Below are 226,676 nucleotides of genomic sequence, written 5' to 3' on the forward strand. Positions count from 1 at the left end.
GGCGGCGGCTGGCCCCCCGATGTCGGCGAAGGCGGCTGCGAAGCCGGCGCCTGGAGCGCCCCCCGGGGCCACATCTCGACCCCGAGCGACACGCCCCAGCCAGTCAGCCGCAGGGGCGGCGGCTGGCCCCCCGATGTCGGCGAAGGCGGCTGCGAAGCCGGCGCCTGGAGCGCCCCCCGGGGCCACATCTCGACCCCGAGCGACACGCCCCGGCCAGTCAGCCGCAGGGGCGGCGGCTGGCCAGAAGACTCAGAACCAGAGAGCGAGCTCGCGCGCGGCGGACTCGGGGCTGTCGCTGCCGTGGACGAGGTTCTGCTGCACCTTGAGGCCCCAGTCGCGGCCGAGGTCGCCGCGGATGGTGCCGGGGGCGGCGGTCGTCGGGTCGGTGGTGCCGGCCAGCGAGCGGAAGCCCGCGACGACGCCGTTGCCGGCGATGCGGAGGGCGACGGTGGGGCCGCTCTCCATGAACTCGACGAGCGGCTCGTAGAACGGCTTGCCCACGTGCTCCTCGTAGTGCTTCGACAGGAGGTCGCGGTCGGCCTGCAGCATGCGCAGGTCGACGAGCTCGTAGCCCTTGGCCTCGACGCGGCGCAGGATCTCGCCGGTGAGGCCGCGGGCGACGCCGTCGGGCTTGACGAGGACGAGGGTCTCTTGGAGGTCGGTCACTGTGGTGCTCCTTCTGGTGTGGTGGCGGGAGGGTCGGTGTGGTCGGGTCGGCCGGGCCGGCTCACGCCGCGTCGCCGGGCCCACCGTAGCGGGCGGCGTTGAGGCGGTCGAGCTGGGTGCCCTTGATCAGGCAGTAGGTCCAGATGGCGACGAACAGCGCCGCGACGACGTACATGACGGGGTCGAGCAGCCCGCAGGCCACCAGGCCCGCCTGCACGACCCAGCCGAGCGCGATGCCCCACCGCCAGCGCGTCGTGCGCGAGACGAGCATGACGACGACGATGGCGGCGAACCCGCCGCCGAAGGCCACGGCCGTCGGCAGCAGGTCGCGGCCGTTCACGACGAGCATCACGAAGAACAGCGATAGCGCCTCGAGCACGAGCACGATCGAGAGCAGGCTCTCGGCCGCGCCCCGTCGGCGCCCGGGGCGTCGACCAGCCGGGCGGGTGCCCGCCGGGGGGCCCTCGGGAGGCGGCGCCGCGGTCACGAGAGACCTCCCGGCGCCTGCGCCAGCGCGAGCACGTCGCCGACCAGCGTGATCGACCCGGTGACGACGACGCCGCCGGGCTCGTCGCCCTCGGTCTCCTCCGCGAGGTCGCGGGCGGTGCGGAGCGCCGCGACGAGGTCGGTCTCGACCACGACCCGGTCAGCGCCGACGACGCCCACCGCGATCGCGGCGAGCTCGTCGGCGTCGACGGCGCGCTCGGAGTCGCTGCTCGTCACGACGAACTGCTGCACCGTGCCGGAGAGCGCCCGGACGATGCCGGCGGCGTCCTTGTCGGCGAGCACCCCGAGCACGGCCACGACGCGCCCGAACTGGAAGTAGTCGTCGAGCGCCTTCGCGAGGGCCCGCGCCCCGTGCGGGTTGTGGGCCGCGTCGACGAGGATGGTCGGCTCGTTCGCCACGATCTGGAGGCGGCCGGGCGACGTCACGGCGGCGAGCCCCTCGGCCAGCACGTCGTGGTCGAGCGCCTGCGAGCCGCTGCCGAGGAACGACTCGACGGCGGCGATCGCGACCGCCGCGTTCTGCGCCTGGTGGTCGCCGAACAGGGGCAGCAGGAGGTCGTCGTAGCGGCCGGCGAGGCCGCGGACGGTGATCAGCTGCCCGCCGACCGCGACCGTGGTCGACTCGACGCCGAACGCGGTGCCCTCGACCGCGAGCGTGGACTCGGTGAGGTCGGCCGCCCTCTGCAGCTCGGCCAGCGCCTCCGGCTGCTGGGAGGCGCTGACGACCGAGGCCGAGGGCTTGACGATGCCGGCCTTCGTGCGGGCGATGGCGTCGACCGTCGAGCCGAGGCGCTGCGTGTGGTCGAGGGCGATCGGCGTGAACACGGCGACCTGGCCGTCGGCGACGTTCGTGCTGTCCCACTCGCCGCCCATGCCGACCTCGAGCACGACGACGTCGGCGGGGGCGTCGGCGAAGCAGGCGAAGGCCAGCACGGTGAGCGCCTCGAAGAAGGTCAGGGGCTGCTCCCCCGCCGCCGTCAGCTCGCCGTCGGTCATCTGCAGGTAGGGCTGGATGTCGTCCCAGTTCGCCACGAGCAGCTCGTCGCTGATCGGCTCGCCGTCGACGACGATGCGCTCGTTGACGCGGGTGAGGTGCGGGCTCGTCATCAGGCCGGTGCGCAGGCCGTACGAGCGCAGCACGCTCTCGATCATGCGGCTCGTCGAGGTCTTGCCGTTCGTGCCCGTGACGTGGATCACCGGGTAGGCGCGCTGCGGGTCGCCGAGCAGCTCGGCGGCGCGGCGCGTCGCCCCCAGCCGCGGCTGCGGGGCCTGCTCGCCGACGCGCGCGAGCAGCTCGTCGTAGACGCGGCGGGCGCCCTCGGCGAACTCGCCGCGGTCGGCCGCGCCCTCGCCCTCGGCGTCGCTCTTCTTCTTCTTCGGGCTCATGCTCGTCGGACCTCCACCGTCACGGCCGCGCCGGAACCGACGGCGACCCTCTCGTCGCGCGTCGCGACGTCGTCCTGCACGTCGACGACCAGCTCGGTCGTCAGGGTCTCGCCGGCGATCAGGTCGCGGTGCGCCTCGATCGCGGCGGCCGAGCCGGGCTCGACGACGAGGGTCGTGACGACCCGGTCGCCGACGTCGAGGCCGGCCGCCTTGCGGGCCTGCTGCACGGCCCGCACGACGTCGCGCGCGAGGCCCTCGGCCTCGAGCTCGGGCGTGGTCGCGGTGTCGAGCAGCACGAAGCCGCCGTCGCCGACGAACGCGATCGCCGCCGACGGGTCGGCGACGGCGAGCTCGAGGGTGAACTCGCCGGGCAGCAGCTCGACGCCGCCCACCACGACCGTCTCGCCCCGCGCCTCCCAGTCGCCCTTCTTCGCGGCGGGGATGACCTGCTGCACCTGCTTGCCGATGCGGGGGCCGGCCGCGCGGGCGTTGACCGTCAGCTTGCGGGTGACGCCCCACTCGCCGAGGCTCTCCTCCGTGAGCGCGGTGAGGACGACGTCCTTGACGTTGAGCTCGTCGCGGAGGATGGCGCGGAACGGCTCGAGGCCCGCGGTGTCGGGCGCGACCACCGTGAGGCGGGCGAGCGGCAGGCGGACGCGCAGGCCGGTCGCCTTGCGCAGCGCGAGGCCGGACGACGCGATGGCGCGCACGGCGTCCATCGCGTCGACGAGCGCGTCGTCGGCCGGGAAGGCGGAGGCGTCGGGCCAGTCGGCGAGGTGGACGCTGCGGCCGCCGGTGAGGCCCTTCCAGATCTCCTCCGTCACGAGCGGGGCGAGGGGCGCCGCGACGCGGGTGAGCGTCTCGAGCACCGTGTAGAGGGTGTCGAACGCGTCGTGGTCGGTGCCGGCCCAGAAGCGGTCGCGCGACCGGCGCACGTACCAGTTCGTCAGCACGTCGGCGAAGTCGCGGAGGGCCGCGGCGGCCAGCGGCGAGTCGAGCGCGTCGAGGTGGCCCTCCACCTCGGTGACGAGACGGCGGGTCTTCGCGAGCAGGTAGCGGTCGAGCACGTCGGTCGAGTCGGTGCGCCACTGCGCGACGTAGCCGTCCGCGACGTGCCGACCCGCGCCTCCCGACCCGTCGGCCTCGGCCGCGTTCGCGTACAGGGTGAAGAAGTAGTACGTGCTCCAGAGCGGCAGCAGGAACTGCCGGACGCCCTCGCGGATGCCCTCCTCGGTGACGACGAGGTTGCCGCCGCGGATCACCGAGCTCGACATGAGGAACCAGCGCATGGCGTCGGCCCCGTCGCGGTCGAAGACCTCGCTCACGTCGGGGTAGTTGCGGAGGCTCTTCGACATCTTCTGGCCGTCGGAGCCGAGCACGATGCCGTGGCTGATGACGTTCGAGAACGCCGGCCGGTCGAACAGCGCGGTCGAGAGCGCGTGCATGACGTAGAACCAGCCGCGCGTCTGCCCGATGTACTCGACGATGAAGTCGGCGGGAGCGTGCGTCTCGAACCAGTCACGGTTCTCGAACGGGAAGTGCACCTGCGCGAAGGGCATCGAGCCCGAGTCGAACCAGACGTCGAAGACGTCCTCGATGCGGCGCATCGTGCTCTGACCGGTCGGGTCGTCGGGGTTCGGCCGCGTGAGGTCGTCGATGTACGGGCGGTGCAGGTCGGGCTCGCCCTGCTCGTTGAGCGGCAGGCGCCCGAAGTCGGCCTCGAGCTCGGCGAGCGAGCCGTAGACGTCGGTGCGCGGGTACGCGGGGTCGTCGCTGCGCCACACGGGGATGGGCGAGCCCCAGTAGCGGTTGCGCGAGATGGACCAGTCGCGGGCGCCGGCGACCCACTTGCCGAACTGCCCCTCCTTGACGTTCTCGGGCACCCAGGTGATCTCCTGGTTGAGCTCGCCCATCCGGTCGCGGAACTCCGTGACGCGGACGAACCAGCTCGAGACGGCCTTGTAGATGAGCGGGTTGCGGCAGCGCCAGCAGTGCGGGTAGCTGTGCTCGTAGCTCGCCAGGCGCACCAGGCGCCCGTCGGCGCGCAGGCGCTGCACCAGCGTCTTGTTGGCCTCGAACACCTGGAGGCCGGCGACGCCCAGCTCGTCGAACATCGGCAGGAAGCGCCCGGCCTCGTCGACGGACACGATCACGGGGATGCCCGCGGCGGCGCAGACCAGCTGGTCGTCCTCGCCGTAGGCGGGGGCCTGGTGCACGATGCCGGTGCCCTCGCCGGTGGCGACGTAGTCGGCGACGAGGAGGCGCCAGGCGTTCTCGGTACCCCAGGTCTCGGTGTCGGCGTAGACGTCCCAGATGCGGTCGTACTCGACGTCGGCGAGCTCGGCGCCGGCGAAGTGCGCCGTGACCGCGGCCTCCGCCGCCTCGGCGGACTCGTAGCCGAGGTCGCGGGCGTAGGCGGCGAGGGTGTCGGCGGCGAGCAGGAAGACGCTGCCGGTCAGCAGCTCCTGGTCGCCGGCGCGCTCGCCCGGCAGCAGGGCGTGGGGCACGGTCACGTAGTCGATGGCCGGCCCGACGGCGAGCGCCATGTTCGTCGGGAGGGTCCACGGCGTGGTCGTCCAGGCGAGGGCCTCGACGCCGGTGAGGCCGAGCGACTCGGCCTTGGCGCCGACGAGCGGGAAGGCGACCGTGACGGTCTGGTCCTGGCGCATCTTGTAGACGTCGTCGTCCATGCGCAGCTCGTGGTTCGACAGGGGGGTCTGGTCGTGCCAGCAGTAGGGGAGCACCCGGAAGCCCTCGTAGGCGAGCGACTTGTCGTGCAGCTGCTTGAAGGCCCAGATCACGCTCTCCATGTAGCTGACGTCGAGGGTCTTGTAGTCGTCCTCGAAGTCGACCCAGCGCGCCTGGCGCGTCACGTACTGCTGCCACTCGTCGGTGTAGCGCAGCACCGAGCCACGGGCCGCGGCGTTGAACTCGCCGATGCCCATCTCGTCGATCTGGTGCTTCTCGGTGATGCCGAGCTGGCGCATCGCCTCGAGCTCGGCGGGCAGCCCGTGGGTGTCCCAGCCGAAGCGGCGGTGCACCTGCTTGCCGCGCATCGTCTGGTACCGCGGGAAGACGTCCTTCGCGTAGCCCGTCAGCAGGTGGCCGTAGTGCGGCAGGCCGTTGGCGAACGGCGGACCGTCGTAGAAGACCCACTCGTCGCGGCCCTCCCGGGCACGGATCGACTCGCGGAAGGTGTCGTCGCCCGCCCAGAAGGCGAGGACGCCCTGCTCGACGTCGGGGAACCGGGGTGACGCGGGTACCGGCTGGTAGGCCATGGGAACTCCAGGTGGTGCGGATGTCCGTCCACGGGGACGACCGCCGAGGGGCCTCGGAGGTCGCGGTACCACCCCGCTTGCCGGCCCTCACGGACCGACCACTCGCTCTGCGGCTGTGACGGGCCTGCCCCGCTCGGTTCTACCGGCGGCTGCCGGCCCCGAGGGGCAGGTCTCCGCGTTCTTCCGAGTGCTCCCCGGTGATGGCCGGATCGATGCACGTCACATCGTACGCGTCGAGGAGGCGCGGCGCGATCGGTGCAGGGCGTGCATCATCGACTCCATGACGACAGCGCCCCCGACCACCGACCCGTCGCCGGGCACCGGCTCCGCCCCGAAGCCGGAGAGCTCGCTCACGGTGGTCGTCGCGTTCCTCGCGAACCTGCTCGTGGCGGTCGCGAAGACGGTCGCGGCGTTCCTGACCGGGTCGGCGTCGATGGTGGCGGAGTCGGCGCACTCCTGGGCCGACACGGGCAACGAGGTCTTCCTCTTCGTCGCCGACAAGCGCGGCGTGAAGCAGAGGGACGCCGACCACCCCCTCGGCTACGGCAAGGAGACCTACGTCTGGTCGATGTTCGCCGCGTTCGGCCTCTTCACCGTCGGCGCGGTGGTCTCGATCCAGCACGGCATCTCGCAGCTCGGCGCCGCGGAGGAGGCCGAGGACTACCTCGTCAACTACGTCGTGCTGGCGGTCGCGTTCGTGCTCGAGGGCATCTCGTTCACCCAGGCCCTCCGCCAGGCCCGGGGCAGCGCCCGCGAGCGGCAGCTGCCGACCCTGCGCTTCGTGCTGCGCAGCTCGAACTCGACCCTGCGTGCGGTGTTCGCGGAGGACGCCGCGGCCCTGGTCGGCCTCGTCATCGCCTTCCTCGGCATCCTGCTGCACCAGCTGACCGGCTCGGCCGTCTACGACGCCGTCGGGTCCATCCTCGTCGGCGTGCTGCTCGGCGTCGTGGCCCTCGTGCTCGTCGACCGCAACCGGCGCTTCCTGGTCGGCGAGAGCCCGAGCGACGAGCTGGAGTCGACGGTGCTCGCCCGGCTGCTGGCCCGGCCCGAGATCGACCGCGTGACCTACCTGCACACGGAGTTCGTCGGGCCGGGCCGGCTCTACCTCGTCGCCGCCGTCGACATGCGCGGCGACGACACCGAGGAGCACGTCGCCGTCGCCCTCCGCCGCGTCGAGCGCGAGCTCGAGCAGCACGACGCGGTGGAGGAGGCGGTGCTGACGCTGGCTACGCCCGACGAGCCGAGCCTGCAGCCGCGTCGCTGACCCGCCGAGCGCGCCGCCGGACGACCGTGAGCGCGGCAGCGCCGAGGCCGATCGCGAGGACGCCGCCGGCGAGAGCCGAGCCCACGCCGTCGTCGCCCGTGAAGGCGAGGGAGGCGGGGGTCGCGGTGGCCGTGCCCGCCGCCGGTGCGGCGAGGGTGAAGGTCACCACCTCGCTGGGCGCCGACATCGTCGGGAAGTACCGGTCGCCCGTCAGGGCGAACGCCGCGAAGGAGTACGTCCCCGGCCTGGCCAGGGTCTGCGTGAACGACCACGTCCCGTCCGCGGCGACGACGACGGGGTCGGTGCCGGCGACGAGCGGCTCGAAGTCGCCCTCGCCGTCGCCCTCCCCGCGCGCGGCGGCGGCGTAGCGGTCGATGGGCGCCCGCCCCTCCTCGAAGTACCCGTAGATCGCGATGGCGCTGCCGGGCGTGCCGGTGCCGGTGATCGTGAACTCGAGAGAGGACGCGCCCGCGCCCTGGCTGGGGTCGGGACGACCGACGACCGTGCTGCCCTGGCCGGGCGACGTGACGACGGGAGCAGCCGCGGCAGCGGCCCGGGGGCGGAGGACGTCGACGACGACCGACACCGCCCGCGACGAGAGCGCCGTGGCGAAGCCGTCGGCGTCCTGCGCGGACTGGCTGACGGAGATGCGCCAGGTGCCGTAGGGCATGAACACCCAGTCGGCCCAGGTGCCGTCGGCGCCGACCACGACCGCGTCGTAGCCGTAGCCCCACGCCACGACCGGGTCGACGGCGTCGAGGCCGACCTCGATGGAGGCCCCGGGCGTGCCCGTGCCCGCGAGGTCGACGACGCCCGTCTCCAAGTCGCCCGACTCGAAGGGGACGCCCTCGACGGCGCTGCCGTCGACGGGGGTCGAGATGACGGGGGCGGCGCTGGTCGGCAGCCCGGCCACGACCACGGTGCGCTGGACGGTGCCCAGGTCGGCACCGTCGGCACCGACGACCCGGACGGTGATGACGTTCGACGCGGCCGTCGCCTGCGCGGGCAGCGAGACGGGCTCGTCGAAGGCCCCGTCGACGACCGGCACGACCACGCCCGTGTCGTCGGAGCTGGAGATCTCCACCTGGCTCCCGGCCGGGGCCGTTCCCACGACACGCACGCCGGCCGACGACAGCACCTGCCCCTCCACCGGGCTCGCGACATCGAACGCGGCCTGGGCCTCGACCGCGTCAGCCGACGTCTCGTCGACAGCCGGTGCCGGTGCCGCGGCGTCCTCCGGTGCCGCCGGGGCCTCGGCCTCGTCGACCACGGCCTCCGGCTGGTCGGCGGCGGGCTCTGGCTCGGAGGTCGGGGTCGGGGTCGGGCTGGTGACCGGAGCGGTCTCCTCGACCGGCACCGCGCCTCCCTCGCTCTGCTCGACCGGAGCCGGCGCGGCCGACGCTGCCGGTGCGGCCATCAGGAGTCCCCCCAGGGCGATGGCGATGACGGTCGGCAACGCCACGGCGGCCGACAGGGTGTTCTTCATGGTCTTCTCTCTCGCGTGGGCCGACCTCGTCACGGAGCACTCGACCCACCCCCGGGCCCCGCGAGGCGGCCACGAGAGGGCCACCTGGGCCCCACCGTACGCAGCGGTCCGGTCGCCCGGGCCCCCCGTGACCGTTTCGTTGCGCGATGTCATCCGCTGGAGTGAGGCTCCCTCGTCACGGCGGCGGAGAGCAGCTCGTGGCGGCCTCGGCGAGCGCGGGCACCACGGCGAAGGAGGCGGCGGTCGCCCGGGCAGGACGGGCACGCGCCCGTCCGGCCCGGAGGCGACCACCGCCTCCCGGATGCTGCTCTCGCTACGACAGGGTCGTCACGTCGGACTCCTGGACGGCACGACGACGCAGACGAGCCACGACGAGGCCGAGGGCCCCGAGGACGACCGCCAAGCCACCGCCGACGAGAGCCCGTGAGGTCTCGTCCGAGCCCGTGTAGGCCAGCGAGCCGCCGGCGACCGGGCGCACGGGGGTGCCGGCGTCGGTGCCGGTGCCGGTGCCGGCGGGGGCCACGACCGTCGCCGCGCGGACCTCGAAGGTCAGGGTCGTCGGCTCGGACGTCGTGGGGTTCTGCAGGCTCGAGTCGTACTGGTACACCGTGACCTCGTAGACGCCGACGGGCAGCTCCACCTCGGCGGCCGACCAGCGGCCGTCGGCACCGGCGAGGAGCCGACCGCCGTCCGCGGCGCCGAACGAGGCCCAGGCGCCTTCCTCGTCGCGCGACCTCGCGTAGCCGTAGACCTCGTAGCCCGGCTCCGCCGTGCCCTGGAGGGTGACGGGCGCCTCGTCGCGACCGGCCGGCACCACGACGGACGAACCGTCGGCCGGGGACGTCACGACCGGCGCGGTCGTCACCACGGAGCTGGACGGGACCACCGTGATCACCGGCGAGTAGTTCAGACCGGAGTTGTACCGGGGGAACGGACCAGGGGTCTCGGCGTCGATGTGCCGCGCAGCGATCCGGTACTGCCCGGGCGCGAGGGCGAACACGTGCGACCACTTGCCGTCGGCGTACTCCTCGGGGCGCACGACCTCGTAGGTGGTCGACCGGTCGGGGCTGACGACGCTGAGCTCGGCGAGGTACATCGTCCCGGTCCAGCCCTGGATGTACACCTCGGCGATCTCGGCACCGCCCTCGGCCACGGTGTCGGCGACCCACTTGCGGTCGCCCTCCATGTCGACGACGGCCCACTGCGGGAGGACCTGCGCGATGACGACGATGCGCCGCTCGACGGAGGGCGCCGACTCCTCGCTCGTGGCGGCACCGTCGGCGTCGACCGTGTGCTGGGTGGCGGTGTAGCTCGAGGTGCCCGGCGAGACGCGGACGGAGGCCGACCAGCGGCCGTCGGCCCCGACGGGGACGGTGACGTCCGGGTCGACCACGCCGGTGATGCCGTCGGCGCGGGCGAAGTCGAGGCTCACGACGGCGCCGGCGAGCCCGGTGCCCGTGAAGGTGAGCGGCACGTCGGTCTCGGTGGCCCCCTGGTCGCGGGTCACCTCGTAGAGGCCGATCGCCCCTCCGTCGAGGGCAGGCGCCGCGGGGGCGGGCTCCAGCGCCGCCGCGGCCGCGGCGGCGGCGGCGTCGGCGGAGGCGGCGGGCTCGTCCGCGACGGGCGCGGCGACCGGGGCTGCCTCGGCGGCGGGCGTCTCGGCGGCGGCGTCGGCCGTCGCGTCGGCGGACCCGGCCGGCACCGTCTCCTCGAGGGGAGCCTCGACATCGACGGGCGTGGCCTCGTCGGCGACGGGTGCGGCCTCCGGCACGGCGGTCGGGGCGGGGGCGGGGCTGACGACGGGGCTGGTCTCCTCGACCGGCACCGCGCCTCCCTCGCTCTGCTCGACGGGCACCGGTGCGGCGGACGCCGGCGCGGCCATCAGGAGTCCCCCCAGGGCGATGGCGACGACAGTCGGCAGCGCCACGGCGGCCGACACGTTTTTCTTCATGGTCTTCTCTCTCGTGTGGGCCGGCGCTGGCGCGGAGCTCTCGACCCACCCCCGGGCCCCGCGAGGCAGCCGCTCAGAGGACCGCCTGGGGCCCACCGTACGCACCGGTCCGGTCGCCCGGGCGGCGCTGTCCGCAGATCCGTGATCATGACGCGACCTGGAGATGATCTCTCCTCAGCCTCGAGGATGAGGCCGTGGCGGAGAGGGGCGATCCGCCGCCCGGCGGTCGCCCCCGGGCACGACGACGGAGGCGGTGGTCGCCCGGGCAGGAGGGGCACGTGCCCGTCCGGCCCGGAGGCGACCACCGCCTCCCGGATGCTGCTGTCGCTACGACCGCGTCGTCACGTCGGACTCCGCGACGGCTCGACGACGCACGCGAGCCACGATGAGGCCGAGGGCGCCGAGGACGACGGCCAGGCCGCCGCCGACGAGCGCCCGCGAGGCGTCGTCGGAACCGGTGTAGGCGAGCGAACCTCCGGCCGTCGGACGCACGGTCGTGCCCGCGGGGGTGACGGCGGTCGCGGCACGGACCTCGAAGGTCAGCGTGGTCGTCTCGGACGCTCTGGGGTTCCGCAGGCTCGGGTCGTACTGGTACACGGTGACGTCGTAGACCCCGGCCGGCAGCTCCTGCTCCGCGGCAGACCAACGGCCGTCGGCACCGACGACGAGCGGACCGTCGCCCGCACCGTCGAAGTTGGCGTAGGTCCCGTCCTCGTCACGGGGCTCGGCGTACGCGACGACCGCGTACCCCGGCTGCCCCGTCCCCGCCAGCGTGACGGGCGCGCCGTCACGGCCGCCGGGCACGACGAGGGCCGCACCGGCGAGCGGGCTCGTGACGACCGGGGCGGTCGTGACGACGGCGCTCGATGGCAGCACGGTGGTGACGGGCGAGTAGTTCAGGCCCGAGTTGTAGCGGGGGAAGGTGCCGGGCTCGTCGCTGACCTGGCGCACGGCGATGCGGTACTGGCCGGGCCTGACGGCGAACGTGTGCGACCACTTCCCGTCGGCGTACTCGTCAGGGCGCACGACCTCGTAGGTCGTCGAGCGGTCGGCGCTGACGAGGCTGATCTCGGCACGGTAGAGGGTGCCCGTGGTGCCGAAGACGGTGACCTGGGCGTACTCGACCCCCTCGTCGGACACGAGGTCGGCGGCCCACGTCTCGTCGGCCTCCTGGTCGACGACGCCCCACTGCGGGAGGACCTGGGCGATGACGACCATGGTCCTCTCGGCGGAGGGCGCGGACTCGTCGCTCGTCGCGACACCGTCCGCGTCGATCGTGTGCTGGGTCGCGGTGTAGGTCGACGTGCCCGGCGCCAGTCGGACGGACACCGACCAGCGACCGTCCGCGCCCACGACCACGGACGTGTCCGGGTCGACGGCGCCCTGGACGTCGTCGGTCAGCTCGAAGTCGACGCTGACGAGGGCGCCCGGCAGGCCCGTCCCGGTGAAGGTGAGGGGAACGTCGGTCTCCGTGGCCCCCTGGGCGGCGGTGACCTCGGCGAGGCCGATGATCCCGCCGTCGAGGGCCGGCGCGGCCGGGGCCGGGGCGAGCGCCGCGGCGACGACGTCGTCCGCGGCCGCGTCGGGCTCGACGGCGTCGGCGGTCGGGGCGTCGTCGCCGGCGTCGGGCGCGGGCGCCACCGCGGGCTCGTCGACCGTCGCGGCGGGCGCGGCCGGCTCAGGCACGACCGCGGGGTCGTCGGCCGGCACGGCGGGCTCGGCCGGCACGGCGGGCTCGGCCGGCACGGCGGGCTCGACGGGCACGTCGCCGACGGGCGCGGCGGCCTCCCCCGGCGCGGCCGGGTCGACCGGCGCCTCCGTGGCGCTGCTGACCGGCAGGTCCGCCGCGGAGGCGGAGGCCGAGGCGACGACGACGCCCCCGAGGGCGAGGGAGACGACGGCGGAGGTCGCGAGGAGCGCCTCCCAGGGCTTGTTCATGGTGGTCCTGTCCTGTGAGCCGGGCGTGACGGCAGCGCCCCCCGACTCACCCCCGGACGCTGCCTCCGCAGCTCCCCGAGCGGCGGTCCCCCGAACCTATCCGTTCGCTCGCCGGTCGGCTGAGCAGAACTCACCAGTTCATCCGTCCGTCCGCCCCGGTCCATCCTCCCGGGGTGCCCTCCTCGTCCTGGAGGATGACGCGCCCGGGTCCACGGTAAGCGGCAAGGTAGCGGAGGTAACGTCTCACCGTGCGCTCGTTGATCCGGCTCGTGAAGGCCAACCCCTCCGTCCTCCGCTTCCTGGTGGTCGGCGGCGTCGGCTTCGTGATCACGATGGTGATCAACTACGGCCTCAAGCTCTTCGTGATCCCCCAGCACCCGGTCACTGCGCTCGCGGTGGGCACGATCGTCGCGACGATCGTCTCGTACGTGCTGAACAAGAAGTGGTCGTTCGACGACCGCGGCGACCGTCACACCGCGTACGAGCTGCTGCTGTTCGTGATCGTCAGCGTCATCGGCATCGGCCTCAACTCCGCCCCCCTCTACCTGTCGCGCTACGGCTTCGACCTCGAGGTGCCGAACGTCACGCGCGCCCACCAGGAGATCGCCGACTTCGTCAGCGGGCCCGTGATCGGCACGATGATCGCCATGGTCTTCCGCTACTGGGCCATGAACAAGTTCGTCTTCCCGAAGCGCGCCGAGCTCGACGACGTCCTGTCGCCCACGTCGCCCTCCACGGCGTCCACCCCGACCCCCGCCCGCTAGGTCGGGCGACCGGCACCCGGTCAGGCTCCGCCGGTCGGCGGCAGACGGTCGTCCAGGCCGTCCGCGACGGGACTGAGCGCCCGCTCCACGACGTCGCCGAGGGCCGGCCTGCCGACGCCGGAGCCCGCCCACGTCACGACCGAGGTGGCCACCGCCGCGAGCAGCACCGACGCGGCCACCTCGACGTCGAGGTCGCCCCGCGGGCGCCCGGCCGCCTCCGCCAGGTACGCCGCGACGACCGTCCGCAGCCTGACGCCCCGCACCGCCGCCGACGCCACCACCTCGTCGCCGAGGCCCATCGCGTCGGCCTGGGTCAGCGCCCAGGGCACCCGGTCGGCCGGGTGCTCCCGCGCCACGGCCACCAGCGCGGCCACCACGGCCCGGACGGGAGAGAGCCCCGAGGAGGCGCGGAGCAGGTCGCCGAGACCGGCCGCGCTCGCGTCGAGGTCGACCCAGAAGAGGTCGGACTTCGCGTCGAACCAGTTGAAGAACGTGCCCCGGCTGACCCCGGCCCGCCGCGCGATGTGGTCGACGGTCGTGCCCGACCAGCCGGCCTCGAGGAAGAGCTCGGCCGCGGCGTCGGCGAGCATCTCGGCCGACGAGCGACGAGGCCTCCCGAGGGGCCGTGCCGGGGCGTCGTCGGGGCGGCGGAGGGCGTCGTCGGACATGGCCCCATCATGCCGGTATACTCGATGACGGCGAGTTTGTACTGAGTACAACAATGCCGCCCCTCCCTCGGCCACCCGTCATCCACCGGAGCTCCATGCGCACGCGTCCCCTCCCCCTGCTCGCCCTCGCGACCGTCGGCGCCCTCGCGCTGGCCGGGTGCACCGCCGGGGCCGACGACGCCGGCGACTCCGCGACGCCGGTCGAGGGCGGCACGCTCACCTACGCCACCGGCGACGCCGAGCCCACCTGCCTCGACCCGCACGTCGGGGGCAACTACCCGCAGGCCCTCATCTCGACCCAGTACGCCGAGTCGCTCGTGTCGAAGGACGCCGACGGCGAGATCGTGCCCTGGCTCGCCGAGTCGTGGACGGAGGCGAGCGACGGCCTGAGCTGGACCTTCTCCCTGAAGCCCGACGTGACGTTCACCGACGGCACCCCCTTCGACGCCGCCGCGGTCGCCGCGAACGTCGCCCACGTGCAGGACCCCTCGACGCTGTCGTCCACGGGCTACCTGGCCCTCGCGAAGGTGACCGGGGTCGAGGCCGTCGACGACCTGACGGCCCGCATCGACCTGAGCACGCCCGACAGCGCCCTGCTCGAGTCGCTCACGCAGCCGTGGCTCGCGATGGAGTCGCCCGAGGCGCTCCAGCGGCCCCAGGAGATCAACTGCGAGTCGCCCGTCGGCACCGGCCCCTTCGTCGTCGACTCGTGGACGAAGCAGGAGCAGGTCGAGCTGTCGCGCTACGACGACTACTCGTCGCCGCCCGCCGACGCCGACCACACCGGCCCCGCTCACCTCGAGAGCGTCGTCTGGCGGTTCATCCCCGACTCCGCGGCGCGCTACGCGGCCCTCCAGGCCGGCCAGGTCGACGTGATCGACAACGCCCAGCCCGACACCCTCGTCGCGGCGGAGAAAGACGACGCGATCAGCGAGATCGACGCGCCGCGGCCCGGCGCCTCCAACCGTCTCGAGCTGAACTCGGGCAAGGCCCCCTTCGACGACGAGCGGGTGCGCGAGGCGTTCGTCACGGGCGTCGACGTCGACGACGCGATCGACTCGCTCTTCTTCGGCACCGCCGAGCGCTCGTACAGCCCCCTCTCGAGCGTCGAGCCGCTCGCGTACTCCGACCCGTCGCTGTTCGAGGTCGACGCCGACGCCGCCGCCGACCTGCTCGACGAGGCCGGCTGGACGGGGCGCGACAGCGAGGGCTACCGCACCAAGGACGGCACGCGCCTGTCGCTGACCTTCCCGGTCAGCACCAACCAGTCGATCCCCGCCGAGCAGTCGCTCTTCGAGCAGATCCAGGCCGGGGCCAAGTCGCTCGGGTTCGAGGTCGTGCTGCAGCCCCTCGACCTCTCGAGCTGGTACGGCGCCCTCGCCACCGACGACTACGACCTGGTCAGCGCGCCGTACACGAAGGTCGGCCCCGACGTGCTGCGCATCCTGTTCGACACGTCGGGCACCACCCCGGCGCCGAGCGGCTACTTCGCCAACCACGCCCAGCTCTCCGACCCGGCCCTCGACGACCTGCTGACCCGCGCCTCCCAGACCTCCGACGCCGACGAGCGCGCCGACCTCTACCAGCAGGCCCAGCAGATCGTGCTCGAGAGCCGCACCGTGCTGCCCCTCTACGACCAGCAGAACCACTACCTCGTCGGCTCGTCGGTCACCGGCGTCCGCGCGCTGCCCCCGGTGCAGGCGGTCACCCTGTATGACGCCTCCGTCACCGACTGAGGTCGGGGCCGGCTCGGTCGTCGCCCCTCCGTCGCCCCGACGGAGCGCGGCCGGCGGCCGGGCGGGCAGGAGTCGCGGGTCGGCCGAGCGGGCCCTGCGGTGGGTCGTCGGCCGGGTGGCCGGCGCGGTGCTGGTGCTCTGGGCCGTGGCGACCCTCATCTTCTTCGCGGTGCGGCTCGTGCCGGGCGACCCGGCAGAGGCGATCCTCGGCGGGCCGGGCTCGCAGGCGTCGGCCGAGGCCCTCGCCCTCGTGCGCGAGCAGTACGGCCTCGACCAGCCCCTCGTCGTGCAGTACCTCCAGCAGCTGGGGCGCCTCGTCACCGGCGACCTCGGCACGTCGTGGTCGCTCCGGGCCGACGTGGCCGGGCTGCTGCTCGAGCAGCTGCCCGGCACGCTCGCCCTCGCACTGGCGTCGCTCGTCGTCGCCTGGCTGATCGCCCTCGGCACGGCCTGGTGGGCGACCCTCGGCGGGCGGGCGGCCTCCGCCGTCTCGTCGGCGCTCGAGGTCGTCGCGGCCGCGGTGCCGCACTTCTGGCTGGCGAGCGTGCTCGTCCTCGTCTTCAGCACGCAGCTCGGCCTGCTGCCCCCGGTCAGCACGGGCACGCCCGTCGGCCTCGTGCTGCCGGTGGTGACCCTGGCGATCCCGGTGGCGGGGTTCCTCGGGCAGGTGACCCGCGACTCCCTGCTCGACGCGGCCTCCGCCCCGTTCGCCGTGACGGCGCGGGCCCGGGGAGAGTCGACCTCGGGGCTCTTCCGTCGGCACCTGCTGCGGCACGCCGCGCTGCCGGGGCTCGCCCTGTCGGGGTGGGCGTTCGGCTCGCTGCTCAGCGGGGCCGTCGTGGTCGAGTCGGTCTTCGCCCGGCCGGGCCTCGGGCGCACCCTGCTCGGGGCGGTGACGCTCCGCGACGTGCCCCTCGTGACCGGCGTCGCCCTCGCCTCCGCGCTCGCGTACGTCGTGGTCGTCGCGCTCGGCGACCTCGCGGAGCGCGCCGTCGACCCGCGGGAGCGGGCCTCGTGACGGTGCTGCCCGTGCTGCCGGGGGCGCCGGGGCCGTCGGAGCCGTCTGCCCCGCCTGCGCCGCCGCGGTCGAGCCCTGGTCGCCGGCGCCCCCGGAGGCGCGTGCGGCCCGTCGAGGCCGTGGCCGCCGTCGTGCTCGCGGTGATCGTCGTGGCCGCGGTCGCGCCGGGGCTCCTGGCGCCCGGCGACCCCCTCGCGGTCTCGCCGGCCGACGCCTTCGGCGCGCCGTCGCTCGCGCACCCGCTCGGCACCGACGAGTCGGGGCGCGGCATCTGGACGCGGATCGTGCACGGCGCCGGGGCGTCGCTGACGATCGGCGCGGTCGCGACCCTGATCGGCACCGGCCTCGGCGTGCTGCTGGGCGTGGCCGCCGGCTTCGGCGACGGGCGCTGGCCCGGGCGCGCCGCCGACGCGGGCGTCAGCCGCCTGCTCGAGGTGCTCTTCGCCCTGCCGGGCCTCCTGCTCGCGCTGGTCGTGATCGCCTTCACCGGGCCCGGCGCCGTGCCGGCGACCCTCGCCGTCGGCCTCGCCACGGCGCCCGGCTACGCACGCATCGTGCGGACCCAGGTGCGCCGGGTGCGACGGTCGGCCATGGTCGAGGCCGCCGTGGTGCTCGGCCGCCGGCCCTCGACGGTGCTGCTGCGGCACGTGCTGCCGAACGCCCTCGCACCCGTGGTCGTGCTGGCGACGCTCGGCCTCGGCCAGGCCGTCGTCTGGGCCTCGTCGCTGAGCTACCTCGGCCTGGGCTCGCCCCCGCCCGCGCCCGAGTGGGGCGCGATGCTCTCGGCCGGCCGCACCTACGTGCAGGTCGCCTGGTGGATGACGGTCTTCCCCGGCCTCGCGGTCGTCGTCACGGCGGCGGCGTCGACCATCGTCGGCCGCGGTCTCGCTCGACGCGGGGGCACCTCGTGAGCGGCCCGGCGCTGCTCGAGGTCGACGGGCTCTCCGTCGCCTTCGGCGGGCGGCCGGTCGTCGACGACGTCTCGTTCTCGGTGTCGACCGGCGAGTGCGTCGCGATCGTGGGCGAGTCGGGGTCGGGCAAGAGCGTCACCGCACGGTCGCTGCTCGGCCTGAGCGGCGGCCGGGTCTCGGCCCGCGGCCTGCGGCTCGGCGACACCGACCTCACGGCCCTCGGCGAGCGCGGCTGGCGTGCCGTCCGGGGGCCGCGCATCGGGTTGGTGCTGCAGGACGCGCTCGTGTCGCTCGACCCGCTGCGACCGATCGGCCGCGAGATCGACGACGCCCTCCGCCTCCACACGCCTCTTGGGCCGCGAGGCCGCCGGGAGCGTGCGCTGGAGGCGCTGGTGGAGGTGGGCATGCCCGAGCCGGAGGCGCGCCTCGGCCAGCGGTCGGGAGAGCTGTCGGGCGGGCTGCGTCAGCGGGCCCTGATCGCCGCGGCGCTCGTGCTGCGCCCCGAGCTCGTCGTCGCCGACGAGCCGACGACGGCCCTCGACGCCGAGGTGCAGAGGCTGGTCGTCGACCGCCTGGCGGCGCTCCGCGACGGCGGCACCGCGGTGCTCGCGATCAGCCACGACCTCGGCGTCGTGCGTCGGCTCGCCGATCGCGTGGTGGTGATGCGCGCCGGCGTCGTCGTCGAGACGGGGCCGACCGAGCAGGTGCTCGGCGACCCGCGACACGAGTACACGCGGCTGCTGCTCGCAGCGCTGCCGCGCGGCGTGGCCCGCGGTGCCCGGCTGTCGCCCGCGCCCTCCGCGCCTGACCGCTCCGCGCCTCCCGCGCCCGCGGCGACCGCCGAGAACCGCGTTCCGAACGATGAACCGCGCTCCAGCGCGGTTCATGGATCGGAACGCGGTTCATCGCGGGTCGGAGCCGGGCCGGCGCCGGAGGTCGTGCTCGCCGCGAGCGGGCTGCGCCGGGCGTTCGCGGTGCGGGGCAGCGCGCCCCGCGTCGCCGTGGACGACGTCTCGTTCGAGCTGCGCGCCGGCGAGACGCTCGGCCTGGTGGGCGCGTCCGGGAGCGGCAAGACCACGACCGCGCGCCTCCTGCTGGGCCTCGACGACCCCGACGACGGGGCGGTGACGCTGCTCGGCGAGCCGTGGGCGCCGCTGCGCGAGCGGGAGCGCCGGGCGCGCCGGGCCCTGCTCGGCGCCGTCTACCAGGACCCGTCGAGCTCGTTCGACCCCCGGTGGACGGTCGGTCAGCTGCTCGCCGACGCCGTGACGAGCGGCCGCGTCACGCGGCCGGGGCGGGTGTCGACCGAGGTCGAGGGGCTGCTCGACCGCGTGGGCCTCGCCGTCGACGTCGCCGAGCGGCGCCCCGGCACGCTCTCCGGGGGTCAGCGCCAGCGGGTCGCCGTCGCCCGTGCCCTGGCCCCCCGGCCCCGCGTCGTCGTGTGCGACGAACCGGTGTCGGCCCTCGACGTCTCGGTGCAGGCGCAGGTGCTCGACCTGCTCGACGAGCTCCAGCGCGAGGAGGGACTCGCGTACCTGTTCATCTCGCACGACCTCGACGTGGTCGCCCACATGAGCGACCACGTCGCGGTGATGCAGCACGGCCGGGTCGTCGAGCACGGCCCCGCGGCCCCGCTGTTCGCCGCGCCGCAGCACCCGTACACGCGGGCGCTGCTGGCCGCGCGGCCCTGAGCCCGCGCGGCCGCGATCGCGGCCCTGAGCGCGGTCGCCCGGAGCCCGTCGCCTACGAGCGCGTCGGCTCCGCGGCGGCGGGCCGCCCGCCGAGCTCGCCCTCGCCCGTGCCGTCGCCCTCGCCGCCCTGGCCCTCCGGCCGGATCACGGCGATCGGCCCGGAGTCCGCGAACGCGAGGCCCCAGTCCGACTGCGCCACGTCGCTGGTCTCGTCGCGGTACGCCTCGATCAGCTCGTGGGCCTCGGCCTCGGTGGCCACGGTCGGGCCCGAGCCGAGCAGCGGCTCGTTCGCGGTCTCCTTGGTGAACCACACGGCGACGAGCCCGATCACGGCGGCCGCCATCAGGTAGAAGGCGGGGATGTCGTGGGCCCAGCCGAAGCCGCGTCCCTCGGCCCAGACGACGAGCGCCTCGGTCGCGAGCGGGGTCGTGCCGCCGAAGAGCGAAACAGACACGTTGAAGGCGATCGCGAGGGCGCCGTACCGGATGATCGTGGGGAAGAGCGCGGGCAGCGTCGACGGCATGGTCGACGTGAACGTGACGAGCACGAGGCCGAGCACGAGCAGGCCCGCGAACGACAGCACGCCGTTGTCGCTCTGCACCATGCGGAGCGCCGGGAACGACAGCACCAGGAAGCCGATGCAGCCCGCGAAGAGCACGGGGCGCCGGCCGAAGCGGTCGCTGAGCCGCCCGCCGAAGGTGATGACGAGCATCATCAGCACCATCACCACGATGATGAACAGCAGCCCGCTTGTCGCGTCGCGCCCGAGGGTGTTGGACAGGTAGGTCGGCATGTACGACAGCAGCATGTAGTCGGTGACGTTGAAGACGAGCACGAGGCCGACGCAGACGAGCAGGGCACGCCAGTTCTCGCGGAACAGCGACAGGAGCGGCACCTTCTGGTGCTCGCGCTCGGAGGCCTCGGCCTGCTGCTTCTGGAAGGCCGGGGTCTCCTCCAGCTTGAGCCGCAGGTACAGCCCGATCAGGCCGAGCGGGCCCGCGACGATGAACGGGATCCGCCAGCCCCAGCCGAGCAGGGCCTCCTCGCTCAGGCCGAGCTGCAGCGCGGTCACGAGGGAGGCGCCCAGCACGTAGCCGCCCAGGGTGCCGAACTCGAGCCACGAGCCCATGAAGCCGCGTCGCTTGTCGGGCGAGTACTCGGCGATGAAGGTGGCGGCGCCGCCGTACTCGCCTCCGGTCGAGAAGCCCTGCAGGAGCCGCGCCAGCAGCAGCAGGATCGGTGCCCACACTCCGATGGTCGCGTAGGAGGGGATCAGGCCGATCGCGAGCGTGCCGGCGGCCATCAGGATCATCGTCATGGCGAGCACCTTCTGCCGACCGATGCGGTCGCCGAGCGGGCCGAAGAAGGCGCCGCCGATCGGCCGGACGACGAAGGCGGCCGTGAAGGTGCCGAAGGTGAAGAGGATGTTCAGGGCGTCGTTCCCGGGCGGGAAGAAGACCTGGGCGATCGTGGTGGTGATGTACGCGTAGACGCCGAAGTCGAACCACTCCATGGCGTTGCCGAGGGCGGCCGCGCTGACGGCGCGCTTGAGCATCGACTCCTCGACGACGGTGACGTCGTCGGTGGTGAGTTCTCGACGACGGGGCGTCGGGGCGTTCTTCCTGGCTGACATGGTGCGAGTACCTCCGGATCGGGGGACGGAGCGCGACCGCGGTGTCGGGCAAAAACCCAGGAAACCTAGCAGCGCTGCGCCGGAGCCGCCAGTGCGGTGACTGCAACCCTGCGCTGACCGCACGTTTCCCTGGCGGCCATGTCGGCCCGCGTACACTGACGAGGTCCACATCCAGGCGTCTCACCACCGACACGGCGCCGCCCACAGAACCGGAGTCAGCCCATGACGTCACCGATGCCCGACAAGCCCGCCCTCGAGGGCCTCGAGTCCCGCTGGGGCCAGGTCTGGGAGACCGACGGCACGTACCGGTTCTCGCGCACCGAGGCGACCCGCGACTCCGTGTTCTCCGTCGACACGCCCCCGCCGACCGCCTCGGGCAGCCTGCACATCGGCCACGTCTTCAGCTACACGCACACCGACGTCAAGGTGCGCTTCGAGCGCATGCGCGGCAAGAGCGTCTTCTACCCCATGGGCTGGGACGACAACGGGCTGCCGACCGAGCGCCGCGTGCAGAACTTCTACGGCGTGCGCTGCGACCCGTCGCTGCCCTACGACGCCGACTTCACGCCGCCCTTCGAGGGCGGCGACGGCAAGTCGTCGAAGGCCGCCGACCAGGTGCCGATCTCGCGCCGGAACTTCGTGGAGCTCTGCGAGCGCCTGACGGTCGAGGACGAGAAGCAGTTCGAGGACGTCTGGCGCAAGCTCGGCCTCTCGGTCGACTGGACCCAGAGCTACCGCACCATCGACGACCGCTCGCAGGCCACGGCGCAGAAGGCCTTCCTGCGCAACCTCGCCCGGGGCGAGGCTTACCAGGCCGACGCGCCCACCCTCTGGGACGTCACCTTCCGCACCGCCGTCGCCCAGGCCGAGCTGGAGGACAAGGAGATGCCGGGGGCCTATCACAAGCTCGCCTTCCACCGCACCGACGGCCAGGGCGACGTGCTCATCGACACGACGCGCCCCGAGCTGCTGCCCGCCTGCGTCGCCCTCGTCGCGCACCCCGACGACGAGCGCTACCAGGCCCTCTTCGGCACGACCGTGCGCTCCCCCCTCTTCGACGTCGAGGTGCCCGTGGTGGCCCACCACCTCGCGCAGCCCGACAAGGGCTCCGGCATCGCGATGGTCTGCACCTTCGGCGACACGAACGACGTCGTGTGGTGGCGTGAGCTGCAGCTGCCGAACCGCGCGGTGATCGGCTTCGACGGCCGCTTCGTCAGCGAGGCCCCGGCCGCGATCGAGTCCGAGGCGGGCCGCGACGCGTACGCCCAGCTGGCCGGCAAGACGGTCTTCAGCGCCAAGCAGTCGGTGGTCGAGCAGCTGACGGCCTCGGGCGAGCTCGTCGGCGAGATCCGGAAGATCACGCACCCCGTCAAGTTCTTCGAGAAGGGCGACAAGCCCCTCGAGATCGTGTCGACGCGCCAGTGGTACATCGTCAACGGCGCCCGCGACGAGCAGCTGCAGCAGTCGCTGCTCGAGCGGGGTCGCGAGGTGTCGTTCCACCCCGACTTCATGCGCGTGCGGTACGACAACTGGGTCAACGGCCTCAACGGCGACTGGCTCATCTCGCGTCAGCGCTTCTTCGGGGTGCCCCTGCCCGTCTGGTACCCGCTCGACGCCGACGGCAACCCCGTCTTCGACGACGTGATCGTGCCCGACGAGGCGTCGCTGCCCGTCGACCCGTCGAGCGACGCGGCCCCCGGCTACGACGAGTCGCAGCGCGGCGTGCCCGGCGGCTTCCAGGGCGAGCTCGACGTGATGGACACCTGGGCGACCTCGTCGCTGACCCCGCAGCTCGCCGGCGGCTGGGAGACCGACCCGGAGCTGTTCGACCTCGTCTTCCCGTACTCGCTCCGCCCGCAGGGCCAGGACATCATCCGCACCTGGCTGTTCTCCACCGCCCTCCGCTCGCAGCTCGAGCACGGCACGGTGCCGTGGGCGAACGCCTCCATCTCGGGCTTCATCGTCGACCCGGACCGCAAGAAGATGTCGAAGTCGAAGGGCAACGTCGTCACCCCGGCGGCCATGCTCGACGACCACGGCTCCGACGCGGTCCGCTACTGGGCGGCCTCGAGCCGCCTCGGCACCGACGCGGCCTTCGACCCGCAGAACCCGAAGCAGATCAAGATCGGTCGTCGCCTGGCGATCAAGGTGCTCAACGCCGCGAAGTTCGTGTACTCGTTCGAGCTGCCCTCGGGCGAGCACCGCGTCACCGAGCCGCTCGACCGCGACCTGCTCGCCGAGTTCGCCACGGTGATCGGCGCCGCGACGGACGCGCTGGAGGGCTACGACCACGCCCGCGCGCTCGAGATCACGGAGAAGTTCTTCTGGACCTTCTGCGACGACTACCTCGAGCTCGTCAAGGAGCGCGCGTACGGCGCGACGACGCCGGCCGAGCAGGCCTCGGCCGTGCTCGCCCTGCAGACCACGATCGACGGCCTGCTGCGCCTGCTCGCCCCGTACCTCCCGTTCGCGACGGAGGAGGTCTGGTCGTGGACCCACGACGGCTCGGTGCACCGCGCCTCCTGGCCCACGGCGGCCGAGCTCGGCGAGGTCGGGCAGCCCACGGGCCTGCTCGCGCTCGTCGGCGAGGCCCTGATCGGCGTGCGACGTGCCAAGTCGGACGCGAAGGCCTCGCAGAAGACCCCCGTGGTCTCGGCGACGATCGCGGCCCCGGCCGCCCAGCTCGACGTGCTCCGCGGGGCGGCCTCCGACCTCGCGGCGGTCGGCAAGATCCAGTCGCTCGAGTTCGTCGAGGGCGAGGCGCTGGCGGTCGCGGCCATCGAGCTCGGCGAGCTGCCCGAGGCCCCGGCCCCGGCGGCGGGCGCCTGATGCAGCTCGGCACGCGGTGGAGCGTGGGAGGCGCGGCACCGGCCGCCCTCCCCGCCCCGGTCGTCGGGGCGGTCGCCCAGGTCGAGCGCGAGCTCGCCGAGCAGGGCGTCGACGCCTCGACCTGGCGCTGGACCCTGACCTACCTCGAGCACCGCCCGGTGGTCGAGCTCGACGACGGCACGACCATCCGCGTCGACGCCGTCACGGGCGAGGCGCGCATCCACGAGGCCGACGCCGAGGGCGACGACCCCGACGCCTGAGCGACGACCGGCCCGGAGCCCGGGGCGGTCGTCGCTCACGGGTCAGGCGCGAGCGATCATCTCGCCGTGCGGCATCATGAGCACGCCGTCCGGGGCGTCGCGCCAGGCTCGCCAGGCGTCGGCGATGGCGTCGAGCTCGGCGGCGGTCGCGACGCCCCGCGCGACGGCGTCGGCCGCGAAGGCCGACTCCGTCGCCCGCGCTGCCCAGCTGTCGCCCCACCAGGTGCGCTCGTCGTCGGTCGAGAAGCACCACGAGGAGGCGGTGCACGAGACGTCGGTGAAGCCCGCCTCGAGCGCCCAGCCCCGCAGCGCCCGCCCCGCGTCGGGCTCGCCGCCGTTGCCGCGGTGCACCTGCTGGTAGACGTCCATCCACCGGTCGAGGCCCTCCGACGCCGGCGCCCAGACCGTGCCGTGGTAGTCGACCTCGCGGGCCGCGACCACTCCCCCGGGCACGGTCACCCGGCGCATCTCGCGGAGGGCCGCGACGGGGTCGCCGACGTGCTGCAGCACCTGGTGGGCGTGCACGACGTCGAACGAGTCGTCGTCGAAGGGCAGCGCGAAGAGGTCGGCGACGACGAACTCGACGGTGTCGAGGCCCCGCTCGGCGGCGAGCGCCCGGGCCTGCTGCACGACGACCTCGGCCGCGTCGACGCCGACCACGCGGCCCGGCGCGACGCGCTCCGCGATGTCGACCGTGATCGTCCCGGGGCCCGACCCCACGTCGAGCACCCGGCGGCCCGGCACGAGCTCGGCCTCGAGGTAGGCGGCGCTGTTCGCCACGGTGCGCCACGCGTGGCTCCGCAGCACGCTCTCGTGGTGGCCGTGGGTGTACGTGGCGGGGGCACCGGGGCGTGAGCTCATGCGGGGACTGTAGCGCGCCTCCTCGGGGCTGCCCTCCCTCGTGACGCCCCGTGGCCCGCCCCGGCGGGCGGCGCGCTCGTAGGGTGGGCGCATGACGAACCCGTTCCTCGAGCCGAGCCCGCTGCCGTACTCGCTGCCGCCCTACGCGACCCTCACTCACGACGACTTCGCGCCCGCCTTCGAGGCGGGCCTCGCCGAGCACCGCGCCGAGGTCGAGGCGATCGCCGCGGACCCGGCGCCCGCGACCTTCGAGAACACGATCACGGCGCTCGAGCGCGGCGGGGCCGTGCTGACCCGCGTCGGCCACGTCTTCTTCGACCGGGCCTCGAGCGACTCGAACGCGACGACCGACGCCCTCGAGCTCGAGCTCGCGCCGCGGCTGGCCGCCCACGACGACGCGATCCGCCTCGACCCCCGCCTGTACGCCCGCGTGCGCGCCGTGGCCGACGCCGTCGAGCGCGGCGACGACGACGTGGCCGGCCTCGACGACGAGCAGCGGTACCTCGTGCGCCGCACGCTGCGGTCGTTCGAACGGGCGGGTGCGGGCCTCGGGGACGACGAGAAGGCGCGCCTGCGCGACCTCAACGGCCGCCTGTCGACCCTCACCACGCAGTTCGAGAAGCACCTCCTCGCCGACACGAACGACCTCGCCGTGGTCGTCGACGACGTCCGCCAGCTCGACGGGCTCAGCGACGGCCAGGTCTCCGCCGCCGCCGAGGCCGCCCGCGACCGCGGCCTCGACGGGCGCTGGGTGATCACCCTCGTGCTGCCGACCGGGCACCCGTGGCTGGCCGACCTCACCGACCGCGACCTCCGCGACCGCGTGATGCGCGCCTCCCTGGCCCGCGGCCGACGCGGCGGCGAGCACGACACCCGCGCCCTCCTGCTCGAGATCGTGCGGCTCCGGGCCGAGAGGGCCGAGCTGCTCGGCCACCGCGACCACGCGTCGTGGGTCACCGCCGGCGAGACGGCCGGCAGCCCGTCGGCCGTCGCCGACCTGCTCGGCCGGCTCGCGCCGCCCGCGGCCGCGAACGCCCGGGCCGAGTTCGTCGAGCTGCGGGCCGCCGCGGGCCGGCAGGAGGTCGCCGCGGCCGACTGGGCCTTCTGGGCCGACCGCCTGCGGGCCGAGCGCTACGACGTCGACACGACCTCGATGCGCGACTACTTCGAGGCCGAGCGCGTGCTGCACGACGGCGTCTTCTTCGCGGCGTCGCAGCTCTACGGCCTCGAGTTCGCCGAGCGCCCCGACCTGGTCGGCCCGCACCCCGACGCGCGGGTCTTCGAGGTCACCGAGGGCGGCGGCCGGCCCGTGGGCCTGTACGTCCTCGACCTGTACACCCGCGACTCCAAGCGGGGCGGGGCGTGGATGAACCCGCTCGTCTCGCAGTCGGCGCTGCTCGGGCTGCCGCCCGTCGTCGTGAACAACCTCAACGTGCCGAAGCCGGCGGCGGGATCGCCGACCCTGCTGACCCTCGACGAGGTCACCACGCTCTTCCACGAGTTCGGGCACGCCCTGCACGGCCTGCTCGCCCGCGTGACGTACCCGACGTTCTCGGGCACGAACGTCTTCCGCGACTTCGTCGAGTTCCCGAGCCAGGTCAACGAGATGTGGATGCTCTGGCCCGAGGTGCTCGAGAACTACGCCGTTCACCACGAGACGGGCGAGCGCATGCCGCAGGAGCTCGTCGACCGGCTCGTCGCGTCGCGGGCCTTCAACGAGGGCTTCGCGACGAGCGAGTACCTCGCGAGCGCCCTGCTCGACCAGGCCTGGCACACGCTCACCGCCGCGGAGGCCGCCGCCGTCACCGACGTCGAGGCCTTCGAGCGGGAGGCGCTGGCCGCGGCGGGCCTGGACCTCGCGCCGGTGCCCCCGCGCTACTCGAGCACGTACTTCGCCCACACCTTCTCGGGCGGCTACGACGCCGGCTACTACTCGTACATCTGGAGCGAGGTGCTCGACGCCGACACCGTGGAGTGGTTCGAGGAGAACGGCGGGCTCAGCCGGGCGGGCGGCGACCGGTTCCGCGCACGGCTGCTCGGCGTCGGTGGCTCCCGCGACCCGCTCGAGGCCTACCGCGACTTCCGCGGCCGCGACGCGCGGGTCGAGCCCCTGCTGGAGCGCCGCGGCCTCGCCTGACGCCCCGCGGCGCCGCCGGGCGCCCCGCGGCGTCGCCGGGCACCCCGCGGCGCTCAGGCCCCGTCGTGCAGCCGCGCCAGGGTGTTCTCGACGCTGCAGTAGACGGCGCGCGCCCTGGCGGTCCAGTCGTTGTCGACGAGGTCGAGCGTGCTGCCGCCGACCGCGGCGTAGAGCCCCACCGCGTCGGCACGGCTGCCGGGCGTCGCCACGTACCGGGTGCGGACGATGAGCGCCGAGTTGTCGTGGTGGCGGACGTCGATCACGCTCGGCCGCTGCGTCGTGCGGCTCGTCAGCCCGGTGACGAGGGTGTCGACGACGGTCAGGTCGTGGTTGCCCGTGTAGATGTTCAGCGCCCGGGCGATCGACCCGTTGAGCACCGACCGGGCGACGACGAGACCCGAGGTGAAGTAGACGCAGACCGCCGCGTCGAGGGTGTCTCCCCCGTAGCCCGTGACGGTGTTGTCGAGGATCGCCCCGGTGCCCTCCTCGACGGCCGTGCCCGAGCCGAACCCCGCGCCCTTGAAGACGATGCCGTTGCGCGGCACGGCGAGCGTGCCCGCGTCGACGGTGTTCGACGCGACCACGCAGTCGAGCGGCGCGTAGGTGGTGGCGCCGTCGGGGCTCTTGCAGGGCACGACGGCGATCCCCACCGCACAGCCCGTCAGGCGGTTGCCGACGATCGTGACCTCCCGCCCGCCGTGCGTGTCGATGCCCTCCCAGAGCGGCACGTCCGAGACGACGTTGTCGGCCACCGTGATCCGCTCCGAGCGCGGTGCGACGTCGATCGACTGGTTCCAGTACCGGTTCACGGCGATGCCGTACGAGTTCGGGAACGACCCCGACTGGTGCACGCCCGTGACCTCGTTGCCCCGCACCGTGCCGTCGAGGCAGGAGAAGAGCATCACGCCCGCGTACGCGAGGTCGGTGAGCACGTTGCCGTCGACCGTGAACTCGCGCACGTGCTCGAGGTACACGGCGCCGTACGAGAAGCGCGAGATCGAGCAGCCCGACACGCGCAGCCGTCGCACGGGAGCCCCGACCGTGGCGACGACCTCGACCCCGCGGGCCTTCCCGCTCGTCGCGGAGCCGGACCCGACCACGGTGGCTCCCCGCAGCGTGACGTCGTCGGCCCGGACGACGAGGGCGCTGACGTCCCGGGTCGTCCGCAGCTCCACGCCGGCCTCGAAGAGCAGGGTCATCGGGCGGTCCACCACGACCGGCACCGCGGTCGTCTCGGACCGGTCGACGACGAGGGTGCCGTGAGCCTCGGTGCCCGCGATCGCCGCCGCGAGCGTCGCGGAGGCCGACGAGCGACGCACCCCCGACGGGGCCAAGGGAGTCGCGGTGCCCGCCGCGCCGGGAGCCCCGGTCGCCGGGGCGGTCGGCTCCCCCGCCGCGTGGGCCGCGTCGCCGCGACCGACCGGGCTGCTCGCCAGCACCCCGGCCCCGAGCGTGCCGAGCGCGGCGGCCAGCATCGCCCTCCGGCCGAGCCGGCCTCCCGTGTCGGTGCTGCCCCGCAGGTCGACCGGCCCCGACGACGGCCCCGACATGTCGTCGGATGCCGTGTCGGGGGTGACCCCGTGACTACGCCGCACATCGTCGACTCTTACATCACTCACGCTTTCATGCACGATCCACGCTAACACTGACCGTCGAGGCGGGGGAAGAGCCCCGAAGGGGGCAGGACGACGAAGAGCCCGACCTCGTCGGTCGGGCTCTTCGGGTGACGTCGGCCCGCGGGGCTGTCGACGTCGAGGGCTGCGCGCTAGGCGGACTTCTCCGTGCGCTGCTCGACGAGGCGCGGAACTATGGTCGGCGCCGCGTTCTCCATGACGGAGGCGCGGGTGACGACGACCTTGCCGACGGTGTCGTCGGAGGGCACGTCGAACATGATCGGCCCGAGGACCTCTTCCAAGATGGCCCGGAGCCCGCGGGCCCCCGTCTGGCGGAGGACGGCGAGGTCGGCGATCGCCTCGAGGGCGGCGCTGTCGAACTCGAGCTCGACGCCGTCGATCTCGAACATGCGCTGGTACTGGCGCACGAGGGCGTTCTTCGGCTCGGTCAGGATCTGCATCAGGGCTGCCTGGTCGAGCTGCGTGACCGTCGTCACCACCGGGAGGCGGCCGATGAACTCGGGGATCAGGCCGAACTTGTGCAGGTCTTCGGGGAGGACCTCGCTGAACAGGGCCGCCTCGTCCTCCTTGCTGTGGAGGGGAGCCCCGAAGCCGATGCCGCGCTTGCCGGCCCGGTTGCTGATGATGTCCTCCAGGCCGGCGAACGCTCCGGCGACGATGAAGAGGACGTTGGTGGTGTCGACCTGGATGAACTCCTGGTGCGGGTGCTTGCGACCGCCCTGCGGCGGGACGGACGCGACGGTGCCCTCGAGGATCTTCAGCAGGGCCTGCTGGACGCCCTCGCCCGACACGTCACGGGTGATCGACGGGTTCTCGGCCTTGCGGGCGATCTTGTCGATCTCGTCGATGTAGATGATGCCTGTCTCGGCGCGCTTGACGTCGTAGTCCGCCGCCTGGATGAGCTTGAGGAGGATGTTCTCGACGTCCTCGCCGACGTAGCCCGCCTCGGTCAGGGCCGTCGCGTCGGCCACCGCGAACGGGACGTTGAGGCGCTTGGCGAGGGTCTGGGCGAGGTACGTCTTGCCGCAGCCCGTCGGGCCGATCAGCAGGATGTTCGACTTCGAGATCTCGACCTCGTCGGCGAGCGACTCGGCCGCCGTCAGCGTCGACGCGGCACGGATGCGCTTGTAGTGGTTGTAGACGGCCACCGAGAGGGCGCGCTTCGCGGCGTCCTGCCCGATGACGTACTCCTCGAGGAACGAGTAGATCTCGCGGGGCTTCGGCAGGTCGAACTCGCTCGTGGGCTCTTCACCGGCCTCGGCCAGGCGCTCCTCGATGATCTCGTTGCACAGCTCGACGCACTCGTCGCAGATGTAGACCCCGGGGCCCGCGATGAGCTGCTGCACCTGCTTCTGGCTCTTGCCGCAGAAGGAGCACTTGAGCAGATCTGCGCTCTCACCGATCCGTGCCATGCCCGGCCTCCCTGTCAGCTGGTCGTCGACCCCTGTCGGCCGTCGTCCCCCGAGCCTAACCCGATCGTCCGACACTCCCGCACCCGCACCGCCCTCCGGGCCGGATCGACCCGCGCCGGGCGCACCGGGGAGGACGACGAAGGACCCCGGGCGCGTGCCCGGGGTCCTCTGACGTCGCACCCGACCGGCGGTGGCCGATCGGTGCAGGGGTCAGCGCGTGAGCGCCGGCTGGTTCTTGCGCGAGGTGAGCACCTGGTCGACGAGGCCGTAGGCCAGCGCCTCCTCGGCACCCAGGATGTTGTCACGCTCGATGTCGCGGTTGACCTCTTCCGGCGACTTGTTCGAGTGCTTCGAGAGGGTCTCCTCCAGCCAGGTGCGCATGCGGAGCACTTCCTTCGCCTGGATCTCGATGTCGGACGCCTGGCCGCCGCTGCTGCCGCCGGTCGCGGGCTGGTGGATCAGCACGCGGGCGTTGGGCAGGGCGAGGCGCTTGCCGGGCTGGCCGGCCGCGAGCAGCACGGCCGCGGCGGACGCCGCCTGGCCGAGGCACACCGTCTGGATCTCGGGGCGGATGTACTGCATCGTGTCGTAGATGGCCGTCATGGCCGTGAACGAGCCACCGGGCGAGTTGATGTAGAGGGTGATGTCGCGGTCGGGGTCCATGCTCTCGAGCACGAGCAGCTGGGCCATGATGTCGTCGGCCGAGGCGTCGTCGACCTGCACGCCGAGGAAGACGATGCGGTCCTCGAAGAGCTTCGCGTACGGGTCCTGGCGCTTGTAGCCGTAGGCCGTGCGCTCCTCGAAGCTCGGCAGGATGTACCGGGAGCTGGGGGCCTGCAGTCGACCCGCGCCACCCATCATCGGGAGTTCCATGAGTTCTTCTCTTTCTGTGCTGATGATCGGGTGGGGGCTAGTCCTGGTCGGTGCCGGCGCCGCCGATGACGTCGGTGGCCGAACCGCGGATGTGGTCGACGAAGCCGTACTCGAGGGCCTCCTCGGCGGTGAACCAGCGGTCGCGGTCGCCGTCCTCGTTGATCTGCTCGACGGTCTTGCCCGTCTGCGCCGCCGTGATCTCGGCCAGGCGCTGCTTCATCGAGAGGATGAGCTGGGCCTGGGTCTGGATGTCGGAGCTGGTGCCGCCGAAGCCGCCGTGGGGCTGGTGCAGCAGGACGCGGGCGTTCGGCGTGATGTAGCGCTTGCCCTTGGTGCCCGCGGTGAGCAGCAGCTGGCCCATCGAGGCGGCCATGCCGATGCCGACGGTCACGATGTCGTTCGGCACGAACTCCATCGCGTCGTAGATGGCCATGCCCGCCGTGATCGACCCGCCGGGCGAGTTGATGTACAGGTAGATGTCCTTCTCGCTGTCCTCAGCGGCGAGGAGGAGGAGTTTCGCGGCGATCTCGTTGGCGTTCTCGTCGCGCACCTCGGACCCGAGCCAGATGATGCGGTCTTTGAGCAGTCGGTCAAAAACACTGTTGGGCAGTGTCACGTCGGCCATGGTGGAGCTCCCATTCGTTGTCGCTTGCTGTTGAACCTATCGGGTGCAACGCGGCACTTCCGGGCTGTTCGCCCACGGCAATAACTGACTGCCGGCCGCGCCCCGGAGACGACGGAGGGCCGGGTGCAGATGCACCCGGCCCTCCGGTCGTCACGCCCGATCAGGCGTGGTCGTGACCCTCGTGGTCGTCGTCGCCGCCGACGCCCGCCGTGGCGGTGAAGGCGGACAGGTCGACCTCGGCGCCCTCGCCGTCGACGACCTTCGCCTTCGACAGCACGACCGCCAGGGCCTTGCTGCGGGCGACCTCGCCGACCATGGCCGGGATCTGGCCGTTCTGGTCGAGGACCTTGATGAACTCGCCGGGCTCCATGCCGTACTGCGCGGCGCCCTGGATCAGGTACTGGGTGAGCTCGTCCTGCTCGACCTTGACCTCTTCCTTCTCGGCGATCGCGTCGAGGAGGATCTGGTTGCGGAAGGCCTTCTCGCTGCTCTCCTTCACCTCGGCACGGTGCTCCTCGTCCTCGAGGCGGTTCTCCTGCTCGAGGTGACGGTGCACCTCGTCCTCGACGAGCTTCTCCGGGACGGGGATCTCGACGGCCTCGAGCAGCTTCTCGACGACCTGGTCGCGCGCCTGGGCGCCCTGACCGAAGGTCTTCGACTTGGCCAGCTGCTCCTTGAGGTCGCCCTTGAGCTCGTCGATGGTGTCGAACTGGCTGGCGATCTGCGCGAAGTCGTCGTCGGCCTCGGGCAGCTCGCGCTCCTTGACGGCGGTGACGGTGACGGCGATCTGAGCCGTCTCGCCCTCGCGGTCGCCGCCGAGCAGCTTCGACTCGAAGGTGGTGCTCTCACCGGCGGTCAGCGACTCGAGGGCCTCGTCGATGCCCTCGATGAGCTCGCCGGAGCCGATCTCGTACGAGATGCCCTTGGCCGAGTCGACCTCGTCGTCGCCGATGGTGGCGGTGAGGTCGATCTGGGCGAAGTCGCCCGTCGTCGCGGGACGGTCGACCGTGACGAGCGTGCCGAAGCGCGTGCGCAGGTTCGACAGCTCTTCGTCGACCTCCTCGTCGGAGATCTCGACGCTGTCGACCGTGAGCTCGAGGCCCTCGTAGTCGGGCAGGTCGAAGTCGGGGCGCACGTCGACCTCGACGGCGATCGTCAGGTCGCCCGAGAAGTCCTTGACGTCGGGCCAGGCCACGACGTCCGCCTCGGGGCGGCCGAGGACGCGGATCTCGGTCTCGGCGACGGCCTCGCGGTAGAACTTGTCGAGGCTCTCGCTGACCGCGTGGTTCAGGACCTCTTCGCGACCGACGCGCTGGTCGATGATGGGCGGCGGCACCTTGCCCTTGCGGAAGCCGGGGATGTTGATCGACTCGGCGATGTGACCGTAGGCGTGCGTGACGCTGGGCTTCAGCTCGTCGGGGGTGACGACGATGTTGAGCTTGACGCGCGTGGGGCTGAGCTTCTCAACCGTGGTCTGGACCAATGTAGGGCTTCTCCTGTGTTGGTGGCGCTGAACTCACGACCGAGACAGCGGGGGTAGACGACTGTCGGGGCGACAGGACTCGAACCTGCGATCTTCCGCCCCCAAAACGGACGCGCTAGCCACTACGCTACGCCCCGTGCATCACCTGACTCGGCCCGCCCCCGGTCACCCCGTTGAGGTCGGGTGGGAACAGGCCTCGGTGAGTCTAGCCGACCCACGGCCGCCCGTGACTGAGCGGGCCGAGCCCATGGTTTATAGTTGGTGCCACCGCTGCGGCACGGCCGCTCCGGGGATGTAGCTCAATGGTAGAGCCTCAGTCTTCCAAACTGATGGCGCGGGTTCGATTCCCGTCATCCCCTCGTATGGGTTCGACGCCTCCGGCGTCCGTCGCTTCGCGACGTGAATGAATCTTCCTCCGGGCTTCGTTCTGCCTCGTCCGTCGCGGTGCTCATTCGACGCCTCCGGCGTCCGTCGCTTCGCGACGTGGATGCATCTTCCTCCGGGCGTCGTTCTGCCTCGTCCGTCGAAGTGCTCGTGCGACGCCTCCGGCGTCCGTCGCCTACGGGGGCGGTCGCGGAGGCGCGACCCGGGGGCGCGGGTCAGCGGTCGAGGGGGGCGAAGTAGGCGTCGAGGGGGGAGGCGCGGAGGGCGTCGCCGAAGAGGGTCGCGCCGGCGCGGGTGAAGTGGACGCGGTCGGGTGACAGCAGGGCGCCCGAGTCGTCCGTGATCGGCGTGCGCCCGTCCCGCCACAGGGGGCTCCACGACACGTAGTGCTCGGCCGGCACGAGGGCCGACGAGCTCGCCTCGCGCTCGGCCACCCACCCCGGCAGCCGGTTCGTCAGGCCCGCACGGTCGTCGCCGCGGCGCTGCACCACCCAGTTGAGGTTGTCGCCGAAGTTCTTCGGCCCGCCGTAGAAGACCGCCTTGCCCTCCGCCGTCATGCTCGCGATCTCGCCTCGCAGGCAGGGCTCGTACTCGTCGCCGATCGACACCAGCACCACGTCGGCGCCCGCCCAGAGCGCCGACCCCTCGAGCTCGGGGTTCGCGGCGAGGAAGCAGACCCCCGCGTCGAAGGACGGGCCGTGCAGGTGCCGCAGCTCGAGGTCGGCCCGCGGGTACGTCTCGAGCACGCTGTTCGCCAGGTCGCGCGACCAGCTGTCGCCCACCACGAGCACGTTCGTCGCGCCGGGCCGGTCGAAGGGCTCGCGGCCCGTCTCGCTGATCCGCCGGTTGTAGTCGATCGAGGCCTCGGCCGGGTCCTCGCCGAGCCGTGCGGGCAGGCCGCCCGACCCGGCGAGCACGGCTCCGGCGACGACGACCACCGCGGCTCCCCCGCCCACCACCGGCACGAACCGGCGGAGCGACATCCGCGCGGGGCGGCGGAAGGGCTCCTCCACGAACCGCCACGACAGCCAGCCCACGCCCAGCGCGACGGCCATGAGCACGACGAAGAGCCAGGCCGGCGGGGCCTCCGGCGTCAGCACGCGGGCGAACACGAAGAGGGGCTGGTGCCACAGGTAGACGCTGAAGGTGACGACCCCCACCGCGACGAGCGGCCGGGCCGAGAGGAGGCGCGTCACCGGCGACCCGGAGCGCGCGAACGCGATGACGAGCGCCACGCCCGCCACGGCCGCCGCCACGACCGGCAGGCGGAACCCCTCCTCGGCCGGGGCCCCGACCAGCGAGGCCACGACGAGACCCAGGCCGAGCAGCGCGAGCCAGCGCGCCCGGCCGTCGGGCACGGCGACGAGCCAGCGCCACCCCCGACGAGCACCCACCGCGAGCAGGCAGCCGACGAGGATCTCCCACGCCCGCGCGGGCAGGAGGTAGTAGGCCGAGTCGACGTCGACGAGCCCCTGGTGCAGGGCCAGGACGAGGCTGGCGAGCGTCGCCGCGACCAGCGCGATCGTCCGCACCCGGGCGGGCACCCGCGGAGCGACGACGAGCACGAGGGGGAAGAGCAGGTAGAACTGCTCCTCGACGCCGAGGCTCCAGGTGTGCAGGAAGGGCTTGAAGTCGGAGGCGAGGTCCCAGTAGCCGGAGGTCAGCCAGAGCAGCACGTTGTTGCCCGAGGCCAGCGTCGCCACGAGCGACTGCCCGTAGTTCTCGAGCTCGTCGGGCAGCATCACGAGCACGGCCACGGGCAGGGTCGCCAGCATGACGACGACGAGGGCGGGGAGGATGCGGCGGGCCCGGCGGACGAGGTAGCGACCGACCCCGAAGCGCCCGAGGTCGCGGTCGCGCAGCGCGATGCTCGTGGCGAGGTAGCCGCTGATGACGAAGAAGAAGTCGATGCCCGAGCCGCTCAGCCCCCGGAACCCCGCGTGCGACCACATCGTCGTGAGGATCGCGACGGCCCGCAGCCCGTCGAGCTCGGCACGGTAGCGGAAGGGGACCACGGTGGTGCTCCGATCGTCGTCGAGGCCCCGTCCGGACCCATAGACCCACCATCGTAATATGTCTCATGACGCCGACCGTGCCAGTGAGCGCAGATGTCATCCCGACGGTGTACGTGGAGGCCCCCGCGATGCGGCACGATCGACCCATGGACCGCGCGACCCCCGCCCGCGTCGCGCTCGTGGGCGCGGCGCTGGCCCTGCTGACGACCGGCTGCTCCGCGGGGGCCGTGACCACCGCCTCCCCCGCTCGGGTCTCCGCGGCCGCGCCGGGCGCGGCCAGCACGCTCGTGCCCGTCGCGGCGGGCGACGGCCACGGCGTCCGGGTCGCGATCGTGGGCGACTCGCTCACGGCCGGCGGCGGTCGCCTGCTCAGCGACGGGCTCGCCGCCGACACGTGGATGACGTACGCGCAGGGCGACGGCGTCGAGTACGTCGGCGGCTGGGCGCGGGGCGGCAGCACGGTCGAGCAGCAGGCCGCCGCCGTGCAGCCCGTCGCCGACGTCGACGTCCTCGTGCTGATGTCGGGCACGAACGACGTGCGCACGGGAGTCTCGTTCTCGACGGCCCGGGCGTCGTACGAGTCGATCATCGACACCGTCGGCGCGCGCGAGGTCGTCGTGGCCGCCATCCCCCCGTACGACCGCGACCCCTCGGCCGCCGCCCGCTACGAGCGCGACCTCGAGCGCTGGGTCGCGACGACCGACCACGTCTTCGTCGACCCGTGGCGCACCGTGCGCTCGGGCGAGGCCTGGGTGCCCGGGGCCAGCGTCGACGGCATCCACCCGACCACGGCCGGCTACGAGCGGCTCGGCCGGTCGCTCCGCGAGACCATCCTCGACGTCGGCGCCGCCCCCGAGGTGCTCCGGGCCGACGAGGGGCCCGTCGAGGGCACGCCCGACGGGGTCGCGCCGGGGAGCGTCGACGGCGGCAGCTGACCCCCGGGGAGGCGCGGTGCGGGTCGCGCCCCGCCCGCCCCTAGTGCTGCAGGTAGGCCAGCACCGCCAGCACGCGGCGGTGGTCCGTGCCGCTGTCCTCCAGCAGGAGCTTCTGGAAGATCGACGTGACGTTCTTCTCGACGGCGCCCGTGCCGATCACGAGCTGTGCGGCGATCGCCGCGTTCGTGCGGCCCTCGGCCATGAGGGTCAGCACCTCGCGCTCGCGCGGCGTGAGGGCGGAGAGCGGGTCGCTGCGGCGCCCGAGCAGCTGCGAGACGACCTGCGGGTCGAGCACGGTGCCGCCGGCCGCGACGCGCTCGAGGGCGTCGCGGAACTCGTCGATCGACGCGATGCGGTCCTTCAGCAGGTAGCCGACGCCGCCAGAGCCCGACTCGAGGAGGTCGCGGGCGTAGGCGACCTCGACGTACTGCGAGAGCAGCAGGATGCAGGTCTGCGGGCGCCGGCGACGGATCTCGATCGCCGCCCGCACCCCCTCGTCGGTGTGGGTCGGCGGCATGCGGACGTCGAGCACGGCGACGTCCGGGGCGACGGCGTCGAGGTCGGCGAGCAGCGAGTCCGCGTCGCCGAAGGCCCCCACGACCGCCACCCCCAGCTCGTCGAGCAGCCGCACCAGACCCTCGCGCAGCAGCACGGAGTCGTCGGCGACCGCGACGCGGAGGGCGGGATCGAGGGGGCCGTCGGTCATCCCGGCAGTCTAGGGAGCCGTCGGCCCGCCCGTCGCGCCGCGGCCCCGCCCCCGGCCGGCCCCGCGGGGCAGCGGCTCGGTCACGGCCGTCGGCGACACGTCGGGCAGCGGCTCGGTCACGGCGGCGTACGGGGGCAGCGGCAGGGTGGGGGACGTGCCGGGGGTCGCCGCGGTCGGCGTCGGCTCCGCCGTCGTCGGGGCGTCCGCCGAGGGAGGCGCGACCGGGCTCCCGAGGTCGGTCACGAGCGGGATGCTCACCGTCACGATCGTCGGGCCGCCCTGCGGGCTGGAGATGTCGAGGAACCCGCCGAGCCCCACGAGGCGCTCCTGCACCCCGGCGAGGCCGTGCCCGTCACGGAGGCCCGCGCCGCCGCGGCCGTCGTCGGTGACGACGAGCTCGAGCAGGGTGCCGACGCCGTCGGGGGCGGTGCGGGTGCGGAGCGCGAGGTCGGCCGAGCTGGCCTCCGAGTGCTTGCCGATGTTCGTCACGAGCTCCGACGCGATGAAGTAGGCGTTGCGCTCGATGTCGGCGGGCACCACCACGTGGGCGGGCACCCGGTTCACCAGCGTCGTCGAGATGACGGCGCGGTCGACGAGCGACTCGAGCGCGGCGACGAGGCCTCGGTCGAGCAGCAGCGGTGGGGCGAACCCGCGGGAGAGGGCGCGCAGCTCCTCGAGGGCCTCGCGGGACTGCACCCGCGCCTCCTCGATCAGGGCCTTGCTCTTCTCCGGGTCGACGTCGACGGCGCGGGCGGCGGCGGCGAGGTCCATCTGGAGGCGCACGAGCCGCTGCTGCGGCCCGTCGTGGATGTCGCGCTCGAGGCGACGGAGCGCCGTGCCCTCGGCGGAGAGCGCCGCGGTGCGCGAGATCTCGCGGTCGGCCAGCTCGACCTCGAGCTGCTCGGAGCGGAACCCGCCGAGCACGGCGGCGGCGATCGCCTGGTGCACCACGACCGCGGCGTGCACGACGTACGGGTAGACGAGCACGACGCCGGCGAAGACGGCGAGGGCCACGATCACCAGGGCGGCGGCCCCGCCGGCGCCGATCGCCGACGGCCAGTCGCCGAGCGGGAACGGGGTGACGGCGCCGAAGAACAGCACGATGCCGAGCACGAGCAGGAGGGGGCCGCCGAGCAGCAGGGCGAGCACGAACGTCGTCACGCCCGCGACGGTCGGGAACACGATGAGGGCGTAGAGGAGGTAGAGCCAGTAGTGCGGGTTCGCGAAGACCGACACGGCGCGGACGAAGCGCGAGCTCGACCGGCCCCAGGCCGTGTTCGGGGTCCAGTCCACGGGGCGGATCGGGCGGTCGCTCGCCCAGCGCAGCCGGAGCACCTCGAAGGTGCCGAACCAGCGGGCCAGCCAGAGGGCGCCGAAGACGACCACGGCGAGGAAGAGGAGGGTGACGAGCGAGTCGCTCGAGCCGCTCAGCACGTGGAAGAACAGCGCGGCGCCCAGCGACACGATCACGACCAGCACCGCCGAGAGGGCCACGTAGCCGAGCTCGCGGGGCAGCTCGCGCCAGCGGCGACGGTAGCCGCCCGGGCGGGCGGGCGGCGACAGGTAGGGGTTCTGGACGGTGATGGGGCGCTCCTGGGTCATGGGACGAGCCTCGCGGGTCCGGGCCTCGCTCCCCATGGTGCCAGCGCCCGGACGCCCGGTGGGGTTATCCCCCGCTGCGACCCGGACGAGCGGCTCAGACGGGACGCAGGTCGGCGCCGGTGAGGGCAGGCGACCCTCACGAAGTGCAGCCTCAGCTTGCTTGCGGAATCCCCCCAGCCGAATAGCGTTGCACCCATCGTCTAGGAAAGGACTCGTCATGACCGATCTCCGCATCACCGTTCCCCAGGGCTCCGTCGACCCGGACGTCGCCGCCGGCGTCGCCCAGTTCCTCAGCCCGATCGTCACCGACCTGACCGCCCTCTCCGTCAACGGCAAGCAGGCGCACTGGCACGTCCGGGGCATCGCCTTCGTCGCCGTGCACGAGCTCATCGACGTCGTCGTCGACCACGCCCGCGAGTGGGCCGACCTGGCCGCCGAGCGCGTCGTCGCCCTCGGCCTCCCCGTCGACGCGCGCATCGAGACCGTCGCCGCCAAGACCTCGATCCCCACGACGTCGCCCGGCTTCAACCAGATCGACCGCACGATCGCCGAGCTGGTCGCCCAGATCGACGCCGCCCTGGTCGGCGTCCGCACCGCCATCGACGAGCTCGGCGAGCTCGACGCCTCCAGCCAGGACGTCGCGATCGAGATCTCGCGCGGCCTCGAGAAGGACCGCTGGTTCCTCGCGGCGCACGTCGCCGGCTGAGCCGACGTCGGCTGACCCCGGCACCTGCCTGACGAGAGGCCGCCGCCCCCACCGGGGCGGCGGCCTCCGTCGTCAGGGCGTGCGGTGCGTGAACCGGCCGCCGACGAGGGTCGCGGCGACCGGGAACCCCCGGAGGTCGTCGGCCGCGAGCGGGTCGGCCTCCGTGACGACGAGGTCGGCGACACGGCCCGCACGGACGAGCCCCTGCCCGTCGACCGAGGCGAGCAGCGCCGCCCGCGCCCCGATCCGCTGCTCGGGGTGCCAGGCGGCACGGCCGTCGCGCGACCGCGAGACGGCGGCCGCCATCGTGACCCACGGGTCGAGCGGAGCCACCGGGGCGTCCGACCCGAGGCGCAGCTCGACCCCGGCCGCGACGAGCGACGCCAGCGCGAAGGCACGGTCGGTGCGGCCAGCCCAGAGGGCGTCGGCGACGTCGCGGTCGTCCATCGCGTGCTCGGGCTGCACGCTGGCGACGACGCCGAGGCCGGCGAACCGCGCGACGTCGGACGCGTCCAGCAGCTGCGCGTGCTCGACGCTGCCGCGGCAGCCCACGGCCTCGAACGCGTCGAGGGCCCGCTCGTTCGCCCGGTCGCCGATCGCGTGCACGGCCGGCACGAGGCCCGCCGAGGAGGCGCGGCGCATCCACGCGACGAGGTCGCCCTGGTCGTAGCTCGCGACCCCGCTCGCGCCCGGACCGCTCAGCCCCGGGTACGGGTCGTGGCACCACGCGGTGCGCGTGTTGAGCGACCCGTCGGTGATGATCTTCGCCGGCCCCACCGTGACGAGCCCCCGGGTGCCCGGCACCACGTCGCCCGTGCGGAGCCCCCGCTCGACGGCCGCCTCGAGGTCGTGGGGGTAGACGCCGCAGCGCACCCGCAGCTGGTCGACGCCGCCCCGGACGCGACGGGCCCAGCGGTCGAGCGAGAACGACATCTCGAGGTCGACGACGCCGACGACGCCCCGCGCGGCCGCGGCGGCGACGGCGTCGCCCACCCAGCCGTCGAGGACGGCGTCGCTGACCGCGCTGACGGCGGTTGACACGGCGAACGCGTCCTGCTCGCGCAGCAGGCCCGTCTCGTGGCCGGCGTGCCCGTGGGCGGCCAGCGCGGCGCTGTCGAGCCAGGCCGCATGCAGGTCGGCGCTGACCAGCACGACCGGCACGTCGCCGCTGACGGCGTCGAGGAGCGCCCGGTGCGGCTGGTCGGGCCAGAGCGCGTCACGGAAGCCGTAGCCGACCAGGGGCTCCCCGGGCGCGGGCGGCGCCTCGCGGAGGCGCGCCCCGACGAGGGCCGCGGCCTCCGCGGCGCTGGTCGCCCCGCCGACGTCGAGGCGGCGGCGCACGAGCGACCACTGGTCGAGGTGCGCGTGGGAGTCCCAGAGGCCGGGGCCGAGCCACCGGCCCTCGAGGTCGACGACCTCGGCGCCGCCGGGCGGCGCGAGCTCGCCCCGGGGCGCGAGCTCGACGACGACCCCGCCGTCGAGGAGGGCGTCGACGGGAGCGGAGCCGTCGGCGCCGACGACGCGGGCGTTCGTCAAGAAGACGGCCCGCGCCTCCTCGGGCTCGGGGCTCATCGGGGGTGCACCCGGCGCATCTCGGCCGCGAGCGCCGGCTGCGCGTAGTGCTCGCCGTGCTCGAGCTCGGCGACGATGCGGTCGACGACCTCGGGCGGCTTGTTCTGGCTGAGCTTCAGGCGGGCGTCGAACCGGGTCACGCGGAGTCGGACGCCCACCGTGCCGCGGGCGACCCGGCGCGCCCCCTCCTCGTCGAGCTGCAGGGAGCTGGGCTCGGGCATCACGCGCTCGAAGTGGTCGACGAGCTCGCCGAGCACCCGGAAGTTCTCGTCGTCGGAGAGGATCTCGGGGGTGGCCCACAGGTGGGCGGTGACGTGGTTCCAGGTCGGGATGATCTGCTCCGCCGGGTACCAGCCGGGCGAGACGTAGCCGTGCGGGCCCTGGACGATGACCATCACCTCGCCCTGGCCCAGCTCGAGGCTGCGCTCGTCGGGGCGGCCGACGTGGCTGACGAGCGAGAGCGACCCGTCGTCGGTCTCCTCGAGGACGACCGGGTAGTGCGACGCGACCAGGCCCTCCGCCGTGTGGGCCACGATCGTCGCCCAGGGGTTCTCGCGCACGAGGCGCGCGACCTCGGCGACGTCGGACAGCACGAAATGCGGGGTGTGCCTCATGCGACCGAGCCTGTCAGACCTGGTCGACCGGGCACCAGTAGAGCTTGCGCCCCGCGGCCATCTCCATCACGACGTTCGTGCCGCAGACCCGGCAGGGCAGCCCCTCGCGGTGGTAGACCCAGTGGCGGTCGGCCCGGCTGCGCAGCGCCTTCGCGTGCTGCGCCTTCGTCAGGCCGTCCATCGTCATCATCTGGCCCAGCTCGACGCCGCTCTTCAGCAGCTTCGTCCAGTCCTTGTAGAGCGCCTTGAGGACGTCCTCCGGCACCTGGTTGCCGGGGGTGTGCGGGTCGAGACGGGCGCGGAAGAGCAGCTCGGCCCGGTAGATGTTGCCGATGCCGCTCACGACGCTCTGGTCCATCAGCAGCAGGCCGATCGGCGTGCGCTTCTTCCGCACCGTCGTGACGAACCGGTCGCTGCCCTTCTTCGGGGAGTCGACCAGCGGGTCGGGGCCGAGCTTCGCGACGGCGGCGTCGACGCCCTCGTCGTCGAGCACCTCGCACTTGGTCGGCCCTCGCAGGTCGCCGACCGCGGTCTCGCTCAGCAAGCGCACGCGCACCTGACCGACGGGCTCGGGCGGGAACGACTCGATGTCGTCCTCCGCCTTCTCCTGCTCGGCCATGCGCACGCGGCTGCGCCGGGGCGCTCCGATGCTCGCCATGGAGTGCTCGCCGTCGTCGTCGGGGGCGTTCTCGGCCCTGCGCGTGACGGAGCGACGCGTGCGCGACTCCGCCATGGAGGCGCCGGTCGCGATGTCGCCCGCGAAGTCCCAGGCACCGTAGAGGCCGAGGTGCACGTGCAGCCAGAGCCCGTTGTCGAACTCGAGGAACATCTGCTTGCCGACCGCCTTGGCGTCGACCATCGTCGCGCCGTCGAGCTGCCCGGCCCCCTCGGCGAAGCGGCCCTGGGGCGAGCTCACCGCGACGCGGTGGCCGACGAAGGTCTGGGCGAACTGGTTGGCGATGCGGTGGACGGAGTGGCCCTCGGGCACGCGTCGCCCCTAGTCGACCGGGTGGCCGGCGATGGCCCCGGTCGTCTCGTACTCCGCGAGCTGGGCGATGCGGCGTACGTGCCGCTCGTCGTGCGTGAACGGCTCGGCCACGAAGGCGTCGATGAAGGCCAGGGCCTCGGCCTCGGTGTGCTGGCGCGCACCGATGGCGATGACGTTGGCGTCGTTGTGCTGACGCGCCAGCTTCGCCGTGGAGTCGTTCCAGACCAGCGCGGCCCGGACGCCCTCGACCTTGTTCGCGGCGATCTGCTCGCCGTTGCCCGACCCGCCGAAGACGACGCCGAGGGCCTCGTGCCCCGCCCGCTGGTCGCGGACGACGGCGCGGGCCGCGGCGATGCAGAACGAGGGGTAGTCGTCGAGGGGCTCGTAGCTCGTCGGCCCGTGGTCGGTGACGTCGTGGCCGGCCCGGCTCAGGTGCTCGATGACCGTGGTGCTGAACTCGAGACCGGCGTGATCGGTCGCGACGTGGATGCGCATGACCTCGATCCTAGGACGGCGTCAGTCGAAGATCGGACCGACGGTGCGGGTCCGCTTGATCTCGAAGAAGCCGGGGTACGAGGCCGCCGCGACGACGCCGTCCCACAAGGTGAGCGCGACCTCGCCCTTCGGGGCGGGCGAGATGACCGGGCCGAAGAACGCCGTGCCGTTCACCGCGATGACGGGCGTGCCGACGTCCTGCCCGACGCGGCCGATGCCGTCGAAGTGGCTGGCGCGCATCTGCTCGTCGAACTCGTCGGTGTCGGCGTGCCGGGCGAGGTCGGCGGGGAGGCCCACCTCGGCGAGCGCCGCGGGGATGACGACGTCGGCGTCGGTCTCGCCGCCCGGGTGGATGCGCGTGCCGAGCGCGTCGTAGAGGGGCTTGACCACCTGCTGGCCGTGGAGCTCGCCCGCCGCCGTCACGAGGCGCGTGTAGCGGAGCATCCGGGCGAACATCGAGCGGTACTCGTCGCTCACGTCGGCGTCCTCGTTCAGCACCGCGAGGCTCATGACGTGGAAGGTGACGTCGAGGTCGCGGTGCGCGGCGACCTCGTCGACCCAGCGGCTCGTCATCCAGGCCCAGGGGCAGGACGGGTCGAACCAGAAGTCGACGGTGGTGTGGGGGGCGGGGGCGACGGTGTCGGTCATGCGCCCAGTCAACACCTGTGCCGGAGGGCGCACCTCCGGGGCCGGCGGCGCCCGCCGGGCCGCGGGCCCCAGGTCTAGGCTCGTCGGCGGACCACGAGTCCGCCATGGACACCTGAAGACGGATGGAGCAAGCGTGCCCGGAGAGAACCTGACCCGAGTCGAGGCGCAGGAGCGCAGGAGCGTCGTCGACGTTCAGTCGTACGAGATCGAGCTCGACCTCACGCGGGGTGCCGAGGTCTTCGGCAGCTCGACGACCGTGCGCTTCACCGCGACGCCCGGTGCCTCGACCTTCATCGACGCGCTGACGCGCACCGTGCACTCGGTCACGCTCAACGGCGCGGCGCTCGACGTGGCCGCGGTGAACGACGGCGTGCGGATCCAGCTCTCCGACCTCACAGCCGAGAACGAGCTCGTCGTCGTCGCCGACGCCGAGTACACGAACACGGGCGAGGGCCTGCACCGCTTCGTCGACCCCGTCGACGGCGAGGTCTACCTGTACTCGCAGTTCGAGGTGCCCGACAGCCGCCGCGTCTTCGCGGTGTTCGAGCAGCCCGACCTCAAGGCGACGTTCCAGTTCACCGTCACCGCGCCGGCCCGCTGGGAGGTCGTGAGCAACCAGCCGACCCCCGAGCCCGCCGTCGACGGTGACGTCGCCACCTGGGCCTTCTCCCCCACCCCGGTGCTCTCGAGCTACATCACCGCCGTCATCGCGGGCCCCTACGACGTCGTGCGCAGCGAGCTCACCAGCTCCGACGGCCGGACCATCCCGCTCGGCATCTTCACGCGCCGGTCGCTGACCGAGCACCTCGACGCGGACTACATCTTCGAGAAGACGCGACAGGGCTTCGCCTACTACGAGGAGAAGTTCCGGTACGCCTACCCGTTCGAGAAGTACGACCAGCTCTTCGTGCCGGAGTTCAACGCCGGCGCGATGGAGAACGCGGGCGCCGTGACGTTCGTCGAGACCTACGTCTTCCGCAGCAAGGTGACCGACGCCATCAAGGAGCGCCGGGTCGTCACGATCCTGCACGAGCTCGCCCACATGTGGTTCGGCGACCTCGTCACGATGAAGTGGTGGAACGACCTCTGGCTGAACGAGTCGTTCGCCGAGTGGGCCTCCACGATCTCGACGGCCGAGGCCACCGAGTGGACCGAGGCCTGGACGACCTTCCAGGCGATGGAGAAGAGCTGGGCCTACCGCCAGGACCAGCTCCCGTCCACGCACCCCGTCGTCGCGACCATCAACGACCTCGAGGACGTCCAGGTCAACTTCGACGGCATCACCTACGCCAAGGGCGGCTCGGTGCTGAAGCAGCTCGTCGCCTGGGTCGGCATCGACGCGTTCTACGCCGGCGTCGCCGCGTACTTCCAGAAGCACCACCACTCGAACACCGAGCTGAGCGACCTGCTCGTCGAGCTCGAGGCCACCTCGGGCCGCGAGCTCACCAGCTGGAGCGAGAAGTGGCTCGAGACGGCGGGCGTCAACACCCTCCGCCCCGAGATCGAGACCGACGCCGACGGCGTCGTCACGGCGTTCGCCGTCCTGCAGGAGGCGCCCGCCGACTACCCGACGATCCGCCCGCACCGTCTGGCGATCGGCCTCTACGACCTCGACGGCGACGCCCTCGTGCGTCGGCACCGGGTCGAGATCGACGTCGACGGCACCCGCACCGAGGTCCCCGAGCTCGTCGGCCAGCACCGCGGAGCGCTGGTGCTCGTGAACGACGACGACCTGGCCTACGCCAAGATCCGCCTCGACGAGGCCTCGCTGGCCACCGCCCTGGAGCACCTGGCGCAGATCAGCGACCCGCTGGCCCGTGCCCTCGTCTGGGGCTCCGTCTGGGACGCCACGCGCGACGCCGAGACCGCGCCGCGGGACTACGTGCGCCTCGTGCTCGACAACATCGCGACCGAGACCGAGTCGACGACGATCCGCACGACGCTGGCCCAGCTGGCGCAGACGGCGCGGGCGTACGTCGACCCCTCGACCCGCGCCTCCACCGTCACGGAGGTCGGCGACGGCCTCTGGGCGCTGGCGCAGCGGGCCGAGGCCGGCTCGGACGCGCAGTTCCAGTTCGTCAAGGCGTTCGCCGGCATCGCGTCGACGCCGGAGCACGCGGCGACGCTGCAGGGCCTCACGGACGGCTCCGTGGCGCTCGACGGCCTCACCGTCGACACCGACCTGCGCTGGGAGCTGCTCGAGGGCCTCGTGCTCGTCGGCGCCGCGGGCACGGCCGAGATCGACGCCGCGCTCGAGGCCGACAACACGGCCAACGGCGCCCAGGCAGCCGCTCGTGCCCGGGCGACCATCCCCACCACGGAGGGCAAGCTGGCCGCGTTCAGGTCGATCGTCGAGAGCTCGGAGCAGCCGAACGCCATCGTGCGCGCGACCGCCCAGGGCTTCGTCCACACGAACGACCCCGCGATCCTGCAGCCGCTCGTCGAGCCGTACTTCGCCGCCCTGACGACGATCTGGGAGTCGCGGAGCTACCACATCGCCGACACGCTGGTCTCCGGGCTCTACCCGTCGCCCCTGGCCGACCAGGCCCTGGTCGACAGCAGCCGTGCGTGGCTCGAGGCGAACCCGGGCGTGCCGGCCCTGCGCCGCATCGTGAGCGAGAGCGTCTCCGGCGTCGAGCGTGCCCTGCGCGCCCAGGCGGCCGACGCCTCCTAGCCGCACCGGTCGCTCGCGGCCACCCGACGGACGGCGGACCCTGCTCACACGGTCCGCCGTCCGTGCGTCCAGGCCGCACTCGGCCGACGTCGGACGGGCGTGCTTAGATCGTCGGCGATGATGCAGACTCTCCTCCTCGCCGCGGCCACCGCTCCCGACGCTCCCGTCGACTTCGACTGGGACGCCTTCTGGGCGATGTGGGGCGTGCCGATCCGCATCGCCGCCATCCTGCTGATCGCCGTGCTGCTGCGGATCGTGCTGCACTTCGCGATCCGACGCGTGGTCGACCAGGTCGTCTCGGGCATCAAGCGCAAGCAGAACGTCGACGACACGCAGGCGCTCGTCGCCTCGCCCCTCGCGGCGGTGCGGGTGGTGCAGCGCACGCGCACCCTCGGCAGCGTGCTGAACAACGTCGTGACCGTCGTCATCTCGGCGGTCGCCCTGGTGCTCGTGCTCGGCGAGCTCGACTTCGACGTCGTGGCGATCGTCGGCGCGGCGAGCGTCGTCGGCGCCGGCCTCGCGTTCGGCGCCCAGAACATCGTGAAGGACCTGCTGAACGGCATCTTCATGGTCGCGGAGGACCAGCTCGGGGTCGGCGACGTCGTCGACGTCGGCCCGGCCGTGGGCGTGGTCGAGGCCGTGGGCATCCGCGTCACCCAGGTGCGCGACGTGAACGGAGTGCTCTGGTTCGTCCGCAACGGCGAGATCCTGCGGGTCGGCAACATGTCGCAGGGGTGGAGCCGCGTCGTCGTCGACCTCGCCGTCCCCTACGACGCCGACGTCGACGCCGTGCAGGACGCCATGCTCGCGAGCGCGAACGAGCTGGCGGCGACCCCGAAGTGGAAGCGCTCGGTGATCGACCTGCCCGAGGTGTGGGGCATCCAGTCGATCTCCGACGAGCACGTCGTCATCCGCATCGTCGTCAAGACGCGCTCGGCCGACCGCGACACCGTCGACCGCGAGCTGCGCGCGCGGCTCAAGGCGGCCACCGACGCGATGGGCATCACGCTCCCGTCGCTGACCAGCGTCGTCCTCACCGGCTTCGACAGCGCCTCCTCGGTGCAGGGCTCCAAGCCGCCGCACACCGTCCCGACGCCGCACCAGCCGACTCCCCGGGGGCGTCGGCGATGAGCGGCGGCATCCCCCTCACACCTCGGTCCGCCGGTGACGGTGCGGCGCAGGAGGCCGGCGGCCCGGCGCAGCCCCGCGACCAGGCTCAGCCCCCCGGCCCGGCACAGCCGGTCACGCTGCGCCGCGGGCTCGGCGACGACGCCGCGCAGGGCGTCTTCTGGGAGCAGATCGGCGGGCGGGCCACCTTCGAGCGGCTCGTGCGCCACTTCTACGAGGGCGTCCGCACCGACGAGCTGCTCTGGCCGATGTACCCGGAGCACGACCTCGAGGGCGCGATCCAGCGCCTCACCGGCTTCCTCGAGCAGTACTGGGGCGGCCCGACGACGTACAGCGACGAACGCGGCCATCCCCGGCTGCGGATGCGGCACATGCCGTTCACGATCACGCCGGAGGCGCGTGACCGGTGGCTGCACCACATGCGCGCCGCGGTCGACGAGCTGCAGCTCCCGCCCCTCCACGACGCGACACTGTGGGCGTACCTCGACCGGGCCGCCCACGCCATGGTGAACGCGATGCCCGCGCCGGGCGACCGCTGACGACTGACGTCCGACCGACCGGACCTGCGCCGGCCCCGGCGCCGATGCCGTGCTCCGCCCGCGGCTGCGGGTGAGGGTGCGGCTAGAGCAGGCCGCCGCGGCGCTTGACGAGCACGTGGCCTCGGCTCGTCGTGACGCGGGTCCACGGGCCGGTCTCGAGCACGGATACGGGCTCGTCGTCGCCGAGGAAGCCCAGGCTGAGCGCGGCGAAGGCCGCAGCGGCGGGCAGGTGCTCCGCGCCGGGGACGGGGCGCGACCACACCTCCGAGCGCACGCGGGTGACGATCTGTTCGCCCGTCTCCGACCCGAGGGCCGTCGCGACCTCGTCGATGCCGGCCGTCGCGGTCTCGCGCAGCTGCGTCTCGTCGGCGGGCTCCAGCCGGCTCCACCCGCCGCGCGGCGGCGAGATGGCCGCCCAGGTGACCGTGTTCACCTCGACGGGGAGCGTCGCCGTCACCGCGGCCGTGGGGTCGACGACGTCGTTCTGGAGTCGCACGAGGCGCTCGGTCAGCGACCGCACCGGCACCACCGCGTCGAAGCTCGGCCGGTCGACGAGCTGGAAGGTGCGCAGCCCCAGCACGGTCGGGCTCTGGTCGAGCAGCCCCGAGGGGTAGAAGACCGCGACGTACACGGCGAGCACGCCGTCGCCGGCGATCAGCCGGACCGAGCCGTCCTCCACGCGGGCGGCGCGCCCCAGGAAGGTCGCGAGGTCGCTCAGGGACAGGGAGTCTGGGAGGGTGAATGTACGGCTCATCGGCCCCCTAAACTACATCGGATGACCGCCTCTCCCCTGCAGAGCCTCCTCTCGACCCTCGACCTCGCGCCGGCCGGCTCGGTCGACGGCCAGGACGTCTTCACGGGCACGTCGCAGCCCGAGCCCCTGGGTCGGGTCTTCGGCGGTCAGGTCATGGCCCAGTCGCTCGTGGCCGCCCAGCGCACCATCGGGCCGGAGCGCCCCGTGCACTCGCTGCACGCGTACTTCCTGCGCCCGGGCGACCTCACGATCCCCATCACGTTCTCGGTCGACCGCATCCACGACGGTCGGTCGTTCGCGACCCGGCGCACCCAGGCGAGCCAGGACGGCGTGCCCATCCTGTCGATGATCGCGTCGTTCCAGACCCCCGACGACGGCCTCGACCACCAGGTCGACATGCCGGAGGGGCTGCCGGGCCCCGACGACGTGCCCAGCGACTCCGAGCTGCTCTCCGTCGTCGACCACCCCATCGCCCAGGCCTGGGCGAACGACCGCCCCTTCGACATGCGGCACGTGCCCTCGCCGGTCTACTTCCGTGTCGACGGCGCCCGGGTGGCGCACCAGGCCGTGTGGCTGCGCGCCACGGCGCCGATGCCCGACGACGCCGACCTGCACCGCGCGGCCCTGCTGTACGCGAGCGACTACTCCATCCTCGAGTCGATCTACCGGCGCCACGGCGTCGCCATGGTCACGCCGGGCCTCAAGGCCGCGAGCCTCGACCACGCGATGTGGTGGCACCGCGAGGCGCGCGTCGACGAGTGGCTGCTCTACGTGCAGGAGTCGCCGAACGCGATCGGCGGCCGGGGGCTCGCCCTGGGCCGCATCTACGACCGTGCCGGGCGGCTCGTCGCGAGCGTCGCCCAGGAGGGCATGGTCCGCGTGCCCCGCCGTCAGGTGGCGCCGGAGGCCTGACCTCCGGGTCGGGAAGGCGTCAGGGCTCAGCGCCCCCGGGGATCTGTGCCCGCCAGGGATCAGCGTCGCCGGAAGCTGAGGGGCTCCTCCAGGTACGGCGACCAGGCCTCCCGCTCGACGTCGGAGATGCGCCTCGGCCGGTTCGTCGCCGAGTCGACGAGCACGATGGTGGTCGCCGCGCGCGTGAAGAGCTGAGCCGGCTCGACGCCGACGGGCGACCAGACCTCGTAGCAGACCTCGAGGCTGGCGCCCCCGAGCCGGCCGACCCAGAGCTGGACGTCGAGCGGCGCCCGCAGGTACGGGATCGGCACGAGGTACTCGAGCTCCTGGCGGGCGATGAGCGTCATCGTCGCCGCGTCGGGCCGGCCGTCGAGCACGGCGGCGCTCGACAGCTCGTCGATGGTGCCGTCGGGAGACCAGAACGCGTCGATGCGCGCCTCCTCCAGGAGGCGCAGCATCGACGCGTTGTTCACGTGCCGGTACCCGTCGAGGTCGCTCCACCGGACCCGGGTCGGCACGTGCAGGCGGGTCATCTCAGTCGCGCGTCAGCTTGCGGTACGTGGCGGAGCTGGGCTTCGCCGCGTCGGCGCCGAGACGCTCGATCTTGTTCTCCTCGTACGACTCGAAGTTGCCCTCGAACCAGTACCAGTTGGGGGTGCCGTCGTCGTTCAGGCCCTCCCACGCGAGTATGTGCGTGGCGATCCGGTCGAGGAACCACCGGTCGTGGGTGATGACCACGGCGCAGCCGGGGAACTCGAGCAGGGCGTTCTCGAGGCTGCCGAGCGTCTCGACGTCGAGGTCGTTGGTGGGCTCGTCGAGCAGCAGCAGGTTGCCGCCCTGCTTGAGGGTCAGCGCCAGGTTGAGGCGGTTGCGCTCACCGCCGGAGAGGACGCCGGCCTTCTTCTGCTGGTCGGGCCCCTTGAAGCCGAACTGCGAGACGTAGGCCCGCGAGGGGATCTCCGTCTTGCCGACCTGGATGTAGTCGTGCCCCTCGGAGACGACCTCCCAGAGGTTCTTGTTCGGGTCGATGCCGCCACGGCTCTGGTCGACGTACGAGATGTCGACGGTCTCGCCGACGCGCAGGTCGCCGCCGTCGAGCGGCTCGAGGCCGACGATCGTCTTGAACAGGGTCGTCTTGCCGACGCCGTTGGGGCCGATGACGCCGACGATGCCGTTGCGGGGCAGCGTGAAGGTGAGGTCGTCGATCAGCACGCGCTCGCCGAACTGCTTGTGCAGCTTCTTCGCGTCGATGACCTGCGAGCCGAGGCGCGGCCCCACGGGGATCACGATCTCCTCGAAGTCGAGGACCCTCGTGCGCTCGGCCTCGCTCGCCATCTCCTCGTAGCGGGCGAGGCGGGCCTTGGACTTCGCCTGGCGGCCCTTGGCGTTGCTGCGCACCCACTCGAGCTCGGAGGCGAGGCGCTTGGCCAGCTTGGCGTCCTTCTTGCCCTGGACCTGGAGGCGCTCGCCCTTCTTCTCGAGGTACGTCGAGTAGTTGCCCTCGTAGGGGTAGAGGCGACCGCGGTCGACCTCGGCGATCCACTCGGCGACGTGGTCGAGGAAGTACCGGTCGTGGGTCACGGCGAGCACGGCGCCGGGGTACTTGCTGAGGTGCTGCTCGAGCCAGAGCACGCTCTCGGCGTCGAGGTGGTTGGTGGGCTCGTCGAGGAGCAGCAGGTCGGGCTTCTGCAGCAGGAGCTTGCAGAGGGCGACGCGGCGCTTCTCACCGCCGGAGAGGTTCGCGACCTCGGCGTCGCCCGGGGGCGTGCGGAGGGCCGACATCGCCTGCTCGAGCTGGGAGTCGAGATCCCACGCGTCGGCGGCGTCGATGTCCTCCTGGAGGGAGCCCATCTCGGCGAGCAGGGCGTCGAAGTCGGCGTCGGGCTCGGCCATCGCGGCCGAGACCTCGTTGAACCGGTCGAGCTTCTGCTTGATCGGGCCGACGCCCTCCTGCACGTTCTCGAGCACCGTCTTGGTCTCGTCGAGCTCGGGCTCCTGCATGAGGATGCCGACGGTGTAGCCGGGCGAGAGCTTCGCCTCGCCGTTGCTGGGGGTGTCGAGCCCCGCCATGATCTTGAGGATCGTCGACTTGCCGGCTCCGTTGGGGCCGACGACGCCGATCTTGGCGCCGGGGATGAAGGACATCGTGACGTCGTCGAGGATCAGCTTGTCGCCGACCGCCTTGCGGGCACGGACCATCGAGTAAATGTATTCGGCCATGGTGTCCAGTCTACGGGTCGCGCCGTGGGGCGCCGGGGGCGGGATGGGAGGAGTTCGAGGGTCGGCCCCGTCGGGGGCCGGAGGGCGGAGGCGCGGGTCGTCACCAGTCGATGGCGCGCGTGGTGCCCACGAGGCAGCTGCCGTTGCCGAGCACCGGGGCGAGCTGGCTGCTGTAGCCCGCGCCGCTCGTCTGGCCGATGAGGCAGTCGCTGCCCCAGAGCACGGAGAACTGCACGGAGTCGGCGGCCCGGCCGATGGACGTGGAGTCGGAGGTGACCTCCATCGCCGCCTTGTCGAAGCCGGCCGCCACGAGGGTGTCGACCATCGCGCGGCCGTCCTTCGGGCCACCGGCGTCGACGTGCCCGCGAGCCACGAGGTCGAAGTACGCGTAGGCCTCGTCACTCGTCGAGTCGGGGGTGATCGTCGGGTCGGCGGAGGGCTCGGCGGACGCGGCGGGCGATGTCGTCGGCGCGGGGGCCGGCGCCTCCGTGGTGCAGCCGGTGAGGGCCGCCGCCAGGAGGGCCACGGCAGCCAGTCGGAGGGCGACGGGTCGCGATCGGCTCACGGAGCACCTTTCTGGCCGGTGACCCGGGCCGGGTCGGACTCGACCGATCGTAGCGGTCGCCGGTGGCGCGGGCCCCCGGCGGCACGGTTCGGCGTCGCCCGCGGCCCGCGCTAGAACGGAGGCTCGCCGCCGCCCTCAGCCGGGTCCGACGTGCTCGCACCCGCTCCGACCCCGGCCGGGACGAGGGGCTCGCCCTCGCCGTCGGCGTCCCCGCCGGCCGACGACTCGTCGGGGCGCGGGGCGGCGGCGGACGCCCAGCCGGGGGCCGCGGTGCCCCCGGCGACCGCCTCGGGGTCGGCAGGGGCCGGCGCGTCGCCCGCCGCGCCTCCCGCGGGCGTCGCGGAGGCGAGGGCCCTGCTCCAGGAGGACCGGCCCCAGCGCAGGTCGTGGCCGACCGCGTCGGCGTCGACCTCGACGGTCGTGCCCGACCTGTCGCTCGTCTCCCAGGGGCGGATGCGGAGGCGGCCCGTGACGACGAGCCGCTCGCCTTTGTGCACGGAGGCGCCCACGTTGGCGGCGAGCGCCCGGAAGGCCGTGACGGTGTACCAGTTCGTGTCGCCGTCGACCCAGGCGTCACGCGCCCGGTCGAAGCGGCGCTGCGTGCACGCGAGGCGGAAGCTCGTGATGTCGAGCCCGGCCTCGGTCGTGACGAGGCGGGGGTCGGTGGCGACGATGCCGGTGAGGGTGATGGTGTCTGTCATGCCGGGAGTCTCGCGAGGGCGGGCGGCCCCTCGGCCGGGCCCGCGCCTCCCTGGGGACGACGCGGGCCCGGGCCGCCCCGGGGAGGGACGGCCGGCGAGGGCTCCCCCGACGGCTAGTGCTCGCGGAACTCCGGGTACTCGGCCCCGGGCCCGAGCGCGGCGAACAGCGCGCTCTTCGCGACGGCGAGCGTGGGGTACTCCCCGCTGAACTCGTCGCGGCCGGCGAGGCGCACGGTGAAGCCGTGGCTCGTGCGGTGGACGGAGCCGACGGCTCCGGCGGGCCCGAGGGCCAGCCAGGACTGCCCGGTCAGCTCGACCCGGTCGGTGGTCATGTGGTCGCTCATCGTCGAGCACCCTTCTCTCGGTGGCGCCCCGCACGGCGTGCAGGGCGGGTCAGGTGGCCAGGGCGTACCGGGCGTAGGCGCGGCGGACGGCGATGACCTTCGGCCGCGCCACCGCCACGCAGTACCCCTGGCCGGGGTTCTTCTCCGCGAAGTCCTGGTGCTCCTCCTCGGCGGGCCAGAAGCGGCCGAGCGGCTCGACGGTCGTGACGACCCCGCCGCCCCAGGTCGCGTCGGCCCGCTCGCGGGCGCGCTCGAACAGCTCGCGCTGGGCCTCGTCGGCCGCGAACGTCGCCGACCGGTACTGCGACCCGACGTCGGCGCCCTGGCGGTCGAGCTGACGAGGGTCGTGCACCGTGTAGAACACGTCGAGCACGACGTCGGCCGGCAGCACGGCGGGGTCGAAGGCGACGCGCACGGACTCCGCGTGCCCCGTCGAGCCCGTGACGACCTCGTCGTACGTGGGGTCGGGCGACGAGCCGCCCGTGTAGCCGGAGACGACCTCCGTGACCCCGTCCAGCGCGCGGTACACCGCGTCGAGGCACCAGAAGCAGCCACCGGCCAGGACGAACGTCGTCATGGGGCGCACGGTACTCCGCCGACCCGCGATCGACCAGGGGGCGCCGTCCCCCGATCGCTCGGGCCCGCGGGCGGGGCCCGGCCCTAGGGTGAGGTCATGAGATCTCCCTTCACCCCCTACGTCGCCGACGACGAGCGGTACTCGAAGCTGGACTACGTCCGCACCGGTCGCAGCGGGCTCAAGCTGCCCCGCATCTCGCTCGGGCTCTGGAACAACTTCGGCACCGACCGTGCCCTCGAGACGCAGCGCGACATCGTCCTCCGCGCGTTCGACCGCGGCGTCACCCACTTCGACCTGGCCAACAACTACGGCCCGCCCTACGGCTCGGCCGAGGAGCAGTTCGGGCGCATCGTGGCCGCGAACCTCGGGCCCTACCGCGACGAGCTCGTCGTCTCGTCGAAGGCGGGCTACGACATGCGCCCCGGCCCCTACGGCGACGGCGGATCGCGCAAGTACCTGCTGAACTCGCTCGAGGCCAGCCTGGAGCGCACGGGCCTCGACTACGTCGACGTCTTCTACTCGCACCGCCCCGACCCCGAGACGCCGATCGAGGAGACGATGGGGGCCCTCGCGACCGCCGTGCACCAGGGCAAGGCGCTCTACGCCGGCATCTCGAACTACGGCCCGGAGCAGACGCAGGCGGCGATCGACGCCCTGGCCGACGAGGGCGTGCCCCTGCTGATCCACCAGCCGCGCTACAACATGTTCGACCGGAAGCCCGAGCAGGGGCTCTTCGAGACCCTGCTCGACAACGGCGTGGGCTCGATCGTGTTCTCGCCGCTCGCCGGCGGCCTCCTCACGAACCGCTACCTCTCGGGCAAGGCGCCGGCCGGGTCGCGGGCGGCCGAGGGCCGCTGGTTCACCGAGGACGCCCTGAGCGAGACCTACCTCGAGCGCGTCCGGGGCCTGAACGACATCGCGGAGGCGCGGGGCCAGTCGCTCGCCCAGCTCGCGCTGACCTGGGTGCTCCGTCAGCCCGCCGTCACGAGCGCCCTGATCGGTGCGTCGTCGGTCGCCCAGCTCGACGACAGCCTCGACGCGCTGCACGGGGCCGAGCTGACCGACGACGAGATCGCGGCCATCGAGCCGTTCGCCGTCGACGGCACGGGTCGCTGACGGAGCGGACGCGGGCCTGACGGGCTCGTCGTCGGAGGAGGGGCGGGCCCGGTCGGGTCCGCCCCTCCTGCCGTCTCCGGCGCCGTCGTCGGGCTCCCGCCTCCGGGTCGAGGCGATGTCGGTGGCAGCTCGTAGCGTCAGCCGTGTTCTCGACAGCATCGGCCGGATGACCTCAGGAGCACCTCATGACCAGCACCTCCGCGACCACCCTCCTCACGCCCCCGGCGACGCGTCCGGCGACGCAGCACCTCCCGCTCGCCGAGACCCGCGGGGGCCTGCGCCTCGTCCAGGTGCGCGACGACCTCTCCCGCGTCACGACGGCCTCGGGCGAGGTGCTCGGCTACGTCGAGAGGCACGACGACCCGCAGGGCGACCGGTGGCGGGCGAAGAGGTTCCTGGCCCGTCAGCGGCGCTTCGTCGAGATCGGCGACTTCTGGAGCCGCAGCGACGCGACCGACTGCTTCCGGTTCGCCTGAGCCGCGGCTCGCCCGCGACCGGGCCCCGGCAACCTTCGACCTCGGCTGTAGAGTTCGCGCATGCAGTGGTGGAACAGTCTCGTCCGGTGGGTCCAGAGCGACGACGGGTGGCGCGTCGTCTCCGAGGCGGTGGTGCCGTTCGTGGCGATCCTCGTCGCCGGCGCCGTCGCCGCCCTGATCGGGAGGGCCGCCCTGAAGCGCGTCGTCCGCCTGCACGACGACGAGGCCAAGGCCTCGGCGATCGCGGGCATCGTCGCGGCGTCGCGCAAGGCAGCGACGTGGAGCTCGCTCGGGGCTGAGGAGCGCACCTTCACCGACCACCTCGCCCAGGAGGCGGAGGTGCGTCTGCGCCTCCTGCCCGTGACCGGCTCAGGCCTGGCCGCCTCGTGGGCCGAGCACCAGCTCGGCGAGATCAAGCGTGACTCCGCCAGCTACAGCCACCAGCCCGAGCAGTCGCTGGCGGAGTTCCGCGACCGCCTGCTCGACTGGCAGAGCCGCCCGTCGCGGGCCAAGAAGCTCTTCAGGGCGGACCTGGAGCGGTGGCGCTACGAGGACGCCGAGCAGGCGACCGAGGCCGAGCAGCGTCAGCGCGACTGGAAGGCCGAGCGCGACGCGCAGAAGGCGGCACCGGCCTCGGGCTCAGGCGCCTCTGCCCCCGCCCGCCGCGCGGACGAGCCCGTCGAGGTCACGCCGTTCGTGCCGGAGCGACGGACGCCGACGGCGCCCACGCCGCTGACCGACGAGCACGCTGCCTTCCGACCCACGTCGCCGGCCCGTCACGAGCCCGTCCGGCCCCGGGAGTCGGCCCCCACGGAGGCGATGCCCGCTCAGCGCGACTCGTCCGACGAGGGAGACGACGACACCGACCGCTACGGCGACCCGGTCAGCGCCGCGCAGGTCCGCGACCGGACGACGCCCGACGCGTAGCGGGTGCCCTCGGCAGGGCGACGACCAACGGTGCCCTCGGCAGGGATCGAACCTGCGACCGGGAGATGAGAAGCACCACGAAGAGCCTGTCGCGGTGCCCTCGGCAGGGCAACTCGTCACGGTGCCCTCGGCAGGGATCGAACCTGCGACCAAGAGATGAGAAGCACCACGAAGAGCCTGTCGCGGTGCCCTCGGCAGGGCAACTCGTCACGGTGCCCTCGGCAGGGATCGAACCTGCGACCAAGAGATTAGAAGGCTCCTGCTCTATCCGCTGAGCTACGAGGGCGTGGGCCCCACGATACCGTGCCCGCTCAGACGGCCAGGGCGAGCGCGCCGAGCAGCTGGTCGAGCCGCGGCACCCCCGCGGCACGGAACACCTCGGTGCCGGCCCGGTCGAGCACCACGATCGTCGGGGTGCTGCGGACGTCGCGGGCCTCCGCCTCGTCGGGCCGTGCGACGACGTCGGCCTCGTCCACCTCGAGCAGCGGCACCAGGGCCGACGCCTCGGCCACGACGGCGCGGGCCGCGTGGCAGGGGCCGCAGAACGCGGACGTGTACAGCTCGACCTTCATGCCCCCGTACAACGAGGAGGCGCGGGGAGATGTTCCCCGCGCCTCCTCGTCCGACCGCCGTGGCGTCAGAAGGTGCCGAACTCGTCGGTGCGGTCGCCACGGTTCTCGAGGGAGTCGACCGGGTCGCTGTCGGCCTCGTCGAGCTTGTAGTGCACCTGCAGCTGCTCGCCGTTCATCTTCGCCTCGCGCACCTTGTACACGAAGCCGGTCTCGATGCCCTCGACGAGCACGTAGTCGACGATCTCGTCCTCGTAGGAGCCGTCGAAGCTGGTGCGGGTGTCGGTGCTGCCGTCGCTCGGGCCGCCCTCGAAGAAGACGACGTACTCGGATCCCTCGGCCACGGTGGGCTTGCTGTCTGTCATGCCACCCTTCTACCAGGAGGCGCGGACCGAGCGCCCAGGTAGGTCGCGCCTCCGGGGCGGCGCCCGAGCCCGAGCGTGTCGGCCCCCGACGCTAGAGTGGCGGCATGGCTTCCACGAACGACCGGCTGGTCTGGATCGACTGCGAGATGACCGGGCTCGACATCGCGGTCGACGAGCTGGTCGAGGTGGCCGTCGTCGTCACCGACTTCGACCTCACGCCCGTGCACCCCGGCTTCACGATCGTGATCAAGCCCGACCAGTCGGCGCTCGACAACATGAACGAGTTCGTCACCGACATGCACACCTCGTCGGGCCTGCTCGAGGAGATCCCGGGCGGCGTCAGCCTGGCCGAGGCCGAGTACGAGGTGCTCGAGTACATCCTCAAGTACGTGCCCACCGAGCAGCACGCGCCGCTGGCCGGCAACACGATCGGCACCGACCGCGCCTTCCTCGCCAAGTACATGCCGCGGGTCGACGGTCACCTGCACTACCGCAGCGTCGACGTCTCCTCCATCAAGGAGCTCGCCCGCCGCTGGTTCCCCCGCGTCTACTTCAACGCCCCGCAGAAGCACGGTGGCCACCGGGCCCTCGCCGACATCCTCGAGTCCATCCGCGAACTCGAGTACTACCGCCGTGCCGGCTTCGTCGCCGACCCCGGGCCCACGACGGAGGACGTCCAAGCGATCTCCAAGGCCGTCGTGGACGAATGGGCCTCCCGGCTGTAGTAGAGTCTTCTCGTTGCGATCGCTCCGGCGGCCGCACATGGTGGGTATAGCTCAGCTGGTAGAGCGCCTGGTTGTGGTCTAGGAGGCCGCGGGTTCAAGCCCCGTTACTCACCCAAGTAGGAAGGCCCTGCCCTACGAGGCAGGGCCTTTTTTGGGTTCCGTGCTTGTTTGGTCCCAGATGCGCGTGCGCATCTGGGACGCCAAATGGGAAGGCCCTGCCCTGCGAGGCAGGGCCTTTTTTGGGTTCCGTGCTTGTTTGGTCTCAGATGCGCGAGCGCATCTGAGACGCCAAATGGAAAGGTCCTGCCCTACGAGGCAGGGCCTTTTTTGGGTTCCGTGCTTGTTTCGTCTCATATGCGCGAGCGCATCTGAGACGTCGTCGATGGCTGGGCGGGCGGGTCGGTCACGAAAGGTGCCTGGGCGGACGGGTCGGTCACGGGTGGTGTCCGATGGACGGCATGGGGGCGGGGCCGGTAGGACTGAGGGGTGAGAGACGCGGGGGGTGCCGGGCGCGAGGCGCCGGCGTCGTGGTGGGGGCTCGTCGTGGCGGGCGTCGCCTTCATCGCGCTCGGGGTCGGGTCGTACCTGGCGTACAGCTACTGGGGATGGGACGGGCGCGGCACCGGCATGATCTTCTTCGGGCCGATCCTGGGCATCTCGTTCATCGTGTGGGGCATCGGCAAGGGGGCACGGCAGGCGGTGCACCGGATGCGGCTGGAGCGGGCGGCGACGCACCCACCCGATCCACTGGCAGTCGACTGAGGGCTCAGGCTGGGTGTGGGAGCCTGAGCGGGTGAGCGACGACCGAGCAGCCGGCATCGACCCAGCCGAGGTGAGCGCCGAGCAGTTCGACGACATGGTCGTCGCCGAGCTCGACCTCCTGCCCGACGACATGGTCGACGGCCTCGACAACGTCGTCTTCGTCACCGAGGACCGCCCGGAGGACGGCACGCTCGACCTGCTCGGCCTCTACGACGGCGTCGCCCTCACCGAACGCGGCAGCTACGGCTTCGGCGAACTGCCCGACCGCATCGTCCTCTACCGCGAGCCCCACCTCGCCGCCGTCGACCACGTCGACGATCTGCGCGACGAGATCCACGTCACGCTCGTGCACGAGATCGCCCACTTCTACGGCATCGACGACGACCAGCTGCACCAGCTCGGCTGGGCCTAGCGGCGCCTCCCCGTGCCTCGATCGGGGCCCTGACGCGCTGCGAGGGCCCCGGACGGGTCACCTCGACGACGACGGTGGCGACGACGTGGGCGACGGCACCGGCGTCACGGGCACCCGGACGACCACGTCGGCGAGCGACCGCGGCCGCTCGGCCGCGAGGTGCGCCTCCTCCTGCCCGGCCCAGACCTCCCACCACGGCTCGTAGGCCGCGCCGTCGCGGGCCAGCGCCCGGCGACGCCGCTCCCCCGCGTCGAGCTCCAGCCACACCGACAGGGTCGCCAGCCCCGAGGAGGCGCGGGTCAGCGACCCGGCGCCCTCCACCACCACCGAGACGGCCGGGTCGAGCGTCCGCCGCTCCCCCGGCACGTCGGCGTCCCAGTCCCACGTGGTCCAGCCCGGCTCGCGCCCGACGAGCAGCGACTCCTCCACGACCCGGGAGGCCGCCGCGAGGCCGTGCCAGCCGGGGTAGACGTCGTCGAGGTGCACCAGCTGGACCGGCCCGAGGGCACTGGGCCACGCCGCGATCAGGCGGCGCGCGAGCGTCGTCTTGCCCGAGCCGGAGCGGCCGTCGACGAGCAGCACCACGCGGTCGGTGCCGACCCGCGACTCCTCGGCCCTGCGCAGCAACGCCCCCACGAGGGCGTCGTCGACGGCCGCCGACCACTCCTCAGGCAAGGACGAACTCCCACGTGCCGGCCACGACGGCCGCGGCGACCGCCGCCGCCGCGATGAGCACCCCGATCGCGACGAGCACGAGGTCGCGGCCCGCGAGGCGCGACGGCCGGGCCCAGGTGCGCTCGGCGTCGGAGCCGAAGCCCTTCGCCTCCATCGCCGTCGCCAGCTTGCTGCCGCGGCGCACCGAGAGCACCAGCAGCGAGAACGCCTGCCCGCCGAAGCGGCGCGCCGCGGCGACGGGGCCCCGGCCGTCCGCGACGCCGCGCGCCCGCCGTGCGAGGGCCAGCTGCCGCCAGTCGTCGGCGAACAGCCCGGCGAGCCGGAGGCCGGCGAGGCCGCCGAGCACGAACCGCGCGGGCAGGTGCAGCACCTGCGCCAGGCCGTCGGCCAGGTCGGTCGGGTCGGTCGTCGCGAGCAGGACGATGCCCGGCACGCCCACCGCCAAGATGCGCAGGCCGATGGCGAGGGCCAGCGAGAGCGACCCGTCGGTCACGCTGATCCACCAGACCTGCAGCAGCACGGCCCCCTCGTCGCGGCCGTAGAGGGCCGTGACGAGCACCGACGTCGGCGCGGCGATCCACAGCGGGGCGGTGCGGCGCAGCAGCTGCCGCGCCGAGAGCCCCGCCCACGGCAGCAGCAGCAGCTCGAGCGCGAGGGCGACCCCGGCCGAGACCGCGTCGATCGAGAGCAGCAGCACGAGCGACACGACGAGAGCGGCGAGCAGCTTGGCCACCGGGTTCAGGCGGCCGACGAGCCGGTCGGTCTCGACGGCCGCGAGCAGGCTCACGCGACGGCCTCGCGCCCGACGGGCCGCTCGAGGGCGACGACGTCGTCGGCGAGGGCGGCGACGAACTCCGCGTCGTGCGTCACGGCCACCACCGAGCGCCCCTCCTCGACGAGCTCGGCGAGCAGCGCGACGAGCTCGCGCCAGGTGCGGGCGTCCTGCCCGAAGGTCGGCTCGTCGAGCACGAGGAGGCGCGGCCGCGACGCGAGGACGGTCGCGACCGAGAGCCGCCGCTTCTCGCCGCCCGAGAGCGTGAACGGGTTGGCGCCGGCGAGGTGGTCGAGGCGCAGGCGGGCCAGGAGCTCGTCGACCCGGGAGTCGACCTCCGCGGCCGACTCGCCCAGCGCCTCCGGCCCCACCGCCAGCTCACGGCGGACGGTCGCGGTGAGGAACTGGTGCTCAGGGTCCTGGAAGACCGTGCCGACCCGCGACAGCAGCTGCCGCGAGCGCCACCGGGCGGGCGACGGCCCGGCGCCGGCAGCGAGCAGGTCGGTCGCCCGGAGCGCGCCGTCCGCCGGGGCCAGCAGCCCGGCGAGGGTCAGGGCGAGGGTCGACTTGCCCGCGCCGTTCGGCCCGGTCAGCACGAGCGCGCGCGCGTCGTCGACGACGAGGTCGACGCCGGTCGCCACGGCGGGCCCACGGGCCCCGCGGCGCCCCACGGCGAGGCCCGAGGCCTCGAGCAGGGGCCCGGACGAGGAGGTGCGGTGCCGGACGGGCAGGGCCGGCGCGGCCCCCGGCACCCACACCCCCGCCTCCGTCAGCCGGACGCGCTCGTGCCCGAGCACGTCGTCGGGCCGGCCGTCGGCGAGCACGCCGCCCCCCGCGGCGAGCACGACGACCCGGTCGACGACGGGCAGCCAGACCGAGACGCGGTGCTCGACGACGACGAGGGTCGCACCCGTGGCCTCGACGACGCGGGCCACGGCGTCGCGCACCTCGACGACCCCCTCCGGGTCGAGGTTCGCCGTCGGCTCGTCGAGCAGCACGAGGCCTGGCTGCATCGCGAGGGCCCCGGCGAGCGCGAGGCGCTGCTTCTGCCCGCCGCTCAGCTGGGCGGTCGGCCACGAGCGCGGCAGGTCGAGCCCGACCGCGTCGAGGGCCTCGTCGACCCGACGCCAGGTCTCGTCGCGGGGCACGCCGACGTTCTCGCAGCCGAAGGCGACATCGTCGCCGACGCGGGCGAGCACGACCTGCGAGTCAGGGTCCTGCAGCACGAGGCCCACCCGCCCGCGCTGCTCGGTCGGCGGGCGGCCGTCGACCAGCAGCTCACCGGTCGCGTCGCCCTCCTCGTCGCCGCCCAGCACGCCGGCGAGGCCCGCGAGCAGCGTCGACTTGCCGGCGCCGGAGGCCCCGAGCAGCAGGACGCGCTCCCCGGGCTCGACGACGAGGTCGAGCCCGGAGACGGCCGGTCGCAGCCGGCCGGCGTGGCGCCACCCCCAGCCGCGGGCGTCGACCCGGGCCCCGGAGGCGGTCGTCACGTCGTCGGCAGCGGTCGGCTCAGACGCGGGCCTCGGCCGAGCGGCCCGAGGCGAAGCGGCTGAGGGCGCCGGTGCGGGCGAGGCCCCGCGCCGCGAGCCACGAGAGCAGGCCGGCGAGCAGCACGCCCGAGACGACGGCGCTGACGCCGTAGACGACCTTGTACTCGATCGCTGTGGCGGCGATCGACGAGAACGACGTGTCGAGCAGCGCGACGACGACGCCCGCGCCGGCGCCGGCGAGCAGGGCCACGTGGAGGCGCCAGGTCGTGTACATGAACGCCGCGAGCACCAGCTCGGCCCCGAGGCCCTGCAGCACGCCCCAGATCAGCGTCGAGAAGCCCCACTGCGTGCCGATCAGCATCGAGACGACGGCGGCCATGACCTCGGTGTAGATCGCGGCTCCCGGCTTGCGGATGACGAGCCCGCCGAGCACGCCGGCGAACAGCCAGCCGCCGGCGAGGAGGCCCGAGAGCCCGGGCAGGAACGACAGGGCGCTGTCGAGCGGGGTCCAGGCGAGGCCCCAGGCCCAGAAGACGACGCCGCAGGCGACGCCGATGACGCTCGCGACGACGATGTCGACGACGCGCCAGCGGCGCGACGGCTTCCTCGGCGAGGTGGCGGCAGGACGTTCGTCGCGGCTCGAGGACGACTCGTTCGCGGACACGGAAACAGACATGTTCTCTCCTCCCTGCGCTGGCATGATCCAGATCAGGTTCGACGGTCGAAGCGTGGATCGCTTCCTCTCAGCCCGGATCACCGGACTCCCGTGTGTGTGCCGCCGAGCATAGCCCAGGCGAGGGCGTCTGCTCGTTGCCATCTGGTATCACAGCAGATACCGTCGACTGCATGCCCATGACCCTCCGACTCGACGACCACGAGGCCGACGCGCTCCGCCGACGCGCGGCACTGGAGTCCCGGTCCATGCAGGACGTCGCACGCCAGGCCGTGAGGGAGTACGTCGAATCCCACAGCCGGGCCGACCTCCTGGACGACGTCCTCGACGACGAGCTCCCTCGCTACGCCGAGGCTCTCCGCCGACTCGGCGAGTGATCCACCTGACCTACGGCGAGCTGCTGCACGTCGCACGGCGCGCTGTCGCTCCCGACGTCGTCGTGCGCGACGCCGGCCTGCTCGAGTCGGCCCTCGCGAGGCCGCGGGCCTCCGTGCTCGGCGCGGACGCCTACCCGACCCTGGAGGAGAAGGCCGCGGCCCTCGTGCATTCTCTCGTCAACAACCACGGGTTGGTGGACGGGAACAAGAGACTGGGGCTCGCCGGCCTGATCGCCTTCCTCGGCCTCAACGGTCGTCGGCTGACGATGACCGAGGACGGCGCCTACGACTTCATCGTCCAGATCGCCGAGGGCGTGCTCGACGACGTCGAGACGATCGCCGAGTGCCTCGTCCAGCACACCGAGCCCCGCCGGGTCAGGCGAGGGTGAGCTGCCCGTCGGCCCGCAGCCACTCGAGCCCCTCGAGCACCGCCTCGACGGTCGTGTACCGCGGCGCGTAGCCGAGCAGGCGACGGGCCTTGTCGATGCTCATCGAGTGGCTGCGCGAGAGGTGCTCCCACGACGCGTCGGCCGAGGCGGGGTCGCGCTGTGCGCGGAACTCGTCGAACGTCGCGAACTCGAGCCGCGCCTCCTGCCCGAACGCCCTCGCGACCTGCTGGGCGAGGCCGCGCAGCGTGACTGCCCGCTCGCTGACGACGTGGAACGACTCGCCGACCGCCTGGGCCGGCCGCTCGACGGCCCTCTGGAACGCCTGGGCCACGTCGTCGGCGTGCACGTGGTGCACGGTCTCGAGGCCGAGGCCCGGCATGACGACCTCGCGGCCCGTCGCGAGCGCCTCCCACACGTCGAGGTCGAGGTTGCCGACCGGGTTGATCATCGGCCAGCCCGGCCCGGTGATGTGGCCGGGGTGCAGCACCGTGCTCGGCACCCCGCCGGGTCGACGCGACTCGGCGAGCAGCAGGCGCTCGATCTCGGCCTTCTGCGTGCCGTACTCGCCGAACGGCGTGCGCCGCGCCTCCTCGGTGACGGGAACCTCCTCCGACGGACCGTGCACCCAGATGGTGCCGCAGTGGACGAGCACCGTGCCCGTGCCGCGCAGGGCCTCGACGAGGGAGAGCGCCGAGGCGGGGGTGAAGCAGATCATGTCGACGACGACGTCGGCCCCGAGCTCGGCGACGCGTCGGCCGAACGAGCCGTCGGCGTCGCCCGCCTCACGGTCGAGCTGCACGCGCTCGACCTGCTGCCAGGCCGGGTGCTCGCGGTAGGTGGCGGACGCGCCGCGGCTCACGGCGACGACGTCGTGGCCGGCGAGCACGAGCCGCGGGACGAGGAACCCGCCGACGTGGCCGGTCGCCCCGATCACCACGACCCTCACGAGCGGGCCGCCGCGGAGGGGGCACCGAGGAGGCGCGGTGCGGGCGAGCAGGAGGCGGTGGCTGCCGACGTCGGCAGCGGTGCGGGCGTCATGCCCCGACGCTACCCGCCGGGCGGCGCCGCCGGGCCTGGCCCCCGACCGGGGGTCAGCGGCGGTCCCCCCAAGTGCCCACTATCCGGTCACCTGCCGTTCTCCCTATGTTCAGCCTGAGCCGCCAGCGACGCCCGTCGTCCGCACCGACGTCGCCCGGCCCCACCCGACGAGGAGAACGATGTCCTTCAGCCCGATCACCGCCCGCACGCGCCGCCGCGTGCTCTCCACCTGTCTGGCCGTCTCGCTGGCGACGGGCCTCGGCCTCGCCGGCGCCGGCGCCGCGGTCGCCGCGCCCGGCGACGGCTCGGTCGTCGCCGCCCAGCCGGCCCCGGCCCTGCCCGTCGTCACCGGCCAGGTCATGAACTACGCCGTCAACGTCACGAAGGCCAACAACGGCCAGACCCGGAAGGCCGAGCGGGCGGTCACCGCCGCCGCCGGCACCGTCGTCGCGTCGTGGCCCGAGATCGGCGTGGTCATCGCGCAGTCCGACAACGTCAACTTCGCCGCCTCCGTCCGTGCCGACAAGTCGGTCGCCTCGGTCGGGGCCACCCGCACGGCGCCCGTCGCCGCCTCCGACCCGACCTGGAAGGGCGCGCCCGACACGGCCGCCCTGCAGCGCACCGGCGGCTCGGCCTCGCAGCAGTCCGTCGCCGAGCAGGAGGGCCTGGAGGCGGCGACCGCCGTCACGGCCGACCCGCTCGAGGCCCGCCAGTGGGACATGACCGCCATCAAGGCGGACCAGGCCCACCAGGTCACCGACGGCTCGAAGAAGGTGCTCGTCGCCGTGCTCGACTCGGGCATCCAGGGCGACCACCCCGACCTCGCCGCGAACATCGACCAGGGCCGCTCGGCCGGCTGCCTCAGCGGCACGCCCGACACCTCGTACGCCGCCTGGCAGCCCACGACGAGCGACCACGGCACCCACGTCGCGGGCACCATCGCGGCCGGCCGCAACGGCGTCGGCATCGTCGGGGTCGCCCCCGCGTCGAAGCTGAGCTCCGTCAAGGTCGTCAACGACGACGGGTTCATCTACGCCGAGGCCGCGATCTGCGGCTTCATGTACGCCGAGGCCACCGGCGCCGACGTCACGAACAACAGCTACTTCATCGACCCGTGGGAGTTCTGGTGCGGCTCCGACGTCGACCAGGCCGCCGTCGAGACGGCCGTCGACCGCGCCGTCCAGTTCACGCAGCGCAAGGGCGTCGTCAACGTGGCGGCCGCCGGCAACAGCGCCGTCGACCTCGCGAACAAGACCGTCGACACCGGCAGCCCCAACGACACCGTGCCGGTGACCCGCCAGCTCGACGAGACCTGCACCGACATCCCCGCCGAGCTCGACGGCGTCGTGACGGTCTCCTCCACCACCTCGACCGGCACCAAGTCGTCGTTCTCGAACTACGGCGACGGCGTCATCGACGTCGCGGCCCCCGGCTCGAGCATCCTGTCGACCGTGACCGGCGGCGGCTACGGCACCAAGTCGGGCACCTCGATGGCCAGCCCGCACGTGGCCGGCGTGCTCGCGCTGCTCAAGGCGACGCACCCCCGCGCCGAGGGCACGCAGCTGACCGACCTGCTGTACGCGCAGGCCGACGACGTCGCCTGCCCCGCCACCGCCGCGACCTGCGTCGGCACCCCGGCCGACAACGGCTGGTTCGGCGAGGGCCTCGTCGACGCGCTCGACGCCGTGACGGCGCCGTGACCCGTCGCTGAGCCGACACCCGCACCGCCGGAGGGCGCCCCGTCGACGACGGGGCGCCCTCTCCCGTGCGCGGCATCGGAGGTGCCCCCGCGGCCCTCGGGGGGCTGCGGCCCCTAGGCTGAGCCGAGTTCTAGACGGAGGATCGATTGCACACCTGGCCAGGCAACCCCTACCCCCTCGGCGCCACCTACGACGGCGGCGGCACGAACTTCGCGATCTTCAGCGAGGCGGCCACGAAGGTCGAGCTGTGCCTCTTCGACGCCCAGGGCGTCGAGACCCGCGTGCCCCTCACCGAGGTCGACGCGTACGTCTGGCACGCCTACCTGCCGACCGTGCAGCCCGGCCAGAAGTACGGCTACCGCGTGCACGGCGAGTACGACCCGGCCGCCGGCTGCCGCGCGAACCCCGCCAAGCTGCTGCTCGACCCGTACGCCAAGGCCACGAGCGGCGACATCGACTGGGACGAGGCGCTCTTCGCCTACGACTTCGGCGACCCTGACTCGCGCAACGACCGCGACAGCGCGCCGCACATGATGCTCGGCGTCGTCATCAACCCGTTCTTCGACTGGCAGGGCGACCGACCGCCGAAGTACAGCTACGACGAGACCGTCGTCTACGAGGCCCACGTGAAGGGCCTGACGCAGACGCACCCCGAGATCCCCGACGAGCAGCGCGGCACCTACGCCGGCGTCGCCCACCCGGCGATCATCGAGCACCTGCAGAAGCTCGGTGTCACGACGCTCGAGCTGATGCCCGTGCACCAGTTCGTGCAGGACAACACCCTCCTCGAGAAGGGCCTCAGCAACTACTGGGGCTACAACACCATCGGCTTCTTCGCGCCCCACGCCGCCTACTCGGCGACGGGCGACACCGGCCAGCAGGTGCAGGAGTTCAAGACGATGGTGCGGGTGCTGCACGAGGCCGGCATCGAGGTCATCATCGACGTCGTCTACAACCACACCGCCGAGGGCAACCACCTCGGGCCGACCCTCTCGTTCAAGGGCATCGACAACGCGGCCTACTACCGCCTGATGGACGACGACGCGACGTACTACATGGACTACACGGGCACCGGCAACAGCCTGAACGTCCGTCACCCGCACTCGCTGCAGCTGATCATGGACAGCCTGCGGTACTGGGTGACCGAGATGCACGTCGACGGGTTCCGCTTCGACCTCGCCGCCTCCCTCGCCCGCGAGTTCTACGAGGTCGACCGCCTGTCGACCTTCTTCGAGCTCGTGCAGCAGGACCCGATCGTGTCGCAGGTGAAGCTCATCGCCGAGCCCTGGGACGTCGGGCCCGGCGGGTACCAGGTCGGCAACTTCCCGCCGCAGTGGACGGAGTGGAACGGCAAGTACCGCGACACCGTCCGCGACTTCTGGCGGGGCGAGCCCTCCACCCTGGGCGAGTTCGCCAGCCGCATCACCGGCTCGGCCGACCTCTACGAGCGCGACGGTCGCCGCCCGGTCGCGAGCATCAACTTCGTCACCGCGCACGACGGCTTCACCATGCGCGACCTCGTCAGCTACGACGAGAAGCACAACGACGCCAACGGCGAGGGAGGCGCGGACGGCGAGAGCCACAACCGCTCCTGGAACTCCGGCGTCGAGGGCGAGACCGACGACCAGGCCGTGCTGGCCCTCCGCGAGCAGCGCCAGCGGAGCTTCCTGGCGACGCTGCTGCTCAGCCAGGGCGTGCCCATGCTGCTGCACGGCGACGAGCTCGGCCGCACCCAGCGCGGCAACAACAACACCTACGCCCAGGACAGCGAGATCAGCTGGATCGACTGGGCGAGCGCCGACCGCGAGCTGATCGAGTTCGTCGCCGAGGTCATCAAGCTCCGGCACGACCACCCGACCTTCCGTCGGCAGCGGTACTTCAACGGCCGACCGGTCACCCGCGGCGAGGGCGAGCCCCTGCCCGACATCGTCTGGCTGACGCCCGAGGGCGACGCGATGCAGGAGGGCGAGTGGAACGAGTCGTACGCGAAGTCGGTCGGCATGTTCCTCAACGGCGACGGCATCCGAGGCCGTGACCACCGCGGCGGCCGCATCACCGACGTCAACTTCGTCCTGTACTTCAACGCCAGCGAGGAGACCGTCACGTTCGTGCTGCCTCCCGACGAGTACGCCGAGGGCTGGGAGGTCGTGGTCGACAGCACCGTCGCGCCTCCGGTCGCCCCCGCCACCGCGCCTCCCCGGTCGCTCCAGGCAGTCCGTGCCGCGACCACTCCCCAGCCCCCTTCCTCCCCTCAGGTCGTCCCGGCCCTGAGGGCCGGCGACCAGCTGCCCGTGGCCAGCCGGTCCCTGGTCGTCCTGCGCGCCACGGCTGAGGACCCTTCGTGACCCGACGCGACCACCCCCGCTCCACCTACCGCCTGCAGATCCGCGAGGCCTTCGACCTCGACGCCGCCGCCGCGGTCGTGCCCTACCTGCGTGACCTCGGGGCCGACTGGGTCTACCTGTCGCCCGTGCTCGAGGCCGAGCCCGGCAGCGACCACGGCTACGACGTCGTCGACCACAGCCGGGTCGACCCGGCCCGGGGCGGCGCGGCCGGGCTCGACGCCCTGTCGACCGCCGCGCACGACGCCGATCTCGGCGTGCTCGTCGACATCGTGCCGAACCACGTCGGCGTCGCGACGCCGAAGGCCAGCGTCTGGTGGTGGGACGTCCTGACCCACGGCCGCGAGAGCCGCTGGGCCGAGGCGTTCGACGTCGACTGGGCGGCCGGCGGCGGCAAGCTGCTGCTGCCCGTGCTCGGCGAGCCGGCCGCGGCCGACGGGACGATCGAGGGCCTCGAGGTCGTCGGCGACGAGCTGCACTACTACGAGAACGTGTACCCGATCGCTCCCGGCACGGCCGCCGAGGGCGACGACGCGGACGCCGTCCACGCCCGCCAGTCGTACGAGCTGGTGCACTGGAAGCGCGCCGACACCGACCTCAACTACCGCCGCTTCTTCGCGGTGAACACCCTCGCGGGCATCCGCGTCGAGATCCCCCGCGTCTTCGACGAGTCGCACGCCGAGATCGGCCGCTGGTTCCGCGAGGGGCTCGTCGACGGCCTCCGCGTCGACCACCCCGACGGCCTCGCCGACCCGGGCGGGTACCTCGACCGCCTCGCCGAGCTGACCGGCGGCGCCCACGTGCTCGTCGAGAAGATCCTCGAGGGCGACGAGCGCCTGGCCGAGGACTGGGCCACCGACGGCACCACCGGCTACGACGCCCTCGCCGACCTCGACCGGGTCTTCGTCGACCCCTCGGGCGCCGAGGCCCTCGGCGCGCTCGACACCCGCCTCCGCGACGGTGCCGGCCCCGACGACTGGCACGAGATGATCCTCGGCACCAAGCGGGGCATCGCCGACGGGATCCTCGGGAGCGAGATCCGGCGCCTCGCCCGGCTGCTGTCGGACGACGGCCGCGCCGACGACCGGGCCGTCGACGCCCTCGCCGAGCTCGCCGCGGCCTTCCCCGTCTACCGCAGCTACCTGCCGCAGGGGGCCGAGCACCTCGACGAGGCCGCCGAGGTCGCCACCGCGCACCGCCCCGACCTCGCGGCCACGATCGCCGAGGTCGTCGCCGTGCTGCACGACGCCGAGCACCCGGCCGCTGTGCGGTTCCAGCAGACGAGCGGCATGGTGATGGCCAAGGGCGTGGAGGACACCGCGTTCTACCGCTACAGCCGTCTCGCGACGCTGACCGAGGTCGGGGCCGACCCCGCCGAGTTCTCGCTCACGCCCGCGGAGTTCCACGACCGCCAGCAGCTGCGCCTCGCCGAGCGCCCGTTCGGCATGACGACCCTCTCGACCCACGACACGAAGCGCAGCGCCGACGTGCGCGCCCGCGTCTCGGTGCTCGCCGAGGTCGCCGAGGAGTGGGCCGCCACCCTCGAGCGGCTGCGGAGCCTCGCACCGGTCGGCGACGGCCCGTTCGAGAACATCCTCTGGCAGACGATCGTCGGCGCCTGGCCGGCGTCGCGCGAGCGCCTGCACGACTACGCCGAGAAGGCCTCCCGCGAGGCCAGCAGCTCCACCACGTGGACCGACCGCACACCCGAGGCCGAGGCCTTCGAGGAGCGCATGCACGCGGCGGTCGACGCCGCGTTCGACGACGACCAGGTGCGCCACGAGGTCGAGCGCATCGTCGACGTGCTGCGCCCCGCGGGCTGGAGCAACTCGCTCGGCGTCGCGCTGCTGCAGCTCACCGGGCCGGGCAGCCCGGACGTCTACCAGGGCGGCGAGCTGTGGGACTTCTCGCTCGTCGACCCCGACAACCGACGCGAGGTGGACTTCGAGGCGCGCCGCCGCCTCCTCGCCGACGTCGTCGCGGGCACCGTGCCGCCCGTCGACGAGACGGGGGCGGCCAAGCTGCTCGTCACGCACCGCGCGCTGACGCTGCGCCGCGACCGGCCCGAGCTGTTCACCCGGTACGCCCCGCTGCCCGTGCTCGGCGAGCGCCGCGACCACGTCGTGGCCGCCGACCGCGGCGGCGCCCTCGTCGTCGCGACCCGTCTGCCCGTGTCGCTGGAGCAGGTCGGCGGCTGGGACGACACCGTCGTGCTGACCCGCGGCACGGCCTACGTCGACGTGCTCACGGGCCGTCGGCACCAGGGCGGCCGGGTCCGCCTCGCGGACCTGCTCGAGACGTACCCCGTCGCGCTGCTCGTCCCGGCGGACAGCCAGGACTAGCAGGCCCCCGCACGACTACCGTCGACCCCCAGCGGGTCGGCGGTCGTCGTCGTGCCCCGCTCCCCCCAACACCCCTTCCGACACCTCCGAGGAGACCGATGAGCGTCTACGACGTCTGGGCCCCGACCGCCACCACCGTGCGACTGCACCTCGACGGCGAGGTGCTGCCCCTGACGGCCGAGCCCGCCACCGGCTGGTGGCGCGCCCCCGCCGACCTCGACCGGGGGCCCGGCCACCGGTACGGCTTCCTGCTCGACGACGGCGACACGCCGCTGCCCGACCCGCGCTCGCGGCGCCAGCCCGACGGCGTGCACGGCCTCAGCGAGACCTTCGACCCGGCGGCCTTCGCCTGGACCGACGAGGCCTGGACGGGCCGCCAGCTCGGCGGCGCGGTGATCTACGAGCTGCACCTCGGCACCTTCACCCCCGAGGGCACGCTCGACTCGGCGATCGAGAAGCTGCCGCACCTCGTCGAGCTCGGCGTCGACCTGGTCGAGCTGCTGCCGGTCAACGGCGTCAACGGGCGCTGGAACTGGGGCTACGACGGCGTCGACTGGTTCACGGTGACCGACAACTACGGCGGACCGGAGGCCTACCAGCGCTTCGTCGACGCCGCGCACGCCGCGGGCCTCGGCGTGGTGCAGGACGTCGTCTACAACCACCTCGGCCCCTCGGGCAACTACCTGCCGGTCTTCGGCCCCTACCTCTCGAGCAAGCACGCCAACACCTGGGGCGACAACGTCAACCTCGACGACGACGGCGCGCACGAGGTGCGAGAGTTCATCCTCGACAACACGGCGATGTGGTTCACCGACTACCACGTCGACGCGCTGCGCCTCGACGCCGTGCACGCGCTGCGTGACGACTCGCCGATGCACCTGCTCCAGGAGATGGCCGAGCGCACCGCGGCGCTGAGCGCCCACCAGCGGCGCCCGCTGACGCTGATCGCCGAGAGCGACATGAACGACCCGCGCCTCATCACCCCCCGCGACGGCGGCGGCTCCGGCCCCGACCACCGCCAGGGCTACGGCCTCGACGGCCAGTGGAGCGACGATTTCCACCACGCCCTGCACGTGGCGCTGACCGGCGAGACCACCGGCTGGTACGCCGACTTCGCGTCGCTCGACTCGCTCGCCAAGGTGCTCACGAAGGGCTTCTTCCACGACGGCACCTGGTCGTCGTTCCGCGAGACCGACCACGGCTTCCCGATCGACGTCGAGCACATGCCCGGCTGGCGCCTCGTCGTGGCGAACCAGAACCACGACCAGATCGGCAACCGCGCGATCGGCGACCGTCTCGCGGCCTCGCTCGACGACGGACAGCTCGTCATCGCGGCCGCCCTCACCCTGGCGTCGCCGTTCACGCCGATGCTCTTCCAGGGCGAGGAGTGGGCCGCGTCGACTCCGTGGCAGTTCTTCACCTCGCACCCCGAGGCCGACCTCGGCGAGGCCACCGCGAAGGGCCGCATCGCCGAGTTCGCCAAGCTCGGCTGGGACGAGTCGACCGTGCCCGACCCGCAGGACCCGGAGACCTACCGGCGCTCGAAGCTCGACTGGTCGGAGGTCGAGCAGGGGCGGCACGCCCGCGTGCTGAGCGCGTACCGCCGCCTGGCCGCCCTGCGACGCGCCGAGCCCGACCTGACCGACCCGCGCCTCCCCCGCGTCTCGGTCGAGCACGACGCCGACGCCCGCTGGCTCGTGCTGACGCGCGGCTCGCTGCGGGTCGCCGTGAACTTCGCGGAGCAGGAGGCGCGGGTCGCCGTGCCCTGCACCGAGGTCCTGTTCACGAGCGACGACGCCGTCACCGCCGGTGAGTCGCTGCTGCTGCCGCCGCACTCGGTGGCGATCGTCCGCTGAGGCAGCCGGCCCGCGGGCCGGAGGAGACGAGAGGAGGGGCGGGTCGTGTCGCGACCCGCCCCTCCTCTCGTCCGTCCGCCGCGGCTAGCGCGCCCGGAGGCCCGCCAGCTCGCCCGGCCTCACGCGGTGCGAGGTGGCCCGCACGCTCGGCAGGCGACGGTGCCGCAGCACGAGCTCGACGACCGCGCGGCTGCGCCGGGTCAGGCCCCACCTCGTGACCTTGACCAGCGACTCCCGCACGATCGACCCGCTCATCTTGGACGCGCCGTGCACGCGCTCGGTGAACGTGATCGGCATCTCGACGACGCGGAGGCCGGCCTGCAGCGACCGCCAGAGCAGGTCGACCTGGAAGCAGTAGCCGCGCGACTCGACCTCGTCGAGGTCGATGCGCCGCAGGGCCTCGGCCCGGAAGGCCCGGAAGCCGCCGGTCGTGTCGGCGACCGTGATGCCGAGGGCGCCACGGGTGTACCAGCTGCCTCCGCGGCTGAGCAGCCGTCGGCGCAGCGGCCAGTTCTCGACACGGCCGCCGGGCACCCAGCGCGAACCGAGCACGAGGTCGTCGTCGGCGAGCAGGGCGATGAGGGCGGGGAGGTCCTCCGGGTGGTGGGAGCCGTCGGCGTCCATCTCGACGAGGGCCGCGTAGCCGCGCTCGAGCCCCCAGGCGAAGCCGGCCAGGTACGCGGCGCCGAGGCCGGCCTTGCCGGTGCGGTGCAGCACGTGCACCCGGGGGTCGCGGGCGGCCCACGCGTCGGCGAGGTCGCCGGTGCCGTCGGGCGAGCCGTCGTCGACGACGAGAACGTCGACGGCGGCCCCGCTGTCGAGGGTGCGGCCGACGATCCAGTCGAGGTTCTCTCGTTCGTCGTAGGTCGGGATGATGACGAGTGCGTCGTTCACGGGGTGGTCCTTCCAGGTCGGGTGGGAGGGAGCGGGTCGGGTCGGGTCGGGTCGGGTCGGGTCTGGTCGGGTCGGGGGCGGTGCGGGGGCGGAGCGGGTGGTCCGCGCCGGTCAGGTGGCCGACACGAGGTCGGCGAACACGATGAGGTTGTCGACGTAGTGGCCGGTCGAGCGGTCGAACGTGCCGTCGCAGGTGATGAGGCGGAGGCTCGCCGTCGGGGTCGCCCCGTAGACGTCGCTGGTCGGGAAGGTCGCCTTGGGGGTCCGCTCGCTGCCCGTCACGCGGAAGGTCTCGACGCTGCCGGTCGAGAGCGTCACCTGCACCTCCGCGCCTACGGCGAGGTCGGCCAGGTCGACGAACACGGCGGGGCCGCTGCCGGAGTCGACGTGCCCGGCGATGACCGCCGGACCGACGCCGCCCGGCACGACGCCGTCGCGGTACCAGCCGGCCGACATCCACTCGCGGGGCGGCTCGAGCTCGCCCTGTGCACCGAGGCCGAGCGACTCGAGGCCGGAGTCGACGCCGATCGAGGGGATCTGGACCCGCACCGGGGTCGAGCCTGCGGGAGGCGCGGTGACGTACGGTGCCGCCGGGTCCTGGAACGAGCCGGCGGCCCCGCTGCCGGGATCGAGCGCCGGGTCGGTGGCGGCCCCGCCCGGGGCGGCCTGCGAGGCGCCGACGCCGGCCTCGGCGCCCGTGCCGGTCGAGCTGCCCCGGTCGGGCTGCGCCGCGACGGCGCCGACGGTCACACCGGCTGCGACGAGGAGGACGACCGCGACGCCGACGGCGACGGCGGCCCGCCGGTGGGCGGAGATGCGCTGCACGAGGCTCATCGGGCCAGCTCCAGCGGCGAGCACGCGCCGAGCGCGGACGCCTCGACCTGGAGCGCCGCGAGGGCGGCCCACGCGGTGCCGTAGTAGGTCGGGGTCGACTGGGCGAGGGTGTCGGCGCGTCGCAGGTCGGCGGAGGCCTCCTCGTGCTGACCCGCGCTCGCCTCGGCCGCGGCGCGGGCCGCGTAGGCGAGCGGGCTCTGGTCGGCACCGATCGACTGCCCGCCGAGGTCGAGCTGCATCGGCAGGTCGTCGTAGCGCTGCAGCACCGGCGCGAGCCGGGCGGCGAGGGCGACGTCGTCGGGGGTGCACGACTCGGCGTAGCGGAGCGCGAGGCGGGCCGCGTCGTAGCTGTACTGCACGGTGCCCGACGTGCCGTCGGCGCCCGGCAGGGGCACGACGCTGCCGTCGCGGCGCACCTGGGCCCAGTCGCTCGGCAGGGCCGTCGCGTCGAGAGCGGAGGTCGTCACGGCGCGCGAGCCGGCCTCGAGCTCCGACCAGCGCGGGTCGCCGCTGGCCTCGGCCAGCTGGGCGAAGCTCGCGGGCGACGCGTACGAGGGGTTGTACGACCACGGGCCGTCGCCGGCCGCCCACGGGCCGGGCAGCAGGATGCGCCCCACGTCGGTGACGGCGGTCATCTCGTCGAGCACGGCACCGCCGAGGTCGACGCCCTGCTCGGTGAGCGACGGGTCGCCGAAGGCCTCGCCGGCGAGCACGAGGGCCCGCGCGGCGTCGACGTCGGCGTCGCTGGCCGGCATGTCGTCGACGACGGCGCCGTCGGCCCAGCGCCAGGCCAGCAGGCTGTCCTCGCGCACGAGGTTCTCGCGGGTCCAGCGCCAGATCGCGTCGAAGCGCTGCTCGTCGCCGACGCCGACGGCGACGAGCATGCCGTAGGCCTGCCCCTCGCTGACGGTGTCGTCGCCCTGGTCGCGGCGCACGACGCGGCCGTCGTCGTCGACCCAGTCGTCGAGGAACCCCTCGCCGATCTCGGTCGCCGTGCGGGCCTGCGGGGTCGGGGTGCCGGCGCCGGGCGTGCCGGTCGCGTCGGCGGCCGGCTCGTCGGACGACGGGCCGCCGACGACGAGCCAGGCGACGCCGGCCGTGAGGGCGACGGCCACCACGACGACGACGGCCAGGAGGGCCTTCGTTCTGCGGGTCATGCTGCTCTGCTCTCTGCTGGTGGGGCGGTGCGGTGCGGGAGCGGTGCCGGGAGGCGCGGCGCGCCTCCCCGGGTCACGCCCCGAACCAGCCGAGGACGGTCGCCCAGAAGCCGCGGGGCTGGTCGCCGTCGCCGGCGCTGGCCGTCGCGTCGTCCGACGGGTGCTCGGCGAGCCAGCCGCCGCCCGTCTGGACGCCGCCGACCGGCGCCTGCGCCGTCGCGGCGCTGTCGACGACGGGGACGACCGTGAGGCCGCCGTCGGAGTCGTCGAGCACGAAGAGCGTGCTGATGCTGCCCGCGGCGAGGTCGACCGAGCCGGAGCCGGTCACGTCGTCGCCGGTGAGCGAGAGCTGCCACGGGCCGGCCGCGACCTGCGCGTACTGGCTGGCGCTGCCGAAGGGCGCGTCGGCTGCGATCGTCGTGCCCGTCGTCGTCGCGACCGAGACCTCGTCGCTGACCGTGGCGGCCTGCACGAGGCGCACCTTGGCCTGGCCGTCGGAGGGCGCGGTCAGGTCGTCCTTGAACACCTGGGTGCGCAGGTCGTCGTTCGGGCCGTACGCCACGGTCGTGATCGGCTGGCCGCTGTCGACCGTCACGTTCGTCGTGATGACCGGCTTCGTGCGGGCCGGTGAGTCGGCGGCCGTCATCGAGACCACGTAGGTGCCCGCCGGCAGCGCCTGGTAGGCGCTGACCTGGCCGTAGGTCACGTCGTCGAGGTCCATCACGACCTGCCCGCCCGAGAGCGAGGTGAGGGTGACGTCGACGGCCTTCGTGTCGGGCGACAGGTGGCCGACGCGCACCCAGCCGTCGCCGTCGGCGGCCTGGGCGGGCGAGGCGGCGACGAGCGACCCGGCGAGGGCGACGGCCGCCGCGGCGGCGAGGGCGAGCGGTGCCGCGAGGCGGCGCCGCGACGGGGTCGCCGCGGTGCCGACGGGGGTGCCGGGCGTGCCCGGGGCGGTGCGGGAGGCGGTGGTGCGGAGGGAGCGGATCGTGCGGATCACGGTGGTTCCTTTCCGGTCGGGGTGCTCCGCCCTGGCGGGCGGAGCCGGTCTGGAGGGTCGAGGCCCGCGGGGTGCGGGCCTCGACCGGGCGGTCACGGGGCGAGGAGCCCCTCGGGCGGCACGGCGGAGAAGGTCACGCGGAGGGCGTCGCCCTCCTGCTCGACCGACTGCGGCGCGTACACGTCGCCGAGGCCCTCGAGGGTGGCTCGGAGGTCGGCGAGGGACTCGCCGCCGCCGGGTGTCACGACGAACTGGCGGAAGAGCGACTCCTGCTCGCCGGGCAGCCCCTCGGGGTCGGCGACGGAGACCGGGGCGATGGCGGCCAGCTGCCCGAGCACGATCACGGCGCGCGGGTCGAGGCGGCCGTCGGTCAGGGCCTGGTCGAAGGTCGACGACACCTGCAGGCCGGGGTTCTGCGCGAGCTCGGAGCCCGCCCGCGACCGGGCCGAGGCGGCCTCGTCGGCCGTGCGCTGGGCCTCCGCGGCCCCGTCACGGTCGATGCGGCGGACGGCGACCTGCTGGTCGCCCTCGCCGAACGAGGCCACGACGGTCGAGCTCTCGAGCGCCTGCCGGACGTCGGCCGAGGCCAGCCCCGAGGTGCGGACCGACTCCGTCTCGAACAGGTAGTCGCTGTCGCGCCAGCCGTTCGGCGACTGCGCCTGGACGGCGCCGTCGGTGTCGATCTTGTAGAACCAGATGACGTTCTCCCGGGCGAACCCGGCGTTCACCAGGTCGACCCAGACCGCGTCGTCGACGAGCAGCCGGCTGTCGGTCGGCACGTTCTGCTCGACCCAGGTCTCGGCGTTCCGCATCGGGGCGTCGAGGTCGGCGTCGACGAAGCCGCGCAGCTGCACGGCCCAGAGCGGCACGACGGCGACGACGGCGACCGCCGTGACGGCCAGCCACGCGACGGCGCCCGTGCGGGCGGCGACGGTGGACGCGCGCCCGGCGCGGCGGGCCCGGACGGCCCGGACGGCGGCGTCGGTGGCGGCCGCGACGAGCAGGGCCGCGAACGGCAGCAGCATGATGACGTAGGGCACGGGCAGGTACCCGCCGGGGCGGAACATGAACGCGACCAGGAAGACGAGCATCACGGCGATCGGGCGGACGCGACGGAGGAAGAGCCCCACGACTGCGGCCACGACGCCCAGCACGATCAGCACCGGGTCGAGCTGCCACCACTGCGAGACGGTCGCGAAGAAGAGGCTGCCGGTGTCGAACACGGAGCCGCTGGCCTCGCGGGTCGCGAGCTGGAACTGCACGCCCTCGAGCAGGCTCACCCGCCCGGCGCCGGGCAGCAGCTCGCCCTTGACGGCGGCGAGGGCGACGTACCCGAGGCCGACCAGCACGAGGAGGCTCGCGGCGATCGAGAGGGTGTAGCGGCGCGTCGACCGGTCGGCCCCGCGCCACATCGTCCACGCCAGGAAGGGCAGGGCGAGGAGGTACGTCTCCTTGCTCAGCACGGCGATGCCGAAGGTGAGCGAGGCGGCGGCGTACCCGGCCAGCTGGTAGCGCCGGCTCAGGGCGAAGACGAAGGCGGCGAGCAGCCACGGCGTCGCGATGTTGTCGAGGTAGACGGTGCGGTGGAACTGCAGCGCCAGGGGCGAGACCGCGAACACCAGGGCGGCGACGGCCGCCGCCGGCCGGCTCAGGCCGAGCTTGCGACCGAGCAGCCAGACGAGCACGACGGCCACGAGGGTGAACGCGAGCACCGCCTCCCGGGCGGCCAGCACCGCGATGTCGTAGCGCGAGAAGGCGCCGGTCAGCGAGGTGTAGGCCCCGATCTGCAGCCAGCCCACCGGCGGGTGGTCGTACCAGTAGGTGTAGTGGGTCAGCTCGCCGAGGTGCTGTACGGCCCAGGCCTGGGCCGTGTAGGTGCCCTCGTCGTCGATGCGCTGCGGCGACCCGGCCATGTTCCAGGCCTGCACGGTCGCGGCGATCGCCAGCACCGGCAGCAGCCAGGCGAGGCTCCGGCCGTGGCGACGGAACCACTCGCCGACGGGGGTCCGCCCGCGGCCCGGAGCGGGCTCGTGGACGCGGGGCACGGCGGGGCGGACGGGGGCGGCGGGCCGCTCGATCGTGGCGGTCATCGGTCGCTCCCCACGGTCGCGAGGGCGTCGACGGGCTGGCCGACGACGACGGGCGGCGAGCTCGGGGCACCGCCGGCGGAGGCGCCGGGCGCGACCGCGGGACGGTGCGTGCCCGAGTGCTCGGTCTTCTCCCACGCGTTCATCCCGCGCAGCTGGCGCCAGACGGCCCGCACGGCGGCGAGGGCGAGGAAGATCTGGTAGGGCAGGAGGCCCCAGACGAGGCGGGCGTAGTCGCGCACGCGGACCTTCTGGCCGTACGTCTTGCCGAACTCGTGCAGCCCCGTGAACTCGACGGCCAGCAGCACCAGCGTGGGCGCCAGGGGCACGAACGAGACGAGCGCGATGGCCGTCGGCACCTTGACGGTGAGGATGAGCACGACGCTGATCGGGATGAGCAGGCCGGTGGCCGCCTGGATGAACGGCATGGTGAGCAGGTAGCGGGCCATCAGGCGCTGACGCAGGGTCGGCAGCTGACGCCACTCCCCCTTGCCGTAGACCTGCATGAAGCCCTGGTTCCAGCGGGTGCGCTGCTTGAGCAGCGAGACGAAGGTGCCGGGCGTCTCCTCACGGGTGACGACCTCGGGGCTGTAGGCGACGACGACCTTCGCGCCGGCGCTCGACAGGCGCACGCCGAGCTCGCAGTCCTCGGCGAGGCACGAGGCGTCCCAGCCCTCCGACCAGTCGAGCCACTCCTTGCGGACGAAGACCGTGTTGCCGCCGAGCGGGATGAACTTCTCCTTGGCGTGGAAGTGCAGCCGCGAGCGGAACCAGAAGTAGTACTCGAGCACGTTGCGGAGGCTCCACCAGCTGGACTGGAAGTTCATCAGCTGCACGCCGCCCTGGACGACGTCGGCGTCGGTCTCGGTGAAGCGCGAGTCGACGAGGGTCAGCAGGCGCGGGTGCACGTCGTCCTCGGCGTCGAAGACCCCGACGATCTCGCCCCGCGAGGTCTGCAGCGCCAGGTTGAGCGCCTTCGGCTTGTTCTTCGGCACGCTCGAGTCGACGATGACGCGGATGAGCTCGGGGTGCCGGGCGGCGGCCTCCCGGGCGACGCGCTCGGTGCCCGGGTCGTCGTGCCCGACGATGGCGATGATCTCGAAGTCGGGGTGGTCCTGCTGGGCGAGGCGGTCGAGCGTCTGGCCCATCACCTCCTCCTCGTGCCGCCCCGGGACGAGGAGCGTGAACGAGTGCGCCGCGTCGAGGGGCGAGTCGCTGAAGCGGCTGCCCTCGAGGGTGTCCTTGGAGCGCCAGGCGTGGAGCATCCACCACAGCGTCGAGACGGCGACGGCGGTGAGGAGGACGGTCACCAGGACGAGGCCCGAGTAGCCGATCCACTCGAGCGGGCTCCAGTCGGGCAGCGAGAAGCCGGGCACGCCGTCGCCGAGCCCGGAGGTGCTGCCGCGGTTGGGCAGCACCTGAGAGGGGTCGGCGGGCGCCTGGGGCGTCAGCAGCGGTTCCGGCTCGCCGGCGGCGAGGACGGAGGTCGCGAGGTGGGTCAGGGGGGACGGCACGGGTCGGTCTCCTGTCGGGTGTCAGGGTCGGGGGGAGTCGCGTCCACGTCGTCGGGGACCAGGTCGGGCGCGCTCGGGTCGGGTCGAGCGGTCGGGTGGGTCAGGTCGTGGTTCGGCGGCCCCCGGTCGGGGGGTTGGGTGCGGGGTACGGGATCCCGGCGAACTGCCAGGTGCCCGACACGCGGCGTTCACACGGCCCCCGGCCGGGGGGCAGGGCGTCGACACGCGCCTCCACGGAGCGACGGGTGGCGCGTACGGTGACGACATGGAATTCCGACACCTCGGCCGCAGCGGCCTCAAGATCTCCGAGATCACCTACGGCAACTGGCTCACCCACGCCTCGCAGGTCGAGAACGACGTCGCGACGCAGTGCGTCCGCGCCGCCCTCGACGCGGGCATCACGACCTTCGACACCGCCGACGCCTACGCGAACACCGCGGCGGAGCAGGTGCTCGGCGACGCCCTCGCCGGCGAGAGGCGCGAGAGCCTCGAGATCTTCACGAAGGTCTACTGGCCCACCGGCCCGCGCGGCCACAACGACGTCGGGCTGAGCCGCAAGCACGTGCTCGAGTCGATCGACGGGTCGCTCCGCCGCCTGGGCACCGACTACGTCGACCTCTACCAGGCGCACCGCTACGACAGCGCGACTCCCCTGGAGGAGACGATGCAGGCCTTCGCCGACGTGGTGCGGCAGGGCAAGGCGCTCTACATCGGCGTGAGCGAGTGGACGGCCGAGCAGATCCGCGCCGGCCACGAGCTCGCCCAGCAGCTCGGCGTGCAGCTGATCTCGAACCAGCCCCAGTACTCGATGCTGTGGCGCGTCATCGAGCAGGAGGTCGTGCCCGCCAGCGTGCAGCACGGCGTCAGCCAGATCGTCTGGTCGCCGGTCGCGCAGGGCGTCCTGAGCGGCAAGTACGCACCGGGAGCCGAGCTGCCCGCGGGCAGCCGGGCCACCGACGCCAAGGGCGGCGCCGACACCATCAAGCGGTTCATGACCGACGAGGTGCTCACCGGCGTCGCGGCCCTGAAGCCGGTCGCCGACGACCTCGGCCTCACGATGGCCCAGCTCGCCGTCGCGTGGGTGCTGCAGAACGACAACGTCGCCTCGGCGATCATCGGGGCCTCCCGCCCCGAGCAGGTGGCCGACAACGCCGCCGCCGCGGGCGTCCGCCTGCCCGCCGAGGCCATGACCGCGATCGACGCGGCCGTGGGCCACCTCGCCGAGACCGACCCGGCGAAGACGGTCTCCCCCGCCGAGCGCCCCGCCTGACCCTCGGCCCGATTTCCCGGTCGGCCGCCGCCCCGGCGACGGCCGACCGGGTCACAGCACCTGCATCGACGCTGTTCACCCATCAGCCACGCGGATCGGGAATGCTCGACCTGTCGATGCTCTTGCATATACTCGTACCACCTTCGGTGACACGTCACCGATCCACGACCACCTCACACGTCACCACCTCAAGGAGAACACCATGGCCATCACCGCAGAGAAGATCCCCGCCGGCACCTGGACCCTCGACCCCACCCACAGCGAGGTCTCGTTCAGCGTCCGCCACCTCGCGATCAGCAAGGTCAAGGGCTCGTTCGAGCGCTTCGACGCGAGCCTGGTCACCGACGACGACCACACCGCGAGCAAGGTCACGGCCTCGATCGACGTGGCCTCGATCAACACGAACCAGAAGGACCGCGACGGCCACCTGCAGACCGGCGACTTCTTCCTCGCCGAGGAGCACCCGCAGATGACGTTCACCTCGACGAGCATCGAGGAGAAGGGCGACGACGCCTTCCTCGTGCACGGCGATCTGAGCCTCCGCGGCGTCACCAAGCCCGTCACCCTCAAGAGCGAGTTCGGCGGCCTCGTCGTCGACGGCTACGGCCAGACGAAGCTCGGCTTCTCGGCCACGACGAAGATCGACCGCACCGAGTTCGGCGTCAGCTGGAACGCGGCGCTCGAGGCCGGCGGCTTCACGCTCGGCAACGACGTCACCGTCACGCTCGAGATCCAGTTCGTGCTCTCGGCGTAGTCACGACGCTCCCCGGAGGGCCCGCACCTGCTCAGGCAGGGGCGGGCCCTCCGTCGTTGCCTCTGACGGGCACCGCGCCTCCCCCGGTCCGCGGCGCCAGGGCCCGGCGGAGCACCGCCCGTTCGAGCAGGGTCCAGGAGGCGCTGGTCACGAGGTAGAGCGCGGCGGCCAGCGGGGCGAAGGCCGCGAAGACGAGGCTGACGAACGGCAGCACCCGCAGCATGCCCGTCATGCCCGGCACGGCGGCGGGGCCCGCGGCACCGGCAGCACCGGCAGCACCGGCAGCACCGGGCAGCGGTGCCGCAGTCGGCCCCGCCGCCCGCAGCGAGGCGCGCCGGGTCAGCTCGACGACGACCGCGAGCACGGCGAGCAGCACGAGGTACGGCCACACCGTCGCGAGGCCCGCGCCGAGGGCCACGGGCAGGTTCGCCCCCAGCACGGCCCCGCCCAGGGTGTGGCCCAGCAGCTCGTTCGCGTGGCCCGCGATCGTCGGGTGGGCGAAGAGCGAGTAGACGGCCATCAGCACCGGGGCCTGGGCGAGGGTCGGGAGGCAGCCCGCGAGCGGCGAGACCTTCTCCGAGGAGTACAGCTCCATGAGGCGGCGGCTGCGCTCCTGGGGGTCGGTGACGCGGCGGGTCAGCTCGGCGACGCGGGGCGCGAGACGGCGTCGGCCGATCTCGGCGCGCACCTGCGAGACCCCGACGGGCACCAGCACGAGCCGGACGACGACGGTGAGCAGGACGACGGCGAGCGCCGACGAGAGGTCGCCCACGGCGGGCTCGGCCAGGGCGGCGAGCAGGGCGACGAACGAGTGGAGGCCGTCGAGGACGACGGCGACGGGCGGGAAGGCGGACAGGTCCACGGAGGGGCTCCTCGGTCAGAGAGACGGGTGACGTCGTCTGGCCGCCGCGACGGGTCGCGGGTGAGCGTCGGGTCAGGCGGCCGGGAGCGCCCGGCCCGGAGCGCGGGCGCGCACGTGCCCGTCCGCGTCGGGGTCGCGCTGGAACACGAGGAGGCGCACGTCGGCCCCCTCGCTCAGCACCCGTCGCGCGGGTGCGGGCGCGAGGCCGCACAGCGCCAGCAGGGCACGGCCCAGCCCGGTCGCCACGAGCACCGTGGCCGCGCCGAGCAGCGAGACGACGACCGCGGCGGAGGCCGGGCCGCCGCCCTGGGCGGCGAGGGCCTGCACCACGTGCTCGAGCGGCGCGAGCACGCGCGCCAGGAGCTCGAGCAGGGTCGTCATGCGAGCGACCCTAGCCGGTGAGGCGCTACCGTGGCGACTGTTCCGCTGAGGGCCGACCTCGGGAAGGCCGCCGCGCCTCCGGCGGTTGGGCCCCAGCAGACCGCGACACCGCTCCGCCGCCGGCGCCGTCGGTGGTCGTGACGCCCCTGCCTCGAGAGGACGCCCCATGACCGTCGACTGGATCACCCTGCAGCAGCGCGCGCACGACGAGTTCGCCCGACGGGTGGAGGCGGTGGCCGACTGGGACGCCCCCACGCCCGACACCGAGTGGCGGGTCCGTGACCTCGTCCGGCACGTGACCCGCGAGCAGCAGTGGGTGCCGCTGCTGCTTGACGGCGGCGACCCGTCGGCCTCCGAGCGCTCGATCGAGCCGCTCGACGACGACCTCGTCACCGCGTGGCACCGCTGGTCGTCGGCCGCGACGGCCGCCTGGGCCGAGGCCGACCCCGAGGCGCCCGTCCGCCTGAGCGCCGACGTCGTGCCGGCCCGGGAGTACCTCGCCGAGCAGGTCGCCGACGTCACCATCCACACCTGGGACCTCGCCCGGGCGATCGGCGCCGACGAGAGCCTCGACGACGAGCTCGTGGCGGCCGTGTGGACGGTCTTCGAGCCGCAGGCCGACGCCCTCGAGGCCTCCGGGCTGTTCGCGAGCCCGGTGCCGGTCGACGACGACGCCCCGCTGCACGTGCGGCTGCTGGCGCTGACCGGGCGCGACGCGCGCTGACCGAGGGGGCAGGCCCGGTCCGCCCTCGGCGACCACGCAGCTTCCCCCGCCCCCGGGCTGGTTCGATGGCCGCATGAGCTCCGACACCGCGCCCGACCGCCCCTGGCTGCACAGCTACGCCCCGGGCGTCCCCGCCGACATCGAGCCCGTCACCGGCACCCTCGTCGACCTCATCGACGACGCCGTCGCCGCGCACCGCGGCCGCACCGCGCTCGAGTTCTTCGGGCGGGAGACGAGCTACCGCGACCTCGGCGACGAGATCGCCCGGGCCGCCGAGGGCCTCCGCAAGCTCGGGGTCGGGGCCGGTGACCGGGTCGCGATCCTGCTGCCCAACAGCCCCCAGCACGTCGTCGCGTTCTACGCGGTCCTGCGCCTCGGCGCGGTCGTCGTCGAGCACAACCCGCTCTACACCGACCGCGAGCTGCGCCACCTCTTCGAGGACCACGGCGCGACCGTGGCGATCGCGTGGGACAAGCTGGTCGACCGCCTCCGGGCGCTGCCGAGCGACATCGGCTTCCGCTCGCTCGTCTCGGTCGACGTCACGCGGGCGATGCCGCTGGCGACCCGGCTGGCCCTGACCCTGCCGGTGCCGGCGGCCCGGAAGTCGCGCGAGGCGCTCACCTCCCGCACCCGCGGCGACCTCACCTGGCCCGAGCTCGTGTCGTCTCGCCCCCTGCGGCGCCGGCACCCCCGCCCCGCCCTCGACGACGTCGCCCTGCTGCAGTACACGAGCGGCACGACCGGCTCGCCGAAGGGGGCCGTGCTGACGCACCGCAACCTGCACAGCAACGCCGTGCAGGGGCGCGCCTGGGTGCAGGGCATCCGCGAGGGCGAAGAGACCGTCTACGGCGTGCTGCCCTTCTTCCACGCCTACGGCCTCACCCTGTGCCTCACCTTCGCGATGAGCATCGGCGCCCGCCTCGTGCTCTTCCCGAAGTTCGACGTCGACCTCGTGCTCAAGGCCGCGGCGAAGCACCCGCCGACGTTCCTGCCCGCCGTGCCGCCGATCTACCAGCGCCTGGCCGAGGCGGCGGCGGAGCGCGGCGTCGACCTGAGCAGCGCCCGCTTCGCGATCTCGGGGGCGATGAACCTGCCCCTGTCGACGGTGACCGCGTGGGAGGGCGTGACGGGCGGGATGCTCGTCGAGGGCTTCGGCCTCACCGAGACGTCTCCCGTCGCGCTCGGCAACCCGATGGGCCCGACGCGACGCCCGGGCACCGTCGGCGTGCCGTTCCCGTCGACGGAGGCGCGGGTCGTCGACCGCGACGCCCCCGACCCCGAGCGCCCGGTGACGCCGGGCGCGGCCGGTGAGCTGATCCTCCGGGGCCCCCAGGTGTTCCAGGGGTACTGGAACCGCCCCGACGAGACCGCCGAGGCCTTCCTGCCGGGCGGCTGGTTCCGCACCGGCGACATCGTCAGCATGAGCGCCGACGGGTACGTCACGATCGTCGACCGCATCAAGGAGCTCATCGTGACCGGCGGCTTCAACGTCGCCCCCTCCGAGGTCGAGGAGGCCGTGCGCGGCGCCGCGGGCGTCGCCGAGGTCGCGGTCGTGGGCATCCCGCGCGCGGGCGGCGGCGAGGACGTCGTCGCGGCCGTCGTGGCGAGCCCGGGCGCGACGATCGACCCCGAGGCCGTCCGCGACCACGCCCGGGAGCAGCTCGCCGCGTACAAGGTGCCGAAGCGCGTCGTCGTCGTCGACGAGCTGCCGCGCTCGCTGATCGGCAAGGTGCTGCGCCGCGAGGTGCGCGACTCGCTCATCGCCGGGCGCTGAGCCGCGCCTCGGCTACAGCCCGCCCCAGCGGGAGATCGGCCAGACGATCACGAAAGCCCGCCCGACGACGTGGTCGAGCGGCACGAACCCGTCGTAGGGCCCGCTCTGGTGCAGCCGGGAGTCGGCGGAGTGCGCGCGGTTGTCGCCCATCACCCAGATCGCGCCCTCCGGCACGGTCACGTCGAACGGGATGGTCGACGCGGGCCCGTCGGGGTCGGCCAGGTACGGCTCGTCGACCGGCTCGCCGTTCACGAGCATCCGCCCCTCGGCGTCGCAGCACGAGACCGTGTCGCCCGGCAGCCCGACCACGCGCTTGATCAGCTCGTCGTCTCCTCCGACGCTCCCGCCGGGCAGCCAGCCGCCCGGGTCGTGGAAGACGACGACGTCGCCGCGGTCGAGGTCGACGAGGTCGGGCACGAGCTCGTTGACGATCACCCGGTCGTCGATCATCAGCGTGTCCTCCATCGACGCCGACGGGATGTAGAACGACCGCACCAGGAAGGTGCGGACGCCCCACGACACGAGCAGCGCCACGAGCACCACCACGACGATGTCGCGCAGCCAGCGCCACGACGAGCCGGGGCGGGCAGGAGGCGCGGTGCCGGCCCCCGAGGTCGCCGTCGTCCCCGGGCCTGCCGTCTCGCTCATGCCGTCATCCTGCCAGGGCGGAGCCGCCCGTCAGCTGCGCGTCGGTCGACCCCGACCACGTCGCACGGAGTGGCTCAGGCGGCGGTCCAGCCGAGCCGCTCGAGACGCGCCAGCGCGTGCTCCTCCGCCACCGGGCGGGCCCCGAGCACGCCGCCGATCGCCCCGAGCATCGCCTGCGCCGGGCCGGCGGTCGGCAGCGCGACGGGGCCCAGGTGGGGAGGCTGCAGGTCGAGCAGCTCGCGGAACCGCGGCTGCAGGGTGCCGACGGCTCCGTTGAACAGCACGGGGTAGCCGAGCCTCAGCACGGGGAAGAGCGGCGGTCGCCGGATGAACCGGACCACCTCGTCGGTCCGCGCCGTGCGCTCGAGCACGCCCCGGCGGTCGAACTCCATCAGCTGGTGCTGCATCTCGGCGACGGTCCGGGGCGGGTCGACGACTCCCATCAGCTCGCCGGCCGTGGCCCACTCGCGCACGTAGGCGTCGGGGCCGCCCGGCACCTCGCCGTGCCCCCACTGCTGGAACGCCGCGAGGAAGGAGTCGGCGAAGGCCATGTGCACCCAGCTGAGCAGCTCGGGGTCGTTGGCCGCGTAGTCGTGGCTCACGCCGTGGCGGTCGTCGTACTGCCCGACGACCTTCGTGTGCAGCCGGGTGACCCAGCCCGACGCCCGCGTCGCCGCCTCGCGGCTGCCGTACGACACGGTGTAGATCCAGCGGATCGTGCCGGCCAGCCGCCCCAGGGGGTCGTCGCGGAACCGCGAGTGGTCGTGCACCCCGGCGAGCGCCCCCGGGTGGAGGGCCTGCACGAGCAGCGCGCGGACGCCCGCGGCGATGGTCGACATCGAGCCGTGGACGGCCCAGACGGCCGACCCGGGCAGGAAGAAGCCCTCGTCGTCGCCCTTCTCGAGGTCGGTCACCCACTCGGGCGTGCCCGTGTACTGGCCGTTGAACGTGTACTGCAGGCGGGCGCGGAGCGGCTCGGTGAGGGCGGGCATGCACCGATCATGCGCCGCACGTCTGGGCGCGGGGGCCACGCGGGCGCCTTCTGTCTCGACGTCGAACCGCCTGGCCGGCACCGCGCCTCCTCGACGGGCCCACCGCGGTCGTGCGGGAGCCCGCGAGGAGGCGCGGTGCGGTCGACGCGGCAGGCTCAGTTCCCGTGCGCCTCCTCCGCGACGGGCTGCCACTCGCGCCAGGTCGCGAGGCGCTGCTCGTAGTCGGCCTCCGCGATGCCGAGGGGAGCCTTGCCGAAGAAGACGCGGAGGGGCGGCTGCTCGGCGTCGACGACCTTGAGGATCGCACCGCGCGTGGCGTGCGGGTCGCCCGGGTCGGCCGCCGAGGGGCGCCTCGACGCGGCCTCGCGCACCTCGGCGTAGGCCTCGAGCTCGTCGCTGCGGGAGGCCGACGGGCCCGACCAGTCGGTCGAGAAGCCGCCGGGCTCCACGAGCGTGACGTGCACGCCGAAGCCGGCGACCTCCTGCGAGAGCGCCTGGCTCATGCCCTCGAGCGCCCACTTCGACGCGTGGTAGATGCCCACGGTCGGGAAGGCGCTGACGCCTCCGATGCTCGAGACCTGCACGACGTGGCCGCTGCCCTGGGCCCGGAGGATGGGCAGGGCGGCCTGCGTGACCCACAGCGCGCCGAAGAAGTTCGTCTCGAGCTGGGCCCTCGCCTCCTCCTCGGTGAGCTCCTCGACCATGCCGAAGTGGCCGTAGCCGGCGTTGTTGACGACGACGTCGAGCCGGCCGAAGTGGTCGGCGGCGCGCTGCACGGCGGCGACGTCGGCCTCGCGGTCGGTGACGTCGAGCTCGATCGGCAGGAAGGCGTCGGGGTACTGCTGCACGAGCGCGTCGACGGTCTCGAGCCGGCGGGCGGTGCCCGCCACGCGGTCACCGCGCTCCAGCGCGGCCTCCGCCCACTCGCGGCCGAAGCCCTTCGACGCCCCGGTGATGAACCAGACCTTGCTCACGGTGTTCCTCACGTCGTGGTGACCGCCTCGGGTGGGGGCGGCCCCGATCATCCAACGCCGTAGAGTGGCCCGGTGACCATCGAGACCCCGCGTCCCTGGCTGACCTCCTACGCTCCCGGCGTCCCCCACGACATCGAGCCCGTCACGGGCTCCCTCCTCGACCTGGTGGAGGGCTCGGCGAAGAGCTACCCGCGGGCCGTGGCGCTCGAGTTCTTCGGGGCGACGACGTCGTACTCCGAGCTCGTCGAGCAGATCAGCCGGGCCGCCGAGGGCCTCCGCGGCCTGGGCGTCCGCCACGGCGACACCGTCGCCCTCGTGATGCCGAACAGCCCGCAGCACGTCGTGGCGTTCTACGCGGTGCTGCGCCTCGGGGCCATCGTCGTCGAGCACAACCCGCTCTACACGCCGCGCGAGCTGCGCCACCAGTTCGAGGACCACGGCGCCAAGGTCGTCGTCGCGTGGGACAAGGTGGTCGAGACCCTCCAGGACTTCCCCGCCGACGTCGCCCCCGACGCGATCGTGTCGGTCGACGTGACGCGCGGCATGCCCCTCGCCACCCGGGCGGCCCTGCGTCTGCCGATCTCGAAGGCCCGCGAGTCGCGCGCCAAGCTGACCACGAGCGTCCGGGGCACGACGCCGTGGGAGAAGATCGTGGGCTCGTCGCGCATCAAGGCGAAGCACCCGGCGCCCTCGACGGACGACCTGGCGGTCATCCAGTACACGAGCGGCACCACGGGCACCCCGAAGGGCGCCCAGCTGACCCACCGCAACCTGCTCGCCAACGCCGCGCAGTCGCGCGCGTGGGTGCCGACGATCGAGCGCGGCCGCTGCACCGTCTACGCGGTGCTGCCGATGTTCCACGCCTACGGCCTCACGCTCTGCCTCACCTTCGCGATGAGCATGGGCGCCCGCCTCGTGCTGTTCCCGGCCTTCGACCCGGCCCTCGTGCTCAAGGTCATGAAGAAGCGGCCGCCGACCTTCCTGCCGGCCGTCCCGCCCATCTACACGCGCCTCCGGAAGGCCGCCGACGACGCCGGCGTCTCGCTGCAGGGCGTCGAGGTCGCGATCTCGGGCGCGATGCCCCTCTCGGCCGAGGTCGTCGAGCCGTGGGAGGCCGAGAGCGGCGGCTGGCTCGTCGAGGGCTACGGCCTGTCGGAGTGCTCGCCCGTGCTGATGGCCAACCCGGTCGGGCCCACCCGCCGCGCCGGCACGGTCGGCCTGCCGCTGCCCGGCACCGAGGTGCGCGTCGTCGACCCGGAGAACCCGACCGTCGACGTGCCGGCCGGCGAGAGCGGCGAGCTGATCGTGCGCGGCCCCCAGGTCTTCAGCGGCTACTACCGCAAGCCGCAGGAGTCGAACGAGGTCTTCGTCGACGGCGACTGGTTCCGCACCGGCGACATCGTCACGATCGACCCGGACGGGTTCGTGCGCATCGTCGACCGCATCAAGGAGCTCATCATCACCGGCGGGTTCAACGTCAGCCCCTCCGAGGTCGAGGAGGTGCTGGTGCGCTTCGACGGCGTGACCGAGGCCGCCGTCGTCGGCCTGCCGAGCCCCGGCGGCGAGCAGGTCGCCGCGGCCATCGTCGTCGAGTCGGGCGCGAGCGTCGACGTGCAGGCGCTCCGTACCTTCGCGCGGTCGCACCTGACGCCGTACAAGGTGCCCCGCCGCATCGTCGTGGTCGACGAGCTGCCGAAGTCGCTGATCGGCAAGACGCTGCGCCGCAAGGTCCGCGACCAGCTCGCCGACCGCTAGCCGGGGAGCCGGGCTCTGCCCGGGCTCCCGGCGCTGACCGGGCAGGCCTGAGCTACCCGGGCAGCCGGCCCGCGAGCAGGGCGTAGAGCAGCGGCACCGCCGACGCGGCCATGAGCACCGTGCCGAGGCCGTCGTCGCCGGTGCGCAGCACGGCGCCGGCGATGAGCAGGCCCGCGAAGAGCACGGCCGCGAGCACCCGGCGGGCCGTCCGCTCGATGCGACCGAGCTGACGCTCGATGCGCGGGCTGCCGACCTCCAGCGTGCCGTCCTCCAGGCGCGTGACGAGGTGGTCGAGCCGACCGGGCAGCCGGACGGTGACGTCGGCCGCGGCGAGCACCCGTCGTGCGACGTCCTGCACGGCGTTGCCGCGCTCGTCGCGGACGAGCTGCGCCGCGTAGGGCTCGACGGAGTCCCAGAGGTTGAAGACCGGGTCGAGGGCGCTGGAGACGCCGGAGGTGAGGGTGACGGCGCGGAGCACCAGCAGGAAGTCCTCGGGGAGCTGGAACGGCAGGGCGCGGATGAGGTCGCCGAACTGGCCGGCGAACTCGCGGTACTCCCGAGGGTCGACCTCGCGCAGCTCGGCGAACCCCATGCCGCCGAAGCGGGCGAAGGTCGCGCTGACCGCCCGCTCGAGCTCGCGGGTGTCGGCGCTGGGCAAGAGCACCCCGAGGTCGCGCATGGCGTTCACCATGCCGCTGCCGTCGCGGGAGGCGGCGGCGATCAGCAGCGTGCGCAGGCCGTTCCGGGTGCCGGTGGGCACCTCCCCCATCATCCCGAAGTCGATGAAGGTCAGCCGCCAGGGGCGTTCCCCCTCGGCGGCGGCCACAGGGGTGACGAAGATGTTGCCGGGGTGCGGGTCGGCGTGGAAGAAGCCGTTCGTGAAGAGCTGGTCGAACATCACCGCGGCGAAGACGGGGGCGACCTCGACCGGGTCGATGCCGGCGGCGCGGAGGCCGTCGACGTCGGTGATCTTGATCGCCGAGACGTCCTCGAGCACGAGCACCTTCCGCGTCGAGCGCTCCCAGACGACGTGGGGCACGCCGACCCGGTCGTCGTCGGCGAAGTCGGCCGCGAAGCGCGCCGAGTTCGCGGCCTCGTTGAGGTAGTCGATCTCTTCCAGGCTCGTCCGCGCGAACTCCTCGACGAGGGCCGGGGCGTCGACCCGGTCGGAGACCAGGCGGACGTGGCTCAGCCAGCCGCCCACCTTGCGCAGCGCGGCGAGGTCGACGTCGACGATCCGGTCGATGCCGGGCCGCTGCACCTTGAGCACGACGTCGACGAGCCCGGTGTCGGCGGAGTCGACCGCGCCGAGCGTCGCCCGGTGCGCCTGGCCGAGGGAGGCGGCGGCGATCGGCTCGGGAGAGACGGCGGTGAAGACGCGGTCGAGGGGCATGCCCAGCTCGGCCTCGGCGAGCGCCCGGATCTCGGGGAACGGCACGGGCGTCACTTCGTCTTGCAGGCCCTCGAGCTCCTTCGTGATCTCGGGCGGGAGGACGTCCAGGCGCGACGAGATGTACTGCCCGACCTTGATCATCAGCCCGCCGAGGTCGAGCGCCAGCGCGTGGAAGCCGCGTGCGAAGCGCTGCATGCGTCGGGCGCGGGTACGCTCGGCGACCCAGCGCAGGCCGAACCTCGGCAGCACCAGCTCGAACCACCAGGTCACGGCGAGGTGACGGGAGGCGAACCGGAGGATGCGCCGGTACCGGGCCCGCCCCGCGCGGTCGCGCAGGGCGTCGCCCGGCTCACCGGCTCGGGCTGAGGCTGTGGGGGTCGGGAGGGGGGCGGTCGGTGCCACCCGCGTCAGTCTCGAGCGAGGATCGAGTAGATGCGGCGACGGGCCTCGTCGAGGGCCGCCACCGCCTCGTCGATCTGCGCGGCGGTGCCGGTGCGGCCCACCTGCGCCGTGGCGCGGGCGAGCTCGATGCCGGCCTTGGGCAGGGCGGTGCGACGGTCGCCGGAGGAGCGCGGGGCGGACCACGGGTCGGACGGGTCGACGCCCGCGGCGGCGCGGCCGGTGTCGGTCAGCGAGTAGACCTTGCGGCCGTCGGTCTCCTCCGCGACGACGAGGCCCTCGTCGGCGAGCAGCTGGAGGGTCGGGTAGACGGAGCCGGCGCTGGGCTTCCAGTCGCCGCCCGTGCGCTCCTCGATCTCGTGGATGACCTGGTAGCCGTGCATCGGCCGCTCGGCGAGGAGGGCGAGGATCGCCGCGCGGAGCTCGCCGCGCGGGGCGCGGGCGCCGTCGCGGCGGTCGAAGGTCGACCGGAGCTGGTCCATGGCCTGCCACATGCCGTCGAGGTCGACGGGGAACGAACCGGGTGTGCGCGAGGTGCTCATGATGATCTCCAGTCGAGGGTCGAGCGATGCCCGAACGATATACCTGGACCCCGACACGGAGCCGGGCGGGCGCTCAGGCTGGCACCGCGCCTCCCGCGCTCGGCCCCGCCGTCGCCCGAGCGGTAACGAACGGCGCCTCTCGCCCCCTCCGGGCAGCAGTTCGCGACCACTCGGGGGCCCTCAGTCGCTCGGGACGAGCTCCCGGTCGGCGTCGGGGTCGAAGCCGTCGTCGTAGCGGTCGACGTCGAGCTCGACGGCCTCGATGCGGAACTGGTCCAGGAAGCGTCGGAAGCCCGGGTCGAAGCGGAGGCGACGGGCGGCTCTGCGGGCCTCGCCCTCCGAGCGGAAGAAGCCGATCTGCTTGACGTCGACGAGCGGCCACTCGGTGTGCGACCCCCGCGGGCGGAGGTGCGTCAGCGACCAGACCCTCGTCATTCCTCGCGCCCCTCGGCGTCGTACGAGAAGAAGCCGCCGACCCAGGCGGGGCTGTCGACCGGCCATCGCTCGACGCGGAGGGGCTCCACCTCGTCGACGGTGCCGAGGCGCCCGTCGAAGCCCCGCTGGGTCCGGGCGCGGTCCGCGGCCGCCCGGGCGCGTGCCCTCGTCGAGTACACGCCGAAGAGGCGGGGGAAGGCGACCTCCTCGTAGTCGTGCACCGTGGCGGTCCAGTAGTGCACGACGGCCCACACGAGGCGCGGTCTCGGCGCAGGGCGCTCGGCGGGTCGGCTCATGGGCCCAGGGTAGGGCGACGGCGCGGCGGGCGACGACGGAGCGTGGGCTACGACGCGGGCAGGCCGGCGGCGAGCTCGTCGAAGAAGCCGGCCCAGCCGGCGGTGGTCGCGTCGCGCTGCTCGGGCGAGAAGCCCGGCGTCTGCTGCGTGAAGCGCATGCGCGTGCCGCCGTCGACGGCGGCCAGCTCGACCACCATCGTCGCGCGAGCGGGCGACGCCGGGTCGTCGGTGAGCGTCAGCTCGAGGCGCTCGTCGGGCACGACGTCGACGAACTCGCCGGCCCAGCTGAGGGCGTTCCCGTCGGGCAGCACCATCGTCGCCGACCAGGCACGCCCCGCGACGGCCTCGTAGTCGAGGGCGTCGAGCGGCACGTCGACGGCCGGGCCGCCGAACCACCGCGCGAAGTCGGCGGCGGTCGTCCAGGCCGAGAACACGGCGGCGGGAGGCGCGGTGAAGGTCCGGACGATCTCGACGCCCTCGGCAGCCTGGTCGCTCATCGGGGGTGCTCCTCGTTTCGGTGGCGGTGGCCGGGGCGGGCGACCTGCCGGAGTCGGTGGTCGGCCCTCGCAGGCCTGGTGGCAGTGTCCCAGGCCCCGGCCAGCCGCGCCAGTGCCGCGCGACCGCACGTGCCCACGCGCGCCCGCGCCCTGCTCAGCCCTCGGGAGGACACGGTCCCGCCCTGGGGAGGACGACTCCGGGCCGCCCGGCCCGCGACCATGGGCCGTGCCCTTCACCCCCAGCCACGCGGTCGTCGCCCTGCCGTTCGTCCGGAGCCCGCTGCCCTTCGGCGCCGTCGCCGTCGGGTCGATGGCGCCCGACCTCCCGCTCTTCTTCCCCGTCGGCGTGACCTACGAGACCACCCACGGCGTCTCGGGCCTGCTCGTGGTCTCCGTGCCGCTCGGGGCGCTGCTCTACCTGGTGTGGCTCCGGGTGCTGCGACCCGGCGCCGGAGTGCTGCTGCCCCAGGTCGTCGGCACGCGCCTCCCGCGTGCCTGGACCGTGCCCGGAGCGGTCTCGCCCGGCCGCCTCCTCAGGGTGCTCGTCGCGGTCGTCATCGGCGTGCTCACGCACGTGGGGTGGGACGCCTTCACCCACCCCGGGCGGCTCGGCAGCACCCTGCTGCCCGCCCTGGCGGAGCCGTGGGGCCCCTTCGTCGGCACGCAGTGGGCCCAGTACGGCTCGTCTGTCGTCGGGCTCGCCGTGCTCGCGGTCGCCGCGGCGCGGTACCTGCGCCGCGTACCGGTCAGCGCTCGGCCTCGAGCGTCGCGGACGCGGACCGTCTCGTGGTGGCTCGCCGCGGCCGCCCTGGTCACGGGCCCCGTGGCCGTGGCGGTCACCCGCGGGCTGCCGTCCGACGTCGGCACGGCGAAGTCGTTCGCGTTCTTCGCGGGCACGGCCTCGGGCGCGCTCCTGCTGCTGCTGGCCGTCGGGGCGTCCGTCGCCGTCCAGCTCGGACGACGCGTCGGAGGGCGCGTCGCAGGGCGCGTCGACGGCGGCACCACCCCCAAAGAGCCGTTTGACGGTCGAGACGATGGCGCTGCAGCATGACCGGGTGCCCGAACTCGACGAACTCCGCGCCACCGCCCACCCGGTCCGCCTGCGCCTCCTCTCGCTCCTGACCGGTGCCGCCCTCAGCGCGGCCGAGGCCGGGCGCGAGCTGGGCCTCTCGCAGGCGGCGGCGAGCTACCACCTGCGGGTCCTCGAACGGGCGGGGCTGGTCGTCGTCGTCGAGGTCGTGCGCATCCGCGGCGGCGACGCCAAGCGGTACCGGCACCTCTCGTCGGCGCAGCCGTTCCCGCTCGTCGTGCCGCCCGACTCCCCCACCGGCCCCGACGCCGCCGACGAGCGCGCGCAGTACGTCGAGGCCCTCGTCGACGAGCTGCGCCGTCGCTCGCCCCGGCGCGCCTCCGGGCCGCAGGTCTCGACGGACGCCGAGCTCTGGGTCGACCCCGAGACCTGGCGGCGCGTCGTGCACCACGTCGGCCAGGCCTCGGCCCTCCTGCACGCCGCCGCGCAGCCGCCCCGGACACCGGGCACCGCACCGGTGTCGATGACCGCCGCGCTGTTCCCGATGAGGCGGCCGTGACGGGCAGCGCGGGAGGCGCCTCCCCGGCCCCGCTGCCGGTCGGCATCCGGGGCGGTCCCCTCGCGCACCGTGCGTTCCGCTGGCTGCTCGCGGCGCGCACGACCAGCGTGCTCGGCAACGCCGTCGCGCCGATCGCGCTCGCCTTCGCGGTGCTCGACCTGACCGGCTCGGCGGCCGACCTCGGGCTGGTCGTCGCGGCCCGGTCCGTCGCGAACGTCGCCGTGCTGCTGCTCGGAGGCGTCGTCGCCGACCGGCTGCCCCGCGACGTGGTGCTCGTCGGCACCTCGGTCGCCGCGGCCCTGACGCAGGCCGGGGTCGCGGCGCTCGTCGTGAGCGGCTCGGCCACCGTCCCGTCGCTCGTGGTGCTCAGCGTGCTCAACGGGGCGGTCGCGGCCGTGAGCCTGCCGGCGTCGGCAGCGCTCGTGCCCGAGACCGTCCCGGCCGAGCTGCTGCGGCCCGCGAACGCCCTCCTCCGCCTCGGGCTCACCGGCGGCAGCGTCGTCGGGGCGTCGGCGGGGGCGGGGGTCGTGGCCGTCGTCGGGCCCGGGTGGGGCCTCGCGGTCGACGCGGCCGGGTTCGCCCTGGCCGGTGTGCTCTTCGCCGGGATGCGGCTGCCGCGGGCGGCCGGGCGCCCCCGCCCGGGAGGTCGCCCGGCGTCCGTCCTCGCCGACCTGCGGGAGGGGTGGAGCGAGTTCACGAGACGGTCGTGGGTGTGGATCGTGGTGGCGCAGTTCGCCGTGCTCAACGCGGCCTTCGTCGGGGCGACGACGGTGCTCGGGCCGGTCGTCGCCGACGGGTCGTTCGGCCGCGCGGCCTGGGGGCTGGTGGTCGCCGCCCAGACCGTCGGGCTGGCCGTCGGGGCCGTGGTCGCCCTCCGTTGGCGGCCCCGTCACGGCCTCGCCGTCGGGGTCGGGCTGATGGCGGTGACGGCCGTCCCGGTGGCGACCCTCGGCGCCGCGCCGGCGCTGCCCGCGCTCGTCGTGGCCTTCCTGCTCGGCGGCGTCGCGCTGGAGGTGTTCGCGATCACCTGGGACCAGTCGCTGCAGACCCGGGTGCCGCGGGAGGCCCTCGCCCGCGTCTACTCGTACGACATGGTCGGCTCGTTCGTGGCGATCCCCGTCGGCGAGGTGCTGGTCGGGCCGGCGGCGCACCTGTTCGGCACGCGGGCCACGCTGCTCGTCTGTGCGGGCGTGGTCGTGACCGCCACCGCCGCGGCGCTCTCGACCCGGAGCGTGCGGCAGCTCACCCTCGACGGGTGAGCCCGGCCGGCGCGGGCAGCTGGCAGCGCCAGCAGCTGGCCAGGGCTGCAGAACCCGACCACGCGCCTCCTTGTGACCGGAAAGTCAGGTACCAGGACGCCGGGCGGAGCCGAACGGTCGGCAAATGCGACAGACGGGGACGGGACGCGGAGGCCTGGAGGCGCGGCCGGGAGGCGGGTCGTAGGCTCGGCGCGTGACCTCGACGACGACCACGCTGCCCACCCGCTCCCCCTCCGACCTGGGCGTCGACGCCCGGGGGCTGCTCGCCCTCGTCGACGGCCTGGAGGCGACGCCCGGCGTCGAGCCGCACGGGCTCGTCGTCGTGCACCGCGGCGCCGTCGTCGCCCGGGGCTGGTGGGCACCGTACTCGGCCGAGCGCCCGCACCTCGTCTACTCGGTGAGCAAGAGCTTCACGGCCACGGCGGTCGGCATCGCCGCCGACGAGGGACTGCTGACGATCGACGACACGGTCATCAGCTGGTTCCCCGAGCTCGACGCCGAGGTGACCGACGACCGCACGCGCCGGATGCGCCTCCGCCACCTGCTCGCCATGGCCAGCGGCCACCTGACGGAGACGCTCGACCGCGCCGAGACGCTCGACCCCACGAACGTCGTCCGCGGCTTCCTGCTCACGCCGCCCGAGGCCGAGCCCGGCTCGGTCTTCGCCTACAACCAGCCCTGCACGTACACGCTCGCGGAGGTGGTGCGCCGCGCCTCGGGAGCGACGCTGGTCCACTACCTGCGCCCGCGCCTCGTCGACCCGCTCGGCATCGACGTCGCCGCGTGGCAGCGCGACGCGACCGGCGCCGAGCTGGGCTACAGCGGCCTGCACACCACCACCGACGCGGTCGCCGCCCTCGGCCAGCTGCACCTGCAGCAGGGCCGGTGGGGCGACGAGCAGCTCGTCTCCGCCGCCTGGGTCGCCGAGGCGTCGCGCCCGCACGCCTCGACGGCGCACGAGGGGTCCGCCGACTGGCAGCAGGGCTACGGCTTCCAGTTCTGGGTCTCCACGCACGGGTACCGCGCCGACGGCGCCTACGGCCAGTTCAGCCTGGTCGTCCCCGAGCACGACCTCGTCGTCGCGATCACGAGCCAGACCACCGACACCAGGGCGCTGCTCGACCTCGTCTGGGCGACCGTGCTGCCCGCCCTCGGTGCCGGGGGCAGCGCCGACGACGACGCCCGCCTCGCCGAGCGGCTGGGCGCACTCACGCTGCCCGGCGTCGCGGCCCCGACCGGCGACGGCGACCCGCTCGAAGGCTCGTCCGAGGGCACCGTGACGGCCGGCACCTGGACCGCCGCCGCCCACGCCGACCGCGACCAGCCGAGCCTCAGCGCGATGGTGGTCACGACCGACGGCACGCCGACGCTCACCCTCGTCGAGGGCGACCACCGGCTCGACGCCGCCCTGGGCCTCGGCGAGTGGCGCACCACCGGCCCGCTCGCCACCTGGGCCGAGCAGCACGGCGACCACCTGCTCGTCGACGTCGTCTTCGTGGAGACGCCCCACCGCCTCCACCTCGACGCCGACCGGGGCACCGGCACGGTCAGTGCCCGGTGGCGGACGGCGCCCCTGCACGGCCCCGACCTGCGGACGCTCCGGGCCCCCGGCCCCGACGACGTGGCGACCCGCTAGGGCCGGGCCGGCCGGCAGGAGTCGCGGGTCAGGTCGGGTGGACGGTGTCGCGCAGGCGCCCCTCGGCCAGCCAGGCGAGCCGCCGCAGCGCCTCGTGGTTGCGCCAGGTGAGCGGCACGTCGAGCACGGCGTCGGGCACGAGCGCGCCAGGGCCGCTCACGGCCTCCTCCGTCATCGTCACGAAGCAGCCGCCGGCACGGTCCGCGACGTCGATGCCGACGCGGGCCTCCCCCGCCGGCCAGCCGCGGGCGAGGAAGACGGCCCGCCGCGGGGCGTCCCACTCGAGCAGCGTCGTCGAGTCGTCGATGACGAGCGGCCACACGCCGAACGAGTGGTGGATCTTCGCGCCGGCCCGGGGCCACTCGCGCTCGACGTCGCGGATGCGCGACGCCCCGACGACCCAGCTCGGGAAGAGCCAGCCGTCGCTGAGGACGTCGAAGACGTCGCGCGGCGACGCCTCCAGGAACCGGTGCACGACGCTCACCGGTCGCTCCCTCCGTCGGGCCCCAGGCGGGGCAGGTGGTCGATGCCGAACTCGTGGCGCAGGGCGCTCTGCGCAGCGTAGGCGCCCCCCATGCCGTGCACGCTCGGGCCCGGCGGCACCGAGGACGACGCGAGGTAAGTGCCGGGCACGGCCGTCCGCCACGGGTCGGTCGAGAGCACCGGGCGCACGATGAGCTGCTTCAGGCTCGGGGCGCCGGAGGCGATGTCGCCCCCGACGTAGTTCGGGTCGTAGGCCTCGAGCTCGTCGGCCGACCGGGCGCTGCTGGCGAGCACCAGGTCGCGGAACCCGGGCGCGAACCGCTCGATCTGGCGGGTGATCGCCTCGGTCATGTCGACGGTGCTGCCGTTCGGCACGTGCGCGTACGTCCACAGCGAGTGCTGGCCGGCCGGGGCCCGGCTGTCGTCGACGACGCCCGGCTGCACGGCCAGGACGAACGGCTCGGCCGGGTGCGCCCCGCGCGCGACGTCGTGCTCGGCCCGGGCGATGTCGGCCCGCGTGCCGCCGAGGTGCACGGTGGGCGTCCGCCGCAGCTCCTCCGCCGCCCAGGGCACCGGCCCGCTCAGGGCGAAGTCCACCTTGGAGGCGCCTCCTCCGTACCGGAACCGCTCGAGACGACGTCGGTAGCCGGCGGGCATCTCGTCGCCCGCGATGGCGATCAGCTGGCGCGGGGTCACGTCGAGCAGCTTCACGCGCGCGTCGAGCTGGCGCAGGGTGGTCACGTCGACGCCCGTCTCGATCACGCCGCCGTGGGCCCGAAGGTCGTCGGCGAGCGCCTCGGCGATCACCTGGCTGCCGCCCCGGGGCACCGCCCAGCCGTAGCCGTGGCCGTGGACGGCGAGCGCGAGGCCCGCGGCGCCCGCCGACAGGCTCGGCATGGGGCGGATGGCGTGGGCCATCACGCCCGCGAGCAGCGCCCGGGCCTCCTCCGTGCGGAGCCCGGCGTCCCACCAGGGGCCGCCCTGGTGGAGGATGCGCAGCCCGAACTCGACCACCGTCCGCGGGTGGCGAGGCAGCTGGAGGATCGGCGAGAGCGTGAACTGCGAGAGCTCGGCCTCGATGTCGACGAGGCGCGAGAACATGCGGCGCCAGGTCGCACCGTCACGGCCGAGGCCCTCGACGGTGCGCTCGAGGTCGCGGTGGGCGACCCCGGCGCGCCCGCCGTCGAGCGGGTGGCCGTACGAGACCTCGGGCACGATCATGTCGACGCGCTGCTCGAGGCCCCAGCGCCGGAAGAACCCGGAGGCCATCGCCATCGGGTGCACCGCCGAGCAGACGTCGTGCCGGAACCCCGGCAGGGTCAGCTCCTTCGTGCGGGTGCCGCCGCCGATCGTGTCGTCGCGCTCGAGCAGCTGCACGCGCAGTCCGGCCCGGGCGAGGACGACCGCCGCCGCCAGGCCGTTCGGCCCGGCGCCGACGACGACCGCGTCGAAGGCGTGGCTCATGCGCCCTTGCGCCCTCCGACCAGGGCACGGACGACGGCGACGCCCGCGCCGACCGCCCCGGCGCCCGCCAGGGCGTAGCTGAGGCCGCGGTTGCGCGTGTACCAGACCTGGGGGCTGGTGCTGCGGGCCTGGTCGTCGAAGATGCCGTGGGCGCCGTGGTCGCCGCTGGTGGGCTGGTAGAGGTTGTCGGGCAGCATGGCCTCCGACTTCTCGGGGGCCTGCTGGCCCGAGTAGCCCGACTTGGCCAGGTAGACGTCGAGGAAGTTCGCCACGAAGCGGTTGCCGAGCACGGTCATCACCGTGGGCTCGCCGAGCCACGTCCGACGGCGCGGCTTGTCGGCCACGTCGGCGATCGCGATCGCACCCACCTCGGGCTGGTAGATCGGCGGCACCGGCTTGGGGTGGTGCGGCAGGCGCGAGCGCACCCAGTTGAACTGGATGGTGTTCAGCGCGGGCATGTCGACGGTCGAGATCTCGACGGCGCTCCCGTTGTGGATCAGCTCGGTGGTCACCGACTCGGTGAAGCCCTGCACCGCGTGCTTGGCCCCGCAGTACGACGCCTGCAGCGGGATGCCGCGGTGCGCGAGCGCCGACCCGACCTGGATGACGTGGCCGCGGTCGCGCGGCACCATGCGCGAGAGGGCGGCGCGCGTGCCGTTGACGAAGCCGAAGTAGTTGACCGCCGTGGCGCGCTCGAAGTCGGCCGGGTCGGTCTCGAGGAACTCCCCGAAGACGCCCACCATGGCGTCGTTGACCCAGAGGTCGATCTCGCCGAGCTCCTGCTCGACGCGCGTCGCGGCGGCCTCGACCTGCTCGCGGTCGGCCACGTCGGTCGGCACGGCGAGGCCGCGACGACCGGCGGCCTCCACGTCGGCGACGGCGCCGTCGAGGCCGTCCTGCCCGCGGGCCAGCACGGCGACGTCCCAGCCGCGCTCGGCGAGCTCACGCACGACGGCCCGGCCGAGCCCGGCCGAGCCTCCGGTGACGACGGCGACGCGGGGCTTCGTGGGGGTGCTCTTCGACATGGTTCTCCTGGCTCGTCGGCGGCCCGCTGGCTCAGGCCGTGCCCGGTCGACGGTAGTCCGACCCCGCTGGGCGGCGTCCGCCCCGGGGGACGTCACGGGGACGACCGGCCGGGCGCCGCCCTGGGGAGGGACTGCAGGAGGCGCGGTGTCAGATGTCGAAGCCGCCCAGGTCGCCGCCCCCGAAGTCGCCCCCGCCGAAGTCGCCGCCGCCCCCGAAGTCGCCGCCGCCACCGCCACCGCCGAAATCGCCGCCCCCTCCCCCGAAGTCGCCGCCACCGTCGCCCGCGTCGCCGCCGTCCTGGCCCGCGTCCCCGCCGTCCTGCCCACCGTCGCCGCCGTCGTCGGCACCGCCGTCGCCCTCTCCGCCAGCGACGTCGCTGCCCCCGTCGGGCAGGAACGCGCCGACGAGCGCGGAGCCCACGACGTAGCCCGCGACGGTGCCGAGCAGCGATCCGCCGATGATCGAGCCCATGCCCATGCCCGGGCGACCGCCTGCCTGCGGGCCCTGGCCACCGGCCGCGCCGCCGCCTCCCAGGGTCCGTTCGAGGGTGCCCGGCTTCCGCAGCTCCGACCGGGTGGCCGCCTGAGCGAGCGACCCTGCGTCGTCGCCGCGGGGCTGCTCACCCTGGCCGGCCTCACGGCTGAGCTCGTCGAAGACCAGCCGGCGCTGCTCGGGGCTCAGCTTCTCGAAGGCCTCGGCGTGCACCTGCTCGATGGTCTCGGGGGGCGCCGTGCGCAGCAGGTAGCGGTAGCGCTCGACGGCGATCTCGTCGTCGCTCCGCGCGGGTGCCCGCCCTCCCGGTGCCGGTGCCTGCTGGCCCGCGGCCTCGTCGTCTCGTCCGAGCAGCCTGTCGAGGAATCCCATGGTGCCGTCCTGTCTGTCGGGTCGGGGCGTCGGCCCCGACGGGTCTCCGACAGTACGGACGACCGGCCGCCCGCGCCTGGACGCGCGGTGCGGATCAGCTCCGAGCGGAGTCGCGGTCGGCGGCGCGACGACGGCGCACGGCCCGCAGCACCAGCCACAGCACCACCCCGCCGATGGCCGCGTAGACCGCGTAGTCGAGGTACTTCGCGTAGCGGTCGATCAGCTCGTACTGGGTGCCGAGGGCCGCCCCGAGCAGGATGAGCAGGGCGTTCCAGAGCCCGCTGCCGACGACGGTGAAGAGCGTGAACGAGGCGAGCGGCATCTTCTCGGCGCCGGCCGGCAGCGAGATCAGGCTGCGGACGCCGGGAACGAGGCGCCCGAAGAAGACCGCCGACCGCCCGTGCCGGTGGAACCAGTCGGCCGCCTTCCGGAAGTCCTCCCGGTCGACGAGGGGGAGCTTCGACAGCAGCGTGATGCTCCGCTCGAGGCCGATCACGGCGCCCAGCCAGTACAGGACGAGCGCGCCCACGTAGGCGCCGAGCGTGCTGACCACGATCAGCAGCACGATGTTCATGTTCCCCTGCCCGGCGAGGAACCCGGCGAGCGGCAGCACGATCTCGCTCGGGATCGGCGGGAACACCGTCTCGACGAAGGTCAGCAGCCCCACGCCCCACTCGCCCAGGGCGTCGATGACGCGCGCCGCGACGCCGACGAGGCCGTCGAGCTCCTGGACGGACGAGGAGGCGCCCTGCGCGACGACCGTGGACGGCAGGCCCCCCGACGGGCCCACGAGGGCGGAGGAGGCGGACGGGGCGAGCACGGCGGTGGAGGTCATGGGTCCCTGGGTCGGTTCGGTGCCCGCGGTCACCACGGGTCGGATCGGCTCCGACGAGCATGCCAGCACGGGCTGGACGACCGCCCACAGGCTCGTGTCGCGTGCCGGACCGGGCCGGCCCGGCACGGTAGATTGGCGGACGACCGCACCCTCGCCTCCTCGTCCCCGGTGCGGAGCAGACGACAGGACTGAACAGGACTTCCATGGGATCGCTGATCTACGGCACCTCCGGCATCGAGGTCGAGTTCGATGACCGCGTGCTCGAGCACCTCCAGATCGTGATCGCCACGAAGCTCCGGCGCCGCGAGTCGTTCTTCTTCTCGTGGCGCGACACCCAGAAGGTCGGCGACGGGCGCAGCAGCATCTGGCTCGACCCGGGCATCCCCCTCTACTTCAAGTACTCCGGCGGCCGCGTGCCCGCCATCAACCGCGACTGGCTGACCGAGCTGACGGCGTCGTCGAACAGCTCGTCGGGCCTGGTGCTCACCGACGAGCCCAGCACCGACAACAGCGTCAAGCGCAAGTAGCCCGCCAGGTCGACCGGCGGCCGGGCACCGAGGAGTCGCGGAGCCGTCTCGAGCTCCGCTCCGCCGTCGCCGTCAGCGCCGGGTGCGTCCGCCCCGCCGGGCCAGCGCCGCGACGCCCCGCCACCCCAGCAGGAAGACGCCGAGCACGACGATCGTCACGACGACGAAGCTCAGCTGGACGCCCTGCCCGCTGGCGACCCGGAGCAGCACCCCGAGCACGACCGTCGACACCCAGACGACCGCGCCGGAGGCGAGGCGGGGCAGCGGCCACCGCACGCCGACCACGCTCACCCAGCCCACGACGAGGCCGACCGCGAACGGCCAGAGCGTGGTGGCGAGGCCGGGCAGGTCGAGGCCCTCGGCGTGGCTGCGGCGGCCGATGACGACGAAGGCCACGACGAGCACGGCGTCGAGGGCGAGCGCCCACCACGGCAGACGGCGGGCCGGAGCGGTGGCGGCGGAGCGGGGCGTGGTCATGGTGTCCTCAGGGGGGTGCGGGCGGGGCGGGCTCAGCGCGGCGGCTCGAGCGTGCGCGAGAGCTCGGCGAGCAGCTCCTCGACCTGCGGCTCGACGAGCCGGTCGACGGCGTCGGCGATCCGCTCGCGCTGGGCGACGACCGCGAAGCAGAGCGCGGTGCCGACCGACTGCGCGTGCTCGTCGGCCAACGCGAGCTCGCGGCGCAGGGCCGCCTTCGCCTCGTCCGAGAACTCGGGCTCGTCGTCGGTGCCGTCGGCAGCGTGCCGTGCGGCCTCCTCGGCGGCGAGGCCCTCCAGGGTGAACAGGAACGGCTGGCCGGGCTCCGGCTCGGGGTCGACGTCGAGGCCGTCGAACTCGATGGCGAGGCCCTCGTCGGGCCGGTAGCCGTCGACGCCGGCCTCGGCGGCCCGTCGGAGCTCGCGGGTCACGAGGGGCAGGTTGCGGGTGGTGTACGAGTCGACCTCGTCGTCGACGATGTGCCGGAGCCGGTTCAGCAGCGCGTGCTGCACCGCGTGGGGCACGTCGCCGTCGAACCCGGCGGCGACCGCGACGGGCGAGCCGAAGCAGACCCGGCAGACGCGCGTGCGGGCCCGTGCGGTGCCGATCCGCCACCGGGGCAGCCAGCGCAGCCAGGCGTCGACCGCCGTGCGCACCTGCCCCTCGAGCGAATCGACCATGACGACGAATCTAGGACCCGAGGCCGGGAGACGCCCGACACGCCCGGGCGAGCCGTCAGCCCTGGTCGACCGTGACGAAGTCGATCAGCTGCTCGACCCGGCCGAGCAGCGCGGGCTCGAGGTCGCCGAAGGCGCGGACGCGGCCCAGGATGCGCTGCCACGCCGCCGCGATGTCGGCCTGGTCGTCGTGGGGCCAGCCGAGGGCCTCGCAGACGCCGTGCTTCCACTCGACCGAGCGGGGCACCTCCGGCCAGCGCGTGAGCCCGAGGCGTGCGGGCACGACGGCCTGCCAGACGTCCACGAACGGGTGCCCGACGACGAGCACGTGGCGACCGTGCGGGCCCCTCGTGATCGCCTCCGCGATGCGGCTCTCCTTCGACCCGGGCACGAGGTGGTCGACGAGCACGCCGACGCGGCGGTCGGCGGTCGGCCGGAACTCCGCCAGCACCTCGGCGAGGTGGTCGACGCCCTCGAGGTACTCGACGACCACGCCCTCGACGCGCAGGTCGGCGCCCCAGACCTTCTCGACGAGCTCGGCGTCGTGCCGGCCCTCGACGAAGATGCGGCTCTGGCGGGCCACCCGGGCGCGGGCGTCGCCCACGGCGAAGGAGCCGGAGGCCGTGCGGGCACGGCCCTGCGGCGCCGCCCTCGGCACCCGCAGCGCCACGGGCGCACCGTCGATCAGGAAGGAGCCCGAGAGCGGGAAGGCACGGACGCGCCCCTTCCAGTCCTCCAGCTCGACCGTGCCCGCCTCGACGCGCACGACCGCTCCCGTGAAGCCGCTCCGCGACTCCTCGACGACGAGGTCGCGCACCGCGTCGGTGGGGGTCGGCGCGGGGCGCGACGAGCGCTTCCAGTCGCCGCTGAGCACGTCTCGGCCGTACCGGTCGTCATCCACGGGTCGAGCCACCTCCCTGGTGGGGTCGTGAGCCCGGCGCACGGGGCGCCCGGGGTCGGGGCTGGTAGGGCCGGGGCGGGCCCGGGCGGTCGGCGCCCGCGGCCGGGGCCGCACCGGCGCCACGAGCCGTCGTCGAGGCCGGGCCCGCGGCCCGGGGGGTCGGGGCGGGAGGGCGCGAGGAGGCGGTGGTCGCGTCCGCCGCGGAGGCGCTGCCCTCCTCGCGCCCGGGGCGGGCCGGGGCCGAGGCCCGGGCGGGGGCCCGGGCCGGGGCGGGGGCCCGTGCCGGACGGGCGTCGGGCGTGAAGCCCGCCGTGAACGCGACGACGAGGCCCCCGAGCAGCAGCAGCACGGCGAGCCCGGAGACCGCGGCGGGCAGCCACCACGTCGCGAGGGCGCCGCCGCGCTGGGCGAGCATCGTCACGACGAGCTCGAGGGCGACGGACCACCACGCGACGGCGAAGCCCCTGGCCAGCCAGACGGCGAACCGGCGGCGCATCTCGGGTCGGCGCCCCGGGGCCTTCCAGTGCTCGGCGTGCGGCACCAGCAGGTGCCGGGCGGGCGTCCACGCGAGGAAGGCCGCGCAGACCAGGTAGGCGACCAGCGTGCCGACGAGCAGCACGCCCACGACGAGCACGAGGTCGACACGGCTCGCGGCGAACGCGACGGCTCCGGCCTCGGGCTCGTGCACGAGGGCGACCCGGTCGGGCAGGGCCCACCACGAGACGAGCAGGGCGACGCCGGCGACGGCCAGCGCGAGGCCGGCCGGCGCCGCGGCGCGGATCGTCGGCGGCACGGTCACGACGACCGGCCGCCGACGACGGGAGCGGGCGGGACGATCAGGCCTGGGCCCTCTCGAGCACGAGCTCGCGGACGCGAGCGGCGTCCGCCTGGCCCTTCATCGCCTTCATGACCGCGCCGATGACGGCGCCGGCGGCCTGGACCTTGCCGTCGCGGATCTTCGCGAGCACGTCGGGCTGGCTGGCCAGGGCCTCGTCGATGGCGGCGATCAGCGCGCCGTCGTCGGAGACGACGCGGAGCCCGCGCGCCTCGACGACCTCGGAGGGCGAGCCCTCGCCGGCGACGACTCCCTCGAGCACCTGGCGGGCGAGCCGGTCGGTCAGCTCGCCGGTCTCCACGAGCGCGATCAGCTCGCTGACGTGGCGGGGCGAGACGAGGGTCGACGCATCGACCTGGGCCGCGTTGGCGAGGCGGGCGATCTCGCCCGTCCACCACTTGCGGGCCGCCTGCGGCGACGCCCCGGCGGCGACCGTCTCGACGAGCTCCTGGAGCAGGCCGGAGTTGACGACGTCCTGGAACTCGAGGTCGGCGAAGCCCCAGTCGGCCTTGAGTCGACGACGCATCGCGACGGGGGCCTCGGGCAGCGCGAGGCGCAGCTCCTCGACCAGCTCGCGCGACGGCACGACCGGCAGCAGGTCCGGCTCGGGGAAGTAGCGGTAGTCGTCGGCGTCGCTCTTCGGACGACCGGCGGAGGTGCGGCCGGTGTCCTCGTGCCAGTGCCGCGTCTCCTGCGTGATGGTGCCGCCGGCGGCGAGGATCGCGGCCTGGCGCTGGATCTCGTGACGCACGGCACGCTCGACCGAGCGGAACGAGTTGACGTTCTTGGTCTCGGTGCGGGTGCCGAGCTCCACCTGGCCGTGCGGCCGGAGCGACACGTTGGCGTCGCAGCGGAGGTTGCCGCGCTCCATGCGCGCCTCGCTCACGCCCAGGCCGCGCACGATGTCGCGGATCGTCGAGACGTAGGCGGCGCCCAGCTCGGGGCCGAGGGCCCCGGCGCCGATGATCGGCTTCGTGACGATCTCGACCAGCGGGATGCCCGCGCGGTTGTAGTCGACGAGCGAGTACTCGGCCCCCTGGATGCGGCCGGTCGAGCCGCCGACGTGCGTCAGCTTGCCGGCGTCCTCCTCCATGTGGGCGCGCTCGATCGGCACGTGGAAGACGGTGCCGTCGGGCAGCTCGACCTCGACCTCGCCCTCGTACGCGATCGGCTCGTCGAACTGGCTGACCTGGTAGTTCTTGGGGTTGTCGGGGTAGAAGTAGTTCTTCCGGGCGAAGCGCGAGCTCTCGGCGATCGAGCAGCCGAGGGCGAGGCCGAGGCTGATCGAGTACCTCACGGCCTGCTCGTTGACGACGGGCAGCGAGCCCGGGAGGCCCAGGTCGACCGGGGTCACGTTCGTGTTCGGGGCGCCGCCGAAGAAGTTCGGCGCGTCGGAGAACATCTTGGTCTTCGTCGCGAGCTCGACGTGCACCTCGAAGCCGATGACGACCTCGTACTTCTCGAGGGCCTCGTCGTAGTCCATCAGGTCTGCCTTGGCCATCAGATGACTCCCTCGGTGGCGGCGTTCTGTTCGGTGGCGCTCAGGTCGGGGGCACGGGAGATGAGCGTGTGGCCCCAGCCCTGCTCGAGCAGCTGCTCGAGCGCGGCGCCGTAGGTGTAGAGACGGGCGTCCTGGCGGGCGGGCGCCATGAACTGCAGGCCCGTGGGCAGCCCGTCCTCCTCGGCGAGGCCCATCGGCACCGTGATGCCGGGGATGCCCGCGAGGTTCGCCGGGATCGTCGTGATGTCGTTGAGGTACATCGACAGCGGATCGTCGAGCTTCTCGCCGAGCGGGAACGCCGTCGTCGGGGCCGAGGGCGAGACGAGCACGTCGACCTGGTCGAAGGCCGCGGCGAAGTCGCGCTGCACCAGCGTGCGCACCTTCTGCGCGCTGCCGTAGTACGCGTCGTAGTAGCCCGCGCTGAGGGCGTAGGTGCCGAGGATGATGCGGCGCTTGACCTCGGGGCCGAAGCCCGCCTCGCGCGTGGCCGCCATCACGTCCTCCACCGTGCCCTTGCCCTCGGGCACGACGCGGAGGCCGAAGCGCACCGAGTCGAACTTGGCGAGGTTGGACGACGCCTCGGCGGGGAGGATCAGGTAGTAGGCGCTGATGGCGTACTCGAAGCTCGGGGCCGAGACCTCGACGATCTCCGCGCCGGCGCCCGAGAGCAGCTCCAGGGCCTCGGCGAAGCGGGCCTTGACGCCGGCCTGGAAGCCCTCCCCGTTCAGCTCGCGGACGACGCCGATGCGCACGCCCTGCAGCGCGCCTCCGGCCAGGCCTGCCCGGGCCGCCTCGGCGAACGAGGGCCACTCGTCGCGCAGCGAGGTGGAGTCGCGGGGGTCGTGGCCCTTGATGACGTCGTGCAGCAGGGCGGAGTCGAGCACCGTGCGGCTCACGGGCCCGACCTGGTCGAGCGAGCTCGCGAGGGCGATCGCCCCGTAGCGGCTGACCGAGCCGTAGGTCGGCTTGACGCCGACGGTGCCCGTGACGGCGCCCGGCTGGCGGATCGAGCCGCCTGTGTCGCTGCCGAGCGCGAGAGGCGCCTCGAAGGCGGCGACGGCGGCGGCGGAGCCACCACCGGAGCCGCCGGGGATGCGGTCGAGCGACCACGGGTTGTGCGTCGGGCCGTAGGCCGAGAACTCGGTCGACGAACCCATCGCGAACTCGTCCATGTTCGTCTTGCCGAGGGGCACCATGTCGGCGGCGCGCACCTTGCGGACGACGGTGGCGTCGTACGGCGGCACCCACCCCTCGAGGATCTTGCTGCCCGAGGTGGAGGGCATGTCGAGCGTGCAGAGGACGTCCTTGACGGCGATCGGCACGCCGGCCAGGGCCCCGAGCTGCTCGCCGGCGGCGCGGCGACGGTCGACGTCGGCGGCGGTGGCGAGGGCCGCGTCGCTGACGTGGAGGAAGGCGTGCACGTCGCCGTCTACGGCGGCGATGCGGTCGAGGTGCGCCTGGGCGACCTCGACGGCCGAGACGTCGCCGGCGGTCAGCGCCGCGGAGAGGTCGGCCGCGCTGAGGCGGACGATCGAGGAGGCGTCGGTCATGGCTACTGCTCTTCTCCGAGGATCGCGGTCACGCGGAAGCGCGAGCCGTCGTGGTCGGGGGCGCCCGAGAGGGCCTGCTCGACGGTGAGCGTCTCGCCCACGACGTCGGGGCGGAAGACGTTCTCGAGCGGGATGGGGTGGCTCGTGGCGGGGACGTCGTCGGTCGCGACCTCGGCGACCTTGGTGACGTTGTCGACGATGTGGCCGAGCTCCCGCGTCATGGTCTCGATCTCGTCGGGGGTCAGGGCGATGCGGGCGAGACCGGCGAGGTGCTGCACCTGCTCGCGCGTGATTTCAGACATGCTGCTCCGTCACATGGTGGAGTGGGGGCCCCGGTCGGGGCACCGGTCGATCTTACGGGGCTCAGTCGCGCAGGTAGACGTCCTGCGGGCGGACGAGCGCGAGCTCCGGCCCGTCGGGCCGCGGCTCGCCCGGGCCGCGCTCGTCGCCGTCGACCATGTCGCCGTGGCCGAGGGCGATGAGGGCCAGGCTCCTCATCGACTCCGTGCCGGGCAGGAGGTAGTCGTTGTGGCCGAGCGCGGCACGGAGGACGCGGCCGGTCACGGAGTCGTCACCTCCGCCGGTGTGCAGCAGCACCGCACCGAAGGCGCCCGTGCCCGGGTCGACCCCGAAGTACCCGCTGCCCGCCACCGGGTCGAAGCTGCCCGCGGCGGCGTAGACGTCGTCGTCGGCCACCGACAGCATCGCCGCCGTCGGCACCACGCTGCCCGGCGAGCCGAGCAGCGCGAGCGAGTCGACGCTCACGCGGCCCGACGACAGGGCCAGCGTCGCGGTGGTCGACCCGTACGAGTGCGCCACGACGGTCACCCGGGGGGCGTCGGAGGCGCGGGCCGCGTCGAGACCGCCGAGGGCGTCCTCGAGGTGGCCGGCCCCCTGCCGGGCGAGGTCGAGCGTGTAGACGTTCGTGAGGTCGGGCGTGCGGTAGCCCATCCAGGCCACGACGGCGACGCCGTCGAGCGGACGGGCGTCGGAGCGCGCCAGCAGGTACGTCCAGGCGCGCTGCTCGTCGTGCAGCTGCCCCGCGGTCTCGGCCCAGTCGACCATCTGCCCGTGCACCGTGAAGAACATGCCGGGCACGAGCACGCTGACGTCGTCGGCGGTGTCGAGGCTGCCCACCGAGACGGCGGCCCGGCCGGGCATGACGGTGTCGAGGGCGATGAGCTGGCGGTCCTCGTCGCCCGCGCTCCGGTCGGCGAGCGCGAGCTGGACCTGCCCGAGCATGGCGGAGCGGGCGTCGTCGCCGTCCTGCTCGGCGGCGGTCTCGTCGCGGTCGTGGAGTGCCAGCGTCGCGGCGCCGAGGAAGAGCCGGTTGGCCTGGTCGCGCACGGAGTAGGGCACGCCCTCGAGCTGCCCGACCACGCCGGGCACGGCGGCGACGAGGCCGAGACGGCGCGAGTCGTCGAGGCCGGCCCACCACGCCGCCGTGGTCGGCGCGTCGGCGCCGGCCGTCAGCACCGCCGACAGGCGCGACGCGTCGTCGCCCACGGGGTCGAACGAGCCGCCGAGGGCCGAGAGGGCCGGCGAGGAGGCGCCCTCCAGCTCGGCGAGGCAGGCCGGCACCGTGAGGTCGGGGGCTGCGGTCGACGGCCGCGCGCCGGTCGTCGACGACGGCTCGGCCGTGGCGAGTGCGCGGCAGACAGCGACCTGCTCGAGGCCGGGCGTCGTGTCGACGGTCGCCGGCTCGTCACCGCGAGGCGGCGCGGCGGTGTCGGTGAGCGGAGGACCACCCGGCTCTCCGGGCGCGGTCACCGCGACCCCGGGCACGACGGGAGCATCGACCGCTCCGGCGAAGTGGATCGATGCAGAAAGGATGGCTGTGGCGAGGAACAGCACGTCGGGTGTTTCCCCCTCGATGGGTGCCAGTGCCTCTGCGCCCTACAGCAGAGGTCGACACGTGCTCACATCGTAGGAGGGGACCCGTTCGGGGGGCCAGCGATCTCAGGCCACCGGGTCGTCGCTGCCCCCCGAACTGGGGTCGCCGAGCGCAGCCGGGCCCTCCTTAATGAGGACTTGAAATTGTGCTGCGTCGATGATCCGTACCCCGAGCTGCTCGGCCTTCGTGAGCTTGGACCCGGCACCGGGGCCGGCGGCCACGAAGTCGGTCTTCTTGCTCACGCTGTTGCCGGCCTTGCCGCCCGCCGCGAGGATCGCCTCCTGTGCCCCCTCGCGGCTGAACCCCTCGAGGCTGCCCGTGGCGACGACGGTCAGGCCGGCGAGCACGCCCCCCGCCTCGACGGCGGCGCCGGGCCCGGGGTGGCCGGGGGTGTCGAACTGGACGCCCGCGGCGGCCCAGCGGTCGAGGATCTCGACGTGCCAGTCGACCTCGAACCACGCGAGCAGGGCGTCGGCGATGATGCCGCCGACACCGTCGACGGCCGCGAGCTCGTCGCGGCTGGCGGAGCGCATCGCGTCGAGCGAACCGAAGTGGTTCGCGAGCGCGCGGGCGGCCACGGGGCCGACGTGGCGGATGCTCAGCCCGACGAGGATCCGCCAGAGCGGACTGGTCTTCGCGGCGTGCAGGTTGGCGAGCATCTCGATCGCCGTCTTCGACGGCACGCTGGTCTCGTCGCCGGCGAACTCGGCCGCCTCGGGGTCGAACGGGCCGTCGGCCTTGCCGCGGCGACGCCGGAAGGGGGTCACGAGCTTGGGCGCGCCGTCGTCGCCGAGCTTCTCCATGCCGGTCTCGGAGTCGCGGACGACGACCTTGACGGGGAAGACGTCGGCCATCGTCAGGTCGAAGAGCCCGGCCTCGGTGCGGAGGGGCGGCTCGGCGGGCTCGACGGGCTGGGTCAGCGCGGCCGCCGCGACCTCGCCGAGGCCCTCGACGTCGAGCGAGCCGCGGGAGGCGATGTGCTCGACGCGCCCGCGCACCTGCGCCGGGCAGCTCTCCGCGTTCGGGCAGCGCAGGTCGACGTCGCCCTCCTTCGCCGGGGCCAGCGGGGTGCCGCACTCGGGGCAGTCGACGGGCATGACGAACTCGCGCTCGCTGCCGTCACGGAGCTCGACCACGGGGCCGAGCACCTCGGGGATGACGTCGCCGGCCTTGCGCAGCACGACCGTGTCGCCGATCAGCACGCCCTTGGCGCGGACGACGTGCTGGTTGTGGAGCGTCGCCTGGCGGACCTCGCTGCCGGCCACCTCCACCTTGCGCATCACCGCGAAGGGCGTGGCGCGGCCCGTCCGACCGACGCTCACGACGATGTCGAGCAGCTCGGTGTTGACCTCCTCCGGCGGGTACTTGAACGCCGTGGCCCACCGGGGCGCCCGGCTGGTCGCCCCGAGCTCGTCGTGGAGCGCGAGGTCGTCGACCTTGACGACGATGCCGTCGATCTGGTGCTCGACCGACGACCTCCTGACCCCGTAGTCGTGGATGAAGCGGGCCACCTCGGGCACGGTGTCGTACACGCGGTAGTGCGTCGAGGTCGGCAGGCCCCACGACGCGAGCAGCTCGTAGACCTCGCTCTGCGCGCGGACCTCGGTGTCGCGCTCGAGCTCGCGGACGGGCCAGGCGCCGATGCCGTGCACGAGCATCCGCAGGCTGCGCAGCCGCGCGTCCATCAGCTCGCGCTTGGCCGGGCTCTTGCCCTCGATCTTCTGGCGCAGCGAGCCGGCCGCGGCGTTGCGCGGGTTCGCGAAGACGCGCTCGCCCGCCTCGCGCTGCCGCGCGTTCAGCTGGTCGAACTCGGCGACGGGGAAGAAGATCTCGCCCCGCACCTCGACGATCGCCGGGTGCCCGGTGCCGCTCAGCCGCTCGGGGATGGTGCCCATCGTGAGAACGTTCGCCGTGACGTCCTCGCCGACGACGCCGTCGCCGCGGGTGGCGGCCGTGACGAGCACGCCGTGCTCGTAGCGCAGGTTGATCGCGAGGCCGTCGATCTTGAGCTCGCAGAGGAAGCGCACTCGCTCGGCGCCGGCGTCGCGCTCGACCTTTCCCGCCCACTCGGCGAGCTCGTCGTCGCTGAAGACGTTGTCGAGGCTGAGCATGCGCTCGGCGTGCTCGACCGGCGCGAACTGCGTCGTCTCGGCCCGGCCGCCCACGGTCTGCGTGGGGCTGTCGGGCTTCTGCAGCTCGGGGTGGGCGCGCTCGAGGGCGTCGAGGCGACGCACGAGCGCGTCGTAGTCGGCGTCGCTCACCGTCGAGGCGTTGCCCTCGTAGTACTGGTCGCGCAGCTCGAGCACGCGCGACGTCAGCGCCTCGACCTCGTCGCGGGCGGTCGCGAGGTCGTCGGGCACCTCGGCGTCGGCGGCAGCCGCGGCGTCGTCGATGTCGGCCACCTCGAGCCTCCTAGGCCGAGACCGGCACGGCGCTGACCGTGCGGTCGATCGTGCACTGGCCGAGCACTCGGGTGCCGACGTAGACGACGGCGGTCTGCCCGGGGGCGACGCCGCTGAGGGGCTCGTGGGGAGTGATCACGAGCTCCTTCTTACCCTCGACCTCCGTCACGCGCGCCGTGGCGGGCTCGGGGTCGGAGTGGGCCCTGATCTGGACGTCGCAGGCGAACGGCACGGTGGGGTCGGCCGGGGCCGCACCCGCCCACGTGTACGAGCCGCCGGCGATCTCGGCGATCTCGAGCGCCTCCTTCGGGCCCACGACGACGGTGTTGTCGACCGGGCGCACCTCGAGCACGAAGCGCGGCTTGCCGTCGTCGGCCGGGAACCCGATGGCGAGCCCCTTCCGCTGCCCGACCGTGAAGGCGTGCGCGCCCTCGTGGGTGCCGATGCGGGCCCCGCTGCGGTCGAGGATGTCGCCGGTCTCGGCGCCGACCCGCTCGGCCAGCCAGCCGCGGGTGTCGCCGTCGGGGATGAAGCAGATGTCGTGGCTGTCGGGCTTGGTCGCGACGCTGAAGCCGCGGGCGGCGGCCTCGGCCCGCACCTCGGCCTTCGACGGCGTGGCGCCGAGCGGGAACATCGAGTGCGCGAGCTGCTCGGCGGTGAGCACCCCGAGCACGTACGACTGGTCCTTCGCCCAGGCGGAGGCGCGGTGCAGCTCGCGCTGCCCCTGGTCGTCGGTGACGATGGTCGCGTAGTGGCCGGTGCAGACCGCGTCGAAGCCGAGCGCGAGGGCCTTCTCGAGCAGAGCGGCGAACTTGATCCGCTCGTTGCAGCGCATGCACGGGTTCGGCGTGCGGCCGGCGGAGTACTCGGCGACGAAGTCGTCGACCACGTCGAGCTTGAAGCGCTCGGAGAAGTCCCACACGTAGTACGGGATGCCGATCAGGTCGGCCGCGCGCTGCGCGTCCATGCTGTCCTCGATGGTGCAGCAGCCGCGGCTGCCCGTGCGGAGCGTGCCCGGCATGCGGCTCAGCGCCAGGTGGACCCCCACGACGTCGTGCCCCGCCTCGACGGCCCGTGCCGCCGCCACCGCCGAGTCGACGCCGCCGCTCATCGCTGCCAGTACCTTCATCCCTCCAGTGTAGGCAGCGCCCCCGACGTCGGGCGGGCGGCGCCGACGAGCCCGCGGGGCCGGGCATAGTGTGGCGGGCGTCATGTCGTCCCCCACCCCCGCCGCCTCCCTCCGGTCGGTCGCCCTCGCGGCGTTCCTGCCGGCCGCCCTCTTCGCGATCGGCGAGGGGGCGATCATCCCGATCATCCCGGTCGTCGCCAGCGACCTGGGGGCGAGCCTGCCGTTCGCCGCCTTCGTCGCGGCGCTCATCCTCGTCGGCGAGCTGATCGGCGACGTCCCGAGCGGGTGGCTGGTCTCCCGCATCGGCGAGCGCACCGCGATGATCTCGGCGGCCCTCGTGAGCACGGTCGGCCTGCTGACGTGCGTCGCGGCCCCGAACGAGTGGGTGCTCGCCCTCGGCGTCCTCCTGATCGGCCTCTCGACGGCGGTCTTCGCGCTGGCCCGGCACGCGTTCATGACGAGCTTCGTGCCGGTCGAGATCCGTGCCCGGGCCCTCTCGAGCCTCGGCGGCGTCTTCCGGTTCGGCTTCTTCGTCGGCCCCTTCCTGGCCGCCGGGGTCATCCACCTCACGGGCTCGACGCAGTCGGCGTTCTGGATCCACGTCGGGGGCTGCCTCGGCGCCGCGGCCGTCCTGCTCGTGCTGCGCGACCCCACGGCCGTCCTCGGCGAGCGCCGGGCCGCCGCGGCCGCCGCCGCCGGGTCGCCCGTCGACGCCGCCGCCCGTCCGTCGACGGGCTCGACGCCCGGCGAGGTCGCGGTCGAGAAGGAGGCGCGGGGCCTGTTCGCGACGCTGGCCCGCCACCGCGGAGTCCTCCTCCGTCTCGGCAGCGGGGCGGCCCTGATCGGCGCCATGCGCGCGGGTCGCCAGGTGATCCTCCCGCTGTGGGCCGTCAGCATCGGCGTCGACGCCCCGCAGACCGCGCTCGTGATCGGCATCGCCGGCGCCGTCGACTTCGCGCTCTTCTACACGAGCGGCCAGATCATGGACCGCTGGGGCCGGCTGTGGAGCGCGGTGCCGTCGATGGTGGGGCTCAGCATCTCGTACCTGGCGCTGTCGCTCACCCACGACCTCGACGCGCGGGTGGGCTGGTTCATCGCCGTGGCGATGTTCATGTCGCTGGCGAACGGCATCGGCAGCGGCATCCTCATGACGCTCGGCGCGGACCTCGCCGACCGGGCCGACCCCGCTCCCTTCCTCGGTGCCTGGCGCTTCACCGGCGACGCGGGCAGCGCGGCGGCCCCGCTGCTCATCTCCGGGCTGACGGCGCTCGTGTCGATCTCCGTGGCCAGCGGGGTCATGGGCCTGCTGGGCCTCGCCGGGGCCGCGATCCTGCTGCGCTACGTGCCGCGGTACTCGCCGCACGTGCCGCGCGAGCGCCGCTGAGGGCCGGCGGCCTGCGCGGGCCGACCCGCGACTCCCCCACGGCCAGCCGGTAGACTCTGCCCGCTCCGGCGGGAGTGGTGAAACTGGCAGACACGCAGGATTTAGGTTCCTGTGCTTTCGAGCGTGAGGGTTCAAGTCCCTTCTCCCGCACCAGGCGACCCGGGCACGCGTGCTCTCGGCCACCTCCGAGCCGCGGGGCCCCGCGGGCCCACTACATTGTCCCCATCACCGGTCGGCGGCCCTCGCCGGCCGCACCCGGGCGACCCCAGGGCCGTCCGCACCCGAAGAGAGACCGATGCTGCCCCTGGCGACCATCTCGTGGCTCGACCCCGAGTACCTCCTGTCGGCCTTCGGCCCCTGGGCCGTGGTGGGCGTCTGCCTGCTGGTCTTCGCCGAGACCGGGCTGCTCGTCGGCTTCCTCTTCCCCGGCGACACCCTGCTGATCATCACCGGCATCCTGGCCGCGACCAACCCCGGCGCCCTCGGGCTGCCCATCTGGCTGATCGCGATCTTCATCGCGATCGCCGCGTTCGCGGGCGGCGAGCTCGGCTACCTGATCGGCCACAAGGTCGGGCCCCGCATCTTCGAGCGGAAGGAGAGCGGGCTCTTCAGCGTGGCGAACGTCAAGCGCACCAACGCCTTCTTCGAGCGGTTCGGGCCGATGGCCGTCATCATCGCGCGGTTCGTGCCGGTCGTGCGCACCTTCGCCCCGATCATGGCGGGAGTGGCCCACATGAGCTACCGGCGCTACTCGCTCTTCAACGCGATCGGCGCGGCGGTGTGGGGCCTCGGCGTGACGCTCGCCGGGTTCGGCATCGGCCACATCCCGCCGGTGGCCGACTTCGTCAGCGAGTACATCGACCTCATCCTGCTGGGCGCGGTGCTCGCGACGGTCATCCCCATCGCGATCCACTACCTCCACGGGGTGCACCAGGCGAAGAAGCACGAGGCCGACGGCACGGCGGGCGACGGCACGGCCGCCGACGCCGCGGCCGTCGAGACGGCGCCGACCCAGGCCTGACCGCCGGGCCGTCAGCCCGCCGGGCCGTCAGCCCGCCAGCGCCGCCACGTGCGGGGCGATCGCGCGGAACGCGCGCGAGCGGTGGCTGACCGCGTTCTTCTCGTCCGGCGTGAGCTCGGCCGAGCTGCGGGTCTCGCCCTCGGGGCGGAACACCGGGTCGTAGCCGTGCCCGCCCGTGCCGACCCGGGCCTCCAGCACGGCCCCGGGCCACTCGCCGTACTCCACGTGCTCGAGCTCCGTCGTGCCGTCGGGGCCGGGCACCACCAGGGCCGCGGCGCACGAGAAGTGCGCCGCCCGGTCGGTCACGCCCGCCAGGTTCGCCAGCAGCAGGTCGATGTTGTCGTCGTCGTCCCGCGTGCCGGCGTACCGGGCGGAGTGGATGCCGGGGGCGCCGCCGAGGGCGTCGACCGAGATGCCGCTGTCGTCGGCGAGCGACGGGAGGCCGGTGTGGGCCGCGGCCGCCCGCGCCTTGATGAGGGCGTTCGCGGCGAACGTGTCGCCGTCCTCGACGGGCTCCGGGCCGTCGTACGCCACGAGCTCGACGCCCGGCGCCGTCTCGGCGAGGATGCCTCGGAGCTCGGCGACCTTGCCCTGGTTGTGCGTCGCGATGACGACCCGGGTCACGCGCCCAGCACCTGACGCTGGATGGCCGTGAGGTCGGCCCCGCCCGCGACGGCCAGGTCGAGCAGCAGGCCGAGCTCGCTGCGGTCGAAGGGCGCGCCCTCGGCGGTGCCCTGCACCTCGACGAAGAGCCCCGAGCCGGTGACGACGACGTTCATGTCGGTCTCGGCCCGGACGTCCTCGACGTAGGCGAGGTCGAGCATCGGGCGGCCGTCGACGATGCCGACCGAGACGGCCGCGACGCTGTCGGTGAGCGGCGTCGCCTTCTGCGCGATGAACTTCTTCTCACGGCCCCACTCGATGGCCTGCGCGAGCGCGACGTAGGCCCCGGTGATGGCGGCCGTGCGGGTGCCGCCGTCGGCCTGCAGCACGTCGCAGTCGAGCACGATCGTGTTCTCGCCGAGGGCCTTCGTGTCGACGACGGCCCGGAGGCTGCGGCCGATCAGGCGCGAGATCTCGTGCGTGCGGCCGCCGATCTTGCCCTTCACGCTCTCGCGGTCGTTGCGCGAGTTCGTCGCCCGGGGCAGCATCGAGTACTCGGCGGTGACCCAGCCCTTGCCCTTGCCGGCCAGCCAGCGCGGCACGCCGTTCGTGAAGGAGGCGGTGCAGAGCACCTTGGTGCCGCCGAACGACACGAGGGCGCTGCCCTCGGCCTGGGCGCTCCAGCCCTTCTCGATGGTGACGGGGCGGAGCTGGTCGAGGCGGCGGCCGTCGACGCGGACGGTCTCGGTGGTGGTGGTGTCGCTCATGGGGGTCCCCTGTCGGGTCGGTGCTGCGGAGGTCGGTGCGGTGGTCAGGAGGCGCGGCGGGCGCGGGCGGCGCCGGGCAGCTCGATGGCCCCGGTCTCGAGGTGGCCCACCCTCGAGATCTCGGGCCCGAGGAAGCGCTTGGCGAGCCGGAGGAACGACGACTTGTCGGGGCCGGTCGCGTCGAACTCGTACCGCGGCGGAGCGGACCCGGTGGCCTCGAGGTCGTGGTCGACGAGCGTCCGGTACACGTCGGCGGCCGTCTCGTCCGCGCTCGAGACGAGCCGCACCTCCGGCCCCATCACGTACTGGATCGCCGCCGACATCAACGGGTAGTGCGTGCAGCCGAGCACGAGGGTGTCGACCCGCTCGGCGCGGAGGGGCGCCAGGTACTCCTCGGCCACGGCCCGCAGCTCGGCGCTCGACGTGTCGCCCGCCTCCACGAACTCGACGAAGCGGGGGCAGGCCTGCGTGAACAGCTGCAGGTCGGCGGCGGCCGCGAAGGCGTCCTCGTAGGCCCGGCTGTTGACCGTGCCCTCGGTGCCGATGACGCCGATCCGCTTCGTGCGGGTCTGCTGCACGGCCGAGCGGACGGCCGGCTGGATGACCTCGACGACCGGGATCCCGCTGCCGATCGTGTAGCGCTCGCGGGCGTCGCGGAGCACGGCGGCGGAGGCGGTGTTGCAGGCGATCACGAGCAGCTTGACGCCCTGGGCCACGAGGTCGTCCATCACGGCGAGCGCGTACCGGCGGACGTCCGCGATCGGCTTGGGCCCGTAGGGCGAGTGCACCGTGTCACCGACGTAGAGGACCGACTCGCGGGGCAGCTGGTCGATGATGGCCCGCGACACGGTGAGCCCGCCGACTCCGCTGTCGAAGACTCCGAGGGGTGCGTCCGTCACGCGTCGAGCCTACCGGGCCCTCCGCCCGTAGGCTGGGCCGCGTGACCAGTGCACTGCTGACCGACCGGTACGAGATCACCATGGTGGAGGCGGCCCTGCGGGCCGGCACCGCCCACCGCGAGAGCGTCTTCGAGCTCTTCGCGCGACGGCTGCCGGAGGGGCGGCGCTACGGCGTCGTCGCCGGCACGGGGCGCTTCCTCGCCGAGCTCTCCCGGTTCCGCTTCGGCGAGGCCGAGCTCGAGTGGCTGCGCGAGGGCCGCATCGTCGACGGCGCCACGCTCGACTGGCTCGCCGACTACCGGTTCTCGGGCACGATCCGCGGCTACGCCGAGGGCGAGGTCTACCTCCCCGGCTCGCCCCTGCTCGTGGTCGAGTCGACCTTCGCCGAGGGCGTGCTGCTCGAGACCCTCGCCCTGAGCGTCTTCAACTACGACTCGGCCGTGGCCAGCGCGGCCGCCCGGATGGTCTCCGCCGCGGACGGCCGCCCCCTCGCCGAGATGGGCTCGCGCCGCACCGGCGAGCGGAGCGCCGTCGCCGCCGCGCGAGCGGCGTACATCGCGGGCTTCGGCGCGACGAGCAACCTGGAGGCCGGTCGCACCTGGGGCGTCCCGACGATGGGCACGGCCGCCCACGCCTTCACGCTGCTGCACGACTCGGAGGAGGACGCCTTCCGGGCGCAGGTCGCGACCCTCGGCCCGGGCACCACCCTGCTCGTCGACACCTACGACATCGAGGCTGCCGTCCGCACCGCGGTCGAGGTGGCGGGCACCGGCCTCGGGGCCGTCCGCATCGACAGCGGCGACCTGCCCTCGCTGGTGGCCCAGGTGCGCCGCCAGCTCGACGACCTCGGTGCCACCGGCACCCGCATCACGGTGACGAACGACCTCGACGAGTACACGATCGCCGCCCTGCGCGCCGCCCCGGTCGACAGCTACGGCGTCGGCACGTCGGTCGTCTCCGGCTCGGGCCACCCCGCGGCCGGGATGGTCTTCAAGCTCGTCGCCCGGCAGGACGACGACGGCCGGTGGGTGTCGGTCGCCAAGAAGTCGGCCGACAAGGCGACGGTCGGCGGCCGCAAGTCGCCGGTGCGCACGCTGACGTCGGGGGTCGCGCAGCAGGAGGTCGTCCGTGTCGACGACGCCGAGCCCCGTGAGGGCGAGCGCGCGCTCCTGGTCGACCTCGTGGTCGACGGGGTGGTCGACGACCGGTGGCTGGGCGAGGCGGGCACCCGGCGGGCGAGGGAGCACCGGGAGGCGGCGGTCGCGGAGCTGCCCGCGGGCGCCTTCCGGCTCGGTCGCGGCGAGCCCGTCCTGCCGACCGTCTACGAGTGAGGGGTGAGGGCTACTCGCCCTTCATCTTCTCGTAGATCTCCTTGCAGGTCGGGCAGACGGGGAACTTCTCCGGGTCGCGCCCCGGGGTCCACTTCTTGCCGCAGAGCGCCTTGACGGGCTTGCCGCTCAGCGCCGACTCCATGATCTTGTCCTTCTTCACGTAGTGCGAGAAGCGCTCGTGGTCGCCCGGGTCGATCGCCTCCTCGTTGAGGAGCTTCTCGAGCTCGCGATCGAGGACGTCGAGGCCACCGCCGGTTTCCGTGTTGCTCATGGCGACCATCGTACGTCGAGGCGACTCAGCTGCGCAGCGTGAAGGCCAGCAGCTCCGGTGCGCGTCGGGCGAACACCCGGGCACCGACGAGGACGCCCACGAGCAGGGCGACGAGGCCCACGCCGAGGCCGGCCGCGAACGACCAGGCGCCGGCCGGCTCGACACCGGCGAGCAGGTGGCGCCCGGCGAACCAGAAGGCGGGGCCGGTGAGCAGCAGGGCGCCGGCGATCATCGTGACCTGGGCGGTCACCGCCGCCCCGCCGTTCGCCTGCGGCTGCTGGAACGGGTCGTCGTGCGGGCGCACCGCCGGGTACGGCATGGCGGCCGACACGACGCTCGAGAGGCCGAGGCCGCTCAGCAGCAGCCCGGCGCTCACGCCGAGCTCGGGCAGCAGCGCCGTCCAGTCGCCGAAGCCCCACACCGCGACGAGCGAGCCCAGCACGACCAGGGGCACGCCGAGCAGCAGCGGGGGCGCGAGCCTCCCCACGCGGTCGGCGAGGCCTCGGGTGTCGGCCGCGACGTGCAGCCACAGCGCCGTGCTGTCGTACGCGACGTCGTTGTGGGGCAGGAACCCGAGGATGAGGCACATCAGCGGCACCGGCACGAGGGCGAGCCAGTGCCAGCTGACGCCCGCGATGCCGAGCGGGAGCACGAGCAGCGGCAGGATCGGCAGGATCACGAGCGACATGCGGTACCGCGCGTCGCGTGCCCAGTAGGTCAGGCTGCGGGCCGCGACCGCCCCCGTGGGGCTCGCGACGACGAAGTCGAACCAGCCGAGGCCGGTCGCCTCGTCGGCCACGTCGGGCTCGGGCTGGTCGACGAAGGCGCGGGCCACGAGGAGGCGCCAGGCCAGCCACAGCAGCGCCAGCGTCAGCAGCGCGACCGCCAGGTCGGCGACGACCCGGCCCGTCTCGCCGGCGGCGGCGTGGCCCGGCAGCGCGAGCGCGGCGCCGAACGGCGTCCAGGCGAGCGAGTCGGCCACGACGCCCGTGCCCGACGACCCCGGGAGGGACGCGCGGACGAGGTCGACGACCAGCGGCACGAGCAGCAGCGCGAGCACCACGCCGCCCGCGGCGAGGAACTGCCGCGACCGCTTCGTGGTCAGCACCACGGTGTTCACCGTCGAGGCGACGAGCAGCAGGCCGCAGGCCGTGAGCCCGGCCAGGACGGCGGCGACGACGGCCAGGCCGGCGACGTCGGCGCCGGAGTCCCACGACCGCACGTAGCCGGTCGACAGCACGAGCAGCGCGAGGGTCGGCAGGCCGACCAGGGAGCCCAGGGCGAGCCCCGCGGCGGCCGGCCCCTCCGGGACGCCCAGGACGGCCAGGCGACGAGGGTCGCTCCAGGCCGGCCGGACGGTCGCGAAGGGCACCACGGCGAAGCCGAGCATCAGCAGGGACCCGCCGCCCACGACGAGCGCCCGCGTGTCGGAGAGGGGGGAGTCGCGGAGGCTGCCGACGAGGCCGGCCAGCGCGAGCGAGACGAGGAGGACGAGGAGGACCGAGACCACGGAGATCGTGAGACGACGGGGGCCGAAGCGCACCGTGTTCGCGATCGTCTGCAGCCTCAGTCGGAGAAGCTCTGCAACCATTCCATGCCCTCCGTGACGGCGCGGCCGCCCGCGATCTCGACGAAGGCCTGCTCGAGCGACCGGCCCGCGCGGACCTCGTCGACGCTGCCGCTGGCGAGCACGTGGCCGTCGACGATGACCGCGACGCAGTCGCAGATGCGCTCGACGAGGTCCATGCTGTGGCTGGACAGGAGCACCGTCCCGCCGCCGGCGACGTAGCGCTGGAGCACGTCGGTGACGGTCGCCGCCGACACGGGGTCGACGGACTCGAAGGGCTCGTCGAGCACCAGCACCCGCGGCGAGTGGATGACCGCCGCCGCCAGCGCGATCTTCTTCGTCATGCCGACGGAGTAGTCGCTCACGAGACGGCCGAGGGCGTCCTGCAGCCCGAACGCCGTCGCGAGGTCCGCCGACCGCTTGCGGGCCGTGGCGCCGTCGAGGCCCCGGAGGGTGGCGGAGTAGTAGAGGAGCTGCGCTCCGGTGAGCCGGTCGAAGAGGCGGAGCCGGTCGGGCAGCACGCCGAGGGCGCGCTTCGCGGCGGCGGGGTCGCTCCACACGTCGGCGCCGAGGACGGTGACGCTGCCCTCGTCGGGGCGGAGGAGGCCGGTGACGATCGAGAGGGTCGTGGTCTTGCCGGCGCCGTTGGGGCCGACGATGCCGTAGAAGGAGCCGGCCCGGACCTCGAGGTCGACGCCCTCGACGGCGACGGTGCCGCCGTAGCGCTTGCCGACGCCCTTGATCGAGAGCACGACGGGGCGCTCGTCGGGGTCCGCCGCGGGCGCGTCGTCGGCACGGGCGCCCGACTCGGCGTCGGCGTCGGCGTCGGGTACGGGAGAGGTGCTGTCGACGTCCGGCTCCGGATCGGTCGTGGGCCCCTGCTCGGGCTCGGGCTCGACGGCGGGCTCGGGCTCCGGCTCGACGGCGGGCTCGGGCTCCTGCTCGGGCTCCGGCTCGGGCTCCGGCTCCGGCTCGACGGCGGGCTCGGGCTCGACGGCGACCTCCGGCTCCGTCTCGACGACGGCCGCCTCCGCGGCTCGTGCCGCCACCGCGTCGTCCGCCCGGGCCGCGGCCTCGGCGTCGGCCTCCGCCTCCGCGGCCTCGGCAGCCGCGGCCGCGGCAGCCGCGGCGGCGCGGGCGCGAGCGTTGGCGGCGCGTGTCGCGGCGGCCTTCTTCGCCGCCGCCGACCGGTCGGCGGCCGTCCGCGTCGAGGCCGGCTTGCGCTTCGCGGAGGGTCGGGCGGCCCGGGCAGCGGCGGCGGCGGGTCGCTCGGCCGTGCCCGCCCCCGGCGTCGTGGCCTCCCCCGAGGCCTCGGCCCGCGCCTCCCCCGGCTCGTCGCCGGTCGTCACGTCGTCGCTCATGTCGTCCCCCCGGGGCAGCTCGGCGGCCCGTCCGCTCACGGTGGAGTCGGCATCGGCGACGTCGTCCTGATCGTCGCGCGCGAGGGCCATGTGCCCACCGTACCAACGCCCCGGTGCCCCGGCGGCCCGGCGGCGCGCATCACGGAACGGTCACGACTCGGTCGCCACGAGACGCCGAGCGGGGTCTGCCGGTAGTCTGTGCCGAGCACGATGACGTGTCCAGATCGAAGCTCCGCGGTGAACACCGCTCGAACACGAGACGAGGATCGACGCCCGGGACGGGCCCGATCCCCACCGGCGGGGCACCGGGAGAACGGCGACCAGTCCGCTCTCGCCCCCTCCGTCGCCAGACCACCGCCGACGGGGCAGACGCCAAGGAGACCCCGTGACCACGAACGCCTCGAGCAAGAACAGCAGCACCGACCGCGCCGCCGAGCTCGCGACCCAGCAGGTCGTCATCCTCGCCGCCGGCCTCGGCAGCCGCCTCGGCCGCTCGCTGCCCAAGTCGCTCACCGAGCTCAGCGACGGCCGCACGATCATGCAGCAGCAGTTCGAGAACATCCACGCCGCCTTCGGCCCCCGCGCCCGCGTCACCGTGGTCGTCGGGTACAAGTTCGAGCACATCGTCGAGGCCTTCCCCCACGCGTCGTTCGTCTACAACGAGCAGTACGACCAGACCAACACGTCGAAGAGCCTCATGCGGGCGCTCCGCGCCAGCTCGGCCGGCGGCGTCCTCTGGATGAACGGCGACGTCGTCTTCGACCCCGAGGCGCTCCGCCGCGCCGCGCGCCTCGTCCGTGACGACCAGTCGTTCGTGACGGTCAACACCTCGAAGGTCTCCGACGAGGAGGTCAAGTACACGACCGACGCCGAGGGCTACATCGCCGAGCTCTCGAAGCAGGTCAAGCACGGCCTCGGCGAGGCCGTCGGCATCAACTACGTCTCCCGGGCCGACAAGCCCGCCCTGCTGCGCCAGCTCGGCAAGGTCGACGCGCAGGACTACTTCGAGCGCGGCATCGAACTGGCCATCGACCAGGACGGGCTACTCTTTGAGCCCGTGGACATCTCCGACCTCTACGCCGTCGAGGTCGACTTCGCGGAGGACCTCGAGCGCGCGAACCTGTTCGTCTGACGGTCAGCCCGTCTGACCATCAGCACGTCCCGCGACCTGGCCGTCGAGGCTCGCCCTGCCCCCCCGAGGTGTCCCTGACCGCAGAGGACACCCGTGAGCACAGCCCAGGCCGAGCGCCCTCGGCGATCGTCGTCGGCGCGCTACCGCCAGACCCTGTGGCTCCTGACGAGCCGTGACCTCAAGGTCCGGTACAGCACCTCGGCGTTGGGCTACGTGTGGTCGATCCTCGACCCGCTGGTCATGGCGGGGATCTACTTCTTCGTCTTCCAGGTGGTGTTCCGCCGGTCGGTGGGCGACGACCCCTACATCGTCTTCCTCCTCAGCGGCCTCCTGCCCTGGATGTGGTTCACCGGGGCCGTCTCCGACAGCACCCGCGCGTTCCTCCGCGAGGCGAAGCTCGTCCGGTCCACGAAGATCCCGCGCACGATCTGGGTGCTCCGCCTGGTCGCCTCGAAGGGCATCGAGTTCGCCCTCAGCCTGCCCGTCCTCGCGCTCTTCGCCGTCCTCGGCGGGGCGCAGCTGCACTGGCAGGTCGTGTTCTTCCCGGTCGCGATGGCCCTGCAGGCGGTCCTCGTCGCCGGGGTGGGCCTCCTCGTCGCCCCCCTCGTGGTGTTCTTCCGCGACCTCGAGCGAGCGACGAAGCTGGCCCTGCGCTTCCTCTTCTACGCGTCGCCGATCATCTACGGCACCCGTGACCTGCCCGAGAGCCTGCACCTCCTCGCGGCCTTCAACCCGCTGAGCGGGATCTTCGGGCTGTACCGCTCCGCGTTCTTCCCCGAGCAGCTCGACCTGACGGAGGCCCTCGTCGGCGCGGGCATGTGCTTCGTGCTCCTCGCCGTCGGCCTGGCGGTCTTCCGATTGAGCGAGCGCGCCGTCCTGAAGGAGATCTGATGAGCTCGAGCACGCGGCCGGGGCGGACGCCCGCCGAGGAGGTCGACGGCCCCGTCATCCGGGTCGACGGCGTCGGCATCCGCTTCCGCCGCAACAAGCGCGGCCGCCGGTCGTTCAAGGACCTCTTCTCCGACAGCAGCCGTCGGTCGCGCCCCGGTGAGTTCTGGGCGCTCCGTGACGTCAGCTTCACGGTGCAGCCGGGCGAGGCCATCGGCGTCGTCGGGCGCAACGGGCAGGGCAAGTCCACGCTGCTGAAGCTGGTCGCCGAGGTGATCCTGCCCGACACCGGCACCGTCTCGGTCGTCGGCGGGGTGGCGCCGCTGATCGAGATCACGGGCGGGTTCGTGGCCGATCTGTCGGTCCGCGACAACGTCTACCTGACGGCCGGCCTGCACGGCATGAGCCGGGCCGAGATCGACGAGCGCTTCGACGAGATCATCGACTTCGCCGAGATCTCCGCCTTCGTCGACACCCCGTACAAGCACCTCTCGAGCGGCATGAAGGTGCGGATCGCCTTCTCCGTCATCTCACGGCTCGACGAGCCGGTCATCCTCGTCGACGAGGTCCTGGCGGTCGGCGACAGGGCGTTCCGCGAGAAGTGCTACGCACGCATCGAGGAGATGCTGGCCGACGGCCGGACCCTCTTCCTCGTGTCGCACAACGAGCGGGACCTCAAGCGCTTCTGCTCGCGGGGCCTGTACCTCGACGGCGGCCGGCTCGTCCTCGACGGCCCCCTGGACGAGGCGCTGGCACGGTACTCCTCCGATCACCCTCCCCGCCCGGCGGCGTAGGCTCCAGCGATGCCCGACCAGACCGTGCCCGAGGGCCCGCAGCCGCTCCCGCCCGTCCCGTCCGACGTCGTCGCGGAGGCCGACGAGACGTCCCCGTTCAGCGAGTCCCCGTGGCTCCGACGCCTCGACGCGGTCCTCGCCGTCCAGCGGCCGGTCGCCGTCGCCCACGTGCGGCGGCTCCGGCGTCGCCACCCGAGGGCGACCCCCGAGAAGCTCGTGCGGATCATCGAGCGCGAGTACCTCACCGCCGTCACGGCGGGCGGGGCCGCGGTCGGCGCCAGCGCCGTCGTCCCCGGCATCGGCTGGGGCATCTCCCTCGCGCTCTCCGGCGTCGAGACCGCGGGCTTCCTCGAGGCCAGCGCCCTCTTCTCCCAGTCCGTGACGGAGGTGCACGGCATCGCCCTGACCGACCCCGACCGGGCCCGCGCCCTCGTCATGGCGATGCTGCTCGGCGCGCCGGGGGCGTCGCTCGTGCGCCAGTTCGCCGGGGAGGCCCTGGGCACCGCGCCGGCGCGCACGGCGTTCTGGGGCGAGCTCGTGACGCAGAAGCTGCCCAAGACCGCCATCGACGGCCTCATGGGCAAGGTGCGGAAGCAGTTCGTCCGGCGCTTCGCCGCCTCCCAGGGCGCCAGCATCCTCGGCCGCGCCGCGCCGTTCGGCATCGGAGCCGTCGTGGGAGGCGCGGGGAACCACGCGCTCGGACGCAAGGTCGTGCAGAGCGCCAGGACGGCCTTCGGCCCGGCACCCGCCGCCTTCCCCCTCGAGATCCACAGCTAGCCCGCACGCCCGTCGACGCCGACCCTCCCCACGACGCCGTCGTCCACAGGGTCAGCGCGCGAGTGTCGGCGGGCCGACCTACCGTCGCGCCATGGACACCACGACCGCCTACCCCGTCCCCCTCGTCGTCGACCGCTCCCGAGGGCCGCGGGTGCAACGACTCCTCAACGTGGGCGACGAGCCCCTCCTCGACCTCCGCGTGACGTTGCTCGACACCGGCCTGCTCGTGCCCGTGGCGACCTCCCGGCTCGAGCCCGGCGGCTCGATGAGCGTCAGCGTCATCGGCCCGGAGCTCGAGCGTCGCGGCATCGCCGTCGTGCGGTGGTTCCGCCCCGGCGGAGACGAGTACCTCTGGCGCTTCAGCTTCTGACGGTCGCCGTGCTCAGCGGCCCGAGCGGGCTCGCCGCTCCGCGACGTACTCGGCCGCGGTGAAGGTCTCGATCACGGGCGGGAGGTGCTCCGCGCTCATCCCCGCCACGAAGGTCGCCGGGTCGACGCCCAGCACGACGGCCAGGCGCACGATCGTGTGCAGCACGGGGTTTCCGACCCCTCGCTCGATCTTGCCGTAGTTCGACACGTTCATGCCGGCGAGGTGCGCCACCTCGTCCTGGCTGAGCCCGAGGCGCTGGCGCTCCTGGCGGACTCGATCACCGAAGAGGTGGGCGGCGGGCGACGAGGGCTCAGGCATGCATCATGAGTACGCGTCCTGCGCACAGAACTCCAGATGCCGTGCCGCCCGGGCATCGATCACCGGTGGCTGCATGCCCTAGAGGCCGTCGTCACCGGTGTCCGGGGAGTCGTTCTCCCCGAGCGCGCGCAAGGGGAGGGGGTACCGCGCGGCGTACTCGTCGCGCCGGGCCACGAGACGGGCGACCGCGTCCTCGAAGCGCTGCGTCGCCGCCCCGGGGGTGGTGTCGCCGAAATGGTGCCGCACCCAGTGCTGCAGACGCCCCTGCGCCTCCGGGTCCGCCTGGACCCTGTCCAGGACCTCCACCACCCGCGACGCGTCGTCCGCGGTCAACCACTCCGCCGCGCCCAGGTAACCCCGCTCGTCGACGTCCGCCAGGGGCGACGTGGGCCGGGTGACCACGAGGGGCCGACCGGTGGCCAGGCGGTCGTAGACCATCGCCGAGATGTCGCTGATGGCCACGTCGGCGACCGCGAGCTGCCACCCGAGCTCCCCCCCGGCGTCGTGGACGTGCTGGGCCGTCGGGTCTGCGGCGTTGGCCGCCGCCACGGCCGCGACGATCTCCTCGTGGGCTCGCCGGTACTCGCGGTCCACGACCCCGCTCCGGGGGTGGGGGCGGTAGATGACCCGGTGGCGGCCGCTCGCCAGCAGCGCCGCCACGAGCCGGGTGCCGTGGCTGGCGATGGAGCCGTAGGCCGCGGCGGCCCGGTCGCCTTCCCAGGTCGGCGCGTAGAGCACCACGGTGCGGTCGTCGGGCGTGAAGGGCACGTCTCCGGCCGTGTGGTCGGCCTGGGGCCGCCCGACCGGGACGGCCCGCGTGTCGAGGTCGTAGTCCCAGAGCACGGCCGCGAGGCGCTCCCGCGCGGCGTCGCCGGCCACGAAGGCGTAGTCGTACGCCTTGAACTGGTTCGTGGTCATGTACATCTTGTCGCTCTCGCCGTGGTTGACGAAGACGTGCCACATGCGCCCGTAGCGCATCATCTGGAAGTTCTTGGCGTTCTGGTTGACGTAGAGCGTGACGGCCAACGGGTGCGACTCCACGAAGGCCTCCAGGTCGGCCACCTGGCGGGCGTACACGACCGGGACGGGCGACTCCTCCATCAGCGCCAGCATGGCCCCGGGCGACCGCGACACGATGGCCACCGGGAAGGTCTCGGCGAGGTGCGCGAGCGGCGCGTACCACTGGCGGATCTGGTACATGTTCACCGACGTGTCGGCGAAGTAGACCGCGACCCTCACGGAGCCGGGCTCCGGCGCCCGACGGAGCCGCTCACGGTCGAGACGCTCGAGACGCCGCCGCTGCTGGCGCGACCGGAGGGCCCGACGGGCGAGTCCGCGGGCGAGTGAGAGATCTCGTCTCAGGGGCACGAGGTCGTCCTCCGATCGGTGGCGGTCCGGGCGGGGTGCCGACCGGGCTGATCCAGGCTAGATCACCGGCGGCCGGCCCGCCCTCGCCATCCGGGCCACGGCGGCCCACCCGATCGAGCGGCGGCCGCCCGGGCTCGTGCGCCAGCCCTCCGCCCAGCCGCCGAACCACTGGCCGAGGCGCACGGGCGTGCGGGCCCAGCGCAGCACCTGGACGATCGTCCACGACGCCACGTAGACGGGCACGAGCGGCCACGGGAGGTTGCGCTTCGCCAGCCACACCCGGTTGCGCGCGTTCAGGCGGTGGTACTCCGCGTGACGGGCCGGGTCGATGGCGGGGTGGTGGGCGACCAGCTCGCCGTCGTAGCGCACGCGGAGGCCCTGGGCCCAGACCCGCCAGGCGAGCTCGATGCCCTCGTGGGCGTAGAAGTAGGGCTCGCCCCAGCCGCCGCAGGCGTCGAAGACGTCGCGGGGCAGGAGCGTCGCGCCTTCCCAGACGGAGAAGACGTCGCCGCTGTCGGTGGGTTCGCCCTTGCGGATGCGCGGGATCCACCGGCGAGGCGACGTCGCCCCCGTGGGGTCGACGACCCGGGGCTGCAGGAGCCCGACGTCGCCCTCGCGGCGCACCACGGCGATCGCGTCGGCGAGGAACGTCGGAGAGGGGAGGGAGGCGTCGTCGTCGAGGAAGAAGATCCACTCCCCCGAGACCCTCCCGGCGCCGCGGTTGCGACCAGCGGGGATGCCCACGTTGGCGGGCAGCTCGAGCACGGCGACCCCGTCGGGCACGGGCCCCGGCCCGCCGCCGTTGCCGACGCAGACGACGTCGAGCTCGACGCCCTGCTGGCGGAGGAGCGACGAGAGCCCCGCCGTGAGGTCCGCCGGCCGTCGGCCCTGCGTCAGGCTCACGACCCCGACGCGGGGCAGGCCGGCCGCGCCGGCGCTCAGGACCTGACCCGCTTCGAGGCCATGATGGCGACGAAGTGCCCCACGAGCGCGAGCACCGAGAGCGGCAGCAGCACGGCCACGAGGACCCGGTCGGCGCCGAGCGGGTCGCCCACGACCAGCCCGACGACGGCTGCCAGGACGGCCAGCATCGTCAGCTCGACCGAGTGGTAGAGGCGGTGGAACGGCACGAACCGGGCCGCCGAGCGGAGCCGCGCGAGGAGCCGCCCGGAGGGCACCGTGGCGCCGCCCCGCTTGTCGGCGAGGCGGTCGAGGCCCGCGGCCGCCCGGGCGACGTGGACCATGTCGTTGAGCGCCTTGTTCAGCACCACGACGAGCGCGAGCGCGCACCCCAGCGTGGTCCAGAGGTAGTCGGCGGGAGCGTCGAAGGGCCAGCCCGCGGCCCGCACCCCCAGCACGACGGGGATGAGCGCCTCGGTGGAGTAGTGGCCGACCTTGTCGAGGAAGACGCCCGCCGGCGAGCTCGTGCCGCGCCAGCGCGCGACCTCGCCGTCGCAGCAGTCGACCAGCATCTGCAGCTGGCCGAGCACCAGGGCGAGCATCGCGCCGCCGATGCCGGGCACGAGGAGGGCCGCCGCCGTCGCCCACCCGGTCAGGATCATGAGGCCGGTCACGCCGTTCGCCGTGACGCTCGTCCGCAGCAGCCACCACGTCAGGTACGGCGACACGTCACGCAGGTACAGCGAGGCCGTCCAGTGCTCGGCGTTCGCCCGGCTGCGCACCTCGGGGGGCTGGGCGACCCGTCGGAGCTCGTCGATGGAGGTCGGCCTCGTGGGCAGCGAGGTCATGGCGCGGCTACCTCCCGGTGTGAGCGGTGATGTTCTTCGTGAGCGACAGGAAGCCGAAGACGAAGCCGGATCCCCAGCCGAAGTGGATGGAGGGCAAGACTACGAGAAACCACAGCCGCGTGCGGAGGCTCTCGCCCCGCGCGGCGAGCACGGCCGCCGCGACCACGAAGAGCAGGTACGCCCCCGGCGCCGCGAAGCCGAGCAGCGCCCAGGCCCACGGGCTGCCCACGGCCGCGCCGACGACCCCGACGAGGCCCACGAGGAGGCCGGCTCCCGCGCCGACGACCATCGCCGGCGGCACGAGGTAGCGCAGCGTGTTCGCCTTCGGGAACCGCCGGGCGAGCTCGCCCCGCCAGAGCCCGGTCGCGACGAACTGCCGGACGAGCTTGTGGAGGCTCGGCCGGGGCCGGTAGGTCACCACGAGCTCCGGCGTGAACCAGACCGTGCCCCCGGTCGCCCGCAGCCGTCGGTTGAGCTCCCAGTCCTGGCCGCGCTTGACGCCCTCGTCGAAGAGGCCCACCTCGAGCAGGCGGGAGCGCACGAAGACGCCGAGGTAGGCGGTCTCGGCGGGCCCCTCCGCGCCTCCGACGTGGTGGGGAGTGCCCCCGAGGCCGACGCGGCTGCCGTACGCGCGCGCCACCGCCCGCTCGAAGGGGGTGCGCCCCTCGGCGAGCATGATGCCGCCCACGTTGTCGGCCCCGCTCCGCTGCAGGGCCGCGACGGCGAGCCGCGTGTACTCGGGGGGCAGGACGGAGTGCGCGTCGACGCGGACGGTGACGGGGTGCACCGAGGCCCGGATGGCGACGTTGAGGCCGGCCGGCGTCGAGCCGACCGGGTTGGGGATGCTCCGGATGCGCGGGTCGGCCGCCGACATCTCGGCGACGACCTCGTCCGTCCTGTCCACGCTCGGCCCGAGGGCGAGCAGCACCTCGAAGGGGCCCTGGTAGTCCTGCGCGACGAGGCTCTCGACGGCGGCCCGGATCTCCGCCTCCTCGTTGAGGACGGGCATGACGTACGAGACACCGGGGAGGGGCGTGTCGGGCAGTGCCATGGTGTCGGGCCTCGGGCTCACGGCGCTGGGCGCACGGTCGGGGACGGGGGATGCCGCCGGCATCCCCGCGAGCCTACCAACAGGCGAGGGCGGGACCGGGGATCCCCCGGGCCCGCCCTCGTGGCGCGCTGTCGCGGCCTGCGCCGCGCTCGGCCTCAGCTCGTGAGCGTGCCGAGCGTGACGGAGGCGGTGGCCGACTTCCCGTCACGGACGTACGTGAGGTCGGCCGTGCTGCCGCCGGCCAGGAAGCGTACCTGGGCGGTGATGTCGGTGCGGCTGGTGACCGGCACGCCGTTGAACTCGGTGACGACGTCGCCCTTGCGCAGGCCCGCCGCCTCGGCGGCGCCCCCGCTGCTGATCTCCACGATCACCGCGCCGACGCGGTCGGCGCCCTGCACGTTCGCGGCGTCGTCGACGCTCGCCCCGAGGAGGCCGTGCGACGCGGAGCCGTTGGCGATGATCTCGTCGGAGACGCGCTTGACGAGGTTCGACGGCACGGAGAAGCCGACGCCGATGCTGCCCGACGACTCGCCCGAGCTCGCGATCGCGACGTTGAGGCCGATCAGCTCGCCCTGCGCGTCGAGCAGGGCGCCGCCCGAGTTGCCGGGGTTGATCGACGCGTCGGTCTGGATCACGGGCAGCGAGATGACGCTGCTCGCCTGGTTCTGCGTGCTGCCGTCGCCGTTGTTGAACGAGAACGGGCCCTGGCCGTTGTTGTCGTTCTGCTGCCCCTCGTCGGAGCCGTCGGTCGGGGCGGCGGACGACTGCACGGTGATGCTGCGGTTGAGGGTCGACACGATGCCGTCCGTGACCGTGTTCGAGAGCCCGAGCGGGGCCCCGATGGCCACCGCGGTGTCGCCGACGTTGAGCTTCGACGAGTCGGCGAAGGTGATGGGCTTGAGGCCCGTCGCGTCGATCTTCAGGACGGCGAGGTCGACGGTGGGGTCGAGGCCGACGACGGTGGCGGGCAGGATGCTGCCGTCGCTGAGGGTGACCGAGATCGTGCCGGAGGCGCTGGCGCCGTCGAGCGTGACCACGTGGGTGTTCGTGACGAGGTAGCCGTCGTCGGAGACGATCACGCCGGAGCCGGTGCCGCCCGACTGGCCGGCCGTCACGTTGATGGTGACCACCGACTCCGTCGCCTTCGCGGCCACGGCGGTGATCGCCGTCGCGTCGGCGTAGTCGTTGACGGTCAGGTCGCGGGACTGGCCGACGACCGTCGAGCTGCCGCCGCCGGCCACCGCGCCGCCGACGACGCCGCCGAGGGCCCCGCCGCCGAGCAGGCCGACCGCGAGGGCCGCCGCGACGACGCCTCGGCCACGGCGGGGCTTCTTCTCCGTCGGCACGGGTGCCGCCCAGGTGCCCTGCGGCTGCCCGTCGGCGGCCGGCCACTCGGCCTGCGGAGCCGTCTGCTGGTCGTGCCAGCCGGCCGTCTGCCGGTGCTCGCCGGCCTGCGCGTAGCCGGGCTGCTGGTACGACGCGGGCTGCTGGTAGCTGCCGGGCTGCTGGTACGAGGCGGGCTGCTGGTACGACGCCGGCTGCTGGTACGACGCCGGCTGCTGGTACGAGGCGGGCTGCTGGTACGAGGCCGGCTGCTGGTAGCTGCCGGGCTGCTGGTACGACGCAGGCTGCTGGTACGAGCCGGGCTGCTGGTAGGGCGGCTGCTGCTGGTAGGGCGGCTGCTGCTGGTAGGGCTGCGGGTGGTCACCCGCCTGCTCGTGGCCCGCCTGCGGGTACGACGACTGCTGCCCGCCTCCCTGCTGACGGGACGCCTCCTCCTCGGCCAGCGACCTCGGGGTGCTCCCCGGCAGGGGCGGGGCGCCGAAGCTCACGCGGGGCACGTCGTCCGACCCGCGCGGGGCCTCGGCGGGGTCACCCGGCGTGACCGGCTCCGTGGGGCGGGTGGCGTCGTCGGAGTCGTCGGTGCCTCGGGGGGTGTCGTTCATGGTCGCGGTGCTCCTTCCAAGCTCCGCCAGCCTGGCCCCTCTGCCTGTGGGGAACATATGGCGAGCCTGAGCGGGTCCTGCGGCCACGGCATGCGCCCGCCGAGCGTCAGGTCCGTGCCCGTCACGGGACGACGCCGGGCTGGCCGGTGGGCCGGGCGGCGGCTACGGTGTCGGGACCATGACTGCACCAGCCCCCTGGCAGCGCGTCGCCCGAGGCGCCCGGCTGCTCGACGACGACGGCCGACTCGCCACCACGATCTTCGCCGAGATGTCCTTCCTGGCCGCCGCGACGGGGGCGATCAACCTCGGGCAGGGATTCCCCGACGAGGACGGTCCGCGCGAGGTGCTCGACGCCGCGCACGCGGCCCTCGACGCCGGCCTGAACCAGTACCCGCCCGGCCGCGGCGTGCCCGTGCTGCTCGAGGCGGTCGCGGCGCACCAGGCGCGGTTCTACGGCCTGCAGCTCGACCCCTCGCGCGAGGTCCTCGTGACGGCCGGCGCCACGGAAGCACTGGCCGCGACCCTGCTCGCCCTCGTCGACGAGGGCGACGAGGTGCTCACCCTCGAGCCCTTCTACGACGCCTACGGCGCCGTCATCGGCCTCACGAAGGCGACCCACCGGACGGTCCCGCTCCGGGGCGCGGACTTCCGCGTCGACCACGACGAGCTCCGGGCCGCCTTCTCCGACGCCACAGCGGTCGTCCTCGTGAACGACCCGCACAACCCCACGGGCAGCGTGCTCGACGACGAGACCCGTCAGCTGCTCGTCGACCTGGCGATCCGCCACGACGCCGTGGTCGTCACCGACGAGGTCTACGAGCACATGCTCTTCGACGGCCGTCGTCACGTGCCGATCGCGACGCTGCCGGGCGCCGCCGACCGCACGGTCACCATCTCCAGCGCGGGCAAGACGTTCAGCGTCACGGGCTGGAAGATCGGCTGGGCGACCGGGCCCGCCGAGCTGCTGACGCGCATCCTCACCGTCAAGCAGTACCTCACCTACGTCAACGGGTCGGTCTTCCAGCCGGCCGTCGCGGTCGGCCTCGGCCTGCCCGACTCCTACTTCGCGGGCCTCGCCGACAGCCTGCAGCGACGCCGCGACCTCCTCACGGAGGGGCTGACGGCCGCCGGCTTCGGGGTGTCGCCCTCGAGCGGCTCGTACTTCGTGGTGGCCGACTCCCGCCCGCTCGGCTTCGACGACGCGGCGCAGCTCGCCCGTCGGCTGCCCGAGCTCGCCGGGGTCGTCGCCGTGCCCGTGAGCGCCTTCTGCGGGCCGGAGCTCGCCCGCGAGCACTCGTCGCTGCTGCGGTTCGCCTTCTGCAAGACGACCGCGGTGCTGGAGCGTGCCGGCGACCAGCTCGCCCGCCTGCGGACCTAGTCGACCTGGGCGCTCGCGTCTCCCTCGCGGAGGGCGGTCTCCCGGCGCGCGAGCTCGCGACCGGCCTCGCGCAGCCACGGCTCCGGCCGGGCGGACGACTCGGCTGCTCCGCCGGCGAGCTCGCCCAGCTCCACGACGACGTCGAAGGAACCGGTCCCCGCGGCCACGGACCCCGCGACGAGGGCGGTGCGCACCCCGGCCCGGGCGGCCTCCGAGCAGACCCAGGAGACGACCTTGCCCTCGGCGGTCTGGGCGTCGTACCGGCCCTCCCCCGTGACGACCACGTCCGCCGTCTCGACGAAGGAGCGGGCGTCGACGGTCTCGGCGACCGCCTCGGCACCGGACTCGAGCACCGCGCCCCAGAGCAGCAGGCCGAAGGCCGTGCCCCCGGCCGCCCCCGCCCCCGGGGTGGCGGGGTCGACGTCGACGAGCGACGCGAACGAGGCCAGCGCCGCCTCGAGCGCGAGCACGTCGTCGGGGCCTGCGCCCTTCTGCGGCCCGAAGACGGCAGCCGACCCCCTCGGGCCGAGGAGCGGGCTACGGACGTCGGTCAGGCCGACCACGCCGTCGACCGGCAGGGCGCGGAGCCCGCTGAGGTCGAGCCGTGACGCCGCGGCGAGGCCGTGGGAGCCGTCGACGACGGGCTCCCCCAGCGAGTCGAGGAGGCGCGCGCCGAGCTCGGTCAGCATCCCCGCGCCGCCGTCGGTGGAGGCGCTGCCGCCCAGCGCGACGAGCACACGTCGCGCCCCGGCGTCGAGGGCGGCAGCGACGACTCGACCCAGCCCGCGGGTGTGGGCGTCGTACGGCTGCGGACGCGTCAGCAGGCCGAGCCCGCTCGCCGCGGCGAGCTCCACCACGGCCACGGCCCCCGGCAGGAGCAGCCAGGGCGCCGTGACGGGCCGCCCGTCGGGCCCGGGGACGGAGAGCTCGTGCCGCACCGCACCCGGCACGGCCGACTCGAACGCGTCGAGGGTGCCCTCGCCCCCGTCGGCGAGGGGCAGGAGGCGCACGACGTCGTCGGGGCGGACCTCCCGCCAGCCCGCCGCCAGGGCGGCGGCGGCGGGGGCCGCAGCGATCGTGCCCTTGAACGAATCCGGGGCGACGACGACGGAGAGGGGCGACTGCATGTCCACACAGTGGCACGTCCCGGCGCGCCCGGCGAGGGCGGACCCGGCCCGCGCGGCGGCGGGGACGACGGCGAGGGCCACGAGACCTGCCCGGCGGACCGCCGGCCGGCCGCATCTCGCGGGCCGGGAACGACGAAAGCCCTGGTCAGGAGACCAGGGCTTTCGTGTGTGTCGCGTTCTCTGTTGCGGGGGCAGGATTTGAACCTACGACCTCTGGGTTATGAGCCCAGCGAGCTACCGAACTGCTCCACCCCGCGGCACAAGAAGAAACATTACCAGGCGATCTGCGACCTGTCCAATCGGCACGGCCGCCGACCTCGGGTCGGCGCCCGAGAGACGACCGACCGCCCCTCGACCGGGGTCGAGGGGCGGTCGGTCGTCACCGGTGCAGTGGCCGGCGCTACTGGCCGGCGGTCGCGGACTCGCTCGCGGTCACCGCGGCCTCGAGGGCGGTCTGGAGGCGCTCGTCGGCCTCGGCCGCGGCCACCAGGTCGTTCGACTGGTACGCCGCGCTGCGGTCCTCGAGGGCCGACTGCGCATCCGCCAGGGCCTGGTCGAGCTGCGAGTTGCCGGTCGCGCCCGTGTCGGCGCCGGCACCCGTGTCGGGGGCGTCGTCCGTGCCCGCGTCACCGGTGTCGCCCGTGCTCGTGTCGCCTTCCGGCACTCCCTCGTCGCCCGCCTGGGCACCCGAGTTGCCGCCGAAGAGCGAGTCGAGCGCTCCGTTGAGGGTGTCCTCGAAGGCGATCTTCTCGCCGAACGAGACGAGCACCTTCTGCAGCACGGGGTACGACGTCTCGCTGTTCGACTTCACGTAGATCGGCTGCACGTACAGCAGGCCGCCTCCCACCGGCAGCGTGAGCAGGTTGCCCCGCACGACGCTGGTGTCGCCGCGGGTGAGCAGCGCGAGCTGGTTCGCCACGGCCGTGTCGGTGTTGAAGTTGTTCTGCACCTGGCCCGGGCCGGGGACGGTGTCCGTCTTGGGCAGGGTCAGCAGCGAGAGCTTCCCGTAGTCGGGCGAGATCTCACCGGGCGTCGTGCCCGCGTCGGCGTTCGCAGCCAGGTACCCGGTCAGCACGTTCCGCGCGTTCTCCCCCGACTGCTGGGGGATGTACGTCGAGTAGATCGAGAACGCCGGGTCCTGGTCGGGCAGCTGCAGGGTCAGGTAGTACGGCGGCTGCAGCGGCGGGTTGGCCGTGTTGCTCGTCGGCTCGTTCGGCGTCACCCACGCGTCGTCGCTCGAGTAGAACGAGTCGGCGTCGGTCACGTGGTAGGTGCCGAGGATGGCGCGCTGCACCTTGAACATGTCCTGCGGGTAGCGGACGTGCTGCATGAGGTCGACGGACATGTCGCTCAGCGGCTTCGTCGTGGAGGGGAAGATCTTCTGCCACGTCTTGAGGATCGGGTCCTCTGTGTCCCACGCGAAGAGGTCGACCGACCCGTCGTAGGCGTCCACGGTCGCCTTGACCGAGTTGCGGATGTAGTTGATCTCGTTCGACGCGTAGACCGGTCGCTCGGTGTAGGTGTCGGCGATCGCGTCCGACAGGGCCTGCGGCTTCGAGTACGGGTACTCCGGGGTCGTCGTGTAGGCGTCGACGATCCACTTCACCCGTCCGTCGACGACGGCCGGGTACGGCGCGCTGTCGATGGTGAGGTAGGGAGCGACCTTCTGCACGCGCTGGGCCGGGTCGCGGTCGTAGAGGATCTGCGACTGGTCGTTGACCGCGTCGGAGAGGAACACCTGCTCCGACTGGAACTTGATCGCGTAGATCAGTTTCTTGAACGCACTGTCGAGCTTCGGCCCGCCGTCGCCCTCGAAGGTCGTGGTCTGGTTCGTGCCGTTGTCGTTCGCGCCCGAGGGGTAGTCGAGCTCGATGTCGTCGCCGCCGTCGCCGCCGACGATCGAGTAGTCGGGCGACTCCTGGCCGAAGTAGATGCGCGGCTCGTAGGTGTCCGAGTCGCCGAGGGCGCCCGTCACCGGGATGCCCGACTCGAGGAAGACGGGCTGGCCGTCGGCCGAGCGCTGGTTGCCGTAGGCCGCCACGACGCCGTAGCCGTGCGTGTAGACGAACGTCGTGTTGTACGGGGTCGCCGAGTTGCCGAGCTGGTCCGTGTTGAGCTCGCGCACCGCGATGACGGTGTCCTGCTGCTGGCCGTCGATCGTGTAGCGGTCGACGGAGAGCTGCTCGGGGAAGCTGTAGTACTGGCGGTACTGCTGCAGCTGGGCGAAGGCGTCGGTGACGAGCGCCGGGTCGATGATGCGGATGTTCGCGGTCGTGACCGCGTCGCCGGCGAGCGCGCCCGCCTCGGCGTCGCTCTGCGCGTCGTAGGACTGCTCCTCGACGTCGGCCACCCCGTACGCCTCCCGGGTGGCGTCGATGTTCCGCTCGATGTAGGTCGACTCGACCGTCCGCTCGCTCGGCTCGACCTGGAACCGCTGGACGATCCAGGGGTAGATGCCGCCGACGATGATGCTGATGATGATCAGCGCGGCAGTGCCGATGACGGAGAGCCGCCACTTGCCCACGACCGCGGTGACGATGAAGAGGATCGCCACGACCGCCGCGGCCAGCGCGAGGATCTGCTTGCCGGGGATGCCCGCGGCGACGTCGGTGTAGGTGGCGCCGGTGACGAGCTTGTTCGTGCCGTCGGTGAGCGTCGCGTACTGGTCGAGCCACAGGCTGAGGCCCTGGAGGGCCAGGTAGAGCGCGGCGGTGACGGCCAGCTGGATGCGCGCCACGCGGGAGATGCGCACGTCACGGCCCGAGAAGCGCAGCGCCCCGTAGAGGTAGCTCGTGGCCAGGGCCGCCAGGCCCGCGATGAGGACGACGGCCGACGCGAAGCCGACGGCGCCCTGGTAGAAGGGCAGCTCGAAGACGTAGAAGCCCACGTCGAGGCCGAACTGCGGGTCGGTCTCGCCGAAGGAGGTGCGGTTCAGCCACTGCAGGGTGACCTGCCAGCGCGTCGAGGTCGCGATGCCCGCGAACAGCCCGAGCACGATCGGCACGCCGAGCACCACGACGCGGCGGAGGGGCTCGATGACCTGCTGGTAGCGGTCGAGCTGCGAGTTGAGCTTCGCGTAGACGGGGCGGAACCGGAACGCCACGTCGATGCTGACCCAGACCGGGACGGCCATGGCGACGAAGCCCACGAGGAACATCACCGCGCCCGCGATCCACTGCGTCGTCAGCACGTTCGCGAACCCGAGCTGGTCGTACCAGAGGTAGTCCGTCAGCAGCGACGAGAAGATGAAGAACGCGATGACGAGGGCGGCGAGGATCGCCACCGTCACGAGGACCGGCGCTCGGGGCGAACGTCGCGGGGTGCGCGACGATGCAGGTGACGTCAAGAGGGTGCTCCTGGCTCAGGGGACGTGGACGGCCATCCTACGTGTCGAGCCTGACCGTTCCACCGTGCCCGCGCCTCCTCGCAGGGAGCTGTGCAGGGGCCCTCAGCCGGCCGTGCAGGTGGGCAGCGAGGCGGTGTCTCCGCCGTCGGCCACGGTCTCGAGCGCCGTCACGGCGTCGTCGAGGGTGGCGACCGCGTAGACGTCGAGGCCGGAGGGCACGTGGCCGACGACCTCGTCGCAGTTGCTGGCCGGCGCGAGGAAGACCGACGCCCCCGCGTCGCGGGCGCCGTACAGCTTCTGGCGGATGCCCCCGATCGGCCCGACGGTGCCCGAGGCCGTGATGGTGCCCGTGCCCGCGACCGTCTCGCCGCCGTTGAGTTCGCCGGGCGTGGTCTTGTCGATGATCCCGAGGGCGAACATCATGCCCGCGCTCGGGCCGCCGACCTTGTCGAGACGGAGCGTCACGTCGAAGGGGAACTCGTAGTCGACGCTCACGCCGACGCCCAGGAGGGGCGTCCCCTGCACCTCCTGCGGCGTCACCTGCTCGGTCACCTGCTGCCCGTCGCGCTCGACGACGACGTCGGCGGGGCCGTCGGCCCCGTGGTCGGCGACCACGGCGCGGAGGGCGTCGACGTCGCCGTTGGTGGTGAGGTCGACGCCGTCCACGCTGACGACGACGTCGCCCTCGCGGAGCACGCCCGCCGACGGTCCGTCGTCGGAGACCTGGCTGACCGTGACGGTGCTGGGCACCTGGTACCCCTCGTGCACGAGGGCGGCCGCGACGGCGGACTTCTGGGAGTTCTGCATGTCGACGGCGTTCTGCTCGTCGACCTGCTCGTTCGAGACGCCGGAGGGGTAGATGGCCTCGACCGGCACGACGGCCCGGCTCGGCGAGAACCAGGCCTGGACGACGTCGAGCCAGCTGGGCCGGTTCGCGACGTCGCCGCGCACGCTGACGGTCAGCAGGTCGAGCGACCCGGCCGTCGGGTAGGTCTCGGCGCCCTCGACGGTGATGAGCGGCTCGCTCTCGCCCTCGTAGTCGGCGCTGCCGAGGGTGTCGAACACGGGGCCCGGCTGCTCGATCAGGTAGGGCGAGGGGAGGAAGGTGAGCGCGAGCCCGGCGACCAGGGCGACGACCAGCAGCCACCACCCGAGGGCGGCACGGCGACGGGGCTGCTCGACGGGTCGAGCCGGGGGCGTGAACATGGCCACGGACGGTCCTTTCGGTGTTCGCCACGGGCGCAGCGGCGGACCGGGAGGCGTCGGCCGGAACCCAGGCTGTTCCTGCGGCCAGCAGCTAGCGTAGTCAGCATGACTGATGAACCGCAGCGCGGCCCGGAGGACGAGTTCCGAGAGATGCTGCGCCAGTTCCTGGCGGGCGGCTCCGACATCGATCCGTCGAAGCTCGCGGGCGCGGCGGGGCTGCCGTCCGACCCGGCCTTCGTCGCCCGGCTGATGAGCCAGCTGCAGGACGCCGTGAGCCGCAGCGGCGACGGCATCGACTGGAGCGTCGCGACCCAGCAGGCGACCGCCGTCGGCACGGCCTCCGCCGTGGCCGCCGACCCCGCCGCCACGGCGGCCCTCGAGCAGGCCTTCACCCTCGCGGCCCTCTGGCTCGACGAGGTCACCTACGTGGCCGAGCTCACGGTCCCCCCGAAGCTCGTGAGCCGTGCCGAGTGGGCACGCCTGACCATGCCGGTCTGGACGCAGCTGGCCGAGCCGGTCGCCGAGTCCATCGCCGACTCCCTCACCCGCGTGCTCTCCGAGCAGGCCCCCGACGAGATGCAGTCGCTCCTGGCCGGGGCGGGCCAGGTCATGCGCAGCGTGGGCGGCACCCTGTTCGCCCTCCAGCTCGGCCAGGTCGTCGGGCAGCTCTCGACCGAGGTCGTCTCCGGCGGCGACGTCGGCATCCCCCTTCTCGATGACCAGCAGGCCGCGATCGTGCCGCAGAACGTCGACGCCTTCGGCGAGGGCCTCGACATCGAGCGCGACCAGGTGCAGCTGTACCTCGCCGTGCGCGAGCTCGCGCACGCCCGGCTGTTCCGGCACGCACGCTGGCTCCGCCTCCACCTCATCTCGTCCATCCGCGAGTTCGCCCAGGGCATCCGCATCGACACGAGCCGGCTCGAGGAGCTCGCGGTCGACTTCGACCCCGAGTCGCCCGAGCAGCTGCAGGACGCCCTCGCGAGCGGAGCGTTGATCCCCCCGAAGACGGACGAGCAGCTGGCCGCCCTGGCCCGCCTCGAGACGACGCTCGCCCTCATCGAGGGCTGGGTCGACGTCGTCACCGCCGAGGCGACCGCGCGCCTGCCGAAGGCCGGCGCGATCGCCGAGACCGTCCGCCGTCGCCGGGCGGCCGGCGGCCCCGCCGAGTCCGCGTTCTCGACGCTCGTCGGCCTCGAGCTCCGCCCCCGACGCCTCCGCGAGGCCGCGGCGATGTGGTCGGCCGTCAGCGCCGCGGTCGGGGCCGAGCAGCGCGACGCGCTCTGGGCCCACCCCGACATCGTCCCGACCGACGCCGACATCGACGACCCCCAGGCGCTCGTGGCGCGGCTGACCGCGTCCGAGCCCGCCTTCGACGACGTCGACCAGGCCATCGCCGACCTCCTGGCCGACACGGGCGACGACCGTCCCCGCGAGTCCACGGACGGCAGCGCGGTCGAGGCCGAGACCGACACCGACACCGAGCCCGACCGCGGCGAGGACGGCTCCCCCGACGGCGGTCCCTCCCCCGCTCGCTGACCGCGGGCCCGCCCGGGCGGGCCTGTGGACAACGCGGGGCGGTCGCTCCCGCTGCAGCAAGCTCGGGGCGTGCCCGCTCCTCGCCCCCTCCGCCTGCCCGACCACGTCCCCGTGCTGTGGCGTGATCCCGACACCCTGCAGATCGGGGTCGAGCGGGCGTTGGTCGTCCTCCGCGGGGTGAGCCGACTCGAGGAGGCGGTGGTCGCCGCCCTCGTGGCCGGTCGCGGCGACGGGGGCGTCACCGCGCTCGCCGCTCAGCTCGGCGCCGACGCCGGGTCCGTCGCCGCCGCCGTGCAGCGGCTCGAGCCGGCCCTGCTCGCCGACGGGCCCCGCGCGGCACCTCCGCTCGTGCGCCTCGCGGGGTCGGGGCCCCTCGCCGACGCCGTCGGGCGGCTCGCCCAGGCGGAGGGCCTCGGGGTGCTGCGGGTCGACGCCGAGAGCGTCGCGGGCTCCCCCGGTGACCCGCGGAGCGCCTCCTCGTCGCCTGCCGGCCTGGGCCTGGTCGTCTCGGGCCTCGTCCCCGACCCGTGCCTGACGGCCGAGTGGGTGCGCCACGACGTCGTCCACCTGGTCGTGCGCTCGGGCGACCGCTCGGTGCGGGTCGGGCCGGTCGTCGTCCCGGGCGTGACGGCGTGCGTCCGGTGCCTGCACCTGCACGACGGCGAGGCCGACCCGGCGTGGCCCGCCCTCGCCGGTCAGCTCGTGACGGCCCCGCCGACGCCCCTGTCGTCGCTGGTGGTGCACGAGGCCGCCGCGGCGGCGGTGCGGCGGCTGCTCGCCGTGGCCGAGCACGGAGCCGGCGACGACGCGGCGGCCGTCGACCGCGTCGACCGGGCGAGCGGCGAGGTCACGCGCTCGTGGACGACACCGCGTCGCGACTGCGGATGCGGAGCTCCTCCAGGAACCGGCTCGGTCGACGCTCGCCGCCCCGGCCCTGGCCCGCCGCGCCCCACGACAGCCGGAGGCGCTCCCGGGCCCGGGTGACGCCCACGTAGAGCAGTCGCCGCTCCTCGTCGATCGCCTCGAGCCCCTGCGCGTAGCTGATCGGCACGAAGCCCTCGCTGAGGCCGACGAGGTAGACGCTCCGCCACTCGAGCCCCTTCGCCGAGTGCAGGGTCGCGAGGGTGACGGCGGCCATCGTCGGCTCGTGCTGCCCCTGCTGGCGGGCGAAGAGCTCGTCGACGAACTGCCGCAGCGTGGTCTCGGGGGGCGAGGCCTCGGCGAGCCCCATCAGGGCGTTCAGCGACTCCCAGCGGTCACGCACGGCGCCCCGCTGCTCGGGCGCCTCCTGCGTCCACCCCAGCGAGCGCAGCACGTCGCTGACCGTCTTGAAGAGCGGCTCGCCCACGATGCTGACGGCCGCTCCCTTGAGCATCATCAGCGCCTCCTTGACCTCGCGCAGCTCGAAGAACCGCGTCGCGCCCTGGACCCGCGTCGAGACGCCCACGTCGGAGAGGGCGCGCTCGAGCGCCGCCGCCTGGACGTTGACGCGGTAGAGCACCGCGATCTCCTCCGGCGCGACGCCCGACGCGATCTCGTCGGCGATCGTCTGGGCCACGCCCCGCGCCTCCGCCATGTCGGTCGGGTACTGCGTCACCGGGGGCACCGGCCCGGTCGTCTCGACCGCGGGGTGCAGGTGGAGGGCACCGGGCCGGCCGCGCATGAGCTGGTTGGCGGTGTCGACGATCTGGCGCGACGAGCGGTAGTTCTGCTCGAGGCGCACCACCGTCGCGTCGTCGTACCGGGAGCCGAACCCCAGGAGGTAGTCGGCGGAGGCCCCGGCGAACGAGTAGATGGTCTGGCTGGCGTCACCGACGACGCAGAGGTCGTTGCGGTCGCCGAGCCACAGCTCGAGGAGGTGCTGCTGAAGGGGCGAGACGTCCTGGTACTCGTCGACGACGAAGAAGCGGTACTGCTCACGGACCTGCTGCGCGACCCGGGGCTCGAGCTCGAGCATGCCGACCGTGGCCAGCAGGACGTCCTCGAAGTCGAGCTGGCGACGTTCGTCCTTGATGTCCTCGTAGGCGGCGTGCAGGTCGAGCGCCGCCTCGACCGACACCGACTGCGGCAGCGAGCGCGAGGGCACCTTCAGCGCGTACTCGTCCATCGTGAGCCGGGAGACCTTGCGCCACTCGATCTCGCCGGCCATGTCGCGCAGCGAGGCGGTGTCGAGCTTGAGCCGCAGCCGCTCGGCGGCGTGCGCCAGCAGCTTGCCCTTCCCGTCGAGGAGGCGCGGCATCTGCCCGCCCATGGTCTGCGGCCAGAAGTACGACAGCTGCGAGAGGGCGGAGGCGTGGAAGGTGCGCGCCGACACGCCCCCCGCGCCGAGGTGGCGTAGCCGTCCGCGGAGCTCGGCCGCCGCGCGGGAGGTGAAGGTGAGTGCCATCACGCGGTTCGGGGCGTACACGCCGGTCGCGACGCCGTAGGCGATGCGGTGCGTGATGGCGCGGGTCTTGCCGGTGCCCGCCCCCGCGAGGAGGCAGACCGGCCCGAGCAGCCGACGGGCCGCCTCGCGCTGCTGCTCGTCGAGCCCGGCGATGAGCTCAGCGGCCTCGGTCACTGGTCGAGCTCGCCGCCGAACCAGTCCTCGATGATGGCGCGGGCGATCGACGTGCGGCCCGGCAGGAGGACGTCGCCGAGGCTCGCCGCGAGCTCGTCGCGGCTGAACCAGCGCAGGTCGAGGATCTCGGCGCCGTCGGGCTCGAGCACCCCCGGGTCGGCGGCGTCGACGACGGCCCGGAAGCCGAGCATCAGGCTCGCGGGGAAGGGCCAGGGCTGCGACCCGAGGTACTGCGGGTCGACGACCTTCACCCCGCTCTCCTCGAAGACCTCGCGCTGCACGGCCTGCTCGAGGGACTCGCCGGGCTCGACGAACCCCGCGAGGAGCGACCACCGGTTGGACTCCCACAGGGCGTTCGAGCCGAGCAGCAGCCGGTCGTCGGCGTCGGTGACGCCGACGATGATCGCGGGGTCGGTGCGCGGGAACACCTCGTGGCCGTCGTCGGGGTCGCGCCGGACCCAGCCGGCCTTGTCGCTGACGAGCTCGCGGCCGGTGCGCGGGGCGAAGCGGTGCGAGTCGTGCCAGTTGGCGAGGGCGACGGCCTCGACGGCCAGGCCCACGTCGCGGGCGCTGAGCGTCGAGCCCGTGGCCCGCGGGCTGCTCCACGCCTCGTCGTCGGGCTCGAGGGCGGCCGCCTGGTCGTCGTCGAGCAGCGCCGCCACGACGGGGGTGCCGACGGGCTCGACGGCGGCGGGGTCGAGCGACCGGCCGAGGTAGAGGTGGTCGCGGGCCTGGCCGAGGGCGGCGGGCTCGAGCAGGGCCAGCGCCGACGGCGTCGCCATCAGGGTCCGGCCGCGCCAGACGGGCAGCACCCTCGTGTCGGCGGACGACAGCAGCTCGGCGACCACGCCCGGACGCTCGCGGGTGAGGTAGTCACGGTCGACCTGCTGTCGGGACAGCGGGAGGCGGGGCGTGAGCGGCGAGGACATCGGACGACCAATCATCGCGAGTTGACAGCGTGGCGCGCGGAGTGGCACCGGGCGCGGCGGCCTACCCTGAGGGCATGGCCAGATCTCATCTCACTCTAGCCGCGTTGGCCACGGCCGCCGTCGCCGAGCTCGACGTCGTGACGGCGTCGCCGCACGGCTCCTCCCAGGGCGGCGACTACGACTCCGCGGTCGTGGGCAGCAGCGACGGCGAGCAGCTGATCGTGCGGGTGCCCCGCAGCCAGCGCGCCGAGGCCACCCAGTCCGCCGACCTCGTCGCGCTGCGCGCCCTGAGCGCCGGGGTCCGCGGTCGCCTCCCCTTCGCCGTCCCGCAGTACCGGGGCCAGGCGCCGATCGGCCGCACGCGCGGCATCGTCTACGACTTCGTGCCCGGGCGCCACCTCCGCAGCAGCGAGGTCACCTCCGGCTCCGGCCTGCCCACCGCCCTGGGCCGCGGCATCGCCGCGATCCACTCGCTCCCCACGAGCTTCGTCACCGACGCCGGGCTCACGAGCCACACGCCCTTCGAGGCGATGCGGTCGTCGGCGGCCCTCGTCGACCGGGCTGCCTCGACACGGCTGCTCCCCGCCGCGCTGCTGGAGCGGTGGGAGGCGGCGATCCAGGACAGCGTGCTCTGGCAGTTCCAGCCCACGGTCGTCAACGCCGCGCTCGAGGCGTCGTCGGTGCTCGTCGTCGACGACGCCGTCAGCGGGGTGCTCGGCTGGCACGACCTCCAGGTCGGCGACCCTGCGCGCGACCTCGCCTGGCTGCTCGGCGCCCCCGGGCGCGAGGCGATCGACTCCGCCTTCGACGCCTACAACGCCGCCCGCGGCACCAGCGACCACCAGCTGCGCCACCGGGCCACGCTGTACCGCGAGCTCGACCTCGCCAAGTGGCTGCTGCACGGCACGAGCACGAAGAGCACCGCGGTCGTCGACGACGCCGTGGGCATGATGACCGACCTCGTCGACCGGCTCCAGGCCGGGTCGCAGGGCGGCATCGGCGCCGGCGGCACGGCCGCCCTCGACCTCGACGGCGTCGAGGAGCTGCTCGCCTCGACGGAGCGCCGGCACTCCTAGGCCGCCGCCGGCGCCCCTACCGCGGGCCCGTCGTCGGACGCCCGACCTCGACCGCCTCCCAGAGGGCGACCAGCTCGGCCCGGTCGGCCACGTGCCGCGGCTCGACGACCACGTCGTCGGCGACGAAGTAGAAGACCGCGTCGACGCTCTCGGCCGGCACGCCCCGGAAGCTGGCCCAGGCCTCGCGGTACAGGGCGAGCTGCAGCTGCCGGAGCTCGAGGTCGGCGTCGTCGACGGGCGCGGCGCCCGTCTTCCAGTCGACGACCTGCCAGCGCCCGTCGCGCTCGAAGACGGCGTCGATCTTGCAGATGACGGTGCGGCGGCCGAGCGGCAGGTGCACCTCGAGCTCGACCTCGACCGGCTCGACGCCCGCCCACGGCGAGCGCTCGAACGTGCGCTGCAGCTCGACGAGGCGCCTGGCGTCGTCAGGGTCGACCAGGCCCGCCGTGCCGCCGACCCGCTCGTCGTCGAGGTCGATCTCGGTGGCCCACGCGTCGAGGACCTCCGCGCGCCCCGTCGGCCGGTACCGCTCCTCCACCCACTCGTGGAAGAGCGTGCCGAGCCGGGTCGCCCGATAGGGCCTCTCGGGCAGGGGGCGGCGCAGCGACGTCGCGACCGCGGCCGGGTCGCTGACGTAGTCCTTGAAGCGCGAGGCGGGGATGCGCTGCGGCAGGTCGATCGACCCCGCCCGCTCGCGGATGGCGTCGCGCTCGCGGAGCAGCAGGTCGATGTCGGCCGACCACGGTCCGTCGACGACGTCGGGTCGGTCGGGGTCGGCCGCGCGGGCGGCGAGCTCGCGGCCGACCCGGGCCGCCGCTCCCTCGACCGCGGCCCGGCGCGGGCCGAGCGGGTCGATCGGCCAGGCGAGCTCCCGGGTCGTGTCGGCCAGGGGGTTCTCGTCGTCGTAGGGCAGCTCGGGCAGCGCGCCCGGGGGAAGGACCCCCGCGTCGACGAGCTCACGGAGGTACCGGCTCACCGCCCGGGGCTTGACGGTGGTCGACCAGAACGACCCGCTCAGCAGCACGGCGTCGCGGGCCCGGGTGAGGGCGACGTAGGCGAGGCGCCGCTCCTCGGCGAGGTGCCGCTCGACGAGCTCGGCCCGGAACGCGGCGAGGCCCTGGTCGAACTCCTTCTGGTCGTCGACGCCCCGCCAGGCGAGCTGCGGCAGCTCGGCCGCGTCGCCGCGGAACTCGAACGGCAGCTCGCCGAAGCCGAGCCAGCCGACGCCCTCCCGCGAGGTGCCGGGCAGCTCCCCCTCGACGAGCCGCGGCACGGCCACGACGTCCCACTCGAGGCCCTTGGAGCCGTGGACGGTCAGCAGCTGGACGGTGCCGGGCTCGCCGTCCTCCGAGCGCGGGCCCATGTCGTCGCGTCGCTCGGCCGCCGCGAGCCAGGAGAGGAAGCCCCCGAGGGTCGCCGACTCGTCGGTGGCCACGTAGCCGGCCAGCTCGTCCTCCAGCGCCTGCAGCCAGGCTCCGCCGTGCCCCTGGCCGGTCGCGGCGCCGACCTCGACGTCGAGGAGCATCTCCTGCTGCACCAGGGTCACCAGGTCGACCAGGTCGAGACCGACGCGGCCGCGGAGGAAGGCGAGCTGCGAGCCGAGGCGCCGGAGACGGGCGAGCCCCTCGGGGCTGAACTCGGCCAGCTGGCGGTGGCCCTCGGGAGCGGTCGTCACGAAGTCGAGCGCGTCGACGATCGAGCCGTGCTCGCCCACGGCGACCGAGGCGCGGAAGCCCGCCGCGACGTCGTCGTCGAGCTGCTGCTGGGCGTGGTCGTGGGAGAAGAGCCACGACGACACCGACCGCAGCACGGCGATGTCGTGCAGCCCGACGCGCCACCGCGCGCCCGCCATCAGGCGGATCAGCTCGGAGCCCGCCGCGGGGTCGTGGAGCACGCGCAGGCACGACACCAGGTCGACGACCTCGGGCCGCTGCAGCAGGCCCCCGACGCCGAGCACGTGGTACGGGACGCCGCGGGCGGCGAGCGCCTCGACGAACGCCGGCACGGTCTTCTTCGACCGGAAGAGGATCGCCGCCGTCCGCGGCTCGGCACCCCCGTGCCGTGCCGGGTCGAGCTCCCGCTGGAGCCAGTGGGCCACGCGGTCCGCCTCGGCGGGCAGGGTCTGCTCGAAGACGACCTCGACCCGCCCCTCGGGCGCCGCGGGGCGCGGGCTGAGCTCGGCGACGGCGCCCTCGGCCGCCGCGGCCAGCTCGGCGACGACCGCGTTGGCCGCGTCGAGCACCCGCGAGGCGTTCCGCCAGCTCGTCGACAGGCTGTAGACAGCGCCCGGCGCGGCCTCGAAGTCGACCGGGAACCGCCCCAGGTTGGCGGCGGAGGCGCCGCGGAAGCCGTAGATCGACTGGTGCGGGTCGCCGACCGCCATCACGCCCGTGCCGGCGAAGAGGCGCGAGAGGAGGGTCGTCTGCACCACGCTGGTGTCCTGGTACTCGTCGAGCAGCACCACCCGGAAGCGGGTGCGCAGCTCGGTCACCACGTCGGGCGCCGTCTCGCAGACCTCGAGCGCGAGCGCGACCTGGTCGGAGTACTCCACGAAGCCGCGGCGCGCCTTCTCGTCCGAGAACGCCCTCGCCAGCTCGAGCAGAGGAGGGAGGGCGGACACGGCCGCCACGGCGTCGACCACCGACTTGTACGGCGTGCCCTTCGTCGACGGCAGGCCGGCGAGGTCGAGGAACCGCTCGGCCAGGTCGGCCACGTCGGCCGCGTCGGCGACGTTCTCGCTCAGCGCGTGGCTGAGCCGCAGCACGGCCTCGGTCAGCGAGTCGACGCTGCGGCCGAGCCCGGCGAGGCGGTCGTCGGTGCTCGCGACGACCAGCGAGCGCGCCAGCTGCCAGGACGACGCCTCGCCGAGCACCTGGGCCTCGCTCTCGCGCCCGACCCGGAGGGCGTTGTCGCGGAAGATGCCGTTGGCGAAGGCATTGTACGTCGACACGGTCGGGGCGTCGAACGGGTCGACGTCGTCGCCGAGCAGCCCGGCGGCCCCGAGCTGCTGCACGCGGCGCTCGATCCGTTCACCGAGCTCGCCCGCGGCCTTCCGGGTGAAGGTGAGGCCGAGCACCTCGGAGACCCCGACCAGGCCGTTGGCGAGCAGCCAGACGACGCGGTTCGCCATGGTCTCGGTCTTGCCGCTGCCGGCGCCCGCCACCACGAGGGCCGGCTCGAGGGGCGCCTCGATGACCGCCTGCTGCTCGGCGGTCGGGCGGGGCAGGCCGAGCACCTCGGCGATCTCGACGGCCGAGCGGAGGCCTCGGGCGGGGGCCTCGGAGAGCCCCGTCGTCGGGCCTGGCGTCGCGACGCTCACGAGCTGACCTCCCCGACGACGTGGATGCGGCAGGTGCCGCCGTTGCGCCCCTCGCAGTGCTCGTCGAGCCGGGCCACGAACACGCGCCCGGCCATGCCCTCCGCGGCGTCGGTCACCCGGTCGCGGAAGCCCTGGAGGGTCTCGGCGTCGAACGGCGCCTGGGCGGGCTCGCGGTACAGCTTGCCGCGCACCCCCGACGAGACGATGACGAGCTTCGCGCCGCCGGGCGCCGTGCCCTCGGGCACCTCCTCGATCGCCCCGTCGGCGAGCGCGACCTGGTAGCTGCCGAGCTGGGGGTGCTCCGCCACGGCGCGCGGCGAGGTGGGCACGGCTCGACCGGTCTTGAGGTCGACGATGACGGCCGCGCCCTGGGCGGTGCGCTCGACGCGGTCGATCGCCCCGCGGAGCCGGGCCGGGCCGATGTCGAGGGTGAACGACGACTCGGCGGCGAGCAGCTCCGCCCCGGAGGCCTCGAAGTCGCGCAGGTACGACGACAGGCTCTCGGTCATCTGCCGCGCTCGTCTCTTCTCGGCCTCGGCGATCCACGGCGACTCGAACTCGAGCTCGCCCCAGCGCTCCTCGACCGCGGCCCAGAGCGACTCGACGTCGGTCGCCGTGGCGTGCTCCATCACGTCGTGCAGCACCGTGCCGAGGCCCATCGCCGCGCTCGGGGCGGAGCCGCCGAAGCGGTCGACGAACCAGTGCAGGGGGCACTCCTCGAACGAGCCGAGCTGCGACGGCGAGACGGGCACGTGCGTCTCGGGCACCGCGAGGTCGACGAGCGGGGCCGTCGTCGTGGGCTCGGCCAGGCCGTACCACTGCCCGGGGTGGGCCCCCGCGACGCCGGCCTCGGCGAGCTGGGCGAGCCCCCGGGCCGCCGCGTCGCCGCGGACGCCCCTCGGCGTCGTCACGAGCGCGTGGCGCAGGTGGCCGACGAGCCCCCGCAGCGACAGCGGGTGACCGCCGGAGGCGCGGGGCACGTCGGCGGGCAGCAGGCGGGAGAAGACGGACGGCCCCTCGGCGTCGTCGGCCGTCCACGACACGACGACCTGGCGGCGCGCCCGGGAGACCGTCAGGGCGAACATGCGGAGCTCGTCGCTGAGGACGCCGGCGCGCGCGTCGGTCGGCGCGGCCGGGGCGGGGCCGGCGAGCTCGCCCGCGCGCAGCCGCTCGGCGGCGTCGACGAGCTCGTCGGGCCCGAGCAGTGCGCCCCGCACGCGGAGGTTCGGCCAGACCCCCTCCTGCACCCGGGCCGCGACGACCACGTCGACCTCGACGCCCACGGCGGAGGCGGGGGTGCAGACGAGGACGGAGTCGGCCGAGGCCTGGGGCGACAGGGTGTCCTCGGGCACCTCGGCGTCGAGCAGGGCGTCGAGGAACCCCACGGCGGGCGCCTCGGGCGTGCGCTCGACGTACCGCTTGGCGGCGGTGAACAGGGCGACGACGCCGTCGAGGTGGCGGTCGGCCTCGGCCGCCACGATGCCGCGCCCGGCCGACCGGGTCGACCACTCGGTCGCGAGCCCGCTGCGCTCCCAGAGCCCCCAGAGGACCTCCTCGATGCTCGCGCCCTCGTCGGCGGCCCGACGGGCGGCGTCGAGGCTGGCCGCGACCCGGCCGGCCCGGGCGGCCGGCCTCGAGTCGATCGTGACGAAGCGCCCGGGGGCGCCGAGGGCCTCCACCAGCAGGGCGTCGGCCGATCGCGTGCCGCCGCCCGCGAGCTCCTCCGCCCGGAGGGCGAGGCGGAGCCGTCGGAGCGAGAGCGGGTCGAACCCGCCGAGCGGTCCGAGCAGCAGGTCGGCGGCCACCTCGGCCGTGAGCGCGTCACGACCGACCGCCACCGAGGCGGCGAGGAGGAGGTGCCGGGCCCCGTGCTCGTCGCGCACGGCCCGGCCCGCCACCGGCGTGCGCGTGGGCACCTCGGCGAGCTGGAGGCTGCGCGCGACCGAGGTCACCTGCCCGCCGCTGCGGACGACGACCATCATGCGCGCCCACGGGACGCCGCGCAGGAGGTGGTGCTCGCGGAGCAGCCGGGCCACGCCCGAGACCTCGTGAGCGGGGCTGTCGGCCTGCACGGTGACCACCGGCGGCACGTCACGCCAGGGCCCCTCATCGGCCGTCGGACCGGCGGCGTCGGCCGCGTGCTGCCGCCCGGCGGCGGCCGTGCCGATGCGGGCCGTGACCCGGCCGACGAGCTCGCGCAGGGCGTCGTCGTGCCGGTGCACCCGGGTCAGCCAGAGGGTCTCGACCCGGTCGAGGCCGAGCCGCGGCGCGAGACGGCCGAGCACGTCGGGGCTGCCGCCGCGGAACGCCGTCGTCGCGAGGTCGGGGTCACCGAGGGCGACGACCGCGACGCCGCGACGCACGAGGGCGCGGAGGAGGGCGACCGTCGACCGGGTGGCCTCCTGGGCGTCGTCGACGAGCACGACGCGGAGGCCGTCGACGGCGGGCGCCGTCTCGCCGCGGTCCAGGGCCGCCACGGCGAAGTCGACGAGTTCCGCCGAGTCGAGGCGGCGGCCGGCCAGGCCGTCGACGACCGCGTGGTACTCGTCGGCGAAGTCGGCGACGGCCCGCCAGGCGGGCCGGTCGAGCCGGTCGCCCAGCAGGCGGAGGTCGTCGCCCGACAGGCCCTGCTCGGTCGTGCGCATCAGGACCTCGCGCAGCTCGGTGCGGAAGCCGCGGAGCGCCCGCACGCGCGGGCCGAGCTCGTCGGGCCAGGCCGGCCCGCCGCCGTCGGCGAGGTGCCCCTCGAGCACGGCGCGCACGATGCTGTCCTGGTCGCCTCCGGTGAGCAGCGTCGGAGGCACCTGCCCCGCGAGGCGCGCGGAGTGGCCGACGACGTCGAAGGCGAGGGAGGCGACGGTCCGCGCCAGCGGGCCCGGCGTCGGCACCTCGACGCGCGAGGCCAGGACGTCGCGGAGGCGCGTGGCCGTCGTGCGGGTCGGCGACAGCGCCAGCACGGAGCCGGGGGCCCAGCCCCGCCGCTGCAGGCGGTCGACGACGAACTCGACGAGCGTGGTCGTCTTGCCGCTGCCCGGGGCGCCGATGACCGCGGCGGACGCCCCGTCGGCCAGCTCGAGCACGGCGCGCTGGGACGCGTCGAGCTCGACGACGCGCGCCGAGCGCTCGTCGTCGGTCACCGGTCGGAACGCCGTCGCCACCATGGGGTCGACGCTACCGGCCGCCACCGACGGAGCGCGTCGGCCGGGCTGCTTGCGCCCACAGTGAACGGGCACGCCCGACCCGGCGTCGTCGGATATCGTGACGTCGTGGACATCAGAATCGGCATCGCCAACAGCCCCCGTGAGATCAGCTTCGAGACGTCGCAGAGCGCCTCCGACGTCGAGGCCGTCGTCGCCCAGGCCCTCGACGGCGGCAAGTCGTACGTCACCCTCTCCGACTCGAAGGGCAAGACCTACCTCGTCCCGACCGCGTCGCTCTCGTACGTCGAGGTCGGCTCGGAGGAGAGCCGTCGGGTCGGCTTCGTCGGCTGACCCCGTGGAGCTCCTCTTCGTCTGCCTCGGCGGCGCCCTGATCGGCTTCGTGCTGCACGCCGCCCTGCCCGCGCGCGACACGCGCGGCGTGCTGCTCGTGCCCGGCGTCGCGACGGTCGTCGCCGCCGTGGCGTGGGAGCTCCTCCTGCAGCTGGGCTGGCGGGCCGACGGAGGATGGATCTGGGTCGTGTCGCTCGCCCTCCCGGCGGTGGCCGGCGCCCTCGTCGCCCGGGGCCTCGTCACCCGGCGGCGCCGGGCCGACGCCGAGCTCTACGAGCGGGTGGTCGCGGGCGCCTGACCGTCGCAGGAGCCTGACCGGTGTGCGCCGGTCGCGGCCGTCCTCAGCCCACGGGCTCCGCTCGGCGGGAGACGGTCACGCCGTGAGGCCGAGCGCGTCCATCCGGCGCGTGTGCGCGGCGATGAGCTCGGTGAAGACCGGCTCGAGGCGCTCGTCGTCGGCCGAGACGTGCGCGGCGTCGATCGCGGCGCGGGCCACGAGCAGGGTGTCGCCGACGAGCCGTCGGCCCCAGAGCGCCAGCCGCGAGGCCAGGGCAGGGTCGTCGCCGATCGCCCGGGAGAGCTCCTCGACGATGACGGCCTGGTCGTCGCCGGCCTCCAGCACGCGGACGATGCGGTCGCGGGGGTCGCCGTCGAGCCCTGCCGCGAGCCGGACGAAGACGTCGTTGAGCAGGCCGGCTCCGACGTACGCGCCGAGCACGGCCTCCGACCAGTCGGTGCCCTCGATGCGCCGGCCGAAGTCGTCGACGGCCGCGACGTGCGGCTCCATCAGCTCGGTCGGGTCGTCGCCGCGACGACGGATCTCGGCCACGAGCCCGCGGTGACGGTCGAGGGTGCTGCCGGCGACGTGGCCGGTGACCTCCCGGGCGCGGACGCTCGGGGCGACGGCGGAGGCTCGGGCCAGCGACTCGAAGAGCGCCAGCTGGAGGTACGCGGCCTGCCCCAGGTAGACGGCGAGGTCGGGCGTGAAGTCACCGAGCTCGACCCGGTTGACGGCGACCGGACGCGACGCGGGTCGCGGCCACTGGAGGGTCGGGACGCCGCGCTGTGACCTACGGCCCATCCATGACACCACGCCGTCATCCTACGGGGTCCGGAGGGGCGCTCGCCCCGACCGGCTAAACTCCTCGCATCCCCCTATATGAGACAGGGCAACACTTTGACATTCACAGACCTCGCGATCGACCCCGACATGGTCGACGCTCTGGCGTCGAAGGGGATCCTCGAACCTTTCCCCATCCAGACCCAGACGATCCCCCTCGCCCTCAGCGGCCAGGACATCATCGGCCAGGCCAAGACCGGCACCGGCAAGACCTTCGGCTTCGGCCTCCCCATCATCCAGCGCATCGGGCTCGACCCGGCCCCCGGCGTCAAGGTCCTCGTGGTCGTCCCGACCCGTGAGCTGTGCGTCCAGGTGGCCGACGACCTCGAGGTCGCCACCGCCAACCGCGCCACCAAGGTCGTGAGCATCTACGGCGGCAAGGCCTACGAGGGCCAGGTCGAGCAGCTCAAGGCCGGCGCGCAGATCGTGGTGGGCACCCCCGGGCGCCTCCTCGACCTGGCCGGCCAGCGCCTCCTCGACCTCAAGAACGTGCAGGAGGTCGTCCTCGACGAGGCCGACAAGATGCTCGACCTCGGGTTCCTCAGCGACATCGAGAAGATCTTCCAGCAGGTCCCGGCGACGCGCCACACGATGCTGTTCTCGGCGACGATGCCCGGGCCGATCGTGGCGCTCGCCCGCCGCTTCATGACGAAGCCGATCCACATCCGGGCGACCGACCCCGACGAGGGGCTGACGCAGGCGAACATCAAGCACGTCGTCTACCGGGCGCACTCGCTCGACAAGGACGAGGTCATCGCCCGCATCCTCCAGGCCGAGGGCCGCGGCAAGACCGTCGTCTTCACCCGCACGAAGCGCGCCGCCGCCAAGCTCGTCGAGGAGCTCACCGACCGCGGCTTCAACGCCGCCGCCGTGCACGGTGACCTCAACCAGGAGCAGCGCGAGCGTGCCATGGCCGCGTTCAAGGCAGGCAAGAAGGACATCCTGATCGCCACCGACGTCGCCGCCCGCGGCATCGACGTCAACGACGTCACGCACGTCATCAACCACACCGTGCCCGACGACCACGACACCTACCTGCACCGCGCCGGCCGCACCGGCCGCGCGGGCAAGACCGGCATCGCGGTGACCTTCGTCGACTGGGCCGACATGCACAAGTGGGCGCTGATCAACCGTGCGCTCGACATGGGCCAGCCCGAGCCGGTCGAGACGTATTCGTCGAGCCCGCACCTGTTCACCGACCTCGACATCCCCGCCGGCACCAAGGGCCGGCTCGCGTCCGCCCCGAAGGCGGCCGTCGACGGCGGCTCCACCGCTCCCCGGGAGCGTGCCGCCGGGGCGTCGCGCTCCCGCGGTCGCGGCGGTGACTCGACCCGTGCCTCCGACGGCCAGGGCCGTGACGGCCAGGGTCGCTCCGGCGGCCGGGGCGGCCAGGCCCGTGACGGCCAGGGTCGCGACGGTCAGGCCCGCACCGAGGCCCCCCGCGAGCAGGCTCCCGTCGACGGCGGCTCGGCCTCCACGACGGCCGAGGGCGAGGCCCCTCGTCGTCGCAGCCGCGCCCGTCGTCGTCGCCCCGCGGGCGACGGCTCGGCGCCCGCCGCGCAGTAACGCACCGCTCGTCACCGAGAGCCCCCGTCGAGATCGACGGGGGCTCTCGGTGCACCCGAGGGCGTGCGGGAGTCGCGGGCCGGGTCAGCCGCGGACGGGCGCCCAGCCGGTGGCCGCCTCGACGATCCGCTCCAGCTCCTCGGGCGCCGTGCTGTTCTCGCCGAGCCGGTTCGGCTTGCCCTCGCCGTGGTAGTCGCTGGAGCCGGTGACGATGAGGTCGTGCCGGCGGGCCAGGGCGCGGAGGCGCTCGGCCCCCGCGTCGGTGTTCTCGCGATGCGCGATCTCGACGCCCATCAGCCCGGCCTCGACGAGCTCGTCGAACGCCCGCTCGGGGATGTTCGTGCCGCGGCCGCGGGTCGCGGGGTGCGCGATGACGGGCACTCCCCCGGCCTCACGGACGAGGCGCACGCCGAGCAGCGGGCTCGGCGCCTCGTGCGGCTCGTAGTAGCCCGAGCGCCAGTGCAGGATCCCGGCGAAGGCGGCGCTGCGGTCGGGGGCGAACCCCTTCGCCACGAGGGCGTCCGCGATGTGGGGGCGCCCGAGCGTCGCGCCGCTCGTCGACTGGGCGAGCACGTCGCCCCAGGAGATGTCGTAGTCGGCGGCGATGCGCTCGACGATGCGCTCGGCCCGGTGGAGGCGGCTGTCGCGGAGCCTCGCCGTCTCGGCCACGAGGGCCGGGTCGGTCGGGTCGAAGAGGTAGGCGAGCATGTGCACGCTGTCGAGCCCCAGGCGGGTGCTGAGCTCCATGCCGGGGACGAGCGTGAGGCCGGTGCCCGCGACGGCCCGGGTCGCCTCCGACCAGCCTGCCGTGGAGTCGTGGTCGGTGAGGGCCACGGTGCCGAGCCCCGCCTGCACGGCGGCCGCGACGAGCTCGGCCGGGGTCTCGGTGCCGTCGGAGACGCTGCTGTGGGTGTGCAGGTCGATCGGGCGGGAGGGCATCACCCCATCGTAGGCGTCGCCCCCGGGCGTCGCCGTGGAGGGCCCGGTCACCTATGCTCGGCAGGGCCATGATCCGTCGTCTCGTCGCCCTCCTCCTCGTCCTCGCGGTCGCCGCCGCGCTGCTCCTCGCGCTCTGGCCCCAGGTGCTCGACCTGCAGCGCACCTGGCCGACCGCGCAGCTCGTCTCCTTCCGCGGCGCGGCCGCGGTCGTGGCCGCCGGCGCCGCCGTCGTGCTCTTCGTCGTGGCCCTGGTGGCCCGTCCGGTGCGCTCGCTCGCCTCGTCGATCGCGGTGCTGCTGCTGGTCTTCGGCGCCGTCTCCGCCGGCTTCGTCGGCGCCCGGGGCCTCGGTCGTGAGGACTTCGTCGAGGCGCAGCCGACCGACGTCACCGTGCTCGCCTGGAACACCCTGGGCGGGGCCCCGGGCGCCGACCGGATCGCCGCCCTGGCGGTCGAGGAGGGCGCCGAGGTCGTGAGCCTGCCCGAGACCGACGCCGAGACGGCCGCCGCGGTCGCCGCGGCCATGGGAGCCGCAGGCCTCCCGATGAGCGTGCTGACCGTCGCCTACGACGACGTGGCGAGCGCGAAGCCCACCTCCCTGCTGATCTCCACGGCGCTCGGGCAGTACGCGGTCGCCGTCGACGAGGCGGGCGTCGCCGTCGAGACCACTCCCCTGATGCCGTCCGTCGTCGCGACCCCCGTGTCGGGCACCGGCCCGACGATCGTGGCCGCACACCCGCAGGCACCGACGCGCGACGACGTGCCGGCCTGGCGCGACGGCCTCACCGCCCTCGCCGACGCGTGCCGCACCGGCGACGTCATCATGGCCGGCGACTTCAACGCGACGGTCGACCACATGGCGGGCCTCGGCCGGGCCGGCGGCGCCCTGGGGCGGTGCCGCGACGCCGCGGTCTCGACCGCGAACGGCGGCCTGGGCACCTGGCCCGCCGACGTGGCTCCGCTGCTGGGCACCCCGATCGACCACGTCATGGCCACGCGGCAGTGGTACACGACCGGCTTCAAGGTCGTCACCGACCTCGACGACGTCGGCAGCGACCACCGCCCGGTCGTCGCGCAGCTGAGCTCGACGGGCGCCTGAGGGGCTGACGGCGCCGGGCCCGATCGGGGAGAATGGCGGGCATGGCTGACGACACGGCGCCCCGCGCGACCACCAACCGATCCACCACCCCCGGGTCGGACCTCTTCCGCGACTACATCTCGTCGCAGTGGGCCGAGCACCCCGAGGTCCTCCCCGAGCCCCGCGAGGAGGCTCCCTGGGCCGCCGCCCGCCGGGCCCGGCTCTCCGCCCTGCACCCCGGGCAGCGGCTCGTCGTGCCGGCCGGGCAGGCGAAGGTCCGGTCGAACGACTGCGACTACCCCTTCCGCGCCCACTCGGGGTTCTCGCACCTGACCGGCTGGGGCGCCGACACCGTCCCCGGCTCGGTGCTCGTGCTCGAGCCCGCCGGCGACGGCCACGACGCGACCCTGTACTTCCGGGCCAGCGCCGGCCGCGACTCCGACGAGTTCTACGCGAACCCGGAGATCGGCGAGTTCTGGATCGGCCCGCGCCCGACCCTCGCCCAGGTCGGGGCCGACCTCGGCCTCGCCACCCGCGACCTGGCCGACTTCGAGGCCGTCGTCGGGCAGGTCGACGCCGACACGCTGCTCGTGCGCGAGGCCGACCCCGACCTCACGCGCCGCGTCGACGCCGTGCGCGACGAGGCCGACCTGGAGGCCCCCGCCTCCGAGCTGGCCGAGCGCGTCGAGCGCACCGACGACCTGGCCCGCGACCTCAGCGAGCTGCGGCTCGTCAAGGACGAGTGGGAGATCGCCCAGATGCGCCGGGCCGTCGCCGTGACCGGCGCCGGGTTCACCGACGTGATCGCCGACCTCGACGAGATCGTCGCGCACCCCCGTGGCGAGCGCCTGGTCGAGGGCACCTTCAACCGCCGGGCCCGCGCCGACGGCAACACGGTCGGCTACGACACGATCGCCGCCTCCGGCGAGCACGCGTGCGTGCTGCACTGGACGCGCAACGACGGCGTCGTGCGCCCCGGCGACCTCATCCTGATCGACGCCGGCATCGAGCTCGAGAGCCTCTACACGGCCGACATCACCCGCACCCTCCCGGTCGACGGCCGCTTCACCGACGTGCAGCGCCTGGTCTACGAGGCCGTGCTCGAGGCCGCCGACGCGGCGTTCGCGATCGTCCGCCCCGGCATCCGGTTCCGCGAGATCCACCAGGCCGCGATGAAGGTCATCGCCGAGCGGACGGCGGAGTGGGGCTTCCTGCCCGTCACCGCCGAGGAGGCGCTGCAGCCCGACGCCCAGCACCACCGTCGCTACATGGTGCACGGCACGAGCCACCACCTCGGCATCGACGTGCACGACTGCGCCGCCGCCCGCCGCGAGCTCTACCTCGACGGCGTGCTGGAGCCCGGCATGGTCTTCACCATCGAGCCCGGCCTGTACTTCCAGTCCGACGACCTGACCGTCCCGGCGGAGTTCCGCGGCGTCGGCGTCCGCATCGAGGACGACATCGTGGTCACGGCCGACGGCGCCGAGAACCTCTCGGTCGGCATCCCGCGCACGGTCGCCGAGGTCGAGGCCTGGGTCGCCCGCAGCTGACGACGCCCTGACGCTCCGCCCCGCCCCGCGGGTCGGAGCACGACGGCCCCGGACCCGAGAGGGACCGGGGCCGTCGTGCACCGTGGCGCGGCGGAGGCTAGCTCCCTCCGCCGCCGCCGTCGCCGTCGTGCGCGGTGCCGGTGCCCGTCGCCGCGCCTCCGGCCGGTCGTCGGTGCGCGGTGAGCAGCACGACCGCGACGGCGACGAGCGCCAGCACGACGATGCCCACGGCGATGCCGATGACGACGCCGAGGTTCGCCTGGTCGTCGGCGGCGCCGTCGGAGGTGCCCCCGTCGGCGGCCGACGCCGACGCCGACGCGCCGGTGTCGGGCTCGCCGGCCGTCGTCGTCTGCTCGGCGGTCGGGGTCGCGGCCGCCTCGGGAGCGTTGGTCGCTCCGGTCGCCTCACCCGCGCCTCCCGACGCGTCGCAGGCGGGCCGCTCGGCGGCCCCCGGCGCGGCCGTCGACCCGGCGGCCGGCTCGTAGCGGAACGGCACCGTGTCGGAGACCGTGTGGCCGTCCGCCGACACGGCCTGGTACGTCAGCGTGTAGTCGCCCGCCCCGCCGAGGGCGACCCCGGTCGAGAGGACGGGGCCCGCCGTCGTCGAGCAGCCGTCCTCGTAGTGCAGGCCGGAGGCGTCGGTCACCTCGAGGACGTTCGACGAGCCCGTGCCCGAGAGGTCGAGCACGACGTCGCTGAAGGTGATCGACGCCGTGTCGATCGACGTCGTCAGGGTCGACCCGGCGGCGGGGTCGCTGGTCAGGACGTAGTCGTGCGCCTGCGCCGCGGCGGGGGCCAGGGCGAGCGCGGCCACCGCGCCGGCGGCGGCCACGAGCGCACCACGGCGGGCGAGCCTCGAGGAGGCGCGGGGCGCGGTCGGCGCGGTGGCCCGGGTCATCGTCCGGTCACCGTGCCCTCGGCCGAGGTGCGCGGGCGACGCGTGAGCGCGACCACGCTCAGCACCAGGGCGACCGCCCCGAGGGCGAGCCCCCCGATGCCGAGCGCCAGCGCGACGGTGCCGCTGTCGCCGGAGGACGACGTCGTGGTCACGGCCGCCTCGTCGGACGCCGTGTCGGCGCCCGCGTCGTGCGACGAGCCGTGTGCGTCGGCGGGCGGCGCGTCGTTCACGTACAGGACGGGAGCGGGGTGCTCCGGCTCCTCGCCCGACGCGGGCGTCTCGTCGGCCCAGTCGACGACCGTGCCGTCGGAGTAGTGCTGGTGCGCCGGCAGCAGCACCGAGCCGGTGTCGGGCACGGCGCCCGCCGAGATCACGAAGCGCTCGAACTGGCCGGGCGCGACCTGGACGCCGGGGTCGGCCGTCCAGGTCACCGAGGTGGGCGCCTCGGTGACGGTCGCGTCGCCGACCTCCACCGGCGAGGGCAGCGTCGACGTGGTGACCTCGGTCGTCCAGCCGGGCAGCGGCTCGTACGAGACCGAGGTGAACGGGGTGTCGGTCGGGAGGTCGACCACGAGCTGGACGGTGCCGGCCGTCGCCGACTCGTTCGGCACCTTGAAGGTGAGCGTGGCGTACGAGCCGGCGTCGGCCTGGCCGGGGTCGACGCGGACGTGGGCGGAGGCCGACAGCGGGGCGGCGAGGGCCAGCAGCGCGGCCGCTCCGAGCGCGGCGGCTCCGCGGGCGGCGACGGCTCCGCGGCGCGAGGTGCGGACGGTGCGGGACGAGGTGCGGGTGGTGGTGCGGTGGGTCACGAGGGTGTCCTGTCTCGGTGCGCGGTGCGCGACCGGGTCGTCGAGGTGCACGAGGGGCCCCGCCGGGGGCGGGGGCGTCGTGCGGCTCCGTCGACGGGCGTCGAGGGAGCGCGGGCTCAGGCGACGACGGGCGGACCGCGGCGGGGACGCGCGGTGAGGAAGACCAGGGGCGCGGGGCGCCGCGTGGCGACCTCCGTGATCGGCACGACCCGCGACTCCGGCACGGAGCCGGTGCCCGCGAGCAGGAGCCTCACGACGGTGAGACGACGCGCGGCGAGCCGCACGAGGCGGTCGGCGCACCGGGCCCCGTGGCGGAGGCCGAGGACGGTGAGGAGGGCGGCGAGGCCGTGCGCGAGCCACATCGTCGACGACGACATCGCCATGACGTGGTCGGCGCCGGCCGAGGTCGCGAGGCGCGAGGCGCCGTCGACGGCGGCGGTGAGCACGAGCGGCCCGTGGTGGCCCCCGGAGGCCGTCGGCCCCTGGCCCGCCGCCGGGGCCCCGACGGTGAAGAGCAGGTGGAAGGCGAGCTGGCTGAGGGCGACGGCCGGCAGGAGGCGCGTGGTCGACACCCGCCCGCGGGCCAGCGCGACGCAGAGGGGCACGCTGAAGGCCAGGGCGAGCACGACGCCGAGCAGGCCGGGTCGTTCGCCGCCGCCGGCGACGTGCGAGAAGGCGGCGACCACGACGGAGAAGCCGGCGGTGAGCCAGCCGCGGAGGAACCGCGTCCATCGGGTCGTCGTCACGTCGGTCTCTCGCTCGGGGGCGTGCAGAGGCGCGCCGGGGCGGGTGCCCGCGCGGCGCAGGGTCAAGGATACAGAGCCCCGCCGGGAGCGGAGCCGCGGGAGGCCGGAGGAGGATGCCGGCGCCGAGGGCGGGGGGGGCGGAGGCCCGGCTCGCCTCAGCGCCCGGCGTCGGGCCGGGAGAGGATCTCGCGGGCGCGGTGGCTGACGCCCGGGTCGACGACGATCTGGTAGCTGCGGGCGAGCACCTGGTGGGTGGAGGTGAAGTCGCGGCGCCGACGGCTCACCGCGAAGCTGGCGAGGCCGTAGAGCATGCCGAAGCCGGCGCCGATCAGGGCGGCGGCCACGACGGTGGTCACGGTCGCCGTCTCGGGCGAGAAGAGCAGCATCACGAGGCCGAAGAACACCCCGAGCCAGAGCCCGGTCACCGCGCCGGCGAGCGCCGCGCGGCCGTAGCTCATCCGACCCGTCACCCGCTCGACGGTCGTGAGCTCGTTGCCGATGATCGCGAGCTGCTTGATCGGGAACTCGGCGTGCGACAGCTTCTCGACGACCGCCTGGGCCTCGGGGTAGCTGTCGTAGGTGCCGAGCACGTCGCCCCGGGGGACGGTCGGCGGACCGGCCGAGCGGCGGGCCAGGGGGCTCTGGTTCGTCATGCCTGGATTACATCACGGGCCCGACCGGCGAGCGGCTAACGTGGACGGGTGAGCGCCACCAGAGTCTTCGTCGCCCGTCTCGCCGGGTGCTCCGTCTTCGACCCCGCCGGCGACAAGCTGGGCAAGGTCCGCGACGTGCTCGTCGTCTACCGCGGCTCGGGCGCGCCCCGCGTCGTCGGCCTGATCGTCGAGGTGCCCGGCAAGCGGCGCGTCTTCGTCAGCATCGGCCGGGTGACGAGCATCGGCTCGGGCCAGATCATCACGAACGGCGTGATCACCCTGCGCCGGTTCGAGCAGCGCGGCGGCGAGACGCGCGTCATCGCCGAGATGCTCGGCCGCAAGGTCACGCTGCTCCGCGACGGCGGCCACGCCACCGTCGAGGACGTCGCGATCGACGAGGTCTCGGAGGGCGACTGGGAGATCGGCCAGCTCTTCCTCCGCAAGCCCAAGGCGACGCCGTCGCCCTTCGGCAAGGGCCCCACCGTGTTCGCCGCGTGGGACGAGGTGTCGGAGGACGCCGAGACCGGCGAGGCCCAGAGCGCCGAGCACCTCATCGCCGCGTACTCCGACCTGCTGCCCGCCGACCTCGCCAACACGCTGCTCGACCTCACGGCCGAGCGGCGCCTCGAGGTGGCCTCCGAGCTCTCCGACGACCGTCTGGCCGACGTGCTGGAGGAGCTGCCCGAGAACGAGCAGGTCGAGATCTTCGCGCAGCTCGACGACCAGCGCGCGGCCGGCGTGCTCGACCACATGCAGCCCGACGACGCCGCCGACCTCATGTCGCAGCTCGGCGAGCAGCGCAAGGAGCACCTGCTCGGGCTGATGGAGCCCGACGAGGCCGACGACGTCCGCATGCTGCTGAGCTACGACGCCGACACGGCCGGCGGCCTGATGACCACCGAGCCGGTGATCGTCTCCGCCGACGCGACGGTGGCCGAGGGGCTCGCCCTCATCCGCCGCCACGAGCTCGCCCCCGCGCTCGGCGCGGCGGTCTGCGTCACCCTGCCGCCCTACGAGCCGCCCACCGGCCGGTTCCTGGGCATGGTGCACTTCCAGCGCATGCTCCGCTACCCGCCGAACGAACGGCTCGGCACGCTGCTCGACCAGCAGCTCGAGCCGGTCAGGGTCGACGCGACCGCCCTCGAGGTGACGCGCGTCATGGCGACGTACAACCTCGTCTCCGTGCCCGTCGTCGACGCCGCCCACCGTCTGGTCGGGGTGGTGACCATCGACGACGTCCTCGACCACGTGTTGCCCGACGACTGGCGCAGCCAGGATCCCGACCAGCCCCTGGGCAGGTCGCGCCCCCGCGCCCGACGAGCACCGCTGACCACGACCACGAGGAGGACACCCGGTGGCACGCGATAACCGCAGCACGGTCCGCCTCGACTCCCCCAAGGGCCTCCGCACCCGGGTGCTGCCCGGTCGCCAGCGCGTCAGCCGTGACCGGTTCGGCCGCGCGACCGAGGCGATCGCCCGCGCGATGGGCACGCCGCAGTTCCTGATCGCGCTCACGCTCTTCTGCGTGGCGTGGATGGGCTACAACGTGCTGGCCCCCGAGAGCTGGCGCTTCGACAGCGCCGCGATCGGCTTCACGGCGCTCACCCTCATCCTGTCGCTGCAGGCCTCGTACGCGGCACCGCTCATCCTGCTCGCGCAGAACCGGCAGGACGACCGCGACCGCGTGCAGTTCGAGCAGGACCGCCAGCGGGCCGAGCGCAACTTGGCCGACACCGAGTACCTCGCCCGCGAGGTGGTCGCGCTCCGCATCGCGATCCGCGACATGGCCAGCAAGGACTTCATCCGCGCCGAGCTGCGCTCGCTGCTCGAGGAGCTCGACCGTCGCGACGCCGACGAGCACGCGGCCGACCGTGCCGGCGACCACGCGGCCGACGCCCGTGGCTGACGCCGCCGACCTCGTCGAGCGCGTGCACGGCGCGCTCGGCCGGGTGCTCGACCCCGAGATCCGTCGCCCCGTGACGGAGCTCGACATGATCGGCGACGTCGTGGTCGACGAGGGAGGCGCGGCGACGGTCTCCGTGAAGCTCACGATCGTGGGCTGCCCGGCCGCCGACACCATCGAGCGCGACGTCCGCGAGGCGACCGCCTCCGTCGAGGGCGTCACCGCGGTGACGGTCGACGTGACGGTGATGACCGCGACCGAGCGCCACGCGCTCACCGAGAAGCTCCGGGCGGGCCGTGCCGCGAGGGGCATGCAGTTCGGCCCCGAGACCCTCACGCACGTCTACGCCGTCACGAGCGGCAAGGGCGGCGTCGGCAAGTCGACCCTGACCGCCAACCTCGCCGTCGCCCTCGCCGCGCGCGGCCTGGCGGTCGGCATCGTCGACGCCGACGTCTACGGCTTCAGCATCCCGGGCCTGCTCGGCCTCGTGGACGCGGACGGCGCCTCCGTGAAGCCCACGCGCGTCGACGACATGATCCTGCCGCCCGTGGCCCACGGGGTGAAGGTGATCTCGATCGGCATGTTCGTCGACGACACCTCGACGGCCGTCGCCTGGCGCGGGCCGATGCTGCACCGCACCATCCAGCAGTTCCTCACCGACGTCTTCTTCGGTGACCTCGACGTCCTGCTGCTCGACCTCCCGCCGGGCACCGGCGACGTCGCCATCTCGGTCGGCCAGCTGCTGCCGCACGCCGAGGTGCTCGTCGTGACGACGCCACAGCCCGCGGCGGCCGACGTCGCCGAGCGCAGCGGCCTCGTGGCCCGGCAGACCGGCCAGCGCCTCCTCGGCGTCGTCGAGAACATGGCGGGCCTGCCCCAGGCCGACGGAACGGTGCTCGAGCTCTTCGGCTCCGGCGGCGGCGCGGAGACCGCCCGTCGCCTGTCGGCGGGCCAGGAGGCGGAGGTGCCGCTGCTCGTCAGCGTGCCCCTCAGCCTCGAGCTGCGGCAAGGCGGCGACGACGGACGGCCGGTCGTGCTCTCGAGCCCCGGTGACCCCGCGGCACGGGCCGTCGACGCCCTGGCAGCTCAGCTGGCCGTGCGTGGCCGGGGGCTCGCGGGCCGCAAGCTCGGCCTCAGCGTCAGCTGACGACGCCCGGACGGCGTCCGCTGACGGCGCCGGGGGCCGGCCTCACCTGACCGGGCCCGGACGCACGACAGGGGCGCCCCGCGCGTGCGGGGCGCCCCTGCTGGGCTGTGGGCGTCGACGAGCCCCTCGGGGCGGCGCGTCGGCGCCCGGCGCGGGCTAGGACCAGCGCTGGTACGTCTTGGTGGGGATGGCGCGGAAGCCGTCGCGGGCGACCGAGACGACCGACCCGACGATGCCGACGAGGGCGGCGGCGGCGAGGACGATGATTCCGATGAACATGACTACTTCTTTCTCGGCGCGGTTCGTCGCGCGGTTCTGGGGAGGTGCGGGCCGACGACGGCAGGGCCGTCGTCGGGTGCTGACGCAGGCTGGACACCCACGGGCCCGGACCGTTCTTGCGCGGCTCGGGAGCGGGTGGCCCACCTGCGTCGATGCCGGCACTCGGGACCAGGTCGACCGAGTGGGGAGCGCATGGGGTCGCTCCGGACTCTTCTATGATGCGCCCGGAGATGCCTAAGCACAATCACTCTTTGCTACCGGAACAGCGTAGTCTCGCTACATGGACGTCAAGCGCCTCGAACTGCTCCGCGAGCTCGCCGAGCGCGGCAGCATCGCCGCCGTCGCCAAGGCGACCCACCGCACCCCCTCGGCCGTCTCGCAGCAGCTCAAGGTGCTCGAGAAGGAGGCGGGCGTCGCCCTGACCGAGCGGGTGGGCCGCGGCGTCGTGCTGACCGGCTCCGGCCGGGTGCTGGCGCAGACGGCCACCGACGTCGCCGTCGCCCTCGAACGGGCCCAGGCGGTCTGGACCGACTTCGTCGCGACCCCCCAGGGCGAGGTCACCCTCGCGACCTTCCCCACGGGGGGCCAGATGCTGCTGCCCGGCCTGCTCCGCACCGTCGCCGAGACCCCCGGCCTCGTCGTGGTGGCCACCGACCACGACCCGTCCATCCTCGAGTTCGCCGACCTCGCGGCCGACCACGACGTCGTCGTCGCGCACTCCCCCGACGGGCGCGCCTGGCGCGGCCGCGGCCTCGTGACCGTGCCGTTGCTCACCGAGCCCCTCGACATCGCGCTGCCGGCCGACCACCGCCTCGCGCAGCGCGCCTCCCTCTCGCCCGGCGACCTCGAGGGCGAGGCCTGGATCGGCGTGCCCACCGACTTCCCGTTCGAGTGGGTCTACCGCGAGATCGAGCGCGTCACGGGCAGCCCCGTCCGCGTCACGCAGCGCTTCAGCGACACCAAGGTCACCGAGGCCCTGGTCGGCGCGGGCCTCGGCATCGCCGTCCTGCCCCGGTTCACCGCGAAGGAGGCGCGGGACGACATGGTCCTGCTGCCCCTGGAGAGCATCCGCGCCGTCCGCTACGTCTCGGTGCTGATGCGCCGGGACCGCGCCGAGCGCCCGTCCGTCCGTCGGGTCGTGGACGCCCTGCGCGCGGAGGCGTCACGGGTCGCGGCGCTGCACGGCGGCGTCTGACGACGCCGGAGCGGGCCGGGCAGGGGGCGACGCCCTGAGGCTAGGTCGCCTCGGAGTCGTACGGCGGCGCCTCGCCGACGGCGAGCGGCACCACCGGCGCCCGAGTGCCCCCGGGCAGGCCCACCGTGACCGCCGCGGCCGTCGCCCCGGCCATGGCCGCCGAGACGGGCTTGGTCGTGCTCCCGCCCGCCGGCGGGTCGAGGAGGGCGTCACGGATGATGCGGCGCGGGTCGTACTGCCGCGGGTCGAGCTTCTGCCACTCGACGTCGTCGAACTCGGGGCCCATCTCGCTGCGCATCCGGTCCTTCGCGCCGTCGGCCATCGTGCGGACCGAGCGGACGAGCTGGGCGAGCTTGGAGGCGTAGTGCGGCAGCCGCTCCGGGCCCAGCAGGAAGACCGCGAGCACCCCGATGACGAGGAGCTTGTCGAAGGTCAGACCGAACATGGACATGCATGCACGATAACGTCATCGCCCCGAGGGCCAGCCCCTAGACTCGTCAGTCGAAGGAGGCGGTGTGTCGCAGATCGAGTCGAGCTGGAAGTTCGCGGAGGAGCTCGTCTCCGAGAGCGACCCCGTCGCCGCCGCACGACAGCACTCCCTCGAGCTCGGGGTCGAGCCCGTCTCCCCCGCCGTCGGTGCGCAGCTCGCCGTCGCCGCCGCGAGCTCGTCGGCGACGAGCATCATCGAGATCGGCACCGGCGTCGGCGTCAGCGGCCTCTGGCTGCTCGAGGGGGCCCCGCGCGCGACCCTCACGTCGATCGACCGCGAGGTGGACCACCAGCAGGCCGCCCGCGACGCCTACCTCTCCGCCGGCGTGCCGGCGGCCCGGTTCCGCCTGATCACGGGGCGGACAGCCGACGTGCTGCCCCGGATGAACGAGAACTCGTACGACATCGTCTTCGTCGACGCCGACCCCGCGGCCGTCATCGAGAACGTCGAGCACGGCCTCCGCCTCGCCCGGCCCGGCGGCCTCGTGCTCGTGGCCCACGCGCTCTGGCACGGCGCCGTCGCGAACCCGGCACGGCGCGACCCCGTGACGACGGGCTTTCGCACGCTGCTCACCGAGGTCTCCACCTCCCCCGCCGTGATCAGCTCGCTGTCGACGGCGGGCGACGGCCTGCTGCAGCTCGTCAAGCGCTGACGCGACCCGCGTCGTCGACCCGGCCCGCGCCTCCCGGGGTCGGCGGCACCGCCGACGGCTTCACCCTGCGCGTCGCCCGCTCGCCGGGAGCCGGGTCAGGGGCGGGGGCGGCCTGTTCCCGGGGCCCAAGGCCCGGGCGCACGACGACGCCCCGGTGGTCGGGTGACCACCGGGGCGTCGTACGCGGCGCAGCCCGCAGGCTGCAGGACGTCGCTGACTAGGCGTCCACGACGCTGGCGAGGGCGTCGTGCAGCTCTTTGGCTTCGTCGTCGTTGACCGACACCACGAGACGGCCGCCACCTTCGAGCGGAACCCGCACGATGATGAGACGGCCCTCTTTCACAGCTTCCATAGGGCCGTCGCCGGTCCTCGGCTTCATGGCTGCCATCAGATAGTCCCCTTTCGCAAAGATGCAACTGCCATTATCCGTGTTTTCGCGGCCCAGACCTAAACAGCCCTCCCGGAGGCGCGGATCACGGCGGAGTCCAGTCGTAGCCGTCCACCCACCAGCAGAGGTCGAGCCACACCCACTGGCCCACCACGCAGGCGACCACGAGGGCGATCCGGTACGCCCGGGAGCGCGGCAGGGCGAGGGCGCCGACCAGCGGGAAGAGCGGCATCAGCAGGCGGAACGTGCTCGACTGCGGGAAGAACACCGCCAGCAGGTAGAGCGCGTAGGCCACCGACCAGAGGCGCAGGTCGACCCCCAGCCGGCGGCCGGCCGGGCTGAGCAGCAGCAGGGCGAGGGCGACGACGGAGATCACCAGCACGGCCACCCCCGCACCACCCGGCAGCCACCAGTTCGCGCCCTCGATCCACGGGGCGAACGGCACCAGCGGGCCGTAGCCGACGTAGGGCGCGCGCCAGGCCAGCTCGGTCTCGGCGTAGGCGTTCGGCACGCCGGTGACGAGCCCGGCGACGACCGGCCAGGCCACGCCGAGCACCGCCGTGACGACGGCCGTGACCGAGGCCTCGACCGCCTCCCGGCGGGGGAACGGCTCGCGTCGACGCACCCACCAGCGGTGCACGACGTGGAGGCCCACCGCGAAGGCCAGGGCGAGGGCGCCCGGCCGGGTGAACGACAGGACGGCGACGACCGGGAGCATCGCCAGGTAGCGCCGCTCGACGAGCAGCAGGAGCGACGCACAGAGCAGCAGGAGGAAGAGCGGCTCGGCGTACGCGACCTGGAGCAGCGGCGACAGCGGCGCGACGCAGAAGAGCACCACGCCGAAGAGCGCGGTGCCCTCGGGCAGGACCCGGCGCAGCAGCCGGTGCAGCAGGAGGGCCGTGCCCGCCGCGGCGAGCACCGAGACCGCGACGGCCGTCGGCGCGAAGCCCACGCCGGTCAGCTCCGTGAGCCCCCGCACGAGCAGCGGGTAGACGGGCATGAACGCCCACGCGCTCTCGCCCACGTGGCCGTCGGCCGTGACCGGCACCGTCGACGGGTAGCCGACGGCCGAGATGATGTAGTACCAGTGGCCGTCCCAGATGGAGGCGAAGCTCGCGTAGTCGGGGCTCGCCAGCGTCCACGCGTTGGCGCCCTGGCGGGCCGCGAACGAGAGCAGCAGCGCCGTGCTGACGACGCGGGAGAGCACGAAGACGACCAGGACCTTCGCCCACCAGGGCAGCAGCCGCCAGCGCACGAGCACCTGCCGGGGCGTCGTCGGGAGGCGACCGCGGGGCGTGCGACGGGCCGCGGCGGCCACCGCGGCCGAGCCGTGGGCCGGGCCCGAGGTCGTCAGGCCGTCAGCCACGCCCGCAGTCCGCGCTCGTTGTCGAGGATCTGCTGGACGGGCACGCGCTCGTCGTCGTGGTGGGCGAGGAGGGGGTCGCCCGGGCCGTAGTTCACGGCGGGGACGCCGAGGGCGGAGAACCGCGCGACGTCCGTCCAGCCGAACTTCGGCGTCGCCTCGCCGCCGACCGCGGCGAGGAACTGCTGGGCGAGGGGCGCGTCGAGACCGGGGCGCGCGCCCGGGGCGAGGTCGACGATCGTCACGTCGAACCCGGCGAAGAGCTCGGTGACGTGGGCGACGGCCTCGTCGGTGCTGCGGCTCGGCGCGAAGCGGTAGTTGACGTGCACCATGCACTCGTCGGGGATGACGTTGCCGGCCACCCCGCCGGTGATGCCGACGGCGTTGAGGCCCTCGCGGTACACGAGCCCGTCGACCTCGACCTCGCGCGCCTCGTAGGCCGCGAGGACATCGAGGATCGGCGCGGCGGCGTGGATGGCGTTCGAGCCGACCCACGACCGCGCGCTGTGCGACCGCCGCCCGAAGGTGCGGACCTCCGCCCGGAGGTTGCCGTTGCAGCCGCCCTCGACCCCGCTCGCGGTCGGCTCGCCGAGCACGGCGAAGTCGGCCTCGAGCAGCTCGGGGCGCTGTCGGGCCAGCCGGCCGAGGCCGTTCAGGGCGTCCGAGACCTCCTCGTGGTCGTACCAGACCCAGGTCACGTCGACCGAGGGCTCGGTGAGCTCGACGGCGAGCCGGAGGTGCACGGCGCAGCCGGCCTTCATGTCGACGGTGCCGCGGCCCCACAGGTGCTCGACGCCGTCGTCGTCGGTCTCGTAGCGCGTGGGCAGGTTGTCGTTGAGGGGCACGGTGTCGATGTGGCCGGCGATCACGACGCGGTGCTCACGCCCGAGCTGCGTGCGGGCGACGATCGCGTCGCCGTCGCGGGTCAGCTCGAGGTGGTCGAGCCCCTCGAGGGTGGCCCAGATCGCGTCGACGACGGTCTTCTCGTCGCCCGAGACGGACTCGATGTCGCAGAGCTGACGGGTGACGTCCACGGGCGAGACGCTGAGGTCGATCTTCGGCATGACGCCGAGTGTACGGGGCCCGCCCTGCGGCTCGTCCTACGATCGGTGCATGACCAACGACGCCTCCGCGCCCACGCACGCCCACGGCTACGGGCTGGCCACCGTCTCGTCCGACGGCACCACCCTCGACACGTGGTTCCCCTCCCCCTCGCTCGGGCGCCTCCCCGCCGACCGCGACCCCGAGATCGTGCCCGCCGAGATCTCGGCCGCCGCCGGGCCGGACGCCCGCCGGGCCGTCGACCTCGTGCCGGCGACCGTCGAGATCGACCTGAGCGCGCCTCCCGCGTCGACCCCCGACGCGTACCTCCGCCTCCACCTGCTCAGCCACCTGCTCGTCGAGCCGAACACCATCTCGCTCGAGGGGCTCTTCGCGCACCTGCCGATCGTCGTCTGGACGAACGCGGGCCCCGTGCACCCCGACGACTTCTCGCGCCTGCGGCCGACGCTGCAGCGGGCCGGCATCGTCACGACCGGCATCGACAAGTTCCCGCGCATGCTCGACTACGTGATGCCCGACCGCGTGCGCATCGCCGACGCCTCGCGCGTGCGCCTCGGCGCGCACCTCGCCCCCGGCACGACCGTCATGCACGAGGGCTTCGTCAACTTCAACGCGGGCACGCTCGGGGCCTCGATGGTCGAGGGCCGCATCTCGCAGGGCGTCGTCGTCGGCGACGGGTCGGACATCGGAGGCGGCGCCTCCATCATGGGGACGCTCTCGGGCGGCGGCACCCAGCGCGTCACCATCGGCCAGCGCGCGCTGCTCGGCGCGAACGCCGGCATCGGCATCGCCATCGGCGACGACACCGTCGTCGAGGCGGGCCTCTACGTCACGGCCGGCACGAAGGTCGTCGTCGTCGGCGGCACCCCCACGTCGGACGGCCGCCCGCAGACGGTCAAGGCCGTCGAGCTGTCGGGCCGCCCCGGGCTGCTCTTCCGCCGCAACTCGGTCACGGGCGCGGTCGAGGTGCTGGCGCGCAAGGGCCACGGCGTGACCCTCAACTCGCAGCTGCACGCGTAGCGCCGGCCGGCGCCCCGGCACCGGGGCGCCACAGGGCGACACGACGACGGCCGGTCACCTCGAGGGGTGGCCGGCCGTCGTCGTCCGGGCGGGAGGCGCGGGCTAGCGGGCGGGCCAGTCGCGCTGGGTCTCGCCCAGGTACAGCTGCTGCGGGCGGCCGATCTTCGTCGTCGGGTCGCCGTTCATCTCGCGCCAGTGCGCGATCCAGCCGGGCAGGCGACCGATGGCGAAGAGCACCGTGAACATGCGGGGCGGGAAGCCCATGGCCTTGTAGATGACCCCGGTGTAGAAGTCGACGTTCGGGTAGAGCTTCCGCTCGACGAAGTAGTCGTCGGCGAGGGCGATCGCCTCGAGCTCCATCGCGATGTCGAGCAGGTCGTCCTTCACGCCGAGGGCCTCCAGCACCTCGGTGGCGCTCTCCTTCACGAGCTTGGCGCGCGGGTCGTAGTTCTTGTAGACCCGGTGGCCGAAGCCCATCAGCTTGACGCCCTCCTCCTTGTTCTTCACGCGCTCGACGAAGCGCTCGACGCCCTGCCCGCTCGCCTTGATCTCGGCGAGCATCGTCAGCACGGCCTCGTTGGCGCCGCCGTGCAGCGGCCCGTAGAGAGCGCTGATGCCGGCCGAGATCGACGAGAACATGTTCGCCTGCGTCGAGCCGACGAGGCGGACGGTCGACGTCGACGCGTTCTGCTCGTGGTCCTCGTGGAGGATGAGGAGGCGCTCGAGGGCCTTCGAGAGGACGGGGTTCACCTGGTACGGCTCGGCCATCGTGCCGAAGTTGAGCTTGAGGAAGTTGTCGACGAAGCTCAGCGAGTTGTCGGGGTAGAGGAACGCCTGGCCGAGGCTCTTCTTGTGCGCGTAGGCCGCGATGACCGGCAGCTTCGCGAGCAGCCGGACGGTCTGCAGCTCGATCTGCACCGGGTCGGTCACGCTCATCGAGCCCTCGTAGAAGGTGCCGAGGGCGCCCACGGCGCTCGAGAGCACCGACATCGGGTGCGCGTTGTGCGGCAGGGCGTCGAAGAAGCGCCGCAGGTCTTCGTGCAGCAGCGTGTGGCGGCGGATGCGGGCGTCGAAGTCGGCCAGCTCGTCGGGGGTGGGCAGCTCGCCGTAGATCAGCAGCCAGGCCGTCTCGAGGTAGGTCGAGTGCTCGGCGACCTGCTCGATCGGGTAGCCCCGGTAGCGCAGGATGCCCTGGTCACCGTCGATGTAGGTGATCTTCGAGCGGGCGTTGCTGGTGTTCACGAAGCCCGTGTCGAGCGTCGTGTAGCCGGTCTGCTTGGTGAACGTCGAGATGTCGATCGACGAGGCACCCTCGGTGCTCGGCACGATCGGGAACTCGGCTGTTCCCCCCGGGAACTGCAGCGTGGCCTTCTGGGCGTCGTTGGCAGTAGTCACCCTGTCACCCTAGCGGTCGGGCCGTCGGGCGTCAGGTCGTCGGCGTCAGGCGGGGAGGCGCTCGACCGCGGCGTCGATGCGCTCGTCGGTCGTCGTCAGGGCCACGCGCACGTGGCGCCCGCCGTCGACGCCGTAGAACGTGCCCGGCGCGACGAGCACGCCCCGCTCGGCCAGCCAGGCGACGCTGGCCTCCGCCGGCTCGTCGCGGGTGGCCCAGAGGTACAGGCCCGCCTCGCTGCGGTCGATGCGGAAGCCGGCCGCCCGCAGCGCGGGCGCGAGCCGGTCGCGGCGCGAGCGGTAGAGCTCCTTCTGCGTCGCGACATGGGCCTCGTCCCCGAGCGCCGTGCGCATGGCCTCCTGCACGGGGGCCGGTGGCATCAGCCCGGCGTGCTTGCGGACGGAGAGCAGCTGCTGCACGACGGCGGCGTCGCCGGCCACGAACCCCGCGCGGTACCCGGCGAGGTTCGACTGCTTGCTGAGGCTGTAGACGCTGAGCACGCCCTCGCGGCCGTCACCGACGACGCGGGGGTCGAGGATGCTCGGCGTGGGGCGGTCGGCCCACTCGCCCTCCCAGCCCAGCTCGGCGTAGCACTCGTCGCCGGCGATCACGGCGCCGAGCTCACGGGCACGCTCGACCGCGGCGCGGAGCTGCTCGACGTCGAGCACGGCGCCGTCGGGGTTGCCGGGGCTGTTCAGCCAGACGAGCCGCGTCGACGCGGGCCACTCGGCCGGGTCGTCGGAGGCGAGCACGTCGGCGCCGACGAGCGCGGCGCCGAGGGCGTAGGTCGGGTAGGCGGCCCGCGGGTGCACGATCGTGTCGCCGCGGCCGAGGCCCAGCCAGAGGGCGAGGCCCGCGATGAGCTCCTTCGAGCCGATGGTCGGCAGCACCTCGGCGTCGGTGAGGCCGGGCACGCCGCGGCGACGCTCGTACCACTCGGCGATGGCGGCGCGGAGGGCGGGGGTGCCGGCCACCTGCGGGTACGCGTGCGCGTCGGTGGCGGCGACCAGCGCCTCCCTCACGACCTCGGGGGTCGGGTCGACCGGCGAGCCGACGGAGAGGTCGACGATGCCGCCCTCGTGGGCCCTGGCCGTCGCGGCGTGCGCGGCGAGGGAGTCCCAGGGGAAGTCGGGCAGGTCGAGCGCCACGGCCGGGCGCCTACTCGGCGGAGCCCTGGGGCGGCAGCACGGCGATCACGGGGTGGTCCTTCGCGATGACGCCGACCTTGGCCGCGCCGCCGGGCGAGCCGATCTCGTCGAAGAACTCGACGTTGGCCTTGTAGTAGTCGGCCCACTTGTCGGGCAGGTCGTCTTCGTAGTAGATGGCCTCGACGGGGCACACCGGCTCGCAGGCACCGCAGTCGACGCACTCGTCGGGGTGGATGTAGAGCGAGCGTTCGCCCTCGTAGATGCAGTCGACGGGGCATTCGTCGATGCAGGCACGGTCCTTGACATCGACACAGGGGAGGGCGATCACGTACGTCACGTCTGGGGGGTTCCCTTCGCGTCGGGCAGAGGTTCCATCCTATCCCCGAGCGGGCTGGACGCCGGAGGCGCGGGCGGCGTCGGCGCGCCCGTCGCGTCGCGGGGCGGCAGGGTCGGCCACGCGATCACGACCATGGCGATCAGCAGGGGCCCGAACGACCAGACCAGGCCGGCGAGGTTGGCCGGCACGAGCGCGGAGCCACCGGCCCCGGGCTGGGAGAAGACGCCCGCCGTCAGCAGCAGCCCGAGCGCGGTCATCGTCGTGACCAGGCGGGAGCGGAAGACGAGGCGGAAGCCCACGAGCAGGGCGGCGGCCATCACGAGCGACAGGACGAGGCCGACGGGCGCGTCGACCCCCGCGACCGAGGTCGTGCCCTGGTGGGCGACCGTGCCGATCGCCCCGAAGACGACGCCCGCCGCGAGGGCGAGGGCGAGCGTGCCGAGGCGGCCGCCGAGGGTCATCTCCGCGAGCTCGGAGGTGGTGGCGGCCGCGTCGACCGTGCGCACCGGCTCGGGCACGGCCCGGAACGACTCGGTGTCGGGCAGCGGGTCGACGGCGCCGTGCGGGTAACGCACGCCCGCCCGGCCGCCCGGCAGGTCGACGACCTCGAGCTGCGTGCGGTAGCGGCGGAGCGCGGCCACGCGGCGCGGCGTCGTCGCCCGCACGTCGACCGTCGTCACCGTCGCGTCGGCCGCGAGCGCCTCGGCCTCGGCGCCCGTGGCCTGGTCGGCCCCGGCGATGACGGCGAAGAAGGGCACCTCGGCGAGGCGCGCGACGCGGACGGCCGCGCGGTTGGCGCGCACGTGGTCGGGGTGGTGGTAGCCGCCGTCCTCGTCGTAGCTGACGATCGCGGTGGGCCGCACGCTGTCGACGACGGCCTGCAGGTCGGAGACGATCTCGCCGAACTCGGCGGCGCAGAACGCCTGCGGGTGCAGGTCGGGCGTCGGCCCCGCGACGCCGTCGGAGCGCCACACCATGCCGCTGTCGCGGTACGCCCGCGACGGCAGGCCCGCGGTGCGGGCGGCGGGGTCGCCGAGGAACCGGTGGTCGCGGACGCCCAGCTCGCGGAGGGCCTCCACGATCTCGCCCTCGCGGTGCACGGCCAGCCCCGCCTCGTCGCCGCGGAGCCGGGCGAGGTCGTCGGGCAGGACCTCGCCGAGCTCGCCGCGCGTGCAGGTCACGACCGTCACCTGGGCGCCGGAGTCGAGCAGGGAGGCGATGGTGCCGCCGGTCGTGATCGTCTCGTCGTCGGGGTGGGCGTGCACGAGCAGCACGTGCTCGCGGGCCGCGGGGCCGCTCGCGGGCGCAGTCGTGGAGGAGGCGCCGGGAGCCGGGCGGGGGTCGGCCGGGGCCGTGCCGGGAGGAGTCATCACTGGACAGGATATGCCGAGCGACACTAGGGTCGGTTCGCGCTGAGGCTCACCTTAGTTAGGCAAGCCTCACCATACCGGTTCGTCCGGTCGGACCCGCATCGACGCGACGGCCCCCGTCGCCCCGACGGACCGGCCCGCCGTCCCCCACCCGAAAGCCGCACCTGTGCTCGCGAACTACCTCATCGGACTCCGTGAGGGCCTCGAGGCCGCCCTCGTCGTCGGCATCCTCGTCGCCTACCTCGTCAAGGTCGACCGTCGTGACGTCCTCCCCCGGCTCTGGGCCGGGGTCGCCGCCGCCGTCGTCCTCTCGCTCGGGTTCGGCGCCCTCCTCACCTTCGGTGCCTACGGGCTGACCTTCCAGGCCCAGGAGATCATCGGAGGCGGCCTGTCGGTCGTCGCCGTGGCCTTCGTCACCTGGATGGTGTTCTGGATGGCGCGCACCGCCCGCAGCATGCGCGGCGAGCTGGAGTCCAGCCTCGACCGCGCGCTCGCGGGCGGCGCCTGGGCCGTCGTCGTGCTCGGCGTCGTCTCGGTCGGCCGGGAGGGGCTCGAGACGGCCCTGTTCGTCTGGGCGACCGTCCAGTCGACCGGCGGCGGCGACGCCCCGGTGCTCGGCGCCCTCCTCGGCATCCTCACCGCCGTCGCGATCGAGGTGCTCATCTTCCGCGGGGTCGTCCGCGTCGACCTCCGACGCTTCTTCGCCGTCACCGGCTACCTGCTCGTCGTCGTGGCGGCCGGGGTGCTCGCCTACGGCGTCGGCGACCTCCAGGAGGCCGGCGTGCTGCCCGGCCGCACGGCCCTCGCCTTCGACGTCAGCGCGGCCGTGCCGCCGACCAGCTGGTGGGGCACGCTGCTCCAGGGCCTCGTGAACTTCACCGCGACTCCCAGCTGGCTGCAGGTGGCCGCCTGGCTCGCCTACCTCGCCGTGGTGCTGCCGCTCTTCACCGCCGCCACCCGCGGGCCCCGCCGCGCGCCCCGTGCCTCCGGCACCGCCGACGCCGTCGACCCCGACGCCGCGGCCACCGACCCCTCGACCACCGCCCCCACCACCGCAGGAGCCCCCCGATGACCGCTCGCCCCCTCGCCCTCGGAGCCGGAGCGCTGCTCACCGCCCTCGCCCTCACCGGCTGCGTCGCCAACTCCCCCGGCGGGTCGGCCACGGCCGGCGCCACGACCGTATCCGTCCAGGGCGACGGCGACCGCTGCGAGGTCTCGGCGACCTCGGTGCCGAGCGGCCCCGTGACCTTCACCATGACCAACGCGGGCAGCGACGAGACCGAGTTCGAGCTGCTCGGCGACGACGGCCTCCGCATCGTCAGCGAGAAGGAGAACATCGGGCCGGGCACGACGGCCTCGATCACCGTCGCCGTGCAGCCGGGCGACTACTACACCGCCTGCATCCCCGGCCTCGTCGGCGAGGGCGTCCGTGCGCCGTTCACCGTCACCGACTCCGGCACGGCCGTGACGCCGGTCGGCACGGAGAAGGAGCAGGTCGACGCGGCCGCCGCCGCGTACGTCGCCTACGTCGACGACCAGGTCGGCCAGCTCGTGCCGGCGACCCAGGCCTTCCTCGACGCGTACCGCGCCGGCGACGACGCGACGGCCCGGTCGCTCTACCCCTCCGCGCGCGCCCACTACGAGCGCATCGAGCCCGTGGCCGAGTCGTTCGGCGACCTCGACCCGAAGATCGACTTCCGCGAGGCGGACGTCGAGCCGGGCACCGAGTGGACGGGCTGGCACCGCATCGAGAAGGACCTCTGGCAGCCGACGGCCGACGACAACGGCGGCGAGGCGTACGTGCCCCTGACGCCCGAGGAGCGAGGGCGCTTCGCCGACCTGCTCACCGCCGACACGGCCGACCTGCAGGCCGCCGTCACCGCCCCGGACTTCACCGTCGGCATCGACACGATCAGCAACGGCGCCGTCGGCCTGATGGACGAGGTGGCGACCGGCAAGATCACCGGCGAGGAGGAGATCTGGTCGCACACCGACCTCTACGACTTCCGGGCGAACCTCGAGGGGGCCCGCGTCGCCTACGAGGGCGTCCGCGACATCGTCGCCGAGAAGGACCCTGAGCTCACCGACCGGATCGACACGAAGCTCGCCGCGCTCGAGGAGCTGCTCGCCTCGTACGGCAGCCTCGACGCCGGCTTCCCGGCCTACACGGAGCTCACCACGGCCGACACCAAGTCGCTCAGCGACGCCGTCAACGCGCTCAGCGAGCCCCTCAGCGAGCTCACCGCCGCGCTGGTGAGCTGATGGGCGGCCGGGCGTGACGGACGACGAGCGGCACGACGAGCAGCACGAGGGCACGGCCCCGGGCTCGGGCGAGGCACGCGCCCCCCGCGGCGGCATCTCCCGGCGGGGCCTGCTCGGCCTGCTGGGCACGGGCGTGGGCGCGGGGGTGCTCGGCGCCGGGGTCGGGGTCGGGGCCGACCGCGCCGTCCAGGCGCACGCGACGGGCGCCTCCGGCGCATCGGCCCGCTACCCCTTCGCCGGCCGCCACCAGTCGGGCATCGTCACCGCCGCGCAGGACCGCCTGCACTTCGCCTCGTTCGACATGGCCGGGGGCACGACGCGCGACGACCTCGTGTCGCTGCTCCGCGACTGGAGCGCGGCGGCGGCCCGCCTGACCCAGGGCCTCGACGTGAGCGAGGCCGGCTCCGTCGGCGGCTCGCCGCTCGCTCCCCCGGACGACACCGGGGAGGCGCTGGGCCTGCCTGCGGCCGGGCTCACCGTGACCATCGGGTTCGGCCCGACCCTCTTCACCGACGCGACCGGGGCCGACCGCTACGGCATCGCCTCCCGACGGCCCGCCGCCCTCGTCGACCTGCCGCACTTCTCGGGCGACCAGCTCGTCGAGGCCCTCACCGGCGGCGACCTCTGCGTGCAGGCGTGCAGCGACGACCCGCAGGTCGCGGTGCACGCCATCCGCAACCTCTCGCGCATCGCCTTCGGCCGCGCCTCCCTCCGGTGGTCGCAGCTCGGCTTCGGCCGCACCTCGTCGACGACCCGCGGCCAGAGCACGCCCCGCAACCTGTTCGGCTTCAAGGACGGCACGGCGAACCTCAAGGCCGAGGACACCGCGGCGGTCGAGGAGGGCGTCTGGGCCGCCGGCTCGGACGGCAGCGCGTGGATGGACGGCGGCTCGTACCTCGTCGCCCGCAAGATCCGCATGACGATCGAGACGTGGGACCACGCGTCCCTCGCCGAGCAGCAGACCGTCGTAGGCCGCGACAAGCGCGACGGAGCGCCGCTCTCCGGCGGCGACGAGTTCACCGCGCCCGACTTCTCGGCCGCGGCGACGGACGGCTCGGGGCCCGCCATCGCGCGGGACTCGCACGTCGCCCTCGCCCACCCCGACCAGAACGGCGGAGCGACCCTGCTGCGCCGCGGCTACAACTTCGTCGACGGCAACGACCAGCTCGGGCGGCTCGACGCCGGGCTGTTCTTCCTGTGCTTCCAGCGCGACCCGCGGCGGCAGTTCGTGCCGATCCAGACGGCCCTGTCGCGGAACGACCGGATGAACGAGTACCTCAAGCACGTCGGCTCGGCCATCTTCGCGGTGCCGCCGGGCGCGTCGGAGGGCGGCTGGGTCGGCGAGACCCTGCTCGGCTGAGCGGCGCGGTCTCCCGGGGCGACCGTGACCGCGACGACTGCGGCGCTCTCGTCGCCCGGCCGCTGCGCCTAGACGGGCGTGACGACGTAGGTCGCCAGCACCGCCCCGTCGGAGGCCTGCGTCGTGATCGTGAGCACGACGCGGTACGTGGGGCCGGTGAACGTGCCGAGCGCGGTGTCGGCGTCGACGTTCACCCCCGCGGCGGAGTACCCGGCCGCCTCGAGCGCCGCCTGGGCCGTCGCGAAGTCGTCGAGGCTCGCCACGGCGAGCTGCGCGACCCAGCCCGAGCCGTCCGGGCCCGCGCCTCCCCCGCGCACCGTGCCGTCGAGCAGCGGCACCTCGGCCGGGAACGACTCGGGCAGGGTGCCGTCGGTCGAGACGCTCGCACCGCCGAGGGCCTCGCTGACGGCGTCGCCGACGGCGCCCTCGACCGTGCCGCGCACGCTCTCGACGCCCTGGTCGACGGCGCTGCCCACGACGTTGTCGAGCGAGCTGCAGGCCGTGAGCCCGCCGACGAGACCTGTGGCGAGCAGCAGGCAGGTGGCGGAGCGGACGAGGCGGGTGCGGGCGGGTGTCGGGGTCACGCGACGACCGTAGCGGCCGCGACTGGGCGACGTCGTAGAACGTGCGGCGGGTGCACCCACCGGGCCCCCGGACGACGGGAGGCGCCCCACCGGTCGGTGGGGCGCCTCCTGACGGCGTTCGGTGCGGAGCGCTACGCGTTCTGCTTCTTGAGGCGAGCGGTGCTGCGCTGGCGGGCGCTGGCGTCGAGCTCGACCTTGCGGATGCGGATCGCGTCGGGGGTGACCTCGACGCACTCGTCGTCACCGGCGAACTCGAGGGCCTCCTCGAGCGAGAGCACCTTGGAGGGCGTCATCGACTCGAAGTTGTCGGCCGTCGACTGACGCATGTTGGTCAGCTTCTTCTCCTTGGTGATGTTGACGTCCATGTCGTCGGCGCGCGAGTTCTCGCCCACGACCATTCCCTCGTAGACCTCTTCGGTGGGCTGCACGAAGAACGACATGCGCTCCTGCAGGTTGATGATCGCGAAGGGGGTGACGACGCCGGAGCGGTCGGCGATGATCGAGCCGTTGGTGCGGGTCGAGATCTCGCCGGCCCAGGGGCCGTAGCCGTGGCTGATGCCGTTGGCGATGCCGGTGCCGCGCGTGTCGGTGAGGAACTGCGTGCGGAAGCCGATCAGGCCGCGCGAGGGGACGATGAACTCCATGCGGACCCAGCCCGAGCCGTGGTTCGCCATGTTCTCCATGCGGCCCTTGCGGGCGGCCATCAGCTGCGTGACGGCGCCGAGGTACTCGTCGGGCACGTCGATGGTCATGTGCTCGAAGGGCTCCTGCAGCTTGCCGTTCTCGTCACGACGGGTGACGACCTGCGGCTTGCCGACGGTGAGCTCGAAGCCCTCGCGGCGCATCTGCTCGACGAGGATGGCCAGCGCGAGCTCGCCGCGGCCCTGGACCTCCCACGCGTCGGGGCGTCCGATGTCGACGACCTTGAGCGAGACGTTGCCGACGAGCTCGCGGTCGAGGCGGTCCTTGACCATGCGGGCGGTCAGCTTGTGGCCCTTGACCTTGCCGATGATCGGCGAGGTGTTCGTGCCGATGGTCATCGAGATGGCCGGGTCGTCGACCGTGATGGTCGGCAGCGGGCGGACGTCTTCGGGGTCGGAGAGGGTCTCGCCGATGGTGATCGTGTCGAAGCCGGCGACGGCGACGATGTCGCCGGGGCCCGCGCTCTCGGCCGGGTAGCGGCTGAGGGCCTTCGTCACCAGGAGCTCGGTGATGCGCGCGTTCTGCACGGTGCCGTCGGACTTGACCCAGGCGACGGTCTGGCCCTTCTGCAGCGTGCCGTGGAAGACGCGGAGGAGCGCCAGACGACCGAGGAACGGCGAGGCGTCGAGGTTGGTGACGTGCGCCTGCAGCGGGTGCTCGTCGTCGTAGCGCGGCGCCGGCACGTGGGTGAGGATCGCGTCGAAGAGCGGCTCGAGGTCGTCGTTGTCGGGCAGCGAGCCGTCGGCGGGCTTGTTGGTCGACGCGGCGCCGTTGCGGCCCGAGGCGTAGACGACGGGCACGTTGAGGATGGCGTCGAGGTCGAGGTCCTCCACCTCTTCGCTCAGGTCGCTGGCGAGGCCGAGGAGGAGGTCCTGGCTCTCGGCCACGACCTCGTCGATGCGCGCGTCGGGGCGGTCGGTCTTGTTGACCAGCAGGATGACGGGCAGCTTGGCCGCGAGGGCCTTGCGGAGCACGAAGCGCGTCTGGGGCAGCGGGCCCTCGGACGCGTCGACGAGCAGCACGACGCCGTCGACCATCGAGAGGCCGCGCTCGACCTCGCCGCCGAAGTCGGCGTGGCCGGGGGTGTCGATGACGTTGATCGTGATCGGGCCGTCGGTCGCGTGGGCACCGTTGTAGAGCACCGAGGTGTTCTTCGCGAGGATCGTGATGCCCTTCTCGCGCTCGAGCTCGTTGCCGTCCATCATGCGGTCTTCGGTGTCGAAGTGCGCGTCGAACGAGTTGGTCTGCTTGAGCATGGCGTCGACGAGGGTCGTCTTGCCGTGGTCGACGTGGGCCACGATCGCCACGTTGCGCAGGTCGCTGCGGATGGCAGTCGCCATGGATGTATTCCTTACGAAAGAGTGAGGGGGGAAGTGGTCGGGACGAAGCCCGGCCCGATCAGTCTACGGCACGTGGTAAAGGGCCCCTCTCGCCGTGCGCGAACACGGCGGGAGGGGCCCTCTCCCGGTGGGCGGGAGGACCGGCTCAGCGCCCGAAGGCGAAGTTCGCGCCGGGGATCGCCTCGAGGAGCTCCTGGGTGTACTGCTTCGTCGGCGCCGCGAAGATCTCGTCGGTGGTGCCCGACTCGACGATGCGGCCCTTCTGCATGACCGCCACGTTGTCGGCGATGAGCCGGACGACGGCGAGGTCGTGCGTGATGAAGAGGTACGTCAGGCCCAGCTCGGTCTGCAGGTCGGTCAGCAGGTCGAGGATCTGGCCCTGGACGAGCACGTCGAGGGCCGAGACGGCCTCGTCGAGCACGATGACGTCGGGCTTCAGGGCGAGCGCCCGCGCGACGGCGATGCGCTGGCGCTGACCTCCCGAGAGCTCGTTCGGGTAGCGGTTGACCGTCGACGCCGGGAGCGACACCTGCTCGAGCAGCTCGCGCACGCGGGCCTGGCGGCTCGCACGGTCGCCGATGCCGTGGGTCACCAGCGGCTCGGCGATCGTGTTGCCGACGCTGTACATCGGGTCGAGCGAACCGTACGGGTCCTGGAAGACCGGCTGGACCCGGCGACGGAAGTCGAAGAGCGCCTTGCCCTTCAGCGCGCCGACGCTCTGGCCGTCGATCTCGACGGTGCCCGACGAGATCGACTCGAGCTGCAGCACGAGCTTCGCCACGGTCGACTTGCCGGAGCCCGACTCGCCGACGAGCGCCATCGTCGTGCCGCGCGGGATCGCGAACGACACGTCGTCGACGGCCTTGAGCTCGGTCGTCTTGAAGCCGCCCTGACGGATCTGGTAGATCTTCGACAGGTTCTGCACCGAGATGTAGCGCTGGTCGGCCTTGCCGGCCTCCTCGCGGGCGTGGGCCCGGGCGATCAGCTCGGCGTCGTCCGCGCCCTCGGCCGACACGTCGGCGTCGTGCACGGTGTTCGGCGTGAGGGCCGACTGGATCCGGCGGCTCGCGAGGCTCGGCGCCGCGGCGACCAGGCGCTTCGTGTACGGGTGCTGCGGGTTGGCCAGGATCTCCTTCGAGGGCCCGGACTCGACGACGCGGCCCTTGTACATCACGACCAGCTTCTCGGCACGCTCGGCGGCGAGGCCGAGGTCGTGCGTGATGAAGAGCACGGAGGTGCCGTAGTCGCGGGTCAGGCTCTCGAGGTGGTCGAGGATGCGTCGCTGCACGGTCACGTCGAGGGCCGAGGTCGGCTCGTCGGCGATGAGCAGCTTCGGGCGCGACGACAGGCCGATGCCGATCAGCACGCGCTGGCGCATGCCGCCCGAGAACTGGTGCGGGAACTGCTTGAGGCGCTGGTCGGCGTCACCGAGCCCGGCCTCCTTCAGCACCTCGATCGCTCGCTCGCGGACGGCCTGCTTGCCGGTCGCGACGCCGTTGGCCCGGATGGCCTCCTCGACCTGGAAGCCGATGCTCCAGACCGGGTTGAGGTTCGACATCGGGTCCTGCGGGACGTAGCCGATCTCTCGGCCGCGCAGCGCCTGCATCTCGGCCTTGCTGACCTTCGTGAGGTCACGGCCCTCGAACAGGATCTGGCCGCCCGTGACGGTGCCCGTGCCGGGCAGGAGGTCGATGATCGAGGTGGCGGTGGTCGACTTGCCGGAACCCGACTCGCCGACGATCGCGAGGCTCTCGCCCTGACGGAGGGTCAGGTCGACGCCCCGCACGGCGTCGACGTAGCCCGCCTGGGTCTTGAAGCCGATCTTGAGGCCCTTGATCTCGAGCAGCGGAGCCGTCGAGGTGGAGGCGCCGGGCGCGCCCTCGGGGCGGGTGGAGGTGGACGTCATCGACGGGCCCTCGCCTTCGGGTCGAGGGCGTCGCGCACGACGTCGCCCATCATGAGGAACGACAGCACCGTGATCGACAGCGCGGCCGCGGGCCAGAACAGGGTCATCGGAGCCGTGCGGATGGAGACGCTCGCCTGGCTGATGTCGTTGCCCCACGACATGGTGCCGCTGGGCAGGCCGATGCCGAGGAAGCTCAGCGTCGCCTCGGCGACGATGAACGTGCCGAGCGAGACGGTGGCGACGACGATGACCGGGGTGATGGCGTTGGGCACGACGTGGCGGAGCAGGATGCGGAACCGCGAGACGCCGAGCGCGAGGCTCGCCGTCACGTAGTCGCTGCTCTTCGCGCCGAGCACGGAACCGCGCATGATGCGCGCGATCTGGGGCCAGGCGAAGAGCGACAGCACCAGGGCCACCGTGAGGGGCGTGCGGGAGGGCAGCACCGACATGAGGACGATGGCGCCGAGCACCGTGGGGATGGCGAAGAAGATGTCGCCGATCCGCGAGACGACCGCGTCGAGCCAGCCGCCGTAGAAGCCGGCCAGCGAACCCACGATGATGCCGATGATCGTGACGATGACGGTCGCGAGCAGGCCCACCGTGAGGGAGGCGCGGGTGCCGTAGACGACGCGGGCGAAGACGTCGAGGCCCTGACGGGTGAAGCCCATCGGGTGGCCGGCCTCCGGGCCCTCGTTGCTCGACTGCAGGTCGGCGCCGCTCGTCGGGGAGGTGTGGGTGAACAGCCCGGGGAAGACCGCGACGACGACCACGAGCAGGATGAGAGCCGCGGAGATCCAGAACAGCGGGCGGGACTTCATGCTGTCCCAGGCGTCGTCCCAGCTGCTGCGGGGCTTCTCGGACTCGTCGACGGCGTCGACGGCCTTGACGGGCGTCTCCTCGAGGTCGGCGACGAAGTGGTCGGCCGACAGGGGCGATGAGGCGTTACTTGGCATAGCGGATCCTCGGGTCGAGAACGGCGTAGAGCAGGTCGACGAGCAGGTTGGCCAGCATGAAGATGATGACCATCACGGCCACGAACGACACGACGGTGGGGCCCTCGCCGAGCTGGATGGCCTTGTAGACGGTGCCGCCGACGCCCTGGATGTTGAAGATGCCCTCGGTGACGATGGCACCGACCATCAGCGATCCGATGTCGACGCCGAGGTAGGTGATGACCGGCACGAGCGAGTTGCGGAGGATGTGCACGCCGACGACACGGCGGCGGGTGAGGCCCTTCGCCGTGGCGGTGCGCACGAAGTCGGCGCTCATGTTCTCCGAGACGGAGGCGCGGGTCAGTCGCACGATGTACGCGAACGACACGGAGGCCAGCACCAGGGCCGGCAGCACCAGCTCGTTCCACGGGGCCTGTGAGCTGACCGTGGTGCGGAAGATGCCGAGGTTGATGGCGAAGACGTACTGCAGCACGAAGCCGACGACGAAGATCGGCACGGAGATGAGCAGCAGGCTCACGACGAGCGCGCTCGTGTCGAAGATCTTGCCCTTGCGGAGACCGGCGACCAGACCGACGATGATGCCGGCGACGGCCTCGAAGACGAGGGCCAGCATCGCGAGGCGGAAGGTGATGGGGAAGGCGCGCGTCAGCTCGGACAGCACGGGACGACCGGAGAAGGTCGTGCCGAGGTCGCCCGTGAACAGTCCGCCGATGTAGAGCAGGTACTGGACGATGAAGGGCTTGTCGAGGTTGTACTGAGCCCTGATCTGCTCGAGGACCTGGGGGCTCGGCTGCTTGTCGCCGAAGAGAGCCGCCACGGGGTCGCCCGGCACGGCGAAGACCATGAAGTAGATGAGGAACGTCGCCCCGAAGAAGACGGGGATCAATTGGAGGAGCCGTCGACCGGTGTACCAGAGCATCAGGCCTCCTCGGTGTCGTGCGTGAGCATAGGTCGCAATCGTGTGGGTGGTGGACGCCCGCGGAGGGGGTCCGCAGCAGATCGCTCTGCTCCGGACCCCCTCGTGGACGGTGAGGCTGGTCGCCTCTCCGCTGCTAGTTCTTGGTGACCTCGTAGTACAGGGGCACCGAGTTCCAGCCGAACTGGACGTTGCTCACCGTGTCGGCGTAGACGCCGGTCACGTTGGAGTACCACAGCGGGACGACGGGGAGGTCCTTGAAGAGGACCTCCTGAGCGTCCTGGAACTTGGCGTTCGCGTCGTCGACGCTCGTGGCCTGGCTGCCCTCCTTGAGGAGGCTGTCGAACTCGTCGCTGGTGTAGCGGCCGTAGTTCGAGCCCGCACCGGACTGGTACAGCGGGGCGAGGAAGTTGTAGAGCGACGGGTAGTCGGCCTGCCATCCGGAACGGAAGGCACCGGTCATCGCGTCGTTCTCTTCTTCGTCGAGCAGGCCCTTGAAGTCGGGGTACGACTTGCCCTCGGCCTTGATGCCGAGCGTGTCGGCGATGCTGTTCGCTGCCGCGTCGACCCAGGCCTGGTGGCCACCGTCAGCGTTGTAGGCGATGGAGAAGACGGTGTCGCCGTAGGGCGCGATCGCGTCGGCTTCCTTCCAGAGCTTCTGGGCCTCGTCCTCGTTGTACGAGAGGACGTCCGAGCCGTCGAGGTCGTCCGAGTAGCCGTCGATGACGGGCGACGTGAAGTCCTTGGCGGGGGTGCGGGTGTCCTGGAAGATCACCTTGGTGATGTCGTCGCGGTTGATCGCCATCGAGATGGCCTGGCGGCGGAGCTTGCCCTCCTCCGTCGTGCCGTCGAAGTGCTCGAGGTACTGGGGGATGGTGAACGACTGGAAGATCGCGGCCGCCTGGTTGACGTTGCGGTCCGGGAAGTCGTCCTTGTAGGTCTCGAAGGCGCTGTCGGGGACGGCGTCGAGGATGTCCAGCACACCCGACTGGGCGTCGGCGTAGGCCGCGTCCTGCGTCGTGTAGAACGTGATGGTCAGGCCGCCGTTCTTGGGCGTGCGCGGGCCGTCGTAGTCCTCGTTGGTGACGAGCTTGATGTCCTGGTTGTGCGTCCAGGCGCCCTCGCCGTCGAGCTTGTACGGGCCGTTGCCGATCGGGTTCTCGCCGAAGGCCGCCGTGTCGGCGTAGAACGCCTCGGGCAGCGGGACGAACGCCGAGTAGCCGAGGCGCAGGGGCCAGTCGGCCTCGGGCGCGCTGAGCTGGACGGTGAACTCGGTGGGGCTGACGACCTCGAGCGCGAGCTCGCTGTCGGCGTCGTAGCTGAAGCCCTCGATGTCGTCGAAGAAGTAGCTGCCGCCCTGGGCGTTGCTGAGCTGCGCCGCCCAGTTCCAGGCCTTCGTGAACGACTCGGCCGTCACGTCGGTGCCGTCGGTGAACGTCAGGCCCTCGCGGATCTTGACGTCCCACTTCTGGTTGTCGTCGGAGGTGATGCTCTCGGCCACGTCGTTGACGGGCTCGCCCTTGGCGTCGTACGAGACGAGGCCCGCGAACACGGAGTCGATGATCTTGCCGCCGCCGACCTCGGTGGTGTTCGAAGGGATCAGCGGGTTCTGCGGCTCGTTGCCGTTCGTCGTGATGACGGCCGACGAGTCGCCCGAGGCGCTGTCGCCCGAGTCGTCGCTGCCGCTGGCGCAGCCCGTGAGGACGAGTGCTGCCGTCCCCACGACGGCGATGGCCCCGAGGCCCGTGCGCGTCTTCTTCAATGTTCCTCCTGATGCAAGAAAGGACGCAGCACAGCCCCCATGAGCCGTGCCGCGTTGGATGCAAGTACCCTAAGCACCGCCCGGAGGCATCACCAAACCTCACGGAGAACGGTTACACGACGGAAACCAACTCGCCGATTCGTTGCGTCGACGCACGGTTCGTTGCGCGTGGGGCCTGCATCTCGCATGGATCTGCTGCGAGGAATCCCCGAGGCTGCCGCTATCATCCCTGGCCCCGCACGACAGGTGTGGCCGTCCCGTACGATCAGCCGCGTGAGCGACGTGACGAGGGCCCGGCTGGCGGACGACGGCGTGGTGCCCTCCCGAGGGCGCGTGCGGGCCGAGATCGCGATCGTCCTCGCCCTGTCGCTCGGCGCCTCCGCGGTGTACTCGCTCCTGTCGCTGGCGAACCGGCTGACCCGCGACGTCGCCCTCTCGCAGCAGACCGCGACGCTGAACTCGTCGCTCAGCGACCGGCCGGTCTTCGACCTGCTCTACCAGCTGATGGGCATCGCGGTCGACCTCGTGCCGGTGCTGCTGGTGGCCTTCCTGCTCTGGCGGGAGGCCCGGCCGCACCTCGGTCGCCTCGGGGTCGACTTCTCGCGCGCGGGCCGCGACGTCGCGGGCGGAGCGGGCATCGCCCTGGCGATCGGCGTGCCGGGCATCGGCCTCTACCTCGTCGGGAAGGCCCTCGACCTCACGGTGACCGTGGTGCCCACCGACCTCGCGCAGCACTGGTGGACGGTGCCGGTGCTGCTGCTCTCGGCGCTGCGCGCCGGCGTCACCGAGGAGGTCATCGTCGTCGCCTACCTCTTCGCGCGCCTCCGCGACCTCGGCTGGCGGACCTGGCCGATCATCGTCACGGCGGCCCTGCTCCGGGGCACGTACCACCTGTACCAGGGGTTCGGCGCGTTCGTCGGCAACCTCGTGATGGGGCTGGCCTTCGGCTGGCTGTACGCGCGCACCGGCCGCGTGCTGCCGCTCGTCGTCGCGCACGTGCTGATGGACGCCGCGGTCTTCGTGGGCTACCCGTGGGCCGCCGCGACCTTCCCCGCGTTCTTCGGCCTGCCGAGCTGACGACGGCGCCCCGGCCGCTCCGCTCTCGCGGGGCGGCCGGGGCGCCGTCCATCGGTTCGCCGTCCGTCGGGGGCACGCGGCCTAGGCGAACGCCTCCACCGGCGGGCAGGCGCAGAACAGGTTGCGGTCGCCCCAGGCCTGGTCGATGCGGCGCACCGGCGGCCAGTACTTGCCGCGCACGAGCGACCGGACGGGGTAGACGGCCTCGTCGCGGGTGTAGTCGCGGGACCACTCCCCCGAGATGACCGACTCCGCCGTGTGCGGCGCTCCGCGCAGCGGGCTCTCCTCCACCGACCAGCGACCGGCGGCGACCTGGTCGGCCTCCGCCCTGATGGCGATCATCGCGTCGACGAAGCGGTCGATCTCGGCGAGGTCCTCGCTCTCGGTCGGCTCGACCATCAGCGTGCCGGCGACCGGGAACGACATCGTCGGCGAGTGGAAGCCGTAGTCGACCAGGCGCTTCGCGACGTCGTCGACCGTCACGCCGGTGGCGTCGCGGAGCGGGCGCAGGTCGAGGATGCACTCGTGCGCCACGAGGCCGTTCTCGCCCGAGTACAGCACCGGGTAGTGCTCGCGCAGGCGGGCGGCGACGTAGTTCGCGGCGAGCACGGCGGCGCCGGTCGCGGCGGTGAGGCCCTCCGTGCCCATCATCCGGACGTAGGTCCAGCTGATCGGCAGGATGCTCGGCGACCCGTAGGGGGCGCTCGAGACGGGGACGCCCCCGTGCGCGAGGCGCTCGCCCGCACCGGCGGCGGAGGCACCGGTGCGGCGGTCGGCCTGCTGCGCGAGCGGGTGGCCGGGCAGGAACGGCGCGAGGTGCGCCTTGGCCGCGACCGGCCCGACCCCGGGGCCGCCGCCGCCGTGGGGGATGCAGAACGTCTTGTGGAGGTTGAGGTGCGAGACGTCGCCCCCGAACTCGCCGAAGCGCGCGACGCCGAGCAGGGCGTTGAGGTTCGCCCCGTCGACGTAGACCTGGCCGCCGGCCGCGTGGACGGCGTCGGTCACCTCGCGGATGTCGTGCTCGTAGACGCCGTGCGTCGACGGGTACGTGATCATCAGCGCGGCGAGGTCGTCGGCGTGCTCGGCGACCTTGGCCCTCAGGTCGGCGAGGTCGACGTCGCCCTGCTCGTTGCAGGCGACGACGACGACGCGGAGGCCCGCGAGGACGGCGCTGGCGGCGTTCGTGCCGTGCGCGCTCTGCGGGATGAGGCAGACCGTGCGGTCGAGGTCGCCGTTCGCGCGGTGGTACCCGCGGATCGCGAGGAGGCCGGCGAGCTCGCCCTGGCTGCCCGCGTTCGGCTGCAGCGAGACGGTGTCGTAGCCGGTGACCTCCGCGAGCCAGCCCTCGAGCTGGCCGATCATCTCGAGGTAGCCCTCGACGTCGGAGGCCGGGGCGAACGGGTGGACCCCGGCGAACTCGGGCCAGGTCACCGCGGCCATCTCGGTCGCGGCGTTGAGCTTCATCGTGCAGCTGCCGAGGGGGATCATTCCGCGGTCGAGCGCGTAGTCCTTGTCGGCGAGGTGCTTGAGGTAGCGCATCATGCTGGTCTCGCTGCGGTGGGTGCGGAAGACCGGGTGCGTCAGGTAGTCGGAGGTGCGGAGGGCCGCCTCGGGCAGGACCTCGACCCGGGCCGCCGCGTCGAGCGGGGGCAGCGTGACGCCGAGCACGTCGGCCACCACCGCGACGTCGTCGCGCGTGGTCGTCTCGTCGAACGAGAAGCGCACGCAGTCGTCGTCGACGGCCCAGAGCAGGTAGCCGCGCTCGTGGGCGCTCGCGACGACCTCCCGGGCCCGGCCGGGCACGAAGACCTGCAGGGTGTCGAAGAACGTGTCGCGCTCGAGCTCGAGGTCGCTGGCCGTGATCGCCGCGGCGAGGTCGACGGCGTGGTCGTGCACGCGCCCGGCGATGTGCCGGAGGCCCCAGGGGCCGTGGTACACCGCGTACATCGAGGCCATCACGGCGAGCAGCACCTGGGCGGTGCAGATGTTCGAGGTCGCCTTCTCGCGGCGGATGTGCTGCTCGCGCGTCTGGAGGCTGAGCCGGTAGGCGGGGTGCCCCTCGGCGTCCTGCGAGACGCCGACGAGGCGCCCGGGCAGCTGACGCTCGAGCCCGGTGCGGACGGCCATGTAGCCCGCGTGCGGCCCCCCGAAGCCCATCGGCACGCCGAAGCGCTGGCTCGTGCCGACGGCGACGTCGGCGCCGAACTCGCCGGGCGCCCGCAGCAGGGTCATCGCGAGCAGGTCGGCGGCGACGACCGCGAGGCCCCCGGCCGCGTGCGCGGCCTCGACGACGGGCTCAGGGTCCCACACGGCGCCCGAGGCGCCCGGGTACTGCACGAAGACGCCGAAGGCGGCCGGCAGGTCGGCGGGCGCGGTCGTCGCGAGGTCGAGCTCGACGATCTCGACGCCGACGGCCTCGGCCCGGCCGGCCAGCAGCGCCTTGGTCTGCGGCAGTGCGTCCGCGTCGACGACGAAGACGTCGCTCGGCGCCTTCGACGCGCGGCGAGCGAGCAGCATGCCCTCGACGACGGCCGTGCCCTCGTCGAGCATCGACGCGTTGGCGGTCGTCAGGCCGGTCAGCTCGGAGACCATGGTCTGGAAGTTGATCAGGGCCTCGAGGCGGCCCTGCGAGATCTCGGGCTGGTACGGCGTGTAGGCCGTGTACCAGCTCGGGTTCTCGAGCACGTTGCGGCGGATCACGGCCGGGGTCACGGTGTCGTGGTACCCGAGGCCGATCATGCTGCGGGAGGCGCGGTTGCGGTCGGCGAGCCCGCGGAGCTCGGCCAGCGCCTCCTCCTCGCCGATCGGGGCGGGCAGCACCGAGCCCTCGACGGCGGACGCGTGGATGCTGTCGGGCACCGCGGCGCTCACGAGCGAGGCGACGCTGTCGTGCCCCAGCACGTCGAGCATGGCGCGCTGCTCGGCCGTGGTCGTGCCGACGTGGCGGTCGACGAAGCCGGTCGCGGCGCGGTCGGACCAGTCGCCGAACACGCTGCCCTCGGTCACGGCGCTCATTCGGCGGTCAGGGCGACGTACTCGTCGCGAGAGAGGAGGCCGACCTGGTCGCTCGACGACAGGGTGATCTTGATCAGCCAGCCCTCGCCGAACGGGTCGCTGTTGACGAGGTCGGGGCTGTCGACGACGGCCTGGTTCGCCTCGAGCACGGTGCCGAGCGCCGGGGCGAAGAGCTCGCCGACCGACTTGGTCGACTCGATCTCGCCGACGACCTTGCCGGTCTCGACCTCGGTGCCCTCGGCGGGCAGGTCGACGTAGACGACGTCGCCGAGCTTGTCGGCCGCGTAGTCGGTGATGCCGACGGTGGCGGTGTCGCCGTCGATGAGCAGCCACTCGTGCTCGGAGGTGTACTTCAGGGCGGTGAGGTCGGTCATGGCCGGGCCTTTCGTGGGGGCCGTCGTGCGACGGAGGCAGGGGCTGGGGTCGTGGGGGCGGTGCAGGGAGGGCGGTGCGGGAGGCGCGGTGCCGGCCGGGCGGGCCGGCCGCGGCCGGGCTAGGAGCGCTTGTAGAACGGCAGCGGGACGACCGCCGCCGGGATCGCCGTGCCGCGCACGTCGACGGCGAGGCCGGGGCCCCGCTCGACGACCTCGGGGTCGACGAACGCCATGGCGACGGGGTGGCCGAGGGTCGGCGAGAGCGCCCCCGAGGTGACCTCGCCGACGACCGTGCCGTCGTCGGTGACCACCGGGTAGCCGGCGCGGGCGGCACGACGGCCCTCGAGCGCGAGGCCGACGAGCACGCGGGCGTCGGGCGCGGGCTCGACGCCGGCCTTGCCGACGAACTCCTTCGAGGTGTCGACGACGCGGCCGAGCCCGGCCTGGGCGGGTCGCACGTCGAGGCCGAGCTCGTGCCCGTAGAGCGGCATGCCGGCCTCGAGGCGGAGGGTGTCGCGGCTGGCGAGGCCGGCGGGGACGACGCCGCGGGGCGCGCCGGCCTCGGCGAGCGCCGCCCACAGCTCAGGTGCGGTCTCGGGGGCGAGGTAGAGCTCGAAGCCGTCCTCGCCGGTGTAGCCGGTGCGGGCGATCAGCACGGGGGCGTCGTCGAAGGTGGCCTGCAGCACGCGGTAGTAGCGGAGGGTCGACAGCGGCGCGTCGGGCTGGAGGCGGTCGCTCGTGACCAGCTCGTCGAGGACGCCCTCGGCCTCGGGCCCCTGGATCGCGATCAGCGCGGTGTCGTCGCTCTCGTCGTCGACCGTGACGTCGAAGCCGGAGGCGCGGGTCGCGAGGGCGGAGAAGGCCGCGTCGCGGTTCGACGCGTTCGCCACGACGAGGAAGTCGTCGTCGTCGAGCCGGTACACGACCAGGTCGTCGACGATGCCGCCCTCGGCGCTGAGCAGCAGCGAGTACTTCGCGCGGCCGACCGCGATGGTCGAGAGGGTGCCGGCCAGCGCCCGGTCGAGGAAGGCCCCGGCCTCGGGGCCGGAGACGGCGATCTCGGCCATGTGCGAGAGGTCGAAGAGGCCGGCGGCGGTGCGCACGGCGTGGTGCTCGGCGAGGTCGGAGCTGTAGCGGACGGGCATCTGCCAGCCGGCGAAGTCGGTGAAGCTCGCGCCCGCGGCGACGTGGACGTCGTGCAGCGGGCTCAGGCGCTCGTCGGGCTCGTCGGCGGCGAGCGCCTCGGCCTCCGCGCCGTCGACGACGTCGAGGTCGCCGGCGCCCGGGCCGGTCGCGACCCCCTCGGTGCCGTCGTCGCCGGTGACGACGTCGCCGACCGCCTCGGTGGCCGCGGGGGCCTCGGGCTCGAGCTCGTCGTCGACGAGGTCGGCGTCGGTGGGGCCGGGGGCGGCGGGCAGGTTCGAGGACGCGTCGGACATCGGACTCCTGGAGGGACGGCCCGGCCGCGGGTGTCGCCGGCCGGGAGCGATGCCGTGCAGCACCTGCACGACGGGGTGGGCAGCGGCCAGCGTCGCTGGTCGCGGCTCCCCCTCTGTCATGGGCCTGAGAGCTTCACCGACCGAGGTCGGCTTTCACCGTGGGCGAGGAGGACGTCGGCCGACCTGACGACGGCGCGGTGCCTCCTGCTTTTCAGAGTGGCCAGTCCGTCGCGGTACGCGTACCTGAGAGATTGGCGGGGAGCTTGCTCCTTCGGTGCCCGGTCGGCGCAGCATCTGCGCACCGGAGCTCTCCCGCGACGTGTTCGTGGCCCGATGTTCGGTTGTGGGGGCAGCCTACAGGCGGCGTGTGACGAGCAGGTTTCGTGAGGGCGAGCGGCTCAGCCGAGCCGAGCGGCCAGCCAGCGCACCGCGCCGGCCTCGTCGACGTAGGCCTCGTCGTCCTCCGCCGCCGCCGCGGCCCGGAGCGTCTCGCGGAACACCGGCCCGGGCGTCAGCCCCGCGTCGATGAGGTGGCGCCCCGTGAGCAGGCCGCGCCCCGGCGTCCGCGGCGTCGCCGCGGAGACCTCGCGCCAGGCGTCGGCGGCCCCCCGACGGGACGCCCCGGCCCGCCCGGCCGCGTCGGCGTCGACCACCCGCGCCCAGTCGTCGAGCCCGGCCGGCGCGAGCCGTCGGCGCAGCCGTCGCACGGCGGGGCCGGAGGGACGCCCCGGCACCGAGACGTGGGTCATGTGCTCGCGGACGACCGGCAGCACCCGCTCCACGACGGCGCGGGGCGCCCCCATCGCGGCGAGCGTGCGCCGGGCGGGGTCGACCCCGGCCTCGGCGTGCCCGAGCGACCGCACGCGCCCGTCGTCGCCGAGCTGCGTGTGCGTGGCCTTGCCGAGGTCGTGCAGCAGGGCCCCGAGCACGGCCACCTCACGGTCGGCCGGGTCGGTGCCCTCCTCCTCGGCGGCCGTGGCCGCGGCGCGGGCCGCCAGCCCGAGGTGGGTCCACACGTCGCCCTCGGGGTGCCAGGCCGGGTCCTGCGGCACGTCGCGCACGGCCGCGAGGTCGGGCCACCGCGCGAGCCAGCCGGTCTGCTCCAGGGCGACCAGCGCCTCCGGCCAGTGGACCGCCCGGCGGGCGAGCTTCCGCCACTCGGCCCAGATCCGCTCGACGGGCAGGTCGGCCGCGGCGGGCAGCAGCTCGCGGCAGAGGGCGGCGGTCTCCGCGGCGACCGCGAAGCCGAGCCGGCCGGCCAGCTGCACGACGCGGAGGCCGCGCAGCGGGTCGTCGCCGAAGTGCTCGGAGACGTGCCTCAGCACGCCGCGCGCGAGGTCGGCCTCGCCGCCGTGCGGGTCGACGAGCTCGTGCGAGACCGGGTCCCAGGCGATGGCGCCGACGGTCAGGTCGCGACGGGCGGCGGCGGCTCGGTCGGCCTCGGCGACGCTCCGGCCCGCCACGAGCGGCTCGACCGACACCTCGACCTCCTCGCCGTCGACGACGACCGAGACGACGAGGAAGGCCGCGCCGCGGACGGCGACGGGGCCGAGCGGGGCGAGCGCGGCCCCGAGCACCTCGGTCGACACGTCGCCGTGCGCCTCGAGGTCGAGGTCGCGGGGAGGCTCGGGCGGCAGGCCGCGCCGCTCGGCGAGCAGCGCGTCGCGCACGGTGCCGCCCACCACGAGGGGGCGGAGGCCGAGGTCCGTCAGCACGCCGACGACGGCCGAGGAGGCGCGGGTCGGCACGACGAGGCCCGGTGCGGCCCGGCGGCCGCCCGCGTCGGTCACGCCAGGGGGCCGGTGAAGCGGCCGGGGAACGGCACCGGCACGTCGTCGCGCTCGTCGGCCGCGAGCACCGCGTCGCGCACGTGCGCCATGAGCACGGCGATGTCGGGCGGGAGCTGGGCCTGCGAGGCGCCCCCGTCGTCGACGACCTCGTCGAGCACGAGCACGCGCACCCCGGCGAGCAGCTCGGGCGGCGAGGGCACGGCCACGTACGTCGTGCCCGGCAGCAGCAGCCACTCACGCTGCCAGGGCTGCGACGAGAGCGCCGAGAGGTCGCGGCCCGTGCGCGTGACGACGGCGACGAGCGTCGGCCAGCCGAGGTTGTCGGAGGCCACCAGCGGGTCGAGGCTCGCGGGCGTCGGCACCGTGACGCGGAGCGGCGTCGCGGGCAGCGCCTCCTCCGCGCTCGAGCGGAAGACGACCGCGGGCGACGGGGGCATCGCGAGGGCGGCGGAGACGACGTCGGTGGGCTGCGGCGTGGCGGAGGTCATGGTGCGCCGATCCTGCCACGGACGACGCCCCGGCCGCGGGGTCGCGGTCGGGGCGTCGGGGAGGTCGGGCGGGGCGGGGTCGAGCTCGCGGCCGATCCGGGTGGGCGATCGAGACGCGGCGCGGTCGAGCCGGGGCGTCAGGCCTGGGCGGGCGTGCCGGGCTGACCGGGCTCGGGCGAGCCGGCGGCCTGGTGGGCCGCCACCAGCGCGCGCACGTCGCCGGCGAGCTGGGCCACGCCCTCGGGCAGCATCTCGAAGCCCTCGGCGTTGCCGGGGTTCACGACGAGGCCGGTCTGGGCCGGGATGGCCTGCACGAGCTCGGCGGCGGGCAGCACGGCCGTGAACTGCGCCACGCCCTTCACCTGCTCGCCGACCATGTCGACGTGGGTGAAGGCGGCGAGCATCGGCGTGCCCTCGCGGTCGAACAGCACGGGCTGCAGGTCGTTCAGGGACTCCTGGGCGTCGGTCGCGGTGGGCACCACGACCTGCGAGTTGACGAACTCGGCGAGGACGGAGTTCATGTCTCCCTCCCCTGCCTGGCCCTTGCTGATGGCCTGCTCGAGGGCGGTGGGTTCGCGGTTCTCCGTAGCGGTCATCCGTCGATCCTGCCCGCTCGACCTCCGAGTCGGCTCCGTGGGGTCGGCGCGTCAGCCGACCCGCGCCTCCGCCCGGCCCACGACGACCGTCGCGTCGCGGTCGTCGTCGCGGTGCACGCGGGTCGCCAGGCCGGCGGCGGCCAGCAGGGCCTCCGTGGCGTCGGCCTGCGCCTCGCTCGTCTCGACCAGGAGGCTGCCGCCGGGGGCGAGCCAGGCCCGCGCCTCCCCCGCGATCCTCCGGTGCAGGTCGAGGCCGTCGGCGCCGCCGTCGAGGGCGAGCACGGACTCGTGGAGGCGCGCCTCGGGCGGCATCGTCGCGATCGCGCTCGTCGGGACGTACGGCGCGTTGGCGACCAGCACGTCGACCCGGCCGAGGAGGCGCGGGGGCAGCGGCCGGAACAGGTCGCCCTCGAGCACGGACGCGCGGTCGCCGAGGGTGCGCCGGGCACGGCCGACCGCGGCGGGGTCGAGGTCGGCCGCCACGAGGTCGAGGGCGGGGCGGCGGTGCAGCAGGGCCGCGGAGACGGCGGCGACGCCGCAGCAGAGCTCGACGACGACGGGGCGGACGGGCGCGCCGGGGCCCGCGGCACGGAGGAGGGCGTCGGCGACGTCGACGAGCAGCTCGGTGCGGCGACGCGGGACGAACACGCCCGGCACGACGGGGACGCGCAGGCCGTCGAACGAGGCCCAGCCGAGCACCTGCTCGAGGGGCTCGCCCGCGACGCGGCGACGGACCATCGCCTCCCGTTCGCTGCCGGTCGCGGCCTCGACGAGCAGCCGGGCCTCGTCCTCCGCGAAGACACAGCCGGCGGCGCGCAGGCGCTCGACGACGTGCTGCTCGTCGCCCTGCCCCGCCCGCTGCTCGACCACGCCGCCAGCGTAGGCCCGGGTGCGGCGGGTCGCCGTCCTCCCCGGCGGGCCGGCGCGGGCCCGCCCACGAGGACAGGGACCCGCCGCATCGGCACGGCACGGCACCCGCACCGCACCAGGCCCACGCCCGGCGGCGGCGGAGCCGGGCCGCGTAGGCTCGCAGCACCGACGGCACGAGGGAGAACATGAAGCCGCTGACCGAGTCCGACATCCGCGAGTCGTTCGTCAACGCCCTGCCGGGCGACCTGGACCGCCTGCCCATCCCCGGCCTGCACGAGATGCTCTGGAGCGAGCGCGAGTTCCTCGGCTGGCGCGACCCGCAGGCCCACCAGCGCGGCTACATCGTGCACTGGGTCGACGACCGCCCGGTGGGCCTCGTCGTGCGCTCCTCCGGCGCCTCGCTCCGCCCCGGCATCGCGGCGATGTGCTCGCTCTGCCACTCCCCCCAGCCGGCCACGCAGGTGCGGCTCTTCACGGCGCCGAAGGCGGGCGAGGCGGGAGCCAACGGCGACACCGTCGGCACCTACATCTGCGAGGACCTCGCGTGCTCGCTGCTGATCCGGGTCGCGCCGCCGCACCTCAACCCGCCCGAGCAGATCGACCGCCGGGCCGCGGGCCTCACCGAGCGCGTCCGAGGATTCACGGCGAACGTCCTGAAGACGGCCTGACCACCGCCCTATCGTCGAGGAGGCGCGGTGCCGGTCGGCACCCCGCCCCACGAACCGCAGAGGGAGACCCCGTGTCCGTCGTCAAGATCAACGCCATCCACGTGCCCGAGGGGGCCGGCTCCGAGCTGGAGTCGCGCTTCGCCGCCCGTAAGCACTCGGTCGACGGGGCCCCCGGCTTCGAGGGGTTCCAGCTGCTCCGCCCCGTCGCGGGCGAGTCGCGGTACTTCGTCGTCACGACCTGGGCCGACGAGGAGTCGTTCCGCGCGTGGTCCGAGACGGGCGCGAAGGCAGCCCACGCCGGGCCTCCCGCGGACGGTGCCGACGCCCCGCGCCGGCCCGTCGCCTCGGGCGCCGACCTGCTCGAGTTCGAGGTCGTCGAGCTCTAGCCCGCGCCTGGGGAACCCCGTCGTCACCCCGGAACCCTGCCGCGGCGGGGTTCCCGGGCGAGGACGGGGTTCCTCTGCGAGAGCGGGTGCCTCGACGTCGAAGTGCCGTGCCCCGCGTCCCCAGTGGACTCCAGGCTTCCCGCGTACCCTGCTGCCCAGTCGCCGACCCGTCCGGGTCGACCCGAGAGGTGTCGTCACCATGAAGAAGTCCGCCCGCTGGATCACCGCCGCGGCCGTCCCGGTCGCCGTCGTCGCCGCCGGGGTCGTCGTGCCCGCCGTCTCGGCGAACGCCGAGGTCTCGCTGCCCGACAAGTCGGCGTCGCAGATCCTCCAGATGATCGCGGGCAGCTCCGACGCCGCGTTCTCCGGCACCGTCGAGCAGACCAGCGACCTGGGCCTGCCCGAGCTGCCGGCCTCGGCCTCGCGCGGGGGCTCGGGCGACTCCGTCTCGCAGGCCCTCGAGCTGCTGACCGGCAGCCACACCGCCCAGGTCTTCGTCGACGGGCCGTCGAAGCAGCGCGTCCAGGTCGTGGAGGACCTCGCCGAGCGCGACGTCGTGCGCGACGGCGACAGCGTCTGGGCCTGGGACAGCAGCACCAAGGAGGCGACGCACGCCACCCTGCCGGAGCACGAGGCCCGCGAGCTGCCGAGCACGCTGCCCGACGGCACCGCGGTGCCGCAGACGCCCGCCGAGCTGGCCGACGCGCTCGTGGCCGCCGTCGAGCCCAGCACGACCGTGACCACGAGCGACGACGTCTCCGTCGCCGGCCGTGACGCGTACCAGATCGTCCTCACCCCCGACGACGCCTCGACGCTCGTCGGCAGCGCCACGCTCACCGTCGACGCCGAGACCGGCGTGCCCCTCAAGGTCGTCGTGGCCGCGAAGGGCCAGGCCGACCCGGCCTTCTCGGTGGGCTTCACCGACGTGGACTTCCGGGCCCCCGACTCCGACGTGTTCGACTTCACGGCGCCCGCCGGGGCCGACGTCACCGAGGTCACGCCGCCCGCCGAGGGCACCGGCCACGACGGCCACGGCTCCGACGCCCAGGGCGAGCGCCCGACCGTCGTGGGGTCGGGCTGGAGCACCGTCGTCGGCCTGCCGGCCTCGACGTCGACGGACGCAGCGGTGGGCGGCCAGCCCGCTGACCAGGCCGAGGGAGACGCCGGCGACGCCGCCGCGCTGCTCGACCAGGTGACCACCGCCGTCGACGGGGGCCGCGTGCTGCAGACCTCGCTGGTGAGCGTCTTCCTGGCCGACGACGGCCGGGTGTGGGTGGGGTCCGTGGACGCCGACGCCCTCCGCACCGCCGCCGTCGGCCGGTGACCGACAGCCCGGTGACCGAGGCCGCCGCCGAGGCCCCCGCCGACGACGCCCTGGCGATCGAGACGCGGGGGCTCAGCAAGGCCTTCGGCCGGCAGCGCGCCGTGGCCGACGTCGACCTCGCGGTGCCGCGCGGCAGCGTCTACGGGTTCCTCGGGCCGAACGGCTCGGGCAAGACGACCACCATCCGCATGCTCCTCGGCCTCACCTCCGCGACCGACGGCCAGGCGCGCGTGCTCGGCGAGTCGATGCCCGAGCGGTCGCGCGACGTCCTGCCCCGCGTCGGCGCGCTCGTCGAGGGCCCGGCCTTCTACCCCTTCCTCTCGGGCCGGGCGAACCTCGCCCGCCTCGACTCGGGCGACCGGAGCGCGCCGTCGGCGACCCGCCGGGCCCGCGTCGGCGCCGCGCTCGACCGTGTCGGCCTCGGCCACGCCGCCGACAAGAAGGCCCACGCCTACTCGCTCGGCATGAAGCAGCGCCTCGGCCTCGCCGCCGCCCTGCTCATGCCGCGCGACCTGCTCGTGCTCGACGAGCCGAGCAACGGACTCGACCCGCAGGGCACGCGCGAGGTGCGTGGCCTCATCCGCTCCCTGGCCGACGAGGGCACGACGGTCTTCGTCTCGAGCCACCTCCTCGCGGAGGTCGAGCAGATGTGCACCCACATCGGCGTGATGAGCGCCGGTCGCCTGCTCACGCAGGGCACGCTCGACGACCTGCGAGCCCTCGGCGCCCACCGGGTGCGGCTGCTGACCCCCGACCCCGGGCCGGCCCGCGAGGTGCTCACGCGCCTGGGCCTCGCGCCCGACCCGGTCGGCACGGCGCCCGGCACCGGGCCGACGCACGTCGAGGCCGAGCTGCCGCAGCCGGGCCCCTCGCCCGAGTCGATCGTCGCCGCCCTCGTGGCGGCCGACGTGCGCGTGCGCGGCTTCGAGGTCGCCGGCGCCAGCCTGGAGGACCGCTTCGTCGACCTGACCGGGGAGGGCTTCGATGTCGCCGGCTGACGCCCCCGCCCGCCCCGCCCGCCGGGGCAGCGGCCTCGCGCTGCTCGGCAGCGAGGTCGCCGTGCTCTTCCGGCGCGTGCGCACGATCGCGCTGCTCGCGGCCCTCGCGCTCATCCCCGTGCTGCTCGCCGTCGCCGTGCGCGTCACGACCGACGGGTCGGAGGGCGGCGGCGACGGCCCGGCCTTCCTCGGCGACATCACCCAGAACGGCCTCTTCGTGTCGCTGACGGCGCTCACGGTGGCGATCCCGCTCTTCCTGCCGCTCACCGTGGGCGTGGTCGCCGGCGACACCGTCGCCGGCGAGGCGAGCCTCGGCACCCTGCGCTACCTCCTCGTGACGCCCGTGGGGCGGGTGCGCCTGGTGCTCGTCAAGTACGCCGGGGCGGCCCTCTTCTGCCTGGTGGCCACCCTCGTCGTCGTCGTCTTCGGCGCGATCGCCGGCGCGGCGCTCTTCCCCGTCGGGCCGGTCACCCTGCTCTCGGGGCAGACCATCGGCGTGGGCGACTACGTCGGCCGCCTGCTGCTGATGGCGCTCTACGTGACGATCTCGCTGCTCGGCCTCAGCGCGATCGGCCTCTTCGCGTCGACGCTGACGAGCGTGCCGGTGGGCGCCATGGCCGCGACCATCGTGCTCTCGACCGTGGCCCAGATCGTCGACGCCCTGCCGCAGCTCGACGCCCTCGACCCCTGGCTGTTCACCCACTACTGGCTCGGCTTCGCCGACCTGATGCGCGACCCCGTCTCGTGGGGGAACTTCGCCGACAACGCCCTGCTGCAGGCGGGCTACGTCGCCGTGTTCGGCGCGCTCGCGCTCGGCCGCTTCACCACGAAGGACGTCCTCAGCTGAGCTGAGCTGGTGGGGCACCGCTCAGAGGCCGAGGGCCCCGGTCGGCAGCACGGCGTGGACGCCCCAGGTCTGGTTCGCGACCTGCGTGACGCGGAGGTCGACGACGGCGCTGGCGAAGGCCAGGGCCGTCGCCCGGTCGACGTCGAGCAGCACGGCGAGCCAGGTCACCATCGCGTCGAGCGCGTCGCCGGTCGCGACGTCGAGGTCGGCATCGAACCCGAAGGTGACGCGCCCGGCCGGGGTCTCGGCGTGGATCCCGTCGAGCGGGCGGTCGTCGACCAGGTCGACCCGCACCTCCGTCGTCATGGGGCACTCCACCGCGGTGCCGCCGACCTCGCCGTCGCCCTGCGCCGCGTGGCCGTCGCCGAGGTAGAGCAGGGCGTCGTCGACCTGCACGGGCAGGTAGAGGACGGAGCCCGCGACGAGCTCGCGGCAGTCGATGTTGCCGCCGGCCGTGGCGCGCGGCGGCGTCGTCGCGTGCTCGCCCGGCTCGGCGGGCGCCACCCCGGTGACGCCGAGGAAGGGCGCCGTCGGCACGGTGAGGCCCCGGCTCTCGGTGGCCGTGCCGGCGTCGGCGTCGATCTCCCACAGCAGCCAGGAGGGCTCGACGTCGGCGAGGCCGAGGCGGGTGGTCACGGGGGTCTCGCGGCCGCCGGCGACCGTCCAGCCCCACTCGCCGGGCCGCAGGTCGACGAAGGTGACGGCGAGCACCTGGCCGGGGCGCGCGCCGCGGACGGCCACGGGGCCGGTGAGGGCGTGGCCGCGGGCGGGCTCGAACAGGCGCGGGCGGAGCTCGCCCGGCGTCGTCTGCCGTTCGAGGTGGCCCGAGGCGTCGAGCGAGCCCACGACGACGGTGTCGCCGGGGTCGACCGTGAGCACGGGCCGGTGGTCGCGCGAGTAGACGTCGTTCGTCGTCTCGCGCGTGGGGTCGAGGCGGTGGGCGGTCACGCGGCGCCCTCCCCCACGACGGGCGCGGGCGTGGCCCGGGCCGAGGCGGCCACCGCCGTCGCGCCTCCGACCGCGGTGGCGCGCGCCGGGACGACCACGGGCGGCGTCGCCCGGAGCTCGTCGACGACCTCCGCCGGGGCCGTCCGGCTGAGGTAGCCGATGCGCGACTCGCGGACGTGCCAGCCCATCAGCTCGGCGGCCCGGTCGGCGTCGCCGGCGTCGATCGCCGAGAGGATGACCCGGTGGTCGGGCCAGAGCCGCTTGCCGCGCGAGAACGTGTCGAGGGCGTAGAGCCACTCGATCTTGCGCGAGAGCTGCCGCAGCAGGGTCGCCAGCGTCATGCTGCCGCTCAGCTCGGCCACCCCGATGTGGAACCGCTCGTTGAGCTCGACGAGCCGGTCGAGGTCGCCGACCTCGATCGCGGCGTCGCCGTCGTCGAGCAGCTGCTCGAGGCTGCGTCGCACCCGCTGCCAGTCGTCGGCCGGCTCGTCGCGCGTGAAGAGCTGGCGTGCCCGGGCCGCGGCCCGCCGCGCGGTCGAGATCTCGAGGGCCTCCCGCACCGCGAAGAGGTCGTCGGCCTCGTCGACGGGGATCTCGGCGACCCGCGACCCGACGTTCGGCCGTGACTCGACGAACCCCTCCGCCTCGAGGCCGCGCAGGGCCTCGCGCACCGGCACGCGCGACACCCCGTAGCGCTCGGCGAGCGCCGCCTCGGTGATGCGCGTGCCGGGCTGGAGGGCCCCGGCGACGATGTCGGCGCGCACGGCGTCGACGATGCTCAGCACGACGCCCCCGCTCGGGCGTGCGTCAGGGGGTCAGACGGCCAGGCTGGCACCGGGGATCGCTCCTAGGAGGTGGTGGGTGTACTCGTCGGTCGGCGAGAGGAAGACGTCGTCGACGCTGCCCCGCTCGACGATGCGGCCGCGCCGCATCACCACCACACTATGGGCGATCTGCCGCACCACCGCGAGGTCGTGCGTGATGAAGAGGTAGCTCAGGCCCAGGCGCCCCTGCAGCTCGGCGAGCAGCTCGAGGATCTGCTCCTGCACGAGCACGTCGAGGGCGGAGACGGCCTCGTCGCAGATGAGCAGCTCGGGCTCGAGCGCGAGCGCCCGGGCGATCGCCACCCGTTGTCGCTGGCCGCCCGACAGCTCGCCGGGCCGGCTCTGCGCCACCGAGCGGGGCAGGGCGACCTGGTCGAGCAGCTCGGCCACGCGTGCCCGACGCGACGCGCGGTCGCCGACGCCGAAGACGCGCAGGGGCTCGTCGACCAGCCGCTCGACGCTGTAGGTCGGGTCGAGCGAGCCGTACGGGTCCTGGAAGACGGGCTGCACCCGTCGTCGGAGGGCCCGACGCGCGGCTCCCCGGCTGGCGGTGATGCCCTCGCCGTCGATCAGCGCGGTGCCCGAGGTGGCCGGCTCGATGCCGAGCACGATGCGCGAGAGCGTCGTCTTGCCCGAGCCCGACTCGCCCACCACCGCGGTCGTGGTGCCCCGCGGCACCTCGAACGAGATGCCGTCGACGGCGCGGACGGTCTCGCCGCGGCGACCCCGCAGGCGGTACTCCTTGACCAGGTCGCGGACCACGAGGATGGGGTCGGCCCGCGCCTCCTGCCCCTCCTGGCCCACGGGCTCCTCGGCCCGCAGCGCGGCGGCGGCCGCGACGGTCGGCGCGGCCGCCACGAGGCGCTTCGTGTACTCGTGCTGGGGGTCGAGCAGGATCTGGCGCGGCGTGCCCTGCTCGACGACGCGGCCGTCGAGCATGACGACGATGCGGTCGGTGCGGTCGGCCGCGACGCCGAGGTCGTGCGTGATGAAGAGCAGCGACGTGCCGTGGGCGTCGACGAGGGTCTGCAGGTGGTCGAGGATCTGCCGCTGCACCGTGACGTCGAGCGCGCTGGTCGGCTCGTCGGCGATCAGCAGCTCGGGGTCGCGGGCCAGGGCCACCGCGATCAGCACGCGCTGGCGCATGCCGCCCGAGAACTCGTGCGGGTACTGCCCCGACCGGCGGTCGGCGTCGGGGATGCCCGCCTCGGTCATCAGCTCGACGACGCGGCGGGCGACCGTGGCCCGGCCGCGCGCTCCCCCGGCGCGGAGGGCGTCGGCGACCTGCGCGCCGACGGTCATCGACGGGTTGAGGTTGGTCGACGGGTCCTGCGGGACGAGGCCGATGCGCGCCCCGCGCACGGAGCGCATGCGCGCCTCGCCCGCCCCGGTCAGCTCGTCGCCGCCGAGGTGCACGCTGCCCCCGGTGACGTGGCCGGCGCCGGGCAGCAGCTGCAGCACCGCGGCGACGACGGTCGACTTGCCCGAGCCGGACTGGCCGACGATGGCGACCCGCTCGCCGCGGGCGACGTCGAGGTCGACGCCGTGCACGACGTCGCGGTCGCCGAACGCGACCCGCAGCCCGCGCACGGCGAGCAGGGGCTCGGCGGGCGAGGCGGGCGCAGCGGGCGGGCCCGCGGTGCCGGTCGGGGTGGTCACGCGGTCAGCGTCCTGCGGCATAGGCCTGTGCTCCTCGGGGGTTGGCGGCGGCGCCCAGCACGCCGTTCGCGGGGTCTCGGGTGACGCTCGACAGCCGGCCGAGCGACCAGTCGCCGGCGCGGGTGACGACGTGGCCCCGACGCTCGAGCTCGGCGATGACGTCGTCGCCGAGGCGGTCCTCGACGACGACGCCGCCGGGCGTCCAGGTGCGGGGCCAGAACGAGCCGGGGAAGGCGGTGGTGTGCAGCGCGGGCGCGTCGATCGCCTGCTGCGGGGTCCAGCCGCCGACGAGGGTGCGCAGCAGCCAGAGCAGCTGCCACTGGTCCTGCTGGTCGCCGCCGGGCGAGCCCAGCGCCGCGACCGGCTGGCCGTCGCGCAGCACGAGCGTGGGCGTCAGCGTGGTGCGGGGGCGGCGGCCGGGCTCGAGCGTCGAGGCCGTGCCCTCCTCCAGCCACGACATCTGCAGGCGGCTGCCGAGGCAGAAGCCGAGCTCGGGGATCGTCGGCGACGACTGCAGCCAGCCCCCCGACGGCGTCGCCGAGACGATGTTGCCCCAGCGGTCGACGACGTCGATGTGGCACGTGTCGCCGCGCGTCTCGCCGGTCGGCGCGACGTCGGGCTCGGCGCCCGGCTGACGGGCGTCGTCGGCGGGCACCGCGGCGAACGAGCCGACGGTGGGCTCGCCGACGCCGCTGGCCGTGGTCTCGTGGTCGGTGCGCAGCGTCGGCAGCCGACCCGCGACTCCTGCTCCTCCGGGGTCGCCCGGCCGCAGCTCGAGCGAGGCGGCCGGGCCGATCAGGGCGCGGCGCTCGGCCGCGTACCCGGGCGACAACAGCCGGTCGAGCGGCACGTCGCGGTCGCCGTACCAGGCCTCCCGGTCGGCCATCGCGAGCTTCTGGGCCTCGATGATCGTGTGCGCGCCGTCGGCGGTCGACGGGTCGAGCAGCTCGTCGGGCAGCGGCTCGAGCATCGTGAGCACCTGCAGCAGCGCCGGCCCCTGGCCCCACGCGCCGGTCTTCGCGACGACGTGGCCGCGGAACTCGACGGTCGCCGCCTCCTCCGTCGAGGCCCGGAAGGCCGCGAGGTCGGAGGCGCGGATCACGCCGGCGTGGTCGGTCCCGGTCGAGTGCCGGTGCGGGGCCCGCACGAACGCGTCGACCGAGCGCGCGACGAGGCCCTCGGCCCACTCGGTGCGGGCGGCGTCGACGCGGGCGCGACGGGCGGCCTCCCCGGCGGCGGGGCCGGAGCCCTCCCCGGCGACCGGCACCGCGCCTCCCGCGCTCACCAGCCCGTCGAGCACCCGGGCGTACGCCTCGTTGGTCACCAGCGAGCCCGGCTCGGGCGGGGCGCCGTCGACGAGCCAGCGGTCGGCCGACGTGGGCCAGTGCTCGGTGAAGAGGTCGGTGACGGCCGCGATGGTCTCGCTGACGCGGGCGGTGAGCGGGTGGCCGTCGCGGGCGTAGCCGATCGCGTAGGCGAGCACGTCGGCGAGCTCCCACGTGCCGTGGTCGCGGAGCAGCAGCAGCCACGCGTCGACGGCGCCGGGCACGGCGGCGGCGAGGGCGCCCGAGCCGGGCACGAGGTCGAGGCCCTCGGCGCGGTAGTGCTCGACCGTCGCGGCGGCGGGCGCGGGGCCCTGCCCCATCAGCACGACGGGGCGGCCGGGCTCGTCGGCGGTCGCGAAGACCGCCGTCATGTCGCCGCCGGGGCCGTTGAGGTGCGGCTCGACGACGTGCAGCACGAAGGCGCCGGCGACGGCGGCGTCGAAGGCGTTGCCGCCGCGCTCGAGCACCGACTGGGCCGAGGCCGTCGCGAGCCAGTGGGTCGAGGCCGTCATGCCGACGGTGCCCCGCAGGTCGGGCCGGGTGGTGAACGCCGGAGGCGCGGTGTAGGTCACGGGGTCAGTTCCGTTCACGGGAGGTCGGGTCGAGGGCGTCGCGGAGCGCGTCGCCGACGAGGTTGAAGCCGAGGCAGATGACGGCGATGGCGAGGCCCGGCACGACGGCGGCGAACGGGGCGTTCGAGAGGTACTGCTGCGCGTCGGAGAGCATGATGCCCAGACTGGCCGTCGGCGGCTGGATGCCGAGCCCCAGGAACGACAGCAGCGCCTCCCCGATCACCGCGACGGGCATGATCACGGTCGCCTGGACGATGATCGCCGAGACGCAGTTCGGCAGCACGTGCGTGAAGATCACGCGGAGCCCGGTGGCGTCCATGGTGCGGGCGCTCAGCACGAAGTCGCTCGAGCGGATGCGCAGCGTCTCGCCGCGCACCACGCGGATCATCGTCGGGATCTGCGCGATGCCGAGCGCGACCACGGCGTTGCCGAGGCTCGGCCCGCTGATGGCGGCGAGCGCCACCGCGATGATGAGGAAGGGGAAGGCGAGCATGACGTCGGTGAGCCGCGAGACGATCGCGTCGAGCCAGCGCCAGTACCCGGCGACGAGGCCGAGCGGGGTGCCGACGACGACCGCGAGCAGCACGCTGAGCACGCCGACGACGAGCGAGACGCGGATGCCGTAGACGGTGCGCGAGAGGATGTCGCGACCGAGGTCGTCGGTGCCGAGCAGGAACCCGACGGTGCCGGGCAGCTGGAAGGGCGTGTCGAAGTGCACCTCGGCGGGGCCGTAGGGCGCGATCACCGGGGCGAGCACGCCGGCCACGACGACGACGAGCAGCATCACGGCGCCCGCGACGCCGAGCTTGTTGCGCCGCAGCTGGCCCCAGACGCGACCGCGGGCCGAGCCGAGCTCGTGGGTGGTGGGCACGAGGACGGTCATCAGGAGGCTCCTCCGACTCGGATGCGCGGGTTCAGGACGCTGTAGAGCACGTCCACCACGAGGTTGATGAGGATGTAGCCGAGGGTGATGACGAGCACGACGGCCTGCACCACCGGGTAGTCGCGGGTGAAGACCGCGTCGAGGGTGAGCTTGCCGAAGCCCGGCAGCGCGAAGATGCGCTCGGTGACGACGGCGCCCGAGATGAGCCCGCCGAGCTGCAGGCCGACGATCGTCACGACGACGATCATCGAGTTGCGCAGCCCGTAGCGGAGCAGCACGCGGCCGCGGCCGAGGCCCTTCGCCCGGGCGGTGCGGACGTAGTCGGTCGTCATCGTCTCGATCATCGACGCCCGCGTCTGCCGCATGATCACGGCGGCGAGCGACGTGCCCAGGATGAGCGCCGGCAGCGTCAGGTGCACGAGCGCCTGCCACGGGTCGTCGCTGACGGGCACGTAGCCGGAGGCGGGGAAGAGCCCCAGCCCGACGGCCAGCCACAGGATGGCCAGGATGCCGAGCCAGAAGTTCGGCACGCTGAGCCCGACGAGGGCGGCGGCGTTGGCCATCCACTCGGGCCAGCGGCCGCGCCAGCGCTCGGCGACGACGCCCAGGGCGACCCCGACGACGACGGCCACGACGATCGCGTAGAGCGCCAGCCACAGGGTCACCGGCAGGGTCGCCCCGATCAGCTCGGTGACCGGCGTCCCCGTGCGGGTGGACTGCCCGAGGTCGCCGCGGAGGAAGGCGCCGGCGAAGCGCAGGTACTGCACGACGAGCGAGTCGTCGAGCCCGAGGTCGGCGCGGATGGCCGCGACCTGCTCCGGGCTCGCCTCCTCACCCGCGAGGGCGAGGGCCGGGTCGCCCGGCAGCTGCCGCACGCCGAGGAAGACGACGACCGAGGCGAGCACGAGCGTCACGGCCGACTGCCACAGGCGGGTGAGGAGGTAGCGCGTCATGGCTCAGTCGGCCTCGACGAACGCGGCGGTGCTGAGGCGGACGACGCCGTCGGCGTAGGTCGACACCCCGGCGATGTCGTTCGACAGAGCGGTGAGGCTGCGCACGCGGTACAGGTAGATGATCGGGTCGTCCTCCTGCACCTTCTCGACGACCTGGCCGTAGAGCTCGGCGCGCTCGTCGACGTCGGTCGTCGAGGCGGCGTCGCCGAGCAGCTCGTCCACCTCGTCGTCGCTGTAGCCGCTGTAGTTGTTGCCGGCGCCCGTCGACATGAAGTTGAACATGTTGCCGTTCGGGTCGATGCGGCCCGACCAGCCGAGCTGCAGCGCCTCGAAGTCGCCCTGCGTCTGCACGTCGAGCAGCGTCGAGTACTCGACGGGCGTGATGGTCAGCTCGAAGCCGCCGTCGGCGACCTGCGCCTGCAGCGCCTGGGCGAAGCGGACGGTGTCCGGGTTGTTGCTGACCTGCATGTCGATGGCGAGGGGCGTGTCGACGCCCTCGTCCTCCAGCATCTGCTTCGCGGCCTCGGGGTCGTAGTCGGGGCAGGCGTCGCTGGCGTCGGTGGCGAAGGGGCTGCTCGGCGAGATCGGCGAGCAGGCCGGGTCGTAGAGGCCGCCGAAGACGGTCTTCACGAGCGCTTCGCGGTCGATCGACATCGAGAGGGCCTGGCGCACGACGGCGTTGCTCGCGAGCGGGGTGTCGATCTGGACGGGCTCGGTGCCGATGCCGTCCTGGTTGCCGATGTTGACGGTGAGGCCCTGGTAGCCGAGCGAGCCGACCTCGAGCACCGTCAGCGAGTCGTCCTCCTTGAGCGTGCCGACGTCCTGGGTCGACATCGAGTCGGCGACCTGCACGTCGCCCGACTGCAGGTTGGCAGCACGGATGCTCGCGTCGGTGATGATGCGGTACGTGATGGTGTCGAAGTGGGCCGACTCCGCGTCGTAGTAGAGCGGGTCGCGCTCGACGGTGATCGAGGTCTGCGGCACGCGTTCGACGAACTTGTACGGGCCGACGCAGACGGGCGCGTCGCCGAAGGCGTCGCCGGCCGAGGCCAGCGCGGTGGGCGACATGACCATGCCGGCACGGTCGGCGAGGGCGGCCGTCAGCGGGGCGAAGGGCTCGGAGTAGGTGACCTCGACGGTCGAGTCGTCGACCGCGCTGATGCCCGTGATCGGGCCGAGCTCACTGCGCCGCGACGAGTCGTCCTTGTCGAGGCCGCGCTGCAGGGTCGTGACGACGGCGGCCGCGTCGAGGGGCGTGCCGTCGGCGAAGACGGCGTCGGTGCGCACCGGGAAGGTCACCGTCAGGCCGTCGTCGCTGACCTCGGGCAGCTCGGTCGCGAGCATCGGGACGATCTGCCCCTCCGCGTCGATGTCGTAGAGCTTCTGGCACATCGTCTCCATCACGTAGCGCGTGTAGAGCGACGAGGAGGTGGTGGGGTCGAGCCGGTCGGGCTCGGCCGACAGCGCCATGACGAGGTCGCCGCCCTCGACGATCGTCGAGTCGCCGATGGGCGCGGTCGACACGTCCTCACGGCTGCCGGCGGACGGGGTGTCGGTGGTCTGGACCTGCTGGCACCCGGTCACCGCGAGGGCGAGACCGAGGGCGGCGGCCGGCAGCGCGAGCGCGCGTCGCCGGGGGAACGAGGTGCGAGGCATGTGTGATCCGATGCTCGAGGGTGCGGGAGGGAGTGGATTGAATGCAATCAGCCGCACAGGCTCGGTTTCGTATACAACGCGTTACGACCATGTAAAACGTGCCCCGGACGAGGGGGGCGGGAGGCGCGGGTCGGGCCAGGCGGGCCAGGCGGGCCAGGCGGGCCAGGCGGATCAGGCCGTCCCGCGCACGACCATCTCGGTCGGCAGGGTGATCGTCGCCGGCTTCTCGCCCGCGATGACCTGCAGCAGCAGCCGCACCATCTCGGCGCTGATCCGGTCGAACGGCTGCCGCATCGTCGTCAGCGGCGGCTCGGTCTGCGCCGCCACGCTCGAGTCGTCGAAGCCGCCGACGGCGACGTCGTCGGGCACGCGCCGCCCGAGGTCGCGCAGGGCGTCGAGGGCGCCCGCGGCCATCCGGTCGTTCGCGGCGAAGACGGCGTCGAGGTCGGGGTGCACCGCGAGCAGCTCGCGCATCGCCGCGTCGCCGCTGGCCCGGCTGTAGTCGCCGTGCGCGACGAGGGTCGGGTCGTACTCGTCGCCGAGCTCGGCCCGGTAGCCGTCGAGGCGGATCAGCCCGCCCGGGGTGTCGGCCGGCCCCGTGATCGTCGCGACGCGGCGCCGCCCCCGCGAGCGCAGGTAGGCGACCATGTCGCGGGCGCCCTGCTCGTCGTCGGCCCCGACGTGCCCGAGTTTCTTCTCGTAGCCGAGCGGGATGCCGCAGGCGATCGCGGGCACCCCCGCCGCGACGACGTCGGCGAGCAGGCGCTGGCCGCTGTGGGCCGAGACGAGCAGCACGCCGTCGACGTGGCCCGCCTGGATGTACGCCACCGCTCGCTCCTGCTCGGCGACCGTGCCGGCCATGATCAGCACGAGCGACTTCTCGGCCGCCGCGAGGGCCGCCGCGGTGCCCTTGAGCAGCGCGGAGAAGTTCGGGTCCTCGAAGAGCTGCTGGTGGTCCTCGGTGAGGAGGAAGGCGACCGAGTCGGTGCGGTTCGTCGCGAGGCTGCGGGCGTGGGGGTTGACGCGGTAGCCGGTCTGCTTGATGGCCCGGTCGACCGCCTCCTTGGCGTCGGGGCTCACCCAGCGGCCCCCGTTGAGCACCCGCGAGACGGTGCCGCGCGAGACGCCGGCGGCGGTCGCGACGTCGTCGATCGTCGGTCGCCGGCCCGTCGCGCTGCTCACGCGGGACAGCCTAGGGGCGACCGCCCCGCCCGCCACGCCCCGCCGCCTACTTGACCGCGCCGGCGGCGAGGTCCACGCGCCAGAAGCGCTGCAGCACCAGGAAGATCGCGATCAGCGGGATGACCGAGAGCAGCGCTCCGGTGATGACGAGCGTGTACAGCGCCGGTGCCGAGGCCCCCTGGTTGAGCAGCCCGTTGAGGCCGACCGTGAGGGGGAAGAGCGAGTCGTCGCCGAGCATGATGTACGGCAGCATGAAGTTGTTCCAGATGGCGACGAACTGGAACAGGAAGATCGTGACGAGCCCGGGCAGCAGCATCGGCACGGCGATCTTCGAGAAGATGCCCATCTCGGTCGCGCCCTCGGTGCGGGCGGCCTCGATGACGTCGGTCGGCACGGCCGCCGCGGCGTAGATGCGGGCCAGGTAGATGCCGTAGGGGCTGATGATCTGGGGCAGCAGCACGCCCCAGAACGTGTTGGTCAGGCCGACGTTCGCGAGCAGGAAGTACTGCGGGATCGCGAGGATCACGCCGGGCACGAGCACGCCCATGAGCAGCACGTTGAAGACGACCTTCTTGCCGGGGAACTCGAACTTCGCCAGCACGTAGCCCGAGAGCGCCGACACGTAGGTCGAGGCGATCGCCCCGATGCCCGCGTAGAGCGCGGTGTTGAGCATCCATCGCCAGAACAGACCGTCGCGGTACTGCGTGAGCGCGACGACGTTGTCGATCAGGTGGCCGCTCGGCGCCAGGGTGAAGGTCGAGAACAGCTCGCCGCCGTCCTTGGTCGAGGCCATGACCACCCACAGCACGGGGAAGAGGCAGTAGACGGCGCCCATCAGCAGCAGCACGGTCGAGACGACGCTCGGTCGCTCGGCGTGCAGGCGCGGGGCGGAGGGGTCGCGGCGCGGCCGCGCGGGAGCGACGGGGCGAGCGCCGGAGGCGCGGGTCGGGTCGGCCGGGGAGGCCGCGGCCTCGGGGGCGGTGTCGAGGGTGGTCATGGTCAGTCCTCCTGGCCGAAGGCTCGCTTCTGCACGACCCGGAGGAAGAAGAAGGAGACGATGAAGGTGGCGAGGGCGATGACGACCGAGGTCGCCGCCGCGGAGTAGATGTCGTCGCGGGTGAACGCGTCGCGGTACACGAGCATCAGCGGCGACCAGCTGGTCGAGAGGCTGTTCGTCAGCGGGCGGAGGGTGGTCGGCTCGGCGAAGACCTGCAGCGTCGCGACCATCGAGAACAGGCCCGTCATGACGAGCGCCGGCGCGACCATGGGGATCTTGATGCGCAGGGCGATCTGGACCTCGCTCGCGCCGTCGAGGCGGGCGGCCTCGTAGACGTCGCTCGGCACGGCCCGGAGCGACGTGTAGATGACGATCATGTTGAAGCCGACGCCGCCCCAGAGGGCGATGTTGGCGATCGCGAACAGGACGGTGCCGGAGCCGAGCACGCTGTCGACGTCCCAGCCGAGGCGGTCGAACACCCAGTAGAACGGGCTCACCGCGGGCAGGTACAGGAAGCCCCAGAGCAGCGAGCTGATCACGGCGGGCACGGCGTAGGGCAGGAAGATCGAGACGCGCGAGAAGGTCACCGCGCGGGTGCGGCGCGAGTCGAGCAGCAGGGCGAAGAGCAGCGCCAGGCCGAGCATGCACGGGATGAGCACGACGCCGTAGAGCAGCACGCGCCCGACGCTGGCCCCGAACTCGGGGTCGGTCAGCGTGCCGACGTAGTTCTCGAGGCCGGCGAAGGCCGTGGTCTGGCCGCCCGAGCCGAGGCCGAGCCCGATGACCTGCTTCTTCTGGAAGCTGAGGAAGACCGTGTAGACGATCGGCGCGGCCATGAAGAGGACGAACAGCACGATGCCGGGGGCGAGCATCGCGTAGGGCGTGATCACCCGGCTGCGGACGCTGCCGGGTCGTCGACCGGTCGCCGGTCGGGTGGGGGTGAGCGTGTCGGCCATGCCGGTCCTGGTTCCTCGTGGGGGCGGTGCGGGTGCGGGGCGGGAGGGGCGGCCGGGGCCGCCCCTCCCGGGTGGTCGGCTACTTGACCGAGAAGCCGCTCTTGGTCAGGTCGTCGAGCGTGATCTCCTGCATGGCGTCGACGGCGTCCTCGAACGCGGACTGCGTCCGGGCGTCGGCGGCCTTCGCGAACTCGTCGTTGTAGGCGCTGAAGGCGACGTTGACGTTCGGCCCGTAGGTGAAGGGCTGCACGGCGTCGGAGGACGCCGCGGCGATGTCGTAGAAGTCGGCCTGCTGGCTGAAGAACTCCGGCGGGGTCGTCAGCGCGTCGGACGCCGCGTCGGTGGCGGCCGGGTAGACGCCGGAGATGTCGGCGAGCGCGGCGACGGCCTCGGGGTCGGTGTTCAGCCACGTCGCGAACTCGACCGCCGCCTCCTTCTTGGTCGACTGGGTCGTGACGGCCGTGGTCGAGCCGCCCCAGTTGCCGTCGGTCGGCTCCGAGGCGTCCCACTGCGGCACGGGCGCGGCCGTCCACTTGCCGGCCGTGTCGGGCGCGTTGCCGCTCAGCACGCCGGGGGCCCAGACCGAGCTGATCCAGCCGACCTGCGAGCCGTCGTTGAGGCCGGCGTTCCACTCGGGCGTGTACATCGGCGCGTTGTCGATCGCGCCGCTCTCGACGAGGCCGCCCCAGTACGAGGCGACCTTCTCGGTCGGGTCCTCCGCGATGTCGACGCTCCAGCTCTCGCCGTCGTTGGACCACCAGGAGGCGCCCGCCTGCTGGGCGAGGCCGGCGAACCAGCCGGCGTCGTTCGCCGAGAAGGTGCCGAGGTACTTGGTCGGGTCGGCCGCGTGCAGCGCCTCGGCGACCTGCGCGTACTCGTCCCACGTGGTCGGCACGGAGAGGCCGTACTGCGCGAGGACGTCCTCGCGGTAGTACGCCATCATCGGGCCGGAGTCCTGCGGGATGGCGTAGACGCCGTCGCCGCCGAGGGTGACCGACGACCAGGTGCCGGCCGAGAAGTCGCCCTCGAGGTCGCCGGCGCCCTGCTCGCTGATGTCGGCGAGCGCGTCGGAGGCGACGAGCGTCGGGATCTTCTGGTACTCGGCCTGGATGAGGTCGGGCGCGCCGCTGCCGGCCTTGATGGCCGTGAGCAGCTTGGTGATGGCGGGGTCGCCGCCGTCCTGCTTGTTGACCGTGACCTGGATGTCGGGGTTCTGGTCGTTCCAGATGTCGACGACCTTGTCGAGGTTCGGGGCCCAGGCCCAGTACGTGAGCTCGACGGGGCCGCCGTCGGCGGAGTCCCCGCCGGAGGCGGAGCAGCCGGCGGTGAGCAGAAGTGCGGCCGTGGCGAGGGTGGCGACGCCGAGACGGCGGGATGAGCTGCGCATTCGTCCTCCTTGAGGAAAGCAAGAGCTGGGGTGGGGCGGCGCAGCAGTGCTTCGGAGAACCACGTCGCTGTGCCTGTGAGCGGTTACAGTTATGCACAGCCGAAATGGCTTGTCAACTGTGCGTCAGATGCGGATGACGCACTATTTCGGCGGGGTGACCGTGTGCTAGAACTGGGAGCGCACACAGTCAAAGGAGATCACCGCATGTCACTCGAGCTCGAGACCCCGCCCGCCGCGCAGCCCGGCCAGCAGACCGGCGCCTCGCGCGTCCCCGGCCGTGCGGAGATCCGCTACGGCGGCGACTACAACCCCGAGCAGTGGCCCCGCGAGACCTGGCTCGAGGACATCGCGCTCATGGAGCAGTCGGGCGTCAACCTCGTCAGCGTCGGCATCTTCTCGTGGGCGCTGCTCGAGCCCCGCGAGGGCGAGTACGACTTCACCTTCCTCGACGACATCATCGGCCTGCTGCACGAGGCCGGCATCGACGTCGACCTCGCCACGCCCACGACGGTGCCGCCGGCCTGGTTCTGGGCCGCCTACCCCGAGTCGCACCCCGTCACCCGCGAGGGCACCGTCCTCGGCCGCGGCTCGCGCGGCATGGTCAGCCCGAGCTCGCCCGAGTACCGCCGCGCGGCCACGGCGATCACCGAGCAGCTCGCGAAGCGCTACGGGCAGCACCCGGCCGTCGTCATGTGGCACGTGCACAACGAGTACGGCGCCCCGATCAGCGAGGACTACGGCCCGCACTCGGTCGTCGCCTTCCGCCGGTGGCTGCAGGCGCGCTACGGCACCCTCGACGCCCTCAACGCGGCCTGGGGCACGCTCTTCTGGGGCCAGGTCTACGGCGAGTGGGAGCACATCGACGCGCCCCGCGTCTCGGCCACCGTCGTCAATCAGACGCAGCGCCTCGACTTCGCCCGCTTCACCTCCGACGCCCTGCTCTCGCTCTACGTCGCCGAGCGCGACGTCATCAAGGCGCACTCGCCGGGCCGCCCCGTCACGACCAACTTCATGTCGAGCAACTGCCCGTCGATCGACTACTGGGCCTGGGCCCGCGAGGTCGACGTCGTGGCGAACGACCACTACCTCGTCGCCGAGCGCCCCGACAACCACGTGCTGCTCGCGCTCGACGCCGACCTGACCCGCAGCTTCGCGCAGGGCCGGCCGTGGATGCTCATGGAGCACTCCACCTCCGCCGTCAACTGGCAGCCCCGCAACATCGCGAAGCGCCCGGGCGAGCTGGCCCGCAACAGCCTGTCGCACCTGGGCCGCGGGGCCGACGCGGTGATGTTCTTCCAGTTCCGCGCCTCCCGCTACGGCGCGGAGAAGTTCCACTCGGCGATGCTCCCCCACGCGGGCGCCTCGAGCCGCGTCTGGCAGGAGGTCGTGCGCCTCGGCGGCGACCTCGGCAAGCTGGCGGGAGTGCGTGACAGCCGGGTGGAGGCGCGGGTCGCGATCCTCTGGGACATCGAGTCGTTCTGGGCCCACGACCTCGAGTGGCGCCCCTCCGTCGAGCTCGACCACCGCGAGCGCGTCGTCGCGTACTACACGGCGCTCTGGCAGCTCGGCGTCACCGTCGACTTCCGCCACCCGCACGACGACCTGTCGGGCTACGACCTCGTGCTCGCCCCGTCGCTCTACCTCGTCGACGACCGCTCGACGGAGAACCTGACCGGCTTCGTCCGCGGCGGCGGCACCTTCCTGGCGTCGTACTTCTCCGGCGTGGTCGACGAGAACGACACGGTGCACGAGGGCGGCGCCCCCGGCGCGCTCCGCGAGGTGCTCGGCCTCTCGGTGCCCGAGTTCCTGCCCCTGCACGCCGACGAGCTCGTCTCGCTCGACGACGGCTCGACGGGCGCCGGCTGGTCGGACGACGTCGTGCTCGAGGGCGCGACCGCCGTCGCGAGCTACACGACCGGCCCCGCGGCCGGCGGCGCCGCCGTGACCCGCAACGCCCTCGGCGAGGGCTCGGCCTGGTACGTCTCGACCCGCGTCGAGGGCGGCGACCTCGAGCGTCTCGTGCAGCAGGTGCTGGCCGACGCCGGCGTCGCCGAGCGCGAGGGCCGCGTCGCGGGCGTCGAGGTCGTCGAGCGCCGCTCGGACGACGCGCTGTTCACCTTCTGGCTGAACCACACCGACGCCGAGGTCGCCGTCGTCGCCCCGGTCGGCACCGAGCTGCTCACCGGCGAGGCCGTCGACGGCACGGTGACGCTCGCCGCCGGCGGCGTCGCCGTGGTCCGCAGCGACCGGCGCTGACGCCCGGCCCGGGTCGCCGCCCACCGGGCGCGACCCGGGCCCCCTGACCGCACCACCAGCACCGCCGCACCACCACCGCACGACCAGCACCGCCGCACCGCCACCGCACCGCCCGCAGATCGTCAAGGAGGACGACCATGGCTCGACCCGCACCCCACCCCGCCCCCGGCGGCCGACGGAGGGCGCGGCTCGCCCTCACCGGCGGCGTCGCCGTCGCGGTCGTCGCCCTCGGCGGCGGCCTCCTGCCGACGAGCGGGGCCCTCGCCGCGTCGCCGACCGCGGTCGTGAGCGACCCCGGCTTCGAGCAGGGCGCCTCCGGCTGGGTCAGCAAGGGCTCGGGCACGACGTCGCTCGAGGCGGGCGGGCACGACTCCCCCACGCGCCTGACGCACTGGCTGCCCGCCGCCGGCGAGGCGGTCACCACGCAGAAGGTCAAGAAGGTGACGCCGGGCTGGTGGACGTTCAGCGCCTGGGTGAAGAGCGGCGGCGGGCTCGACGCGAGCGCGCTCGAGCTCGCCGGCTGCGGCCAGGGCTCGAGCCGGGCCGTCGCGGCGTCGACCGCGGTGCCCTCGACCGAGGCGGACGACGGCTGGGTGCGCCTCGCGGTATCGGCCGAGGTCTCGCACAGCCAGTGCACCCTGACCTTCCTCACGACGGGCGCCGCGGGCGCCTGGGCGAGCATCGACGACGTGCAGTTCACGCCCGGCCGCGTCACCCGCGACGTGCGCGGGGCCGACGTGTCGGGCCTGCTGCGCAACGAGGACGAGGGGGCGGTGTACCTCGACGCGGCTGGTCAGCCGACCGACGCGATCCAGCAGCTCGCCGACCACGGCGCGACGATGGGCCGCCTCAAGGTCTGGGTCGACCCGAGCGACGGCTACAACGACCTCGACGACGTCGTGGCGAGCGCGAAGCGGATCGACGCCGCCGGCATGCAGCTGCTCGTCGACTTCCACTACTCCGACCGCTGGACGGACCCGGGCGCGCAGACGATGCCGAGGGCGTGGAAGGGCTTCACGGCCCCGCAGGTCGCCCAGGCGATCCACGACCACACCCGGGCGGTGCTCGACGCGCTGGCCGCCGAGGGCATCACCGCCGACGCCGTCCAGGTCGGCAACGAGATCAACCCCGGCATGGTCTGGCCGCTCGGCCAGACCTGGGACGTCGACCCGAGCGACGGCGTGACGGGCGCGCAGTGGGAGAACCTCGCGAGCTTCCTCACCGCGGGGGCCACGGCCGTCCGCGAGGTGTCGCCCGAGACGAAGGTCGTGCTGCACCTGACCAACATCAACGCCGGCGTCGACGGCCTCACCTGGTGGTTCGACGAGGTCAGCGCGCGCGGGGTGCCGTTCGACCTGATCGGCCTCTCGTACTACTCGTACTGGCACGGCAGCCTCGCCGACCTGCAGGGCGCCGTCAGCACCCTCTCGGAGCGCTACGACCGCGACGTGCTGATCGTCGAGACCTCCTACCCGTGGACCCTCGCCGACGACCCCGACCACGTGTGGGAGAACGTCGTGGCGCAGGCCTCGATGCTGACCCCCGGCTACCCGGCCACCCCCGAGGGGCAGGCCGCGAACTTCCGCGCCGTGCAGGACGTCGTGGCCGCCGCCCCCGGCGGGCGCGGCATCGGCGTCGTCGCGTGGGAGCCCACCTGGACGGCCGTCGACGGCGCCGGCTGGGACCCTGACGACCCGACCTCCGGCAACGCGTGGGAGAACCAGGCGATGTGGGACCACGACGGCCGCCCGCTGCCCGCGCTCGACGAGTACGCGGCCGACTAGGCCACGGGGCCGGGCGGAGCCCCGGGGAGGCGCGGTGCCGGTCGGTCGGCACCGCGCCTCCTGCCTGTCCGGGGAGCGCGTGCTCGGCCCCGCCGGGGGCGTCGTGGAGGCGGCCCGCACCTCCTGGGGGCATGATCGTGGGTGGACCCCCGACCGGATTGGACACGCCTCCGTGAGCACCAGCGACGAAGTCGACCTGATCATCGACGCGTGGGCGCGCGTGCGCCCCGACATCGACTTCGCGGCGCTCGACGTCTTCTCACGGCTGCGACGCGTGTCGCGGCGCCTCGACCGCGTGCGCTCCGAGGCGTTCAGCCACTCCGGCCTCGAGATCTGGGAGTTCGACGTGCTCTCGACGCTCCGCCGTGCGGGCGAGCCGTTCGAGCTCAGCCCGAAGGAGCTCGTCGCGGCGACCATGGTCACGAGCGGCACGATGACGAACCGCCTCGACCGCCTGGTCGAGCGTCGGCTCGTCGAGCGCCGGGCCGACCCGCGCGACGGCCGCGCCGCCCGCATCTGCATCACCCCGGCCGGCATCGAGCGCGTCGACGCGGCCATGCTCGACCTGCTCGCCGCGGAGGAGTCGCCGCTCAGCTCGCTCGACCGCGCCCAGCAGGCGCAGCTCGCCGACCTCCTCCGGGTGCTCGGCGCCGAGTTCCCCAGCTAGTCCCCGCTCGCGGCGACCAGCCGGGAGGCGCTCAGAACGCCGTGCTCGGCAGGTCCTTCTCGCCGTCGACGATCGCCCGCACGATGCGGGCCGCGACCGCGTCGGGGTCGAGAGCCGCGCCGAACGCCGGGGCGCTGCCCGCGATCGGGTGCTCGGAGAGCGCCGTGCCGGTGTGGCCCGGCCGCGCGTCGACCAGGCGGACGCCGCGGCGCCGGAACTCCCGGGAGGCAGCGCTCACGTACGCGGCGAGGCCCGCCTTGGCCGCGGAGTACGCGGCCATGCCCGCGGTCGGCGACTCGGCCACGACGCCGCTGATCGTCACCACGAACGGGTCGCGGCCCTCCGCGGCCGACGCGGCCAGCGCCTCCGCACCGTCGCGCAGCAGTCGGATCGGCGCGAGCAGGTTCGTGTCGACCAGCTCGGCGAGGGTGTCGTCGGCGACGGCGTCGGCCGGGCCGAAGGCGACGACCCCGGCCGCGACCACGACGCCGTCGAGGCGCCCGTGGGCCTGGAGGGCGGCGGCGACCAGCGAGGCCGCCCCGGTCGGCTCGCGGAGGTCGGCGACGTAGGCGCCCGGGCCCTGGAGGCTGCCGCCGGCTCGGCCGGCGCGCACCACGACGGCCCCCCGCTCGGTGAGCTGGGCGGCGAGGCGCGAGCCCAGCCCGCCCGAGGCTCCGGTCACCAGGACGACGGCACCACGCAGTTCGGTCATGCGGCGGAGCGTACCCGCGACGGCTGGGCCCGCCGCCGGGCCGCCGATGAACCGCGTTCCGTGCGATGGACCGCGCTCGAGGGCAGTTCACCGCACGGAACGCGGTTCACGCCGAGGGGCGACGTCGGCGCGGGACGACGAGGGGCGTGCCGGTGACCGGGTCGGGCACGACGACGCACGGCAGGTCGAAGACCCGCTCGACGAGCTCGGCGGTGAGCACGTCGGCCGGGGCGCCCGTCGCGACCACCTCGCCGTCGCGCATCACGATCAGGTCGGTCGCGTACCGGGCCGCCTGGGCGAGGTCGTGCAGCACCGCCACCACGGTGGTGCCCCGCTCGTGCAGCCGGCCGAACAGGTCGAGCAGGTCGTACTGGTGGGCGACGTCGAGGAAGGTCGTCGGCTCGTCGAGCAGCAGCACCGAGGTCTGCTGCGCCAGCGCCGTCGCCACCCAGACGCGCTGCCGCTGCCCGCCCGACAGCTCGTCGACCGGCACGTCGACGAGGTCGACGAGGTCGGTCTCGGCGAGCGCGCCGTCGACGGCCTCGCGGTCGGCCTCCGACCACTGGCGGAAGAGGCCCTGGTGCGGGTAGCGCCCGCGCGCCACCAGCTCGCCGACGGTGATGCCCTCGGGGGCCGTCGACGACTGGGGCAGCAGGCCCACGGTGCGCGCCGCCTCCTTCGCGGGCACGCCGGCCAGCTCGCGGCCGTCGAGCAGCACGCTGCCCGACCGGGGCTTCAGGAGGCGCGCGAAGGCCCGCAGGAGGGTCGACTTGCCGCAGGCGTTCGGCCCGACGATGACCGTGAACGAGCCGTCGCGGACGCTCGCGTCGATCGACCGCGACACGGTGCGCCGGTCGTAGGCGAGGTGCGCGGCGCGGGCGGCCAGGCGGGGCGTGGCGGGCTGGCCGGGCGTGGCGGGCGGCTGGGGCGTGGTCACGACGACCTTCGGGATTCTCCGACGAGCAGCGAGACGAGGTAGGCGCCGCCGATCACGAGGGTGACGAGGCCGACGGGCACGGGCGAGGTGGTGACGTGCTGGGCGACGACGTCGGCGACGAGCAGCAGCAGGGCCCCGGCGAGCGCCGCCGCGCCGAGCGGCACGCCCGCCGAGCGCACGAGGCGCCGGGCGAGCTGGGGCGCCGCGAGGGCGACGAACACGATCGGCCCTGTGCTCGCCGTGACGACCGCGGTCAGCGCGACCCCGACGACGACGAGCGCGAGGCGGGCCGGCTCGGTGCGCAGGCCGTGCGAGCGCGCGGCGTCGTCGCCGAGCTCGAGCTGGCGCAGCGGTCGCGAGAGCACGGCGACCGCGACGCCGAGCAGCGCGAGCAGCGCCGCCGCGGGCACGAGCTCCGACCAGCTGACGAGCGCGAGGGTGCCGGCGCCCCAGAACGACGCCGTCAGCGCGACCTCGGCCTGGGCACGCAGCAGCAGCCAGCTGTTGACCGAGTGCAGCACGGCGGTGACGCCGATGCCGACGATGATGAGCCGCAGCCCCTGCACGCCGCCGCGCCAGGCCAGCAGGTAGACCACGAGGGCCGTGCCGAGCCCGCCGACGAGCGCCCCGGCGGCGGTGCCGACGGTCGAGGTCGCGCCTGAGACGATCACGACGATCGCGCCGGTGTAGGCGCCGGTCGAGAAGCCGATGACGTCGGGCGAGCCGAGCGGGTTGCGCGTCAACGACTGGAAGACCGCCCCGGAGGCGCCCAGCGCGGCCCCGAAGACGAGCGCGGCCAGGACCCGCGGCAGCCGCCAGCCCAGCACGATCGTCGAGGCGGGGCCGTCGCCGCCGCCGAGGGCGCGCAGCACCTCGAGCGGGCTGAGCGGGTAGTCGCCGAGGCCGAGCGCGACGAGTCCGACGACGAGGGCGACGAGGGCGATCGCGGCGGTCGCCGTGACCCGGCGGCGGCGGAGGGCCGAGCGTGGACGCGGGGCACGGGCGGGCGACGCCCCCGGCGTCGTCGACCCCGTGCCGGTGCCCGTGCCCCTGCCCGCACCCGTGCCCGTGCCCGTGCCCGCGGTCACCGAGCCCCTCCCGCCGCGCGACGACGGGCCACGAGCACGAGCACCGGCGCCCCGAGGGCGGCGGTGACGAGGCCCGCGGCGAGCTCGCCGGGCGGGGCGGCGACGCGGCCGAGCACGTCGGCGAGCAGCAGCAGCACGGGGCCGAGCACGGCGCTGAGGCCGATCGTCCACGGCTGGCTCGCACCGACGACGCCGCGGGCGGCGTGCGCGACCATGAGGCCCAGGAAGGCGACCGGGCCGACCACGGCGGTGGCGCCTCCGGCCAGCAGCGTGACGACGACGAGCGCGGCGACGCGCACGAGCGGCACCGAGACGCCGACCGACGAGGCGTGGTCGTCGCCGAGGGCGACCGCGTCGAGGGGCCGCGCGGCGACGAGGGCGACGACGACGCCCGCGACGACGAACGGCGCCACGGTCACGACCGGCGCCCAGCCGCGGTCGGCGAGGCTGCCGACCTCCCAGGCGCGGACCGCGTCGAAGCGCCGGGGGTCGGCGAGCACGATGGCCGAGGTCAGGCCGCTCAGCACAGCGCCGAAGGCGATGCCCGCCAGCGTCAGGCGCGCGGGGCTGCCGCCCGAGCGGCCGGCGCCGCCGATCAGCGAGACGGCGACGGTCGCGACCGCGGCGCCCAGCAGGGAGGGCCACACCCACCCGCTGGCCGCCGTGACCCCGGCGAACCCCACGGCGAGGGCGACGGCGAAGGCGCTGCCGGAGGTGACCCCGAGGAGGCCCGGGTCGGCCAGCGGGTTCCGGGTCACCGCCTGCGCGACGGCGCCGGCGACCCCGAGCCCGGCGCCCGCGACGATCGCCGCGACCGTGCGCGGCAGCCGCAGGTCGACGACGGCGGTCGCGTCGCCCGCGTCGGGGGCCGCCGTCGAGCCGGTCGGGCTCCAGCCCGTGAGCAGCTGCACGACGACGTCGGGCGGCACCGGCCGTGCGCCGACGGCGAGGCTGAGGAGCACGGCCACGACGAGCAGGCCCAGGCCGGCGAGCAGCCAGGCGAGCCGCGTGCGGGTGCGGCGCACCACCCGGGTCGCCCGGACGTCGCCGGGCCGGGTGCTGATGGCCATGCTGAGGAGCTTAGGCTAGCCTTCCCTGAGTTCGACTCCGAGCGCCGCGCCCCCACCCCAGCGGGCCCGCCGGAGCGACTCCCCCGCACCCTGCACCGCACCCCCTCTCCCCTGCCCCGCCCCCGACTCCGAGGACCCCATGCGCACCCCCCTGAAGCTCGCCGCCCTCCTGGCCGCCGCCGCCGTCGCCCTGACCGGCTGCGCGGCCGGCAGCGCCTCCGACGACGCGACCGCCACCTCCTCCGCCGCCCCGGCCGCCGACTCCTTCCCCGTCAGCGTCGACACGAAGTTCGGCGAGGTGACCGTCGACCAGCAGCCCGAGCGCGTCGTCGCGCTCGGCTGGGGCGACGCCGAGACGGCGCTCGCGCTCGGCGTGCAGCCGGTCGGCGCCTCCGACTGGCTGGCGTTCGGCGACGACGTCGACGGCGTGGGCCCGTGGGCCCAGGGCCTCTACGACCAGTCGCCGGAGATCATCGGCACGCTCGACCCCTCCTACGAGGCGATCGCCGCGCTGCAGCCCGACCTCATCCTCGACACGAAGTCGTCGGGCGACCAGGACCGCTACGACCGCCTGTCGGGCATCGCCCCGACGATCGGCGTGCCCGAGGGCGGCGACAGCTACCTGACCACCTTCGAGCAGCAGATGGACCTCGTCTCGACGGCCCTCGGGCAGTCCGCGAAGGGCGACGAGCTCGTCGCGCAGAGCGAGGCCGAGGTCGAGGCCGCCGCCGAGGCGCACCCCGAGTGGAAGGGCCTCACCGTGACGGCCGCCACCAAGACCAGCGAGGGCTGGGGCGCCTACGTCGCCGGCTCGGAGCGCGTCAGCCTGCTCGAGTCGCTCGGCTTCGAGCAGAACCCGGAGGTCGCCGCCCTCGACGCGAACTCGGGCGGCTTCTCGGTGAGCATCTCGTCGGAGAACCTCGACGTGATCGACGCCGACGTGATCGTCGCCTTCCCGATCTACATCGACACCGCGCAGATCACCGACGACCCGCAGTGGCAGGCCCTGCCGGCCGTCGAGGCCGGGCACGACGTCGTCATCGACGGCGACGTCTCGTCGGCGTACTCGCTCGGCACCTCGCTCTCGCGCAGCTACGCCCTCGACGCCCTCGTGCCGCTGCTCGAGACGGCGACGAAGAGCTGACCGGGAGCGACCCCGTGAGCCCGACCG

General features: G+C 73.7%; 203 protein-coding genes, 6 tRNA genes and 2 riboswitches (1 of these 211 only partly in view). Of the genes, 76 read left to right on the plus strand and 133 right to left on the minus strand.

Going from position 1 to position 226,676, the window contains the following annotated elements; all coding sequences use genetic code 11:
- Nucleotides 1-249 precede the first annotated feature (249 nt).
- The 4 genes from ndk to ileS form a co-directional block, all read right to left on the minus strand.
- Nucleotides 250-666, minus strand: coding sequence for a nucleoside-diphosphate kinase (ndk, locus tag FHR77_RS08220; protein WP_167259654.1), 417 nt, complete (start codon nt 664-666; stop codon nt 250-252).
- 61 nt (nt 667-727) lie between these two features.
- Nucleotides 728-1,153, minus strand: a complete 426-nt coding sequence (locus FHR77_RS08225) for a DUF4233 domain-containing protein (protein WP_167259655.1) — start codon at nt 1,151-1,153, stop codon at nt 728-730.
- Nucleotides 1,150-2,559 (minus strand): bifunctional folylpolyglutamate synthase/dihydrofolate synthase, encoded by a 1,410-nt coding sequence (locus FHR77_RS08230; protein ID WP_167259656.1) that lies wholly within the window; start codon nt 2,557-2,559, stop codon nt 1,150-1,152. Before FHR77_RS08230 ends, FHR77_RS08225 begins: the two co-directional genes overlap by 4 nt.
- A complete protein-coding gene (gene ileS / locus FHR77_RS08235; protein WP_167259657.1) occupies nt 2,556-5,837 on the minus strand; it encodes an isoleucine--tRNA ligase in 3,282 nt (1,093 codons plus the stop codon). The genes FHR77_RS08230 and ileS overlap by 4 nt, the downstream gene beginning before the upstream one ends.
- 280 nt (nt 5,838-6,117) lie before the next feature.
- On the opposite strand from ileS, the gene FHR77_RS08240 reads away from it, so the two are divergent.
- Nucleotides 6,118-7,101, plus strand: a complete 984-nt coding sequence (locus FHR77_RS08240) for a cation diffusion facilitator family transporter (RefSeq protein ID WP_167259658.1) — start codon at nt 6,118-6,120, stop codon at nt 7,099-7,101.
- Here FHR77_RS08240 and FHR77_RS08245 read toward each other — a convergent pair.
- The 3 genes from FHR77_RS08245 to FHR77_RS08255 form a co-directional block, all read right to left on the minus strand.
- A complete protein-coding gene (locus tag FHR77_RS08245; RefSeq protein ID WP_167259659.1) occupies nt 7,064-8,587 on the minus strand; it encodes a hypothetical protein in 1,524 nt (507 codons plus the stop codon). The two genes, FHR77_RS08240 and FHR77_RS08245, sit on opposite strands and share 38 nt — an antisense overlap.
- Before the next feature lie 313 nt (nt 8,588-8,900).
- On the minus strand, nt 8,901-10,538 hold the full coding sequence (locus FHR77_RS08250) for a DUF3597 domain-containing protein (protein WP_167259660.1): 1,638 nt from the start codon (nt 10,536-10,538) through the stop codon (nt 8,901-8,903).
- Nucleotides 10,539-10,865: 327 nt separating this feature from the next.
- Nucleotides 10,866-12,476 (minus strand): hypothetical protein, encoded by a 1,611-nt coding sequence (locus tag FHR77_RS08255; protein ID WP_167259661.1) that lies wholly within the window; start codon nt 12,474-12,476, stop codon nt 10,866-10,868.
- Nucleotides 12,477-12,724: 248 nt separating this feature from the next.
- Between FHR77_RS08255 and FHR77_RS08260 the strand changes: the two genes are divergently transcribed.
- A complete protein-coding gene (locus tag FHR77_RS08260) occupies nt 12,725-13,240 on the plus strand; it encodes a GtrA family protein (RefSeq protein WP_208380754.1) in 516 nt (171 codons plus the stop codon).
- Nucleotides 13,241-13,260: 20 nt separating this feature from the next.
- Here FHR77_RS08260 and FHR77_RS08265 read toward each other — a convergent pair whose 3' ends face one another.
- Nucleotides 13,261-13,908 carry a TetR/AcrR family transcriptional regulator gene (locus FHR77_RS08265; protein WP_167259662.1) on the minus strand — a complete coding sequence of 216 codons (648 nt, stop codon included), beginning with the start codon at nt 13,906-13,908 and terminating at the stop codon, nt 13,261-13,263.
- A gap of 95 nt (nt 13,909-14,003) precedes the next feature.
- On the opposite strand from FHR77_RS08265, the gene FHR77_RS08270 reads away from it, so the two are divergent.
- The 4 genes from FHR77_RS08270 (at nt 14,004) to FHR77_RS08285 (ending at nt 19,264) form a co-directional block, all read left to right on the plus strand.
- The gene (locus FHR77_RS08270; RefSeq protein WP_167259663.1) at nt 14,004-15,644 is read left to right on the plus strand and encodes an ABC transporter substrate-binding protein; all 1,641 of its coding nucleotides are present in this window, start codon (nt 14,004-14,006) and stop codon (nt 15,642-15,644) included.
- Complete coding sequence (locus FHR77_RS08275; RefSeq protein ID WP_167259664.1) at nt 15,622-16,662, plus strand: ABC transporter permease; 1,041 nt, start codon at nt 15,622-15,624, stop codon at nt 16,660-16,662. The genes FHR77_RS08270 and FHR77_RS08275 overlap by 23 nt, the downstream gene beginning before the upstream one ends.
- A gap of 101 nt (nt 16,663-16,763) precedes the next feature.
- Nucleotides 16,764-17,573: an ABC transporter permease subunit gene (locus FHR77_RS08280; RefSeq protein ID WP_167259665.1), complete on the plus strand. Its 810-nt coding sequence runs from the start codon at nt 16,764-16,766 to the stop codon at nt 17,571-17,573.
- The gene (locus tag FHR77_RS08285) at nt 17,570-19,264 is read left to right on the plus strand and encodes a dipeptide ABC transporter ATP-binding protein (RefSeq protein ID WP_341777287.1); all 1,695 of its coding nucleotides are present in this window, start codon (nt 17,570-17,572) and stop codon (nt 19,262-19,264) included. Before FHR77_RS08280 ends, FHR77_RS08285 begins: the two co-directional genes overlap by 4 nt.
- A 52-nt stretch (nt 19,265-19,316) precedes the next feature.
- On the opposite strand, the gene proP is transcribed toward FHR77_RS08285, so the two are convergent.
- Nucleotides 19,317-20,897, minus strand: coding sequence for a glycine betaine/L-proline transporter ProP (proP, locus tag FHR77_RS08290; protein ID WP_167259666.1), 1,581 nt, complete (start codon nt 20,895-20,897; stop codon nt 19,317-19,319).
- Between the two features lie 222 nt (nt 20,898-21,119).
- On the opposite strand from proP, the gene valS reads away from it, so the two are divergent.
- Nucleotides 21,120-23,726, plus strand: coding sequence for a valine--tRNA ligase (valS, locus tag FHR77_RS08295; protein WP_243861628.1), 2,607 nt, complete (start codon nt 21,120-21,122; stop codon nt 23,724-23,726).
- Nucleotides 23,726-23,986: a hypothetical protein gene (locus FHR77_RS08300; protein WP_167259667.1), complete on the plus strand. Its 261-nt coding sequence runs from the start codon at nt 23,726-23,728 to the stop codon at nt 23,984-23,986. The genes valS and FHR77_RS08300 overlap by 1 nt, the downstream gene beginning before the upstream one ends.
- A gap of 42 nt (nt 23,987-24,028) precedes the next feature.
- On the opposite strand, the gene FHR77_RS08305 is transcribed toward FHR77_RS08300, so the two are convergent.
- Entirely contained in the window at nt 24,029-24,847 is an 819-nt protein-coding gene (locus FHR77_RS08305; RefSeq protein WP_167259668.1) for a methyltransferase domain-containing protein, read from the minus strand.
- 91 nt (nt 24,848-24,938) lie between these two features.
- Here FHR77_RS08305 and FHR77_RS08310 point away from each other — a divergent pair, with 91 nt between their 5' ends.
- Nucleotides 24,939-26,984 (plus strand): M3 family metallopeptidase, encoded by a 2,046-nt coding sequence (locus FHR77_RS08310; RefSeq protein WP_167259669.1) that lies wholly within the window; start codon nt 24,939-24,941, stop codon nt 26,982-26,984.
- A gap of 53 nt (nt 26,985-27,037) precedes the next feature.
- On the opposite strand, the gene FHR77_RS08315 is transcribed toward FHR77_RS08310, so the two are convergent.
- The 6 genes from FHR77_RS08315 to FHR77_RS08340 form a co-directional block, all read right to left on the minus strand.
- Complete coding sequence (locus FHR77_RS08315; protein ID WP_167259670.1) at nt 27,038-28,534, minus strand: right-handed parallel beta-helix repeat-containing protein; 1,497 nt, start codon at nt 28,532-28,534, stop codon at nt 27,038-27,040.
- A 215-nt stretch (nt 28,535-28,749) separates the two neighbouring features.
- Nucleotides 28,750-30,030 (minus strand): ATP-dependent Clp protease ATP-binding subunit ClpX, encoded by a 1,281-nt coding sequence (clpX, locus tag FHR77_RS08320; protein ID WP_056056451.1) that lies wholly within the window; start codon nt 30,028-30,030, stop codon nt 28,750-28,752.
- A gap of 210 nt (nt 30,031-30,240) precedes the next feature.
- Nucleotides 30,241-30,903 carry an ATP-dependent Clp protease proteolytic subunit gene (locus FHR77_RS08325; protein WP_056056452.1) on the minus strand — a complete coding sequence of 221 codons (663 nt, stop codon included), beginning with the start codon at nt 30,901-30,903 and terminating at the stop codon, nt 30,241-30,243.
- A 37-nt stretch (nt 30,904-30,940) separates the two neighbouring features.
- Nucleotides 30,941-31,528 (minus strand): ATP-dependent Clp protease proteolytic subunit, encoded by a 588-nt coding sequence (locus FHR77_RS08330; protein WP_056056453.1) that lies wholly within the window; start codon nt 31,526-31,528, stop codon nt 30,941-30,943.
- A gap of 160 nt (nt 31,529-31,688) precedes the next feature.
- On the minus strand, nt 31,689-33,011 hold the full coding sequence (gene tig / locus FHR77_RS08335; RefSeq protein WP_056056454.1) for a trigger factor: 1,323 nt from the start codon (nt 33,009-33,011) through the stop codon (nt 31,689-31,691).
- Nucleotides 33,012-33,075: 64 nt separating this feature from the next.
- A tRNA-Pro gene (locus FHR77_RS08340) sits at nt 33,076-33,148 on the minus strand.
- Between the two features lie 151 nt (nt 33,149-33,299).
- Between FHR77_RS08340 and FHR77_RS08345 the strand changes: the two genes are divergently transcribed.
- A tRNA-Gly gene (locus FHR77_RS08345) sits at nt 33,300-33,370 on the plus strand.
- 240 nt (nt 33,371-33,610) lie between these two features.
- Here the strand turns inward: FHR77_RS08345 and FHR77_RS08350 are convergent.
- The gene (locus tag FHR77_RS08350; protein WP_167259671.1) at nt 33,611-35,410 is read right to left on the minus strand and encodes an acyltransferase family protein; all 1,800 of its coding nucleotides are present in this window, start codon (nt 35,408-35,410) and stop codon (nt 33,611-33,613) included.
- Between the two features lie 146 nt (nt 35,411-35,556).
- On the opposite strand from FHR77_RS08350, the gene FHR77_RS08355 reads away from it, so the two are divergent.
- The gene (locus FHR77_RS08355) at nt 35,557-36,345 is read left to right on the plus strand and encodes an SGNH/GDSL hydrolase family protein (RefSeq protein ID WP_167259672.1); all 789 of its coding nucleotides are present in this window, start codon (nt 35,557-35,559) and stop codon (nt 36,343-36,345) included.
- Nucleotides 36,346-36,385: 40 nt separating this feature from the next.
- On the opposite strand, the gene FHR77_RS08360 is transcribed toward FHR77_RS08355, so the two are convergent.
- Together FHR77_RS08360 and FHR77_RS08365 are read right to left on the minus strand one after the other, a co-directional pair.
- Nucleotides 36,386-37,051: a response regulator transcription factor gene (locus tag FHR77_RS08360; protein ID WP_056056457.1), complete on the minus strand. Its 666-nt coding sequence runs from the start codon at nt 37,049-37,051 to the stop codon at nt 36,386-36,388.
- A gap of 9 nt (nt 37,052-37,060) precedes the next feature.
- The gene (locus FHR77_RS08365) at nt 37,061-38,653 is read right to left on the minus strand and encodes a sensor histidine kinase (RefSeq protein WP_167259673.1); all 1,593 of its coding nucleotides are present in this window, start codon (nt 38,651-38,653) and stop codon (nt 37,061-37,063) included.
- Between the two features lie 217 nt (nt 38,654-38,870).
- On the opposite strand from FHR77_RS08365, the gene FHR77_RS08370 reads away from it, so the two are divergent.
- Nucleotides 38,871-39,359, plus strand: a complete 489-nt coding sequence (locus tag FHR77_RS08370; protein WP_056056459.1) for a Dps family protein — start codon at nt 38,871-38,873, stop codon at nt 39,357-39,359.
- 72 nt (nt 39,360-39,431) lie between these two features.
- On the opposite strand, the gene FHR77_RS08375 is transcribed toward FHR77_RS08370, so the two are convergent.
- From FHR77_RS08375 to FHR77_RS08395, 5 genes are read right to left on the minus strand one after another with little or no spacing between them, the layout of a single operon-like run.
- Nucleotides 39,432-40,931, minus strand: coding sequence for an amidohydrolase (locus FHR77_RS08375; protein ID WP_167259674.1), 1,500 nt, complete (start codon nt 40,929-40,931; stop codon nt 39,432-39,434).
- Entirely contained in the window at nt 40,928-41,545 is a 618-nt protein-coding gene (locus FHR77_RS08380) for an FMN-binding negative transcriptional regulator (RefSeq protein ID WP_167259675.1), read from the minus strand. The genes FHR77_RS08375 and FHR77_RS08380 overlap by 4 nt, the downstream gene beginning before the upstream one ends.
- Before the next feature lie 13 nt (nt 41,546-41,558).
- On the minus strand, nt 41,559-42,533 hold the full coding sequence (locus tag FHR77_RS08385) for an Fpg/Nei family DNA glycosylase (protein WP_167259676.1): 975 nt from the start codon (nt 42,531-42,533) through the stop codon (nt 41,559-41,561).
- A 9-nt stretch (nt 42,534-42,542) separates the two neighbouring features.
- Nucleotides 42,543-43,028 carry a ribose-5-phosphate isomerase gene (locus FHR77_RS08390; protein ID WP_167259677.1) on the minus strand — a complete coding sequence of 162 codons (486 nt, stop codon included), beginning with the start codon at nt 43,026-43,028 and terminating at the stop codon, nt 42,543-42,545.
- Nucleotides 43,029-43,049: 21 nt separating this feature from the next.
- Nucleotides 43,050-43,676, minus strand: coding sequence for a mycothiol-dependent nitroreductase Rv2466c family protein (locus FHR77_RS08395; RefSeq protein WP_056056464.1), 627 nt, complete (start codon nt 43,674-43,676; stop codon nt 43,050-43,052).
- A 133-nt stretch (nt 43,677-43,809) separates the two neighbouring features.
- Here FHR77_RS08395 and pepN point away from each other — a divergent pair, with 133 nt between their 5' ends.
- From pepN to FHR77_RS08410, 3 genes are all read left to right on the plus strand, one after another.
- Nucleotides 43,810-46,350 (plus strand): aminopeptidase N, encoded by a 2,541-nt coding sequence (gene pepN, locus FHR77_RS08400; RefSeq protein ID WP_167259678.1) that lies wholly within the window; start codon nt 43,810-43,812, stop codon nt 46,348-46,350.
- Between the two features lie 120 nt (nt 46,351-46,470).
- A complete protein-coding gene (locus FHR77_RS08405) occupies nt 46,471-47,481 on the plus strand; it encodes a mechanosensitive ion channel family protein (protein WP_243861629.1) in 1,011 nt (336 codons plus the stop codon).
- Nucleotides 47,478-48,017 (plus strand): globin, encoded by a 540-nt coding sequence (locus FHR77_RS08410; protein WP_167259679.1) that lies wholly within the window; start codon nt 47,478-47,480, stop codon nt 48,015-48,017. Before FHR77_RS08405 ends, FHR77_RS08410 begins: the two co-directional genes overlap by 4 nt.
- 82 nt (nt 48,018-48,099) lie before the next feature.
- Here FHR77_RS08410 and FHR77_RS08415 read toward each other — a convergent pair whose 3' ends face one another.
- Nucleotides 48,100-48,771, minus strand: coding sequence for a DUF8185 domain-containing protein (locus FHR77_RS08415; protein WP_167259680.1), 672 nt, complete (start codon nt 48,769-48,771; stop codon nt 48,100-48,102).
- Between the two features lie 21 nt (nt 48,772-48,792).
- Between FHR77_RS08415 and FHR77_RS08420 the strand changes: the two genes are divergently transcribed.
- Nucleotides 48,793-49,683, plus strand: a complete 891-nt coding sequence (locus tag FHR77_RS08420) for an acyl-CoA thioesterase (RefSeq protein ID WP_208380758.1) — start codon at nt 48,793-48,795, stop codon at nt 49,681-49,683.
- Nucleotides 49,684-49,742: 59 nt separating this feature from the next.
- Here the strand turns inward: FHR77_RS08420 and FHR77_RS08425 are convergent, their stop codons facing one another.
- The 6 genes from FHR77_RS08425 to msrA all read right to left on the minus strand — a co-directional run bounded on the left by FHR77_RS08425 (nt 49,743) and on the right by msrA (nt 54,090).
- Nucleotides 49,743-50,216 carry an acyl-CoA thioesterase gene (locus tag FHR77_RS08425; RefSeq protein WP_056056469.1) on the minus strand — a complete coding sequence of 158 codons (474 nt, stop codon included), beginning with the start codon at nt 50,214-50,216 and terminating at the stop codon, nt 49,743-49,745.
- Between the two features lies 1 nt (nt 50,217).
- Nucleotides 50,218-51,903 carry an energy-dependent translational throttle protein EttA gene (ettA, locus tag FHR77_RS08430; RefSeq protein ID WP_056056470.1) on the minus strand — a complete coding sequence of 562 codons (1,686 nt, stop codon included), beginning with the start codon at nt 51,901-51,903 and terminating at the stop codon, nt 50,218-50,220.
- A gap of 100 nt (nt 51,904-52,003) precedes the next feature.
- Complete coding sequence (locus FHR77_RS08435) at nt 52,004-52,468, minus strand: DUF6993 domain-containing protein (RefSeq protein WP_167259681.1); 465 nt, start codon at nt 52,466-52,468, stop codon at nt 52,004-52,006.
- A 110-nt stretch (nt 52,469-52,578) separates the two neighbouring features.
- Nucleotides 52,579-53,169 (minus strand): single-stranded DNA-binding protein, encoded by a 591-nt coding sequence (locus FHR77_RS08440; RefSeq protein WP_167259682.1) that lies wholly within the window; start codon nt 53,167-53,169, stop codon nt 52,579-52,581.
- Nucleotides 53,170-53,282: 113 nt separating this feature from the next.
- On the minus strand, nt 53,283-53,513 hold the full coding sequence (locus FHR77_RS08445; RefSeq protein WP_056056473.1) for a hypothetical protein: 231 nt from the start codon (nt 53,511-53,513) through the stop codon (nt 53,283-53,285).
- A gap of 49 nt (nt 53,514-53,562) precedes the next feature.
- Complete coding sequence (gene msrA, locus FHR77_RS08450) at nt 53,563-54,090, minus strand: peptide-methionine (S)-S-oxide reductase MsrA (RefSeq protein WP_167259683.1); 528 nt, start codon at nt 54,088-54,090, stop codon at nt 53,563-53,565.
- Between the two features lie 96 nt (nt 54,091-54,186).
- On the opposite strand from msrA, the gene FHR77_RS08455 reads away from it, so the two are divergent.
- The 3 genes from FHR77_RS08455 to FHR77_RS08465 all read left to right on the plus strand — a co-directional run bounded on the left by FHR77_RS08455 (nt 54,187) and on the right by FHR77_RS08465 (nt 56,609).
- Nucleotides 54,187-55,206, plus strand: a complete 1,020-nt coding sequence (locus tag FHR77_RS08455) for an aldo/keto reductase (RefSeq protein WP_167259684.1) — start codon at nt 54,187-54,189, stop codon at nt 55,204-55,206.
- A 185-nt stretch (nt 55,207-55,391) separates the two neighbouring features.
- Entirely contained in the window at nt 55,392-55,682 is a 291-nt protein-coding gene (locus FHR77_RS08460; RefSeq protein WP_082514516.1) for a hypothetical protein, read from the plus strand.
- A gap of 60 nt (nt 55,683-55,742) precedes the next feature.
- Nucleotides 55,743-56,609, plus strand: a complete 867-nt coding sequence (locus FHR77_RS08465) for a hypothetical protein (protein WP_167259685.1) — start codon at nt 55,743-55,745, stop codon at nt 56,607-56,609.
- Between the two features lie 213 nt (nt 56,610-56,822).
- On the opposite strand, the gene FHR77_RS08470 is transcribed toward FHR77_RS08465, so the two are convergent.
- The 3 genes from FHR77_RS08470 to FHR77_RS08480 form a co-directional block, all read right to left on the minus strand.
- Nucleotides 56,823-56,895 (minus strand) — tRNA-Arg (locus FHR77_RS08470).
- A 25-nt stretch (nt 56,896-56,920) separates the two neighbouring features.
- The gene (locus tag FHR77_RS08475) at nt 56,921-57,181 is read right to left on the minus strand and encodes a thioredoxin family protein (protein ID WP_167259686.1); all 261 of its coding nucleotides are present in this window, start codon (nt 57,179-57,181) and stop codon (nt 56,921-56,923) included.
- A 65-nt stretch (nt 57,182-57,246) separates the two neighbouring features.
- Entirely contained in the window at nt 57,247-57,543 is a 297-nt protein-coding gene (locus tag FHR77_RS08480; protein ID WP_167259687.1) for an oligoribonuclease, read from the minus strand.
- Nucleotides 57,544-57,647: 104 nt separating this feature from the next.
- Here FHR77_RS08480 and orn point away from each other — a divergent pair, with 104 nt between their 5' ends.
- From orn to FHR77_RS08500, 4 genes are all read left to right on the plus strand, one after another.
- Complete coding sequence (gene orn / locus FHR77_RS08485) at nt 57,648-58,268, plus strand: oligoribonuclease (protein WP_167259688.1); 621 nt, start codon at nt 57,648-57,650, stop codon at nt 58,266-58,268.
- A gap of 40 nt (nt 58,269-58,308) precedes the next feature.
- Nucleotides 58,309-58,381 (plus strand) — tRNA-His (locus FHR77_RS08490).
- Nucleotides 58,382-58,754: 373 nt separating this feature from the next.
- On the plus strand, nt 58,755-59,030 hold the full coding sequence (locus FHR77_RS08495) for a hypothetical protein (RefSeq protein WP_167259689.1): 276 nt from the start codon (nt 58,755-58,757) through the stop codon (nt 59,028-59,030).
- Between the two features lie 94 nt (nt 59,031-59,124).
- Nucleotides 59,125-59,442 carry a metallopeptidase family protein gene (locus tag FHR77_RS08500; RefSeq protein ID WP_167261230.1) on the plus strand — a complete coding sequence of 106 codons (318 nt, stop codon included), beginning with the start codon at nt 59,125-59,127 and terminating at the stop codon, nt 59,440-59,442.
- Nucleotides 59,443-59,499: 57 nt separating this feature from the next.
- Here the strand turns inward: FHR77_RS08500 and FHR77_RS08505 are convergent, their stop codons facing one another.
- From FHR77_RS08505 to FHR77_RS08520, 4 genes are all read right to left on the minus strand, one after another.
- Nucleotides 59,500-60,117, minus strand: a complete 618-nt coding sequence (locus tag FHR77_RS08505) for a nucleoside/nucleotide kinase family protein (RefSeq protein ID WP_243861631.1) — start codon at nt 60,115-60,117, stop codon at nt 59,500-59,502.
- Entirely contained in the window at nt 60,110-60,904 is a 795-nt protein-coding gene (locus FHR77_RS08510; protein ID WP_167259690.1) for a CbiQ family ECF transporter T component, read from the minus strand. The genes FHR77_RS08505 and FHR77_RS08510 overlap by 8 nt, the downstream gene beginning before the upstream one ends.
- Nucleotides 60,901-62,379: an ATP-binding cassette domain-containing protein gene (locus tag FHR77_RS08515; RefSeq protein ID WP_167259691.1), complete on the minus strand. Its 1,479-nt coding sequence runs from the start codon at nt 62,377-62,379 to the stop codon at nt 60,901-60,903. Before FHR77_RS08515 ends, FHR77_RS08510 begins: the two co-directional genes overlap by 4 nt.
- A 19-nt stretch (nt 62,380-62,398) precedes the next feature.
- A complete protein-coding gene (locus FHR77_RS08520) occupies nt 62,399-63,055 on the minus strand; it encodes an ECF transporter S component (protein WP_167259692.1) in 657 nt (218 codons plus the stop codon).
- Nucleotides 63,047-63,157, minus strand: a riboswitch (TPP riboswitch). Its footprint overlaps the gene before it by 9 nt.
- A gap of 68 nt (nt 63,158-63,225) precedes the next feature.
- Here FHR77_RS08520 and FHR77_RS08525 point away from each other — a divergent pair.
- Nucleotides 63,226-63,429, plus strand: coding sequence for a ribbon-helix-helix domain-containing protein (locus FHR77_RS08525; RefSeq protein ID WP_208380761.1), 204 nt, complete (start codon nt 63,226-63,228; stop codon nt 63,427-63,429).
- Complete coding sequence (locus tag FHR77_RS08530; protein WP_167259693.1) at nt 63,426-63,818, plus strand: type II toxin-antitoxin system death-on-curing family toxin; 393 nt, start codon at nt 63,426-63,428, stop codon at nt 63,816-63,818. The genes FHR77_RS08525 and FHR77_RS08530 overlap by 4 nt, the downstream gene beginning before the upstream one ends.
- Here the strand turns inward: FHR77_RS08530 and FHR77_RS08535 are convergent.
- On the minus strand, nt 63,805-64,764 hold the full coding sequence (locus FHR77_RS08535) for an NAD-dependent epimerase/dehydratase family protein (RefSeq protein WP_167259694.1): 960 nt from the start codon (nt 64,762-64,764) through the stop codon (nt 63,805-63,807). The two genes, FHR77_RS08530 and FHR77_RS08535, sit on opposite strands and share 14 nt — an antisense overlap.
- A 271-nt stretch (nt 64,765-65,035) precedes the next feature.
- Here FHR77_RS08535 and FHR77_RS08540 point away from each other — a divergent pair, with 271 nt between their 5' ends.
- From FHR77_RS08540 to treZ, 4 genes are all read left to right on the plus strand, one after another.
- Entirely contained in the window at nt 65,036-66,556 is a 1,521-nt protein-coding gene (locus FHR77_RS08540) for a S8 family serine peptidase (RefSeq protein WP_167259695.1), read from the plus strand.
- A gap of 146 nt (nt 66,557-66,702) precedes the next feature.
- Nucleotides 66,703-68,901, plus strand: a complete 2,199-nt coding sequence (glgX, locus tag FHR77_RS08545) for a glycogen debranching protein GlgX (RefSeq protein ID WP_082514519.1) — start codon at nt 66,703-66,705, stop codon at nt 68,899-68,901.
- Nucleotides 68,898-71,240, plus strand: coding sequence for a malto-oligosyltrehalose synthase (treY, locus tag FHR77_RS08550; protein ID WP_167259696.1), 2,343 nt, complete (start codon nt 68,898-68,900; stop codon nt 71,238-71,240). Before glgX ends, treY begins: the two co-directional genes overlap by 4 nt.
- Nucleotides 71,241-71,338: 98 nt before the next feature.
- A complete protein-coding gene (gene treZ, locus FHR77_RS08555) occupies nt 71,339-73,096 on the plus strand; it encodes a malto-oligosyltrehalose trehalohydrolase (RefSeq protein WP_167259697.1) in 1,758 nt (585 codons plus the stop codon).
- Between the two features lie 84 nt (nt 73,097-73,180).
- On the opposite strand, the gene FHR77_RS08560 is transcribed toward treZ, so the two are convergent.
- From FHR77_RS08560 to FHR77_RS08585, 6 genes are all read right to left on the minus strand, one after another.
- A complete protein-coding gene (locus FHR77_RS08560; protein WP_167259698.1) occupies nt 73,181-73,990 on the minus strand; it encodes a polyprenol monophosphomannose synthase in 810 nt (269 codons plus the stop codon).
- Nucleotides 73,991-74,101: 111 nt separating this feature from the next.
- The gene (locus tag FHR77_RS08565) at nt 74,102-74,824 is read right to left on the minus strand and encodes a class F sortase (protein ID WP_167259699.1); all 723 of its coding nucleotides are present in this window, start codon (nt 74,822-74,824) and stop codon (nt 74,102-74,104) included.
- On the minus strand, nt 74,821-75,981 hold the full coding sequence (locus tag FHR77_RS08570; RefSeq protein WP_167259700.1) for a family 8 glycosyl hydrolase: 1,161 nt from the start codon (nt 75,979-75,981) through the stop codon (nt 74,821-74,823). Before FHR77_RS08570 ends, FHR77_RS08565 begins: the two co-directional genes overlap by 4 nt.
- A 73-nt stretch (nt 75,982-76,054) precedes the next feature.
- Entirely contained in the window at nt 76,055-76,981 is a 927-nt protein-coding gene (locus FHR77_RS08575; RefSeq protein ID WP_167259701.1) for a DUF4397 domain-containing protein, read from the minus strand.
- Nucleotides 76,982-77,073: 92 nt separating this feature from the next.
- Entirely contained in the window at nt 77,074-79,071 is a 1,998-nt protein-coding gene (locus FHR77_RS08580; RefSeq protein ID WP_167259702.1) for an ArnT family glycosyltransferase, read from the minus strand.
- Nucleotides 79,068-80,582 carry a glycosyltransferase gene (locus FHR77_RS08585; protein WP_341777288.1) on the minus strand — a complete coding sequence of 505 codons (1,515 nt, stop codon included), beginning with the start codon at nt 80,580-80,582 and terminating at the stop codon, nt 79,068-79,070. Before FHR77_RS08585 ends, FHR77_RS08580 begins: the two co-directional genes overlap by 4 nt.
- Before the next feature lie 265 nt (nt 80,583-80,847).
- Between FHR77_RS08585 and FHR77_RS08590 the strand changes: the two genes are divergently transcribed.
- Together FHR77_RS08590 and FHR77_RS08595 are read left to right on the plus strand one after the other, a co-directional pair.
- Nucleotides 80,848-81,852 (plus strand): aldo/keto reductase family protein, encoded by a 1,005-nt coding sequence (locus FHR77_RS08590; protein WP_056056491.1) that lies wholly within the window; start codon nt 80,848-80,850, stop codon nt 81,850-81,852.
- A 202-nt stretch (nt 81,853-82,054) separates the two neighbouring features.
- Entirely contained in the window at nt 82,055-82,606 is a 552-nt protein-coding gene (locus FHR77_RS08595; protein WP_056056492.1) for a YceI family protein, read from the plus strand.
- Between the two features lie 31 nt (nt 82,607-82,637).
- Here FHR77_RS08595 and yidC read toward each other — a convergent pair whose 3' ends face one another.
- The gene (gene yidC, locus FHR77_RS08600) at nt 82,638-83,468 is read right to left on the minus strand and encodes a membrane protein insertase YidC (protein WP_167259703.1); all 831 of its coding nucleotides are present in this window, start codon (nt 83,466-83,468) and stop codon (nt 82,638-82,640) included.
- A 72-nt stretch (nt 83,469-83,540) separates the two neighbouring features.
- Nucleotides 83,541-83,849, minus strand: a complete 309-nt coding sequence (locus FHR77_RS08605) for a DUF6412 domain-containing protein (protein WP_167259704.1) — start codon at nt 83,847-83,849, stop codon at nt 83,541-83,543.
- A gap of 166 nt (nt 83,850-84,015) precedes the next feature.
- On the opposite strand from FHR77_RS08605, the gene FHR77_RS08610 reads away from it, so the two are divergent.
- Entirely contained in the window at nt 84,016-84,573 is a 558-nt protein-coding gene (locus FHR77_RS08610) for a TIGR03086 family metal-binding protein (RefSeq protein WP_056056495.1), read from the plus strand.
- Nucleotides 84,574-84,646: 73 nt separating this feature from the next.
- A complete protein-coding gene (locus tag FHR77_RS08615) occupies nt 84,647-86,347 on the plus strand; it encodes a long-chain-fatty-acid--CoA ligase (protein WP_167259705.1) in 1,701 nt (566 codons plus the stop codon).
- 12 nt (nt 86,348-86,359) lie between these two features.
- Here the strand turns inward: FHR77_RS08615 and lepB are convergent, their stop codons facing one another.
- The 3 genes from lepB to FHR77_RS08630 form a co-directional block, all read right to left on the minus strand.
- On the minus strand, nt 86,360-86,995 hold the full coding sequence (gene lepB / locus FHR77_RS08620) for a signal peptidase I (protein ID WP_167259706.1): 636 nt from the start codon (nt 86,993-86,995) through the stop codon (nt 86,360-86,362).
- A 74-nt stretch (nt 86,996-87,069) separates the two neighbouring features.
- Nucleotides 87,070-87,987 carry an oxygenase MpaB family protein gene (locus FHR77_RS08625; RefSeq protein WP_167259707.1) on the minus strand — a complete coding sequence of 306 codons (918 nt, stop codon included), beginning with the start codon at nt 87,985-87,987 and terminating at the stop codon, nt 87,070-87,072.
- A 155-nt stretch (nt 87,988-88,142) separates the two neighbouring features.
- The gene (locus FHR77_RS08630; protein ID WP_341777289.1) at nt 88,143-88,961 is read right to left on the minus strand and encodes an SDR family oxidoreductase; all 819 of its coding nucleotides are present in this window, start codon (nt 88,959-88,961) and stop codon (nt 88,143-88,145) included.
- Nucleotides 88,962-89,033: 72 nt separating this feature from the next.
- On the opposite strand from FHR77_RS08630, the gene FHR77_RS08635 reads away from it, so the two are divergent.
- On the plus strand, nt 89,034-90,716 hold the full coding sequence (locus FHR77_RS08635) for a long-chain-fatty-acid--CoA ligase (RefSeq protein ID WP_167259709.1): 1,683 nt from the start codon (nt 89,034-89,036) through the stop codon (nt 90,714-90,716).
- Between the two features lie 52 nt (nt 90,717-90,768).
- Here the strand turns inward: FHR77_RS08635 and FHR77_RS08640 are convergent, their stop codons facing one another.
- From FHR77_RS08640 to FHR77_RS08660, 5 genes are all read right to left on the minus strand, one after another.
- Nucleotides 90,769-92,445: an ABC1 kinase family protein gene (locus tag FHR77_RS08640; protein WP_167261238.1), complete on the minus strand. Its 1,677-nt coding sequence runs from the start codon at nt 92,443-92,445 to the stop codon at nt 90,769-90,771.
- A 71-nt stretch (nt 92,446-92,516) separates the two neighbouring features.
- Nucleotides 92,517-93,050, minus strand: coding sequence for a PadR family transcriptional regulator (locus tag FHR77_RS08645; RefSeq protein WP_056056499.1), 534 nt, complete (start codon nt 93,048-93,050; stop codon nt 92,517-92,519).
- A gap of 180 nt (nt 93,051-93,230) precedes the next feature.
- Nucleotides 93,231-93,485, minus strand: coding sequence for a hypothetical protein (locus FHR77_RS08650; protein ID WP_167259710.1), 255 nt, complete (start codon nt 93,483-93,485; stop codon nt 93,231-93,233).
- Nucleotides 93,482-93,781 carry a hypothetical protein gene (locus FHR77_RS08655; RefSeq protein WP_167259711.1) on the minus strand — a complete coding sequence of 100 codons (300 nt, stop codon included), beginning with the start codon at nt 93,779-93,781 and terminating at the stop codon, nt 93,482-93,484. The genes FHR77_RS08650 and FHR77_RS08655 overlap by 4 nt, the downstream gene beginning before the upstream one ends.
- 47 nt (nt 93,782-93,828) lie before the next feature.
- Complete coding sequence (locus tag FHR77_RS08660) at nt 93,829-94,278, minus strand: SRPBCC family protein (protein ID WP_167259712.1); 450 nt, start codon at nt 94,276-94,278, stop codon at nt 93,829-93,831.
- A 226-nt stretch (nt 94,279-94,504) separates the two neighbouring features.
- Here FHR77_RS08660 and FHR77_RS08665 point away from each other — a divergent pair, with 226 nt between their 5' ends.
- From FHR77_RS08665 to FHR77_RS08680, 4 genes are all read left to right on the plus strand, one after another.
- Nucleotides 94,505-95,329, plus strand: coding sequence for a DUF4184 family protein (locus FHR77_RS08665; RefSeq protein ID WP_167259713.1), 825 nt, complete (start codon nt 94,505-94,507; stop codon nt 95,327-95,329).
- 4 nt (nt 95,330-95,333) lie between these two features.
- Nucleotides 95,334-95,867, plus strand: a complete 534-nt coding sequence (locus tag FHR77_RS08670) for a helix-turn-helix domain-containing protein (RefSeq protein WP_167259714.1) — start codon at nt 95,334-95,336, stop codon at nt 95,865-95,867.
- Nucleotides 95,864-97,126, plus strand: a complete 1,263-nt coding sequence (locus FHR77_RS08675; protein ID WP_341777290.1) for an MFS transporter — start codon at nt 95,864-95,866, stop codon at nt 97,124-97,126. Before FHR77_RS08670 ends, FHR77_RS08675 begins: the two co-directional genes overlap by 4 nt.
- A gap of 193 nt (nt 97,127-97,319) precedes the next feature.
- Nucleotides 97,320-98,762: a serine hydrolase gene (locus tag FHR77_RS08680; protein ID WP_167259715.1), complete on the plus strand. Its 1,443-nt coding sequence runs from the start codon at nt 97,320-97,322 to the stop codon at nt 98,760-98,762.
- Between the two features lie 28 nt (nt 98,763-98,790).
- Here FHR77_RS08680 and FHR77_RS08685 read toward each other — a convergent pair whose 3' ends face one another.
- From FHR77_RS08685 to FHR77_RS08705, 5 genes are all read right to left on the minus strand, one after another.
- The gene (locus FHR77_RS08685) at nt 98,791-99,246 is read right to left on the minus strand and encodes an SRPBCC family protein (protein WP_056056505.1); all 456 of its coding nucleotides are present in this window, start codon (nt 99,244-99,246) and stop codon (nt 98,791-98,793) included.
- Nucleotides 99,243-100,709: a phytoene desaturase family protein gene (locus FHR77_RS08690; RefSeq protein WP_167259716.1), complete on the minus strand. Its 1,467-nt coding sequence runs from the start codon at nt 100,707-100,709 to the stop codon at nt 99,243-99,245. The genes FHR77_RS08685 and FHR77_RS08690 overlap by 4 nt, the downstream gene beginning before the upstream one ends.
- Entirely contained in the window at nt 100,706-101,734 is a 1,029-nt protein-coding gene (locus FHR77_RS08695) for an SDR family oxidoreductase (protein ID WP_056056507.1), read from the minus strand. Before FHR77_RS08695 ends, FHR77_RS08690 begins: the two co-directional genes overlap by 4 nt.
- Nucleotides 101,735-101,882: 148 nt before the next feature.
- The gene (locus FHR77_RS08700; protein WP_167259717.1) at nt 101,883-102,599 is read right to left on the minus strand and encodes a hypothetical protein; all 717 of its coding nucleotides are present in this window, start codon (nt 102,597-102,599) and stop codon (nt 101,883-101,885) included.
- A 94-nt stretch (nt 102,600-102,693) separates the two neighbouring features.
- The gene (locus FHR77_RS08705; RefSeq protein WP_167259718.1) at nt 102,694-103,434 is read right to left on the minus strand and encodes a DedA family protein; all 741 of its coding nucleotides are present in this window, start codon (nt 103,432-103,434) and stop codon (nt 102,694-102,696) included.
- Between the two features lie 203 nt (nt 103,435-103,637).
- Here FHR77_RS08705 and FHR77_RS08710 point away from each other — a divergent pair, with 203 nt between their 5' ends.
- Nucleotides 103,638-103,961, plus strand: coding sequence for a DUF7882 family protein (locus tag FHR77_RS08710; RefSeq protein ID WP_056056509.1), 324 nt, complete (start codon nt 103,638-103,640; stop codon nt 103,959-103,961).
- Between the two features lie 72 nt (nt 103,962-104,033).
- Here FHR77_RS08710 and FHR77_RS08715 read toward each other — a convergent pair whose 3' ends face one another.
- The 10 genes from FHR77_RS08715 to mnmA all read right to left on the minus strand — a co-directional run bounded on the left by FHR77_RS08715 (nt 104,034) and on the right by mnmA (nt 115,324).
- Complete coding sequence (locus FHR77_RS08715; protein ID WP_167259719.1) at nt 104,034-104,438, minus strand: DUF3054 domain-containing protein; 405 nt, start codon at nt 104,436-104,438, stop codon at nt 104,034-104,036.
- A 32-nt stretch (nt 104,439-104,470) separates the two neighbouring features.
- On the minus strand, nt 104,471-105,115 hold the full coding sequence (locus tag FHR77_RS08720; RefSeq protein WP_167259720.1) for a spermidine/putrescine ABC transporter substrate-binding protein: 645 nt from the start codon (nt 105,113-105,115) through the stop codon (nt 104,471-104,473).
- A 55-nt stretch (nt 105,116-105,170) separates the two neighbouring features.
- Nucleotides 105,171-106,013, minus strand: coding sequence for a DUF3097 domain-containing protein (locus tag FHR77_RS08725; protein WP_341777291.1), 843 nt, complete (start codon nt 106,011-106,013; stop codon nt 105,171-105,173).
- The gene (locus tag FHR77_RS08730) at nt 106,006-106,812 is read right to left on the minus strand and encodes a hypothetical protein (RefSeq protein ID WP_167259721.1); all 807 of its coding nucleotides are present in this window, start codon (nt 106,810-106,812) and stop codon (nt 106,006-106,008) included. The genes FHR77_RS08725 and FHR77_RS08730 overlap by 8 nt, the downstream gene beginning before the upstream one ends.
- Nucleotides 106,813-106,849: 37 nt before the next feature.
- Nucleotides 106,850-108,349, minus strand: coding sequence for an Asp-tRNA(Asn)/Glu-tRNA(Gln) amidotransferase subunit GatB (gene gatB / locus FHR77_RS08735; RefSeq protein WP_167259722.1), 1,500 nt, complete (start codon nt 108,347-108,349; stop codon nt 106,850-106,852).
- Nucleotides 108,349-109,899 (minus strand): Asp-tRNA(Asn)/Glu-tRNA(Gln) amidotransferase subunit GatA, encoded by a 1,551-nt coding sequence (gatA, locus tag FHR77_RS08740; protein WP_056056515.1) that lies wholly within the window; start codon nt 109,897-109,899, stop codon nt 108,349-108,351. The genes gatB and gatA overlap by 1 nt, the downstream gene beginning before the upstream one ends.
- Nucleotides 109,900-109,901: 2 nt before the next feature.
- A complete protein-coding gene (gene gatC, locus FHR77_RS08745; RefSeq protein ID WP_167259723.1) occupies nt 109,902-110,201 on the minus strand; it encodes an Asp-tRNA(Asn)/Glu-tRNA(Gln) amidotransferase subunit GatC in 300 nt (99 codons plus the stop codon).
- 61 nt (nt 110,202-110,262) lie between these two features.
- On the minus strand, nt 110,263-111,753 hold the full coding sequence (locus tag FHR77_RS08750) for an alpha/beta hydrolase (protein ID WP_167259724.1): 1,491 nt from the start codon (nt 111,751-111,753) through the stop codon (nt 110,263-110,265).
- A gap of 105 nt (nt 111,754-111,858) precedes the next feature.
- Nucleotides 111,859-114,195, minus strand: coding sequence for an NAD-dependent DNA ligase LigA (ligA, locus tag FHR77_RS08755; protein WP_424955772.1), 2,337 nt, complete (start codon nt 114,193-114,195; stop codon nt 111,859-111,861).
- A 10-nt stretch (nt 114,196-114,205) separates the two neighbouring features.
- A complete protein-coding gene (gene mnmA / locus FHR77_RS08760; protein WP_156370052.1) occupies nt 114,206-115,324 on the minus strand; it encodes a tRNA 2-thiouridine(34) synthase MnmA in 1,119 nt (372 codons plus the stop codon).
- Between the two features lie 82 nt (nt 115,325-115,406).
- Here mnmA and FHR77_RS08765 point away from each other — a divergent pair, with 82 nt between their 5' ends.
- From FHR77_RS08765 to FHR77_RS08775, 3 genes are all read left to right on the plus strand, one after another.
- Entirely contained in the window at nt 115,407-116,708 is a 1,302-nt protein-coding gene (locus FHR77_RS08765; RefSeq protein WP_167259725.1) for an MFS transporter, read from the plus strand.
- A gap of 68 nt (nt 116,709-116,776) precedes the next feature.
- Nucleotides 116,777-116,861 (plus strand) — tRNA-Leu (locus FHR77_RS08770).
- Nucleotides 116,862-117,003: 142 nt separating this feature from the next.
- Nucleotides 117,004-117,729, plus strand: a complete 726-nt coding sequence (locus tag FHR77_RS08775; RefSeq protein ID WP_167259726.1) for a DedA family protein — start codon at nt 117,004-117,006, stop codon at nt 117,727-117,729.
- Between the two features lie 27 nt (nt 117,730-117,756).
- Here FHR77_RS08775 and rdgB read toward each other — a convergent pair whose 3' ends face one another.
- From rdgB to murI, 3 genes are read right to left on the minus strand one after another with little or no spacing between them, the layout of a single operon-like run.
- Nucleotides 117,757-118,353: an RdgB/HAM1 family non-canonical purine NTP pyrophosphatase gene (gene rdgB, locus FHR77_RS08780; RefSeq protein WP_167259727.1), complete on the minus strand. Its 597-nt coding sequence runs from the start codon at nt 118,351-118,353 to the stop codon at nt 117,757-117,759.
- Nucleotides 118,350-119,099, minus strand: a complete 750-nt coding sequence (rph, locus tag FHR77_RS08785; RefSeq protein WP_167259728.1) for a ribonuclease PH — start codon at nt 119,097-119,099, stop codon at nt 118,350-118,352. Before rph ends, rdgB begins: the two co-directional genes overlap by 4 nt.
- Nucleotides 119,100-119,143: 44 nt before the next feature.
- Nucleotides 119,144-119,998 (minus strand): glutamate racemase, encoded by an 855-nt coding sequence (gene murI, locus FHR77_RS08790; RefSeq protein ID WP_056056524.1) that lies wholly within the window; start codon nt 119,996-119,998, stop codon nt 119,144-119,146.
- A gap of 80 nt (nt 119,999-120,078) precedes the next feature.
- On the opposite strand from murI, the gene FHR77_RS08795 reads away from it, so the two are divergent.
- The gene (locus FHR77_RS08795) at nt 120,079-121,329 is read left to right on the plus strand and encodes a nicotinate phosphoribosyltransferase (RefSeq protein ID WP_243861739.1); all 1,251 of its coding nucleotides are present in this window, start codon (nt 120,079-120,081) and stop codon (nt 121,327-121,329) included.
- Nucleotides 121,330-121,339: 10 nt separating this feature from the next.
- On the opposite strand, the gene FHR77_RS08800 is transcribed toward FHR77_RS08795, so the two are convergent.
- Genes FHR77_RS08800 through FHR77_RS16015 form a run of 3 tightly spaced genes read right to left on the minus strand, consistent with a single transcriptional unit; the run spans nt 121,340 to nt 124,618 of the window.
- Entirely contained in the window at nt 121,340-121,600 is a 261-nt protein-coding gene (locus FHR77_RS08800) for a DUF3039 domain-containing protein (RefSeq protein WP_156370054.1), read from the minus strand.
- Nucleotides 121,601-121,625: 25 nt separating this feature from the next.
- On the minus strand, nt 121,626-123,191 hold the full coding sequence (locus tag FHR77_RS08805; RefSeq protein ID WP_167259729.1) for an ABC transporter permease: 1,566 nt from the start codon (nt 123,189-123,191) through the stop codon (nt 121,626-121,628).
- Nucleotides 123,167-124,618 (minus strand): ABC transporter ATP-binding protein, encoded by a 1,452-nt coding sequence (locus FHR77_RS16015; RefSeq protein ID WP_243861633.1) that lies wholly within the window; start codon nt 124,616-124,618, stop codon nt 123,167-123,169. Before FHR77_RS16015 ends, FHR77_RS08805 begins: the two co-directional genes overlap by 25 nt.
- 367 nt (nt 124,619-124,985) lie before the next feature.
- Between FHR77_RS16015 and FHR77_RS08815 the strand changes: the two genes are divergently transcribed.
- The 5 genes from FHR77_RS08815 to FHR77_RS08835 all read left to right on the plus strand — a co-directional run bounded on the left by FHR77_RS08815 (nt 124,986) and on the right by FHR77_RS08835 (nt 128,489).
- On the plus strand, nt 124,986-125,660 hold the full coding sequence (locus FHR77_RS08815; RefSeq protein ID WP_056058840.1) for a phosphocholine cytidylyltransferase family protein: 675 nt from the start codon (nt 124,986-124,988) through the stop codon (nt 125,658-125,660).
- 93 nt (nt 125,661-125,753) lie between these two features.
- The gene (locus tag FHR77_RS08820) at nt 125,754-126,551 is read left to right on the plus strand and encodes an ABC transporter permease (RefSeq protein WP_167259731.1); all 798 of its coding nucleotides are present in this window, start codon (nt 125,754-125,756) and stop codon (nt 126,549-126,551) included.
- Complete coding sequence (locus FHR77_RS08825) at nt 126,551-127,342, plus strand: ABC transporter ATP-binding protein (RefSeq protein ID WP_167259732.1); 792 nt, start codon at nt 126,551-126,553, stop codon at nt 127,340-127,342. Before FHR77_RS08820 ends, FHR77_RS08825 begins: the two co-directional genes overlap by 1 nt.
- Nucleotides 127,343-127,351: 9 nt before the next feature.
- Nucleotides 127,352-128,119: a hypothetical protein gene (locus FHR77_RS08830; RefSeq protein ID WP_208380765.1), complete on the plus strand. Its 768-nt coding sequence runs from the start codon at nt 127,352-127,354 to the stop codon at nt 128,117-128,119.
- Between the two features lie 91 nt (nt 128,120-128,210).
- A complete protein-coding gene (locus tag FHR77_RS08835; RefSeq protein ID WP_167259519.1) occupies nt 128,211-128,489 on the plus strand; it encodes a hypothetical protein in 279 nt (92 codons plus the stop codon).
- Between the two features lie 12 nt (nt 128,490-128,501).
- Here the strand turns inward: FHR77_RS08835 and FHR77_RS08840 are convergent, their stop codons facing one another.
- From FHR77_RS08840 to FHR77_RS08865, 6 genes are all read right to left on the minus strand, one after another.
- The gene (locus FHR77_RS08840) at nt 128,502-128,807 is read right to left on the minus strand and encodes a helix-turn-helix domain-containing protein (RefSeq protein ID WP_167259733.1); all 306 of its coding nucleotides are present in this window, start codon (nt 128,805-128,807) and stop codon (nt 128,502-128,504) included.
- 78 nt (nt 128,808-128,885) lie between these two features.
- Complete coding sequence (locus tag FHR77_RS08845) at nt 128,886-130,175, minus strand: CDP-glycerol glycerophosphotransferase family protein (protein ID WP_424955779.1); 1,290 nt, start codon at nt 130,173-130,175, stop codon at nt 128,886-128,888.
- Nucleotides 130,176-130,232: 57 nt separating this feature from the next.
- Entirely contained in the window at nt 130,233-131,078 is an 846-nt protein-coding gene (locus FHR77_RS08850; protein ID WP_341777293.1) for a glycosyltransferase family 2 protein, read from the minus strand.
- A gap of 35 nt (nt 131,079-131,113) precedes the next feature.
- Nucleotides 131,114-131,923 carry a CDP-alcohol phosphatidyltransferase family protein gene (locus FHR77_RS08855; RefSeq protein ID WP_056056534.1) on the minus strand — a complete coding sequence of 270 codons (810 nt, stop codon included), beginning with the start codon at nt 131,921-131,923 and terminating at the stop codon, nt 131,114-131,116.
- A 7-nt stretch (nt 131,924-131,930) separates the two neighbouring features.
- A complete protein-coding gene (locus FHR77_RS08860) occupies nt 131,931-132,974 on the minus strand; it encodes a glycosyltransferase family 2 protein (RefSeq protein ID WP_167259734.1) in 1,044 nt (347 codons plus the stop codon).
- Nucleotides 132,975-133,129: 155 nt separating this feature from the next.
- Complete coding sequence (locus tag FHR77_RS08865; RefSeq protein WP_208380767.1) at nt 133,130-134,920, minus strand: S1C family serine protease; 1,791 nt, start codon at nt 134,918-134,920, stop codon at nt 133,130-133,132.
- Between the two features lie 178 nt (nt 134,921-135,098).
- On the opposite strand from FHR77_RS08865, the gene FHR77_RS08875 reads away from it, so the two are divergent.
- Nucleotides 135,099-136,298, plus strand: a complete 1,200-nt coding sequence (locus FHR77_RS08875; RefSeq protein ID WP_167259735.1) for an aminotransferase class I/II-fold pyridoxal phosphate-dependent enzyme — start codon at nt 135,099-135,101, stop codon at nt 136,296-136,298.
- Here FHR77_RS08875 and FHR77_RS08880 read toward each other — a convergent pair.
- From FHR77_RS08880 to FHR77_RS08895, 4 genes are all read right to left on the minus strand, one after another.
- Nucleotides 136,295-137,425: a glycerate kinase gene (locus FHR77_RS08880; RefSeq protein WP_167259736.1), complete on the minus strand. Its 1,131-nt coding sequence runs from the start codon at nt 137,423-137,425 to the stop codon at nt 136,295-136,297. The two genes, FHR77_RS08875 and FHR77_RS08880, sit on opposite strands and share 4 nt — an antisense overlap.
- Before the next feature lie 183 nt (nt 137,426-137,608).
- Nucleotides 137,609-137,682 (minus strand) — tRNA-Met (locus FHR77_RS08885).
- 143 nt (nt 137,683-137,825) lie between these two features.
- Entirely contained in the window at nt 137,826-140,771 is a 2,946-nt protein-coding gene (locus tag FHR77_RS08890) for a UPF0182 family membrane protein (RefSeq protein ID WP_208380769.1), read from the minus strand.
- A 102-nt stretch (nt 140,772-140,873) separates the two neighbouring features.
- Nucleotides 140,874-141,977, minus strand: a complete 1,104-nt coding sequence (locus FHR77_RS08895; protein WP_167261259.1) for a YlbL family protein — start codon at nt 141,975-141,977, stop codon at nt 140,874-140,876.
- A gap of 105 nt (nt 141,978-142,082) precedes the next feature.
- Here FHR77_RS08895 and FHR77_RS08900 point away from each other — a divergent pair, with 105 nt between their 5' ends.
- Entirely contained in the window at nt 142,083-143,513 is a 1,431-nt protein-coding gene (locus tag FHR77_RS08900; protein WP_167259737.1) for a zinc-dependent metalloprotease, read from the plus strand.
- Between the two features lie 847 nt (nt 143,514-144,360).
- Here the strand turns inward: FHR77_RS08900 and FHR77_RS08905 are convergent.
- Nucleotides 144,361-146,073 (minus strand): UvrD-helicase domain-containing protein, encoded by a 1,713-nt coding sequence (locus FHR77_RS08905; protein ID WP_167259738.1) that lies wholly within the window; start codon nt 146,071-146,073, stop codon nt 144,361-144,363.
- Nucleotides 146,070-147,002: an NAD(+) diphosphatase gene (nudC, locus tag FHR77_RS08910; RefSeq protein WP_243861635.1), complete on the minus strand. Its 933-nt coding sequence runs from the start codon at nt 147,000-147,002 to the stop codon at nt 146,070-146,072. The genes FHR77_RS08905 and nudC overlap by 4 nt, the downstream gene beginning before the upstream one ends.
- Before the next feature lie 74 nt (nt 147,003-147,076).
- On the opposite strand from nudC, the gene FHR77_RS08915 reads away from it, so the two are divergent.
- Complete coding sequence (locus tag FHR77_RS08915) at nt 147,077-148,078, plus strand: phosphotransferase (RefSeq protein ID WP_167259740.1); 1,002 nt, start codon at nt 147,077-147,079, stop codon at nt 148,076-148,078.
- 16 nt (nt 148,079-148,094) lie between these two features.
- Here FHR77_RS08915 and FHR77_RS08920 read toward each other — a convergent pair whose 3' ends face one another.
- Together FHR77_RS08920 and FHR77_RS08925 are read right to left on the minus strand one after the other, a co-directional pair.
- Nucleotides 148,095-151,397, minus strand: a complete 3,303-nt coding sequence (locus tag FHR77_RS08920; protein ID WP_341777294.1) for an ATP-dependent DNA helicase — start codon at nt 151,395-151,397, stop codon at nt 148,095-148,097.
- Nucleotides 151,394-154,558, minus strand: coding sequence for a UrvD/REP family ATP-dependent DNA helicase (locus FHR77_RS08925; RefSeq protein WP_167259741.1), 3,165 nt, complete (start codon nt 154,556-154,558; stop codon nt 151,394-151,396). Before FHR77_RS08925 ends, FHR77_RS08920 begins: the two co-directional genes overlap by 4 nt.
- A gap of 105 nt (nt 154,559-154,663) precedes the next feature.
- Between FHR77_RS08925 and FHR77_RS08930 the strand changes: the two genes are divergently transcribed.
- Nucleotides 154,664-154,888 (plus strand): DUF3107 family protein, encoded by a 225-nt coding sequence (locus FHR77_RS08930; RefSeq protein WP_167259742.1) that lies wholly within the window; start codon nt 154,664-154,666, stop codon nt 154,886-154,888.
- Nucleotides 154,889-154,892: 4 nt separating this feature from the next.
- Nucleotides 154,893-155,186, plus strand: a complete 294-nt coding sequence (locus FHR77_RS08935; RefSeq protein ID WP_167259743.1) for a hypothetical protein — start codon at nt 154,893-154,895, stop codon at nt 155,184-155,186.
- 75 nt (nt 155,187-155,261) lie between these two features.
- On the opposite strand, the gene FHR77_RS08940 is transcribed toward FHR77_RS08935, so the two are convergent.
- Nucleotides 155,262-155,981 carry a ferritin-like fold-containing protein gene (locus FHR77_RS08940; protein WP_082514527.1) on the minus strand — a complete coding sequence of 240 codons (720 nt, stop codon included), beginning with the start codon at nt 155,979-155,981 and terminating at the stop codon, nt 155,262-155,264.
- Between the two features lie 84 nt (nt 155,982-156,065).
- On the opposite strand from FHR77_RS08940, the gene FHR77_RS08945 reads away from it, so the two are divergent.
- Nucleotides 156,066-157,574: a DEAD/DEAH box helicase gene (locus FHR77_RS08945; protein WP_167259744.1), complete on the plus strand. Its 1,509-nt coding sequence runs from the start codon at nt 156,066-156,068 to the stop codon at nt 157,572-157,574.
- 84 nt (nt 157,575-157,658) lie between these two features.
- On the opposite strand, the gene FHR77_RS08950 is transcribed toward FHR77_RS08945, so the two are convergent.
- Entirely contained in the window at nt 157,659-158,513 is an 855-nt protein-coding gene (locus FHR77_RS08950; protein ID WP_167259745.1) for a PHP domain-containing protein, read from the minus strand.
- 68 nt (nt 158,514-158,581) lie between these two features.
- On the opposite strand from FHR77_RS08950, the gene FHR77_RS08955 reads away from it, so the two are divergent.
- Together FHR77_RS08955 and FHR77_RS08960 are read left to right on the plus strand one after the other, a co-directional pair.
- Nucleotides 158,582-159,610 carry an endonuclease/exonuclease/phosphatase family protein gene (locus FHR77_RS08955; protein WP_243861637.1) on the plus strand — a complete coding sequence of 343 codons (1,029 nt, stop codon included), beginning with the start codon at nt 158,582-158,584 and terminating at the stop codon, nt 159,608-159,610.
- 41 nt (nt 159,611-159,651) lie between these two features.
- Nucleotides 159,652-161,139 carry an aminopeptidase P family protein gene (locus tag FHR77_RS08960; protein ID WP_167259747.1) on the plus strand — a complete coding sequence of 496 codons (1,488 nt, stop codon included), beginning with the start codon at nt 159,652-159,654 and terminating at the stop codon, nt 161,137-161,139.
- 97 nt (nt 161,140-161,236) lie between these two features.
- On the opposite strand, the gene FHR77_RS08965 is transcribed toward FHR77_RS08960, so the two are convergent.
- The 4 genes from FHR77_RS08965 to FHR77_RS08980 all read right to left on the minus strand — a co-directional run bounded on the left by FHR77_RS08965 (nt 161,237) and on the right by FHR77_RS08980 (nt 164,245).
- The gene (locus tag FHR77_RS08965; RefSeq protein ID WP_167259748.1) at nt 161,237-162,037 is read right to left on the minus strand and encodes a copper resistance CopC family protein; all 801 of its coding nucleotides are present in this window, start codon (nt 162,035-162,037) and stop codon (nt 161,237-161,239) included.
- Nucleotides 162,034-162,744, minus strand: a complete 711-nt coding sequence (locus tag FHR77_RS16020) for a YcnI family copper-binding membrane protein (protein WP_243861749.1) — start codon at nt 162,742-162,744, stop codon at nt 162,034-162,036. Before FHR77_RS16020 ends, FHR77_RS08965 begins: the two co-directional genes overlap by 4 nt.
- A gap of 218 nt (nt 162,745-162,962) precedes the next feature.
- A complete protein-coding gene (locus tag FHR77_RS16025; RefSeq protein WP_167259750.1) occupies nt 162,963-163,592 on the minus strand; it encodes a hypothetical protein in 630 nt (209 codons plus the stop codon).
- A 155-nt stretch (nt 163,593-163,747) separates the two neighbouring features.
- The gene (locus tag FHR77_RS08980) at nt 163,748-164,245 is read right to left on the minus strand and encodes a YflT domain-containing protein (RefSeq protein WP_056056548.1); all 498 of its coding nucleotides are present in this window, start codon (nt 164,243-164,245) and stop codon (nt 163,748-163,750) included.
- A 48-nt stretch (nt 164,246-164,293) separates the two neighbouring features.
- Here FHR77_RS08980 and FHR77_RS08985 point away from each other — a divergent pair, with 48 nt between their 5' ends.
- The 3 genes from FHR77_RS08985 to FHR77_RS08995 are packed head-to-tail and all read left to right on the plus strand — an operon-like array spanning nt 164,294 to nt 167,295.
- A complete protein-coding gene (locus tag FHR77_RS08985; RefSeq protein ID WP_167259751.1) occupies nt 164,294-165,613 on the plus strand; it encodes a magnesium transporter MgtE N-terminal domain-containing protein in 1,320 nt (439 codons plus the stop codon).
- Nucleotides 165,600-166,151, plus strand: coding sequence for a DUF1003 domain-containing protein (locus tag FHR77_RS08990; RefSeq protein ID WP_167259752.1), 552 nt, complete (start codon nt 165,600-165,602; stop codon nt 166,149-166,151). The genes FHR77_RS08985 and FHR77_RS08990 overlap by 14 nt, the downstream gene beginning before the upstream one ends.
- Nucleotides 166,144-167,295 carry an Mrp/NBP35 family ATP-binding protein gene (locus tag FHR77_RS08995; protein WP_341777295.1) on the plus strand — a complete coding sequence of 384 codons (1,152 nt, stop codon included), beginning with the start codon at nt 166,144-166,146 and terminating at the stop codon, nt 167,293-167,295. Before FHR77_RS08990 ends, FHR77_RS08995 begins: the two co-directional genes overlap by 8 nt.
- A gap of 156 nt (nt 167,296-167,451) precedes the next feature.
- Here FHR77_RS08995 and FHR77_RS16380 read toward each other — a convergent pair whose 3' ends face one another.
- On the minus strand, nt 167,452-167,574 hold the full coding sequence (locus FHR77_RS16380) for a hypothetical protein (protein WP_255354162.1): 123 nt from the start codon (nt 167,572-167,574) through the stop codon (nt 167,452-167,454).
- Between the two features lie 280 nt (nt 167,575-167,854).
- Between FHR77_RS16380 and FHR77_RS09000 the strand changes: the two genes are divergently transcribed.
- Nucleotides 167,855-168,769: a LysR family transcriptional regulator gene (locus FHR77_RS09000; RefSeq protein ID WP_056056551.1), complete on the plus strand. Its 915-nt coding sequence runs from the start codon at nt 167,855-167,857 to the stop codon at nt 168,767-168,769.
- Nucleotides 168,770-168,809: 40 nt separating this feature from the next.
- Here the strand turns inward: FHR77_RS09000 and FHR77_RS09005 are convergent, their stop codons facing one another.
- Nucleotides 168,810-169,214: a twin-arginine translocase TatA/TatE family subunit gene (locus FHR77_RS09005; protein ID WP_167261265.1), complete on the minus strand. Its 405-nt coding sequence runs from the start codon at nt 169,212-169,214 to the stop codon at nt 168,810-168,812.
- A 70-nt stretch (nt 169,215-169,284) separates the two neighbouring features.
- On the opposite strand from FHR77_RS09005, the gene FHR77_RS09010 reads away from it, so the two are divergent.
- Nucleotides 169,285-169,911 (plus strand): O-methyltransferase, encoded by a 627-nt coding sequence (locus FHR77_RS09010; protein WP_056056553.1) that lies wholly within the window; start codon nt 169,285-169,287, stop codon nt 169,909-169,911.
- A gap of 217 nt (nt 169,912-170,128) precedes the next feature.
- On the opposite strand, the gene FHR77_RS09015 is transcribed toward FHR77_RS09010, so the two are convergent.
- The 3 genes from FHR77_RS09015 to dapE all read right to left on the minus strand — a co-directional run bounded on the left by FHR77_RS09015 (nt 170,129) and on the right by dapE (nt 172,726).
- Nucleotides 170,129-170,299 carry a DUF3117 domain-containing protein gene (locus tag FHR77_RS09015; protein ID WP_082514530.1) on the minus strand — a complete coding sequence of 57 codons (171 nt, stop codon included), beginning with the start codon at nt 170,297-170,299 and terminating at the stop codon, nt 170,129-170,131.
- 85 nt (nt 170,300-170,384) lie between these two features.
- The gene (locus FHR77_RS09020) at nt 170,385-171,665 is read right to left on the minus strand and encodes a hypothetical protein (protein ID WP_341777296.1); all 1,281 of its coding nucleotides are present in this window, start codon (nt 171,663-171,665) and stop codon (nt 170,385-170,387) included.
- Nucleotides 171,650-172,726, minus strand: a complete 1,077-nt coding sequence (gene dapE, locus FHR77_RS09025) for a succinyl-diaminopimelate desuccinylase (RefSeq protein WP_167259753.1) — start codon at nt 172,724-172,726, stop codon at nt 171,650-171,652. The genes FHR77_RS09020 and dapE overlap by 16 nt, the downstream gene beginning before the upstream one ends.
- A 49-nt stretch (nt 172,727-172,775) precedes the next feature.
- Here dapE and dapD point away from each other — a divergent pair, with 49 nt between their 5' ends.
- A complete protein-coding gene (gene dapD / locus FHR77_RS09030) occupies nt 172,776-173,744 on the plus strand; it encodes a 2,3,4,5-tetrahydropyridine-2,6-dicarboxylate N-succinyltransferase (protein ID WP_167259754.1) in 969 nt (322 codons plus the stop codon).
- 102 nt (nt 173,745-173,846) lie between these two features.
- Here dapD and FHR77_RS09035 read toward each other — a convergent pair whose 3' ends face one another.
- From FHR77_RS09035 to FHR77_RS09050, 4 genes are read right to left on the minus strand one after another with little or no spacing between them, the layout of a single operon-like run.
- A complete protein-coding gene (locus tag FHR77_RS09035) occupies nt 173,847-175,139 on the minus strand; it encodes a citrate synthase (RefSeq protein ID WP_082514531.1) in 1,293 nt (430 codons plus the stop codon).
- Between the two features lie 45 nt (nt 175,140-175,184).
- Complete coding sequence (dapC, locus tag FHR77_RS09040; RefSeq protein WP_167259755.1) at nt 175,185-176,285, minus strand: succinyldiaminopimelate transaminase; 1,101 nt, start codon at nt 176,283-176,285, stop codon at nt 175,185-175,187.
- Between the two features lie 10 nt (nt 176,286-176,295).
- Nucleotides 176,296-176,622, minus strand: coding sequence for a ferredoxin (gene fdxA, locus FHR77_RS09045; protein WP_056056561.1), 327 nt, complete (start codon nt 176,620-176,622; stop codon nt 176,296-176,298).
- Complete coding sequence (locus FHR77_RS09050; RefSeq protein WP_167259756.1) at nt 176,619-177,992, minus strand: PIG-L family deacetylase; 1,374 nt, start codon at nt 177,990-177,992, stop codon at nt 176,619-176,621. The genes fdxA and FHR77_RS09050 overlap by 4 nt, the downstream gene beginning before the upstream one ends.
- Before the next feature lie 166 nt (nt 177,993-178,158).
- Here FHR77_RS09050 and efeU point away from each other — a divergent pair, with 166 nt between their 5' ends.
- Genes efeU through efeB form a run of 3 tightly spaced genes read left to right on the plus strand, consistent with a single transcriptional unit; the run spans nt 178,159 to nt 181,614 of the window.
- Nucleotides 178,159-179,064: an iron uptake transporter permease EfeU gene (efeU, locus tag FHR77_RS09055; protein WP_167259757.1), complete on the plus strand. Its 906-nt coding sequence runs from the start codon at nt 178,159-178,161 to the stop codon at nt 179,062-179,064.
- Nucleotides 179,061-180,254, plus strand: coding sequence for an iron uptake system protein EfeO (gene efeO / locus FHR77_RS09060; protein WP_167259758.1), 1,194 nt, complete (start codon nt 179,061-179,063; stop codon nt 180,252-180,254). The genes efeU and efeO overlap by 4 nt, the downstream gene beginning before the upstream one ends.
- Before the next feature lie 13 nt (nt 180,255-180,267).
- A complete protein-coding gene (gene efeB / locus FHR77_RS09065) occupies nt 180,268-181,614 on the plus strand; it encodes an iron uptake transporter deferrochelatase/peroxidase subunit (protein ID WP_167259759.1) in 1,347 nt (448 codons plus the stop codon).
- Between the two features lie 68 nt (nt 181,615-181,682).
- Here the strand turns inward: efeB and FHR77_RS09070 are convergent, their stop codons facing one another.
- From FHR77_RS09070 to FHR77_RS09095, 6 genes are all read right to left on the minus strand, one after another.
- On the minus strand, nt 181,683-182,198 hold the full coding sequence (locus FHR77_RS09070) for a hypothetical protein (protein ID WP_167259761.1): 516 nt from the start codon (nt 182,196-182,198) through the stop codon (nt 181,683-181,685).
- 131 nt (nt 182,199-182,329) lie between these two features.
- Nucleotides 182,330-184,240: a translational GTPase TypA gene (gene typA, locus FHR77_RS09075; protein WP_056056572.1), complete on the minus strand. Its 1,911-nt coding sequence runs from the start codon at nt 184,238-184,240 to the stop codon at nt 182,330-182,332.
- Nucleotides 184,241-184,385: 145 nt separating this feature from the next.
- A complete protein-coding gene (locus FHR77_RS09080; protein WP_167259763.1) occupies nt 184,386-186,146 on the minus strand; it encodes a dipeptide ABC transporter ATP-binding protein in 1,761 nt (586 codons plus the stop codon).
- Nucleotides 186,143-187,099 (minus strand): ABC transporter permease, encoded by a 957-nt coding sequence (locus FHR77_RS09085; RefSeq protein WP_056056576.1) that lies wholly within the window; start codon nt 187,097-187,099, stop codon nt 186,143-186,145. Before FHR77_RS09085 ends, FHR77_RS09080 begins: the two co-directional genes overlap by 4 nt.
- Nucleotides 187,089-188,018 (minus strand): ABC transporter permease, encoded by a 930-nt coding sequence (locus FHR77_RS09090; RefSeq protein ID WP_056056578.1) that lies wholly within the window; start codon nt 188,016-188,018, stop codon nt 187,089-187,091. Before FHR77_RS09090 ends, FHR77_RS09085 begins: the two co-directional genes overlap by 11 nt.
- Before the next feature lie 133 nt (nt 188,019-188,151).
- Nucleotides 188,152-189,777, minus strand: coding sequence for a peptide ABC transporter substrate-binding protein (locus tag FHR77_RS09095; RefSeq protein WP_056056580.1), 1,626 nt, complete (start codon nt 189,775-189,777; stop codon nt 188,152-188,154).
- Between the two features lie 282 nt (nt 189,778-190,059).
- Here FHR77_RS09095 and FHR77_RS09100 point away from each other — a divergent pair, with 282 nt between their 5' ends.
- Nucleotides 190,060-190,854 carry a CPBP family intramembrane glutamic endopeptidase gene (locus FHR77_RS09100; protein WP_341777398.1) on the plus strand — a complete coding sequence of 265 codons (795 nt, stop codon included), beginning with the start codon at nt 190,060-190,062 and terminating at the stop codon, nt 190,852-190,854.
- An 81-nt stretch (nt 190,855-190,935) separates the two neighbouring features.
- Here the strand turns inward: FHR77_RS09100 and gcvP are convergent, their stop codons facing one another.
- The 7 genes from gcvP to FHR77_RS09135 form a co-directional block, all read right to left on the minus strand.
- Nucleotides 190,936-193,764, minus strand: coding sequence for an aminomethyl-transferring glycine dehydrogenase (gene gcvP, locus FHR77_RS09105; protein ID WP_243861755.1), 2,829 nt, complete (start codon nt 193,762-193,764; stop codon nt 190,936-190,938).
- A 101-nt stretch (nt 193,765-193,865) separates the two neighbouring features.
- Nucleotides 193,866-194,243: a glycine cleavage system protein GcvH gene (gene gcvH, locus FHR77_RS09110; RefSeq protein ID WP_167259769.1), complete on the minus strand. Its 378-nt coding sequence runs from the start codon at nt 194,241-194,243 to the stop codon at nt 193,866-193,868.
- 119 nt (nt 194,244-194,362) lie between these two features.
- Nucleotides 194,363-195,682 carry a glycine cleavage system aminomethyltransferase GcvT gene (gene gcvT / locus FHR77_RS09115; RefSeq protein WP_167259771.1) on the minus strand — a complete coding sequence of 440 codons (1,320 nt, stop codon included), beginning with the start codon at nt 195,680-195,682 and terminating at the stop codon, nt 194,363-194,365.
- Between the two features lie 221 nt (nt 195,683-195,903).
- Nucleotides 195,904-196,007: riboswitch (glycine riboswitch) on the minus strand.
- 73 nt (nt 196,008-196,080) lie between these two features.
- On the minus strand, nt 196,081-197,472 hold the full coding sequence (locus FHR77_RS09120) for an HD domain-containing protein (RefSeq protein WP_167259773.1): 1,392 nt from the start codon (nt 197,470-197,472) through the stop codon (nt 196,081-196,083).
- The gene (locus FHR77_RS09125) at nt 197,469-197,960 is read right to left on the minus strand and encodes a hypothetical protein (protein WP_167259775.1); all 492 of its coding nucleotides are present in this window, start codon (nt 197,958-197,960) and stop codon (nt 197,469-197,471) included. The genes FHR77_RS09120 and FHR77_RS09125 overlap by 4 nt, the downstream gene beginning before the upstream one ends.
- 137 nt (nt 197,961-198,097) lie before the next feature.
- Nucleotides 198,098-198,556 carry an SseB family protein gene (locus FHR77_RS09130; protein ID WP_167259777.1) on the minus strand — a complete coding sequence of 153 codons (459 nt, stop codon included), beginning with the start codon at nt 198,554-198,556 and terminating at the stop codon, nt 198,098-198,100.
- Nucleotides 198,557-198,607: 51 nt separating this feature from the next.
- On the minus strand, nt 198,608-199,426 hold the full coding sequence (locus FHR77_RS09135) for a putative protein N(5)-glutamine methyltransferase (protein ID WP_167259779.1): 819 nt from the start codon (nt 199,424-199,426) through the stop codon (nt 198,608-198,610).
- 185 nt (nt 199,427-199,611) lie between these two features.
- Between FHR77_RS09135 and FHR77_RS09140 the strand changes: the two genes are divergently transcribed.
- The 5 genes from FHR77_RS09140 to FHR77_RS09160 all read left to right on the plus strand — a co-directional run bounded on the left by FHR77_RS09140 (nt 199,612) and on the right by FHR77_RS09160 (nt 203,649).
- Nucleotides 199,612-200,094 (plus strand): FBP domain-containing protein, encoded by a 483-nt coding sequence (locus FHR77_RS09140; RefSeq protein ID WP_167259781.1) that lies wholly within the window; start codon nt 199,612-199,614, stop codon nt 200,092-200,094.
- A gap of 71 nt (nt 200,095-200,165) precedes the next feature.
- Complete coding sequence (locus FHR77_RS09145) at nt 200,166-200,480, plus strand: antibiotic biosynthesis monooxygenase (RefSeq protein ID WP_167259783.1); 315 nt, start codon at nt 200,166-200,168, stop codon at nt 200,478-200,480.
- A 199-nt stretch (nt 200,481-200,679) separates the two neighbouring features.
- Nucleotides 200,680-201,804: a LolA family protein gene (locus tag FHR77_RS09150; protein WP_167259785.1), complete on the plus strand. Its 1,125-nt coding sequence runs from the start codon at nt 200,680-200,682 to the stop codon at nt 201,802-201,804.
- Entirely contained in the window at nt 201,801-202,802 is a 1,002-nt protein-coding gene (locus FHR77_RS09155) for an ABC transporter ATP-binding protein (RefSeq protein ID WP_341777297.1), read from the plus strand. Before FHR77_RS09150 ends, FHR77_RS09155 begins: the two co-directional genes overlap by 4 nt.
- Nucleotides 202,789-203,649 (plus strand): ABC transporter permease, encoded by an 861-nt coding sequence (locus tag FHR77_RS09160; protein ID WP_056056599.1) that lies wholly within the window; start codon nt 202,789-202,791, stop codon nt 203,647-203,649. Before FHR77_RS09155 ends, FHR77_RS09160 begins: the two co-directional genes overlap by 14 nt.
- A gap of 21 nt (nt 203,650-203,670) precedes the next feature.
- Here FHR77_RS09160 and FHR77_RS09165 read toward each other — a convergent pair whose 3' ends face one another.
- The 11 genes from FHR77_RS09165 to FHR77_RS09215 all read right to left on the minus strand — a co-directional run bounded on the left by FHR77_RS09165 (nt 203,671) and on the right by FHR77_RS09215 (nt 216,991).
- The gene (locus FHR77_RS09165) at nt 203,671-204,597 is read right to left on the minus strand and encodes an acetamidase/formamidase family protein (protein ID WP_056056601.1); all 927 of its coding nucleotides are present in this window, start codon (nt 204,595-204,597) and stop codon (nt 203,671-203,673) included.
- The gene (locus tag FHR77_RS09170) at nt 204,594-205,382 is read right to left on the minus strand and encodes a GntR family transcriptional regulator (RefSeq protein ID WP_341777299.1); all 789 of its coding nucleotides are present in this window, start codon (nt 205,380-205,382) and stop codon (nt 204,594-204,596) included. Before FHR77_RS09170 ends, FHR77_RS09165 begins: the two co-directional genes overlap by 4 nt.
- A 30-nt stretch (nt 205,383-205,412) precedes the next feature.
- Nucleotides 205,413-207,101, minus strand: a complete 1,689-nt coding sequence (locus tag FHR77_RS09175; protein WP_167259787.1) for a dipeptide ABC transporter ATP-binding protein — start codon at nt 207,099-207,101, stop codon at nt 205,413-205,415.
- On the minus strand, nt 207,085-208,977 hold the full coding sequence (locus FHR77_RS09180; protein WP_167261273.1) for a gamma-glutamyltransferase family protein: 1,893 nt from the start codon (nt 208,975-208,977) through the stop codon (nt 207,085-207,087). The genes FHR77_RS09175 and FHR77_RS09180 overlap by 17 nt, the downstream gene beginning before the upstream one ends.
- Before the next feature lie 4 nt (nt 208,978-208,981).
- Nucleotides 208,982-209,860 (minus strand): ABC transporter permease, encoded by an 879-nt coding sequence (locus FHR77_RS09185; protein ID WP_167259789.1) that lies wholly within the window; start codon nt 209,858-209,860, stop codon nt 208,982-208,984.
- Nucleotides 209,860-210,813: an ABC transporter permease gene (locus FHR77_RS09190; RefSeq protein ID WP_056056607.1), complete on the minus strand. Its 954-nt coding sequence runs from the start codon at nt 210,811-210,813 to the stop codon at nt 209,860-209,862. The genes FHR77_RS09185 and FHR77_RS09190 overlap by 1 nt, the downstream gene beginning before the upstream one ends.
- A 3-nt stretch (nt 210,814-210,816) precedes the next feature.
- Nucleotides 210,817-212,469, minus strand: coding sequence for an ABC transporter substrate-binding protein (locus FHR77_RS09195; protein ID WP_167259791.1), 1,653 nt, complete (start codon nt 212,467-212,469; stop codon nt 210,817-210,819).
- A 171-nt stretch (nt 212,470-212,640) separates the two neighbouring features.
- Entirely contained in the window at nt 212,641-213,651 is a 1,011-nt protein-coding gene (locus FHR77_RS09200; protein WP_056056612.1) for a LacI family DNA-binding transcriptional regulator, read from the minus strand.
- A gap of 46 nt (nt 213,652-213,697) precedes the next feature.
- Nucleotides 213,698-214,648 (minus strand): carbohydrate ABC transporter permease, encoded by a 951-nt coding sequence (locus FHR77_RS09205; RefSeq protein WP_167259793.1) that lies wholly within the window; start codon nt 214,646-214,648, stop codon nt 213,698-213,700.
- Between the two features lie 2 nt (nt 214,649-214,650).
- Complete coding sequence (locus tag FHR77_RS09210) at nt 214,651-215,604, minus strand: carbohydrate ABC transporter permease (RefSeq protein ID WP_056056614.1); 954 nt, start codon at nt 215,602-215,604, stop codon at nt 214,651-214,653.
- 79 nt (nt 215,605-215,683) lie between these two features.
- A complete protein-coding gene (locus FHR77_RS09215; RefSeq protein WP_056056617.1) occupies nt 215,684-216,991 on the minus strand; it encodes an ABC transporter substrate-binding protein in 1,308 nt (435 codons plus the stop codon).
- A gap of 204 nt (nt 216,992-217,195) precedes the next feature.
- Between FHR77_RS09215 and FHR77_RS09220 the strand changes: the two genes are divergently transcribed.
- The 3 genes from FHR77_RS09220 (at nt 217,196) to FHR77_RS09230 (ending at nt 221,698) form a co-directional block, all read left to right on the plus strand.
- Nucleotides 217,196-219,247 carry a beta-galactosidase gene (locus FHR77_RS09220; protein ID WP_167259794.1) on the plus strand — a complete coding sequence of 684 codons (2,052 nt, stop codon included), beginning with the start codon at nt 217,196-217,198 and terminating at the stop codon, nt 219,245-219,247.
- Between the two features lie 137 nt (nt 219,248-219,384).
- Nucleotides 219,385-221,031 carry a glycoside hydrolase family 53 protein gene (locus FHR77_RS09225; RefSeq protein WP_167259795.1) on the plus strand — a complete coding sequence of 549 codons (1,647 nt, stop codon included), beginning with the start codon at nt 219,385-219,387 and terminating at the stop codon, nt 221,029-221,031.
- A gap of 172 nt (nt 221,032-221,203) precedes the next feature.
- Complete coding sequence (locus tag FHR77_RS09230; RefSeq protein ID WP_056056623.1) at nt 221,204-221,698, plus strand: MarR family winged helix-turn-helix transcriptional regulator; 495 nt, start codon at nt 221,204-221,206, stop codon at nt 221,696-221,698.
- 31 nt (nt 221,699-221,729) lie between these two features.
- On the opposite strand, the gene FHR77_RS09235 is transcribed toward FHR77_RS09230, so the two are convergent.
- From FHR77_RS09235 to FHR77_RS09250, 4 genes are all read right to left on the minus strand, one after another.
- Complete coding sequence (locus FHR77_RS09235) at nt 221,730-222,410, minus strand: SDR family NAD(P)-dependent oxidoreductase (RefSeq protein WP_167259797.1); 681 nt, start codon at nt 222,408-222,410, stop codon at nt 221,730-221,732.
- A 106-nt stretch (nt 222,411-222,516) separates the two neighbouring features.
- A complete protein-coding gene (locus FHR77_RS09240) occupies nt 222,517-223,347 on the minus strand; it encodes an ABC transporter ATP-binding protein (RefSeq protein WP_167259799.1) in 831 nt (276 codons plus the stop codon).
- A complete protein-coding gene (locus FHR77_RS09245; protein WP_167259801.1) occupies nt 223,344-224,435 on the minus strand; it encodes an iron chelate uptake ABC transporter family permease subunit in 1,092 nt (363 codons plus the stop codon). The genes FHR77_RS09240 and FHR77_RS09245 overlap by 4 nt, the downstream gene beginning before the upstream one ends.
- Nucleotides 224,432-225,505, minus strand: coding sequence for a FecCD family ABC transporter permease (locus FHR77_RS09250; RefSeq protein WP_167259803.1), 1,074 nt, complete (start codon nt 225,503-225,505; stop codon nt 224,432-224,434). The genes FHR77_RS09245 and FHR77_RS09250 overlap by 4 nt, the downstream gene beginning before the upstream one ends.
- Before the next feature lie 139 nt (nt 225,506-225,644).
- Between FHR77_RS09250 and FHR77_RS09255 the strand changes: the two genes are divergently transcribed.
- Together FHR77_RS09255 and FHR77_RS09260 are read left to right on the plus strand one after the other, a co-directional pair.
- Nucleotides 225,645-226,649 carry an iron-siderophore ABC transporter substrate-binding protein gene (locus tag FHR77_RS09255; RefSeq protein ID WP_167259805.1) on the plus strand — a complete coding sequence of 335 codons (1,005 nt, stop codon included), beginning with the start codon at nt 225,645-225,647 and terminating at the stop codon, nt 226,647-226,649.
- A gap of 14 nt (nt 226,650-226,663) precedes the next feature.
- Nucleotides 226,664-226,676: the start of a siderophore-interacting protein gene (locus FHR77_RS09260; RefSeq protein ID WP_167259807.1), read on the plus strand. It continues 851 nt past the right edge of the window; 13 of the gene's 864 nt are visible here — the first part of the coding sequence; the start codon lies at nt 226,664-226,666; the stop codon falls past the right edge of the window.

Origin of the sequence: Frigoribacterium endophyticum, from assembly GCF_011759585.1 — a bacterium.
Classification (GTDB): Bacteria; Actinomycetota; Actinomycetes; order Actinomycetales; family Microbacteriaceae; genus Frigoribacterium; species Frigoribacterium endophyticum.

Bases quoted from the DNA above. Each gene is read 5' to 3' on its own strand.
- FHR77_RS08230 (WP_167259656.1), bottom strand. From the start codon at position 2,559: ATGAGCCCGAAGAAGAAGAAGAGCGACGCCGAGGGCGAGGGCGCGGCC.
- ileS (WP_167259657.1), bottom strand. From the start codon at position 5,837: ATGGCCTACCAGCCGGTACCCGCGTCACCCCGGTTCCCCGACGTCGAG.
- FHR77_RS08240 (WP_167259658.1), top strand. From the start codon at position 6,118: ATGACGACAGCGCCCCCGACCACCGACCCGTCGCCGGGCACCGGCTCC.
- FHR77_RS08245 (WP_167259659.1), bottom strand. From the start codon at position 8,587: ATGAAGAACACCCTGTCGGCCGCCGTGGCGTTGCCGACCGTCATCGCC.
- FHR77_RS08250 (WP_167259660.1), bottom strand. From the start codon at position 10,538: ATGAAGAAAAACGTGTCGGCCGCCGTGGCGCTGCCGACTGTCGTCGCC.
- FHR77_RS08255 (WP_167259661.1), bottom strand. From the start codon at position 12,476: ATGAACAAGCCCTGGGAGGCGCTCCTCGCGACCTCCGCCGTCGTCTCC.
- FHR77_RS08265 (WP_167259662.1), bottom strand. From the start codon at position 13,908: ATGTCCGACGACGCCCTCCGCCGCCCCGACGACGCCCCGGCACGGCCC.
- FHR77_RS08270 (WP_167259663.1), top strand. From the start codon at position 14,004: ATGCGCACGCGTCCCCTCCCCCTGCTCGCCCTCGCGACCGTCGGCGCC.
- FHR77_RS08275 (WP_167259664.1), top strand. From the start codon at position 15,622: ATGACGCCTCCGTCACCGACTGAGGTCGGGGCCGGCTCGGTCGTCGCC.
- proP (WP_167259666.1), bottom strand. From the start codon at position 20,897: ATGTCAGCCAGGAAGAACGCCCCGACGCCCCGTCGTCGAGAACTCACC.
- valS (WP_243861628.1), top strand. From the start codon at position 21,120: ATGACGTCACCGATGCCCGACAAGCCCGCCCTCGAGGGCCTCGAGTCC.
- FHR77_RS08300 (WP_167259667.1), top strand. From the start codon at position 23,726: ATGCAGCTCGGCACGCGGTGGAGCGTGGGAGGCGCGGCACCGGCCGCC.
- FHR77_RS08305 (WP_167259668.1), bottom strand. From the start codon at position 24,847: ATGAGCTCACGCCCCGGTGCCCCCGCCACGTACACCCACGGCCACCAC.
- FHR77_RS08310 (WP_167259669.1), top strand. From the start codon at position 24,939: ATGACGAACCCGTTCCTCGAGCCGAGCCCGCTGCCGTACTCGCTGCCG.
- FHR77_RS08315 (WP_167259670.1), bottom strand. From the start codon at position 28,534: ATGTCGGGGCCGTCGTCGGGGCCGGTCGACCTGCGGGGCAGCACCGAC.
- clpX (WP_056056451.1), bottom strand. From the start codon at position 30,030: ATGGCACGGATCGGTGAGAGCGCAGATCTGCTCAAGTGCTCCTTCTGC.
- FHR77_RS08325 (WP_056056452.1), bottom strand. From the start codon at position 30,903: ATGGAACTCCCGATGATGGGTGGCGCGGGTCGACTGCAGGCCCCCAGC.
- FHR77_RS08330 (WP_056056453.1), bottom strand. From the start codon at position 31,528: ATGGCCGACGTGACACTGCCCAACAGTGTTTTTGACCGACTGCTCAAA.
- FHR77_RS08355 (WP_167259672.1), top strand. From the start codon at position 35,557: ATGGACCGCGCGACCCCCGCCCGCGTCGCGCTCGTGGGCGCGGCGCTG.
- FHR77_RS08360 (WP_056056457.1), bottom strand. From the start codon at position 37,051: ATGACCGACGGCCCCCTCGATCCCGCCCTCCGCGTCGCGGTCGCCGAC.
- FHR77_RS08365 (WP_167259673.1), bottom strand. From the start codon at position 38,653: ATGACCCAGGAGCGCCCCATCACCGTCCAGAACCCCTACCTGTCGCCG.
- FHR77_RS08370 (WP_056056459.1), top strand. From the start codon at position 38,871: ATGACCGATCTCCGCATCACCGTTCCCCAGGGCTCCGTCGACCCGGAC.
- FHR77_RS08375 (WP_167259674.1), bottom strand. From the start codon at position 40,931: ATGAGCCCCGAGCCCGAGGAGGCGCGGGCCGTCTTCTTGACGAACGCC.
- FHR77_RS08380 (WP_167259675.1), bottom strand. From the start codon at position 41,545: ATGAGGCACACCCCGCATTTCGTGCTGTCCGACGTCGCCGAGGTCGCG.
- FHR77_RS08390 (WP_167259677.1), bottom strand. From the start codon at position 43,028: ATGCGCATCCACGTCGCGACCGATCACGCCGGTCTCGAGTTCAGCACC.
- FHR77_RS08395 (WP_056056464.1), bottom strand. From the start codon at position 43,676: ATGACCGACACCGTCGCCCCCGCCCCCCACACCACCGTCGACTTCTGG.
- FHR77_RS08405 (WP_243861629.1), top strand. From the start codon at position 46,471: ATGCAGACTCTCCTCCTCGCCGCGGCCACCGCTCCCGACGCTCCCGTC.
- FHR77_RS08410 (WP_167259679.1), top strand. From the start codon at position 47,478: ATGAGCGGCGGCATCCCCCTCACACCTCGGTCCGCCGGTGACGGTGCG.
- FHR77_RS08415 (WP_167259680.1), bottom strand. From the start codon at position 48,771: ATGAGCCGTACATTCACCCTCCCAGACTCCCTGTCCCTGAGCGACCTC.
- FHR77_RS08420 (WP_208380758.1), top strand. From the start codon at position 48,793: ATGACCGCCTCTCCCCTGCAGAGCCTCCTCTCGACCCTCGACCTCGCG.
- FHR77_RS08425 (WP_056056469.1), bottom strand. From the start codon at position 50,216: ATGACCCGCCTGCACGTGCCGACCCGGGTCCGGTGGAGCGACCTCGAC.
- ettA (WP_056056470.1), bottom strand. From the start codon at position 51,903: ATGGCCGAATACATTTACTCGATGGTCCGTGCCCGCAAGGCGGTCGGC.
- FHR77_RS08440 (WP_167259682.1), bottom strand. From the start codon at position 53,169: ATGACAGACACCATCACCCTCACCGGCATCGTCGCCACCGACCCCCGC.
- FHR77_RS08445 (WP_056056473.1), bottom strand. From the start codon at position 53,513: ATGAGCGACCACATGACCACCGACCGGGTCGAGCTGACCGGGCAGTCC.
- msrA (WP_167259683.1), bottom strand. From the start codon at position 54,090: ATGACGACGTTCGTCCTGGCCGGTGGCTGCTTCTGGTGCCTCGACGCG.
- FHR77_RS08455 (WP_167259684.1), top strand. From the start codon at position 54,187: ATGAGATCTCCCTTCACCCCCTACGTCGCCGACGACGAGCGGTACTCG.
- FHR77_RS08460 (WP_082514516.1), top strand. From the start codon at position 55,392: ATGACCAGCACCTCCGCGACCACCCTCCTCACGCCCCCGGCGACGCGT.
- FHR77_RS08465 (WP_167259685.1), top strand. From the start codon at position 55,743: ATGCAGTGGTGGAACAGTCTCGTCCGGTGGGTCCAGAGCGACGACGGG.
- FHR77_RS08475 (WP_167259686.1), bottom strand. From the start codon at position 57,181: ATGAAGGTCGAGCTGTACACGTCCGCGTTCTGCGGCCCCTGCCACGCG.
- FHR77_RS08480 (WP_167259687.1), bottom strand. From the start codon at position 57,543: ATGACAGACAGCAAGCCCACCGTGGCCGAGGGATCCGAGTACGTCGTC.
- orn (WP_167259688.1), top strand. From the start codon at position 57,648: ATGGCTTCCACGAACGACCGGCTGGTCTGGATCGACTGCGAGATGACC.
- FHR77_RS08500 (WP_167261230.1), top strand. From the start codon at position 59,125: ATGGTCGTCGCCGAGCTCGACCTCCTGCCCGACGACATGGTCGACGGC.
- FHR77_RS08520 (WP_167259692.1), bottom strand. From the start codon at position 63,055: ATGTCTGTTTCCGTGTCCGCGAACGAGTCGTCCTCGAGCCGCGACGAA.
- FHR77_RS08525 (WP_208380761.1), top strand. From the start codon at position 63,226: ATGCCCATGACCCTCCGACTCGACGACCACGAGGCCGACGCGCTCCGC.
- FHR77_RS08540 (WP_167259695.1), top strand. From the start codon at position 65,036: ATGTCCTTCAGCCCGATCACCGCCCGCACGCGCCGCCGCGTGCTCTCC.
- treZ (WP_167259697.1), top strand. From the start codon at position 71,339: ATGAGCGTCTACGACGTCTGGGCCCCGACCGCCACCACCGTGCGACTG.
- FHR77_RS08565 (WP_167259699.1), bottom strand. From the start codon at position 74,824: ATGAGCCTCGTGCAGCGCATCTCCGCCCACCGGCGGGCCGCCGTCGCC.
- FHR77_RS08570 (WP_167259700.1), bottom strand. From the start codon at position 75,981: ATGACCCGCAGAACGAAGGCCCTCCTGGCCGTCGTCGTCGTGGTGGCC.
- FHR77_RS08580 (WP_167259702.1), bottom strand. From the start codon at position 79,071: ATGACCGCCACGATCGAGCGGCCCGCCGCCCCCGTCCGCCCCGCCGTG.
- FHR77_RS08590 (WP_056056491.1), top strand. From the start codon at position 80,848: ATGGAATTCCGACACCTCGGCCGCAGCGGCCTCAAGATCTCCGAGATC.
- FHR77_RS08595 (WP_056056492.1), top strand. From the start codon at position 82,055: ATGGCCATCACCGCAGAGAAGATCCCCGCCGGCACCTGGACCCTCGAC.
- FHR77_RS08605 (WP_167259704.1), bottom strand. From the start codon at position 83,849: ATGACGACCCTGCTCGAGCTCCTGGCGCGCGTGCTCGCGCCGCTCGAG.
- FHR77_RS08610 (WP_056056495.1), top strand. From the start codon at position 84,016: ATGACCGTCGACTGGATCACCCTGCAGCAGCGCGCGCACGACGAGTTC.
- FHR77_RS08615 (WP_167259705.1), top strand. From the start codon at position 84,647: ATGAGCTCCGACACCGCGCCCGACCGCCCCTGGCTGCACAGCTACGCC.
- lepB (WP_167259706.1), bottom strand. From the start codon at position 86,995: ATGAGCGAGACGGCAGGCCCGGGGACGACGGCGACCTCGGGGGCCGGC.
- FHR77_RS08625 (WP_167259707.1), bottom strand. From the start codon at position 87,987: ATGCCCGCCCTCACCGAGCCGCTCCGCGCCCGCCTGCAGTACACGTTC.
- FHR77_RS08645 (WP_056056499.1), bottom strand. From the start codon at position 93,050: ATGAGCACCTCGCGCACACCCGGTTCGTTCCCCGTCGACCTCGACGGC.
- FHR77_RS08650 (WP_167259710.1), bottom strand. From the start codon at position 93,485: ATGACGAGGGTCTGGTCGCTGACGCACCTCCGCCCGCGGGGGTCGCAC.
- FHR77_RS08655 (WP_167259711.1), bottom strand. From the start codon at position 93,781: ATGAGCCGACCCGCCGAGCGCCCTGCGCCGAGACCGCGCCTCGTGTGG.
- FHR77_RS08660 (WP_167259712.1), bottom strand. From the start codon at position 94,278: ATGAGCGACCAGGCTGCCGAGGGCGTCGAGATCGTCCGGACCTTCACC.
- FHR77_RS08690 (WP_167259716.1), bottom strand. From the start codon at position 100,709: ATGAGCCACGCCTTCGACGCGGTCGTCGTCGGCGCCGGGCCGAACGGC.
- FHR77_RS08695 (WP_056056507.1), bottom strand. From the start codon at position 101,734: ATGTCGAAGAGCACCCCCACGAAGCCCCGCGTCGCCGTCGTCACCGGA.
- FHR77_RS08700 (WP_167259717.1), bottom strand. From the start codon at position 102,599: ATGGGATTCCTCGACAGGCTGCTCGGACGAGACGACGAGGCCGCGGGC.
- FHR77_RS08705 (WP_167259718.1), bottom strand. From the start codon at position 103,434: ATGACCTCCACCGCCGTGCTCGCCCCGTCCGCCTCCTCCGCCCTCGTG.
- FHR77_RS08710 (WP_056056509.1), top strand. From the start codon at position 103,638: ATGGGATCGCTGATCTACGGCACCTCCGGCATCGAGGTCGAGTTCGAT.
- FHR77_RS08715 (WP_167259719.1), bottom strand. From the start codon at position 104,438: ATGACCACGCCCCGCTCCGCCGCCACCGCTCCGGCCCGCCGTCTGCCG.
- FHR77_RS08720 (WP_167259720.1), bottom strand. From the start codon at position 105,115: ATGGTCGATTCGCTCGAGGGGCAGGTGCGCACGGCGGTCGACGCCTGG.
- gatB (WP_167259722.1), bottom strand. From the start codon at position 108,349: ATGGCCAAGGCAGACCTGATGGACTACGACGAGGCCCTCGAGAAGTAC.
- gatA (WP_056056515.1), bottom strand. From the start codon at position 109,899: ATGACCGACGCCTCCTCGATCGTCCGCCTCAGCGCGGCCGACCTCTCC.
- gatC (WP_167259723.1), bottom strand. From the start codon at position 110,201: ATGTCTGAAATCACGCGCGAGCAGGTGCAGCACCTCGCCGGTCTCGCC.
- mnmA (WP_156370052.1), bottom strand. From the start codon at position 115,324: ATGAAGGTACTGGCAGCGATGAGCGGCGGCGTCGACTCGGCGGTGGCG.
- FHR77_RS08765 (WP_167259725.1), top strand. From the start codon at position 115,407: ATGTCGTCCCCCACCCCCGCCGCCTCCCTCCGGTCGGTCGCCCTCGCG.
- FHR77_RS08775 (WP_167259726.1), top strand. From the start codon at position 117,004: ATGCTGCCCCTGGCGACCATCTCGTGGCTCGACCCCGAGTACCTCCTG.
- rph (WP_167259728.1), bottom strand. From the start codon at position 119,099: ATGAGCGACACCACCACCACCGAGACCGTCCGCGTCGACGGCCGCCGC.
- FHR77_RS08795 (WP_243861739.1), top strand. From the start codon at position 120,079: ATGGTGGAGGCGGCCCTGCGGGCCGGCACCGCCCACCGCGAGAGCGTC.
- FHR77_RS08800 (WP_156370054.1), bottom strand. From the start codon at position 121,600: ATGAGCAACACGGAAACCGGCGGTGGCCTCGACGTCCTCGATCGCGAG.
- FHR77_RS08805 (WP_167259729.1), bottom strand. From the start codon at position 123,191: ATGGTTGCAGAGCTTCTCCGACTGAGGCTGCAGACGATCGCGAACACG.
- FHR77_RS16015 (WP_243861633.1), bottom strand. From the start codon at position 124,618: ATGGCCCTCGCGCGCGACGATCAGGACGACGTCGCCGATGCCGACTCC.
- FHR77_RS08825 (WP_167259732.1), top strand. From the start codon at position 126,551: ATGAGCTCGAGCACGCGGCCGGGGCGGACGCCCGCCGAGGAGGTCGAC.
- FHR77_RS08830 (WP_208380765.1), top strand. From the start codon at position 127,352: ATGCCCGACCAGACCGTGCCCGAGGGCCCGCAGCCGCTCCCGCCCGTC.
- FHR77_RS08835 (WP_167259519.1), top strand. From the start codon at position 128,211: ATGGACACCACGACCGCCTACCCCGTCCCCCTCGTCGTCGACCGCTCC.
- FHR77_RS08840 (WP_167259733.1), bottom strand. From the start codon at position 128,807: ATGCCTGAGCCCTCGTCGCCCGCCGCCCACCTCTTCGGTGATCGAGTC.
- FHR77_RS08855 (WP_056056534.1), bottom strand. From the start codon at position 131,923: ATGACCTCGCTGCCCACGAGGCCGACCTCCATCGACGAGCTCCGACGG.
- FHR77_RS08860 (WP_167259734.1), bottom strand. From the start codon at position 132,974: ATGGCACTGCCCGACACGCCCCTCCCCGGTGTCTCGTACGTCATGCCC.
- FHR77_RS08865 (WP_208380767.1), bottom strand. From the start codon at position 134,920: ATGAACGACACCCCCCGAGGCACCGACGACTCCGACGACGCCACCCGC.
- FHR77_RS08875 (WP_167259735.1), top strand. From the start codon at position 135,099: ATGACTGCACCAGCCCCCTGGCAGCGCGTCGCCCGAGGCGCCCGGCTG.
- FHR77_RS08880 (WP_167259736.1), bottom strand. From the start codon at position 137,425: ATGCAGTCGCCCCTCTCCGTCGTCGTCGCCCCGGATTCGTTCAAGGGC.
- FHR77_RS08895 (WP_167261259.1), bottom strand. From the start codon at position 141,977: ATGTTCACGCCCCCGGCTCGACCCGTCGAGCAGCCCCGTCGCCGTGCC.
- FHR77_RS08900 (WP_167259737.1), top strand. From the start codon at position 142,083: ATGACTGATGAACCGCAGCGCGGCCCGGAGGACGAGTTCCGAGAGATG.
- nudC (WP_243861635.1), bottom strand. From the start codon at position 147,002: ATGTCCTCGCCGCTCACGCCCCGCCTCCCGCTGTCCCGACAGCAGGTC.
- FHR77_RS08915 (WP_167259740.1), top strand. From the start codon at position 147,077: ATGGCCAGATCTCATCTCACTCTAGCCGCGTTGGCCACGGCCGCCGTC.
- FHR77_RS08925 (WP_167259741.1), bottom strand. From the start codon at position 154,558: ATGGTGGCGACGGCGTTCCGACCGGTGACCGACGACGAGCGCTCGGCG.
- FHR77_RS08950 (WP_167259745.1), bottom strand. From the start codon at position 158,513: ATGCCCTCCCGCCCGATCGACCTGCACACCCACAGCAGCGTCTCCGAC.
- FHR77_RS08955 (WP_243861637.1), top strand. From the start codon at position 158,582: ATGATCCGTCGTCTCGTCGCCCTCCTCCTCGTCCTCGCGGTCGCCGCC.
- FHR77_RS08960 (WP_167259747.1), top strand. From the start codon at position 159,652: ATGGCTGACGACACGGCGCCCCGCGCGACCACCAACCGATCCACCACC.
- FHR77_RS08965 (WP_167259748.1), bottom strand. From the start codon at position 162,037: ATGACCCGGGCCACCGCGCCGACCGCGCCCCGCGCCTCCTCGAGGCTC.
- FHR77_RS08980 (WP_056056548.1), bottom strand. From the start codon at position 164,245: ATGACGAACCAGAGCCCCCTGGCCCGCCGCTCGGCCGGTCCGCCGACC.
- FHR77_RS16380 (WP_255354162.1), bottom strand. From the start codon at position 167,574: ATGTTCATCGGAATCATCGTCCTCGCCGCCGCCGCCCTCGTCGGCATC.
- FHR77_RS09000 (WP_056056551.1), top strand. From the start codon at position 167,855: ATGGACGTCAAGCGCCTCGAACTGCTCCGCGAGCTCGCCGAGCGCGGC.
- FHR77_RS09005 (WP_167261265.1), bottom strand. From the start codon at position 169,214: ATGTTCGGTCTGACCTTCGACAAGCTCCTCGTCATCGGGGTGCTCGCG.
- FHR77_RS09015 (WP_082514530.1), bottom strand. From the start codon at position 170,299: ATGGCAGCCATGAAGCCGAGGACCGGCGACGGCCCTATGGAAGCTGTG.
- dapE (WP_167259753.1), bottom strand. From the start codon at position 172,726: ATGCCGAAGATCGACCTCAGCGTCTCGCCCGTGGACGTCACCCGTCAG.
- dapD (WP_167259754.1), top strand. From the start codon at position 172,776: ATGACCAACGACGCCTCCGCGCCCACGCACGCCCACGGCTACGGGCTG.
- FHR77_RS09050 (WP_167259756.1), bottom strand. From the start codon at position 177,992: ATGACTCCTCCCGGCACGGCCCCGGCCGACCCCCGCCCGGCTCCCGGC.
- efeO (WP_167259758.1), top strand. From the start codon at position 179,061: ATGACCGCTCGCCCCCTCGCCCTCGGAGCCGGAGCGCTGCTCACCGCC.
- typA (WP_056056572.1), bottom strand. From the start codon at position 184,240: ATGGCGACTGCCATCCGCAGCGACCTGCGCAACGTGGCGATCGTGGCC.
- FHR77_RS09080 (WP_167259763.1), bottom strand. From the start codon at position 186,146: ATGACGTCCACCTCCACCCGCCCCGAGGGCGCGCCCGGCGCCTCCACC.
- FHR77_RS09085 (WP_056056576.1), bottom strand. From the start codon at position 187,099: ATGCCAAGTAACGCCTCATCGCCCCTGTCGGCCGACCACTTCGTCGCC.
- FHR77_RS09090 (WP_056056578.1), bottom strand. From the start codon at position 188,018: ATGCTCTGGTACACCGGTCGACGGCTCCTCCAATTGATCCCCGTCTTC.
- gcvP (WP_243861755.1), bottom strand. From the start codon at position 193,764: ATGCTCGACGTGCTGGGGCACGACAGCGTCGCCTCGCTCGTGAGCGCC.
- gcvH (WP_167259769.1), bottom strand. From the start codon at position 194,243: ATGACCGACCTCACCGCCCTGAAGTACACCTCCGAGCACGAGTGGCTG.
- gcvT (WP_167259771.1), bottom strand. From the start codon at position 195,682: ATGTCCGACGCGTCCTCGAACCTGCCCGCCGCCCCCGGCCCCACCGAC.
- FHR77_RS09125 (WP_167259775.1), bottom strand. From the start codon at position 197,960: ATGACCTCCGCCACGCCGCAGCCCACCGACGTCGTCTCCGCCGCCCTC.
- FHR77_RS09130 (WP_167259777.1), bottom strand. From the start codon at position 198,556: ATGACCGCTACGGAGAACCGCGAACCCACCGCCCTCGAGCAGGCCATC.
- FHR77_RS09140 (WP_167259781.1), top strand. From the start codon at position 199,612: ATGAAGCCGCTGACCGAGTCCGACATCCGCGAGTCGTTCGTCAACGCC.
- FHR77_RS09150 (WP_167259785.1), top strand. From the start codon at position 200,680: ATGAAGAAGTCCGCCCGCTGGATCACCGCCGCGGCCGTCCCGGTCGCC.
- FHR77_RS09160 (WP_056056599.1), top strand. From the start codon at position 202,789: ATGTCGCCGGCTGACGCCCCCGCCCGCCCCGCCCGCCGGGGCAGCGGC.
- FHR77_RS09175 (WP_167259787.1), bottom strand. From the start codon at position 207,101: ATGCCGCAGGACGCTGACCGCGTGACCACCCCGACCGGCACCGCGGGC.
- FHR77_RS09185 (WP_167259789.1), bottom strand. From the start codon at position 209,860: ATGACCGTCCTCGTGCCCACCACCCACGAGCTCGGCTCGGCCCGCGGT.
- FHR77_RS09190 (WP_056056607.1), bottom strand. From the start codon at position 210,813: ATGACGCGCTACCTCCTCACCCGCCTGTGGCAGTCGGCCGTGACGCTC.
- FHR77_RS09195 (WP_167259791.1), bottom strand. From the start codon at position 212,469: ATGCCTCGCACCTCGTTCCCCCGGCGACGCGCGCTCGCGCTGCCGGCC.
- FHR77_RS09205 (WP_167259793.1), bottom strand. From the start codon at position 214,648: ATGACCACCCTCGACACCGCCCCCGAGGCCGCGGCCTCCCCGGCCGAC.
- FHR77_RS09210 (WP_056056614.1), bottom strand. From the start codon at position 215,604: ATGGCCGACACGCTCACCCCCACCCGACCGGCGACCGGTCGACGACCC.
- FHR77_RS09215 (WP_056056617.1), bottom strand. From the start codon at position 216,991: ATGCGCAGCTCATCCCGCCGTCTCGGCGTCGCCACCCTCGCCACGGCC.
- FHR77_RS09220 (WP_167259794.1), top strand. From the start codon at position 217,196: ATGTCACTCGAGCTCGAGACCCCGCCCGCCGCGCAGCCCGGCCAGCAG.
- FHR77_RS09225 (WP_167259795.1), top strand. From the start codon at position 219,385: ATGGCTCGACCCGCACCCCACCCCGCCCCCGGCGGCCGACGGAGGGCG.
- FHR77_RS09235 (WP_167259797.1), bottom strand. From the start codon at position 222,410: ATGACCGAACTGCGTGGTGCCGTCGTCCTGGTGACCGGAGCCTCGGGC.
- FHR77_RS09250 (WP_167259803.1), bottom strand. From the start codon at position 225,505: ATGGCCATCAGCACCCGGCCCGGCGACGTCCGGGCGACCCGGGTGGTG.
- FHR77_RS09255 (WP_167259805.1), top strand. From the start codon at position 225,645: ATGCGCACCCCCCTGAAGCTCGCCGCCCTCCTGGCCGCCGCCGCCGTC.